The sequence below is a fragment of the Natronomonas salina genome (assembly GCF_013391105.1).
GTDB lineage: Archaea > Halobacteriota > Halobacteria > Halobacteriales > Haloarculaceae > Natronomonas > Natronomonas salina.
In genome coordinates this window covers 2198988-2422983 of record NZ_CP058335.1, presented here as the reverse complement: position 1 = coordinate 2422983, position 223996 = coordinate 2198988, and the positions used below count along the sequence as shown (strand labels likewise).

General features: G+C 68.3%; 215 protein-coding genes, 3 tRNA genes, 3 rRNA genes and 1 other RNA gene (2 of these 222 only partly in view). 123 read left to right on the top strand and 99 right to left on the bottom strand.

Going from position 1 to position 223996, the window contains the following annotated elements; all coding sequences use genetic code 11:
• A protein-coding gene (locus HWV07_RS12620) for a prolyl oligopeptidase family serine peptidase (protein WP_178334644.1) crosses the window boundary here: on the top strand, positions 1-1323 show its 3' portion. Its footprint begins 1044 nt before the window's first position; the window shows 1323 of its 2367 coding nt (coding positions 1045-2367); its start codon lies off the left edge, out of view; the stop codon is at positions 1321-1323.
• Between the two features lie 25 nt (positions 1324-1348).
• Here HWV07_RS12620 and thrC read toward each other — a convergent pair whose 3' ends face one another.
• Both thrC and HWV07_RS12610 read right to left on the bottom strand, forming a co-directional pair.
• Complete coding sequence (gene thrC / locus HWV07_RS12615) at positions 1349-2626, bottom strand: threonine synthase (RefSeq protein ID WP_178334643.1); 1278 nt, start codon at positions 2624-2626, stop codon at positions 1349-1351.
• Positions 2627-2716: 90 nt separating this feature from the next.
• Positions 2717-2962 carry a DUF8001 family protein gene (locus HWV07_RS12610; RefSeq protein WP_178334642.1) on the bottom strand — a complete coding sequence of 82 codons (246 nt, stop codon included), beginning with the start codon at positions 2960-2962 and terminating at the stop codon, positions 2717-2719.
• Between the two features lie 129 nt (positions 2963-3091).
• On the opposite strand from HWV07_RS12610, the gene HWV07_RS12605 reads away from it, so the two are divergent.
• Complete coding sequence (locus HWV07_RS12605) at positions 3092-3265, top strand: DUF7331 family protein (RefSeq protein ID WP_178334641.1); 174 nt, start codon at positions 3092-3094, stop codon at positions 3263-3265.
• On the opposite strand, the gene HWV07_RS12600 is transcribed toward HWV07_RS12605, so the two are convergent.
• From HWV07_RS12600 to HWV07_RS12590, 3 genes are all read right to left on the bottom strand, one after another.
• On the bottom strand, positions 3266-3646 hold the full coding sequence (locus HWV07_RS12600) for a helix-turn-helix domain-containing protein (protein ID WP_178334640.1): 381 nt from the start codon (positions 3644-3646) through the stop codon (positions 3266-3268). It abuts the gene before it with no gap.
• Between the two features lie 110 nt (positions 3647-3756).
• Positions 3757-5259 carry a carboxypeptidase M32 gene (locus HWV07_RS12595; protein WP_178334639.1) on the bottom strand — a complete coding sequence of 501 codons (1503 nt, stop codon included), beginning with the start codon at positions 5257-5259 and terminating at the stop codon, positions 3757-3759.
• 54 nt (positions 5260-5313) lie between these two features.
• A complete protein-coding gene (locus tag HWV07_RS12590; RefSeq protein ID WP_178334638.1) occupies positions 5314-6399 on the bottom strand; it encodes a M20 family metallopeptidase in 1086 nt (361 codons plus the stop codon).
• A 137-nt stretch (positions 6400-6536) separates the two neighbouring features.
• Between HWV07_RS12590 and HWV07_RS12585 the strand changes: the two genes are divergently transcribed.
• The 3 genes from HWV07_RS12585 (at position 6537) to HWV07_RS12575 (ending at position 10096) form a co-directional block, all read left to right on the top strand.
• Entirely contained in the window at positions 6537-8408 is a 1872-nt protein-coding gene (locus HWV07_RS12585) for a PINc/VapC family ATPase (RefSeq protein ID WP_178334637.1), read from the top strand.
• Between the two features lie 65 nt (positions 8409-8473).
• Positions 8474-9349 (top strand): MBL fold metallo-hydrolase, encoded by an 876-nt coding sequence (locus HWV07_RS12580; RefSeq protein ID WP_178334636.1) that lies wholly within the window; start codon positions 8474-8476, stop codon positions 9347-9349.
• Between the two features lie 45 nt (positions 9350-9394).
• Positions 9395-10096: an SDR family NAD(P)-dependent oxidoreductase gene (locus HWV07_RS12575; RefSeq protein WP_178334635.1), complete on the top strand. Its 702-nt coding sequence runs from the start codon at positions 9395-9397 to the stop codon at positions 10094-10096.
• Between the two features lie 10 nt (positions 10097-10106).
• On the opposite strand, the gene HWV07_RS12570 is transcribed toward HWV07_RS12575, so the two are convergent.
• The 3 genes from HWV07_RS12570 to HWV07_RS12560 form a co-directional block, all read right to left on the bottom strand.
• On the bottom strand, positions 10107-10898 hold the full coding sequence (locus HWV07_RS12570; RefSeq protein ID WP_178334634.1) for an ABC transporter permease: 792 nt from the start codon (positions 10896-10898) through the stop codon (positions 10107-10109).
• Positions 10891-11829: an ABC transporter ATP-binding protein gene (locus HWV07_RS12565; protein WP_178334633.1), complete on the bottom strand. Its 939-nt coding sequence runs from the start codon at positions 11827-11829 to the stop codon at positions 10891-10893. The genes HWV07_RS12570 and HWV07_RS12565 overlap by 8 nt, the downstream gene beginning before the upstream one ends.
• Before the next feature lie 444 nt (positions 11830-12273).
• Positions 12274-12347: transfer RNA gene (locus HWV07_RS12560), tRNA-Lys, on the bottom strand.
• A 152-nt stretch (positions 12348-12499) separates the two neighbouring features.
• Here HWV07_RS12560 and HWV07_RS12555 point away from each other — a divergent pair.
• A complete protein-coding gene (locus HWV07_RS12555) occupies positions 12500-13276 on the top strand; it encodes a nucleoside phosphorylase (RefSeq protein WP_178334632.1) in 777 nt (258 codons plus the stop codon).
• Between the two features lie 13 nt (positions 13277-13289).
• On the opposite strand, the gene HWV07_RS12550 is transcribed toward HWV07_RS12555, so the two are convergent.
• Positions 13290-13943: a DUF7119 family protein gene (locus tag HWV07_RS12550; protein WP_178334631.1), complete on the bottom strand. Its 654-nt coding sequence runs from the start codon at positions 13941-13943 to the stop codon at positions 13290-13292.
• Positions 13944-14021: 78 nt separating this feature from the next.
• Positions 14022-14156: a hypothetical protein gene (locus HWV07_RS19940; protein ID WP_281362298.1), complete on the bottom strand. Its 135-nt coding sequence runs from the start codon at positions 14154-14156 to the stop codon at positions 14022-14024.
• Between the two features lie 306 nt (positions 14157-14462).
• Here HWV07_RS19940 and HWV07_RS12545 point away from each other — a divergent pair, with 306 nt between their 5' ends.
• The 4 genes from HWV07_RS12545 (at position 14463) to HWV07_RS12530 (ending at position 18794) form a co-directional block, all read left to right on the top strand.
• Positions 14463-14813 carry a DUF8134 family protein gene (locus tag HWV07_RS12545; RefSeq protein WP_178334630.1) on the top strand — a complete coding sequence of 117 codons (351 nt, stop codon included), beginning with the start codon at positions 14463-14465 and terminating at the stop codon, positions 14811-14813.
• Between the two features lie 86 nt (positions 14814-14899).
• Positions 14900-16654 carry a nitrite/sulfite reductase gene (locus tag HWV07_RS12540; RefSeq protein WP_178334629.1) on the top strand — a complete coding sequence of 585 codons (1755 nt, stop codon included), beginning with the start codon at positions 14900-14902 and terminating at the stop codon, positions 16652-16654.
• 338 nt (positions 16655-16992) lie between these two features.
• Positions 16993-18102 (top strand): aminopeptidase, encoded by a 1110-nt coding sequence (locus HWV07_RS12535; protein WP_178334628.1) that lies wholly within the window; start codon positions 16993-16995, stop codon positions 18100-18102.
• A 323-nt stretch (positions 18103-18425) separates the two neighbouring features.
• Positions 18426-18794 carry a hypothetical protein gene (locus HWV07_RS12530; protein WP_178334627.1) on the top strand — a complete coding sequence of 123 codons (369 nt, stop codon included), beginning with the start codon at positions 18426-18428 and terminating at the stop codon, positions 18792-18794.
• Positions 18795-18807: 13 nt separating this feature from the next.
• On the opposite strand, the gene HWV07_RS12525 is transcribed toward HWV07_RS12530, so the two are convergent.
• Together HWV07_RS12525 and rnpB are read right to left on the bottom strand one after the other, a co-directional pair.
• Positions 18808-19809 carry a matrixin family metalloprotease gene (locus tag HWV07_RS12525; RefSeq protein ID WP_246279763.1) on the bottom strand — a complete coding sequence of 334 codons (1002 nt, stop codon included), beginning with the start codon at positions 19807-19809 and terminating at the stop codon, positions 18808-18810.
• A gap of 82 nt (positions 19810-19891) precedes the next feature.
• Positions 19892-20272, bottom strand: an RNA gene (gene rnpB, locus HWV07_RS12520) — RNase P RNA component.
• Between the two features lie 201 nt (positions 20273-20473).
• Between rnpB and HWV07_RS12515 the strand changes: the two genes are divergently transcribed.
• Together HWV07_RS12515 and HWV07_RS12510 are read left to right on the top strand one after the other, a co-directional pair.
• The gene (locus HWV07_RS12515) at positions 20474-21376 is read left to right on the top strand and encodes an NmrA/HSCARG family protein (RefSeq protein ID WP_178334626.1); all 903 of its coding nucleotides are present in this window, start codon (positions 20474-20476) and stop codon (positions 21374-21376) included.
• 253 nt (positions 21377-21629) lie between these two features.
• Positions 21630-22604 (top strand): arsenic resistance protein, encoded by a 975-nt coding sequence (locus HWV07_RS12510; protein WP_178334625.1) that lies wholly within the window; start codon positions 21630-21632, stop codon positions 22602-22604.
• Here HWV07_RS12510 and HWV07_RS12505 read toward each other — a convergent pair.
• On the bottom strand, positions 22601-23740 hold the full coding sequence (locus HWV07_RS12505) for a nicotinate phosphoribosyltransferase (protein WP_178334624.1): 1140 nt from the start codon (positions 23738-23740) through the stop codon (positions 22601-22603). The genes HWV07_RS12510 and HWV07_RS12505 overlap by 4 nt on opposite strands.
• A 74-nt stretch (positions 23741-23814) precedes the next feature.
• On the bottom strand, positions 23815-25254 hold the full coding sequence (locus HWV07_RS12500) for an Hvo_1808 family surface protein (RefSeq protein ID WP_178334623.1): 1440 nt from the start codon (positions 25252-25254) through the stop codon (positions 23815-23817).
• A gap of 109 nt (positions 25255-25363) precedes the next feature.
• Here HWV07_RS12500 and HWV07_RS12495 point away from each other — a divergent pair, with 109 nt between their 5' ends.
• From HWV07_RS12495 to HWV07_RS12485, 3 genes are all read left to right on the top strand, one after another.
• Entirely contained in the window at positions 25364-25945 is a 582-nt protein-coding gene (locus tag HWV07_RS12495; protein WP_178334622.1) for a cysteine hydrolase family protein, read from the top strand.
• Positions 25946-26052: 107 nt separating this feature from the next.
• Positions 26053-26466, top strand: coding sequence for an amphi-Trp domain-containing protein (locus HWV07_RS12490; protein WP_178334621.1), 414 nt, complete (start codon positions 26053-26055; stop codon positions 26464-26466).
• A 123-nt stretch (positions 26467-26589) separates the two neighbouring features.
• Positions 26590-27873 (top strand): MFS transporter, encoded by a 1284-nt coding sequence (locus HWV07_RS12485; protein ID WP_178334620.1) that lies wholly within the window; start codon positions 26590-26592, stop codon positions 27871-27873.
• On the opposite strand, the gene HWV07_RS12480 is transcribed toward HWV07_RS12485, so the two are convergent.
• Positions 27870-28328 (bottom strand): PaaI family thioesterase, encoded by a 459-nt coding sequence (locus tag HWV07_RS12480; protein ID WP_178334619.1) that lies wholly within the window; start codon positions 28326-28328, stop codon positions 27870-27872. The two genes, HWV07_RS12485 and HWV07_RS12480, sit on opposite strands and share 4 nt — an antisense overlap.
• An 83-nt stretch (positions 28329-28411) precedes the next feature.
• Here HWV07_RS12480 and HWV07_RS12475 point away from each other — a divergent pair, with 83 nt between their 5' ends.
• Both HWV07_RS12475 and HWV07_RS12470 read left to right on the top strand, forming a co-directional pair.
• On the top strand, positions 28412-28702 hold the full coding sequence (locus HWV07_RS12475) for a WNWW family protein (RefSeq protein WP_211694124.1): 291 nt from the start codon (positions 28412-28414) through the stop codon (positions 28700-28702).
• A gap of 65 nt (positions 28703-28767) precedes the next feature.
• The gene (locus tag HWV07_RS12470; RefSeq protein WP_178334617.1) at positions 28768-28953 is read left to right on the top strand and encodes a DUF5786 family protein; all 186 of its coding nucleotides are present in this window, start codon (positions 28768-28770) and stop codon (positions 28951-28953) included.
• Between the two features lie 94 nt (positions 28954-29047).
• On the opposite strand, the gene msrB is transcribed toward HWV07_RS12470, so the two are convergent.
• On the bottom strand, positions 29048-29461 hold the full coding sequence (gene msrB, locus HWV07_RS12465; protein WP_178334616.1) for a peptide-methionine (R)-S-oxide reductase MsrB: 414 nt from the start codon (positions 29459-29461) through the stop codon (positions 29048-29050).
• Positions 29462-29739: 278 nt separating this feature from the next.
• Here msrB and HWV07_RS12460 point away from each other — a divergent pair, with 278 nt between their 5' ends.
• The gene (locus tag HWV07_RS12460; protein WP_178334615.1) at positions 29740-30987 is read left to right on the top strand and encodes an MBL fold metallo-hydrolase; all 1248 of its coding nucleotides are present in this window, start codon (positions 29740-29742) and stop codon (positions 30985-30987) included.
• Position 30988: 1 nt separating this feature from the next.
• Here HWV07_RS12460 and HWV07_RS12455 read toward each other — a convergent pair whose 3' ends face one another.
• On the bottom strand, positions 30989-31954 hold the full coding sequence (locus tag HWV07_RS12455; protein ID WP_178334614.1) for an ROK family protein: 966 nt from the start codon (positions 31952-31954) through the stop codon (positions 30989-30991).
• Between the two features lie 136 nt (positions 31955-32090).
• Here HWV07_RS12455 and HWV07_RS12450 point away from each other — a divergent pair, with 136 nt between their 5' ends.
• The 3 genes from HWV07_RS12450 to HWV07_RS12440 all read left to right on the top strand — a co-directional run bounded on the left by HWV07_RS12450 (position 32091) and on the right by HWV07_RS12440 (position 34026).
• Entirely contained in the window at positions 32091-32516 is a 426-nt protein-coding gene (locus HWV07_RS12450) for a hypothetical protein (RefSeq protein ID WP_178334613.1), read from the top strand.
• 64 nt (positions 32517-32580) lie between these two features.
• On the top strand, positions 32581-33147 hold the full coding sequence (locus HWV07_RS12445; protein WP_178334612.1) for a 5' nucleotidase, NT5C type: 567 nt from the start codon (positions 32581-32583) through the stop codon (positions 33145-33147).
• A gap of 60 nt (positions 33148-33207) precedes the next feature.
• Complete coding sequence (locus HWV07_RS12440; RefSeq protein WP_178334611.1) at positions 33208-34026, top strand: aldo/keto reductase; 819 nt, start codon at positions 33208-33210, stop codon at positions 34024-34026.
• A 9-nt stretch (positions 34027-34035) separates the two neighbouring features.
• On the opposite strand, the gene HWV07_RS12435 is transcribed toward HWV07_RS12440, so the two are convergent.
• From HWV07_RS12435 to HWV07_RS12425, 3 genes are all read right to left on the bottom strand, one after another.
• A complete protein-coding gene (locus HWV07_RS12435) occupies positions 34036-34317 on the bottom strand; it encodes a DUF6360 family protein (protein ID WP_178334610.1) in 282 nt (93 codons plus the stop codon).
• Between the two features lie 130 nt (positions 34318-34447).
• Positions 34448-37066 carry a valine--tRNA ligase gene (locus HWV07_RS12430; protein WP_178334609.1) on the bottom strand — a complete coding sequence of 873 codons (2619 nt, stop codon included), beginning with the start codon at positions 37064-37066 and terminating at the stop codon, positions 34448-34450.
• A gap of 195 nt (positions 37067-37261) precedes the next feature.
• Entirely contained in the window at positions 37262-38734 is a 1473-nt protein-coding gene (locus HWV07_RS12425) for an alpha/beta hydrolase family protein (RefSeq protein ID WP_178334608.1), read from the bottom strand.
• Between the two features lie 133 nt (positions 38735-38867).
• Here HWV07_RS12425 and gnd point away from each other — a divergent pair, with 133 nt between their 5' ends.
• The 4 genes from gnd (at position 38868) to HWV07_RS12405 (ending at position 44114) form a co-directional block, all read left to right on the top strand.
• Positions 38868-39767 (top strand): phosphogluconate dehydrogenase (NAD(+)-dependent, decarboxylating), encoded by a 900-nt coding sequence (gene gnd / locus HWV07_RS12420; RefSeq protein ID WP_178334607.1) that lies wholly within the window; start codon positions 38868-38870, stop codon positions 39765-39767.
• Between the two features lie 469 nt (positions 39768-40236).
• Positions 40237-41553 carry an O-acetylhomoserine aminocarboxypropyltransferase/cysteine synthase family protein gene (locus HWV07_RS12415; protein ID WP_178334606.1) on the top strand — a complete coding sequence of 439 codons (1317 nt, stop codon included), beginning with the start codon at positions 40237-40239 and terminating at the stop codon, positions 41551-41553.
• Entirely contained in the window at positions 41550-42752 is a 1203-nt protein-coding gene (metX, locus tag HWV07_RS12410; protein WP_178334605.1) for a homoserine O-acetyltransferase MetX, read from the top strand. The genes HWV07_RS12415 and metX overlap by 4 nt, the downstream gene beginning before the upstream one ends.
• Positions 42753-42827: 75 nt before the next feature.
• Positions 42828-44114 (top strand): O-acetylhomoserine aminocarboxypropyltransferase/cysteine synthase family protein, encoded by a 1287-nt coding sequence (locus tag HWV07_RS12405; RefSeq protein ID WP_178334604.1) that lies wholly within the window; start codon positions 42828-42830, stop codon positions 44112-44114.
• Positions 44115-44300: 186 nt separating this feature from the next.
• Here HWV07_RS12405 and serB read toward each other — a convergent pair whose 3' ends face one another.
• The 4 genes from serB to HWV07_RS12385 form a co-directional block, all read right to left on the bottom strand.
• Positions 44301-44933 (bottom strand): phosphoserine phosphatase SerB, encoded by a 633-nt coding sequence (gene serB, locus HWV07_RS12400; RefSeq protein WP_178334603.1) that lies wholly within the window; start codon positions 44931-44933, stop codon positions 44301-44303.
• A gap of 72 nt (positions 44934-45005) precedes the next feature.
• Complete coding sequence (locus HWV07_RS12395) at positions 45006-45737, bottom strand: hypothetical protein (RefSeq protein ID WP_178334602.1); 732 nt, start codon at positions 45735-45737, stop codon at positions 45006-45008.
• 50 nt (positions 45738-45787) lie between these two features.
• Positions 45788-47839 (bottom strand): excinuclease ABC subunit UvrB, encoded by a 2052-nt coding sequence (uvrB, locus tag HWV07_RS12390; protein ID WP_178334601.1) that lies wholly within the window; start codon positions 47837-47839, stop codon positions 45788-45790.
• 76 nt (positions 47840-47915) lie between these two features.
• Positions 47916-49217 (bottom strand): MFS transporter, encoded by a 1302-nt coding sequence (locus HWV07_RS12385; protein ID WP_178334600.1) that lies wholly within the window; start codon positions 49215-49217, stop codon positions 47916-47918.
• A gap of 228 nt (positions 49218-49445) precedes the next feature.
• On the opposite strand from HWV07_RS12385, the gene mdh reads away from it, so the two are divergent.
• Positions 49446-50360: a malate dehydrogenase gene (mdh, locus tag HWV07_RS12380; protein WP_178334599.1), complete on the top strand. Its 915-nt coding sequence runs from the start codon at positions 49446-49448 to the stop codon at positions 50358-50360.
• 194 nt (positions 50361-50554) lie between these two features.
• Here mdh and HWV07_RS12375 read toward each other — a convergent pair whose 3' ends face one another.
• On the bottom strand, positions 50555-50797 hold the full coding sequence (locus tag HWV07_RS12375; RefSeq protein ID WP_178334598.1) for a ferredoxin: 243 nt from the start codon (positions 50795-50797) through the stop codon (positions 50555-50557).
• A 134-nt stretch (positions 50798-50931) separates the two neighbouring features.
• Between HWV07_RS12375 and HWV07_RS12370 the strand changes: the two genes are divergently transcribed.
• The 6 genes from HWV07_RS12370 (at position 50932) to HWV07_RS12345 (ending at position 58680) form a co-directional block, all read left to right on the top strand.
• Positions 50932-53313 carry a penicillin acylase family protein gene (locus tag HWV07_RS12370; protein WP_178334597.1) on the top strand — a complete coding sequence of 794 codons (2382 nt, stop codon included), beginning with the start codon at positions 50932-50934 and terminating at the stop codon, positions 53311-53313.
• On the top strand, positions 53310-53768 hold the full coding sequence (locus HWV07_RS12365; protein WP_178334596.1) for a hypothetical protein: 459 nt from the start codon (positions 53310-53312) through the stop codon (positions 53766-53768). Before HWV07_RS12370 ends, HWV07_RS12365 begins: the two co-directional genes overlap by 4 nt.
• Before the next feature lie 95 nt (positions 53769-53863).
• Entirely contained in the window at positions 53864-56269 is a 2406-nt protein-coding gene (locus HWV07_RS12360) for an ATP-dependent DNA helicase (RefSeq protein WP_178334595.1), read from the top strand.
• Complete coding sequence (gene cgi121, locus HWV07_RS12355) at positions 56269-56793, top strand: KEOPS complex subunit Cgi121 (protein ID WP_178334594.1); 525 nt, start codon at positions 56269-56271, stop codon at positions 56791-56793. Before HWV07_RS12360 ends, cgi121 begins: the two co-directional genes overlap by 1 nt.
• Positions 56794-56846: 53 nt before the next feature.
• Positions 56847-57758: a DUF5789 family protein gene (locus HWV07_RS12350; protein WP_178334593.1), complete on the top strand. Its 912-nt coding sequence runs from the start codon at positions 56847-56849 to the stop codon at positions 57756-57758.
• Positions 57759-57822: 64 nt separating this feature from the next.
• Positions 57823-58680 carry an alpha/beta fold hydrolase gene (locus HWV07_RS12345; protein WP_178334592.1) on the top strand — a complete coding sequence of 286 codons (858 nt, stop codon included), beginning with the start codon at positions 57823-57825 and terminating at the stop codon, positions 58678-58680.
• Here the strand turns inward: HWV07_RS12345 and HWV07_RS12340 are convergent.
• Complete coding sequence (locus HWV07_RS12340; protein ID WP_178334591.1) at positions 58677-59240, bottom strand: MaoC family dehydratase; 564 nt, start codon at positions 59238-59240, stop codon at positions 58677-58679. The genes HWV07_RS12345 and HWV07_RS12340 overlap by 4 nt on opposite strands.
• A gap of 196 nt (positions 59241-59436) precedes the next feature.
• On the opposite strand from HWV07_RS12340, the gene HWV07_RS12335 reads away from it, so the two are divergent.
• The 3 genes from HWV07_RS12335 to phaC all read left to right on the top strand — a co-directional run bounded on the left by HWV07_RS12335 (position 59437) and on the right by phaC (position 62046).
• Positions 59437-59769: an AbrB/MazE/SpoVT family DNA-binding domain-containing protein gene (locus HWV07_RS12335; RefSeq protein WP_178334590.1), complete on the top strand. Its 333-nt coding sequence runs from the start codon at positions 59437-59439 to the stop codon at positions 59767-59769.
• A 131-nt stretch (positions 59770-59900) separates the two neighbouring features.
• Entirely contained in the window at positions 59901-60446 is a 546-nt protein-coding gene (locus HWV07_RS12330) for a poly(R)-hydroxyalkanoic acid synthase subunit PhaE (RefSeq protein ID WP_178334589.1), read from the top strand.
• Between the two features lies 1 nt (position 60447).
• The gene (phaC, locus tag HWV07_RS12325; RefSeq protein ID WP_178334588.1) at positions 60448-62046 is read left to right on the top strand and encodes a class III poly(R)-hydroxyalkanoic acid synthase subunit PhaC; all 1599 of its coding nucleotides are present in this window, start codon (positions 60448-60450) and stop codon (positions 62044-62046) included.
• 24 nt (positions 62047-62070) lie between these two features.
• Here phaC and HWV07_RS12320 read toward each other — a convergent pair whose 3' ends face one another.
• A complete protein-coding gene (locus HWV07_RS12320) occupies positions 62071-63078 on the bottom strand; it encodes a S24/S26 family peptidase (protein ID WP_178334587.1) in 1008 nt (335 codons plus the stop codon).
• 78 nt (positions 63079-63156) lie between these two features.
• On the opposite strand from HWV07_RS12320, the gene HWV07_RS12315 reads away from it, so the two are divergent.
• The 4 genes from HWV07_RS12315 to HWV07_RS12300 all read left to right on the top strand — a co-directional run bounded on the left by HWV07_RS12315 (position 63157) and on the right by HWV07_RS12300 (position 69375).
• Positions 63157-64845, top strand: coding sequence for a DNA-directed DNA polymerase II small subunit (locus HWV07_RS12315; RefSeq protein ID WP_178334586.1), 1689 nt, complete (start codon positions 63157-63159; stop codon positions 64843-64845).
• 215 nt (positions 64846-65060) lie between these two features.
• Positions 65061-65228 (top strand): DUF7556 family protein, encoded by a 168-nt coding sequence (locus tag HWV07_RS12310; RefSeq protein WP_178334585.1) that lies wholly within the window; start codon positions 65061-65063, stop codon positions 65226-65228.
• Between the two features lie 121 nt (positions 65229-65349).
• On the top strand, positions 65350-65772 hold the full coding sequence (locus HWV07_RS12305; protein WP_178334584.1) for a PPC domain-containing DNA-binding protein: 423 nt from the start codon (positions 65350-65352) through the stop codon (positions 65770-65772).
• Positions 65773-69375 (top strand): DNA polymerase II large subunit, encoded by a 3603-nt coding sequence (locus HWV07_RS12300; RefSeq protein WP_178334583.1) that lies wholly within the window; start codon positions 65773-65775, stop codon positions 69373-69375.
• Between the two features lie 33 nt (positions 69376-69408).
• On the opposite strand, the gene HWV07_RS12295 is transcribed toward HWV07_RS12300, so the two are convergent.
• Positions 69409-69960, bottom strand: a complete 552-nt coding sequence (locus tag HWV07_RS12295) for a type III secretion system chaperone family protein (RefSeq protein WP_211694121.1) — start codon at positions 69958-69960, stop codon at positions 69409-69411.
• Between the two features lie 129 nt (positions 69961-70089).
• On the opposite strand from HWV07_RS12295, the gene HWV07_RS12290 reads away from it, so the two are divergent.
• Positions 70090-72069: a helix-hairpin-helix domain-containing protein gene (locus tag HWV07_RS12290; RefSeq protein WP_178334582.1), complete on the top strand. Its 1980-nt coding sequence runs from the start codon at positions 70090-70092 to the stop codon at positions 72067-72069.
• 90 nt (positions 72070-72159) lie between these two features.
• Positions 72160-73284: an ORC1-type DNA replication protein gene (locus HWV07_RS12285; RefSeq protein WP_178334581.1), complete on the top strand. Its 1125-nt coding sequence runs from the start codon at positions 72160-72162 to the stop codon at positions 73282-73284.
• Between the two features lie 218 nt (positions 73285-73502).
• On the opposite strand, the gene HWV07_RS12280 is transcribed toward HWV07_RS12285, so the two are convergent.
• From HWV07_RS12280 to HWV07_RS12270, 3 genes are read right to left on the bottom strand one after another with little or no spacing between them, the layout of a single operon-like run.
• Entirely contained in the window at positions 73503-74315 is an 813-nt protein-coding gene (locus HWV07_RS12280; RefSeq protein ID WP_178334580.1) for a Zn-ribbon domain-containing protein, read from the bottom strand.
• A 7-nt stretch (positions 74316-74322) separates the two neighbouring features.
• Entirely contained in the window at positions 74323-74724 is a 402-nt protein-coding gene (locus HWV07_RS12275) for a DUF2073 domain-containing protein (protein WP_178334579.1), read from the bottom strand.
• Between the two features lie 4 nt (positions 74725-74728).
• On the bottom strand, positions 74729-75370 hold the full coding sequence (locus HWV07_RS12270) for an Era-like GTP-binding protein (protein WP_178334578.1): 642 nt from the start codon (positions 75368-75370) through the stop codon (positions 74729-74731).
• Positions 75371-76559: 1189 nt separating this feature from the next.
• Between HWV07_RS12270 and HWV07_RS12265 the strand changes: the two genes are divergently transcribed.
• Positions 76560-78365: a Cdc6/Cdc18 family protein gene (locus HWV07_RS12265; protein ID WP_246279762.1), complete on the top strand. Its 1806-nt coding sequence runs from the start codon at positions 76560-76562 to the stop codon at positions 78363-78365.
• Between the two features lie 81 nt (positions 78366-78446).
• Here HWV07_RS12265 and HWV07_RS12260 read toward each other — a convergent pair whose 3' ends face one another.
• Positions 78447-78833 (bottom strand): RidA family protein, encoded by a 387-nt coding sequence (locus HWV07_RS12260; RefSeq protein ID WP_178334577.1) that lies wholly within the window; start codon positions 78831-78833, stop codon positions 78447-78449.
• Positions 78834-79018: 185 nt separating this feature from the next.
• Between HWV07_RS12260 and HWV07_RS12255 the strand changes: the two genes are divergently transcribed.
• Positions 79019-79801 (top strand): DUF7089 family protein, encoded by a 783-nt coding sequence (locus tag HWV07_RS12255; protein WP_178334576.1) that lies wholly within the window; start codon positions 79019-79021, stop codon positions 79799-79801.
• Between the two features lie 10 nt (positions 79802-79811).
• On the opposite strand, the gene HWV07_RS12250 is transcribed toward HWV07_RS12255, so the two are convergent.
• The 3 genes from HWV07_RS12250 to HWV07_RS12240 form a co-directional block, all read right to left on the bottom strand.
• Entirely contained in the window at positions 79812-80972 is a 1161-nt protein-coding gene (locus HWV07_RS12250; protein WP_178334575.1) for an acyl-CoA dehydrogenase family protein, read from the bottom strand.
• Between the two features lie 82 nt (positions 80973-81054).
• Positions 81055-81771: a type 1 glutamine amidotransferase gene (locus HWV07_RS12245; RefSeq protein ID WP_178334574.1), complete on the bottom strand. Its 717-nt coding sequence runs from the start codon at positions 81769-81771 to the stop codon at positions 81055-81057.
• A 266-nt stretch (positions 81772-82037) separates the two neighbouring features.
• On the bottom strand, positions 82038-82823 hold the full coding sequence (locus tag HWV07_RS12240) for an alpha/beta fold hydrolase (RefSeq protein WP_178334573.1): 786 nt from the start codon (positions 82821-82823) through the stop codon (positions 82038-82040).
• Between the two features lie 108 nt (positions 82824-82931).
• On the opposite strand from HWV07_RS12240, the gene HWV07_RS12235 reads away from it, so the two are divergent.
• On the top strand, positions 82932-84026 hold the full coding sequence (locus HWV07_RS12235) for an aminotransferase class V-fold PLP-dependent enzyme (protein ID WP_178334572.1): 1095 nt from the start codon (positions 82932-82934) through the stop codon (positions 84024-84026).
• Between the two features lie 141 nt (positions 84027-84167).
• Positions 84168-84326: a DUF7563 family protein gene (locus HWV07_RS12230; RefSeq protein ID WP_178334571.1), complete on the top strand. Its 159-nt coding sequence runs from the start codon at positions 84168-84170 to the stop codon at positions 84324-84326.
• A 42-nt stretch (positions 84327-84368) separates the two neighbouring features.
• On the opposite strand, the gene glmM is transcribed toward HWV07_RS12230, so the two are convergent.
• Positions 84369-85673, bottom strand: coding sequence for a phosphoglucosamine mutase (gene glmM / locus HWV07_RS12225; RefSeq protein ID WP_178334570.1), 1305 nt, complete (start codon positions 85671-85673; stop codon positions 84369-84371).
• A 225-nt stretch (positions 85674-85898) separates the two neighbouring features.
• Here glmM and rpiA point away from each other — a divergent pair, with 225 nt between their 5' ends.
• Complete coding sequence (rpiA, locus tag HWV07_RS12220; protein WP_178334569.1) at positions 85899-86579, top strand: ribose-5-phosphate isomerase RpiA; 681 nt, start codon at positions 85899-85901, stop codon at positions 86577-86579.
• A gap of 136 nt (positions 86580-86715) precedes the next feature.
• Here the strand turns inward: rpiA and HWV07_RS12215 are convergent, their stop codons facing one another.
• Both HWV07_RS12215 and HWV07_RS12210 read right to left on the bottom strand, forming a co-directional pair.
• Positions 86716-87993, bottom strand: a complete 1278-nt coding sequence (locus HWV07_RS12215) for a M20 family metallopeptidase (protein WP_246279761.1) — start codon at positions 87991-87993, stop codon at positions 86716-86718.
• 128 nt (positions 87994-88121) lie between these two features.
• Positions 88122-88289, bottom strand: a complete 168-nt coding sequence (locus HWV07_RS12210; protein ID WP_178334568.1) for a DUF1931 domain-containing protein — start codon at positions 88287-88289, stop codon at positions 88122-88124.
• A 261-nt stretch (positions 88290-88550) separates the two neighbouring features.
• Here HWV07_RS12210 and larB point away from each other — a divergent pair, with 261 nt between their 5' ends.
• The 3 genes from larB to HWV07_RS12195 all read left to right on the top strand — a co-directional run bounded on the left by larB (position 88551) and on the right by HWV07_RS12195 (position 89976).
• Positions 88551-89345, top strand: coding sequence for a nickel pincer cofactor biosynthesis protein LarB (larB, locus tag HWV07_RS12205; protein ID WP_178334567.1), 795 nt, complete (start codon positions 88551-88553; stop codon positions 89343-89345).
• Between the two features lie 82 nt (positions 89346-89427).
• On the top strand, positions 89428-89574 hold the full coding sequence (locus tag HWV07_RS12200) for a DUF7563 family protein (RefSeq protein ID WP_178334566.1): 147 nt from the start codon (positions 89428-89430) through the stop codon (positions 89572-89574).
• Positions 89575-89703: 129 nt separating this feature from the next.
• On the top strand, positions 89704-89976 hold the full coding sequence (locus HWV07_RS12195; protein WP_178334565.1) for a GIY-YIG nuclease family protein: 273 nt from the start codon (positions 89704-89706) through the stop codon (positions 89974-89976).
• Here the strand turns inward: HWV07_RS12195 and HWV07_RS12190 are convergent.
• Positions 89973-90401, bottom strand: a complete 429-nt coding sequence (locus HWV07_RS12190) for a DUF7344 domain-containing protein (RefSeq protein ID WP_178334564.1) — start codon at positions 90399-90401, stop codon at positions 89973-89975. The two genes, HWV07_RS12195 and HWV07_RS12190, sit on opposite strands and share 4 nt — an antisense overlap.
• Positions 90402-90521: 120 nt before the next feature.
• Here HWV07_RS12190 and HWV07_RS12185 point away from each other — a divergent pair, with 120 nt between their 5' ends.
• Positions 90522-90971, top strand: coding sequence for a peroxiredoxin (locus tag HWV07_RS12185; RefSeq protein WP_178334563.1), 450 nt, complete (start codon positions 90522-90524; stop codon positions 90969-90971).
• Between the two features lie 52 nt (positions 90972-91023).
• Positions 91024-91467 carry a peroxiredoxin gene (locus tag HWV07_RS12180; RefSeq protein ID WP_178334562.1) on the top strand — a complete coding sequence of 148 codons (444 nt, stop codon included), beginning with the start codon at positions 91024-91026 and terminating at the stop codon, positions 91465-91467.
• Here HWV07_RS12180 and HWV07_RS12175 read toward each other — a convergent pair.
• The 5 genes from HWV07_RS12175 to leuS all read right to left on the bottom strand — a co-directional run bounded on the left by HWV07_RS12175 (position 91464) and on the right by leuS (position 98562).
• A complete protein-coding gene (locus HWV07_RS12175; protein ID WP_178334561.1) occupies positions 91464-91934 on the bottom strand; it encodes a hypothetical protein in 471 nt (156 codons plus the stop codon). The genes HWV07_RS12180 and HWV07_RS12175 overlap by 4 nt on opposite strands.
• 40 nt (positions 91935-91974) lie before the next feature.
• The gene (gene pstA / locus HWV07_RS19810; RefSeq protein WP_178334560.1) at positions 91975-93747 is read right to left on the bottom strand and encodes a phosphate ABC transporter permease PstA; all 1773 of its coding nucleotides are present in this window, start codon (positions 93745-93747) and stop codon (positions 91975-91977) included.
• A gap of 1 nt (position 93748) precedes the next feature.
• A complete protein-coding gene (pstC, locus tag HWV07_RS12165) occupies positions 93749-94711 on the bottom strand; it encodes a phosphate ABC transporter permease subunit PstC (RefSeq protein ID WP_178334559.1) in 963 nt (320 codons plus the stop codon).
• A gap of 55 nt (positions 94712-94766) precedes the next feature.
• Entirely contained in the window at positions 94767-95765 is a 999-nt protein-coding gene (locus tag HWV07_RS12160; protein ID WP_178334558.1) for a PstS family phosphate ABC transporter substrate-binding protein, read from the bottom strand.
• 130 nt (positions 95766-95895) lie between these two features.
• Complete coding sequence (gene leuS, locus HWV07_RS12155; protein ID WP_178334557.1) at positions 95896-98562, bottom strand: leucine--tRNA ligase; 2667 nt, start codon at positions 98560-98562, stop codon at positions 95896-95898.
• Positions 98563-98677: 115 nt separating this feature from the next.
• Between leuS and HWV07_RS12150 the strand changes: the two genes are divergently transcribed.
• Entirely contained in the window at positions 98678-98881 is a 204-nt protein-coding gene (locus tag HWV07_RS12150) for a DUF7535 family protein (RefSeq protein WP_178334556.1), read from the top strand.
• 37 nt (positions 98882-98918) lie between these two features.
• Here HWV07_RS12150 and HWV07_RS12145 read toward each other — a convergent pair whose 3' ends face one another.
• Entirely contained in the window at positions 98919-99914 is a 996-nt protein-coding gene (locus HWV07_RS12145) for an ornithine cyclodeaminase family protein (RefSeq protein ID WP_178334555.1), read from the bottom strand.
• A gap of 287 nt (positions 99915-100201) precedes the next feature.
• Between HWV07_RS12145 and HWV07_RS12140 the strand changes: the two genes are divergently transcribed.
• A complete protein-coding gene (locus HWV07_RS12140; protein WP_178334554.1) occupies positions 100202-100768 on the top strand; it encodes a DUF7344 domain-containing protein in 567 nt (188 codons plus the stop codon).
• A 12-nt stretch (positions 100769-100780) separates the two neighbouring features.
• Here the strand turns inward: HWV07_RS12140 and HWV07_RS12135 are convergent, their stop codons facing one another.
• Positions 100781-101776, bottom strand: coding sequence for a DUF5784 family protein (locus tag HWV07_RS12135; RefSeq protein WP_178334553.1), 996 nt, complete (start codon positions 101774-101776; stop codon positions 100781-100783).
• Positions 101777-101957: 181 nt separating this feature from the next.
• Here HWV07_RS12135 and HWV07_RS12130 point away from each other — a divergent pair, with 181 nt between their 5' ends.
• Positions 101958-102131: a DUF5786 family protein gene (locus HWV07_RS12130; protein ID WP_246279760.1), complete on the top strand. Its 174-nt coding sequence runs from the start codon at positions 101958-101960 to the stop codon at positions 102129-102131.
• Between the two features lie 120 nt (positions 102132-102251).
• Here HWV07_RS12130 and HWV07_RS12125 read toward each other — a convergent pair whose 3' ends face one another.
• Complete coding sequence (locus HWV07_RS12125; RefSeq protein ID WP_178334552.1) at positions 102252-103139, bottom strand: NAD(P)H-binding protein; 888 nt, start codon at positions 103137-103139, stop codon at positions 102252-102254.
• Between the two features lie 251 nt (positions 103140-103390).
• Between HWV07_RS12125 and HWV07_RS12120 the strand changes: the two genes are divergently transcribed.
• Both HWV07_RS12120 and HWV07_RS12115 read left to right on the top strand, forming a co-directional pair.
• Complete coding sequence (locus tag HWV07_RS12120; protein ID WP_178334551.1) at positions 103391-103642, top strand: DUF8015 family protein; 252 nt, start codon at positions 103391-103393, stop codon at positions 103640-103642.
• Between the two features lie 38 nt (positions 103643-103680).
• A complete protein-coding gene (locus HWV07_RS12115; protein ID WP_178334550.1) occupies positions 103681-103887 on the top strand; it encodes a DUF7561 family protein in 207 nt (68 codons plus the stop codon).
• Positions 103888-103935: 48 nt separating this feature from the next.
• Here HWV07_RS12115 and HWV07_RS12110 read toward each other — a convergent pair whose 3' ends face one another.
• Positions 103936-105036: a DoxX family protein gene (locus tag HWV07_RS12110; protein ID WP_178334549.1), complete on the bottom strand. Its 1101-nt coding sequence runs from the start codon at positions 105034-105036 to the stop codon at positions 103936-103938.
• Between the two features lie 102 nt (positions 105037-105138).
• On the opposite strand from HWV07_RS12110, the gene HWV07_RS12105 reads away from it, so the two are divergent.
• Positions 105139-105444 carry a hypothetical protein gene (locus HWV07_RS12105; protein WP_178334548.1) on the top strand — a complete coding sequence of 102 codons (306 nt, stop codon included), beginning with the start codon at positions 105139-105141 and terminating at the stop codon, positions 105442-105444.
• A gap of 68 nt (positions 105445-105512) precedes the next feature.
• Positions 105513-107282 (top strand): helicase C-terminal domain-containing protein, encoded by a 1770-nt coding sequence (locus tag HWV07_RS12100; RefSeq protein WP_178334547.1) that lies wholly within the window; start codon positions 105513-105515, stop codon positions 107280-107282.
• 110 nt (positions 107283-107392) lie between these two features.
• Here HWV07_RS12100 and HWV07_RS12095 read toward each other — a convergent pair whose 3' ends face one another.
• The 5 genes from HWV07_RS12095 to HWV07_RS12075 all read right to left on the bottom strand — a co-directional run bounded on the left by HWV07_RS12095 (position 107393) and on the right by HWV07_RS12075 (position 111442).
• Positions 107393-108604 (bottom strand): metal-dependent hydrolase family protein, encoded by a 1212-nt coding sequence (locus HWV07_RS12095; RefSeq protein WP_178334546.1) that lies wholly within the window; start codon positions 108602-108604, stop codon positions 107393-107395.
• Between the two features lie 53 nt (positions 108605-108657).
• Positions 108658-109776: a class I SAM-dependent methyltransferase gene (locus HWV07_RS12090; protein ID WP_178334545.1), complete on the bottom strand. Its 1119-nt coding sequence runs from the start codon at positions 109774-109776 to the stop codon at positions 108658-108660.
• Positions 109769-110899 carry a 60S ribosomal export protein NMD3 gene (locus HWV07_RS12085; protein ID WP_178334544.1) on the bottom strand — a complete coding sequence of 377 codons (1131 nt, stop codon included), beginning with the start codon at positions 110897-110899 and terminating at the stop codon, positions 109769-109771. The genes HWV07_RS12090 and HWV07_RS12085 overlap by 8 nt, the downstream gene beginning before the upstream one ends.
• 67 nt (positions 110900-110966) lie before the next feature.
• Complete coding sequence (locus tag HWV07_RS12080; protein WP_178334543.1) at positions 110967-111197, bottom strand: hypothetical protein; 231 nt, start codon at positions 111195-111197, stop codon at positions 110967-110969.
• Positions 111194-111442, bottom strand: a complete 249-nt coding sequence (locus HWV07_RS12075) for a hypothetical protein (RefSeq protein ID WP_178334542.1) — start codon at positions 111440-111442, stop codon at positions 111194-111196. The genes HWV07_RS12080 and HWV07_RS12075 overlap by 4 nt, the downstream gene beginning before the upstream one ends.
• A 251-nt stretch (positions 111443-111693) precedes the next feature.
• Here HWV07_RS12075 and ggt point away from each other — a divergent pair, with 251 nt between their 5' ends.
• The gene (gene ggt / locus HWV07_RS12070) at positions 111694-113316 is read left to right on the top strand and encodes a gamma-glutamyltransferase (RefSeq protein ID WP_178334541.1); all 1623 of its coding nucleotides are present in this window, start codon (positions 111694-111696) and stop codon (positions 113314-113316) included.
• On the opposite strand, the gene HWV07_RS12065 is transcribed toward ggt, so the two are convergent.
• The gene (locus HWV07_RS12065; protein ID WP_178334540.1) at positions 113313-114626 is read right to left on the bottom strand and encodes a PGF-CTERM sorting domain-containing protein; all 1314 of its coding nucleotides are present in this window, start codon (positions 114624-114626) and stop codon (positions 113313-113315) included. The two genes, ggt and HWV07_RS12065, sit on opposite strands and share 4 nt — an antisense overlap.
• Before the next feature lie 108 nt (positions 114627-114734).
• On the opposite strand from HWV07_RS12065, the gene htpX reads away from it, so the two are divergent.
• Complete coding sequence (htpX, locus tag HWV07_RS12060; RefSeq protein ID WP_178334539.1) at positions 114735-115601, top strand: zinc metalloprotease HtpX; 867 nt, start codon at positions 114735-114737, stop codon at positions 115599-115601.
• Here the strand turns inward: htpX and HWV07_RS12055 are convergent, their stop codons facing one another.
• On the bottom strand, positions 115602-116600 hold the full coding sequence (locus HWV07_RS12055; RefSeq protein ID WP_178334538.1) for an AI-2E family transporter: 999 nt from the start codon (positions 116598-116600) through the stop codon (positions 115602-115604).
• 85 nt (positions 116601-116685) lie between these two features.
• Here HWV07_RS12055 and HWV07_RS12050 point away from each other — a divergent pair, with 85 nt between their 5' ends.
• The 3 genes from HWV07_RS12050 to HWV07_RS12040 are packed head-to-tail and all read left to right on the top strand — an operon-like array spanning position 116686 to position 120526.
• Positions 116686-117735, top strand: coding sequence for a thiamine ABC transporter substrate-binding protein (locus tag HWV07_RS12050; protein WP_178334537.1), 1050 nt, complete (start codon positions 116686-116688; stop codon positions 117733-117735).
• 3 nt (positions 117736-117738) lie between these two features.
• Positions 117739-119430 (top strand): ABC transporter permease, encoded by a 1692-nt coding sequence (locus tag HWV07_RS12045; protein WP_178334536.1) that lies wholly within the window; start codon positions 117739-117741, stop codon positions 119428-119430.
• Positions 119431-119473: 43 nt separating this feature from the next.
• On the top strand, positions 119474-120526 hold the full coding sequence (locus tag HWV07_RS12040; protein ID WP_178334535.1) for an ABC transporter ATP-binding protein: 1053 nt from the start codon (positions 119474-119476) through the stop codon (positions 120524-120526).
• 24 nt (positions 120527-120550) lie between these two features.
• On the opposite strand, the gene HWV07_RS12035 is transcribed toward HWV07_RS12040, so the two are convergent.
• Complete coding sequence (locus HWV07_RS12035) at positions 120551-122920, bottom strand: ATP-dependent DNA helicase (protein WP_178334534.1); 2370 nt, start codon at positions 122918-122920, stop codon at positions 120551-120553.
• 153 nt (positions 122921-123073) lie between these two features.
• Here HWV07_RS12035 and HWV07_RS12030 point away from each other — a divergent pair, with 153 nt between their 5' ends.
• The 3 genes from HWV07_RS12030 to HWV07_RS12020 are packed head-to-tail and all read left to right on the top strand — an operon-like array spanning position 123074 to position 124628.
• Positions 123074-123697, top strand: a complete 624-nt coding sequence (locus tag HWV07_RS12030) for a DUF1684 domain-containing protein (protein WP_178334533.1) — start codon at positions 123074-123076, stop codon at positions 123695-123697.
• 60 nt (positions 123698-123757) lie between these two features.
• On the top strand, positions 123758-124195 hold the full coding sequence (locus HWV07_RS12025; RefSeq protein WP_178334532.1) for a universal stress protein: 438 nt from the start codon (positions 123758-123760) through the stop codon (positions 124193-124195).
• A gap of 4 nt (positions 124196-124199) precedes the next feature.
• Positions 124200-124628 (top strand): DUF6653 family protein, encoded by a 429-nt coding sequence (locus tag HWV07_RS12020; protein ID WP_178334531.1) that lies wholly within the window; start codon positions 124200-124202, stop codon positions 124626-124628.
• 4 nt (positions 124629-124632) lie between these two features.
• Here the strand turns inward: HWV07_RS12020 and HWV07_RS12015 are convergent, their stop codons facing one another.
• Positions 124633-125313: a class I SAM-dependent methyltransferase gene (locus HWV07_RS12015; RefSeq protein ID WP_178334530.1), complete on the bottom strand. Its 681-nt coding sequence runs from the start codon at positions 125311-125313 to the stop codon at positions 124633-124635.
• Between the two features lie 105 nt (positions 125314-125418).
• Between HWV07_RS12015 and HWV07_RS12010 the strand changes: the two genes are divergently transcribed.
• The gene (locus HWV07_RS12010) at positions 125419-125847 is read left to right on the top strand and encodes a DUF2391 family protein (protein WP_178334529.1); all 429 of its coding nucleotides are present in this window, start codon (positions 125419-125421) and stop codon (positions 125845-125847) included.
• A gap of 47 nt (positions 125848-125894) precedes the next feature.
• Positions 125895-126473: a DUF7090 family protein gene (locus tag HWV07_RS12005; RefSeq protein WP_178334528.1), complete on the top strand. Its 579-nt coding sequence runs from the start codon at positions 125895-125897 to the stop codon at positions 126471-126473.
• Between the two features lie 49 nt (positions 126474-126522).
• Here the strand turns inward: HWV07_RS12005 and HWV07_RS12000 are convergent, their stop codons facing one another.
• Positions 126523-127260, bottom strand: coding sequence for an HpcH/HpaI aldolase family protein (locus tag HWV07_RS12000; RefSeq protein ID WP_178334527.1), 738 nt, complete (start codon positions 127258-127260; stop codon positions 126523-126525).
• Positions 127261-127363: 103 nt separating this feature from the next.
• Here HWV07_RS12000 and HWV07_RS11995 point away from each other — a divergent pair, with 103 nt between their 5' ends.
• From HWV07_RS11995 to HWV07_RS11980, 4 genes are all read left to right on the top strand, one after another.
• A complete protein-coding gene (locus tag HWV07_RS11995) occupies positions 127364-127561 on the top strand; it encodes a hypothetical protein (RefSeq protein WP_178334526.1) in 198 nt (65 codons plus the stop codon).
• A complete protein-coding gene (locus tag HWV07_RS11990) occupies positions 127558-127707 on the top strand; it encodes a hypothetical protein (protein WP_178334525.1) in 150 nt (49 codons plus the stop codon). The genes HWV07_RS11995 and HWV07_RS11990 overlap by 4 nt, the downstream gene beginning before the upstream one ends.
• 38 nt (positions 127708-127745) lie before the next feature.
• Positions 127746-128450: an Sjogren's syndrome/scleroderma autoantigen 1 family protein gene (locus HWV07_RS11985; RefSeq protein WP_178334524.1), complete on the top strand. Its 705-nt coding sequence runs from the start codon at positions 127746-127748 to the stop codon at positions 128448-128450.
• Positions 128451-128545: 95 nt separating this feature from the next.
• Positions 128546-128698: a hypothetical protein gene (locus tag HWV07_RS11980; protein ID WP_178334523.1), complete on the top strand. Its 153-nt coding sequence runs from the start codon at positions 128546-128548 to the stop codon at positions 128696-128698.
• Positions 128699-128769: 71 nt separating this feature from the next.
• On the opposite strand, the gene HWV07_RS11975 is transcribed toward HWV07_RS11980, so the two are convergent.
• A complete protein-coding gene (locus HWV07_RS11975; RefSeq protein WP_178334522.1) occupies positions 128770-131316 on the bottom strand; it encodes a DEAD/DEAH box helicase in 2547 nt (848 codons plus the stop codon).
• Positions 131317-131609: 293 nt separating this feature from the next.
• On the opposite strand from HWV07_RS11975, the gene eif1A reads away from it, so the two are divergent.
• Positions 131610-131897, top strand: a complete 288-nt coding sequence (eif1A, locus tag HWV07_RS11970; RefSeq protein ID WP_178334521.1) for a translation initiation factor eIF-1A — start codon at positions 131610-131612, stop codon at positions 131895-131897.
• Positions 131898-131943: 46 nt separating this feature from the next.
• Here the strand turns inward: eif1A and HWV07_RS11965 are convergent, their stop codons facing one another.
• The 4 genes from HWV07_RS11965 to HWV07_RS11950 are packed head-to-tail and all read right to left on the bottom strand — an operon-like array spanning position 131944 to position 136315.
• Positions 131944-133152, bottom strand: coding sequence for a cation:proton antiporter (locus HWV07_RS11965; protein ID WP_178334520.1), 1209 nt, complete (start codon positions 133150-133152; stop codon positions 131944-131946).
• A gap of 3 nt (positions 133153-133155) precedes the next feature.
• A complete protein-coding gene (locus tag HWV07_RS11960; RefSeq protein WP_178334519.1) occupies positions 133156-133698 on the bottom strand; it encodes a cation:proton antiporter regulatory subunit in 543 nt (180 codons plus the stop codon).
• Between the two features lie 32 nt (positions 133699-133730).
• Positions 133731-135467, bottom strand: coding sequence for a glycine--tRNA ligase (gene glyS / locus HWV07_RS11955; RefSeq protein WP_178334518.1), 1737 nt, complete (start codon positions 135465-135467; stop codon positions 133731-133733).
• Positions 135464-136315: a CBS domain-containing protein gene (locus tag HWV07_RS11950; RefSeq protein ID WP_178334517.1), complete on the bottom strand. Its 852-nt coding sequence runs from the start codon at positions 136313-136315 to the stop codon at positions 135464-135466. Before HWV07_RS11950 ends, glyS begins: the two co-directional genes overlap by 4 nt.
• A 477-nt stretch (positions 136316-136792) precedes the next feature.
• Here HWV07_RS11950 and HWV07_RS11945 point away from each other — a divergent pair, with 477 nt between their 5' ends.
• On the top strand, positions 136793-137329 hold the full coding sequence (locus tag HWV07_RS11945; RefSeq protein WP_246279759.1) for an SWIM zinc finger family protein: 537 nt from the start codon (positions 136793-136795) through the stop codon (positions 137327-137329).
• A gap of 115 nt (positions 137330-137444) precedes the next feature.
• A complete protein-coding gene (locus HWV07_RS11940) occupies positions 137445-138122 on the top strand; it encodes a bacteriorhodopsin (RefSeq protein ID WP_178334515.1) in 678 nt (225 codons plus the stop codon).
• Positions 138123-138126: 4 nt separating this feature from the next.
• On the opposite strand, the gene hjc is transcribed toward HWV07_RS11940, so the two are convergent.
• Positions 138127-138669, bottom strand: coding sequence for a Holliday junction resolvase Hjc (hjc, locus tag HWV07_RS11935; RefSeq protein WP_178334514.1), 543 nt, complete (start codon positions 138667-138669; stop codon positions 138127-138129).
• An 86-nt stretch (positions 138670-138755) separates the two neighbouring features.
• On the bottom strand, positions 138756-140195 hold the full coding sequence (locus tag HWV07_RS11930; protein ID WP_178334513.1) for an MATE family efflux transporter: 1440 nt from the start codon (positions 140193-140195) through the stop codon (positions 138756-138758).
• Positions 140196-140287: 92 nt separating this feature from the next.
• Here HWV07_RS11930 and lipA point away from each other — a divergent pair, with 92 nt between their 5' ends.
• From lipA to HWV07_RS11905, 5 genes are all read left to right on the top strand, one after another.
• Complete coding sequence (lipA, locus tag HWV07_RS11925) at positions 140288-141229, top strand: lipoyl synthase (RefSeq protein ID WP_178334512.1); 942 nt, start codon at positions 140288-140290, stop codon at positions 141227-141229.
• A gap of 250 nt (positions 141230-141479) precedes the next feature.
• Positions 141480-142607, top strand: coding sequence for a pyruvate dehydrogenase (acetyl-transferring) E1 component subunit alpha (gene pdhA, locus HWV07_RS11920; protein ID WP_178334511.1), 1128 nt, complete (start codon positions 141480-141482; stop codon positions 142605-142607).
• Complete coding sequence (locus tag HWV07_RS11915; protein WP_178334510.1) at positions 142604-143605, top strand: alpha-ketoacid dehydrogenase subunit beta; 1002 nt, start codon at positions 142604-142606, stop codon at positions 143603-143605. The genes pdhA and HWV07_RS11915 overlap by 4 nt, the downstream gene beginning before the upstream one ends.
• Position 143606: 1 nt before the next feature.
• Positions 143607-145181, top strand: coding sequence for a 2-oxo acid dehydrogenase subunit E2 (locus tag HWV07_RS11910; RefSeq protein WP_178334509.1), 1575 nt, complete (start codon positions 143607-143609; stop codon positions 145179-145181).
• Between the two features lie 87 nt (positions 145182-145268).
• Complete coding sequence (locus HWV07_RS11905) at positions 145269-146012, top strand: DNA polymerase sliding clamp (RefSeq protein ID WP_178334508.1); 744 nt, start codon at positions 145269-145271, stop codon at positions 146010-146012.
• A 9-nt stretch (positions 146013-146021) separates the two neighbouring features.
• On the opposite strand, the gene HWV07_RS11900 is transcribed toward HWV07_RS11905, so the two are convergent.
• From HWV07_RS11900 to HWV07_RS11885, 4 genes are all read right to left on the bottom strand, one after another.
• Positions 146022-146474: a TIGR00725 family protein gene (locus tag HWV07_RS11900; protein ID WP_178334507.1), complete on the bottom strand. Its 453-nt coding sequence runs from the start codon at positions 146472-146474 to the stop codon at positions 146022-146024.
• Between the two features lie 272 nt (positions 146475-146746).
• Positions 146747-147487 (bottom strand): beta-ketoacyl-ACP reductase, encoded by a 741-nt coding sequence (locus HWV07_RS11895; protein WP_178334506.1) that lies wholly within the window; start codon positions 147485-147487, stop codon positions 146747-146749.
• Positions 147488-147533: 46 nt separating this feature from the next.
• Positions 147534-147698 (bottom strand): DUF6757 family protein, encoded by a 165-nt coding sequence (locus HWV07_RS11890; RefSeq protein ID WP_178334505.1) that lies wholly within the window; start codon positions 147696-147698, stop codon positions 147534-147536.
• Between the two features lie 44 nt (positions 147699-147742).
• Positions 147743-148513 (bottom strand): PHP domain-containing protein, encoded by a 771-nt coding sequence (locus HWV07_RS11885; protein ID WP_178334504.1) that lies wholly within the window; start codon positions 148511-148513, stop codon positions 147743-147745.
• A gap of 128 nt (positions 148514-148641) precedes the next feature.
• Here HWV07_RS11885 and HWV07_RS11880 point away from each other — a divergent pair, with 128 nt between their 5' ends.
• On the top strand, positions 148642-148929 hold the full coding sequence (locus HWV07_RS11880; RefSeq protein WP_178334503.1) for a DUF5789 family protein: 288 nt from the start codon (positions 148642-148644) through the stop codon (positions 148927-148929).
• Here the strand turns inward: HWV07_RS11880 and HWV07_RS11875 are convergent.
• The 4 genes from HWV07_RS11875 to alaS form a co-directional block, all read right to left on the bottom strand.
• Positions 148926-150308: a DUF4393 domain-containing protein gene (locus tag HWV07_RS11875; RefSeq protein WP_178334502.1), complete on the bottom strand. Its 1383-nt coding sequence runs from the start codon at positions 150306-150308 to the stop codon at positions 148926-148928. The two genes, HWV07_RS11880 and HWV07_RS11875, sit on opposite strands and share 4 nt — an antisense overlap.
• Positions 150305-151609, bottom strand: coding sequence for a DUF445 domain-containing protein (locus HWV07_RS11870; RefSeq protein ID WP_178334501.1), 1305 nt, complete (start codon positions 151607-151609; stop codon positions 150305-150307). The genes HWV07_RS11875 and HWV07_RS11870 overlap by 4 nt, the downstream gene beginning before the upstream one ends.
• Before the next feature lie 744 nt (positions 151610-152353).
• On the bottom strand, positions 152354-152707 hold the full coding sequence (locus tag HWV07_RS11865) for a hypothetical protein (RefSeq protein ID WP_178334500.1): 354 nt from the start codon (positions 152705-152707) through the stop codon (positions 152354-152356).
• Between the two features lie 212 nt (positions 152708-152919).
• Positions 152920-155745: an alanine--tRNA ligase gene (gene alaS, locus HWV07_RS11860; RefSeq protein ID WP_178334499.1), complete on the bottom strand. Its 2826-nt coding sequence runs from the start codon at positions 155743-155745 to the stop codon at positions 152920-152922.
• Positions 155746-155973: 228 nt separating this feature from the next.
• Between alaS and HWV07_RS11855 the strand changes: the two genes are divergently transcribed.
• A complete protein-coding gene (locus HWV07_RS11855; RefSeq protein WP_178334498.1) occupies positions 155974-156273 on the top strand; it encodes a DUF4242 domain-containing protein in 300 nt (99 codons plus the stop codon).
• Between the two features lie 22 nt (positions 156274-156295).
• Here the strand turns inward: HWV07_RS11855 and HWV07_RS11850 are convergent, their stop codons facing one another.
• The gene (locus HWV07_RS11850) at positions 156296-157267 is read right to left on the bottom strand and encodes a replication factor C small subunit (protein WP_178334497.1); all 972 of its coding nucleotides are present in this window, start codon (positions 157265-157267) and stop codon (positions 156296-156298) included.
• Positions 157268-157388: 121 nt separating this feature from the next.
• On the opposite strand from HWV07_RS11850, the gene samp2 reads away from it, so the two are divergent.
• Positions 157389-157589 (top strand): ubiquitin-like small modifier protein SAMP2, encoded by a 201-nt coding sequence (gene samp2, locus HWV07_RS11845; RefSeq protein WP_178334496.1) that lies wholly within the window; start codon positions 157389-157391, stop codon positions 157587-157589.
• Complete coding sequence (locus tag HWV07_RS11840) at positions 157586-157990, top strand: GNAT family N-acetyltransferase (RefSeq protein ID WP_178334495.1); 405 nt, start codon at positions 157586-157588, stop codon at positions 157988-157990. Before samp2 ends, HWV07_RS11840 begins: the two co-directional genes overlap by 4 nt.
• On the opposite strand, the gene HWV07_RS11835 is transcribed toward HWV07_RS11840, so the two are convergent.
• Complete coding sequence (locus HWV07_RS11835; RefSeq protein WP_178334494.1) at positions 157983-159461, bottom strand: phosphohexomutase domain-containing protein; 1479 nt, start codon at positions 159459-159461, stop codon at positions 157983-157985. The two genes, HWV07_RS11840 and HWV07_RS11835, sit on opposite strands and share 8 nt — an antisense overlap.
• A 111-nt stretch (positions 159462-159572) precedes the next feature.
• On the opposite strand from HWV07_RS11835, the gene HWV07_RS11830 reads away from it, so the two are divergent.
• The 3 genes from HWV07_RS11830 to HWV07_RS11820 all read left to right on the top strand — a co-directional run bounded on the left by HWV07_RS11830 (position 159573) and on the right by HWV07_RS11820 (position 161542).
• Entirely contained in the window at positions 159573-160571 is a 999-nt protein-coding gene (locus HWV07_RS11830; protein WP_178334493.1) for an AAA family ATPase, read from the top strand.
• Positions 160568-161047, top strand: a complete 480-nt coding sequence (locus HWV07_RS11825) for a protein-tyrosine phosphatase family protein (RefSeq protein ID WP_178334492.1) — start codon at positions 160568-160570, stop codon at positions 161045-161047. Before HWV07_RS11830 ends, HWV07_RS11825 begins: the two co-directional genes overlap by 4 nt.
• Positions 161048-161116: 69 nt before the next feature.
• Positions 161117-161542 carry a hypothetical protein gene (locus tag HWV07_RS11820; RefSeq protein ID WP_178334491.1) on the top strand — a complete coding sequence of 142 codons (426 nt, stop codon included), beginning with the start codon at positions 161117-161119 and terminating at the stop codon, positions 161540-161542.
• 14 nt (positions 161543-161556) lie between these two features.
• On the opposite strand, the gene HWV07_RS11815 is transcribed toward HWV07_RS11820, so the two are convergent.
• A complete protein-coding gene (locus tag HWV07_RS11815; RefSeq protein ID WP_178334490.1) occupies positions 161557-162516 on the bottom strand; it encodes a methyltransferase domain-containing protein in 960 nt (319 codons plus the stop codon).
• Positions 162517-162632: 116 nt separating this feature from the next.
• On the opposite strand from HWV07_RS11815, the gene HWV07_RS11810 reads away from it, so the two are divergent.
• From HWV07_RS11810 to HWV07_RS11800, 3 genes are all read left to right on the top strand, one after another.
• A complete protein-coding gene (locus HWV07_RS11810) occupies positions 162633-163196 on the top strand; it encodes a TATA-box-binding protein (RefSeq protein ID WP_178334489.1) in 564 nt (187 codons plus the stop codon).
• A 108-nt stretch (positions 163197-163304) separates the two neighbouring features.
• Entirely contained in the window at positions 163305-163655 is a 351-nt protein-coding gene (locus HWV07_RS11805) for a DUF7473 family protein (RefSeq protein ID WP_178334488.1), read from the top strand.
• Between the two features lie 64 nt (positions 163656-163719).
• Positions 163720-163938, top strand: coding sequence for a dodecin family protein (locus HWV07_RS11800; RefSeq protein WP_178334487.1), 219 nt, complete (start codon positions 163720-163722; stop codon positions 163936-163938).
• A 33-nt stretch (positions 163939-163971) separates the two neighbouring features.
• On the opposite strand, the gene hisG is transcribed toward HWV07_RS11800, so the two are convergent.
• Both hisG and HWV07_RS11790 read right to left on the bottom strand, forming a co-directional pair.
• A complete protein-coding gene (gene hisG / locus HWV07_RS11795) occupies positions 163972-164817 on the bottom strand; it encodes an ATP phosphoribosyltransferase (protein WP_178334486.1) in 846 nt (281 codons plus the stop codon).
• 86 nt (positions 164818-164903) lie between these two features.
• Positions 164904-165278 (bottom strand): hypothetical protein, encoded by a 375-nt coding sequence (locus tag HWV07_RS11790; protein WP_178334485.1) that lies wholly within the window; start codon positions 165276-165278, stop codon positions 164904-164906.
• A gap of 133 nt (positions 165279-165411) precedes the next feature.
• On the opposite strand from HWV07_RS11790, the gene HWV07_RS11785 reads away from it, so the two are divergent.
• The 6 genes from HWV07_RS11785 (at position 165412) to HWV07_RS20125 (ending at position 173060) form a co-directional block, all read left to right on the top strand.
• Entirely contained in the window at positions 165412-166704 is a 1293-nt protein-coding gene (locus tag HWV07_RS11785; RefSeq protein WP_178334484.1) for an amidohydrolase, read from the top strand.
• Positions 166705-166881: 177 nt separating this feature from the next.
• The gene (locus HWV07_RS11780; RefSeq protein ID WP_178334483.1) at positions 166882-167535 is read left to right on the top strand and encodes a hypothetical protein; all 654 of its coding nucleotides are present in this window, start codon (positions 166882-166884) and stop codon (positions 167533-167535) included.
• Between the two features lie 86 nt (positions 167536-167621).
• Positions 167622-168902: an adenosylhomocysteinase gene (locus HWV07_RS11775; RefSeq protein WP_178334482.1), complete on the top strand. Its 1281-nt coding sequence runs from the start codon at positions 167622-167624 to the stop codon at positions 168900-168902.
• Between the two features lie 261 nt (positions 168903-169163).
• A complete protein-coding gene (locus HWV07_RS11770; RefSeq protein ID WP_178334481.1) occupies positions 169164-169364 on the top strand; it encodes a DUF7511 domain-containing protein in 201 nt (66 codons plus the stop codon).
• 319 nt (positions 169365-169683) lie between these two features.
• Complete coding sequence (pheS, locus tag HWV07_RS11765; RefSeq protein ID WP_178334480.1) at positions 169684-171204, top strand: phenylalanine--tRNA ligase subunit alpha; 1521 nt, start codon at positions 169684-169686, stop codon at positions 171202-171204.
• Positions 171204-173060 carry a tRNA ligase subunit PheS family protein gene (locus HWV07_RS20125; RefSeq protein ID WP_178334479.1) on the top strand — a complete coding sequence of 619 codons (1857 nt, stop codon included), beginning with the start codon at positions 171204-171206 and terminating at the stop codon, positions 173058-173060. The genes pheS and HWV07_RS20125 overlap by 1 nt, the downstream gene beginning before the upstream one ends.
• A gap of 21 nt (positions 173061-173081) precedes the next feature.
• Here the strand turns inward: HWV07_RS20125 and HWV07_RS11755 are convergent, their stop codons facing one another.
• The 3 genes from HWV07_RS11755 to HWV07_RS11745 form a co-directional block, all read right to left on the bottom strand.
• Positions 173082-173774 (bottom strand): DUF7978 family protein, encoded by a 693-nt coding sequence (locus HWV07_RS11755; RefSeq protein ID WP_178334478.1) that lies wholly within the window; start codon positions 173772-173774, stop codon positions 173082-173084.
• Between the two features lie 75 nt (positions 173775-173849).
• Entirely contained in the window at positions 173850-174902 is a 1053-nt protein-coding gene (locus HWV07_RS11750; RefSeq protein ID WP_178334477.1) for a quinone-dependent dihydroorotate dehydrogenase, read from the bottom strand.
• 81 nt (positions 174903-174983) lie between these two features.
• Positions 174984-175181 carry a SymE family type I addiction module toxin gene (locus HWV07_RS11745; RefSeq protein ID WP_178334476.1) on the bottom strand — a complete coding sequence of 66 codons (198 nt, stop codon included), beginning with the start codon at positions 175179-175181 and terminating at the stop codon, positions 174984-174986.
• 234 nt (positions 175182-175415) lie between these two features.
• On the opposite strand from HWV07_RS11745, the gene HWV07_RS11740 reads away from it, so the two are divergent.
• The 8 genes from HWV07_RS11740 to HWV07_RS11705 all read left to right on the top strand — a co-directional run bounded on the left by HWV07_RS11740 (position 175416) and on the right by HWV07_RS11705 (position 186853).
• Positions 175416-175730: a non-histone chromosomal MC1 family protein gene (locus HWV07_RS11740; protein WP_178334475.1), complete on the top strand. Its 315-nt coding sequence runs from the start codon at positions 175416-175418 to the stop codon at positions 175728-175730.
• A gap of 983 nt (positions 175731-176713) precedes the next feature.
• A 16S ribosomal RNA gene (locus tag HWV07_RS11735) occupies positions 176714-178180 on the top strand.
• A gap of 104 nt (positions 178181-178284) precedes the next feature.
• Positions 178285-178356 (top strand) — tRNA-Ala (locus HWV07_RS11730).
• 202 nt (positions 178357-178558) lie between these two features.
• Positions 178559-181476 (top strand): 23S ribosomal RNA (locus HWV07_RS11725).
• Positions 181477-181584: 108 nt separating this feature from the next.
• Positions 181585-181706 (top strand): 5S ribosomal RNA (gene rrf / locus HWV07_RS11720).
• The 16S, 23S and 5S rRNA genes sit together here with 1 tRNA gene alongside, the layout of an rRNA operon.
• A 159-nt stretch (positions 181707-181865) precedes the next feature.
• On the top strand, positions 181866-183062 hold the full coding sequence (locus HWV07_RS11715; protein WP_178334474.1) for an acyl-CoA dehydrogenase family protein: 1197 nt from the start codon (positions 181866-181868) through the stop codon (positions 183060-183062).
• Between the two features lie 53 nt (positions 183063-183115).
• Positions 183116-183191, top strand: a tRNA-Cys gene (locus tag HWV07_RS11710).
• A gap of 206 nt (positions 183192-183397) precedes the next feature.
• Positions 183398-186853, top strand: coding sequence for an Rrf2 family transcriptional regulator (locus HWV07_RS11705; RefSeq protein WP_178334473.1), 3456 nt, complete (start codon positions 183398-183400; stop codon positions 186851-186853).
• A gap of 59 nt (positions 186854-186912) precedes the next feature.
• Here HWV07_RS11705 and HWV07_RS11700 read toward each other — a convergent pair whose 3' ends face one another.
• The 8 genes from HWV07_RS11700 to HWV07_RS11665 all read right to left on the bottom strand — a co-directional run bounded on the left by HWV07_RS11700 (position 186913) and on the right by HWV07_RS11665 (position 193523).
• Positions 186913-187947 (bottom strand): two-component system sensor histidine kinase NtrB, encoded by a 1035-nt coding sequence (locus HWV07_RS11700; RefSeq protein ID WP_178334472.1) that lies wholly within the window; start codon positions 187945-187947, stop codon positions 186913-186915.
• Positions 187948-188166: 219 nt separating this feature from the next.
• Positions 188167-188403: a HalOD1 output domain-containing protein gene (locus HWV07_RS11695; protein ID WP_178334471.1), complete on the bottom strand. Its 237-nt coding sequence runs from the start codon at positions 188401-188403 to the stop codon at positions 188167-188169.
• A 576-nt stretch (positions 188404-188979) separates the two neighbouring features.
• A complete protein-coding gene (locus tag HWV07_RS11690; protein ID WP_178334470.1) occupies positions 188980-189231 on the bottom strand; it encodes a type II toxin-antitoxin system HicA family toxin in 252 nt (83 codons plus the stop codon).
• 3 nt (positions 189232-189234) lie between these two features.
• Complete coding sequence (locus HWV07_RS11685; RefSeq protein WP_178334469.1) at positions 189235-189504, bottom strand: type II toxin-antitoxin system HicB family antitoxin; 270 nt, start codon at positions 189502-189504, stop codon at positions 189235-189237.
• 660 nt (positions 189505-190164) lie between these two features.
• Positions 190165-191403 (bottom strand): site-specific integrase, encoded by a 1239-nt coding sequence (locus HWV07_RS11680; protein WP_178334468.1) that lies wholly within the window; start codon positions 191401-191403, stop codon positions 190165-190167.
• Positions 191404-192131: 728 nt separating this feature from the next.
• Positions 192132-192698 (bottom strand): class I SAM-dependent methyltransferase, encoded by a 567-nt coding sequence (locus tag HWV07_RS11675; protein ID WP_178334467.1) that lies wholly within the window; start codon positions 192696-192698, stop codon positions 192132-192134.
• Between the two features lies 1 nt (position 192699).
• Entirely contained in the window at positions 192700-193278 is a 579-nt protein-coding gene (locus HWV07_RS11670; protein WP_178334466.1) for a DsrE/DsrF/DrsH-like family protein, read from the bottom strand.
• Positions 193275-193523: a sulfurtransferase TusA family protein gene (locus tag HWV07_RS11665; protein ID WP_178334465.1), complete on the bottom strand. Its 249-nt coding sequence runs from the start codon at positions 193521-193523 to the stop codon at positions 193275-193277. The genes HWV07_RS11670 and HWV07_RS11665 overlap by 4 nt, the downstream gene beginning before the upstream one ends.
• A gap of 442 nt (positions 193524-193965) precedes the next feature.
• On the opposite strand from HWV07_RS11665, the gene HWV07_RS11660 reads away from it, so the two are divergent.
• The 6 genes from HWV07_RS11660 to HWV07_RS11635 all read left to right on the top strand — a co-directional run bounded on the left by HWV07_RS11660 (position 193966) and on the right by HWV07_RS11635 (position 199204).
• Positions 193966-194451, top strand: coding sequence for a YeeE/YedE family protein (locus tag HWV07_RS11660; protein WP_178334464.1), 486 nt, complete (start codon positions 193966-193968; stop codon positions 194449-194451).
• Positions 194448-194906 carry a YeeE/YedE family protein gene (locus tag HWV07_RS11655; RefSeq protein ID WP_178334463.1) on the top strand — a complete coding sequence of 153 codons (459 nt, stop codon included), beginning with the start codon at positions 194448-194450 and terminating at the stop codon, positions 194904-194906. Before HWV07_RS11660 ends, HWV07_RS11655 begins: the two co-directional genes overlap by 4 nt.
• A gap of 466 nt (positions 194907-195372) precedes the next feature.
• On the top strand, positions 195373-195534 hold the full coding sequence (locus tag HWV07_RS11650; protein ID WP_178334462.1) for a DUF7512 family protein: 162 nt from the start codon (positions 195373-195375) through the stop codon (positions 195532-195534).
• Positions 195524-196573 carry a sulfite exporter TauE/SafE family protein gene (locus tag HWV07_RS11645; RefSeq protein WP_178336061.1) on the top strand — a complete coding sequence of 350 codons (1050 nt, stop codon included), beginning with the start codon at positions 195524-195526 and terminating at the stop codon, positions 196571-196573. Before HWV07_RS11650 ends, HWV07_RS11645 begins: the two co-directional genes overlap by 11 nt.
• Positions 196574-196578: 5 nt before the next feature.
• On the top strand, positions 196579-197748 hold the full coding sequence (locus tag HWV07_RS11640; RefSeq protein WP_425487790.1) for an inorganic phosphate transporter: 1170 nt from the start codon (positions 196579-196581) through the stop codon (positions 197746-197748).
• Between the two features lie 166 nt (positions 197749-197914).
• Positions 197915-199204: an MFS transporter gene (locus HWV07_RS11635; protein WP_178334461.1), complete on the top strand. Its 1290-nt coding sequence runs from the start codon at positions 197915-197917 to the stop codon at positions 199202-199204.
• A gap of 188 nt (positions 199205-199392) precedes the next feature.
• Here the strand turns inward: HWV07_RS11635 and HWV07_RS11630 are convergent, their stop codons facing one another.
• From HWV07_RS11630 to trxA, 3 genes are read right to left on the bottom strand one after another with little or no spacing between them, the layout of a single operon-like run.
• Positions 199393-200502: an aminotransferase class V-fold PLP-dependent enzyme gene (locus tag HWV07_RS11630; RefSeq protein ID WP_178334460.1), complete on the bottom strand. Its 1110-nt coding sequence runs from the start codon at positions 200500-200502 to the stop codon at positions 199393-199395.
• Positions 200503-200521: 19 nt separating this feature from the next.
• A complete protein-coding gene (locus tag HWV07_RS11625) occupies positions 200522-201532 on the bottom strand; it encodes an NAD(P)/FAD-dependent oxidoreductase (protein ID WP_178334459.1) in 1011 nt (336 codons plus the stop codon).
• A complete protein-coding gene (gene trxA, locus HWV07_RS11620) occupies positions 201533-201868 on the bottom strand; it encodes a thioredoxin (protein ID WP_178334458.1) in 336 nt (111 codons plus the stop codon).
• 306 nt (positions 201869-202174) lie between these two features.
• Between trxA and HWV07_RS11615 the strand changes: the two genes are divergently transcribed.
• Entirely contained in the window at positions 202175-203374 is a 1200-nt protein-coding gene (locus tag HWV07_RS11615) for an MBL fold metallo-hydrolase (protein WP_178334457.1), read from the top strand.
• Between the two features lie 175 nt (positions 203375-203549).
• On the opposite strand, the gene HWV07_RS11610 is transcribed toward HWV07_RS11615, so the two are convergent.
• Positions 203550-203948, bottom strand: a complete 399-nt coding sequence (locus tag HWV07_RS11610) for a helix-turn-helix domain-containing protein (RefSeq protein ID WP_178334456.1) — start codon at positions 203946-203948, stop codon at positions 203550-203552.
• Positions 203949-204493: 545 nt separating this feature from the next.
• Here HWV07_RS11610 and HWV07_RS11605 point away from each other — a divergent pair.
• Positions 204494-205609 (top strand): MBL fold metallo-hydrolase, encoded by a 1116-nt coding sequence (locus tag HWV07_RS11605; RefSeq protein WP_178334455.1) that lies wholly within the window; start codon positions 204494-204496, stop codon positions 205607-205609.
• Between the two features lie 182 nt (positions 205610-205791).
• On the opposite strand, the gene HWV07_RS11600 is transcribed toward HWV07_RS11605, so the two are convergent.
• Complete coding sequence (locus tag HWV07_RS11600) at positions 205792-207714, bottom strand: polysaccharide deacetylase family protein (RefSeq protein WP_178334454.1); 1923 nt, start codon at positions 207712-207714, stop codon at positions 205792-205794.
• A 217-nt stretch (positions 207715-207931) separates the two neighbouring features.
• On the opposite strand from HWV07_RS11600, the gene HWV07_RS11595 reads away from it, so the two are divergent.
• Entirely contained in the window at positions 207932-208402 is a 471-nt protein-coding gene (locus HWV07_RS11595; protein ID WP_178334453.1) for a hypothetical protein, read from the top strand.
• On the opposite strand, the gene HWV07_RS11590 is transcribed toward HWV07_RS11595, so the two are convergent.
• Positions 208379-210160, bottom strand: a complete 1782-nt coding sequence (locus tag HWV07_RS11590; protein WP_178334452.1) for a carbamoyltransferase family protein — start codon at positions 210158-210160, stop codon at positions 208379-208381. The two genes, HWV07_RS11595 and HWV07_RS11590, sit on opposite strands and share 24 nt — an antisense overlap.
• Positions 210161-210319: 159 nt before the next feature.
• Between HWV07_RS11590 and HWV07_RS11585 the strand changes: the two genes are divergently transcribed.
• Positions 210320-210634 (top strand): ArsR/SmtB family transcription factor, encoded by a 315-nt coding sequence (locus HWV07_RS11585; RefSeq protein WP_178336059.1) that lies wholly within the window; start codon positions 210320-210322, stop codon positions 210632-210634.
• Positions 210631-210912, top strand: a complete 282-nt coding sequence (locus HWV07_RS11580; protein ID WP_425487789.1) for a DUF7521 family protein — start codon at positions 210631-210633, stop codon at positions 210910-210912. The genes HWV07_RS11585 and HWV07_RS11580 overlap by 4 nt, the downstream gene beginning before the upstream one ends.
• A gap of 374 nt (positions 210913-211286) precedes the next feature.
• On the opposite strand, the gene HWV07_RS11575 is transcribed toward HWV07_RS11580, so the two are convergent.
• The 3 genes from HWV07_RS11575 to HWV07_RS11565 form a co-directional block, all read right to left on the bottom strand.
• Entirely contained in the window at positions 211287-211835 is a 549-nt protein-coding gene (locus tag HWV07_RS11575) for a hypothetical protein (protein WP_178334451.1), read from the bottom strand.
• The gene (locus tag HWV07_RS11570; protein WP_178334450.1) at positions 211832-212485 is read right to left on the bottom strand and encodes a DsbA family protein; all 654 of its coding nucleotides are present in this window, start codon (positions 212483-212485) and stop codon (positions 211832-211834) included. The genes HWV07_RS11575 and HWV07_RS11570 overlap by 4 nt, the downstream gene beginning before the upstream one ends.
• A 359-nt stretch (positions 212486-212844) precedes the next feature.
• A complete protein-coding gene (locus tag HWV07_RS11565; RefSeq protein ID WP_178334449.1) occupies positions 212845-213231 on the bottom strand; it encodes a DUF302 domain-containing protein in 387 nt (128 codons plus the stop codon).
• 518 nt (positions 213232-213749) lie between these two features.
• Here HWV07_RS11565 and HWV07_RS11560 point away from each other — a divergent pair.
• Entirely contained in the window at positions 213750-214754 is a 1005-nt protein-coding gene (locus HWV07_RS11560; protein ID WP_178334448.1) for a DUF7972 family membrane protein, read from the top strand.
• 384 nt (positions 214755-215138) lie between these two features.
• On the opposite strand, the gene HWV07_RS11555 is transcribed toward HWV07_RS11560, so the two are convergent.
• A complete protein-coding gene (locus HWV07_RS11555) occupies positions 215139-215348 on the bottom strand; it encodes an Lrp/AsnC family transcriptional regulator (protein ID WP_178334447.1) in 210 nt (69 codons plus the stop codon).
• 356 nt (positions 215349-215704) lie between these two features.
• On the opposite strand from HWV07_RS11555, the gene HWV07_RS11550 reads away from it, so the two are divergent.
• The 7 genes from HWV07_RS11550 to HWV07_RS11520 all read left to right on the top strand — a co-directional run.
• Positions 215705-216022, top strand: a complete 318-nt coding sequence (locus HWV07_RS11550; RefSeq protein ID WP_178334446.1) for a hypothetical protein — start codon at positions 215705-215707, stop codon at positions 216020-216022.
• A 159-nt stretch (positions 216023-216181) separates the two neighbouring features.
• Positions 216182-217942: a TrbL/VirB6 family protein gene (locus tag HWV07_RS11545; protein ID WP_178334445.1), complete on the top strand. Its 1761-nt coding sequence runs from the start codon at positions 216182-216184 to the stop codon at positions 217940-217942.
• Positions 217939-219069 carry a TraC-like domain-containing protein gene (locus HWV07_RS11540; RefSeq protein WP_178334444.1) on the top strand — a complete coding sequence of 377 codons (1131 nt, stop codon included), beginning with the start codon at positions 217939-217941 and terminating at the stop codon, positions 219067-219069. The genes HWV07_RS11545 and HWV07_RS11540 overlap by 4 nt, the downstream gene beginning before the upstream one ends.
• A gap of 83 nt (positions 219070-219152) precedes the next feature.
• Entirely contained in the window at positions 219153-221102 is a 1950-nt protein-coding gene (locus HWV07_RS11535; protein WP_178334443.1) for a VirB4 family type IV secretion system protein, read from the top strand.
• Positions 221099-222142, top strand: a complete 1044-nt coding sequence (locus HWV07_RS11530) for a hypothetical protein (protein WP_178334442.1) — start codon at positions 221099-221101, stop codon at positions 222140-222142. The genes HWV07_RS11535 and HWV07_RS11530 overlap by 4 nt, the downstream gene beginning before the upstream one ends.
• A 183-nt stretch (positions 222143-222325) precedes the next feature.
• On the top strand, positions 222326-223534 hold the full coding sequence (locus tag HWV07_RS11525) for a DUF8128 domain-containing protein (RefSeq protein WP_178334441.1): 1209 nt from the start codon (positions 222326-222328) through the stop codon (positions 223532-223534).
• Positions 223527-223996, top strand: the 5' portion of a protein-coding gene (locus HWV07_RS11520) for a TraM recognition domain-containing protein (RefSeq protein ID WP_178336057.1). The gene runs 2545 nt beyond the window's last position; the window shows 470 of its 3015 coding nt (coding positions 1-470); its start codon is at positions 223527-223529; its stop codon lies beyond the right edge, outside the window. The genes HWV07_RS11525 and HWV07_RS11520 overlap by 8 nt, the downstream gene beginning before the upstream one ends.

The following is a 223996-nucleotide window of genomic DNA, read 5'->3' as shown; positions in this document are numbered from 1 at the left end:
GAGCGCAACGTCCCAGACTCCGGCGTCATGTCGCTGCTGTACCCCTCGCGGTACTACCTCGGCGAGGGCGTCGACGTCGACAACGACGTCCTCCAGGGTCGGATCCAGCCGTACAACGTCTACGTCCCCGAGGACCTCGAGGAGCCGGCGCCGCTCGTCCTGCTGCTGCACTCGCTGAGTTGCGGGTACACCCAGTACGCCGTCTACACGCCGAACCTCCTCCGGTCGCTCGCCGAGGAGGCCGGCGCGATCGTGCTGATGCCGCAGGCCCGCGGCCCGGGTCGGTGGTACAGCCGGGAGGCCGAACTCGACGTCTTCGAGGCCTGGCGCGACCTCGAGACGCGCTACGAGATCGACCGCAGTCGCGTCGCCATGGGCGGGTACTCGATGGGCGGGTTCGGCACCTGCATGCTCGCCGCGCAGTGTCCGGACCTCGTCGGCCGCGGCTTCTCCATCGTCGGCCCCGCCGCCGAGGACCCCGTCGAGGGCGTCACCGGCGGGCTGCTCGGCGCGCCGGAGCGGCTCACCACCGGGCTGTTCGGCGGCCAGGGCGGCGGCGACCTGCTGAACCTCTTCACCGACAGCCCCGAGAGCGCCCTGAAGGTGACGGACAACCTCCGGCACGTGCCGATGCTCGTCTGGAACAGCGTCGGGGACCCCCTGGTGCCGTTCCTCGCGCCGGAGAACTACGCCCGCCGGCTCAAGCGCCACGGCTACCGCTACCAGTTCGACCTGTTCCCCGCCGCCACCCACCTCTCGCTTGGGTACCGCGACCGGTGGGACGGTATCCCCGAGTTCGTCTCGGCGGGCACGGTCGTCCGGAACCCCCGCCGGGTCACCTACCGCCAGGTACCGGAGCTCGACCACCCCGAGGTCGACCTCGTCCACGACGGCGCCTACTGGGTCTCCGACATCCGGACCCGGCTGGGCGAGGACTCCGGGCTCGTCGACGCCACGTCGCTGGCCGACGGCTACGCGGACCCGGAGGCCCGCTCGTTCAAGCGCTACGGCCGGCGGCCCCAGCGGCACCTCAGCCGCGGCGTCGAGTGGGAGACGCCCGACGCCGGGTCGCGCCGCAGCCCGGAGAACGCCCTGGAGGTCACCCTCGAGGGCGTCGCGGAGGCCACCCTCTGGGTCGAGGCGGCCGGCCTCGACGTCGAGTCGGAGTTGACCCTGGACGTCGACAGCGACGGCCCCGCGACGGTCGTCCTCGCCAGCCGGTACGGCGAGTACGAGGTCGAGGTCGCGGCGGGCGAGTCGACGACGAAGGTGTTCCTCGCCGACCGGACCGGCGAGTCCGGCGCGGCCGAGGCCGCCGACTGACCGGCGCTGCTGTCCCGCCTGCCGCTTACCGTTCTGCCGTCGCTGCGATTCCGAGGTGCTCCAGCACCGCCTCGGTCGAGTTGGCGACCGGTTCGGGGTCGTTGCCGGCCGCCGCGGCGGCGTCGGGGTCCTTCAGCAGGTGGCCGGTGGTCAGGCAGACGACGTCCTCGTCGTCGCCGACGACGCCCTCGCTCCGGAGCTTGCGCAGGCCGGCGACGGAGGCCGCCGAGGCCGGCTCGACGCCGACGCCCTCGTGGGCGAGCGCGCGCTGGGCGTCGGTGATCTCGTCGTCGGAGACGGCGACGGCGGTGCCGCCGGTCTCGCGGATGCCGGGCAGCGCCTTCGGCGCGTTGACCGGGTTGCCGATGCGGATGGCCGTCGCGATGGTCTCGACCTCAGCCCAGCGCTCGGTGTCCTCGGCGCCGGACTCGATGGCCTCGACCATCGGCGCGGCGCCCTCCGCCTGCACGCCGGTCAGCTTCGGCACCTCGTCAGGTTCGAGTTCGCCGGCCGCGACGAGCTCGCGGAAGCACTTGTAGAGGGCGGCGGTGTTGCCCGCGTTGCCGACCGGCAGGACGATCCGGTCGGGGAACCGGCCGTAGTCGTCGCGGAACTCCTCGAGGATCTCCAGGCCGATGGTCTTCTGGCCCTCCAGGCGGAAGGGGTTCAGCGAGTTCAGGAGGTACGCCTCGCCGCGGTCCGCGAGGTTCTGGACGACGTCGAGGCAGGCGTCGAAGTTCCCGTCGACCTCGAGGATGCGGGCGCCGTGGAGGCTCGCCTGCGCGACCTTCCCGGCGGCGACCTTCCCGGCCGGCAGCAGGACGAGCGTCTCGAGGTCGGCGCGGGCGCCGTAGGCCGCCAGCGCGGCGGAGGTGTTACCGGTGGAGGCGCAGGCCAGCCGACCGACGCCGAGTTCGGCGGCGACGCGGACGCCGACGGTCATCCCGCGGTCCTTGAACGAGCCGGTGGGGTTCATCCCCTCGTGCTTGACGCGGAGCGTCCGGACGCCGACGTCGTCCTCCAGCCGCGGGACGCGGTGCAGCGGCGTGTCGCCCTCCGGGAGGGTGACCCCCTCCTCGAACGGGAGGGCGGCGCTGTAGCGCCAGACGCCGCGGCCCGCGAACTCGTCGAAGGTCGGGTAGCGGTCGTAGCGGGCCTCCAGCAGCGAGTCGCACTCCTCGCAGGTGTAGACGATGTCGTCGAAGGGCGCGTGCTCGTGGCCGCACTCGATGCAGCGGAGCCAGACGCCGTCCTCGGCGACGGCGGGCGCCTCGGGGGTCTCGGGGAGCGACAGGTCGGTCATTGGAGACCCTCGGTCGCGGAGTCGCAAAAAGGGGGCGTTTCGGGCCCGTGTTGCGGTCGCGGGGCGGTCACGGCGACGGGACCGGCGCCCTCACGCCGCGGCGTCGCGGACGTAGCCGTAGTGCTCCATGCAGGTCCGCATCTCGTCGCGGTCGTCGTGCTTGTGCAGCGTCGTTGGCGAGTCGCAGTAGTACGTCTCCCCGTCGAACCGGAGGGTCAGCTCCTCCTCGCTGCCGAGGACCCGGGTCCGGACGACGAGCCGCTCGCCGTCCTCGAGCTTCGCGAGTAGCTCCTCGGACGTGTACTCGCCGGCCTCCACGACTGTCTGGTCGCTCATACCCCGACCTCGGGCCGGCGGCACTTCACGGCTGGCAAATCTGTCCGACGCGCGTATGACACGTGATAACGTTTAACAATACCCGACGCCAACGGCCTCTCGTAGGGCGAAACCGCTCTCTGACAACACATGCCAGCGCCACTCGAAGACCGCTCCGACGATGCCGACGACAGCCTCCCGGCCCGGAAGCGCCGGTGTGCGGACCTCGACCTCGCGAACGGCGAGGTCGTCATCTACGACGTCGAGAACCACAACGCCTGGCTCCAGTCCGACGGGGCCGTCGGCGTCGACGCGCTGGAGTGACTACCGCTGCGGGAACTCGTCGATCCGCTCGTGGACGAACGCCGTCCACTCGTCGAGCGTCGCGTGCATCATCTCGCGGGCCTCCTCCTCTGGCGTCGCCCGGTACTGGTAGACGTGCCCGCCGCTGTCGAGCAGCCGGCGGCGGCGATTCACCAGGTCCTTCTCCAGCAGCGTCGTCAGCCCCCGGTTGACGTTGCTCCGGTCGCGGTCGACGACCTCGGCGAGTTCGGCGACCGTGCTGTCCGGCGCCTCCAGCAGCTCCATGTAGAGCCGTGCTTCGTGCTCCTGGATGCCGAAGACGCACCGCAGCACCTCCTCACAGCCCGGCTCCGAGTCCAGCATCAGATTCCGGAACCGCGCAGGGTCCGGTTCGGGTTCCATGGCCGTACCCTGGGCCGCCGCGGCGATAAATGCAGTGTCCGTGTCGACTATAACACTCGGCCAGTCGGCCGAGCGTGTCGACGGCCTCGACCGCGAATACCACGAAGGACCTACACGTCGAGGTCGTACAGGTCGCCGAACTTCGACTTGGCGTACTCCAGGAAGTAGTCGGCGGTGTAGGACTCCCCGGTGGCCTCCTCGACGAGTTCGTCGGTGGTGTAGCGCTGGCCGTGGCGGTGGACGTTCTCGGTGAGCCACTCGTGGAGCGGGTCGAACTCGCCGTCGCGGACCTGCTCGTCGAGCGAGAGGTCCTCGCGCGCGGCGGCGTCGAGCTGGGCGGCGAGGACGCTTCCCAGCGAGTAGGTCGGGAAGTAGCCGAAGGAGCCGTGGCTCCAGTGGATGTCCTGCAGGCAGCCGTTGGCGTCGGTGTCGGGACGGACGCCGAGGTACTCCTCCATCTTGTCGTTCCAGACCGCCGGCACCTCCTCGACGTCGAGGTCGCCGGCCAGGAGGTCGCGCTCGATCTCGAACCGGAGGATGATGTGGAGGTGGTAGGTGAGCTCGTCCGCCTCGACGCGGATGAGGTTGTCCTCGTACACCTGGTTGGCGGCCTCGTAGGCCTGCTCCGGGGTGAGGTCGGTGCCGTGCTGCTCGTTGAACCGGGGGACGAACAGGTCCCAGAAGGCGCGGGTGCGGCCGACGTGGTTCTCCCAGAGCCGCGACTGGGACTCGTGGACCGTCAGGCCGCGGTGCTCGCCGAGGGGCGTGCCGTACTCGTCCTGCCGGAGCCCCTGGGTGTAGGTCGCGTGGCCGAACTCGTGGATCGTCGACCCCAGCGAGTCGAGGGGGTCGGACTCGTCGAAGCGGGTCGTCACCCGGGCGTCGAATTGCGTGCCCGAGGAGAAGGGGTGCGGCGCGGTGTCGAGGCGCCCGTGCTCGAAGTCGTAGCCCAGCGTCTCGAGGGCCTCCCGGGAGAGCTCGAGCTGCCGGTCCTCGGGGAAGGTGCCGTCGACCTCGTAGAGGTCGGCGTCGGACTCGCGGATGGCGTCGATGAGCGGGACGAGCCCCTCGCGGAGGCGCTCGAGGACGCGCTCGGCGGTCTCGAGGTCGATGTAGGGCTCGTAGTCCGCGAAGAGGACCGCGTAGGGGTCGGCGTCGGGGTCGATGTGCTCGGCGTACTCCCGCTTGAGGTCGAGCAGGCGCTCGACGGTCGGGGCGAAGGTCTCCCAGTCGTCGTTCTCGCGGGCCTCCTGCCAGACGGGGTGGGCGTCCGAGGTGGCCTCGCTGATCTCCTCGACGAGGTCAGTCGGGACGCGGGTCTTCCGCTCGTACTGCCGGCGGATCTCGCGGACGACGGCCGACTCGTCGTCGGGGAGGTCGGCGCCGGCGAGTTCGTCGAGCCAGTCGCCGACGTCGTCGTCGACGAGCAGGTCGTGCTGCACCGCGGAGATCGCGCCGCGCTGTTTCGACCGGGCGGGCGTGCCGCCCTCGGGCATCATCACTTCCTGGTCCCACGAGAGGACCATGTTCGCGTCGCCGAGGTACGTGGCTCGTCGGTACTGCTCCAGCAGGTCGTCGTAGGCGTCGGGGACCGACGATTGCTCGGTTGCCATGGCAGATATTGCGGGACCGGGGGGACAAGAACCCACGGATAGGGGCCGGTTCGGTCAGTCGAGGTCCGCCTCCGCCACCCGGCGGTAGAGCGCCGCGCAGCGCTCGATCACCTCGAGCGAGACGCTCTCGTCAGCGGTGTGGGCCTCGCCCGGTTCTGCGGCGCCGCAGACGACGCACGTCGTGCCGGCGCGGTCGGCCAGCCACCCGGCGTCGGTGGCGTGGGGTTTGACGACCTGCCGGGGGTCGCCGTCCTGGGACGCCGCGGCGGCGTCGACCACCGCCTCGGCGAAGTCGGGATCGTCGCAGGCCATCGGCGGCAGGTCCTGGTCGACCTCCCAGGTCACGCCCTCGACGGATTCCGCCCGCTCGAGGGCGGCGCGCTCGCCGGGGACGGTCCGCTCGTCGACGGTGAACTCGCAGCGCTCCGGGACGACGTTCCAGGCGCTGCCGCCGTCGATTTCCGTGACGACGACGCTGCCCCCCAGGTGGTGGCCGAGGACCTCGGTCTCCGGCGCGTCGAGGTCCCGGACCACGTCGACGGCGTCCGCGGCGCGGTAGATGGCGTTCTCGCCGGCTTCGGGTTCGCTGGCATGCGAGGACGCCCCCTCGGCGAGGACCGTCGAGCCGCGGCGGCCCTTGTGGGCGACGGCGACGTCCGTGACGCCCTCGGCCGAGTAGCTCGTCGACCCCTCGCCGACGACCGCGTAGTCGGGCGCGAAGCCGTCGTCGATGGCGGCCCGGCAGCCGACGCCGCCGGACTCCTCGCCGGCGAAGGAGACGAAGACCAGTTCGGTCCCGGGGTGGACGTCGGCGTCGCGGAACGCGACCATCGCGGCCGCGACGCTGCCCTTCATGTCGGCCGTCCCGCGGCCGTAGAGGCGACCGTCGCGCTCCGCCACGACGTAGTCGCCGTCCTCGATCTGGTCGTCGTCCGGCGGGACGACGTCGTGGTGGCCGACGAGGGCCAGCGACCGGTCCGCGCCGGCGTTCCGGCGGGCGACGACGTTCCCGGCGCCGTCCCGTTCGACGCTGCCGTCGGTCTCGTCGGCGAGCCAGTCCTCGACGAGGTCGCCGGCGGCCGATTCGTCCTCGTGGCTCGGGACGGCGACGAGCTCCCGGGCGAGGTCGGTGACGCTCATGGCGTGCCTTGGGGGGCCGGCGGCTTGAGCGTCCGGGGCGGTCGGGCGCCGCCGGGCGCCGCCGGGCGCCGCCGGCCTCGATGCCGACTGGAGGCGCCCTTCACGGTATTTATACGCCTCGGCGCCGAAATCCGGGTATGGAGATTCTGCCGGACACGAGCGCGGTCATCGACGGCCGCGTGTCGGAGCGCGTCGACGGCGGCTTCGACGGCACGGTGTACGTTCCGGAGGCGGTCGTCGGCGAACTGGAGGCCCAGGCCAACGACGGCCGCGACAGCGGCTGGGAGGGCCTCGAGGAGCTCCAGCGCCTCGCCGACCTCGCCGACGATGGACGGGTCACCGTCGAGTACGTCGGCCGCCGCCCCGACGCCATCGAGAAGCGCGAGGCCGGCGAGGGCCAGATCGACGCCCTCATCCGCGACCTCGCCGACGAGTACGGCGCGACGCTGCTGACCAGCGACGTCGTCCAGAGCGAGGTCGCGCAGGCGAAGGGCCTCGACGTCGAGTACATCGAGCCGAAGGAGCGCGACGTCGACTCGCTGGCCCTCGAGGAGTTCCTCGACAGCGAGACGATGTCGGTCCACCTCAAGACCGGGGTCCCCCCGATGGCCAAGCGCGGACAGATCGGCGAGATGCGCTACGAGCACATCGGCGAGGACGCGCTCTCGGAGACCGAGATGCGCGAGTACGCCAACGACGTCCTCGAGTCGGCCCGCGGCTCCTCGGAGGGCTTCGTCGAGCTCTCACACCCCGGGATGGACATCGTCCAGTTCCGCGACATGCGGATCGCCATCGCCCAGCCGCCGTTCTCCGACGGCATCGAGGTCACCGCCGTCCGGCCCATCGTCAAGACGACGCTGGACGACTACGAGAACGCCGACGCCCTCCGCGAGCGGTTCACCGAGCACCAGCGCGGCGTCCTCATCTCGGGGGCGCCGGGCGCCGGGAAGTCGACGTTCGCCCAGGCCGTCGCCGAGTTCCTCAACGACTCCGGCTACGCCGTCAAGACGATGGAGAAGCCCCGCGACCTCCAGGTCGGCCCGGAGATCACCCAGTACACCGAACTCGGCGGCTCGATGGAGAACACCGCCGACTCGCTGCTGATGGTCCGGCCCGACTACACCATCTACGACGAGGTCCGGAAGACCTCGGACTTCGAGACGTTCGCGGACATGCGGATGGCCGGCGTCGGCATGATCGGCGTCGTCCACGCCACCCGCGCCATCGACGCCCTCCAGCGGCTGGTCGGTCGCGTCGAACTCGGGATGATCCCGCAGGTCGTCGACACCGTCGTCTACATCGAGGCCGGCGAGGTCCACACCGTCTACGACGTCTCCACGGAGGTGAAGGTCCCCCACGGGCTCGTCGAGGAGGACCTCGCCCGCCCGGTCATCGTCATCGAGGACTTCGAGACCGGCACGCCGGCCTACGAGATCTACACGTTCAACCGCCAGGTCGTCACGGTGCCGCTCGACGGCGCCGAGGACGGCGGCGGCGACTCCGGCATCGAGCGCGTCGCCAAGCAGGAGATCGAACGCGAGATCCGGCAGGTGGCCCGCGGCCACGTCGAGGTCGACCTGAAGGGCGGCAACACCGCCGTCGTCTGGGTCGAGGACGACGACATCTCCTACGTCATCGGCAAGAACGGTGGCCGCATCAACCAGATCGAGGACCGCCTCGGCATCGAGATCGACGTCCGGACGTTCTCCGACCGGCCCGGCGGGAAGTCGGGGAGCGGCGGTGGCGGCCAGCACGCCGGCGGAGGCGCTGCGGGTGGCGGCGGACAGCCCGGTGAAGTCGTCACGCCCGAGGTGACGAACCGCCACGTCGTCATCCCGCTCGGCGACCACCACGGCGACACCGTCGAGATCCGCGCCGACGGCGACTACCTCTTCACCGCGACGGTCTCCCGCGGCGGCGAGATCCAGGTCTCCCGCGGCTCCGCCATCGCCGAGGAGCTCGAGCAGGCCATCGACCGCGGGAAGACGATCACCGTCGTCCCGCAGTAGGTGTAGCCGGCGGTCGCGGTCGGCCCCGGGCGCGGCTTTTTGAACGCGCGGTGCGACGCTCCCCCATGCTCACGTTCACGGTGCTCGGCAGCGGGGGCAACTCCCCCATCCCGACGCCGACCTGCGGGTGCCGGGTCTGCGAGCGCGCCCGCGATGTGGGAGTCCCCCACGCCCGCCACGGCAACTCGCTGTACGTCGAGGAGCTGTCGGCGATGGTGGACGCCCCCGAGTTCGTCTTCGAGAACCTCGAGCGGGAGGCCATCGAGGACCTCGAGTACATCTTCCTCACCCACTGGCACCCGGACCACTCCGCCGGGCTGCGGGTGGTCCAGTCCCGGTCGATGGCGCGGATGTTCGACGACCCCGACCACGGCCTCGTCGAGACGGCCCGCAGCGACCGGCCGACGCTCGTGACGACCCGCCGCGTCTACGAGCGCACCTGCGAGGTCTACGCCGGGCTCCGGCACTTCGTCGAGGACGTCGGCTTCGCGGCCACCCACTTCCTCGACGAGGAGCCCCTCGAGGTCGGCGACACCCGCGTCGAGGCCATCCCCTACTCGCTGTCCGGCGACGGCGACGCGGACGCGACGGCGTTCGTCCTGCGGCAGGGCGAGACCACGGTCCTGCTGGCCGTCGACGACGCCCGCTACCTCGACGAGGACCGCCTCCCGGCCGACGTCGACCTCGCGGTCTTCGAGTGCGGCTACTTCCCGGAGACGCCCGACGGGACGTCCATCCTCACCGCGGTCGACGAGACCATCATGGGCGACGAGCTCACCCACGCAGAGGTGATGGCGCGGATCGACCGCGTCGACCCCGACCGGACGCTCCTGACCGAGATCGAGCACCTCTACGCGCGCACCCACGACGACTACCGCGACCTGGAGGCCGAGTACGACGACGTCCGGTTCGCCTACGACGGGCTCACCATCACCGTGTAGCCGCAGTCGCCCGATTTATGCTACCGCGCCGCCACCCCGTCGTATATGCCGAACGCCATCATCGTCGGCGCCTCCTCGGGTATCGGCCGCGCGCTGGCGAAGGAGCTCTCCCGCGACTACGACCTCGGGCTGGCGGCCCGCCGGACGGAGCGACTGAAGGCCGTCGGCGAGGACGTCGGCGGCGCCCACGTCGCCTCCATCGACGTCACAGAGGACGACGCCCGCGAGCGGTTCGACGACCTCGTGGACTCGCTGGGCGGCGTCGACCTCGTCGTCCTCTCGGCCGGCATCGGCCGGTACAATCCCGACCTCTCGTGGCCGGCGGAGCGGGACACAATCGAGGTGAACGTCCGCGGGTTCGCGGCGCTGGCGACCGCCGCCGTCGAGCACTTCGAGGCGACCGACGGCGGCCACCTCGTCGGCATCTCCTCGGTCGCCGGCGAGGTCGGCAGTCCCACGCTCCCCGCCTACAGCGCCTCGAAGGCCTTCGTCGCACGCTACCTCGAGGGGCTGCGCTACCGGTCCGCCGTCGACGTCAGCGTGACCGACGTCCGCCCGGGATTCGTCGACACGCCGATGTCCCCGGAGACGGACCGCTTCTGGGAGTGCTCGCCGGAGACGGCCGCCCGGCAGATCGCCAGCGCCATCGAGAAGGAGAAGGACGTCGCCTACGTCACCCGCCGCTGGTGGCTCGTCTCCAAGTTCCTCGCCGTCCTCCCCGACCGGTTCCGCGCCGACCTGATGTAGCCCCCGTCCCTCACCCGTCGAGGTCCGTCCGCCGGAACTGCCACCGCGCGACCAGCAGCAGGACGGCCGTCGCGGCGAGCAGCACGCCCGCACCGACCAGATCGTACTCGTTGTGGACGAGGATCTCGGTGGGGTCGTAGTACGCCGTGGGGCTGAGCCGACCGATCCACTCGTAGCCGTCGGCGACCGCGGTCACCGACCGGACGAGGAAGAGGCCGAAGACGACGCCGAGCGCGAGCCGGTTGGCGACGTCCGCGCGGTCGAAGACCACCGACAGCACGAGCCCGATGGCGCCGCAGGCCAGCAGGTACGGGACCGACAGCACGTGGACGGCGACGAGCGCCGGGACGTCGATCGTCTCGCCGATCGCGAGGACGCTCCCGAGGACGACGACCGGGACGACGACGTTGGCCAGGAGGATCGGCGCGAGCAGCGACGCGAACTTCTCGAAGAGGAGCCGCGTCCGCGTGACTGGCAGCGACAGCAGGAGGTCCATCCGGTGGCGCTCGACGTCGCCGGCGATCAGCCCGGCGGCGCTGTAGGCGACGTACAGCCCCAGCAGGAGCACCCAGACGAACTGGTAGAGCTCCGTCGCGAGGAACCCCTCGATGCTGGCGAGGGACTCGACGCCGAAGAGCTCCCGGAGCGCCGGCGGCCACGCCTCGAGGAACTGGTCGAGGTCCACGTCGGCGAACGACGGCCACATCGCGACGTAGAACGCGCCGAGGAGCGCGATGCCGACCGAGAGGACGACGCTCCCGCGCAGCCGCCCCTCGACCTCGTAGCGGGCGGTCTCAAGCATCGGTCGCCCCCTCTCTCCTCTCGTGGGACTCGTCGTTCACACCCTCGGACGCCTCGTCGGCGCCGTAGAAGTGCATGAAGACGTCCTCCAGCGGCGGCTCCGCGATCTCCACGTCGACGACGTCGTAGGCGGCGAGACGGTCGAGCAGGTCGTTGTAGTCGCCGGTGAAGGTGAACTGCAGCGCCTCGCCCGCCCGCTCGACGTCGACGACGCCGTCGCCGGCGAACGCCGACGCGGCCGGCGGGTCGGCGAACTGCACCCGGACACGCTTGCCGCCGCGGGCCAGCAGCGTCCCGACGTCCTCCAGGGCGACCAGCGACCCGCCGCGGAGGATGCCCACGCGGTCGCAGACCCGCCGGACCTCGCTCAGCACGTGCGAGGAGAACAGGACCGTCGTCCCGCGGTCGCGCTCGGCGCGCAGGAACTCGTTGAACCGCTCCTGCTTCAGCGGGTCCAGTCCCGCCGTCGGCTCGTCCATCACCACGAGGTCGGGGTCGTGCATGAACGCCTGGACGAGCCCCAGCATCTGCGCGTTCCCCGAGGAGTACTCGCGGACCGCCCGCTCCAGCGGCGGCGTGAAGATCTCCAGGAGCTCCGCGCGGCGCTCGTCGCCCTTCAGCGAGGCGTGGTAGTCGAGGATCCGCTCGCCGGTGCGGTCCTCGTCGAACCCCAGGGTCGCCGGCAGGTAGCCGATCCGGCGCTTCGCCTCCACGAGTTCGGCCTCCTCGCGGACGTCCGCACCCAGCACGGTCGCCGTCCCCTCAGTCGGCGACAGCGCCCCCATCAGCGTCCGGATGGTCGTCGTCTTCCCCGCCCCGTTGGGTCCCAGGAACCCGAATATCTCGCCGGCCTCCACGTCGAAGGAGAGCGATTCGACGCCGGTGACCTCGCCGTAGCGCTTGGTGAGGTCCTGTACGTCCACGACTGGCATGGGCGACGTGGCAGCGGGAGCGCCTTAGCTCTGCTCGTGGGTCCGAGCCGCCGGGTGTCGAGATAGAGAGGTAGTCCGGGGGGGTCCGCCTGCCCCCTCCCACCCACGGGCTGGTCGCGATCCCCATCGGAGGGAGCGACAGACGGGGGGTTAGACTCGGGTGTAATAGGTTTTCTCCCGCGACCGGTTCGGAGCGACGGGGGCTTGGACGAATCAGCTGGGGGTGACGGAGTACAGAGACGAAAGTGAAACGGGCCGAGAGGGATTTGAACCGAGTGGAGACGTTCCTGCTCACTCGCTTCGCTCGTTGCGCGGGCTGCGACTCCCCGGGTTCGAATCCTCCGCTGCCGGTTCGGGGCGCCGACTCGCGGCTCGCGGCTTCGCCGCTCGCATCCCGTGGCGCTCACCGCGTTCGCGCCACGCACCGCTCGTCGGCTTGCTCCACGGGCCGAGAGGGATTTGAACCCCCGACCATCTGGTTAAAAGCCAGACGCTCTGCCGGGCTGAGCTATCGGCCCACACGGTCGAATTACCGCGGTCGGCGGTAAATCCTTTCGATTGGACGAATCATCAGGGGCCGTTCGGAGCCGCGAGTCGGGACTGATGCGTGTCACGCACCTACACGCGTGCGAAACCTACTTTTCGGTCGCATCTATACTCGACGCATCCGATGCCGTTCCCGAACCACCCTGACAAACACCGGGCAGAGGCCGTCCTCACTCCCGAGCGGTTCGCGGAGTACAGGCGCTCGATCGTCGACGGGGACGTCACCGAGCCACCGCGATCAGTCGTCCTCTGCTACAGTCGCAGCCTGATGGAGTACTTCACCGAGGCCTACGATGGACGGGAGATCGGCGACTACTACGGGGACCTCTACGCCTTCGACGACAGCGACGGCGCCGTCGGCGTCATGGGGAACTTCGGCATCGGGGCGCCCACGACGGCGAAACTGGTGGGCGAACTCGTCGCAGACGGCGTCGAGACGTTCCTCTCGATCGGGTTCGCGGGCTGTCTCGACGAGTCCGTCGAGATGGGAGAGTTCATCGTCTGCGAGAAGGCGATCCGCGACGAGGGGACCTCACACCACTACCTCGAACCCGAGCGGTACGCCCACCCCGACGAGTCGCTCGTCGAGGAGACGACGCGGCTGCTGGAGGTACGTGACGAACCCTTCCAGCTGGGGCCATCGTGGACGACCGACGCGGTCTATCGTGAGACGGTACCGGAGGTCGAACGGTACGCCGACGAGGGCGTGCTCACCGTCGAGATGGAGGCGTCCGCCGTGTTCGCGGTCGCCACCTACCACGGGGTCGAGGCGGGGGCGATGTTCGTGGCGAGCGACTACCTCGGTCCCTCCGAGTGGGAGCCGAAGTTCCACCTGACGGAGGCGGACATGCGACGACTTGGTGATACGGCGAAGGAGGTCCTCGAGTCCCGGGTTGGCTGACCTTGCCGCGTACTCAGAGGTACTCCTCGAGCGCCTCGGTGACGACGGCCTCGGGGTCGACGTCGTCCAGCGCGGCCCGCCGCCGCAGCTCCCGGTAGATGTCGGGCGGCAGCGACAGCGACAGCGAGCCGAGGTCGACGCCCTCGGCTGCCAGCGCCTCGTCGACCGTCATCCCCTCGTTGACGCTGGAGGCGATCGAGCGGACCTCCCGGACGGTGAGGTCGTGGTCGAGCGCCGCCCACGCGAGCAGGAAGCGCGACTCGCCGGAGACGCGGGCGACGTGCTTGGCGGCGGTGGGGGCGATCTCGCCCAGCGCGACGTGCCGGCGGATCGACCGCGGGAGGTCGTGGACGCGGGCCCACTTCCGGATGAAGGAGACGGTGGCCTCGCCGCCGGCCCGCTCTGCGGCGGCCTTGTAGGAGCCGGTGCCGCGGACGAGCGCCGCGCAGGCGGCCGCGCCGCGGAGCATGTAGACGTTGTCCTCGCTGCCGACGGTGTTGGAGGCGAACCGCCGGACGGTGTCGGCGGCCTCCGCGAGGCTGTCGGGGTCGTCGGGGTCGAACTCGACGGCGCTCTCGCCGGCGACCCGCGGGTCCCCGCGGATGACCGGCTGGCCGACCGGCGACTCCCGGTCCGCGGGGGGCTCGTCGTCCGGCTCTCGACTCATTTCGTCGGGGTACGAAGACGGGGGTGAAAAACGTCTCGCCGCGCACAGGTCCGCAGTCGCAGCCGCGCGGGAACGCGACTACTCGTCGGACTCGTCGCGCTCGTCCGACATGTGTTCCCAGATCTCGGTGCAGCCGCACCCGTCCTCGACGTCGTCGAGGTGGCTGGTGTCGATCTCTTCGCCGTCGGCCTCGTCCTCCAGTGTCTGTGTCATCGTGAATCCTCCTCGTACAGCTCGGGAGCGACGTCCGCAGAGGTATGCTGTCGCGTTCCCTCCCGCTGTCGATCTGTCATCACTCCCCCGTAATCCGTCCCGCACCTTAAGGGACGCTGCCGCTGTAACGTCTACCCTTGCTCCCGCCTTCCGGAGGGTACTGCCCCTTTCTGCGACGGCGGTAGTGGAGAGAACCGCAAGAGGGTACCGGGTTTCGACTCCTCGAGGCGTCACCGGATCTCGTGACGCCCGGCAACCAGTGTCCGGGTCGACGCCCTTACCCCGCCGGGACGTCTCCCACCGGGTATGCCCACCTCGGTCCACCAGCTCGACGACGGCGCGTGGCTGAGCGTCAACGACGCCCGCGAGGTGAACGTCAGCGACCTCTGGTGGCTCGCACGCCACGACTTCTGCGACTGCGAGATGGCCGACTTCCTCGCGGAGGGGTTCGTCGAGATCGGCGTCGACCACCCCGACATCGAGGGCCGCATCGCCGGCCGCTGTATCACCTGCGGCGAGAGCGGCGTCACCGACTGGCTGACGCTCGGCCGCGTCGTCGACCCCCACGAGGGCGAGTTCTACGGCGTCGACCCGGCGAGCGTCCACGTCCCCCGGCGGCGGACGCGACTGGCCTCGCCGGCCGACGGTTCCGATTAACCGGAGAATATCTCCGCGAAAGGTGAGACGAGGGGAGGCTTGACTGGAGGGACGAGCGTATAAGTACCGGAGTGTAGGGTACGCACATGCCGAGCAAGGTCGAGGGCTGGAAGGACGAGGTCTACGGGAACGAGATCCGTGACCACCTCTTCCAGTTCGCGGAGGAGGGATGGAGCTCCATCCCAGAGGACGAGCGCGACGCCTGGTTCGAGCGGTTCAAGTGGTGGGGTCTGTACCACCAGCGGAAGGGCCAGGAGTCGTACTTCATGATGCGCATCGGGACGCCGAACGGCCGCATGACGCCCGACCAGCTGCGGGTCGTCGGCGAGATCGCCGACGAGTACGCCCGCGGCCCCGTCGACAACCCCGAGTTCGGGGGCGCCTACTGCGACTGGACGACCCGCCAGTCGATCCAGATGCACTGGATCCAGCTGCAGGACGTCCCGGCCATCTTCGAGAAGCTGGAGGCGAACGGGCTCTCGACGCAGCAGGCCTGCGGTGACTCCTGGCGGAACATCGTCGGCTCCCCCGTCGCGGGCCGCGACGCCGACGAGCACGTCAACGCCTGGCCGGTCATCCAGGAGCTCAACGAGACGTTCAAGGGCAACGACGACCACTCGAACCTCCCGCGGAAGTGGAAGGTCGCCGTCACCGGCGACACCCGCGGCTCCGGGCAGGCCGAGATCAACGACCTCGGCTTCGAGCCCGCGACGAAGGAGATCGACGGCGAGGACGTGAAGGGATTCAACGTCACCGTCGGCGGCGGCCTCTCGCGGAAGGAGCCCCGATTCGCCCGCAACATCGACGTCTTCGTCACCCCGGACGAGGTCGCCGACGTCGCCGGCGGCCTCTCGGCGCTGTTCCGCGACCACGGCGACCGCGAGGACCGCTTCAACGCCCGCATCAAGTTCCTCGTCGACGAGTGGGGGCCCGAGAAGGTCCGCCGCGTCCTCCAGGAGGACTACGTCGACTTCGAGCTGAAGTCCGCCGGCGAGGACCTGCGCGAGCAGTACACCTACAACGCCGGCCGCAACGACGAGACCGGCGACTACGTCGGCGTCCACGAGCAGACCGACGGCCAGTACTTCGTCGGCCTCTCCGTCCTCACGGGGCGGATGGGCGCCGAAGACGTCGTCGAACTCGCCGACCTCGCCGAGGAATACGGCTCCGAGATGGTCGGCCTCACCCAGCGGCAGAACGTCATCGTCGCCGACATCGCCGAGGATGACCTCGACGACTTCCTCGCCGAGCCGCTGCTGGAGACCTACTCGCCGGACCCGCACCCGTTCATGCGCGGCTCCATCGCCTGCACCGGCACCGAGTACTGCTCGCTGTCCATCGTCGAGACGAAGAACCGGATGGTCCGCTACGCCCGCTGGCTGAAGGACAACGTCGACGTCCCCGAGGGCGTCGAGGACTTCCACATCCACCTCTCCGGCTGCACCGCCTCCTGCGCCCAGCCGCAGATCGCCGACATCTCACTGCGCGGCATGAAGACCCGCAAGGACGGCGAGCCCGTCGAGGCCTTCGACATCGGCCTCGGCGGCGGCCTCGGCGAGAACCCGCACTTCGCGGAGTGGGTCGAGATGCGCGTCGCCGCCGACGAGGTGCCCGGCTACGTCCAGAACCTCCTCTCGATCTACGAGGAGCGCCGGCAGGACGGCGAGTCCTTCCGCGAGTTCATCGCCCGCCACGAGGAAGACGACCTCAACGGCCTCGCCGAACCCGAGGAGACCTCCTACGAGGACCCCTACCTCGGCAACACGAAGATGACGTGGTACCCCTACGCCGAGGAGTCCGAGATGGCCGACTCGCCGGCGCCGGCCGCCAGCGACGACTAGGGACACCCACTTTTTGCACGGGCCGGCGAAGCCGGCCCGGCAAATACGTGGGGAAAATATGCGCGCCCTCCTCCAGCCGCTGGCCCTCACTGCGTTCGGGCCAGCGTTAGTCGTCGGGCGTCCTCAGAAGTGCGAAGCACTTCTGATGGGCTGCGGAAATCGCCTTGGCGATTTCCGAACGCTACGGCGACTCGGCCTCCGGCCTCGTCGCCGGGAACCGCGGTCGCTCCGCTCCCGCGGATGCTGACCCCCAAATGCTTGCTCGGCCAGTCGAAGCTGCGCCTCTTGTTCGGAGCGCCGTGTCGAACGTATAAACCGCCGGGCGACGAAGCGACGCCATGGACGAACGCGTACGCGAGCACGCCGAGGTGCTGGTCGACTGGAGCGCGCGGATCGAGTCCGGCGACGACGTCGTCGTCGACGTCGCCGAGGACGCCCACGAACTCGCCGTCGCCGTCGCCGAGAAGCTCGGCGAGGCCGGCGCCAACGTCGTCACGACCTACGGCTCCGACGAGGTGCTGCGGGCGTACCTCAAGGGCCACGACGGCGACTTCGGGGCCGGCGACCACCAGCTCGCGCTGATCGAGAACGCCGACGCGTACCTCCGGCTCGGCGGTGGTCGGAACACGACCGCGACGGCCGACGTCTCCAGCGACCTCCGGCAGGCCTACTCGAAGGCCAACAGCGAGGCCCGCGAGGCGCGGATGGACACCGACTGGGTCTCGACCGTCCACCCGACGCGGAGCCTCGCCCAGCAGGCCGGCATGGCCTACGAGGAGTACCAGGCGTTCGTCTACGACGCCGTCCTCCGGGACTGGGAGACCCTCGCCGAGACGATGGCGGAGATGAAGGCCATCCTCGACGAGGGCAGCGAGGTCCGCATCGTCAAGGAGCGCGACGACCAGCCCCCGACCGACGTCACGATGTCCATCGAGGGCCGCACGGCGGTCAACTCCGCGGCCTCGGTGGCCTACGACTCCCACAACCTCCCCTCCGGCGAGGTGTTCACCGCGCCGTACGCCACCGAGGGCGAGGTGTTCTTCGACGTCCCGATGACCATCAACGCCCAGCGAGTCAAGGACGTCCACCTGACGTTCGAAGGCGGCGAGGTCGTCGACTTCGCCGCCGAGCAGGGCGAGCGCGAACTGGCGTCGATCCTCGACACCGACGAGGGCGCCCGCCGCCTCGGCGAACTCGGCATCGGGATGAACCGCGGCATCGACCGCTTCACGGACAACATCCTCTTCGACGAGAAGATGGGCGACACCGTCCACCTCGCGGTCGGCCGCGCCTACGACTCGAACCTCCCGGAGGGCGAGACCGGCAACCAGTCGGCGGTCCACGTCGACATGATCACCAACGTCTCCGAGGACTCGTACATGGCCGTCGACGGCGAGGTCGTCCAGCGGGACGGGACGTTCGTGTTCGAAGAGGGGTTCGAGGAGTAGCGAGACTCCGAGCGCAGCGAGGAGTCTCGGAAATGCGAACGGGGAGCGAAGCGACCCGTGAGTAGCGAGGGCCGGAGCGACGGTCGGGAGCGAGACCCTCGAGTCGCCGGCCGGCCGATTACAGCCCGGCTAATCACGGAGAAGGCGACGGCACTGTCGTCGTTTCGTTGACACCAGAGGCCGCCGCCGAAGGCGACTGTTACTCGCGTTCGCTGCCACCGATATGGCCGAACACGACAGTCTCGAGCCGGTTACCCGCTGAATCGTGCACAAGGTTTATCCGTATCTCGTGTGTCCTTTGGTAGCACGCGCGAGCGATTACCATGCGAGGATTCCTACCAGGCGGTGCCCGATCACCGCTGCCGAGCGTACTGGAGACCCAGCGACGAGCCAGCCGGACCCTGTTCGAGGTGATCTCGACCGGATCGACGATCCAGCGGGAGAGCCTGACCGCCGCCCGCACCGCGAGTCACCTGCCCCTGAACGCCGTCGAGCGGACGACCGGCGCCGACGTCTCCGGCGTCCGCGCCCGCGTCGACGACGGCTTCGACGCCACGCAGGACGCCTCCGACCGCGCCGAGGACCGCTTCCTCAGCGCGATGCTGACGACCAGCCACCGGACCGCCGACTACGCGGAGTTCGTCGACGACTCCCTCGAGCGCGTCTGTCCGCTCGAGGACGGCGCGAACTGACCGCCTTCTGCCGTTACTCCCACCAGGTACTCCGCCGCTCGGCGTAGCCCTTGTCCGGGCGGAGCGGGTCGGGGTACTCCGAGGCGTCGTCCTGGCCGAACCCGGTGCCGAGCCAGCGGCCGACGTGCCAGGCGACCGCGTCCGTCTCGAGGTCGACGAGGACGATCTCCAGGCGGTCGTGGTACTCCAGGGCGTCGTCGCCGTCCACGTCGTCGCCGGAGACGGTACCGCAGGAGCCGGCGGCGTCGCGACAGGCGTCGGATCCGGCGTACCTGACGACGACGTCCGCGTTCTCGGGCGAGTCTGTGCGGTAGAACGTGACGTCTTCCGGGACGGTGCCGCTGGCGCCGTCTATGTAGTAGCGCAGCGCGGCGCCGACCTGCCGTTCCGCGGCGGCGGGGTCCGGGGCCGCGCCGACGTCAACGTAGACGTCGAGGTCGTCGCTCCGCCACGGCGTCGCCCGGTCGCCGGCGTCCGTCCGGGGGAGCGTCTCCAGGTCGATCGTCGCGTTCATGACGCCCGCCGGGCCGTCGTCGTGCGTGAGCCCGAGCGTGTGGCCGAGTTCGTGCTTCAGCACCGCCACGGTCGACTCGTCGGAGAGGTTCGTCTGGACCTCCAGGCCCACCGGGCGGCTGACCTGGCGGCTCTTCGTGATGACCGGCGCGCAGCCGGCGGTCCGTGCGCCCGCGGCCGCGCCGCAGTCGCCGACGGAGTCGACGAACTCGACGTGGACGTCCGCCGTCTCGCCGGGTTCGGCGTGCCGGAAGCTTACGTCGTAACCGGCGTGTCGCTCGCTGTGCTCGGTCCAGTAGACCAGCGCCTCGTGGACCAGCGGCCGGTAGTCGCGGTCGTCGCCGGCGGGCGCCTCGTAGCTCACCGTCAGGACCGACTCCTGCCAGTGGTTGTCGGGGTCGCCGCTGAACCCCTGCCCGATCGCGCCGGGTTCCGCCGCTCCCACGCACCCCGAGAGGACGAGGACGACTGTCACCGCCACCGCGACCGCCGGTCGAACCATCGATACGGTGGACTCCCTGCTCGAGAAAGACCCCTCGGAGTGATTCAGCGAGTGAAACCGGCGGTTCGGCGGTCTCGGAATCGGCTGAGGATAGTAAGCCCCCTTCTGTTTCGACCCGGCATTCGGCTGAGCGCCCGCCGCGTCTCCGGGCTACCATGCGCGGCGGGCTTGCACCGGTGAGGATTCGCCGTTCCACCCGTCCTTCCGCGTCGACGTTCGGCGGGTCAACTCCCTCCCCTCGCGGGTCGGTTCGCGCGCTCGCGGCGGGGCCGCGAGCGCCACGGGCCGGTGGGCCCGCGCGCCTCATCACTCGACGGAAGCGGTCTCGTTTCTGTTCCAGCGCCAGCGGTCTCCCGCTCCGGGCTTGCGCCCGGTCACCTGCCCGGAGGGTGGGGGGACTTTCCTCATGGGCCGCCCCGGCGCGGACGCCGGGAGAGCCCACGGGGACCGGGCTTCCTCTTCCGTGTCCGGCTAGGCGACTCCCGGAGATAAGTGTTCGGTGGCGCGACTGCGCCGGTAACACCGCCGTCACGTGGTTGCATCGGTCTCGCCGAAGGGATATGGGCGCCAGCGCCGTAGCCGGTGACGAGATGATACCCCCTGTCGACACGACGACGAGCGCAACGTCGAACGGAACGACCACCCCGACGGAGGTGAACGGCCGATGACGACCGTCCTCGTCACCGGCGCCACCGGCAACCAGGGCGGGTCGGTCGTCGACCACCTGCTGGCCTCGGAGACCGACTTCGAGGTGCTGGGCCTCACGCGCGACGCTTCCGGCGAGGCCGCCCGGGAACTGGCCGACCGCGGCGTCGAGATGGTCGAGGGCGACCTCGACGACCCCGACTCGCTGCGGCCCCACGTCGACCGCGCCGACGCCGTCTTCGCGGTGACGAACTTCTGGACCCAGGGGTACGACGGCCAGGTCCAGCAGGGGAAGCACCTCGCCGACGTCGCCGCCGAGGAGGGCGTCGACCAGTTCGTCTTCAGCGGCGTCGGTAGCCACTGGAAGGACACCGGCGTCCCGCACTTCGACTCCGCCTGGGAGATCGAACGGTACGCCCGGGACCTCGACCTCCCGCTGACCACGCTCGCGCCGGTGTTCTTCTTCCAGAACTTCGAGGCGTTCGTCGACGACGTCGTCGACGACGGCACGCTCGCGCTGCCGCTGGAGGAGGGCGTCTCCCTCCAGATGGTGGACGTCGACGACGTCGGCCGCGCCGCCGCCGTCGCCCTCGCGGACCCCGAGTCGTTCGTCGGCGAGCGCTACGAACTCGCCGGCGACGACCGCACCCTCGCCGAGACCGCCGAGACCATCGCCGAGGTCGCCGGCATCGACGTCGAACCCGTCCACGTCCCCATCGAGGACGCCTACGACAGCTTCGGCGAGGAGTTCACCGTCATGTGCGAGTGGTTCAACGAGGTGGGCTACGACGCCGACATCGACGCGCTCGAGGACACCTTCGGCTTCGAGTTCACCGACCTCGAGACCTACCTCCGCGAGCACGGCTGGGCGGACAAGGAGGGGATGGCCGCCGTCCCCGGCTGGGTCAAGGCGATGCAGTAACACCACTTTTTGCACGCTCGGCGCGGCTCCACCGCGCCTCGCGGCAAAAACGTGGGGAAAATATGCGCGAGCGCCTCCAGCCGCGGCCCTCCCGGCCGCGTTAGTCGGCGCTCGCTACCCGCGGCCGGCCTCCGGCCGCCCGCGGGGGAACCGCGCTCGCTACGCTCGCGCGGATGCTCGTGTCGTGGTTTCTCTCCTTCATCGCGCTCGCCGTGACACCAACCCTGAAGCGGCGAGCGGCCGACTCGCCGACGTGGACCTCGAACGGCACCAGACGAAGCTCATCGCGGTGGCCGTCGCGGTCGGCCTCGTCGCCGGGCAGTCGCCGCCGGTCGCGGCCGCCGGAGAGGCGCTGGTCCTGCCGTTCCTCGTCGGCATGCTGGTCGCGCTGTTCGGCGGGCTCAGGGTCGCCGGCGTCCGCCGCGGCCTCCGTAACCGCCGGATGGTCGCGACGAGCCTCGGCGTCAACTTCCTGTGGAGCCCGCTGCTGGCGGTCGGCCTCGGCGCCGTCTTCCTCGCGGGGGAACCGGACCTCCGGCTCGGCCTCCTGATGCTGTTCGTCACGCCCTGCACCGACTGGTACCTCTTCTTCACCCGGGTCGCCGACGGCGACGTCGAGCTGGCGGCGACGCTGCTGCCCTACAACCTCCTCTTCCAGCTCGTCCTGCTGCCCGTCTACATCCTGCTGTTCGCCGGCACCGTCGCCGGCGTCGACCTCCAGGTGTTCGCAGAGGGGCTCGGACTCGTCCTGGGCGTGCCGCTGGCGGTCGTCGCCGTCGGCTGGCTCGCCGTCGAGCGGAGCGGTCGCGCCCGGCGGGCATACCGCCGCGTCGAACCGTCGCTGTCCGACGTGCAGGTGCTGGCGCTGACCGCCGCCGTGGCGGCGATGGTCGCCTCCCAGGCCGACCTCGTGGTCGCCCGCCCGGGCGTGCTGGCGCTCGTCGCCGTCCCGGTGGTCGCCTTCTACGCCGTCAACCTCGCGCTCGCGCTGCTGCTGGGCCGGCTCCTCGGGTTCGACCACGGCGAGACGGTCTGTCTGGCCTGCACGACGCTCTCGCGGAACTCGCCGACGGCGCTGGCCATCGCCGTCGCGACGTTCCCTCACCGGCCGCTGGTGGCGCTGGCGCTCGTCGTCGGGCCGCTCGTGGAGGTGCCGCTGCTGAGCGTCGTCGCCAGGCTGCTGCTGGCGGCGCGGGACCGAGGGCTCACCGGACCGGCCGCGACCTAGTCGTCCTCGCGGAACCCGACGCGGTCGGCGTCGGCGACGGCGCGTTCGGCCGAAGCGTCGAGATCGAACTCCGCGACGATCTCGCCGTCGCGGACGAGCGGCTCCAGGAGCGCCTCGCCGTCCTCGGGGCCGTCCTCGTCGGCCAGCGCGACGTGGTGGCCGCCGTCGGGCGTCCGGTAGACCTCCTTGACGCCCGGGAGCTTGCCCTTCTTGGAGATCGGTTCGCCGTCGACCTCGACGATGTCCAGCGCGAAGTCCACCGGGTCGGCGTTGGAGACGTGGCTGCCGACGCCGAAGCCGTCCGCCACGTCGCGCAGCTCGCGGATCTGTTCGGGGCCGAGGCCACCGCTGACGAAGACGTCGACGTCGCCGTGGCCCTTCGACTCGAGCTGCCAGCGCGTCTCCATGATGATGTGCCGGAAGTCGCCGCGGCGGGAGCTCGTCGTGTCGAGGCGGACGCTGTCGAAGCCCAGTTCGGCGGCCCGGAGGGACTCGTCGGTCTCGTCGTCGAAGGTGTCGCAGAGCGCGACCCGCGGGACCGACTCGTCGACGGCCTCGTCGAAGGCCAGCCAGGCGGCCTCCTGCTCGCCGCGGCCGAAGCAGAGCATCAGCGCGTGCGGCATCGTCCCCGAGGGCTCGCGGTCGAGGACGTCGCCGGCGGCGACGTGGGAGAAGCCGTCCAGGCCCGCCAGCAGCGCGCTCCGGTCGACGATGGCGCCGATGGAGGGGTGGACGTGCCGGGCGCCGAAGCTCAGCATCGACGTCTCGGGGGCGGCCCGCCGGGCCTCCAGCGCGGCGGTCGCCATCCCCGTCGGGTGCGACAGGAAGCCCAGCAGCGCGGTCTCGAGCCGGCAGAACTCCAGGTAGGGCCCCTCGATGCGCATGACGGGCCCGCCGTCGAACAGCCGGCCCTCGGGGATCGCGTCGACGTCGACGTCGTAGCCGGCCAGCAGGTTCGCGGCGTCCTTGAGGCCGGCGAGCAGTTCGAACTCGCCGGTGGGGAACTGGTCGGCGGTCACCTCCGCGACCACGTCCGGGTTCCGCCCGGCGTGCTCCAGGGCCTCCTCGGTCCGCAGGAAGTACGCGTCCGTCGCCCGCCCCTCGGCGATGGCGGACTCCGGGACGATGTCGAACATGTCCCCACTGTCGCGTGCGGGCTCGAAAAAGCTACGCGTTCCCGGCCCGAGCGGCACGGGGGTCCCGCCCGGGCCTATCCGCGGGCCGGCCAGTGGACGTCCCCGAGTTCGTCCGGCCCGGGGGCCTTCACGACGGTGACGCTGTTGCCGTCGCGCTTGATCCAGACGGCGCCGTCGAACTCGTCGCCGGAGAGCGTCCAGACGGTGCCGCCGTTGCGGGTCTCGCCCGCCTCGCCGCCCCAGTACTCGAGGACCTGCTCGTAGCCGTCGACGAACTCCGTGGCGTTCGCCTCGTCCTGGAACGTCACGTTCCAGACGAAGGAGATCTCGCCGCCGTCGCGGTAGGCGTGCAGGCGGTCGCCGTACCACCCCTCGGCGTAGGATATGTCGTAGGTGAACGGCCGGCGGTCGTCGAGGCGACCGTCCTCGCTGGTGTTCTCGAAGTCGTCGATGTCGACGACGCCGGAGCCGCTGCCGCCGTCGGCGTAGGCCGTGTAGGCGAACATCGCGGCCAGCCCGGCCTGCCCGACCGTCGCGTAGCTGCCGCGGTCGGACTCGACGCGCTCCCAGCCGGCGCCGCTGCGGTCGGAGAGGGTCGCCGGCCCGTAGGCGCCCGTGTCGTACGTCGCCGGGTGGATGACCTCCGCGCTCGCGTTCGGCAGGTCGTCGTACATCGTGTCGATCGCGTCCCAGCCGCCGCGGTCGCGGTGGTGCTCGACGAACGTCGGCCCCTCGGCGTACGGGAAGAAGTCCACGAAGTAGACGCCGAAGTGGAACCCCGGCTGCGGGGCCGCCCGGTCGCCGTCGGCGCCGACGCCGGCGCACTGCCACTCGCCGGTCTCGCAGTTCCGCTCGTACTCCCGCTCGACGACGCCGGCGCTGCCCTCGATGAGGCCGCTGCGGGCGTTGACCTGGTCGAGCGTCCCGCCGTTCGCGGCGGCGAGGTCGAACCGCTGGTCCTGCAGCGCGTGGACCAGTTCGTGGGCGAGCGTGCGCTCGTTCGGGATCGTCGCCGGGTCGTTCTCGCTGACGAGGGTGATGTTCCCGGTGCTCGGCTGGTAGAAGCCGAGGACGAGGTCGCCGCGGTTGCCCCGTCGCACCTCGACGACGTCGCGGTCGCCGGGGACGAGGAACAGCGCCTCGTGCTGGGCGTTGTCGATCGCCCGGGCGTCCGCGGTGGGTTCGGCCGTGGTCGCGTTGCCGTACTGCTCGCGGAACGTCTCGCGGGTGACCAGTTCGATCTCGACGTCCTCCTCGAACTCGAGGCCGCGCAGCAGCTGGACGCGCGCCATCGCCCGGGAGAACACCGCCTCCTGTTCGGTCTCGTTCAGGCCGTCGGCGGCGTCGACGGCCAGCGTCTGGTCGTACTGGTAGCCGTTGTACTGGCCCAGCTCCCCGGCGTTCGGTCCTTCGGTCGGCTCGGCGTCGGACCCGCCGGGCGCGAACCCGACGTTGCAGCCGGCGAGCAACAGCAGGGCGGCGAGCGCGATCGCCGCCATCGGGCGCCGTCTCATCACCCGGACGGAGGGTGGGCGGGTGCAAAAACCCACGGTAGTCGGCCAGCCGCGCCGGGCGGCGCCTCGCCGGGGTAACCGTTTTGCCGCCCCGTTCGAACTACCGCACATGGACCTCGAGGCAGACAGCACCGCGGTCGTGGTCGTGGACATGCAGAACGGCTTCTGCCACCCCGACGGGTCGCTGTACGCGCCGGGCAGCGAGGCGGCCGTCGAGCCCTGCGTCGAGGTGGTCGACGCCGCCCGCGAGGCCGGCGCCGCGGTCGTCTTCACCCGGGACGTCCACCCGCCGGAACAGTTCGACGGCAACCACTACTACGACGAGTTCGACCGCTGGGGCGAGCACGTCGTGGAGGGCTCCTGGGAGGCCGAACTCGTCGAGGAGCTGGAGCCCCGGTCGGACGAGGAGACGGAGCACGTCGTCGTCAAGCACACCTACGACGCCTTCCACCGGACGGAGCTAGAGGGGTGGCTCGACGCCCACGGTATCGACGACCTCGTCATCTGCGGGACGCTCGCGAACGTCTGCGTCCTCCACACCGCCGGCAGCGCGGGGCTCCGGGACTACCGCCCGATCCTGCTCGAGGACGCCGTGGGGGCCATCGAGGACGACCACCGCGAGTACGCCCTCGAGCACGCAAACTGGCTGTTCGGCGAGGTGTACCCGCGCGAGGACATCGCGTTCGCCTGATGGCCGACCCGCGGCGAGGAGCGGTACTTGCCTGCAATTGCAGGCAGGTCGCCCTCTTGGGACAGGGCCGTAGGTAGCGCATGGTCGAACTCGAGTCCGGCGGTCGCATGTCCCGCGACGAAGTGGCCGCGTTCCTCCGGGAGTTCGTCGAGGAGCTGGAGGAGGGGTCGACGAACGTCACCACGACCGCCGAGCCCGACGACCGGCGCACCGACGCCGCCGGGAGCCAGCGCACCGACGCGACGGGCGGCGGGCGGCGGCGCGAGGACGCCGGCCGCACCGACCCCGACGACCGCACCATCGAGGAGCGCGAGGGGACCGTCCCGAGCGACGCCAGCCGGATCACGTTCGTGGTGGGCGGCGAGTCGGCCACCGTCACCGTCCCCGAGACCCTGGAGTTCGACGTCGAGGTCGAGTCGCGCTCGCCGCTGCTGAAGTCCGGCGTCAACCAGGAGGTCGAGTTCCACCTCTCCTGGGAGATCGAGGACCAGCCCGGCGACGACTCGATCGACCTGAAGTAGCGCCGGTCGTCGGGAGAGCCCCGGTTCGTGGAGGGCGGTCGAGACGCCCGCGAGCCGGCGACGACGGCAGGAGTGTCAATCTCCCCCAAACGCTTACCACCGGTTGCGCCGAACCTAGCCGGAGTGAGCGTCCTGAGGGACCCCACGAAGCGTCGGTGGCTCGCCTTCGCCGCGCTGGCGACGGTGTTCCTGCTCGTCAACCTCCACCGCCTCTCGACGGCGGTCCTCTCGGAGCGGCTGGCCGCCGAGTTCCGGACCTCGGCCGCCCAGCTCGGCACGCTCCACGCCTCGTTCTTCTACATCTACGCCGCCATCCAGGTCCCGACGGGCGTGATGGCCGACCGGTACGGCCCCCGGTACGTCGGCAGCGGCGGGGCCGCGGTGCTGAGCGTCGGGGCCGCCGGGTTCGCCCTCGCCGGGAGCTATCCGATGGCGCTGCTGGCCCGGGCGCTCATCGGGACCGGGAGTGGCGTCGTCTTCGTCTCCATCCTGCGGTTCTGCGCGAACTGGTACCGCGAGGACGAGTTCGCGACGATGACGGGGTTCACCGGCGCAATGGCGGGGCTCGGCGCGATCCTGGCGACGACGCCGCTGGCGCTGACCGTCGAGGCCGTCGGCTGGCGGCCGACCCTCCTCGGCCTCGCGGTCGTCGGCCTGGTCGCCGGCGCGGCGGTCTTCCTCCTCGCGCGGCGGTCCCCCGCGGACGCCGGCCTCGAGCCCATCGAGAACGTCCCCGAGCAGCCGACCGTCACGCTCCGGGAGACGGGCGCGTACCTCCGGGAGCTGCTCGGCGACCTCGACCAGTGGCTCGTCTCGATCACCTTCTTCGCGACGATGGGGACGCTGCTGACGCTCATCGGACTGTGGGGCGTCCCGTACCTCGTGGTCGTCTACGGCATGGACGTGACCGCCGCCTCGTACTACACGATGCTGGGCAGCGTCGGCATCCTCGTCGGGACGCCCGCGGTCGGTCGCTTCTCCGACGCGATCGGGCGGCGCGTCCTGCCGATGGTCGTCTCGCTGGGGTGCTTCGCGCTCGCGCTGGCCGTCGTGCCGATCTTCGGCCGGCCGCCGCTGGCGGCGGTCGCGGCGTCGTACTTCCTCTGCGGCTTCCTCTTCGGGGGCGCGATGCTCGGGTTCACGATCGTGAAGGAGCGCTACCCGCCCGGCGCCAGCGGCGTCGCGACGGCCGTGGTCAACACCGCGGGCTTCGTCGGCGGTGCGCTGTTCCCGACGGTGATGGGCGCGGCGCTGGACGCCTACAGCACCAGCGAGACCGTCGCCGGCACGACCGCCTACACGGAGTTCGGCTACCGGGTCGCCTTCGGCATCATCACCGCCGTCGTCGCCTTCGGGTTCCTCTGCTCGCTGTGGCTGGCCCTCCGGAAGCGCCGGCGGACGCCCTAGCCGTTGAACAGCCGGTAGGCGCCCTGGCCGACGGCGACCGGTTTCTCCTCGCCGTCGGGGGTCTCGCTTTCGACCTCGACGTAGGAGACGCCGACGCTGCTGCCCGCGCGGATGACCTCCGCGGTCGCGGTCAGGTCCGACGTCGCCGGCCGCAGGTAGTTGACGTTGAGGTTGATCGTCGCGACGTCGTCGTCGATGGGGTCGTCGAGGTACGGCCGCAGCGCGATCCCGCCGACGACGTCGATGAGCGTCGAGGCGACGCCGCCCTGGACCGTCGGCGGCTCCGTCGGGTTCGTGAGCTTGCCGTCGAAGGGGATGGTGCCGACCATCCGGCCGGTCTCGAACTCGTCGACGGTGAAGCCGAGCCACGAGAGGAAGTCGTGTTCGGTCTCGAGGTACTCCTGCAGCATCGCGACGGCCTCGTCGGGGATGTCGTGCGGCTCGACGTCGGTCATGGGGTAGCGTGGCGCCGGCTGTCGCTTGTAGCCTCCGGTCGTTCACCCCCGACGCTCAAGTCCCCGCACCTACTATGGGGTGTGTGAACAAAGTGAACGAGCACTTCGACGCCGAAGCGCTCGCGGCGGGGCTGGAGACCTTCGGGGGAACGGAGGACGAGCGGCGCGCCGTCGCCCGCCACGCCCGCGACCTCGCGGACAGCGGCCGCTACGAGGCGGACGCCGACGTCGAGTTCACGCCCGAGCACGTCGTCGTCCAGCTGGCCGACGCGCCGGAGGGCGACCCCGCCGAGCGCTGGAACTGGTGGGTCGGCGCGTTAGAGTTCGCTTACGGCGGCTACGCCGAGTTCCAGGTCCGGCAGCTGCGCGAGTAGGCGGCGAGTACAGCAGCGTAGTCCACCCCGACCCTTTTCCGTCCGGAGATACAGGACACGAACGTATGGGCTTCGGCAGCTACGATGAATCCGAGCAGCAAGACCAGGACGTGGATACCGACGACGACGCGGCGGTTAACGTCCACGAGAACGACCACAAGGGCAGCGTGGAGTTCGAGTTCGACGAGAACCGCGAGTCGCTCGTCGACCGTCTGCAGGAGATGAAGGGCGGCGACGAATCCGCGGAGTAACGGGACCGTTCGCCGGTCGGGCGACGCCGGTCGCTGGAGTTCGAACTGTTTTCGTATTTCTCGACGCCCGTTGGCGGCGCCTACCGCCCGGTAGTCACTCCTCGTCGTCGAAGTCGAGCGCGGCGCCGTTGATGCAGTAGCGCTTCCCGGTCGGCTCCGGGCCGTCGTCGAAGACGTGGCCGAGGTGACCGCCGCAGTTGCTGCAGACGACCTCGGTGCGCTCCATCCCGTGGCTGTGGTCGGGGCGCGTCTCTACGGCGTCGGTGTCGGCCGGGTCGTAGAAGCTCGGCCACCCGGAGCCGGAGCCGAACTTCTCGTCGCTGCGGAACAGCTCCTGGCCGCAGCCCGCACACCGGAAGACGCCGTCGTCGTCGACCTTCAGCAGTTCCGAGGAGCCGCGTGGCTCCGTGCCGGCCTCCCGCAGGATCTTGTACTCCTCGTCGTCGAGCCGTTCCCGCCACTCCTCGTCGCTCTCCGGGAGTTCGGATTCGGATACCTGGTCGGTCATACCCGTTCGTAGGGGTGCTGGCGTTAAATCTTCTGGGCAGCGCAGTTCGGAGCGACCGAAGGTCCCGCGAGCACAGCGAGCGGGAGCCGTGGAAGACGAACGGAGTGAGTCTTCCTGAGGGAGTGAGAACTGCGGATTGCGAGCGGGCCCTCGGCCCGCGAGCAGCGCGGTTCGGAGCGGGCCTGCGGCCCGCGAGCAGCGCGGCCCGAGACGAGAACCGCCCAGCACGAGGCCCTCGTTCCGACGGACCCAAACCCGCGGGCCCCGAACCGCCGGTGATGGAGTTACGGTTCCTCGGCGGCGCGCGGGAGGTCGGTCGCAGCGCCATCCTCGTCAACGGGTCGCTGCTGCTGGACTTCGGCGTGAAGACCGACTCGCCGCCGCAGTATCCCGTCGGGTCGGCGCGGGGTCGCGGCGTCGACCCCGAGGCCGTCGTCGCCAGCCACGGCCACCTCGACCACGTCGGGGCCATCCCGGCGCTGCTCTCGGGGGACAGCCGGCCGCCGATCCACTGGACGCCGCCGACGGACGAACTGGCGCAGGTGCTGGCCCGCGACACCCTGAAGCTGCACGGCGGGACGCCGCAGTGTCCCTTCACCGGCGAGGAGGTCAGCCGCGTCACCGAGGTCTCCGAGACCCACGGCTACCGGGAGCCGTTCGAGGCGGCGGGCCACCGCGTGGAGTTCCTCGACGCGGGCCACGTCCCCGGCAGCGCCCACGTCCTCGTCGACGACGGCGAGACGCGGCTGCTGTACACCGGCGACTTCCACACCGACGCCCAGCGGCTGGTCTCGCCGACCGCCGACCGGCCCGACGCCGACGTCGTCGTCTGCGAGTCCACCTACGCCGACGTCGAGCACGAGCCGCGCGCCGCGGTCGAAGAGCGGTTCGTCGACAGCGTCCGCACGACGCTGTGGGAGGGCGGCACCGTCGTCGTGCCGGCCTTCGCCATCGGCCGGACCCAGGAGCTGATGCTCGTCTGCGAGGCCCACGACCTCGACTGTTACGTCGACGGGATGGGCCAGGAGGTCACCGACATCGTCCGCCGGCACCCCGAGTTCCTCCGCGACCCGGAGGCCATGCGCCGGGCGAAGTCGAACGCCCGGTTCGTGACGGGGCGGGACGGCCAGCGGAAGCGCATCGCCGACCAGTCGACGGTGATCATCACCACCGCCGGGATGCTCTCGGGCGGACCGGCGATGACGTACCTCCCGGAGATCCACGCCAACCCCGTTAACAAGATCTGCTTCTCCGGCTACCAGGTCGAGGGCACGCCAGGCCGGCAGCTGCTGAAGACCGGCAGCGCGGAGATCGGCGGCCGGCACCTGCGGGTGAGCGCGCAGGTGGAGAGCTATGACTTCTCGGCGCACGCCGACAGCACCGGCCTCCGGTCGTTCCTCGGGGCGTACGAGGACACGCCGATACTCGTCGACCACGGCGACTCCTGCGAGTGGTTCGCCGGGGAGCTGGAGGCGGCGGGCCACGACGCGCGGGCGCCCGAACTGGGCGAGACCGTCGAGGTCTGACTCAGGGCGGCCCCTCGATGGCCCGGTGGATGGCGCCGCGCAGCACCACGTCGGCGCCGACCGACGTGAGTCGGAACTCCGGCACGGACCCGAGGTGGAGCCGGTCGGCCAGCCGCTCCCGGACCGGCTCGACGACGCGCTCGGGGTTCTCCAGGGCGACGGCGCCGCCGACCGCGACGACCTCGGGGTCGTAGGCGTGGACGACCGCCGCGACGCCCTGGGCGTTCCAGTCCGCCAGTCGCTCGACGAGCCGGTCGGCCAGCGGGTCGTCGCCGACCCCGGCGAAGACGTCGGCGGCGTCGGCCTCGTCGAGCGCGAGGTCGGTGTCGATCCCCTCCGCTTCGGCGAGGAAGCGAGCGTAGTCGGGGAGGTTGTCGCCGGAGCAGTACGCCTCCCAGTGGCCGTCGCCGCCGCAGCCGCAGGGCATCCGACCCTCGGGGTCGAGCGTCAGGTGGCCGACCTCCGCAGCGTTGCCGCGGTGGCCTTCCAGGAGCCGGCCGTCGGAGATCACGCCGGCGCCGATACCGGTCGACATCGAGAGGTAGACCAGGTCGTCCGGCGCGGCGTCGGCGGTCGAGGAGTTCGCTCCGCGCCGACCCTCGCGCTCCCCGAGCGCCCCCGCCGCGGCGTCGTTGAGTAGCAGTACCTCGTCGGCGAGGTCGGACAGCGCCCCGGCGAGCGGCACGAAGTCGACGTCCTCGGGGAAGTTCGCGGGGTCGACGACCCCGCCGCGGTCGCGGTCGATCTCGGCGACGGTCGCGACGGCCGCCCGCTCGATGTCGGCGGGGTCGACGCCGGCGTCCCGGCAGGCGTCGACGCCTGCCGCCCGGACTGCGTCGGCGATCGCGGCCCCGTCGCCCTCGGTCGGCGTGGGGCGATCCTCGCGACCGAGGACGGCGCCGTCGCCGTCGGCGACCGCCGCCCGCGTGTTCGTCGCCCCGACGTCGAACCCGAGGTAGCGCGCCATCGTACCGACCCGGTGTCGCGCCGGGAACCTATGTCTGTCGCGTCGGCGGGGATGAAAACGGGAAACGCGGTCAACATTTAATCGACCGTGTGCTGCCGGGGCAAGGTCGATACGTGGAGCCGCGTCACGTCCTCACATGCCCACAGCAACCGGACGTATCCTCCTGGCTGCCGTCGTCTGCGCGGCCTTCGCGCTCGGCGGCGTCGGCCTCGCGGCCGCGGGACACGACGACGGCGACTACGGCGCCGACCTGGACCTCGAGGGCGGCGTCGACTCATCGCAGGCGGCGGGCAACGGGACGTACGACTGCGTCGGCGACGTGACCTTCCGCCACCACTGCGACAAGGACGCGCAGGTCGACGCCGGGCCGGTGTCGGTCGACTACTTCGGCGACAACTGGGCGGCGCCGACCGAACTGCAGGGCGGCGGGGGCGACGTCGTCACCGTCGGCGTCGCCGAGCAGAACGCCACCGTCGGCTTCGACTGCCACCTCCGGGCCTCGCCCGAGCAGGACTGTGGGGTCGTCACCGACGAGGAAGAGTACGACGGGGACCCCGAGTAACGGGACGCACCGCGGCCGGCCCTCGGTAGTGTCGCTTATGCCGCTGTAGCGTCGAGTACCGTCGATGACCGACCGTCCGCTCGCGCCGGGGTCGACGCTGCTGGTCGACCTCGACGGCGTGGTCGCCGACCAGCTCCCGCGGCTCTGTACGCACCTCCGGGAGACCTACGACCACGACGTCGAACCGCACGCCATCGACGAGTGGTCCTACGAGGTGCCGGGCGCTGACGACCACATCGGCACAATAATCACGGACCTGATGGTCGAGCGGCCGGAGTGGTACTTCGGCGGGATGGACCCCATGCCGGGCGTCGCCGACGCCCTCGAGGCGCTCCGCGAGGAGTTCCGCGTCGAGATCGCCACCCACCGCGTCCCCGAGACCCACGACGTCTCGAAGGCCTGGCTCGACGACCACGGCGTCCCCTACGACGAGTTCCACCACGACGTGCCGCCGAACAAGGGCGAGGTGACGGGCGACGCGCTCGTCGACGACTACCACGGCAACGTCGCGAACGCGCTGGAGGCCGGCATGGCCGGGTTCCTGATGCGGCAGCCCTACAGCGACCCATCGGTCTGCGACGGCGCCCACGTCGTCGACTGCTGGGACGACGTCGTGGACCTGCTGCTCTGAGCGTCGGCCGACGAGCACCGCGACCTCCACCCTTTTCCAGCGCGCGCCCCAACCTAGGGTATGGACACCTTCGACATCGGCGGAGACCTGACGGTCGGTCGACTCGGCTTCGGCGCCATGCGCATCACGGGCGAGGACATCATCGGCGAGCCCGACGACGTCGACGAGGCGCGGCGGGTCCTCCGGCGGGCGGCCGAGCTGGTCGACCTGGTCGACACCGCCGACTCCTACGGCCCGGGCGTCAGCGAGCGGCTCATCGGCGAGACGCTCGCGCCCTACGACGACGTCGTCGTCGCGACGAAGGGCGGGTTGCTGCGGAACCGCGACGGCGACTGGCTGCCCTGCGGCGACCCCGACTACCTCCGGGACGCCGCGCTCAAGAGCCTCGACCGGCTCGGCCTCCACTCCTTCGGGCTCTACCAGCTCCACCGCCCCGACCCGGACGTCGACTTCGAGGACTCCATCACGGCGCTGGCGGAGCTGAAGGACGACGGCATCATCCACCACCTCGGCGTCTCGAACGTCAGCGTCGACCAGCTGGAGACGGCCCGCGACCACGTCGAGGTGGCGACCGTCCAGAACCGCTACAACGTCGGCGACCGCGACGAGGGCGACGTCCTCGAGGCCTGCGAGGAGTACGGCATCGGCTTCATCCCGTACTTCCCGCTGGCCGCCGGCGACCTCGACGACGTCGAGGGGATCGAGGACGTCGCGGAGTCCCACGACGCGACGCCCCAGCAGATCGCGCTCGCGTGGCTGCTGGAGCGCTCCGAGGTGATGCTCCCCATCCCCGGCACCTCGAGCGTCGAGCACCTCGAACAGAACGTCGCCGCCGCCGACATCGAGCTGACGCCCGCGGAGTTCGGCAAGCTGGCCTGACCGCGCCGCTCAGTTCCCGGCGTCCTCGACCTTCGCGGCGTGCTTCTCGAGGTCCTCGGCGAGCGTCCGCGCCTCCTCGGCGGTGAGTGTGACCCTATCCGCGTGGGGCTGCAGGTGCTCGAGTTCCGTGTTGTCGAGCTCCAGCTGCAGCGAGACGTGGTCGGGGTCCTCCCGGGGGCTCGTGACGTTCAGGACCGCGTAGGCGTCCTCGTCGAAACCGTGGCCCTCGGCCTCGCCCTCGACGAGGTCCAGCGTCGTGAACGCGTTGACCTTCATGATCCGGTCTGCCATGTCCGAGGGATGGGGCGACGACGGGGTAAGCGTGACGTTCGGGATTCGAGGGACGCCTCCCTGCACTGGGAGTCGCCCTACTCGAGGGTCGCTCCGCTCCCCGTTCGTTCGAGAGACCTTCGTTCCCTCCCTACTCGAACACCAGCACGGTCGCCTCGCCCGCCTCCAGCACGACGACCTCCTCGCCGCTCTCGGCGCGCTGCTCCTCGACGACGTCGAACATCTCGTCCTCGACCGTGACCGTCTCGCCGTCGAGGTCGAGTTCGACGTGGCCCTTCGTGGTCAGTTCGGCCTGCAGCTCCGCGGGGTCGGCGGCCTCCAGGGCCGCCACGACGTCGCCGGCCTGGTCGCGGAACACCGGGCCGAGCTCGCTGTGCTCGACGTCGACGTCGACGGGCACCAGCTCGACGTTCGGGCGGCCCTCCTCGACGTAGACCGGGCCGTTGACCGTGTCGGCGAGGTCGTAGGTGTCGAGCGGGCGCTCCTCGTCGAGGTAGACCTCGACGCGGTCGAGGTCGGCGTTCAGCGGCTTGCCCTCGTCGGACTTCCAGCCGCGGACCGTCGCCGCGACCTCGGCGACGAGCTCGCCGCGCTCCTCGGCCTCGGGGTCGCAGTCGGGGAGGTCCGGCCAGTCGGCCTCGTGGACGCTACCCTCGGTCGGCAGGTGGCTCCAGGCCTCCTCGGTGATGAACGGCGCGAACGGCGCGAGCATCCGCAGCGATGCGGTGAGCGCGGTGTAGAGTGCGTGCTCGGCGGCCTTCCGTTCGCCGGGGCGGCCCTCGTAGAGGCGGCCCTTCACGAGTTCGAGGTAGTCGTCGGCGAGGTCGTGCCAGACGAAGTCCCGGACCTGCCGGAGCGCACTGTCGAAGCGGTACTCGTCCATGTCGTCGGCGACCGACTCGGCGATGCGGGCGCACTTCGAGAGGATCCACTCGTCGGCGTCGCGGTACGCCGGGTCGCTGATCGCGGGGGTGTCCTCGTCGAGGTGGCCCGACGCGAACTTCGTGATGTTCCAGACCTTCGTCTGGAAGCGGCTCGCGGAGGTGACCTCCTTCCACTGGAACTGGATGTCGGTGCCGGGCTGGCCGCCCAGCGCCATCGCCTGCCGGAAGGCGTCGGCGCCGTACTCCTCGACGACCTCCTCGGGCTGGACGAAGTTGCCGCGGGACTTCGACATCTTGTTGCCGTCCTCGCCGAAGACCATCCCGTTGATGAGCGCCTCCTCCCAGGGGTGCTCGTCGGTGACGGCGGCGGTCCGGAGGATGGTGTAGAACGCCCACGTCCGGATGATGTCGTGGCCCTGCTCGCGCAGCTGGACGGGCTCGAACTCGTCGTCCGGCCAGCCGGCGACGAACATCGGCGAGATCGAGGAGTCCATCCACGTGTCCATCACGTCGGTCTCGCCGGTCCAGGCGTGCCCGCCGCACTGCGGGCAATCGCCGACGGCGGGGGCCTCGGTCGTCGGGTCGACCGGGACCTCGCCCGCGCCGGCGATCTCGACGTGATCGCAGTCGTCGCACTCCCAGGCCGGGATGGGCGTCGCGAAGACGCGCTGCCGGGAGATGACCCAGTCCCACTCCATCCCCTCGGCCCAGTCCTCGAGGCGGTCGTACATGTGCTCGGGGAACCACTCGACCTCCTGGGCTGTCTCGAGGATCTCCCCCTGGTCGACGGTGACGAACCACTGCTCCTTCGAGAGGATCTCGATGGGGGTGTCGCAGCGCCAGCACTGCCCGACCGACTGCTCGGTGGTCTCCTCGTCGTTCAGGTGGCCGGACTTCTGGAGGGCGGTCGCGATCTCCTCCTTCGCCTCGTCGATGGCCAGGCCCTCGAACTCGCCGGCCAGGTCGTTCAGGTGGCCGTCCTCGGTGAACACCGGCCGGAGGTCGAGGTCGTGCTCGGCCCACCAGTCGACGTCCTGCTTGTCGCCGAAGGTGCAGATCATGACGGCGCCGGTGCCGAAGTCGGAGTCGACGTCCGCGTCGGCGATGAGCTCGACCTCCTGCTCGAACAGCGGCACCTCGAAGGTGTCGCCGATGCGGTCGGCGTACCGCTCGTCGTCGGGGTCGACCGCCATCCCGACGCAGGCCGCCAGCAGTTCCGGTCGCGTCGTCGCGATCTCGATGTCGTCGTTGTCGACGCCGTCGAAGGAGACGTAGTACAGCGTGCCCTCGTGGTCCTCGTTCTCGACCTCCGCGTCGGCGATGGCCGTCTCGCAGCGCGGACACCAGTTGACCGGGTGCTCGTCCTGGTAGACGTAGTCGTCGTCGGCCATCTCGACGAAGGACCGCTGGGTCTCCCCCCAGTACTCCGGGTCCATCGTCTTGTACTCGTGGGCCCAGTCCTGAGAGAACCCGAGGGTGTGCATCGTCTCCTTCATCGCCTCGATCTGCTCTTCGGTGTGCTCGATGCACCACTCGCGGAACTGCTCGCGGGAGACCTCGGAGCGGTGGACGTCGCGGTTCTCCTCGACCTTCACCTCGGTGGGCAGGCCGTGGCAGTCCCACCCCTGCGGGAACAGGACGTCGTCGCCACGCAGCCGGTGGTAGCGGGCCGCGAAGTCCATGTAGCACCAGCCCAGCGCGTTCCCGATGTGGAGGTTGCCGGTCGGGTACGGCGGCGGCGTGTCGATGACGTAGTCGGGGCGCTCGGGGTCGTCGTCGTAGCCGTAGACATCCGACTCCTGCCACTGCCGGCGCCACTGCTGTTCTGCCTCGTCGGGATCGTAGTCGTCTGGAACCTCGCTCATGATTGGGTGTCGCGTAGACCAGTCGGTAGGCGATTCGAACGTGCGCCCCCGGAGAAGGCGCGATTACAGCCCACGTACTACCGACTGGGTCGCGCGCATACCCGTTCGGTGGGTCCTTCCCGGTAAAAAGGTTCGCTTACGACGGTTCCGGCGGCGCTCTCCGATTCGGGTTCCCACCTCGCTTCTGCACTGCGGCTACTGCCCGGGCGGCGACGGCGCGTCGCAGCCGGCCCGGATGTCGTCGCACTCGTGGTACTGCCGGTCGCGGCCCGGGAAGGCCCGCTTCGACCGGTAGTGGAAGCTGAAGTGGTCGGCCCAGGCGTCGTCCGCCAGCAGCCGGTCGTCGGCGTCGTGGTAGCCGTCTTCGTCAGGGTCCTTCAGCCAGCGGTCGAACCAGGCGACGGTGTAGTGCTCGGCGAGTGCGTTGCCGAAGTCCCACGACGTCGCGGGGAACGTCGGGAGCAGCGACCACTCGTAGTGGGTGCCGCCGCGGACGACCAACTGGCAGGCGGGGACGTCCGCGTCGCGCCACCGCTCGAACCCCGTGGCCTTCGCGTCGGGGTCGGGCGGCCGCTCGTGGGGCGTCGGCGTCAGGAAGTAGTCGCCGGACTGGCCCATCGCCGGGACGCGGGGTTCGACGTCGCCCTCGGGGACCGTCTCGGCGAACTCCGTCGCGTCGGTGACGGCGCCGGCGGGTCCGCCGCCGACGTCGTCGCCGTCCCCGAGGTTGTCCCAGGCGACGACCGCGTCGACCGGGTTGCCGTCGTGAACGCCAGGCCAGTCGTCGTCCGCGAACCCCTGGACGATGCTGGCGCCCATGGCGCCCGCCGAGTGGCCGGCGATGCCGAGGCGGTCGCCACCGGACTCGCGGACGTCGGGGTCGAGCAGGTCGAACGCCGGGTTGTGCGGTTCGACGGGCGCGCCGTCGCCGCGGTCGTACTCGGCGTTGGGACCGTACGGCGACTCCGGCGTCGACCGGAAGAAGTCGACGGCGTCGACCTGGTTGGAGACGAACACCGAGCCGTTGGCGTTGCCGCCGGGAGCGCCGTCGGGCGTGACGCTGTCGGAGCGGCCCTGGCCCCGCGGGTCGTACGTGAGGACGACGTAGCCGGCCTCGACGAGCGCCTGGGCGGCCCACCAGTAGAGCGGTTCGGGCGCCTGGACGGAGCCGTTGGTGATCACGACCCCCGGCAGGTCGTCGCCCGGGTCGGCGTCGACGGGCGTCCAGAGGTGGCCGGAGAGACGGGCGCCCTGGCGGTCGAAGAAGGCGACGCGGCGGCGCTCGCCGGTGGTGCCGTAGAAGTCGCGGGAGTCGACGTCGCGGTAGAGGGCGGGGTCGCCGGTGCACTGCTCGCCCCACGTCGCACAGAGGTTCGCGTGGCTCCGCCAGCCGGGTTCGGCGGCGACGCGCTCGGCGTAGCTGGCGGCGTTGCGCTGGCTGCGGCGCTGCCAGCGGACCATGAAGTCCGGGTCGGAGGCCTGCTCTGCGGGGGCCTCCTGGGTCTTCGCGTAGTTGCGGAACTCGCGTTCGTACCAGTCGCCGTCGACCCCGTCGAGCCCCTCCGGGTCCGACGGGAGCGCGGCCGAGGCGCCCCCCGCGACGCTGGGGGCGATCCCGGCTGCGGCGGCGAGGCGGAGGAGCCCTCGCCGGGTGAACTGGCCACGCATCGTTTCGGATCGAGACAACTGCAACTATTCAAAAAGGGTTATCGGCGCCTCTAGCCGGCCATTTATATCAGTTTCCAGCGGGCGAGCCGCCCCGAATCACAATCCTCACCTGTCGGGCCGACGACGACCGGGTATGCAACTGGGTGTTATCGGTCTCGGCCGGATGGGCCGCATCGTCGTCGACCGGGTGCAGGACGCGGGCCACGACGTCGTGGCGTTCGACCTCGACGACGAGGCCGTCGCGGCGGCCGCCGACGCGGGTTCCGAACCCGCAGACTCCGTCGCGGACCTCGTCGACCGGCTCCCCGACGAGAAGCGCGTCTGGCTGATGGTACCCGCTGGCGACGCCGTCGACGCGACCCTCGAGGAACTCGAACCCCACCTCGACGCCGACGACGTCGTCGTCGACGGCGGCAACTCCCACTTCGAGAAGTCGGTCGACCGCGGCGAGGCCCTCGAGGCCGCCTACCTCGACTGCGGCACCTCCGGCGGCCCGGCCGGCGCGGAACTCGGCTTTTCGCTGATGATCGGCGGCCCGGAGTGGGCCTACGAGGCGATGACGCCCGTCTTCGACGCCGTCGCCACCGGGCCGGACGGCCACGACCGCATGGGCGCGCTCGGCTCGGGCCACTACGTGAAGATGGTCCACAACGGCGTCGAGTACGCGCTGATGCAGGCCTACGGGGAGGGGTTCGAACTGCTCCACGAGGGCCGCTACGACCTCGACATGGAGTCCGTCGCGCGCACGTGGAACAACGGCGCGGTCATCCGGTCGTGGCTGCTGGAGCTCTGCGAGGAGGCGTTCCGCGAGGAGGGGTCGGACCTCGGCGACGTCGCCGACCACGTCGCCGGCGGGTCGACCGGCACCTGGACGGTCCAGGAGGCGCTCGAACAGGAGGTCGCCGTCCCGCTCATCTACGAGGCGCTCGGCGAGCGCTTCGACTCCCGGGTCGGCGAGGACGGCAAGTTCTCGCGCCGCCTCGCCAATCGGCTCCGCTACGGCTTCGGTCGTCACGAAGTCGAACGGCAGTAGCGACGCGCGCCACGGAAGCGATTTCCATGTCCTTCGGCTCGGTTACCCCTTTGTTTCGCGTGGAGATGTCAGACGGTCGACCGACGAGCGGGCGGGTCGCAGCTTCCTCGAATGACGGACGACACGCCGCCCGCTCGTGTATCGAACACTGAGCCGGTCTGAGGGTTGTTTAGTTCGGCGGCCCTCTTCGGGGGTGGCTAACGGCCACAGCCGTTGGCTCTGTCTTCGGGCTGGCACCCCGCACCACTGCTTCCGGGGACGAAACCCGCCGGAGTGAAAGTGGTCAGCGGCGCCTCGACCCCGTCGCCGTCTGCGATGTTCCAGGTGCAACGAGGGGGTTCGCCGCGGGGCGCCGGGACGAGACGACCGCTCCGCCGAAGAATCCCCAGCGGGCGAGGCGACTGTCGGGACGGGCAAACCTTGCCGTAACTGGTAGTTATAGAAGTGTGGAGTGATATGCACGCTATACATGAACGACGAGGACCGGCAGGGAACGGAGTCGGCCTCGGCTGGCGGGGGGCAGCTGGGGTTCGGCACGCGGTGTCTCCACGTCGGTCAGGGGCCAGACCCGTCGACGGGCGCCGCGGCGCCGCCGATCTACCAGACGACCTCCTACGAGTTCCCCGACGCCGATATCGCCGCCTCCCGCTACGCGCTGGAGGACGAGGGGAACGTCTACTCTCGCATCGCCAACCCGACCGTCCGCGCCCTCGAGGAGCGGCTCGCGTCGCTGGAGGGCGGCGTCGACGCCCTCGCCACCGCGGCCGGGATGGGCGCCCTCGACGCCGCGACGCTCGTCCTCGCCGAGGCCGGCGACAACGTCGTCTCCGCCTCGTCCATCTACGGCGGCACCCACGCCTACCTCACGCACACCGCCGGTCGCCGCGGCATCGAGGCGCGGTTCGTCGACACCCTCGACCCCGAGGCCTACGCCGCGGCCATCGACGAGGACACCGCCTACGTCCACTGCGAGACCATCGGCAACCCCTCGCTGGTGACGCCGCCGCTGGAGGCCATCGCCGACGTCGCCCACGAGCACGGCGTCCCCCTCGTGGTCGACAACACGTTCGCGACGCCCGCACTGTGTCGACCGCTCGAACACGGCGCCGATGTCGTCTGGGAGTCGACCACCAAGTGGATCCACGGCTCCGGGACGACCCTTGGCGGCGTGCTCGTCACCGACGGCTCCTTCCCCTTCGCCGACCACCCCGAGAAGTACCCCGAGATCGCCGCCCCCAACCCGGCCTTCGACGGCGTGAACTTCGCCGAGCGGTTCGGCGACCGCGCCGTGACGATGGCCGCCCGGCAGCGCGCCTCCCGCAGCATCGGCGACCAGCAGTCCCCGTTCGACGCCTGGGTGACCCTCCAGGGCGTCGAGACCCTCCAGCTCCGGATGGAGCGGCACTGCGAGAACGCTCAGGCCGTCGCCGAGTACCTCGACGACCACCCCGAGGTCGCCTGGGTCACCTACCCCGGCCTCGACGACCACGAGACGCACGACGCGGCCAGCAGATATCTCCAGGGTGGTTACGGCGGGATGGTCGCGTTCGGCCCCGAGGGCGGCTTCGAGGCCGCGAAGCGAATCTGCGAGGAGACCGAAATCGCGAAGTTCCTGGCCAACATCGGGGACGCACGGACGCTGGTCATCCACCCGGCCTCGACCACGCACGCACAGCTCACGGAAGCACAGCAGCGCGAGAGCGGCGTCACGCCCGACCTCGTCCGCCTCTCGGTGGGCCTCGAGGACGTCGACGACGTGATCGCGGACCTGGACAACGTACTATGACGCAGGAGACCGTCTCGCTCGGCGAGTTCACCTTCGAGTGCGGGGAGTCGATCCCCGACCTCGAGATCGCCTACGAGACCTACGGCGAGTTCACCGGCGACAACGCCGTGCTCGTCTGCCACGCTCTCACCGGCAGCCAGCACGTCGCCGGCAGTAGACGACGGGCCGACACCGCCGGGCAGGCCCACGCCTGGTGGGACGACATCGTCGGCCCCGGGAAGGCCGTCGACACCACCGAGTACTACGTGATCTGTGCGAACATCCCGGGGTCCTGTTACGGCTCCTCGGGGCCCGCCTCCACGAACCCCGAGACCGGCGAGCCCTGGGGCACCGACTTCCCCGCGGTGACCGTCGCCGACTGGACGCGCGCACAGCGCCGCCTCCTCAACGAACTCGGCGTCCCGCACCTCCACGCCGTCGTCGGCGGCAGCGTCGGCGGGATGAACGTCCTCGACTGGGCGAAGCGCCACCCCGACCACGCCGACCGCGTCATCGTCATCGCCGCGGCCGCCCGCCTCGACCCGCAGTGCCTCGCGCTGGACGCCATCGCCCGCCGCTCGATCACCACCGACCCGAACTGGAACGGCGGCGACTACTACGGCGACGACCACCCGACGGAGGGGCTGTCGCTGGCCCGCCAGATCGGCCACGTCATGTACCTCTCGAAGTCGTCGATGGAGGACAAGTTCGGGCGGCGTTCGGCCGGGATGGACGCCGGCCGGGACGCCTTCCCGACCGACCCCGCAGCGGGCTTCTTCCCCTACCGGGAGGTCGAGTCGTACCTCGACTACCAGGGCGAGAAGTTCGCCGAGCGGTTCGACGCCAACTCCTACCTCTACCTGACGCGCGCGATGGACAACTACGACCTCGCGTCGGGCTACGAGGACGACGCGGACGCGCTGGCGGCCTACGACGGCGAGGCGCTGCTCCTCTCCTTCACCGGCGACTGGCACTTCACCGTCGCGCAGTCAGAGCGGCTGGCCGAGGCGTTCCGGGCGACCGACGCCCGGACGGCCCACCACGTCGTCGACTCCGACCACGGCCACGACGCGTTCCTCGTCGAGCCGGACCGCGTCGGGCCGCCGCTGGCGGACTTCCTCGACTCGGGCGTCGCCGGCAAGGCCGTCTCGGACACGGCAGCCGACGAGGACGCCGGCGACGAGTTCGCCCCCGTCCACACGAGCCTCTTCTCGGACTGAGGGCGGCCCGCCGCCGGACGCGCTTTTCGGTTCGGGGGTGGTTTTATGGGGTTCAGCGACGGGATTTACCACAGCATGTTCGACCGCGACGACCTGTACACCGACTCGCTGCACGCCGGCCAGGAGGCCGACCCGACGACCGGCGCCCGGGCACCGCCGATCTACCAGACCACGTCCTACGAGTTCGAGGACGCCGAGCACGCCGCCGACCTCTTCGGCCTGCAGGAGGCCGGCAACATCTACTCGCGGATCATGAACCCGACGAACGCCGTGCTCGAACAGCGGATGGCGACCCTCGAGGGCGGCGTCGCGGCGCTGGCGACGTCCTCGGGGATGGCGTCGTTCGACCTCGCGACGTTCATCCTCGCCTCCGCCGGCGACAACATCGTCTCGGCGTCGTCGCTGTACGGCGGCACCTACACCTACCTCACCCACACCGTCGAGCGCCGCGGCGTCGAGACGCGGTTCGTCGACACCCTCGACTACGACGCCTACGAGGAGGCCATCGACGAGGACACCGCCTTCGTCCACTGCGAGACCATCGGCAACCCGGCGCTCGTGACGCCGGACCTCGAGCGCCTGGCCGACATCGCCCACGACAACGGCGTCCCGCTGTTCGTCGACAACACGTTCGCGACGCCCGCGCTCTGCCGACCGCTCGAGCACGGCGCCGACCTCGTGTGGAACTCCACGACGAAGTGGATCCACGGCTCCGGGACGACCATCGGCGGCGTCCTGATCGACGGCGGCTCGTTCCCCTGGGGGAAGCACGCCGACCGGTTCCCGGAGGTCGCCAAGCCGAACCCCGCCTACCACGGGATCAACTTCGAGGAGACGTTCGGCGAGGCCGCCTTCGCCTACGCGGCCCGGACCCGCGGGCTGCGCGACCTCGGCAACCAGCAGGCGCCGTTCGACGCCTGGACCACGGTCCAGGGGCTGGAGACGCTGCCGATGCGGATGGAGCGGCACTGCGAGAACGCCCAGGCCGTCGCCGAGTACCTCGACGACCACCCCGAGGTCTCCTGGGTCACCTACCCCGGCCTCGACAGCCACGAGACGCACGACACCGCAAGCCAGTACCTCGACGGCGGCTACGGCGGGATGATCACCTTCGGACTGGAGGCGGGCTACGACGCCGCCCGCAAGACCGTCGAGTCGACGGAGCTGGCCAGCCTGCTGGCGAACGTCGGGGACGCGAAGACGCTCATCATCCACCCCGGGTCGACGACCCACCAGCAGCTCACCGACGAGGAGAAGCAGGCCAGCGGCGTCACCGACGACCTCGTCCGCCTCTCGGTCGGCCTGGAGGACACCGACCGCATCATCGCCGACCTGGACGCGGCGATCGACGAGGCGACCTGACGCCGGCGACCACGGGGCTGCCGGTTCGTGCGAACAGGCGGAGCGTATAGCTGTCCGACGGCGGCACTCCGCACACCCACCTCGACCGGCCGCCGGACGGGTCTCACGTCACGGGGCGTCTCGTCCCGTCTTCGAATATAAACGCTCGGCCGGTGGGGACCCGAAAGAGGTCGGCTTCTGGAGCCGTTATACGACGTTCCGCTCCTCGAGGAGGTCCTGCAGTTCCGCCATCGACGTGACGACGACGTCGCAGTGCGGTTCGACGGCCGGCTTCGGCTCGTAGCCGATCGCGAGGTCGGCGACCTCGAGCATCGGGAGGTCGTTGGCGCCGTCACCGATGGCGACGGTCTCGGACATCCCGATGCCGACCTCCTCCGAGAGGTCCTTCAGCGCCTCGTCCTTCGTGCCCTCGATGAGCGGGCCCTCGGCCTCGCCGGTCAGCTTGCCGTTGCGCATCGGCAGGCGGTTGGCGACGATGGTGTCGACGTAGACGTCCTCCTTCTCGAGGGCCATCGAGACGCCGCGGTCGAAGCCGCCGGTGAGGATGGCGACGTGGTTGCCCGCGTCGTCGAGCGCCCGGATGACGTCGGCGGCGCCCTCGCGCAGTTCCACGCGGTCGAAGGCCGCCTCGACGTCGTCGTCCTCGAGGCCGTCGAGCAGCTCGGCGCGCTCGTAGAGGCTCTCGGCGTAGGAGATCTCGTCGTTCATCGCGCGCTCGGTGATCTCGTCGATCTCGTCGGCGACGCCGGCTTCCTCCCCCAGCAGGACCGTCATCTCCGAGTCGGAGAGCGTCCCGTCGAAGTCGAAGGCGATGAGCATACCGTAGCTGCGTCGCCCGGGGTCACAAAACGTCCGGTTCCGTGCGGGTCGGCCCGCCGCCCCCGGCAGCCGCTACCGGGAGAACCCCTCGGAGAGGTCCTGCGAGGCGTACACCGACGCCCGCCAGGCGGCGCTCAGCGCGGCCGTGACGACGGCGCCCAGGACGACGACGCCGGCCGCCAGCGGCGACGCGACGGCGGCGATGGGGGCGGGCGAACCTGCCGGGCCGAAGACCAGCGCGGCGGCGAGGAGGCCCGTCGCGCCGAGACAGCCGACGAGCAGGCGCTCGTGCCCCGGCTGCGGCGTCACGCGATTGGCGCGCTCGACCGCCCGCGGGAGCGTGGCGGGCGCGTCCAGCAGCAGCGCCGGGACGACGAACTTCTGGCAGCCGACGACGACCTCGTTGGGGGCGACGTCGTCCTCGGTGAGGACGCGCGCGGCGAGGGGGCCGACGGCGGCGCGGGTCTTCAGCCAGCGGGCGAGCGACCGGCCGCTGGTGCGCACCGCGGCGACCGACCGGCGGAAGGAGACGCGGTCGCCGCGGGCCCGCCGACCGACGGCGTGGGCGATGCCGGCGTCGAAGGGGAGCCAGACGACCGCGAGGACGGCGAGCACCACCAGGAGGACGGCGACGTAGAGAAGCTCCGCGATGCCGCCCGTGGCCAGGGAGTTCCCGCCGAGGTTGCTCGACCGGACCGCCGCCAGGGCCAGCCAGCCCAGGCCGCAGACGGCGCCGACCGCGGCGGCGCCGAGCAGCGTCCAGGCGATGGCGGCGGGCGAGCGCAGGTAGGCGCGGACGGCCATAGGTGGGTGTCACTCGCGGCGGCAATAAAAGCGGACGGCGTCGGGGCGGGTCAGATCTCGTCGTCGGGCGTCGGGACGCCGTCGTCGGGGTCGGCCAGTTCGTCGAACGACTCCCGGACCTGGCGGATGCGGTCGCGGATGTCGGCGGCCAGTTCGAACTCCAGGTTGTCGGCGGCCTCCTCCATCCGTCGCTCGAGGCGCTCGATGAGCTCCTCGGCCTCGTCGAGGTCGTCGGCCTCGACGCCGGAGACCTCGCCGGTCTCGGTCTTCGACCCCGGCAGGTTCGTCTCGCCGACCTCCTTCTCGATGGTCCGGGGCTCGTGGCCGTGCTCCTCGTTGAACTCCGTCTGAATCCGGCGACGGCGGCGGGTCTCGTCGATGGCCGACCGCATCGAGTCGGTCTCGTCGTCGGCGTAGAGGACGACCCGACCGTTGACGTTCCGGGCCGCCCGCCCCATCGTCTGGATGAGCGTGGTCTCGGAGCGGAGGAAGCCCTCCTGGTCAGCGTCGAGGATGGCAACCAGGCTCACCTCGGGGATGTCGAGGCCCTCCCGGAGGAGGTTGATGCCGACGAGCACCTGGATCTCGCCGAGCCGGAGCGCCCGGATGAGCTCGTGGCGCTCGAGGGTGTCGGTCTCGTCGTGCATGTACGCGACGTCGACGCCGGCGCCCTCGAGGTACTCGGTGAGGTCCTCGGCCATCCGCTTGGTCAGCGTCGTCACGAGGACGCGCTCCTCGTCGGGCATGTTCTCGATGCGGTCCATCAGGTCCTCGACCTGGCCCTCCGCGGAGGCGACCTCGACCTCGGGGTCGACGAGGTACGTCGGCCGGACGATCTGCTCGACGATCTGCTCGGAGTGCTCGCGCTCGTAGTCGCCCGGCGTCGCGCTCACGTAGAGGGTGCGGTCGGTCTTCTCCTCGAACTCCTCGAAGGTCAGCGGCCGGTTGTCGTAGGCGGTCGGCAGCCGGAAGCCGTTCTCGACCAGCGAGTCCTTCCGGGACTTGTCGCCCATGTACTGGCCCTTGATCTGCGGGATGGTGACGTGCGACTCGTCGACGACGGTGAGGAAGTCGTCCGGGAAGTAGTCGATGAGCGTGTACGGCGGGTCGCCGGAGTCGCGGTCGGACATGTGCACCGAGTAGTTCTCGATGCCCGAGCAGTAGCCCGTCTCCCGGAGCATCTCGATGTCGAAGGTGGTGCGCTCCTCGATGCGCTGGGCGGCGACGAGGTCGCCCTGCCGCTCGAAGTAGCTCACCCGGCGCTCCATCAGTTCCTCGATCTCGGAGATGGCCTGCTCGAGCTTCGTCTCTGGGATGGAGTAGTGCTCCGCTGGGTGGACGAGGGCGGCGGGCTCCTCGGAGACCACCTCGCCGTTCAGCACGTCGACCTTCATGATGCGGTCGATCTCGTCGCCCCAGAACTCCACCCGCAGGGCCCGCCGGCCGTACATCGGGTAGATCTCGACGGTGTCGCCGCGCACGCGGAAGGTGCCCTGCTGGAAGTCGACGTCGTTGCGCTCGTAGTTCAGGTCGACCAGCTGCTTCAGGAGGTCCTCGCGGTCGAACGACTGCCCCTGCTCGAGCCGGAGGGCCATCCCCTCGTAGTTCGTCGGATCCCCCAGCCCGTAGATGGCCGAGACGGAGGCGACGACGATGACGTCGTCGCGGGTCAGCAGCGAGCGGGTCGCGGAGTGGCGGAGCCGCTCGATCTCCTCGTTGATCGACATGTCCTTGTCGATGTAGGTGTCGGTCTGCTCGACGTACGCCTCCGGCTGGTAGTAGTCGTAGTAGGAGACGAAGTACTCGACGGCGTTGTTCGGGAAGAGGTTGCGGAACTCCTCGTAGAGCTGGGCGGCGAGGGTCTTGTTGTGCGCCAGAACGAGGGTCGGCTGCTGGAGCTCCTCGACGACCCACGAGACGGTGTTGGTCTTCCCCGACCCCGTGACCCCCAGGAGCGTCTGCTTCTCGGCGCCGCGCTCGTACCCCTCGACGAGTTGCCGGATGGCCTCCGGCTGGTCGCCCGCCGGCTCGAACGGCGCGTCGACCTCGAGCGGGCGGTCGAGGTCCGGTCGGTCAGGCTGGAGTGGCCCGGTGTCGCTCATTGTCCGAGAGTAGTGGTCGGGACACTTGAGGCGCTCGCTCGGAGTCCGATTGGCCGCTTGCTCGGTCGGGGCCCGGCTACGCGATCGCGTCGTCCGTCCGCAGGTGCAGCCAGACGGCCGCCAGGAAGGCGCCGAATCCGGCGGCCGCGGCCAGCGAGAACGCGACGCGGTAGCCGAACTCCGTGTAGACGCGGGCGCCGCCGATGGTCTCGCCGGTCCAGTAGGCGTCGAGGACGTACCCCATCAGCGTCGGCATGACCGCCGCGCCCGTGAACGCCATCGTGTTGACGGTGCCCGTCGAGACGCCGGAGGCGGCGTTCGCGTGCCGCTCCTTCACCACGGCGTAGGTGAGCGCGTACGCGCCCGCCAGGGCGCCCGTCGCGAAGAGGACGACGGCGACGACCGGCAGCGGCGGGTCGCCGGTAGCCGCGAGGACGGCGAGCGCAGTGGCGTACGACCCCATCCCGAGGACGATCAGCCGGGTCCGGCTGCCGAGGCGGTCCGAGACCGCGCCGATGGAGGGCGGGCCCAGCAGGAGGCCGGCGCTGCCGAGCAGCGTGAACGTCGAGGCGGCCGTCACCGAGAGCCCGTACGTCTGGACGAGGTAGGGGATGCCCCACAGCCCGATGACGGTGATGTTGACGCCGGTGCCGGCGAAGAGGATAGCCCCGCAGAGCCACGTCTCGACCTCGCCGAGGACGGTTCGGGCGTTCGAGAGGACGGCCCGCAGCGTCGGCGCACCGGGCGTCTCGACGCCGCCGATGGGGTCGAACCCGGCGTCGACGGGCGAGTCGCGGGCGACGAGGTAGGCGGTCGCGGCGAGCGCGAGGCCGACCACGGAGAGGCCGGCGACGGTGGTGCGCCAGCCCGCGAAGGCCACCGCGAGCGCCAGCGGTGTGGTCGCCAGGACGCCGCCGAAGCCGGCGACAGCGAGCGTGAGCCCGCTCATCCGGGCGAACTCGGTCGGGCGGAACCAGTTGGCGCAGAACCGCAGGATGGCGATGAAGAGGACGCTGCCGCCGAAGCCGACGAGGGCGCGCCCGACGAAGGCGACGGCGTAGGCGTCGGCGCCCGCGAAGACGAAGCCGCCGAGGCTCATCACGACGGCGCCGACCGCCACGGTGCGGCGCGACCCGAGCCGGTCGGCGAACACCCCCGCCGGCAGCTGCATCGCGGCGTAGACGTAGAAGAACGAGGCGTGGAGCGTGCCGAGTTGCGTCCCGGTCACGTCGAAGGCGGCGGTCAGCTGGTCGGCGAGGACGGCCGTCGAGAGCCGGTAGACCGACACCAGCGCGTACGTCGCCGCCAGCGCCCCGAAGGCCAGCCAGCGCCGGCGCTTCGGGTCGGTCCACAGTCGCCGGACGGGGCCGGAGGTCACGGCCCGACCTCCGACCGTTCGGCCCAAAGGCGTGTCGAACCCGGCCACCGACTCGCCGCTGGAGGGTCGGCCGAGTAGGGCCGAACGGCGTACGCGGGTTGTCGTCGGGCGGTTCGACGCGGGGCTAATATCGGCTCCAGGACAACCGAGCCGACCGGTTTCGGGCGTCCAGCGTGGCGTCAGAAAGGACAAGAGTTAATCGGCTACCAGCCGCGTTTTGAGACGATTATGGCAAAGGTTAGCGTCATCGGCGCGGCGGGGACCGTCGGCGCCGCGGCGGGGTACAGCCTCGCGCTTCGCGACGTCGTAGACGAGCTGGTCTTCGTCGACATCCCGGACCAGCGCGAGACCACCGTCGGGCAGGCCGCCGACACGAACCACGGCATCGCCTACGACTCGAACACGCGCGTCGTCCAGGGCGAGTACGAGGACACCGCCGGCTCGGACGTCGTCGTCATCACGGCCGGCATCCCGCGGCAGCCCGGCCAGACCCGCATCGACCTCGCGGGCGACAACGCGCCGATCATGGAGGACATCGGCTCGTCGCTCGACGAGCACAACGACGACTACGTCTCGATCACGACCTCGAACCCGGTCGACCTCCTGAACCGCCACCTCTACGAGTCCGGCGACCGCGACCGCCACAAGGTCATCGGCTTCGGCGGCCGGCTGGACTCCGCGCGGTTCCGGTACGTCCTCTCGGAGCGCTTCGACGTCCCCGTCAGGAACGTCGAGGCGACCATCCTCGGCGAGCACGGCGACGCGCAGGTCCCGGTCTTCTCGAAGGTCCGCGTCGACGGCGCCGACCCCGAGTTCGACGACGACGAGAAGGAGGAGATCCTCGGCAACCTCCAGGAGTCCGCGATGGACGTCATCGAGAAGAAGGGCGCCACCCAGTGGGGGCCCGCCACCGGTGTCGCCCACATGGTCGAGGCGGTCCTCCGCGACACCGGCGAGGTCCTGCCGGGGTCGCTCGTCCTCGACGGCGAGTACGGCTACGAGGACACCGCCTTCGGCGTGCCCGTCAGGCTCGGCTCGGACGGCATCGAGGAGGTCGTCGAGTGGGACCTCGACGACTACGAGTCGGAGCTGATGGACGAGGCCGCCGACAAGCTCTCCGAGCAGTACGACGAGATCAGCTAGTCGCGCTCGTTCTCCGGGCCGCAGGGCCCGTACTCCTCCGGGAGTCGCTCGCCCGTCAGCGACGCCCACTCGCAGAGCCGGTCGGCGTCCCGTTGCTCGCTACGGGTCTGCATGGGATTCACTCACGTAATAGGTGGCCGCGGACGCTATTAATCGTTCGGGCGAACGGCGTTGTGTTTTGTTGTCCGAGGGCCTCAGACCAGCTGTTCGCCGTCGTCGTCGTAGATCTCGATGGCGTCGACGGGGCAGACCCGCGCGGCGAACTTCGCGTCGAACTCGGCGTCCTCGGGGACCTCCCGCTCGAAGATGTCCTCCTCAACCTCCTCGCTGCCCTCGAGAATCGCCTTGCCGGCGTCCTCGTCCTTCTGGAAGGCGTCCCACTCCGCGACGCACTGGAACATCCCGATGCAGGTGTCCCGGTTGAATCTGACCTTCATGCCCTGGCGTTCGGGGCTCCCCCTCAAAGACGTGACGGGGGCGCGGACGCCCGGCCGCACTGGCAGTCGAGGGTGAACCCCCAGACATCGACGGTCCCACAGCTATTTTTATACGGTCCGTGTTGGGAGAATTCATGGATCGGTACACGACGCGCCGGGGGCTGCTCGGCGCCATCGTCGGGGCGGGGGTCGGCGGCGCGGCGCTGTCGCCGGCCGGGGACCTGCTGGACTCGTTCGCGCCGCCGAGCGGTCGCGCGTGGCGGACGACGCGGGGCGAGGTCCCCGAGGAGGTCTCCAGCCCGCACGGGGACGCGACGGTCACGTACGACGACTACCACGTCCCGCACGTGGAAGCCGACGACGAACTGGCGGCCTACTACGCGGTCGGCTACGCGCAGGCGGCCGACCGGCTCTTCGAGATGGACCTCATCCGGCGGCTGATGGACGGCCGACTCGCGGCCGCGGTCGGCGAGCGGGGCGTCGAGTCGGACGTGTTCCACGCGAAGATGGACTTCCGGGGAGCCGCCGAGGCGTCCCGGGAGGCCCTGGCGGGCAGCCGCGTCGAGACCGTCTCGGAGGCGTACGTCGACGGCGTGAACGCCTACATCGACTCCGGGCCCGAGCCACTGGAGTTCGGCCTCGCCGGCTACGACGCCCGGAAGTGGACGGTCGTCGATACGCTCCTCGTCGGGACGCAGATCTCCTGGGGGCTGACCGGGAGCTTCGCGCCGCTCCGGCGGGCCGTCCTGCGCGAGCGGCTCGACGCCGACGACTACCGGCGGCTCTACGAGGAGCCGTTCGACCACGGGGCGCCGATCCTCCGGGAGGGGACGGACGGCGAGGTCTCCGGCGTCGGCGGGTCGCCGGGCGCCGCCGGGTCGCTCCGGGGCGTCGACCCGTCGTTCGTCGACTGGCTGTCGACCCACGAGCCCCCGCGCCTCTGGGGGTCGAACCACTGGGCGGTCTCCGGCGAGCACACCGACAGCGGCTCGCCCATCCTGGCGTACGACCCCCACCTGACGCTGATGGCGCCGCCGGTCTGGTACGAGCAGCGCGTCACCGTCGGCGACGTCGACGTCCGCGGGGCGACGTTCCCCGGCATCCCGTTCGTCATCGTCGGCGAGAACCGCCACGGCGCCTGGGGGTTCACCAACACCGGCGCCGACGTCGTCGACCACTACACCTACGAGGTCGACGGCGACGAGTACCGCTACGACGGCGAGTGGCGCGAGTTCGACGCCGAGCCCCGGACCATCGAGGTCTCGGGCGGCGAGGACCGCGAGATTCAGGTCCGGAAGACCGTCCACGGCGCCTACGTCGACCGCGAGGTCGACGGCGAGACCAGACACGTCGGCGTCGCCTGGACCGGCATGTCCGGCACCCGCGAGTCCCAGGCCATCTACGAGTTCGGCCGGACCACCGGCGTCGACGACTACCGCGAGGCCATCCGGAAGATGGACGTGCCGACCCAGAACGCCCTCTACGTCGACGGCGAGAACGTCTACTACCACGTCACCGGGAAGACCCCGATCCGGCGAGACGACGGCGAGGTGATCCGGGGCGACCGGGTCTTCGACGGCTCCGCCGGCGAGGCCGAGTGGGACGGCTTCGAGCCGTTCGGCCAGAGCGACTGGTCGGGGTTCGTCCCCTTCGAGGAGAAACCGGGGGTGCTGAACCCCGGGTACGTCGGCACCGCGAACCAGCGGCCCGTCGACGACCCGACTTACCCCATCGGCCAGGAGTACGCCTCCGGCTTCCGCGGCGCCCGAATCTACGAGCGCCTCGATAGCCGGATCGAGGGCGGCGACCCCGTCGACGCCGAGTTCATGCAGTCGCTGCAGAACGACACCCTCGATATCAGGGCGCGGATGCTCGTCCCCGACCTCCTCGACGCAATCGAGCCGACGGACGACAACGAGCAGTGGTTCCGTGCGCTCGAGGAGTGGGACTACCGGATGGACCGCGATTCGGAGGCCGCGCTCGTCTTCCACCGGTTCTACGAGCAGTTCCGCGAGGCGACCTGGCGCGACGACTTCGAGGCCCTCGATCTGGACGAGGAGTGGTGGCCCCAGGAGTGGCCCCTCGTGACGCTCCCCGAGGACGACCCGTTCTTCGGCGGCGACCGCGCGGCCGTCCTGGCCGAGGCGTTCGAGGCCGCCGTCGAGGAGGTCGAGGAGGAGGGGTGGTCCGTCTACGGCGACTACCAGCGGACGACGATCGACCACCAGTTCGGCGGGCAGGTCCCGGCACTGAACTACCCCCGGTACCCGGTCGGTGGCACCGCCTACACCGTGTTCAACGTCCACGACGACGCGGGCGCGGGCAGCAGCTGGCGGCAGATCTCCCCGATGGACGGCCCCTCGCTGTCGGTCATCCCGGGCGGCCAGAGCGGCTCGTACTTCTCGGCGCACTACGACGACCAGCTCCGGATGTGGGCCGACGGCGAGTACAAGTCGATGGCCTTCGAGACGCCCGACGACAGCGAGACGGTCTCGTTCCGGGGTGAGGACGGATGAGCGGAGACGCGGTGGAGGCGGAAGCGGAAACGGAGGCGGGCGGCGAGTCGCCGGCACCTACGGACGTCGAGGAAGAGCAGAAAGACGAGGAGGATAACGGCCTGCTGGGACCCGACCCGAAGTGGACGCCCGCCGTCCTGACGTCGATACGATCCGACCCGCGGAAGCGCGCCGTCGCCCTCGTCGTCGCCGCGGCGGTCGGCCTCGGGCTCGCCTGGGTCCACTGGCTCGGCCTGTTCGCAGCGGGGGCGCTCGTCGGGCTCGTCAGCAAGACGCTCCCGCGGGCCGTGCTGGCCGGGCTGGTCTTCGGCGCACTCGTGCTCGTCGCAACGGTGCTAGCGAGTCCGGTCATGGGCGCCGCCGAGTTCCTGTCGGTGACGCCGCCCGTGTACGTGGCGGTCGCGGCCGCGTTCCTCGCGCCCGCGTGGGGGTCGCTGCTGCGCGGCGCGGTCTGAGTTCGGACCGCCGCGGTTCCGACGCCAGCGGGGCGGATTCCACCGCCGCCGAGCGGAAAGTGGGTTTAAATCCGGTGACGCACAAGGGGGCGGTAATGGACGTTGCCGACGTGCCCGGCGTGCCCTCCTGGTTCGCCGACCACCTCCGCGAGGGAGGGATCGAGTCGCTCTACCCGCCGCAGGCCGAGGCCGTCGAGGCCGGCGTGACGACGGGCGACAGCCTCGTCGCCTCCATCCCGACCGCCAGCGGCAAGACGCTGATCGCCCAGCTGGCGATGCTGTCGGCGGTGCAGCGCGGCGGGAAGGCCCTCTACATCGTGCCGCTGCGGGCGCTGGCCTCGGAGAAGCGCGAGGAGTTCTCGGCCTTCGAGGAGTACGGCGTCGAGATCGGCGTCTCGACGGGTAACTACGAGGATTCGGGCGAGTGGCTCTCCCAGAAGGACATCATCGTCGCGACCAGCGAGAAGGTCGACTCGCTGGTGCGGAACGGCGCGCCCTGGATCGACGACCTCGACTGCGTCGTCAGCGACGAGGTCCACCTCGTCGACGACGCCCAGCGCGGCCCGACCCTGGAGGTGACGCTCGCGAAGCTCCGCCGCGTCAACCCGAACCTGCAGGTGGTCGCGCTGTCCGCGACGGTCGGGAACGCCGACGAGATGGCAGAGTGGCTCGACGCCGAACTCGTCGACTCCGACTGGCGGCCCATCGAGCTCCGGAAGGGCGTCCACTACGGGCAGGCGCTGCACTTCGGCGACGGCTCGCAGTCCGAGCTACGCGTGAAGTCCAGCGAGAAGCCCACGGAGGCCATCGTCCGCCACACCCTCGGCGAGGAGGGGTCGACGCTCGTGTTCGTCAACTCCCGGCGGAACGCCGAGGGCGCGGCCAAGCGGCTGGCGAACACGACCGCGGGGTGGCTCGACGGCGAGGAGAAGCGGCAGCTCGCGGAGCTGGCCGAGGAGATCCGGGACGTCTCCGACACCGAGACCAGCGACGACCTCGCGGACTGCGTCGAGAAGGGCGCCGCCTTCCACCACGCCGGCTGTGCCAGCGACCACCGCTCCATCGTCGAGGACGCCTTCCGCGACCGGCTCATCAAGTGCGTCTGCGCGACGCCGACGCTCGCGGCGGGCGTCAACACGCCCTCCCGCAGGGTCGTCGTCCGCGACTGGCGGCGGTACTCGGGGGAGGCCGGCGGGATGAAGCCGCTCTCGGTGCTGGAGGTCCACCAGATGATGGGCCGGGCCGGCCGCCCCGGTCGGGACCCCTACGGCGAGGCGCTGCTGCTGGCGAACAGCCACGACGAACTCCAGGAACTCCTGGACCGTTACGTCTGGGCCGACCCCGAGCCGGTCCACTCGAAGCTCGCCGCCGAACCGGCGATGCGGACCCACCTGCTGGCGACCATCGCCAGCGGGTTCGCGGACTCCCGCGACGCCCTCCTCGAGTTCCTCGAGGGGACCCTCTACGCGACGCAGTCCGGCGAGTCCGGACAGCTCGACCAGGTCGTGGACGCCACCCTGGCGTACCTCGAACGGAACGACTTCATCGAGCGGGACGGCCGCATCGAGGCGACGAACCTCGGACACACCGTCTCGCGGCTCTACCTCGACCCGATGAGCGCCGCGGAGATCATCGACGGGCTGCAGCACACCGGGCAGTCGTCGGCCGGACGAACGACCCGCCGGAAACCCGACGCGGACGCCTCGGCCGGCGAGCAGCCGGAGCCCGCGGGGTTCCAGCAGGCGTCGGAACTCGACGCCGACGATGAGGCGGGGGTGGCGATGGAACAACAGACGGCCTCGGACGGCAGCGACGACCTCTCCGCGTTCGGGCTCTACCACCTCGTCTCGCGGACGCCCGACATGTACGAGCTGTACCTCCGCTCGGGGGACCGCGAGGAGTACACCCAGGTCGCCTACGAGCGGGAGGTCGAGTTCTGCGGCGCGATGCCCAGCGAGTTCGAGGAGGAGCGCTTCGACGACTGGCTGGCGGCGGTCAAGACCGGCCTGATGCTGGAGGACTGGGCCGACGAGACCGACGAGGACGAGATCGCCGAGAAGTACGGCGTCGGGCCGGGCGACATCCGCGGGAAGGTCGACACCGCCGAGTGGCTGCTCGGCGCCGCCGAGTCGCTCGCAAGCGAACTCGACCTGACGACCGTCACCCAGGTCCGGGAGGCCAGAAAGCGCGTCCAGCACGGCGTCGGCGAGGAGCTCATCGACCTCGCGGGCGTCCGCGGCGTCGGCCGCAAGCGAGCCCGCCGGCTCTTCGACGCCGGCATCGAGACCCGCGCGGACCTCCGGAACGCCGACAAGTCGGTCGTCCTCGGGGCGCTCCGCGGGCGCCGGCAGACCGCCGAGAACGTCCTCGAGGCCGCCGGCCACCAGGACGCCTCCATGGAGGGGGTGACGCCGGACGCCGACGCCCAGCCTGTCGAGGACCGCGGCGACGGGGAGGACGAGGCGGCCGGGGAGGACCAGTCCAGCCTCGGTGATTTCTGATGGAGCTGGTCGAGGGCACCGTCACCATCGGCGGCGAGCGGTTCCCCGAGGTCGGCAGGTTCGTCGACGCCCTCGATGCCGTCGGCGACGAGCACGGCGTGACTGTCCAGGCGTTCGACGCTCGCTACGTGGTCTCGCGGCAGCACCTCGAGCGGGCCGTCGAACTGGCGGACCGGGAGCGCGCCCGCGGCGACGGGATCGCCCGCGACCGCGGCGTCGAGATCCTGCTGTACGCGGCCGGCCGCCGCCAGATCGACCGGGCGCTGGAGATGGGCGTCGCCGAGGGGAAGACGCCGGCGGTGATCCTGGTCGACGGTGCCGACCGGACCGACGGCGACCCCGACGAAGGGGCGGCCGCCGACGCCGTCCGGGCGTTCGTCGAGTCGGGCGAGACGCTCGGCGACTACGACGCGGAGCGGGTCGGCGAGTTCTACGGCATCGGCGACCGGGAGCTGTCGGCGACGACCGCGGGGGTCGAATCGCTCGTCCTCGAGCGGGTGGCGCTGCTGGTCGTCGAGCGCTGACCCGAGGCAGTTTGGCCCCGCCCTTTTCCCGCTCCGAAGACTAGCGTCGTCTGGTGAACGACGAAATGGGAGACCCACAGGAGTCCGCCAACGAGCGTCGTCACGAACAGGTCGAAGCGGTCGAGGAGATCCTCGACAGCGTCGATCCGAACCTCGAGGAGCACTCCTACCCCGTGTCCTCCGAGGAGCTGTCGGCGCGCTACGGGTCGACCGACGCCGAACTCCCGAACGAGACGGAGTCGCTGGGCTCGGTGTTCGACCGCCTCGACGACCAGGAGTACGACTCGCCGATGGCGGTCAAGGAGGAGGTCCTTCGAGCGGCCTCCGACGCGTCCCCGGAGCCGCCGAACGCCGGCGACGGCCGGGCCGTCGAGTCCGACCACGGGGGGACCCCACAGGAGGTGATCGACGACCTGGAGACCGAGGAGGTCGCCGAGGCCACCAGGCAGGACGCGCCCAACGACGCCGGCGGCGCCGGCGACGTGGGGACGCCAGCCGACGCGGCCGCCGGCCCCGAGGCCGACGCCGCCGAGCCGGGCGACGCGATGACGCCGGACTCGACGGAGCCCGACGAGTTCGCTCCCCAGGAGAGCATCGAAGACCGGGACCGGGAGGGCGACCGCCGGGCCAGCGCGGAACGGTCGAGCGACCGCGGCGACCCGTGGGAGGCCGCCGAGGACGAGCCCGGCGACCCCGCAGAGCCGACCGCGGAGCCGTCGGAGGAGGAACTCGACCCCGAACTCCGCGAAAGCGAGGTGCCCGACGCGCGCGACGAGGCCGACGCGTCGGAGCCGTCCTCGCGGGCGCGCCGCGAGGGCGAGGACGGCGAACCCCTCGAGGGGACCGCCGAGGAGGACCTCGAGGAGGGCGAAGCCGCGAGTAGCCAGGTGCCGGACGCCCGAGAGGAGGACGCCGACGTGACCCGGGAGGGGAACGTCCCCGACTCGGACGACGGCGACGAGTAATCGGACTCGGCAGTTCCGGCCCGAGAGCGAACCGTTATCCTGCGCGGCGCCGCACGTCGGTGACATGGACGCACCCGGCGTCGAGTCGCGGACTGTCGAACTCGATTCGGCCGACGGCCGCCGCCGACGCACCGAGAGCGACGTGCAGTACCTTGTGGCGGGCGAGGGACCGCCAGTCGTTCTACTCCACGGGATCGGCCTCGACTCCGCAACGGTCTCCTGGCGGCACGCCGTCCCGGCGCTGGCGGAGGACCACCGCGTGTACGCGCCGGACTTCCCGGGCCACGGCGAGAGCGGCCGGCCGCGCGTTCGCTACACGACCGACTACTTCCGCGACGTGCTGGCGGCGTTCCTCGAGGAGCTGGACCTGGCGGGCGCGCCGCTCGTCGGCATCTCGATGGGCGGCGGCGTCGCCCTGGGGTACGCCCTGGAGCACGACGTCGACCGGCTGGTGCTCGTCGACAGCTACGGGCTCGGCCGCGACGCCCCGTGGCGGCCCGCGGCGAGCGCGATGCTCCGGGTTCCGGGCGCCTACAGCAACTGGTGGCGGGCCATCGGGTCCTCGCGGGTCGCGGTGCGGACGCACCTCCAGCAGCTCACCGCCGGGCATCCGAGGAAGGACCTCGTCGACGACGTCTACGAGGCGGTCCAGGACGGCGCGGTCGGCCGGACGGTGGCGAGCTGGCAACGCAGCGAGTTCCGCTGCGGCGGGCTCCGGACGTGCTACCTGGACCGCCTGGACGAGATCGGGGCGCCGACGCTGTTCGTCCACGGCGAGCGGGACCCGCTGCTGCCGGCGTCGTGGTCGGAGCGGGCGGCCGAGCGGACCGGCGCCGAGCTGGCGCTGTTCGAGGCGTGCGGCCACTGGCCGACCCGGGAGTGCCCGGAGCGGTTCAACGAGAGGGTCGCGAGATTCCTCTAGTTCTCGGGGACGTCGTCGATGAGGACGACGGCCTCGCCGTCGATGACGAGTTCGTCGTCCTTCTCGACGGTGGTGCGGAGCCGGTAGCGGTCGCCGCCGAGGTCCTCGACGACCTCGACCTCCGCGGTGATGCGGTCGCCGAGGCGGACGGGCGCGCGGAACTCCAGGTCCTGTGAGAGGTAGACGATGCCGCCCGGCAGCCGGGCGAGGGCGGCGCTGATGAGGCCGGCCGCGAGCACCCCGTGGACGATGCGGCCGTTGAACCGGGTCTCCTCCGCCCAGTCGTCGTCGAGGTGGATCGGGTTGGTGTCGCCCGAGGCGGCCGCGAAGCGCTCGACGTCCGCCTCCGAGAGCGACTTGCTGAACCGAACCGTATCGCCCACGGTGAGTTCCGCCTCGGCGTCGACCTCGGTGGTCCACTCCGGAAGGTCCTCGGCGGGTTCCAGGCGGTCCTCCAGGCGGGAGGCCTCGCTCCCGGCGGTCTTCGTCCCGGAGTCGGCGTCGGGGACGCCGAACGCCGAGAAGGCCGCCCGGTTGGCCTCCATGATGCTGTTGAACATACGTGAGGAAGTCTCCGACCACGTATCGAACAGCATCGGATACGAGTTGTAGCCCATTTCACCTCACATTACGTGCCTACACTACTAAAGGGTGGTGCCTACTCAGGGAGTGAGTGCCACATAACACCAGGCGTTACCATCGAATGGTACAACTCGGAATATTTATCTGTTCGGAGGCGCTACCGGGGGATACCAGATGACCGACGAGGACGACAGCGCCGACGGGATAATGTGGCCACCGAACCTCCTGAAGACCGTCCAGGAGACCTCCGAGCAGGCGACGAAGCGACAGCAGGAGGCGCTCCAGCAGCTCCTGATGGGTAACTCACCGGCCTCCGAGACGCCGGACCTCGGCGACATGTCCGAACAGATCGAGACGATGAGCCAGCTGGCGACGTTCAAGACCCGCGTCCAGAGCGGCGGACGCATCTCCATCCCCGACGCCGAGCGGGAGGCCCTCGACATCGAGGAGGGCGACATCGTCCAGACGGTCGTCAAGCCAGTCAAACGCAACCGCGACGACGACTGACACACCGTCGATCCCCCGTCATCCCCGGGTTTCGGACCTCGAGGCGCCGTTTTAACTTACTTACCGTTTGGAGTTCCAAGCGACCGGCTTTTACCGCCGGCGGCCTTGGATACACCCACGTGAACGCTACAATGAGCAACGCCAACGAGGAGATGATGGAGCAGTGGAACGAGCTCGCGGAGGACATGAACGAGGCGATGGCCCAGTCGATGGAGCAGAACATGGAGGCCAGCGCGGCCTTCATGGAATCGTGGGCCGACGCGATGGAGCAGTCCATCCCCGACGACGAGGAGTTCGCCGAGAGCGTCGAGGGGTACAACGACGCCTACGAGGTCTGGATGGACGCCGCCGACCAGATGTTCGAGCGGTCGGTCGCCGCCGCCGAGGGCGAGGACGTCGCCGCCACCGAGTTCCGCGACATCTGGCTGCAGAGCGCCAACGAGGCGTTCAAGGAGGTCATGGGCACCGCCGCCTTCGCCGCCGCCAACGGCCAGCTGGTCAACGCGATGATGGAGATGCGCGAGCAGGTCGACGAGATGAGCGAGGACACCCTCCAGCAGCTCGGCATGCCCACGCAGTCGAACGTCGAGGAGATCGGCGAGCGCCTGATCGAACTCGAGCGCCGCCAGCACCGCGTCGAGGAGAAGCTCGACCAGGTCCTCGAGGCCCTGGACTGACATGAGCGCGAACAACCCCTTCTCCTTCGCGGTGAACATGCAGCGGGAGATGCTCGACGCGACGGTCGACGCCGCCCAGAAGAACACCGTCGCCAGCGAGCAGGCCGAGAAGATCGAGGAGGTCGACGTCGGGCAGACCCCCAGCGAGGTCGTCTACACGGAGAACAAGCTGGAGTTGCTCCACTACGAGTCGATGACCGAGGAGCAACACGAGGTGCCGATCCTCATCGTCTACGCCCTCATCAACAAGCCGTTCATCCTCGACCTCCAGCCCGACCGGTCCGTGGTCCGTCGGCTGCTCGAGGCCGGCCACGACGTCTACCTCATCGACTGGAACGAGCCCTCGACGCTCGACAAGCACCTCAAGCTCGACGACTACGTCAACCGCTACATCGACAACTGCGTCGACGTGGTCCGGGAGCGCTCCGGCCAGGACAGCATCAACATCCTGGGGTACTGCATGGGCGGGACGATGACCGCCATGTACACCGCCCTCCACCAGGAGAAAGTCCGGACGCTCGGGCTGATGGCCGCGGGGCTGTGCTTCGACAACACCGGCGGCGTCCTCGAGGAGTGGGGCGACGACGAGTACTACGACCCCGAGGACGTCGTCGACGCCTACGGCAACATGCCGGCGGAGATGCTCGACGTCGGGTTCGCGCTGATGGACCCCATCGCCAACTACGTCTCGAAGTACGTCCGCCTCTACGACAACCTGGAGAACGACGACTTCGTGGAGAACTTCGCCCGGATGGAGCGGTGGCTCGACGAGGGCATCGACCTCGCCGGCGACACCTACGTCCAGTTCCTCGAGGACATCTACCAGCAGAACAAGCTCCACAACAACGAGCTGTACGTCGGGGGCGAGCACATCGACGTCACCTCCATCGAGGTGCCCATCCTGCAGATCATGGGCGAGTACGACCACCTCATCCCCGCCGACTCCAGCAAGCCGTTCAACGACGTGGTCGGCAGCGACGACGTCGAAACCATCGAGTACCCGACCGGCCACATCGGACTGGCCGTCTCCGGCTCCAGCCACCGGGACGTCTGGCCGCGCGTGGCGGAGTGGTACATCGAGAAGTCCACCGACGACCCCGAACACCTAGCGGAGGTCGAGGAGGCCGTCGAGACGGCCACAGACCAGATCGGCATCGAGGAGATCGACGTCGAGATCGACGACGAGGCCGTCGCCGACGACGTCTCCGACGAGGAGATCGAGGAGCGCGGCGAGGCCGACATCCAGGAGGAGCCGGCCGAACCCGGCGAGATGAACGTCGACGAGGAGATCGTCGACGACGTCGTCGACGAGGGCGACGAGCAGGAACCCGACGTCGAGGACGAGGCTGAGGCCATCGAGGAGGCCGTCGCCGAGGAGGCCAGCGAGGAGATGGTCGAGGAGGACGTCGACCCCGCCGAGACCGAGGGCTCCGACCTCGAGGAACTCGACGGCGTCGGCCCGACCTACGCCGACCGCCTCCGCGAGGGCGGCATCGCGTCGCTTGCGGACCTCGCGGACGCCGACCCCGAGACCGTCGCCGAGGCCGCACAGGTCGGCGAGTCCCGCGCCGCCGACTGGATCGAACAGGCGCAGAACTAGAAGGGATCTTAAACGTCGGTCCGGTCAGGCGACCGGGCGGACGTTCCGCGCGCCGGGTGCCGCCGCGGCTCCGGCGGTCGTTTCTCCCGGTCCAGCCGCCGCGGCGGTCGGCTGCGTCACCGGCCCCGAATCCATCGGGGCGACCATCTGGTTGGAGAACATCAGCCGGACGTAGCCGAGGTAGGGGATCTTCACCTCGGCGGTGCCGACGACCCAGTCGGGGTGGACCGGCCCGGAGAGCCCGCTCACCTGGTCGTAGTTGGAGTTCGACTGCTCGTTGTCGCCCTTGGTGATGAAGCCGGCGTGGGGCGCCGGGCAGTAATCGAGCTCGTCGCAGTCGTCGGCGGACCCGACGGCGCCCTGGTCGGCGCGGTCGTACCAGTTCTCGCCCTCCTCGACGAACAGCATCGCCCGGTGGATGACCGGCGTCTGCCGCTCGCTGCCGTCCGGCATGAAGACGATGACGTCGCCGTGCTCGCCGAACTCCTTGTGGTTGACCTCCGCCGCCACGTCCGCCGGGACCACGCCCGTCGTCTCGCCCTCGTGGGCGACGGCGTCGTCGGGGACGAACCGCTCGTTGTCGACGACGAAGACGAGGTCGCCGACGTTCATGTTCGGCTCCATGCTCCCGGACTCGACGGCGACCATCGGCGGCCAGATACCGCTGACGCCGAAGAGGAGGGCGCCGACGAGGAGCACGGCGGCCACGCTCGTGAAGACGTCCCGGAGGTACACTGCGGCGCCGCTGTCCGCCGTCAGGAAGCCCGTCAGCCCGCCACGCTGTTCGGACTCGGCGGGGCGGTCACGCCCCGGGGGTTCGCCGGTGAAGCCGTTCTCTGCGCGCCTGACGGGCTCTCTGGACGGGTCGTCGGCTACTGGTTCGTCGTCGGTCGCGGGTTCGTCGTCGGTCGAATCAGCGGTGGTCGCAGGCTCATTTTCGGACGGGTCGGCGACCGGATAGTGGAAAGGGTCGTCGTCCGCGGCGTCGTCGGACGGGCCGTCGCGTCCGGCGCCGTCCTCTGGGTCGCTCATTGCCACGTGGTAGCGCCGCGGGTGGTTTGAACGTTCTGGGTCCGCTACCTATTTGGCCGCCGACGGCTACCTCCCGGTGTGCCACTCGAGGAGCCGGCGCGGCTCGCTCGCGAACTCGCCAGCCACGGCTACGCCGCCGACCGGGAGGCCATCACGCTGCTCGCCGCGGCGGCCGACCCCGCTCAGGCGCTCGTCCTGGCCGTCGAGGCGACGCCGGACGACGCGCTGAAGCTCACCGCCGACGACGTCCGCGAGGTCCTCGACGGGTCGCCGCGCGCCCGACGGGACCCGATCTCCGAGGACGGCGGCGATACCGGAACCGCCAGTGCAGACGCCGGAGCCGATCCCGACGCAGGTGGGATTGAATCGGCGTCTGCGAAAGGTGACGTCCCAGACGAAGCTGCGGCAGAGACCGCCGCTGTCGCCGACTCACCGGCCGTGCAAGACCCCTCCGTTTCGACTGGAGAGGGGGGCGTCGATGCGAAGGAGAACGTCTCGGCATCTCCAGTCGAAACGGAGGGGTCCCGGGCGGGGGCCGGGGGCCGCGACACCGACCCGTCACTGCGGTCCGTCGAGATCGGCAACGACATGACTGGTCGGTCGACCGGGACCGGCGAGTACGAGGACTTCGTCACGACGTTCCGGGACCGCTACCAGCGGCTCTCCCGGAAGCTCAAGGGCCGCGTGAACCACCGGAACGCCTCCGCCCTGGAGGCGAGTCCGGGCGGCGGCGACGCCGGGATGGTCGGGATGGTCTCGGACGTCCGCTCGACGGCCTCCGGCCACTGGATCATCGAACTGGAGGACACCACCGGCGTCTTCCCCTGCCTCGTGATGAAGGACAAGGACATCGCCGACCTCGTCGACGAGATCCTCTTCGACGAGGTGATCGCCGTCGACGGGACGCTCTCAGACGACGGCGGCATCCTGTTCGTCGACGACCTCCACTTCCCGGACGTCCCGCGGACCTACGAGCCCTCCACTGCCGACCGCCACGTCCAGGCCGCGCTCATCAGCGACGTCCACGTCGGCAGCCAGGAGTTCATGGTCGACGCCTGGCAGCGGTTCACCTCCTGGCTCCACACCGAGGCGGCCGAGAACATCGAGTACCTCCTCATCGCCGGCGACATGGTCGAGGGCGTCGGCATCTACCCCGACCAGGACGAGGAACTCGACATCGTCGACATCTTCGACCAGTACGAGCAGTTCTCGGAGCACCTCAAGGAGGTCCCCGGCGACATGGAGATCGTCATGATCCCGGGCAACCACGACGCCGTCCGGCTGGCCGAACCCCAGCCCGGCTTCGACGAGGAGATCCGCGAGATCATGACCGCCCACGACGCCCGCATCGTCAGCAACCCCGCGATGGTCGACCTCGAGGGCGTCTCCGTGCTGATGTACCACGGGGTCTCGCTGGACGAGGTCATCGCCGAGATGCCCGAAGATATCGCCAGCTACGACCACCCCCACAAGGCGATGTACCAGCTGCTGAAGAAGCGCCACGTCGCCCCGCAGTTCGGTGGCCACACGCGGGTCGCCCCCGAGGAGAAGGACTACCTCGTCATGGACGAGGTCCCGGACATCTTCCACACTGGCCACGTCCACAAGCTCGGCTGGGGGAAGTACCGCAAGGTGATGGCCGTCAACTCCGGCTGCTGGCAGGCCCAGACCGACTTCCAGAAGAGCGTCAACATCGACCCCGACGCCGGCTTCGCGCCCGTCGTGGACCTCGACACCCTGGAGATGACGGTCCACAAGTTCAGCTAAGTTACTCGGGCGCTTCCTCGTCCGGGTCGTCCAGAGCAAGCCCGCGTCGACGGATTCGGTTCCCGCTCGCCCGGTATTTGCCGAGTTTCGCGCGGAACAGTCGTATTCTGACCCCTGACGGACGGTTAAACCCCACCGTATCAGTGTTTCGAATCGCAGTATGGTACCGTGTCACATCGTTACCCTTATGTACTCCCTGTGAACTATGCACATGCATGGCACAGGAGACGGCCACCCCGGTCACGGTTTCCGAGTGCGAGGTCATGGCGTCCATCGACAGCGGCTCCGACGGCGAGCGGCTCATCATCGCGGAGCTCTGCAGCGAGGAGGCTTATCTCTCGGTGTCCACTGACGTCACGGTCGACGTCGACGACTGGCGCTGACCGGGCGGCCGGGTGGGGACCCGACGTAGCCGCGTAGCGACCGCGCGACCCGACCCCCGCGGTCGGGTCAGCGAGGCAGGAAGAGCACAACTTTTTGATGGCTGCCGTAGACGGTCCGTACATGGATTACCAGCGCGTCGAGGGTGACCGCGAGTACGTCGCCCGACTGGAGCACGGTCGCGACTGGCGCGGCCAGATCGAGGCCTTCGCCGACGAGGAGGGCATCGACGCCGCCTTCTTCCTCGGCCTCGGCGCGGTGCAGGACGCGACCGTCTACTTCTACGACCAGGACGAACAGGAGTACTACCCCGTCGAGTTCGACGAACCCTTCGAGGTGACGACGGCGCTGGGGAACGTCTCGCATCTCGAGGGCGAGCGGTTCGCCCACACCCACGTCACGCTCTCCCGCGAGGACGGCTCGATGGTCGGCGGCCACCTCGACTCGGCGACCACCTTCGCCGGCGAACTGTACGTCCGGGAGTTCGACGCGACGCTGGCGCGCGAGCACGACGGCGTGACCGACCTCGACCTCTGGCCGCTGTAGATGCGCCCCGACGACGAGGCCTACTTCGAGCGGCTGGAATCCGGGCTCGACGAGGCGATGGCCGTCGCCAGCGAGGCCCGCGAGCGCGGCGGCGACCCCACCGAGGACGTCGAGATCCCCATCGCGAAGGACATGGCCGACCGCGTCGAGAACATCCTCGGCATCGACGGCGTCGCCGAGCGCGTCCGCGAGATGGAGGACGACCCCGACCTCTCCCGGGAGGAGGCCGCCCTCGAACTCGCGGAGGACTTCGCCGAAGGGCGGGTCGGCGACTACGACACCCGCGCCGGGAAGGTCGAGGGCGCCGTCCGCACCGCGGTCGCGCTGCTGACCGAGGGCGTCGTCGCGGCGCCGATCGAGGGCATCGACCGCGTCGAACTGCTGGAGAACGACGACGGCTCCGAGTTCATCAACATCTACTACGCCGGGCCGATCCGCTCGGCCGGCGGGACCGCCCAGGCGCTGTCCGTCCTCGTCGCCGACTACACCCGAACGCTCATCGGTATCGACGAGTACCGCCCGCGGGACGACGAGGTGGAGCGCTACGCCGAGGAGCTGGGCCTGTACGACAACGAGACGGGCCTGCAGTACGCGCCGAAGGACGCCGAGACGAAGTTCATCGCCCGGAACATGCCCATCATGCTCGACGGCGAGGCGACGGGCGACGAGGAGGTCTCGGGCTTCCGCGACCTCGAGCGCGTCGACACCAACAACGCCCGCGGCGGGATGTGCCTCGTCCTCGGGGAGGGGATCGCCCAGAAGGCCCCGAAGATCCAGCGGTACACCTCCCAGCTCGACGAGGTCGACTGGCCGTGGCTCCAGGACCTCATCGACGGGACGTACAAGAAGAAGGAGAACGGCGACGACGCGGAGGGTGAGGACGACGACGCCGGCGACGAAGCCGACGCCCAGGACGACGAAGTGGAGGCGCCGGAGTCGGGCGACGGCGACGGTAACGCCGAACCCGATGGCCCGCCGCGACCGGAGCCCGCCACGAAGTTCCTCCGTGACCTCATCGCCGGGCGGCCGGTGTTCGGCCACCCCTCCGAAGACGGCGGCTTCCGCCTCCGGTACGGCCGCTCCCGGAACCACGGCTTCGCGACCGCGGGCGTCCACCCCGCGACGATGCACCTCATCGACGACTTCCTGGCGACCGGGACCCAGATCAAGACCGAGCGCCCCGGGAAGGCCGCCGGGGTCGTCCCGGTCGACAGCATCGAGGGGCCGACCGTCCGGCTGGCCAACGGCGACGTCCGCCGCATCGACGACCCCGAGGAGGCCCTGGAGATCCGCAACGGCGTCGAGAAGATCCTCGACCTCGGGGAGTACCTCGTCAACTACGGCGAGTTCGTCGAGAACAACCACCCGCTGTCGCCGGCCTCCTACGCCCCGGAGTGGTGGAAGCAGGACCTCGCGGCCGCCGGCGCCGACGTGCAGGCGATGGAGGACTCCCCGCGCGTCGACCTCGAACACCCCGACGCCGCCCAGGCCCTCGAGTGGGCCGAGGAGTACGACGCCCCGCTCCACCCGGAGTACACCTACCTCTGGCACGACCTCGGCGTCGACGGGTTCGAGGCGCTGGCGGCGGCCGCGAGCGAGGGCCACTGGGCCGAAGCCGACGGGGCTGCAGTGGCGCCCCCGGACGCGGACTCGGCGACCGAGCGGACGCTCGTCGTCCCGCGGACCGAACCCGTCCGCGAGGCCCTGGAGAACATCACCGTCGAGCACACGCAGGGCGAGGAGACGCTGACGATCCCCGACGCCGTCCCGCTGGTCCGGTCCCTCGGGCTCACCGACGACCTCGAGAAGCGCTGGGCCGACCTCTCGGCGGCGGCCCGCGAGTGGGACGGCGGCGACAACGCCGTGAAGGCCGTCAACGAGGTCGCGCCGTTCGAGGTCCAGGAGCGCGCGCCGACCCGCATCGGCTGCCGGATGGGCCGCCCGGAGAAGTCCGAGAAGCGCGACCTCTCGCCGGCCGTCCACACGCTGTTCCCCATCGGCGAGGCCGGCGGCTCCCAGCGCGACGTCGCCGCCGCCGGCAAGCACGCCGAGTCCATGCAGGACACCCCCGGCCTCGTCGAGGTGCAGGTCGGCCGGCGCCGCTGCGAGGCCTGCGAGACCGAGACCTTCCGGGCGCGCTGTCCCGACTGCAACGCCGTCACGGAGCCCCACTACGTCTGCTGGGACTGCGACATCGACGTCGAACCCGACGAGGCCGGCCGCGCGATCTGTCACCGCTGCGAGAAGGAGGCCGACGCCGTCCAGACGAAGACCATCGACGTCAACGAGGAGTACCGGAACGCCCTCGGGAACGTCGGCGAGCGGGAGAACGCCTTCGACGTCCTGAAGGGCGTCAAAGGGCTCTCCTCGGAGCACAAGGTCCCCGAGCCCATCGAGAAGGGCGTCCTGCGGGCGAAGAACGGCGTCTCGTCGTTCAAGGACGGCACCGTCCGCTACGACATGACCGACCTGCCGGTCACCTCCGTCCGAGCCTCGGAGCTCGACGTCTCCGTCGGCCAGCTGCAGGCGCTCGGCTACGAGGAGGACGTCCACGGCCAGCCGCTCCGGAACGAGGACCAGCTCGTCGAATTACGGGTCCAGGACGTCGTCCTCTCGAACGGCGCCGCCGAGCACATGATGCGCACGGCGGACTTCGTCGACGACCTCCTCGAGCAGTACTACGGCATGGACCCGTTCTACGAGATCGACGACCGCGACGACCTCGTCGGCGAACTGGTCTTCGGGATGGCGCCGCACACGTCGGCGGCTGTTGTCGGGAGGGTGATAGGATTCACCTCCGCGGCCGTCGGGTACGCTCATCCGTACTTTCACGCCGCGAAGCGTCGGAACTGCGATGGTGACGAGGACTGCGTGATGCTCCTCATGGACGGTCTTCTCAACTTCTCGAAGAGTTTCCTCCCCGACAAGCGCGGCGGCCGGATGGACGCGCCGCTGGTCATGTCCTCGCGCATCGACCCCGCCGAGATCGACGACGAGGCCCACAACATGGACATCGTCCGGGAGTACCCGCGGGAGTTCTACGAGGCCACCAGGGAGATGGACGACCCCGGCGCCGTCGAGGATCTCGTCCAGCTCGGCGAGGACACCCTCGGCACCAAGGACCAGTACCGCGGCTTCGACCACACCCACGACACCGCCGACATCGCGCTCGGGCCGGACCTCTCAGCGTACAAGACCCTCGGCAGCATGATGGACAAGATGGACGCCCAGCTCGAGCTGGCCCGGAAGCTCCGGGCCGTCGACGAGACCGACGTCGCCGAGCGCGTCATCGAGTACCACTTCCTGCCGGACCTCATCGGCAACCTGCGGGCGTTCTCCCGCCAGGAGACCCGTTGCCTCGACTGCGGGGAGAAGTACCGTCGCATGCCGCTGACCGGCGACTGCCGGGAGTGCGGTGGCCGGGTGAACCTCACCGTCCACGAGGGGTCGGTGAACAAGTACATGGACACGGCCATCACCGTCGCCGAGGAGTACGACTGCCGGGAGTACACGAAGCAGCGGCTGAAGATCCTCGACCGGGCCCTGGAGTCCATCTTCGAGGACGACACGAACAAGCAGAGCGGCATCGCGGACTTCATGTAGGGCGTCGGGAACTCGAATCCGCGCGATTCGGAATCAGTCTGCGTCGTCGCCGGGCTCGGCGTCGTCGCCCGCGTCACCGGGGTCGTGGGGTTCGATCTCTTCGACGTCGTCCTCCTCCGGCGGGACGCCCGGGTGGGTCGCCGCCAGCACGTTCTGGACGTAGCGCATGCCCGTCGCGATATCCATCACGCTGTCCATCAGCCGCTGCTGGGTCGCCTCGTCGGGGTAGATTCGGTGTTCGATCTGCAGCGTCTCGGCGTGTCGGAGCTCGCAGGCGGTGCTGTCCTCGTCGAGGAACGTGTAGAAGCCCGGCGTCGTCGCGAGCACCGGGCCGAGCTGACTCAGAAGCTCCGTCCGGGACTCCTCCTCGCGGAGCATCCGCTTGGCCCGGTCGGTGTCGAACCCGCTGCGCCCGACGACGCGGACCGGGTCGTCAGGTCGCTCCTTGATGAGGTGGATGGGGAGCCGGGAGAGCGTCACCTGGAGGTTGAACTCCGTCTCCTCGCCGGCGTGGGCCGTCACGTCCTGGACCGCGCTGTCGTCGAGCCACCAGCGGACCTGGTCCTCGCTGACGTGGGTCGTCATGCGCCTAGTTCGGGCCGAGCCCGTAAGAGGATTGAGTCGGGGCGAGGCCGACAGACGACCCCCGCCGGCGGTTGCACGAGCCGTTCCGGGCGGAGAAGTTTTCCCGGCTGCCGACCCAACGCCGTGTAGATGGAACTGGAGGAGCTGGAGGCGATCCCGGGCGTGGGGGCGAAGACGGCCGAGCGCCTCGCCGAACTCGACGACCCCGAGCGGGCGCTCGCGTCCGGGGACGTCGCGGCCGTCGCCCGCGCGCCGGGCATCAGCGAGGGGCGGGCCGCCCGGATCGCCCGCGCCGCCATCCGCAGCCAGCACGACGACGACGGCGACTTCCTCGCGACCCCGCGGGCCCGCGAGATATACGAGTCGGCGCTCGGCCTCCTGCAGGACCGCGCCGTCACCCGCTACGCCGAGAAGCGCCTGGAGACCCTCTACCCGAGCGCGGCGGCCTCACGCATCGAGGAGGTCCGGACGTTCACCTGCGAGGCCGTCGAGCGGGAGCCGACGCCGGAGGTCCTCGAGGCCCTGGAAGGCGTCGAGCCGCTCGAACCGCCGCGGGACGTCCGGGTCCGGGACCGCTGTCTCGCGACGAACGACGCGGAGACGTACTCGGAAGCGCGTGAGGCCGTCCCCGAGCTGAGCGTCGAACTGGTCGAGGACGCCCGCGGCATCGCCGACCTCGCGCGCGGGTACTCCACCGTCGTGGTGCTCGACGAGGAGTTCTCCGGCGTCGAAGTGGAGGGCGACGTCCGGGTGGAGCCCGACGCCCTGGAGAACCCCGCGGAGGTCGTCCCGGAGCGGACCCTCGCCTTCTTCGCACGGAACCGCGACCGGCTCCGGGCGGCCGCCGCGGTCCACCAGGCCGCCGACCTGGAGGCCCCCTGCGACGTCGACGCGCTCGACGAGGCGCTCTCGCGGCTCAACCAGGACGGGACCGTCGCCGACGACGAGGCCCTGAACGAACTCGAGGACGCCATCGACGACCTCGACGCCGCTGTCTCGATGGCCGAGAACGTCGCCAACGACCACCTCCGGGAGGCCATCCAGGAGCGCGACGTCACCATCGAGGGTAACGACCTCCTCTCGCTGGTCGAGCGCGGCGCGGGCGTCGACTCGCTGCTGGAGCGGGAGCTGGCCGACGAGTTCGCCGCCGCAGTGGAAGCGGCCCGGGACCACTTCGCCGACGCGCTCGGCCTCGAGGACTACGAGTCGATGGCCCGGCAGGCCTTCGGCGAGGACCCCACGTTTCCGGTGGAACACGACGACCGCGTCGTCGACCGGCTTCGCGAGGAGCTGACCGCCGAACGCGACCGGCGTGCCGCGCGGCTGAAGCGCGACCTGGCCGACGACCTCCGGGAGATGCGCGAGCCCGCGGGCGACCTCGTCGACGCGGCCCTCGACCTGGACGTCGAACTCGCCGTCTCGCGGTTCGCCCGCGACTTCGACTGCACCTTCCCGACGTTCGAGGGTCGGGGGTTCCGGATCGAGGGGGGCCGGTCGCCGCTGCTGGACGTCGACTTCGAGGCCGTCGAGCCGGTCGACTACGGCGTGGAGGGCGTCGCCCTCCTCTCGGGTGTCAACAGCGGCGGGAAGACGTCGACGCTGGACCTCGTGGCGCTCGTGGTGGTACTCGGCCAGATGGGCCTGCCGGTCCCCGCCGAGGACGCCCGCCTGGAGCGGTTCGAGGCGCTGCACTACCAGGCGAAGACCCAGGGGACCCTCGACGCCGGCGCCTTCGAGTCGACCCTCCGGGAGTTCGGGTCGCTCGTGGCCGGCGACCGGACCCGGCTCGTGCTCGTCGACGAACTCGAGTCCATCACGGAGCCGGGCGCCAGCGCGGTCATCATCGCCGGCATCCTCGAGGCGCTGACCGAGAGCGACTCCACCGCGGTGTTCGTCTCCCACCTCGCCGGCGAGATCCGCGAGGCGGCCGGCGTGGACGTGACCGTCGACGGCATCCAGGCGCTCGGCCTCGAGGACGGCGAGCTCCAGGTGAACCGCTCCCCGGTCAAGGACCACCTCGCGCGATCGACGCCCGAACTCATCGTCGAGAAGCTCGCCGAACAGGACGGCGACCCGCTTTACGGGGAGTTACTGGAGAAGTTCGACTGACTGGTTCGCTTTCCGGTCGGTCCTTGTGCCTTCCACTTCCGGCGAACTCCCCCGAAGGCTTAACACCCGCCGAAGCGTGGTGAAAGTGAAATGGCGGACGACGACATGCTCTCGTGGGACGAATCTGTGTTCCGCGACGAGCACGTCCTCGAGCTCGACTACCTCCCCGAGGCGTTCCTGCACCGCGACGAACAGATGGAGACGCTGAAGTACGCGCTCCGCCCCGCGGTCAGGGGTTCGCGCCCGCTGAACGTGATGGCCCGCGGGCCGCCGGGGACCGGCAAGACCACCGCCGTCCACAAGCTGTTCGACGAGCTGACGAGCGTCAGCGACGTCGAGGTCGTCCGCGTCAACTGCCAGGTCGACTCGACCCGCTACGCCGTCTTCTCGCGGCTGTTCGAGGGGCTCTTCGAGTACGAACCGCCGACCTCGGGCATCTCCTTTAAGAAGCTCTTCGGGCAGATCACCGACCGCCTCGTCGAGGAGGACGAGGTGCTCGTCGTCGCGCTCGACGACGTCAACTACCTCTTCTACGAGGACGAGGCCTCCGACACGCTGTACTCGCTGCTCCGCGCCCACGAGGCCCACTCCGGCGCGAAGATCGGCGTCATCGTCGTCTCCTCTGACCTCGACCTGAACGTCATCGACGAACTCGACAGCCGCGTCCAGTCGGTGTTCCGGCCCGAGGAGGTGTACTTCTCCGCCTACGGCGAGCGCGAGATCGTCGACATCCTCCAGGAGCGCGTCAAGCGCGGCTTCCGTGAGGACGCCGTCGGGCCGGCGGTCCTCGACCGGGTCGCCGCCCACACCGCCGACAGCGGCGGCGACCTCCGCGTGGGCATCGACCTGCTCCGGCGGGCCGGCCTGAACGCCGAGATGCGCGGCTCCGCCGAGGTCGGCACCGAGGACGTCGACGAGGCCTACGAGAAGGCGAAGTACGTCCACCTCTCCCGGCACCTCCGCGGGCTCTCGGACTCCGAGACCGCGCTGGTCCGCGTCCTCGCCGAGCACGACGGCGAGCAGGCTGGCGAGGTTTACGAGGCCTTCAGCGAGGAGACCGACCTCGGGTACACCCGCTATTCCGAGATTATCAACAAGCTCGACCAGCTCGGGCTCATCGACGCCGAGTACACCGACGTCGAGGGGCGCGGCCGGTCGCGGTCGCTGTCGCTCGCCTACGAGCCCTCGGCGATCCTCGACCGTCTCGAGGAGTGACTGGCTGGGGCGGCGAGCGAATCAGCCGTTCGACGACCAGACCGGCGGCTCACCGCAGAGTTTCGGGTGGACAGTTGTCTTATCACTCAGCTCTACACTAGTTCTCGACCCGAAACGGTGGGGTCGAGTGGAAGGGTCTTGAACTGCTGAGCAGGCTACTGGGTGAAGATTGTCGTCGGTAACGCGACTTCGGAACCGTGGGATGAGGGAGGGTCGTGTCAGCTGTCGCCCGGCTGGTCGCCGATCCACTGCTCGGGGACCTGGATGACGTACCGGCCGTTCTCCTGGAGTGCGATGATGTACTCCTCGCGGTCGTACAGCTCCATCAGGTTGAGCTCGTACTGGCCCGGCTCGACGATCTTGATGGATTCGAACTGGTCGTTGAGCTGCTCGCGGAGCTCCGCGATGTCGGGGTCCGCCTCGGACGGTTCGCTGACCACCTCGCCGCCCGAACCGGCCAGTCCACCGGCGGCGTCGCCGGCCAGAGGGTCGCGCCCCTCGACGGCGTCGGCGCCGTCCAGTTCCTCGTCGGAGACGACGTCGGACCGTGCGCTCGCCTGGGCGTCGTCCTCGTCGGTCTCGACGGCCTCGCGCCGCGCGTCGGCGTCGATTATGTCGTCGTCGGTTCCACTCGAAGGGGAGGGGTCCGGGGACGGGTCGGCGGTGCCGGAAGCCCCGGAACCGGCAGCCTCCTCGCGCTCGCTCGGCCAGGACGCCTCCGGGTCCGGCGAGTCGATCTCCGCGGGGTCCGAGGAGACGAAGTCCCGGACCTTCGTCGTGGCACGGCCGACCGTCTCGGCCACCGACGAAGAGCTTCCATCCGGTTCCGGCGGCTCCGCGTCGGGAGACGGCTCTTGGCTATCGGGGCCAGATTGCGCCGCTCCCGAGTCGGTCTCGCTCGGGTCGTCGGGCAGTGACGCCCCCTCGGGCCGGAACTGGAACTTGTTGCCGCCACACTCCGGACAGCCCGAGAGCATCTCCTTGGAGCCGTCGGCGAACGTGTGGCCGCAGCCGGTACACTGGTGAGGCATCGCTAGGTCACGTCCGCGTGATGAGCGTGCTGATGAGCGTCTCGTCCTTGTGGAGCGTCTCGATGCGGTTGGCCGGCCCGATGACGGTGAGCTTGTTCGGCTCGTCGTTGCCCATGAGGCGGCCGAGGAAGCTGCTGTCCCCGCCGTCGCCGCCGGGGTAGGTCTCGATCTCGATGCCGGTGAACCCGTCGGGGTTGATCTCGGACATCGTCACCTCGATGAGCTTCGACTCCTCCTCCGGCTCCAGGCCGGACTCGAGGATGACGATGTTGCCGTCGTGGACGCCGTCGAGGATCAGGCGGATCTTCTCCATCGTCCGCATGTCCTCCATCCGCTCGGCGCTGATCATGTCGATCTGGATGCCGTCCGCGAGTCCGTCGTCGCCGTCGCCTGTAGTTATCTCGGGCATGATATCACCCGAAGTACTCCGCGATCTTGTCGTACACTTCGTCCATGTTGTCCCCCTCGAGGGCCGACAGCGGCACCGTCTCGTGCTGCGGGAAGGCGTTGCTGATCCGCTGGACGCTCGAGTCGTCGAGGTCTATCTTGTTCGCGAAGATGAGCACCGGCAGGTTCTGGCTCTCGATGATGCCGATGAGCATCGTGTTGACCTGCGTGAACGGGTCCTCGGTGGAGTCGAGGACGTAGATGACGCCGTCGACGTCCTCGCGGAGCCAGTGCATCGCCTCGGCGACGCCCTCCGTGGCCTCGCGGGAGCGGCGGACGGCGTCGTCCTTCTCGATGTCGTGTTCGAGGAACTCCTTGTAGTCCACCTTGGTGGTCACACCCGGCGTGTCGACGACGTCTATCGTCACCGACTTGCCGTTGCGCTTGATCTCGACGTTCTCCTTGCGACGCGCGCGGCGCGTCTCGTGGGGAACGTGGCTCTCCGGACCGACGGCGTCGCCGGTCCAGTCTCTGGCGATACGGTTCGCGAGCGTCGTCTTACCCGCGTTCGGGGGGCCGTAGATGCCGATCCGCTTCGGATCGCTCCCCGCGAACAGGCTCGACGTCGCGTTCGAGATACTCGATTTGAGTTCGGTTAGCAGTCCCATCTCATCCTCCCACGGCCCCGATTTCGGGTCGAAATCGGAGTCGCTCTGCCCGTACTACCTCGGCCCAATCACTTAACTCTGCGTCAGACACACGTCACAAACCGGATAGAACGGGGATAAGCCTTCCCGAGAGGTCAGATCCTGTTCCGAAATCGCGGCGGAGCGGTCGGTGTGTCGGGAAGTCCAGCGCTGCGGAGAGGTCGGGAAATCGGTCGGAGTTCAGAGAGGAACGTCGAGGAGGCTCTCGAGCTACTCGAAGAATGGAGACACAGGTCGTGACGGGGAGCAGGTTCGAGTCGAATGGGAGAGCCGAGGCGGAGAAGTCGGGGGAGGCGAGAGGTGGCGGAGGCCCCTACCCCTTCGTTTCGCCTGGAGCGGGATGAGGGGGTGTGGTGGGCCGCCAGAAGCGGCGGGAAGCTGTCACGAAGACTAGACTAGAGACGCGGTAACGTCGTGACGTCTAGTAATACTAGATAGAAAAGCGGTAGGAAGAATCGTTTTCTTCTCCACTACGGCTATGGTTATTGTTAACACGTGTTAAAGGTTGCTATCGCTAGTTGGGCCCGTCCCTGCTGACCCCCTCCCCGCCTTCTCGCCGCTCCACACGAAACCAAGGGGTGTGGGGGGACTCCCCTCCGCTTCCCATGCATCCACTGGAACACACCCGATAACCACCCCTCCCAGACCGACCACTCCCCGACTTTCTGCCTTCAGCCTCCATCAGCACGCCAACTTCTCGGGATTCGACGCAGGAGCTCGACGATCCTCGTCGCTCCAGAAGTATCAACCGAGAATCATCTGTCTTCGGCATTGCGCTGGATCCCCGGATACTCGCTCTCGATAGCTCTATTCCACCCGAAACATCGGTGTTCGTTCCACCGAGACCACCGGACGGCTCCAGATATATCCGGACTGGAACAGCAGAAACTAGAAACCGAGCGGTAGCTCCCCTCGAACGCCACTCTCTACTGACCAGTTCGTCAGAATGACTCCACCACCGAATCGAGAAGCCACTGGCACGCCGCTCGCATCACAACTTTTAATAGAATGTTCGACCATCGGTTCCCTTGCATCAAGTGGACGGCCACACATCGACGGATTCGACGTACCGGGTTTCTGACCCCCGAAATCGGACCGTTCGGCCGTCGCGGAGTAAAGCTCCACGTGAAACTGGGGGGTACTAGCACGAATGACAGAGGGAGATTCCACCGACACGTCCGAGGAGCACAAAGTCGAATCCCGGGACGAGGACGACCGAGCCGCCCACGGGGAGGAGGACACGAGTTCGACTGGAACCGAAGCCGATACCGTCGACGACGATTCCAGCCACGAGACTACTGGAGCGGGTAACGCATCCGGATTCGTCGATCGGACTCCAGTTGAAACAGAGGGGTCGGATATCGACGGCAACGCAGCCAGCTCCGGCGACACTCCCGACCCGAGCGATAGTGGTCTCCGCGAATCCATCGAGACGGCTCCCGCCGGCGACGAGATCGGCGGGGAGGGGACCGCCCCCGGCCACACCGTCGACGGGTTCTCCGGGGACGTCGACCTCGAGGACCTGGATCTCGACGCCGACCCCGACGCAGCCTCGGGCGACACCGACGAGGCGTCCAGGGGGCTCTTCGACGACCTCCTGGAGGGCGAACCCATCTTCGAGAACAAGGAGGTGCTGCGTCCCTCCTACACACCCCGTGAGCTCCCCCACCGCGAGGAGCAGATCAACAACATGGCGACCATCCTCGTGACCGCGCTGCGCGGGGAGACCCCCTCGAACATCCTCATCTACGGGAAGACGGGGACCGGCAAGACCGCCAGCGCGAAGTTCGTCAGCGAGGAACTCGAGAGCACCTCCCAGAAGTACGAGGTGCCCTGCGAGGTCGAGTACATCAACTGCGAGGTCACCGACACGCAGTACCGCGTCCTCGCCCAGCTCGCCAACAAGTTCATCGAGAAGAACGAGGCGTACATCGAGGACCGACTCGAGGAGCTCGGCGACCTCCGGGACCGGGCCGCCGAGGACCACGGCGCGCTCGCCGACACCGAGTTCGACAGCGTCGCCGCGGTGGAGAACGAGATCACGCAACTCGAGGCCGACCTCGAGGAGTTCGAACCGGTGCCGATGACGGGGTGGCCGACCGACCGCGTTTACTCGACGTTCTTCGACGCCGTCGACTACCACGAGCGCGTCGTGGTCATCATGCTCGACGAGATCGACAAGCTCGTCGAGAAGTCCGGCGACGACACCCTCTACAACCTCTCGCGGATGAACTCGGAGCTGGAGAACTCCCGGGTGAGCATCATGGGCATCTCGAACGACCTGAAGTTCACCGACTTCCTCGACCCCCGCGTCAAGTCGAGCCTCGGCGAGGAGGAGATCGTCTTCCCGCCGTACGACGCGACGCAGCTCCGGGACATCCTCCGGCACCGCTCGGAGATCTCGTTCAAGGGCGACACGCTCTCGGAAGACGTCATCCCGCTCTGTGCGGCCTTCGCCGCCCAGGAGCACGGCGACGCCCGTCGAGCCCTCGACCTGCTCCGGACCGCCGGCGAACTCGCCGAGCGCGACCGCACCGAGACCGTCGAGGAGAAGCACGTCCGCCGGGCCCAGGAGAAGATCGAACTCGATCGGGTCGTCGAGGTCGTCCGGACCCTGCCCACCCAGTCGAAGCTCGTCCTCTACGCGACGATCCTCCTCGAGAAGAACGGCGTCCACAACGTGAACACGGGCGAGGTGTTCAACATCTACAAGCGCCTCTGTCAGGAGATGGACGCGGACGTGCTCACCCAACGTCGAGTGACCGACCTCATCAGCGAACTCGACATGCTCGGCATCGTCAACGCCGTCGTCGTCTCGAAGGGCCGCTACGGCCGCACCAAGGAGATCAGCCTCTCGGTTCCACTGGAAGAGACGGAGGCCGTGCTCCTCTCGGACTCCCGCATCGGACAGGTCGAGGACGCCCAGCCGTTCGTCCAGGCGCGATTCGACAACTGATCGGTCGGGTCACCTCGATTAACTGACCGAGTTCCTCCCACCCACCAACCCCTTCGTTTCGATTGGAGATATCGGCGCCCGTCAGGAGACGACGGCCTCGGCTTCGACCTCGACGACGTACTCCGGTTCCACGAGACTCGACACCTCGACCAGCGTCGCTGCTGGCCGCACGTCACCGAAGAACTCCCCGTGGACCTCACCGACGGCTTCCCAGTCGTCCGCGTCGGTCACGTACATCCGGGTCCGGACGACGTCCTCGCGAGCGCCGCCGGCCTCCTCGATGGCGTCGACGACGATGTCGAGGGCGCGCCGGGTCTGCGCCTCGGGGTCGCCGGGGGCGACCGGATTTCCATCGTCGTCGGTCGCCGTCGTTCCGGAGACGAGGATCCGGTCTCCGACCCGGACCGCCCGGGAGTAGCCGACGTGGGGTTCCCACTCCGTACCCGTCGTGACGCGCTGTCGTTCCATGGTCCGGTGCGCACCACCCGGGAACATAGTTCCGGTGGCGAACCGCCCGGGTCGAAAGTCGAATCTTTAAACGCTCCGCCGCGGAAGGTCCGTGCATGAGCGACCCCACCAAGATCCTGCTCGCGACGCTCGTCGCCTCGCTGGTCGTCGGCGTCCTGTTGTTCGCCGGCATCACGCTCGGATAGATGTTCGAGCGCCGGAAGCTGTCCGGCGAACTGGCGGCCGTCCGCGAGGCGCACGCGCCGTCGGCCGCCGTCTTCGACAGCGACGGCGACTTCGAGACGCTCCCGTCGTCGGTCGCCGAGAACCTGCTGGCGGTCGTCGACGGCATCGACCTGCTGACCTATGACGAGTCGTGGGTCCCGAAAGACGCCCCGCAGACGCTCCACCGCATCGCCGGCGGGGAGTTCACGATCGGCGCGCCCGGGGACGGCGGCGTCGCCTGGACCCGACAGACCGACCCGCCGTCGGTGTTCGTCAAGCCGCGCCTGGAGGGTTCGCCCGCCGGCTTCGTCGACTTCCTGCTCGCGGAGGCGTTCGTCGAGGTCGGCCTGGGGCTCCCGGAGCACTTCCTGGGGTTCTTCGGATCGGAGTACCGCGCGCTCGACGAGGCGGTCCCGCTATCGGCGACCGAGACCTACCAGCTAGCGGCGGCGCTGTTCGACGCGTACGTGGGCCTGCACACCCGGGAGGTGTTCCGGGAGTGGGACGACGAGCACCCGGCCCTCTACGGGGAGTGGGTCGACGCCGGGGAACGACTGGAACCGCGGCTCTCGAATCTGACGAGCGACGTCGCGAGGGGACAGACCGACTTCGCCGACGGCGCGGAACTGGCCTGCAGCGCCGTCAAGCACGAGGTGTCGGTGCCGTCGCCGTTCGACGCCCTGGACGCCGAGGTGTATCGGGACCACGGGGCGGCCTACGCCGTGCGATGGGCGGAGAAGACGTTCGAGGCCCTCGAGGACTGACGGGCGAGCCCTACTGGTAGGCCTTCAGGCCCGTGAGGTCCTCGCCGAGGATGAGGGTGTGGATGTCGTGGGTGCCCTCGTAGGTGTAGACGGTCTCGAGGTTCGTCATGTGGCGCATCGGCGAGTAGTCGGCGGTGATGCCGTTGCCGCCGAGCATCTCGCGGGCGATGCGCGACTGGTCGCGGGCCATCCGGACGTTGTTCCGCTTGGCCATCGAGATGTGCTGGGGCCGGAGGTCCCCGCGCTCCTTGAGGTCGGTGATGCGGTAGACGAGCAGCTGGGCGAGGGTGATCTGGGTGGCCATCTCGGCGAGTTTCTGCTGTTGGATCTGGAAGCGACCGATGGGACCGCCGAACTGCTCGCGATCCTGGGCGTATCCGCGGGCGGTCTCGAAGCAGTCGCGGGCGGCGCCGACGGCGCCCCACGCGATGCCGAAGCGCGCCTGCGACAGACAGGAGAGCGGGCCCTTCATCCCCCGGACGTCCGGGAGGACGTCGGCCTCGTTGACGCGGACGTCGTCGAGGTGGATCTCGCCGGTGATCGAGGCGCGCAGCGAGAGCTTCTCCTCGATCTTGTTCGTGGTGACGCCGTCGAGGTCGGTGTCGACGACGAACCCGCGGACGGTGTCGTCGTCGGAACGGTCCTTCGCCCAGACGATGGCGACGTCGGAGATGGGGGAGTTGGTGATCCAGGTCTTCGCGCCGTTGAGGACGTACTCGTCGCCGTCCTTCTCGGCGCTGGTCTCCATCCCCGAGGGGTTGGAGCCGTGGGCGGGTTCGGTGAGCCCGAAGCAGCCGACCTTCTCGCCCGACCCGAGGTCCCAGAGGTACTCCTCCTTCTGCTCCTCGCTGCCGTAGGCGTGCAGCGGGTACATCACGAGGGCGCCCTGGACGGAGGCCATCGAGCGGAGCCCGGAGTCGCAGGCCTCCAGTTCCTGCATCAGCAGGCCGTAGGCTTTCTCGCTGACGTTCGGTGAGCCGTATCCCTCGAGGTTCGGCGCGTAGAAGCCGAGTTCGCCCATCTCGGGGATGAGGTCCATCGGGAACGTCCCCTCGATCCAGTGCTCGCCGATGTCGGGGCGGACCTTGTCCTCCACGAAGTCGCGGGCCGTGTCGCGGACCATCCGTTCTTCCTCGTCCAGGTCCGCCTCGAGACTCACGTAATCCAGCATACCGGAACGTGGAGTCGTACCACCAAAAACGCTCGCACACGCAGAAGGAGTTGACGGGGCCGCCGCCGGCGCCGGCGGCCGGTTAGTCGTCTGCGGCGACGGTCCCGGAAGCGGCTTCGGCGGCGGGGTCGACCGTCCGGATGGTCTCGGCGAAGTTCTCGAAGATAGACTTGGCCGGTTTCGCGTCGGCGTAGGCGGCCTCGGTGATGCCGTCGCAGACGGCCTCGATGCGCTCGGCCGGGAGGTGGTCCTTCCCGCGGACGACGGACTCGGCGGTCTCGGGGTCGTACTCGGGGTGGGACTGGAGGCCGAAGACGTCGCCGTGCCGGAAGCCGTGGACGCCGTAGTCGTTCTCCGCGATCAGGTCGGCGCCGTCCGGGAGTTCGGTGACGGCGTCGGAGTGGGTGGTGAAGACGGTGAACTCCTCGGGGACGCCCGCGAAGAGGTCGTCGCCGGTGTGGGTGACGGTCCGGTAGCCGAGTTCGTACTCGCCCATCGGCTCGACGGTGCCGCCGAGGACGTCGGCCAGCAGCTGGTGGCCCCAGCAGATGCCGAGGGCGGGGAGGTCGCGTTCGACCGCGCCGCGCACCCAGTCGCGCGTCCCCTCGATCCAGGGTTCGTCCCAGTAGACGGAGGCGCGCGACCCGGTGACGACGAAGGCGTCGTACTCGTAGTCGTCGGGGAGCTCCCCGTCGGTGACCGAGAACTCCGAGAGGTCGGCGTCGAGTTCGCGGCGGAAGTTCCGCGTCGTGTTAGGGTCGTTGTGAGAGGCGTTCAGTAGCGCGATACGTGTTCTCATCGGAACGTCGTACCGTTTCGACGTACATAAAGGACGCGTCAGACACAAACGACCGTGCCGACCTCCGACGCTCCCGCCCGCCCGTAAGAGAGTCGTAATGCGGCTCCAGAACGCCACATTCGGGAGGATTCGAACGAAGCTACCGTCTGGAAACAGCGACGTACCCCGTCTCGGTGCCGACCTACTATCGGGTATGGCTAGTCAGATGCGAAGTGTCCCCGACGGCGATCCCGAACCGTGTCGGCGACCCCCCACAGTCCCCGCGCTTAGCCCGAGTAATCGGCGCTTACGCCGTCGACGAACCGGTCTATCGCGTCGGAGACGGCCGCCGAGTGCTCGACGTAACAGCACCGTTTCCCCTCGACGGCCTCGAACCGCCCGCGCGGGAGGTCGGCCGCGAGTTCGCGGCCCGCTTCGACGTCGACGACCGGGTCCTCGAGGCCGTGGAGGACGAGCGTCGGCAGCGCGATCTCGTAGCGGGGACCCGCCTCGAAGGACCGGACCGCCTCGCGGTGGCCGGCCAGGGCGTCCCCGACGGCGTCCTCCTCGCGCCGCCACTCGACGACGTCGTCGACCAGTCCCGTCTCGGCCAGGAAACCGTCGGTGAACGCCAGCGAGAGGGATTCTCGGAGCCGCGTGGGATCCTCCGGATGGAGCGCCGACAGGGCTTCGTCGTCGATCTCCTGGCCCGAGGGGGCAGTCCCGACGAGTGTCAACGAGCGGGCGCGGGCGTACTCGCGCGCGTATCGGAGCGCGACCATCCCGCCGAGGCCCGCGCCGACGACGTGGACGCGAGGGACGTCGGCGTCCGCGAGGACGGCCTCCAGGTCCGCGGCGAGGCGGTCGACGTCGTACGGCCCCGCCGCGTCGGAGCCGTCGGTCCCGCGGGTCGCGTAGACGACCGTTCGGTACGGCCCGGACAGTTGTGGCGCCTGCCAGCCCCAGATCCAGGGGCCGAAGCCGGCGTCGGCGACGAAGACCACCGTCGGTCGGTCCGGCTCCCCGGCGACCTCGTAGGCGAGCGTCGTCCCCTCGGTCGTGACCGTCGGCATGGAGGCGACCACGGCCGGGGGGCGTATGCCGGTTGCGCTTCCACTGGAACCGGACCCCGGGTCGGGGCACCTCGCCACTTCCTTGGCGGTGGCGGGCGTAGCCGCGGTATGGATCCAGCGGCACTCCGCGCGGACGTCCCGGCCTGCGAGTCGTGCGCGTACCTGAACACGGGGGCGAGCGGCCCGGCGCCGCGCCGCGTCGTCGAGGCGGTCGAGTCGGCCCAGCGGGACCAGGAGTTCGAGGCCTGCTCGGCGGGCCACTACGAGGTCGCCGAGTCGGTCCGGGCGTCGGCCCGCGAGACGCTGGCCGACCACCTGGGCTGTCGGCCCGAGGACGTCGCGCTCGTCGCGTCGACCGGCGACGGGATCAGCCGCGTGGCCAACGCCGTCGACTGGTCGGCCGGCGACCGCGTCGTCCGGACGGACCTCGAACACCCCTCCGGCGTCCTCCCGTGGCGGCGGCTCCGGGACGAGGGCGTCGAGGTGACGACGGTCGAGTGCCCCGGTGGCCGGCTGCCGATGAACGACTACCGCGAGGCGGTCGCCGACGCGCGGCTGGTCTGTCTCAGCTCCGAGAGCTGGCTGCACGGCACCCGGCTGCCGGTCGCGGAGGCCGTCGAGATAGCCCACGACGCCGGCGCCTTGGTCCTCGTCGACGCGGTCCAGACGGTCGGCCAGCACCCGGTCGACGTCGAGGCATGGGGCGCCGACGTGGTCTGCGCTTCGGGGCACAAGTGGTTGCTCGGCCCCTGGGGCGCCGGATTCTGCTACGTCGACCCCGATTCGCTCTCGGCGTTCCGGCCGCGACACGTCGGGTACCACAGCGTCGTCGACCCGACGGGCGAGGGGTTCGAGTACCGCGACGACGCCGGGCGGTTCGAGGTGTCGACGTCGGCGGTGGCGCCGTACGCCGGTCTGGTCGAGGCCGTCGAGATGCTCGAGGCTGTGGGGATGGACGCGGTGGAGAACCGCATCGAGCGGCTGACCGACCGGCTCAAGGCCGGGCTCGGCGACCGCCTCGTCTCGCCGGAGGCCTACGAGTCCGGGCTGGTCACCTTCGCCGTCGAGGACGCCCAGGCGTTCGTCGACCGCGCGAACGCGGCGGACGTGGTCGTCCGCGACCTTCCCTCCGATGCGGTCCGGGCGTCGGTCCACGCGTTCAACGACGAGGCCGACGTCGACGCGCTCCTCGATCTGCTGTGACCACTTCCTGTCAGCGAACGCATATCTTGCCGGAACCCGTCGCCTCGAGACGGTCGAATCCGGCTGCTATCGGGATTCTGTCGCCCGTTCGATACATGTTGACACACTATTATTATGTGGGTCCAGTTCCAGGGTAGGGGTATGCCGGAATGCCAGAACTGCGGCGCGTTCGTAACGGCAGCGTACGCTCGGGTTTTCACGCCGAACGGTATCGAAGATCCGCGCGTCTGTCCCCAGTGTGAGGACAAGATCCGCGACGGCTCCGACGTCCGCGAGGCCCGCTCCACCCGTCGGACGTAACTGGCACCGCGACCGAGCGTCTCTTCTCTCGTCTGCCGGCTCTCACCGGGCCGCTTCGACGAGGTTCCGCGCGTCCGCCAGGAGTTCCTCCGCCCGATCCGACTCGCGCGCCTCCGCGGTCACGCGGATCAGCGGCTGGGTGCCGCTCGCCCGCACGAGGAACCAGCCCGCGTCGGTGCTGACGCGGACGCCGTCGAGCGTCTCGACGGAGTCGTACCGCTCGAAGACGCTGTCCTCGACTGCCGCCATCACCGCCGCCTTGTCGTCGGTCTCGACGTTCGCCCGTCGGATTGGGTAGGTGGGGATCTCGTCGATGCGGTCCTCGAGCGGCTTCTCGGCCGCGAGCGCTGCGATCCGCACCGCGGCCAGGGGGCCGTCGGGACACAGCGTCTCCTCGGGCCAGATCCAGGCGCCGGAGGGTTCGCCGCCGAAGGCGACGTCCGGTTCAGCCGCGGCCTCGGCCACGTAGACGTCGCCGACTGGCGTCCGGGTGACGTCGACGTCGCGCTCGGCGAGGAAGTCCTCGACGGCGAGGCTGGTGTCGACCGGGACCGCCACGCGCTGGCCGGCCGCCGCGGCGTCGGCCGCGAACAGCGCCAGCAGGACGTCGCCGGCGAGGAACGTCCCGTCGCCGGCGGCGGCGCGCATCCGGTCGGCGTCGCCGTCGTGGGCGATCCCGAGGTCGTAGTCGCCGCCCTCGACGAGGGTCGCGAGCGCCGCGCAGTTCTCCGCCGTGGGCTCGGAGGGCCGCCCCGGGAACCGGCCGTCCGGCTGGGCGTTCAGCGTCTCGACCTCGCAGCCGAGTTCGACGAGCGCGTCCGGAGTGACACCTCCAGCACCGTTCCCGACGTCCACCGCGACGGTGAGGTCGAGGGGTCCGTCGACGGCGTCGACGAGCGTCTCGAGGTGCCGGTCGACGTCGCTGGCGGTCGTCCGCTCGCCGATGCCGTCCCACGGTTCGAGGTCTGGGTCGTCGGCCTCGATGCGCTCGGTCATGCGCTGGCGCCCCTCGGCGTCGTAGGCCTGCCCGGAGGGCTGCCAGAGCTTGATGCCGTTGTCCTCCGGGGGGTTGTGGCTCGCGGTGACGACGGCCCCGGCGTCGGCGTCCCGCCACGCGACGGCGCGGGCGACGGTGGGCGTCGCGGCGAGGCCCAGGTCGACGACGTCGGTCCCGAGTTCGCGCAGCCCCGCCGCGAGGGCGTCCGCGAGGAGTTCGCCGCTGCCGCGGGGGTCCCGTCCGACGACGACGCGGTCGGTCTCGGCGCCGAGCGCCCGCCCGACGCGGAGCGCGAGGTCGGCCGTCACCTCGTCGCCGACGGGGCCGCGGATACCGCTCGTTCCGAACATGTGGAGACGGTCTCGCGGGGTGGTAAAAATCCCGTCGGCTGCGGGACCGACCGAAGGGAGGTCCCGTTATGGCGAGCGGGGAGCGCAAGCGACCCGCGAACAGGGAGATACATTCTGAGCGCCCCCGACTAGCCGAACAGAGAGCGCACACGACCCGCGAGCAACGACCCAGTTCGGACGCCCAGCACCGCAAGTGCTTTTCCCGAGTCGGTGCCACTGACAGACATGAAGCAGAGCGGCGGGACCGACGAACAGAAGCGCCGCGCCGGAGCACGCGCCGCCGAGGCGGTCGACGACGGGATGGTCGTCGGCCTGGGCACGGGGTCGACGGCCGCGGCGGCCATCCGGGCGCTCGGCCGCGAGGTCGACGCCGGACTCGACGTCCGTGGAATCCCGACGTCCTACCAGTCACGGCAGCTCGCCCGCGAGGTGGGTATCCCGCTGACGACGCTGGAGGACGCCACGCCGGACGTCGCCGTCGACGGCGCCGACCAGGTGGCCGACGGCGACCTGATCAAGGGCGGCGGTGCCGCGCACGCCCGCGAGAAGCTCGTGGACGCGGCGGCCGACCGGTTCCTGGTCGTCGTCGACGAGACGAAGCGAGCGCGGACGCTCGACCTGGCGGTCCCCGTCGAGGTGCTGCCCGACGCCGTCCCGGTGGTGAACGCGGACCTGCGGGCCCTCGGCGGCGAGCCGACGCTCCGGGACGCCGAGCGGAAGGACGGGCCGGTGGTCACGGACAACGGCAACCTCGTCGTCGACTGCGAGTTCGGCGCGATCGCGGCGCCGGAGGCGCTGGCGGCCGACCTGGCGGCCGTCCCGGGCGTCGTCGAACACGGGCTGTTCGTGGGGATGGCGGACGCGGTGTACGTGGGGACCGACGACGGCGTCGAAGTGCTGAAGTAGTAGGTCGGTGATGTTGTGCGGTCGACGGCGTCGTCGCTGACGACGGCGTCGAAGTGCTGGAGCAGTAGGTCGGTGAAGTTGTGCGGTCGACGGCGTCGTCGTTGACGACGGCGCAGAGGCGCTTCCGTTCGAGAACTCAGTTCTGCCCGCAGCGGTACGGCAGCAGCGTGTAGACGGCGGCGTTGCCGACGAGCGTGTCCGTCGTGGTGTACTCGTCGGTCGAGTGGGCGTTGCCGTGCCCGAGGCCGAGTTCGACGGTGGGGACGCCCTCGTTCCTGAAGAGGCGGGCGTCGCTGCCGCCGCTGGCACACCGGCGGTAGACGCGGTCGCCGGTCACCTGGCGCGTGGCCTCGACGGCGGGGTCGATGACCGGGCTGTCCTGGGACTCGTAGGTGCCGGCGGTGGAGGAGACCTCGCGGACCGAGACGCGGTCGTGGTCCTCGAGGACGTCGCCGACGGTCGTGAGGACGGCCGACGGGTCGACGCTGGGGGTCAGCCGGACGTCGAGTTCGGCGACGGCGCGCTCGGGGACGCTGTTGATGGCGTCGCCGCCGTTGAACGTCCCGAGGTTGGCCGTCGGCTGCTCGAAGAGCGAGCGGGCGGTCTCCCGACCCATCGCGGGCGCGTAGTACTCCACGGACTCCTCGATGACCGACTCCATCTGCGGGTCGATCGAGAGGTCGAGGTCCTCGAGGACGGCCCGGCAGTCCTCGATGGCGTCGTCCAGGCGGTCGATGGCGTTGACGCCCAGCATCGGGCGGGAGCCGTGGGCGGCCTGGCCGGTCGCCTCGAGGGTGAGCCACAGACGGCCCCGCTCGGCGACGGTGACCGAGCGGCGCTCCGGCGCGGAGGTGGTCTCGGCGACGACGCAGACGTCGGGGTCGACGGCGTCGCGCTCCAGGAGGGTCTCGGTGCCCGCGGGGCCGCCGGTCTCCTCGTCGGCCACCAGGGCGAACTGGAGGGTGAACGGGGGCGTCGTGTCCGTCGCCGCGAACGCATTCGCGGTCAGGAGCAGTGAGGCGACGGGACCCTTCATGTCGGTGGCGCCGCGGCCGAAGATCCGGTCGTCGTCGCGTTCGCCGAGTGGGTCCCGACTCCAGCGCCCGGCGTGGAACGGGACGGTGTCGAGGTGGCCGTTGAACAGCACGGTCTCGTCGCGCTCGCCCTGCAGCGTCGTCACGAGGTTCGGCTTCGCCGGCTCGGAGACCACCCGATCGGTCTCCAGCCCCCAGTCGTCGAAGCGGCCCTCGATCCAGTCGGCGATCTCGCCGGTCCGGCCCGGGGGGTTCTGCGTGTCGAACGACAGCAACTCCAGCAGCAACTCCGCGGCCCGGTCCTCGTGCTCGCGGACCCAGTCGACGGGTTCGGGGGTCGACTCCTCGGCCAGCCGGGGGTGGTGTGTCGTTTCAGTCACAGTGACTGTTCACCGGGATTAGTAGTTCACGTCGGTTAGTACCCACGGTGGGAGCGGGACCGGCTGCTATCGGTCGACGCGCTCGGCTGTACGCTGCGACCCGCGAAAGAATACGAGTGGAAGCGACCTTACAGGTCGCGCGGCTGGACGGTCTTTCGGTCGTTGTCCTCGGCACGCCGGGCGGCGTCCTCGAGCAGCTCCTCGACCTCGTCGTCGAGGGCGTCGTAGAAGTCGGAGGCGACGTTCATGTCGTTGAGCGCTTCCTTCACAGCGGCTTTGACGATCAGGTCTGCCATACAAATCGCGGTTTACCCGGGCCCCTTATATAATTTCCCAAAAGGGGGCGGTATCGCCGCTTCTACCGCCGGTTTAGCCGTGTAAAACCGGGGAGAACCGACGCGGAGTTGGACTGCTTATATACGTGTTTTGGCCAGTTCATTCCTCGAGTCCGCGAACCGGCGCCTCGAGCGCGCTCGAGCGCGCTAACAGCGGCTCACGCGCGCCGACGCCCCCGGTCGAGTCGACAGGTTGGTAGTCGCCGACGCGAACACGGGAACATGCGCGAGATACTCGAGGCGGTCGCCGCCGGCGAGCTATCGGCGGCCGAGGCCGAAGCTGAGCTCCGGGGGTACGCCCGGACGGAGGCGGGCCGGTTCGACGCGGCCCGGGAGGACCGGACCGGCATCCCGGAGGCGGTACTGGCCGAGGGGAAGACGCCCGAGGAGACCGCGGCGATGACCGCCGGGGCCGTGGAGACGACCGGCCGGGCGCTGGTCACCCGGGCCGACGACGACGCGGTCGACGCCTGCCGGCAGCGACTGGCGGAGGAGGCCCCCGAGGCGACCATCGAGCGCGACGCCAGGGCCAGGACGCTCGTCGTCCAGGCTCCGACGTTCGAGCCGCCGGAACTCGACGCCACCGTGGGCGTGGTCACCGCCGGCACCTCGGACGCCGAGGCGGCGGGCGAGGCGGCCGTCGTCGCCCGGGAGATGGGCGCGACCGTCGAGCGGATCGACGACGTCGGCGTCGCGGGCATCGCCCGCCTCTTCGACCGTCTGGCGGATCTCAGGGAGACGGATGTCCTGATCGTTGCCGCGGGCCGGGAGGGCGCCCTGCCCACGGTCGTTGCCGGCCTCGTCGACGTCCCGCTGATCGGCCTGCCGGTGTCGACGGGCTACGGCGCCGGCGGCGAGGGGGAGGCGGCGCTCTCGGGGATGCTCCAGTCCTGTACACCGCTGACGGTCGTGAACGTGGACGCCGGGTTCACCGCCGGCTCGCAGGCCGGACTCGTGGCTCGCTCGATATCGGAAGCGAGAGCCTCGGAGGGGGCGGAAACCGACGGGTCGCGGTAGTTTGTCACTGTATACCGAGGGTATTTGTGCCTCCGGGACCAAAGGGGGGTGCCGACAGGGGATACCCACGTCGGCGGCCAGAATGCCCAGGTGTGATCACTGTGACGCGCACGTCTCGGACCGGTTCGCCCGCGTGTTCGCCGACGAGTTCGGCCAGGTACGAGCCTGCCCGAACTGCTCCGCGAACGCCGGGATCGCCGAGGTCTCGAGGGAGCGCGCACACGAGTAACGACCGTACGGTCGTTCGCACTGTGTTCCAACCACAGGGTGCCCTCGTCACGCGACCCTCGCGGTAGCGGTCGAATTCTTTCCGGAACGGACCGACAGCTTTAGCCGACACAGTCCCATCTCGGAACCGATGGCAGACGGCGACCACCACGTCTACGTCCTCGAGTGCGCCGACGGGTCGCTGTACACCGGGTACACGACCGACCTCGAGCGGCGCGTCGCCGAGCACGACGCCGGCGACGGCGCGAAGTACACCCGCTGTCGGACGCCGGTCGAACTCGTCCACTCGGAGAGCTACGACTCCCGGTCGGCCGCGATGAGCCGCGAGTACGAGATCAAGCAGTTCAGCCGCGCGGAGAAGGAGCGGCTCGTCTTCGAGGAGCGGGCGGCCGAGTCCGACTAGTTCGCCGCGTGGTCTGCTCCGAAGAACCGGGAGAGCAGCCCCGTCGTCTCCTCGTCGTCGGACCCGCCGGCGATGTCCAGGTAGGTGAACAGCGGCGCGGCACGCGAGGTCAGTTCGACGTGCTTCTCGACCGGGTCGTACTCGACGGCGCCGGCGGCGGCGAGCGAGGGGACGTGCGTCTGGTACAGCGAGACGTACACCGTCTTGAAGGCCCCCGCGTCGGCGTCGGACTCGATGCCCTCCGCCAGCGCGACCTCCCGGGTGAGCACGGAGAGCGGCACCGCCTCGCCGGCCGCCTCGAGGGCCCGGAGCAGTTCGCGCCGCCGTCCCGCGGAGAGCAGCGAGAAGATCCGGTCCTCCGAGAGGCCGTCGAGCGCCGATTCCGGGTCGTCGGGCCGGTCATCGGGGCCCACCATGGCTTCCATGGATATCCCACGCGCCGAGCGGAGATAACCTAATTCGGTCGATGGTTGCGGTTAGTTCGGGGTAACGTGCCCCTGCCGACGGGACCCACCACTGATGCCCCTCGCGGACGAACGTCGGGTATGCTCGAAGCAGGCGACCCCGCACCCGACGTTTCGGCACCGAACCAGGACGGCGAGACGGTCTCCCCGGACTTCGAGGAGCCGACGGTCCTCTACTTCTACGTCGAGGACGGCACCCCCGGCTGCGCGACGCAGGCCGACCAGTTCACCCGGGAGGCCGACACCTACGACGACGCCGAGGTGACCGTCTACGGCGTCTCGACGGACGACGTCGACTCCCACCGCGAGTTCGCCGACGAACACGACGTCCCGTACGACCTGCTGGCCGATCCCGACGGCGACCTCTGTGCGGCCTTCGGCGTCGACCGCGACGACCAGGGGCGGGCCGAGCGGACCACCTTCGTCCTCGCGGACGGCGAGGTGAAGGCGGCCTACGCCGGCGTCTCCGCCGACGGCCACGCCCGCGACGTCCTGCTGGACATGATGGACGACGGCCTGGCGGCGCTGTAGCGGCGCGGTCCACCCGCGTTGGATTGATGTGGCCGGCCGCGGCACCTGCGACATGGCACTCGAGGCGGGCGACCCGGCCCCGGACGTACAGGCGGCGAACCAGCACGGCGAGACCGTCTCGCCGGAGTTCGCGGAGCCCACCGTCGTCTACTTCTACCCGCGCGACGGCACGCCGGGCTGTACGCTGGAGGCCCGGGAGTTCGAGGCCGACATCGAGTCGTTCCGCCAGACCGGCGTCGCGGTCTACGGCGTCTCGACCGACGACGTCGACTCCCACCGCGAGTTCGCCGACGAGGAAGGGCTCTCGTTCGACCTGCTGGCGGACCCGGACGGCGACGTGGCCGAGGCGTTCGGTCTCGAGGTCCAGGACGACTTCGTCGACCGCATCACCTTCGTCCTCGCGGGCGGCGAGGTCCAGGCCGTCGTCGACGCCGACACGATGCAGCCCGAGGGCCACGCGGCGGACGTCCTCGCCGCGGTCGAGTCGCTCGACTAGAGACGGTTCGCGATCCGGTCGGCCGCCGTGCCGACGGCGTTCCGCCAGTCGTCGGGTAACTCCCCACCCCGCTTCGGCGGGTCGACGTCGAGGGTCAGGGCGTGGTAGCCGACGTCTGCGAAGGTCTCGGCGGCCAGGTCGCCGACGAATTCGGCGTTCTTCCGCTTCGAGGCGACGCCACCGGACTGGAGGTCGTAGTACCGGGTGAAAAGCTGGACGACGCAGACGTCCCCGCCGATTTCGCCGGCGTCGAGATGCCGGAACAGCGTCACCGTGTTGTCGGCGGGGTCGGCCCGGCGCCACTCGAGTTCGACGAGCGTCAGCGCGGCGTCCTCTCCGTCGCCCTCCCCGGCCACGTCGACCGGCGTCCGCCCGACGTAGCGTTCGGTGGTCCAGGTCAGCGATGGCAGCCGCGCTGCGAGTGCGGCCTCGAGCGCTCCGGCTACCCGTGCTGCGTCACTGCCCACGAGCTCGCTCTCGGGCGAGCCGGGAGAAAAGTCTACCCCCTCAGCCGTCGGACCGCTCGTAGCGGTTCCGGACGAGGATGGCGGTGGCGTTCAGCCCGATCAGGACGACCAGCAGCGTGACGACGCCGGCCGCGACGACGCCGTAGCGGAAGTCCTGCTGCGGGAGGGCCGCCCACGCGTAGATCTGCATGGGCATCGCGCTGGTTCGGGCGAGGAGCCCCTCTGGCGGCGCAAAGACGGTCGTCGGCGCGCCGATCATGATGAGCGGCGCGGTCTCGCCGATGGCCCGGCCCAGCGAGAGGATGGTGCCGGTGAGGATGCCGGGCAGCGACTCCGGGAGGACGACGTTCTTGGTGGTCTGCCAGCGCGTCGCGCCGAGGCCGTAGGAGGCCTGCCGCATGTCGTCGGGCACCGACCGGATGGCCTCCTGGGCGGAGATGATGACGATGGGCAGGATGAGCAGCGACAGCGTGACCGCGGCGACGACGACGGTCCCGAAGCCGAGGCCTAGCAGGTTGACGAACAGGCCGAGGCCGAGCAGGCCGTAGACGACCGACGGGACGCCCGCGAGGTTCGAGATGTTGATCTGGATCAGCCGGGTGACCGTCGCCAGCGGGCCGGTGTCGGGGGTGTAGTCCTCGAGGAAGACGGCGGTGCCGACGCCGAGGGCGAACGACAGCAGGGCGACGATGGTGATGATGAAGATCGACCCGACGATGGCGGGGTAGAGGCCGGCGTCGTCGGCGATGGTGGTCGACGGGGGATTGGTGACGTACGACCAGTCGAGCCACGGGCTCGGCCCCGTCGCGGCCAGCAGGTCGACCAGGACCGTCCCGGCGAGCGCGCCGGCGACGAGGACCACGGGGAACAGCAGGCCGACGCTGCCACGGCCGTGGGACAGGACGCGGTCGATCTGGAGGCCGACCGGGACGGCCACCGTGAGCAGCAGCAGGACGACGGCCGCCCGGGAGAGGCCGACCATCCCCGAGACGTAGCCGAGCGTCGTGACGACGGCGACGAGGCCGACGGCGACGGCCGCGGCGGACCGCTCCCCGCGGCGGCGCCACACCAGCGCGGCGACGGCGACGGCGACCGGGACGCCGAGCGTCAGCGCGTAGATGAGCCACTGTCTCGGGTAGACGACGAGGAACTCGCGGAGGACGAACCCGGCGGCGGCGCCGAGCAGGGCGACCGGGACCGCCAGGTACGTGAGCGGTCGGGACGCGCGGACGCGACCGGCGGCGTAGATGGCGGCCGCCGGCGCGATGCCGAGCGTGAACACGAGGAACCAGCGGTAGACGTCGGCGATGACGAACACCGAGGTGACGGCGACCGCCAGGCCGAGGCCGCCGGCCACCCGGCCCAGGAGGCCGATGCCGACGGCGCCGGCGGGTCGCTGGTAGGCGGCGTAGCCGACGTAGCCGGTGACGGGGACGAGGACGCCGAAGATGTACGCCAGCGGCCACGAGAGCCGCGGGACGCCCATCCCGAGGGCCTCGAGGCCCCGGAACAGCGCGAAGAAGCCGACGAGGCCGCCGACGAGCGCGAGGCCGGACTGCCGCGTCACCCGGGGGTCGTCGGCGGCGTACAGCAGGAAGCCGACGGCCGGGAACGCGAACGCGGCGACGTACGCGAGCAGCCAGGCGTCGTCCGCGTTCCAGAGGCCAAAGGCGTCGATGGTGACGTAGACGAGCAGCAGGGCGAGCGCGAGGATGCCGACGACCGACGCGCCCAGCGAGAGGTACTCGAAGAGCAGCCCCCGCAGCTGGCTCACCTCGCCGAAGTCGTCGCGAGAGGTGGTCTCGGTCGCCATCTCAGTACTCCTCCCGGTAGCGTTCCGCGATGATGTCGCTCAGGATGTTCATGACCAGTGTGATCACGAACAGTGTCAGTCCGATCGCGAACAGGCTGTCGTAGGCGAGGGTCCCGCCCGTCAGGTCGCTCTGGCCGATCTGGACCATCGCGACGGTCATCGTCTGCCCTGGCTCGAGGAGCACGTCGCCGGGGTGCAGGAACGGCAGCCCGAAGAGGCCCTCCCGGACCGGCGGCAGGCGGGCCTGCGCGCCCATCGCGACGACGACGATCATCGTCTCGCCGATGGCCCGCGAGATGGCCAGGATGTACGAGGAGGCGATGCCGGAGACGGCGGCGGGGACGACGATGCCGGTCGAGACCTCGTACTTGGTGGCGCCGAGGCCGTAGCCGGCCTGCCGGAGGTCGTCGGGCACCGAGCTCATCGCGTCCTCGCTGATCGACGACACCATCGGGATGATCATGATGCCGACCATCAGCGACGCCGACAGCGCGTTGAACGTGCTGATCGAGGGGAACAGCGTCGCCCGCAGCAGCGGCGTCACGTAGACGAGCGCGAAGTAGCCGTAGACGACGGTCGGCACGCCGGCCAGGATCTCCAGCATCGGCTTCAGGATCGACCGCATCCGCGGGGTGGCGTACTCCGAGAGGTAGATGGCGGTCAGCGTCCCGATGGGCAGCGCGACCAGCGCCGAGGTGAGCGTGACGACGAGCGTCCCGAAGACCAGCGGGACGACGCCGAAGACGCCGTTCCGCGCGCTCCAGTCGTAGCCGGTCAGGAACTCGACGATGGAGTACTCGGCGAAGAAGGAGCTGGCGTCGACGAACAGCGTCAGCACGATGGCGACGGTCGTCAGCACGGACGCCAGCGCGCAGGCCGCGAAGAGCCCGCCGTAGGTGCCCTCGCGGAGCTCCCGCCAGCGGTTCGAGCGTTGCAGGTCGGGGGCGTCGGAGGCGCCGCTCACGCGGTCTCACCCCGGCCGCGTCGGTGCGTCTCGGTCCGTCGATGTGTGGGTTCCATCACTGCTGTACCTCCTCGATCGCTTTCTCGACCGTGTCGCGCTGTTCGGCCTGCTGTTCGTCGTTCAGGGGAACGTAGCCGATTGCGTCGGCGACGAGCTCCTGGCGGCCGGACTGCTCGACGACGAACCGGGCGAACTCGGCGACCGGCTCCCTGGCGAGGGCGTCCTTCGCCGCGTAGGTGAACAGCGGCCGGGACAGCGGCGTGTACTCGCCGGCCGCGGCCGCGTCCAGCGAGGGGCCGACGCAGCCGCCGCCCTCGTGGTCCACCTGCAGGGCCGTCACCTGCTCGGGGTTGCTGTAGTAGTACGAGAAGCCGAAGTACCCCATCGCGTACTGGTTGCCCGTGACGCCGGTGACGATGTCGTTGTCCCGCTCGGTCGCCTGGTAGTCGCTCGTGTGGGCGCCCTCCTCGCCGTTGATGGCCATCGAGAAGTAGTCGAAGGTCCCGGAGGTCTCGGCGGCGCCGTACCGCTGGATCTCGGCGTCCGGCCAGTCGTCGCGAACCTGGCTCCAGCGAGACACGGCGTCGGGGCCCCAGATCTGCTGGAGCTCCTCGACGGTGACGCAGTCGACGAAGCCCGCCTCGTTGTTCACGATGACGGTGAGCGCGTCCGTCGCGACCCGGATCTCCACCGGCTCGACGCGGTTGCTGGCGCAGAGCTCCTCCTCCTCCGGCTGGATCTCGCGGCTGGCGTTGTTGAAGTCGGTGTCGCCGACGCAGAAGAAGTTCGAGAAGCCGCCGCCGCTGCCCGTCCGGCTGATGTCGATGCTGACGTCGGGGTGTTCCCGCCGGAACTCCTCGGCCATCGCGGACATCAGCGGGAAGACGGTACTGCTGCCGGCTATGGCGATCGATCCCGAGAGCCCGTCGCCGACGTCGCCGTCGACGCGCGTGAGGCACCCGGAGAGCGCGCCGCCGGCGAGCCCGGCTCCGGCCAGGAGCACGTCCCGGCGACTGCTCGCCCCGGTGCCCGTCCCGGTCGAGTCCGCTGTCATCGTCCGGGGAGAACGAACCGACGGGTAAGAAGGATACTATGTTATCTATATATCTCCCTGTAGTTCTATAGCAGTACGGAGACGTACGGCGCGCTACTGATGCGCACGGTGGCGGGTCGCCGTCGGGCCGTCACTCGCTGATGTCGATGGCCGGGCGGCTCGGCTGGGCCTTCGCGGCGACGTCGTCGGGGGCCTCCTCGGCGGTCAGCACGCGCACGTCCGCGTCGAACTCGCGCTCGACGAGCCAGGCGGCGGCCTCCAGGGCCTCGTACTCGGTCTCGGGGTCGAGCACCGGCTGCAGGGCCTCCCGTTCCTCCTGGAGGTCCTGGCCGTACGAGGCGGCGTCGTCGCCGTGGCGCTTGATGGCGTCGTGCTGCATCAGCTCGCCGATGAGGTTCGGCGCGTCGCTCTCCACGGCGATGCCGTGGGCCTCGTACTTCCACTCGGGCGTGACGACGATGTCGATGCGCTCGGGGTCCTCGATGCCGGCGACGTCGACGATCTGGCGGACGTCCTCGCGGGTGTTCTCGACGAGCCGTCGGCGGCGCGCGACGACGTCGCGGTCGGCGTCGGTCGCCGGCCACTCGGCGTCGACGACGAACCCGTCGCGGTCGAGTTCGTCCCACAGCTCCTCGCAGATGTGCGGGGCGACCGGCGAGAGCAGCGTCACCGCCACCTCGAGACCGCGCTCGAAGGTGTCGGGGTCGACGGCGGCGTACTCGCGGTACTGCCGGAGCGTGTTGACGAGACCCTGGGCCTCCCGGACGGCGGCGTTGAACGTCAGGTCGTCGTACTCCTCGGTGGTGACGGCGACGGCGGCGTCGATCTCGCTCTCGACGTAGCCCGCGACCGCGGCGTCGGCGTCGTCCGGCGCCTCGCTCGCGAGGTCGCCGCTCGCGAACGACTCGACGGTCTCCTTCAGCCGGGTCAGGAACTGGTAGGCCGAGCGGACGCCCTTGTCGGACCAGTCGAAGTCCCGCTCGGGCTGGGCGGCCTGCATCATGAACAGCCGCGCGGTGTCGGCGCCGTACTCCTCGACGATGGCCTGCGGGGAGACGACGTTGCCCTTCGACTTCGACATCTTCTCGCCCTCCAGCTGGACCATCCCCTGGGCCAGCAGGTTCGTGAACGGCTCGCGGTGCTCGAGCCCCTCGTGGTCGGCCAGCGTCTTCGTGACGAACCGCGAGTACAGCAGGTGCATCACGGCGTGCTCGATGCCGCCGACGTACTGGTCGACGGGCATCCAGTCGTTGGCGCGCTCGAGGTCGAACGGCGCGTCCTCGAGCCCCGGCGAGACGTACCGCAGGAAGTACCACGAGGAGTCGACGAAGGTGTCCATCGTGTCCGTCTCGCGGGTCGCGTCGCCGCCGCACTCCGGACACGTCGTCTGCTTCCACTCCTCGGCCTCGTCCAGCGGATTGCCGGTCGTGTTGATGAACTCCGGCAGCTCGACCGGCAGGTCTTCTTCGGGGACGAGGACGGGCCCGCAGTCGTCGCAGTGGACGACCGGGATGGGCGTCCCCCAGTAGCGCTGCCGGGAGATGCCCCAGTCGCGCAGCCGGTACTGGGTGTGGTGGGCGGCGCCGTCGAGGTCCTCGGTCAGGCGCTCCCGGGCGGTCTCGCTGTCCAGGCCGCTGTACTCCCCGGAGTTCACGAGGACGCCGTCCTCGGTGTAGGCCCTCTCGCTGACGTCGGGAGCTTCCGGCTCGCCGCCGTCCTCGGGTTCGGGCGCGACGACCGGTTCGATGGGGGCGCCCATCTTCTCGGCGAAGGCGTGGTCGCGGTCGTCGTGGCCGGGGACGCCCATCAGCGCGCCGGTGCCGACGTCGGAGAGGACGAAGTCGGCGACGAAGACCGGGACCTCCTCGCCCGTCGCGGGGTTGGTGGCGGTGAGGTCCGTCTCGACGCCGTTGGGCTCGTCGCCGTCGGGGTCGGCCTCGTGGTGGACGAACTCGTGGACGGCGTCGTCGGTCTCGAGGAGGTCCTCGGCGATGGGGTGGTCCGGCGCCAGCGCGAAGAAGGTCGCGCCGAAGATGGTGTCCAGGCGGGTGGTGAACGCCTCGACGTCGCCGTAGCCCGCTATTTCGAAGTTCACGCGGGAACCGTACTGGCGGCCGATCCAGTTTCGCTGCATCTGGCGGACGGAGTCGGGCCAGCCCTCGAGGTCGTCGATGTCCTCGACCAGCTCGTCGGCGTACTCGGTGATCTTCAGGAACCACTGCTCGAGGTCGCGCTGCTCGACGGGCGTGCCGCAGCGCCAGCAGAGCTCGTCGTCGCCCTCGACCTGCTCGTCGGCCAGGACGGTCTCGCAGGACGGACACCAGTTGACCTCGGCGTCGCGGCGCTCCGCGAGGTCCTCCTCGACGAACCGCCGGAAGAGCCACTGGTTCCACCGGTAGTACTCGGGCGTGCACGTGGTGACCTCCCGCTCCCAGTCGTAGCCGAAGCCCATCGACTCCATCTGGCCCTTCATCGTCTCGATGCAGTCGAAGGTCCAGTCGCGGGGGTTGGTGTCCCGCTCCTTGGCGGCGTTCTCCGCCGGGAGGCCGAAGGCGTCCCACCCCATCGGGTGGAGGACGTCGTCGCCGCGGAGCCGCCGGTATCGGGCGTAGGCGTCCGTAATGGTGTAGTTGCGGACGTGGCCCATGTGGAGCTGGCCGGACGGGTAGGGGTACATCCCGAGGACGTACGTCGGGTCCTCGACGTCGTCGGGCGTCCGGTACGCGGAGGCGTCGTCCCACGCCTCCTGCCACCGCCGTTCGACCGCCGTGTGGTCGTAGCCGTCGTCGTCGTGCATAGAGAGAAGTTACCCGGACCTTCCGGGGGTTCGGCCCTTAAGCTTTCCATCCGACAGACGCCGTCCCTGCGAGGCCACGCCAAGGTTCAAACGTCTGGACGAACATACCCCCAATATGGCGAATGACAGTCCGCTGAAGCGAGTGTTCCGGCCGTTCGAGGATTCGACGGGGGGATCGAACGACGAACTCGGCAACCCCTGGATCGCGGGCGCGGCAGTGGTGCTGCTCCTGCTGGTCCCGCTGCTCCCGTTCTTCCTCGTGGCCTGGAGCATCTCCCGGACGCTCCGCGGCGTCCGCGAGCGGGTCTCCTGGGAGTAGGTCGCGGCCGACGGCCCCGGATGTTCGCCCTCCGTAGCTACCGCAGCCGCGTGTCGACCAGCTCGAACGGCGTGCCGTTGTCCTTCTCGTTCGCGCGCTCGTAGACGACGTGAGCCGCGGCGACGTCCTGGATGGCCAGGCCCGTCGAGTCGAAGACGGTGACGCCGTCCTCGGCGGTCCGACCGGACTTCTCGCCGGCGACGATCTCGCCGAGTTCGCCGTAGAGGTCGGCGTCGGTGAGGACGTTCTGGCTCCAGGGGACGTTGATCTCCCCGGAGTGGGTGCACTGCTCGTAGTCGTCGATGACGAGTTTGGCGTCCGTGACGACGTCCCGGCCGAGTTCGTTCTTCCCGGGGGCGTCGGCGCCCATCGCGTTGACGTGGGTGCGCTCGCCGAGGTCGGCCGCCGAGACCAGCGGCGACTCGACGGGGGTGACCGTCGAGAGGATATCGCACGACGCTGCCTCCGCGATGGAGCCGGCGCGGACGTCGAACTCGTCGCCGAAGCGGTCGGCGAACGCCTCGATGGCGTCCTCGCGCTTGTCGGCGACGACGACGGTCTCGATGTCCCGGACGACGCCGATCGCCTCCAGTTGCGTGTACGACTGGACGCCCGCGCCGACGATGCCCAGCGAGGTGGCGTCCTCGACCGCCAGGTGGTCGGTGGCGACGGCGGCGGCCGCGCCGGTCCGCTTGCGGGTGAGCGTCGTCCCGTCCATGATGGCCAGCGGGAAGGCGTTCCGCGGGTCCGAGTAGATCATCGTCCCCATGACCGTCGGGAGGTCGTACCGCTCGGGGTTGCCGGTGTGGACGTTCACCCACTTGATGCCGGCGGCGTCCCAGTCGCCCGCGTCCATGTAGGCGGGCATCGACCGGAAGTCCCCGTCGTACTCGGGGAGGTCGATGTAGGACTTCGCGGGCATCTGTACGTCGCCGCGCTGGTAGGCGGCGAAGGCCTCCTCGACGGCGACGATCACCTCCGCCATCCGGGCGTTCCCGCCCACGTCGTCGCGGTTCAACAGCAGCGTCTCCATACGGCAAAACTTGCGCGAACCTACTTAGCTTCCCGCCCTCCCGGCTACGTCGCGCTCGCCGGGAACTGACCGGGAGGAGCAAAGTTCAAATAGCTGAGAATTAAACGACAAGCAAGAATGGTGGGAACTGACGAGCAGCGGTTCGGCACGTCGGGCGACCCGGCGCGGTCGGGACGGCAGTCGACGACGCGCCGACGGGCCGCGGGAGCGCACGCGACTGGTCGAGGTCAGGCTTTCCCCGGGGATTACATACACCGACCTCGAAGGATTCCTATCGAGGACAGACGATGACGGAAGGATCGACGGAGAGTGACGGCGAGGCCGGCGAGGACGGGGGCGTGACCCTGGACCTGGAGGACCCGGTGAAGCCGGAGTCCGTCTCCCTCGACGTCGTCTTCGACATCCTGAGCAACTCCCGGCGGCGGCTCATCCTGTCGCGACTCGAGGAGGTCGGCGGCGAGTCGACGACCAGCGACCTCGCCGAGTACATCGCCGCAATCGAGAACGACAAGCCGCAGTCCGACCTGACGTCCCAGGAGCGCAAGCGCGTCTACGTCGGCATCTACCAGACGCACCTGCCGAAGATGGACGACGCCGCCGTCGTCGACGTCGACGACCGCGGGGCGGTCACGCTCGGTCCGAACGCCGAGCCCGTCTACCAGTTCCTGGACACGAGCGACGACCCCGACGGGGAGTGGCCGAAGTACTACGCCGCGCACGCGGGCGCGAGCGCCGTCGCCCTGGTCGCCACCTGGCTGTTCCTCCAGTCGGCCGTCGCCGCGACGTTCGCGCTCTCGCTTTTCGCGCTCGCAGTCATCGTCGGATTGCACTTCCAGTCGTCCCGCGAGGAGTAGCCCGCTCCGCGCCTACGCCCACGTTATCGCGTCGCCCAGGTCGAACGGGAGCGCGCCGTACCGGTAGCCCTCGACGGTGCCGTCCGGGCGGGCGCGGAAGACGACGGTCGGCTCGTGGCCGACGCCCGGTTGCTCGCCCTTGACGGCGGCCCACTCGGCGTCGGTGAAGGAGGTGCAGTCGACGAACAGCGCCGCCTCGGGGTGTTTGGCCAGCTGGTCGGTCCGTTTCGCGCCGCCGGTCTCGACGACGGCGGCCACGGGGTGGTCGGCGTGGGAGCGCCGCGCGGGCGGCTCCGGCCGGGTCACCTCGACGAGGTGGCCGTCGACCGAGAAGTCGAGGGCGTGTCCGCTGTCCTGCTCGACCTCCGGCTCGAACGGGAGGCCGGCGTCGGCGAGGATCTTCGCGACGTTGAACTCGGCCATCGTCGCGCGCATCCGGCCGACGTCGTAGCCGGGGCTGGTCCCCAGCTTCGAGGCCATCGTGTAGCGGTGCTCGTCGAGGACGCCCGTCTCGAGGAGGTCCTCGTAGAACTGCAGGCCCTGCTCGCGGGTCGCGTCGGGGAAGCCGGCGGCGTCCTCCTCGAAGAACCGGCGGGTGGTGTCGCGGCCGTCCTTCGAGCAGAACACCGGCAGGAAGAACCACGTCACGTACCCGTAGTCGGCGAGCCAGGGGTCGGTCACCTCGAGGCGGGCGGTCAGCTCCCGCTGGGCCCACCGCGAGACGGCGTAGGGCGCCTCGGTGAACGTCTCCTTCTCGGTGCGCCACAGCGGTTCGGGGGTCTCGGTGTTGCCGAGCCAGTAGGCCCGCCCCGGGCGGAAGCAGAACAGCGCGAAGTCGCCGTTGTCCATCTCCAGGCGGACGGCGTCGTAGCGGTCGTCGCCGACGCGGAACCACGGGTCCTCCAGCCGGGCGCCGAAGGAGGCGTCCAGCGGTGCGAGGAGCTGTTCGCGGACGCGTTCGCGCGACCACGACTCGTCCGACCGGCGGAAGCGGAGGGGGCCTGCCACACCCGCCATACTCGGCCCCGTCGCTTACCGGTTACGCTCGACCGGACCGCGCGTCCACGTTCTGACCGCGGGGAGGCGACGGAATTCGACGAACGGGGAGCCGAACCGCGTTCTCCTCTTAAGTCGCCCACTATATCCCCCGACACATTGAATACGGAGAATTCGTAAGGGGTTGTATACCATGTCAATGGGTGCCTATGACGAAGACGAACACGAGCGGCGCGAGCAGAAGGCCTCCACGGTCGACGCGGCCTTCGACGACGAGCGGACGGACTACGAGGGCGAGATCGAGTACGACTCGGGGGACTCCGCGGAGGCGCTGCTCGACCAGTTCAAGCAGATGCAGTCCGAGTAGGTGACCGACCGACTTCTTCCGGCCGACCCTTCCTCGCCGAGTCGTTACTGACGAGCGCCGAACCCGCACGCGAGCGCCGCCAACCGCAGAACCGCCCGGCGACGGCGCTGTCGACGCCGACTACCGCCCGGCCCGGTCGCCCAGCGCCAGCCGGACCGCCTCGTCGAACGGCGTCGGGTCGACGTCGACGTGCTCTTCGATCCGCCGGTCGGTGACGACCACCGTGTTCCCCAGACCGTCGACGAGCGGCCGGGCGACGCTCAGCGGGACGTCGGTCAGGAGCCACAGCCAGCGGGCCGACAGCCGCGGACTCAACACGGGAACGGGGAGGACGACCGGCGGCCGGCGGTCGAGCGCCTCGGCGGTGCGCTCGAGCATCGCCTCGTAGGTGAGGACGTCCGGGCCGCCGATCTCGTAGGTCTCGCCGGCGGTCTCGGGGGTCTCGAGGACGCCGACCAGGTACGCCACCACGTCGTCGACGTAGATGGGCTGACACTCGGTGCGGACCCACTCCGGCGTCACCATGACCGGCAGCCGCGAGGCGAGCTGTTCGATCAGCTCGAAGCTGATCGAGCCCTCCCCGACGATTATCGCCGCCCGGAGCGTCGTCAGCTCGGCCTCGCCGGAGGCGAGGACGTGTTCGACCTCGCGGCGCGAGCGGAGGTGCGACGAGAGGGTGTCACCGTCGTCGCCGAGGCCGCCGAGGTAGACCACCCGCTCGACCCCGGCGGCGTCGGCCGCGTCGACGAACGTCCGGGCGGCGAGGCGGTCCCGCGCCGCGAAGTCGCCGCCGGCCCGCATCGAGTGGACCAGGTAGTAGGCGGCGTCGACGTCGGGGAACGACACCGGCGGCTCCAGCAGGTCGGCCTCGACGACCTCGACGCCCGGGGCCGCGTCGTAGCGGTCGGCGTCGCGGACGAGCGCGACGACGTCGTGGCCGCTGTCGCGGAGCGCCGGAACCAGTCGCCCACCGACGAATCCCGTCGCGCCCGTCACGAGCACGCGCATATCGACAGGATGGGGCGCCAGTTCCTTAATCCCGGGCGGCCGTCGAGACCGCATACTGGAAGCCTGTTATGATGTGTTGCTTGTTAGCACTCGAGAACGCCGTTCGACCGCGAAAAACCGCGGCCGACGTCACGCCGAACGGTGGTGGTCTATTCTCGAATAATACTCGAATATAACCTCTCGAATTTCCGACCGTTCGAGAGTAACGTTTTAGTCGGGGGAGATAGATAGCTAGAAACGAGGTGATGGACGTGTCGCAACGACAACCCAGTAGCGACGGCTTCGGCATCGTCCGTCCGACCCGACCGGACGAGGAGCAGTACGTCGGCGGGCCCCCGCTCTCTCGCTACGATCTCCTGCTCGCGGCGATCCCGCTGGGCCTGCTGGTGGGGTGGATCGTCGGCCGGTTCACGGGCGCGCCCCTCTGGGCGACGCTCGCGGCGGGCGCGCTGGTCGTGCTCCCGCTGCTCGCCGACGGACTGGCGGTCAACCCGCCGCAGTAGGTGCGACGGCTTTTGAGAGTCGGCCCCGTAACGGGGGTATGGCCCGCGAACCATGCGACGCCTGCGGCGAAGAGGTGCCGATCGGCGGCGGCATCTCCGGCTTCTGGTCCACGAACCCGCAGTCGACCGGCGGGATGACGCTGGCGTTCGACGACGGCAGCGAGTTCTTCCTCTGCTTCGACTGCCTCGCCGACCTCCCCGACGAGCCCGACGAGTCGGACGTCCGCGACCTGGTCTCGGAGTAGCGGGTACTCGCACGGCCGCGGGCCCCCTCGGCCATACAGGGCCCGGCCTCAGTCGTCGCCGGCGGCGGCCCGCTCGTCCGCCGTCCCGCTCGGTTTGGTCGCGCCGATGCGGTTGTCCAGCGCGTAGGGTCCGGCACCGGTGATGAGCAGCGCCGACGCGAGGCTGAACGCGCCGATGTGGGCGAGGACGGGGTCGTCCGGGAGGCCGAACAGCGTGAGCGTGAACACGCCCAGCGCCGACAGCGAGGCCATCCGGGTGAACGCGCCGAGCGCGATGGCGATCCCGAGGCCGAGTTCGGCGAAGCCGGCGCCGAGCACCCACAGCTCCGGCGAGATGGGGGCGATCTCGGCGAGTCGGTACTGCGCCACGACGCTGGTGGCCATCTCGGGGGCCAGCAGCTTCTCGAAGATCCCGAGGAAGGCGAACGAGACGCCCAGGCCCACGCGGACGACCGTCGGGACGAGCCGCTCGTAGGGCTCGACGACCCGGTTGAGCCAGGCGGCGGCGTCGTAGACCGGGTCGACTCGCCCGTAGAAGGTCCCCTCGGCGGCGGCGACCTCGGCGAGCGCGTCGTCGGCGCTCGGTCGGCCGCTGCCGACGAGCGCGACGGCGAGGAACCCGGGGATCCACTCCAGGGAGTAGACGAGCAGCGGTTCGGCGGCGAGCGTCAAGAGGTAGGCGACGAGTCCGACGAGCGCCGCGACGCGGGTCGCCAGCCCGAACAGGAGCGCGAACCCGAGGGCGATCTGGAACAGGCGGACGGCGCCGCCCGCGTCCGCGGGGACGACGACCGGGTTGAACAGGTAGCCCGCGAAGCCGGCGCCGACCAGGGGGAGGCCGAACCCCAGCCGGAGGAGCCACGGCAGCAGGTCGGCGTAGCCGGTCACGGTCTCGCGGAACACCTCGACGTCGCGACGGAAGGGCCGGACCCGCAGGTAGCCCGCGACGGCCGCGAGCACCCCGACCCCGCCGGCGCCGAGGACGGCGGCGTTCACCGGGTCGGTCAGCGCCGCCGCCAGGAACGCCATCCCGTCGCCGGCCTGGTCGGCGTCCGTCACGTACCTGACGTGGCCGGCGACGACGCCCGCCGCGGCGAGACAGCCGACCAGCGTCGCGATACCCACCCGGAGCGAGCGAACCGGTCCCATGGGGGGTCCTGCGGGGGCAGACAGGTAAATCCCCGGCCGGCCCGCGGCGCCCGAACATCTTCGCGCGAGGGTTCGAGGACCGGCGGTCCGAACACGCTGCCGATGACCGACAGGGAACTCGAACTCCGCGAGCTCGCCGGGCGGATCCGCGAGCGGGACGCCGTCGCGGACGCCTGGCTCGCGAAGAGCTTCACCGACCGGCTCCTCGTCGTCGACGTCCGGGCGGAGGCGACCCTGCCGACGGACCTGCGGGGCGACCTCGCGGACCGCGACCTCTTGGGGGCCAACGAGGTCTACGGGAACACTGCCGACGACCCCTCCTTCGCGGGCGACGTCGGCGACGGCGAGCGCCACCAGTTCGTCGACGTGCGGACGCGGGGGGACCACCGGTCGTACGTCTGCGAGTGACCGGCCCGCCGCCCCCGCCGTCGCCGAACAAGCGATGACTTTACTGCCCTGCCCTCGTTCGATTCGGTGTGGACCCGTCGCGTATCGTCGAGGAGTTCCCCGCGCCCTCGTTCCGGGGAGCACAGGAGCAGGCCCTCAGCGACATCCGCGACGCCTTCGAGGCGGGCAACGACGTCGTCCTGGTGCGCGCGCCGACCGGCAGCGGCAAGTCGCTGCTCGCCCGCGCCATCGCCGGCTGCGCCCGCCAGCCCGGCTCCTCGGACGGCTCCGACGACGAGGTCGCCGGCGTCCGGCCCGTCGGCGCCTACTACACGACGCCGCAGGTCTCCCAGCTCGACGACGTCGCGGGGGACGAACTGCTCGAGGACCTCAGCGTCATCCGCGGGAAGTCCAACTACTCCTGCATCCTCCCCGGCGAGACCTCGACGCCGGTGAACAAGGCCCCCTGCGCCCGCGAGCGCGGCTTCAACTGCCCGGTCAAGCACCGGTGTCCGTACTTCTCGGACCGGTCGATCGCGTCGAACCGGTCGATCGCCGCGATGACGCTCGCGTACTTCATGCAGACCGCCGGCAGCGACGTCTTCGGCAAGCGCGACGTCGTGGTCGTCGACGAGGCCCACGGGCTCGCCGAGTGGGCCGAGATGTACGCGGCCATCGAGCTGTCGCCGTCGAGCGTCCCGGTCTGGGACGGCTGCGAGCCCCCGGAGATCGACGGGCTTGGGGACGTCGAGGACTACGCCGAGCGGCTCCTCGGCACCTGCTCGCGCCGCCAGGAGGAGCTCCGCGGGGAGGTCGAACTCACGCCGTCGGAAGCCGAGGAGCGCGACCGCCTCGCGGAGCTCGTCCGCGACCTGAAGTGGTTCCTCGAGGACCTCCGGGACATCGAGAGCCCCACCACATGGGTCGCCGACCAGTCGGAGAACCTCGCCATCACGGTCAAGCCGCTGGACCCCGCCCGCTACCTCCACCACACGGTCTGGGACCGCGGCGAGAAGTTCGCGCTGCTGTCGGCGACCATCCTCAACAAGGACGCCTTCTGCCGCGGGGCGGGGCTGGATCCCGACACCGTCGCCCTGGTCGACGTCCCGCACACCTTCCCCGTCGAGAACCGGCCGCTGTACGACGTCACGCAGGGGAAGATGACCTACGAGGACCGCGACGAGACGCTGCCGAAGGTCGCCCGCACCGTCGTCCGGCTGATGGCGAAGCACCCCGACGAGAAGGGGCTGATCCACGCCCACTCCTACGCCATCGCCGACCGCCTCCACGAGCTGTTCGACGACTTCGGCGTTTCGGCGCGCATCCGGGGCCACGACCGCGAGAACCGCGACGCCGCGCTGTCCGGGTGGAAGCGCAGCGACGGGGCCGACGTCTTCGTCTCCGTGAAGATGGAGGAGGCCCTCGACCTGAAGGGCGACCTCTGCCGCTGGCAGGTGCTCTGCAAGGCGCCGTACCCGAACACGAACGACTCCCGGGTCGCCCAGCGGCTCGAGGACGACCAGTGGGGCTGGTACTACCGGACCGCCCTCCGGACGGTCATCCAGGCCTGCGGCCGCGTCGTCCGCGCGCCCGACGACTACGGCGCGACGTACCTCGCGGACTCGTCGCTGCTCGACCTCTTCGAGCGCTCCCGCCACGACATGCCGGAGTGGTTCGAGGAGCAGGTCGACCGCACGAGCCGCCCCGACCTGCCGCCGTTCGACCCCGACTCGGTCGCCGGCGACGGCTCGACGACGGAGCCCGCCTCGACCCGCACGGAGTCGCGCTCGTCGGCGAGCGCGCGCCGCTCCGGGTCCATCGACGACCACCCGCTGTCGGACGTCTGGGGCGACGGCTAGAGGAGGGTCGCCGCGGTGGCCACCATCCACATCACCATGAGGAAGGCGAACAGCAGCGCGATCGCTTTCTGTCGGTCCATGGCCGGCGTTTGTCGTTCCCCCGGTATAAGCTATCGGTCTGGAACGACGCGCTCGCCGGCCCTGTAGACGGTCTCGACGTCCCGCACGGCCTCGATGCCGTCCCGCGGGTCGCTCCCGAGGACGACGAAGTCGGCGTGGGCGCCGGGCGTCAGCGCCCCCACGTCGTCGGGGACCGTCCGCCCCGCGACGCCGGTCGCGGCCTCGACGGCCTCGACGGGCGAGAGGCCGATCTCCTCGACCAGCAGCTCCAGCTCCAGGGCGTTCTCGCCATGGGGGATCAGCTCCGGGCCCAGGAAGTCCGTCCCGGTCGCGACGGGGACGCCGGCCTCGTAGGCGCGCCGCGTCGACTCGACGTGCGCCTCGAACGCCTCCTCGGCCTTCCGGAGGCCGTACTCGGGGACGCCGTGGTCGGCGCCTTCCTCGACGATGCGGAACATGATGGCAAGCGTCGGCACGAGCGTCGCGTCGGTCTCCAGCAGGCGCTCGACGGCCGCGTCGTCGAGGTAGAAGCCGTGCTCGATGGTGTCGACGCCGTTGTCCAGGGCCGCCAGCACGCCCTCGGTGCCCTGGGCGTGACTGGCGACGGGGATGCCGACGCGGTCGGCCTCCTCGGTGAACGCCCGGATCTCGGCGTCGGTGTACTGCGCCTGGCCCGGGGAGTCCTTCTCGGAGAGCACGCCCCCGGTGGTCATGATCTTCAGGCAGTCGACGCCCTCGCGGATGCGCTTGCGGGCGGTCTTCCGGCACTCGTCGGGGCCGTCGGCCAGCTCGGAGATGCCGAGCCCGCCGCCGCGGGACCACTCGTACGGCAGGAAGTGGGCGTCCCCGTGGCCGCCGGTCTGGGAGATGGAGCGGCCGCTGGTGTAGATGCGCGGCCCCGGGACGTCGCCCGATTCGACGGCCTCCCGGAGCCCCAGGGCGACGGAACTGCCGAGGTCCCGGACGGCGGTGAATCCCGCCTCGAGCAGCCGCCGGCAGTCGGCCGTCGCGCGGGCGGCGCAGGCCGTCTCGTCGGCCAGCGCCCAGTCCCGCGGGTCCATCGTCCGCAGGCCCTGCATGTGAACGTGGGCGTCGACGAACCCGGGGACGACGACCGCCCCGGAGTGGTCGATCCGGTCGCCCTCGGTGTCGATCTCCTCCCGCGGGCCGGCCTCGACGATTGTGCCGTCCTCGACGCGGAACCTGGCGTCCTCCAGCACCCGGCCGTCGCCGTCGACGAGCGTGCCGCAGTCTACGTGCATGCTCCGGTGTGTGACGGCCACCCACAAAGGGGTTGCCGGGCGGGGGCGTTCGGTCAGTCCACCCGCGCGTCGACGACGCCGTGGACCACGCCGGCGCTGTGGGACTTCACGACGGTCGTCTCCAGGACCTCCACCTCTCGGCCGGCCTCGGCGGCCGCCGCTTCGAGCCGCTCGATCGGGCGCTCGGGGAACAGGTCCTCGGGCGTCGCCTCGTGGAGGTGGAGGGTGCCGCCGGGGACGAGCGCCGCCAGCGCGGCGTCCAGGTACTCGGAAGCGTCGTAGTAGCCCATCACCACCCGGTCGGCGGTCGTCTCGACGTCGCGGCAGTCCCCGAGGACCGCCCGGACGCGGTCGGAGACGCCGTTGAGCATCGCGTTCTCGACGAGCAGGCGGTAGGCCTCGGGGTTGATCTCGGCGGCGGTCACGTCGGCGCCCGCCCGCGCCATCGGCAGCGCGAAGTAGCCGACGCCGGCGAACATGTCGAAGACGCGCTCGCCCGGCTCGACGACCTCGCCCATCCGGACGCGCTCGGCCTCGTTGCCCGGCGAGAACATCACCCGCGAGAGGTCCAGCGCGTACTTCGTGCCGTGCTCGACGTGGACGGTCTCCGTCTCGCCGCTGCCGGCGACGACCTCGGCGGACGGCTCCCGCCGGGTCCCGGAGACGCCGCCGCGGGCGAGGACGGTGTCTGCCTCGCCGTGCAGATCCAGCAGGGCGTCGCCGACGGCCTCGCGGCGGTCGGCGGACAGCGCGCCCTCGGCGGAGACGTCCCCGAAGTCCGCGAGGACGACGCTGCCGACGACCGCCCAGGAGGCGGGCGCCGCGGCGATCTCGTCGTCGGTGAACCCGCGGCCGGCCAGCAGGTCCTCGAGGCCGCGCTCGCGGCGCGGTAGCTCGACGGCCCGGACCTCGTCGACGGTGGTCTCGGCGGGAGCGGCGACGACCGGGATCGCTACCCGGTCGCCCTCGTGCGGTCGGACGCTGCGCGTCGGGTCGTAGACACCCTCTTCGCGAAGCTCGTCGATGGTCGTCTCGGTCCGCGATTGCTCGACGATGGCGGCCAGTTCGGGGTCGTCGGGCCCGTTTCGCTCGCCCGCGTCGCTCGCGGCTCCTGCGTCACCGCTCGCCCGTTCCGAGGGCTCGCTTTGCTCGCCCTCGCTGCCCTCACTCATCGTCGGAGTCGTCGGGTAGCACGTGCAGCCCGTCGCGGTGCTTCAGGACGGGCACCTCGTCGGCGTCGGGGTCCATGTAGTCGGGTCGCGGGACGGTCTTCGACTCGAAGGTCTCGGGGTCGAGCACCTGGACGGCGCGGTCGTCCTCGACGGCGACGACCGTCGTGGGCTCGGCGTCCTCGCGCGTCCCGATCTTGCGGGCGTCCGGGTCGATGCCCTCCTCGAAGGACGCCTCGTAGCGCGCGCCGGTCTCCAGGCGCCGGCCCTTGAGGTTGCCGTGGGCGCTGGTCACCAGGACGGGGCCGTCGCCGTCGTCGAGGTCGATGACGTCGCCCGGCGTGAACGGCGGCAGGCGGGCGGTGAAGGTGACGCGGTAGACCTCGTTGCCGTCGCCGTCCTCGGTGACGAGTGTCGGGGCCTCCGAGACCGACCCGCCGAGCTCGCGGACGACGTGGTTGGCGACGCCCTGGCCGAGCTGGTTCGTCGAGATCTTCATGTCGACGCCGTCCTTCGTCCGGTTCGTCTCGGTGATGAACGCGTCGCGGTCGCCGGTCGCCTCGCGCTCGGCGACGTAGGACTCCGCGATCTCGACGGCGCGGTCGTTCTCCGCCTCGGTCGGCGTCCGGTCGGTCCCCCGCACCTGGACGATGGAGGCGTAGTAGTCGCCGGCGATGCGGCCGCAGCGGTCGCAGGTCTCCCGGGAGACGTAGACGGGGACCGTCACCTCCTCCTGCAGCGGGGTGTCGCGGATGAACCCGGTGAACAGGCAGTGCATCCGGATGGTGTTCTGGTCGACCTGCTCGGGCTCGACGCCCCAATCGACGTCGCGGGCGTCGACGTGGACCGCCAGCCGGTCGGCGGTCTCCTCGACGGCGATGTCGGTGTAGTCGCGGGCGCCGACGTCGACCCAGCGGTTGCCGCGGTGGACGGCGCCGCACCGGCTGCACACGCGGACCTCGATGCGGTCCGGCGCGTCGACGAGGTCGAAGTCCTCGAAGTAGCAGGCGTCGCAGAGCACGGCGTCCGGGTCCTGCTGTCCGCCGGGGAGGTCGGCGTCCGCCGGCCGCTCGACGGGGTCGCCGCAGCGCGGGCAGAACTCCCCCGAGCGGGAACTGGAACTCATTGGCGGTCGTAGATGGCGGAGGCGTTTAAACGGCGCGGGAGCGCCGCGGCGAGCCCCCGTCTGCGCGTCACTCCGGCCACGTCCGACCCGTGTTCAGCCGGTAGAGCCGGACGGCGAGCTGCCCCACCGCGACGGCCGCGACGGCCTCCGTCGGACGCAGCGCCGCCCCGCCGACCTGGACGGCCGGCACGGCCACGAGCGCCTGGACGACGGCCACCACCGCGAGCGTCGACAGCGGGACGGCGGCGGCCAGCAGCACCGCGCCGACGCGGACCAGGAGGGCGTCCAGGAGGCTCATCGGAACTCCACCGTCCCCCAGGGGACGCGCTCGCCGGTCTTGGTGTCCAGCAGCTCCCAGTACTCGGGGTCGACGTCGTGCAGCGACGCGCAGGTCGCACACCAGATGTGGCTGTTCGTCGGCTCCCAGTCGCAGTGGCGGTTCGGGCAGCGCCACCGCCAGCGGGCCGTCGGGTCGTCGCTGTCGACGACGACCTGCTGAGCGTCCCGATCGCTGCTACCGTCGGTTGCCACTCGAAGGTCCATATAGATACGCAGGGGAGGAAGCGTAATCAATCGCTTTCGAGGCCGCGGTGAAACTGGACACTTCGACGGAACTGCCGGAGGGCGGCGGGGTCTACCGGAAGTCGCTACCGCTCGCGGACCGGCGCGCGGCTTGTCCGAACCCTGCCGAACCGGTCTATTCGCTGTCGTTTCCGATTCGTCGACGGGGGAGCGGAAGTGGAGCGGCCCGCCGGAGCCGTGGTTCCTATACCGCCGGGGTCCGCAGGCCGGGTATGGAGAACCCCTCAGTCGACGAGTTCGGGTCGCGGCGCTCGACCGTCTACGGACCGAACGGGGCCGTCGCGACGAGCCAGCCGCTGGCCGCCCAGGCCGGCCTGCGGACGCTGCAGGACGGCGGCAACGCCTTCGACGCGGCCGTGGCGACCGCCGCGACGCTGAACGTCACCGAGCCCACCTCGACGGGCCTCGGCGGCGACGTGTTCATGCTCTACCGCAGCGCCGACGGCGAGGTCGGCGCGATGCGCGCCTGCGGGAGCGCACCGTCGAACGCCACCCGGGAGAACGTCCGCGAGGCCGTCGCCGACGAGCAGGGCGTCGAACCCGAGGCGGCCGAGATGCCGCAGACCGGCCCCCACGCGGTCACGGTGCCGGGGACCGCCCGCGGCTGGGAGGCCACCGTCGAGGAGTTCGGCCGGCTCTCGCTGGCGGACGTCCTCGAACCCGCTATCGGCTACGCCACGGAGGGGTACCCGGTGACCGAGGTCATCGCGAGCGCCTGGGAACACGGCGAGGAGCTCTTCGAGTCCGAGCACGCCCGCGAGCACTACCTGGTCGACGGCGAACGGGCGCCGCGGCCGGGCGAGACGGTTCGGCTGGAGAACCTCGGGGAGACGATGCGGGCCATCGCCGAGGAAGGCGCCGACGTCGTCTACGAGGGCCACGTCGCCGAGGCCATCGCCGAGGAGGTCCAGGCGGCGGGCGGCTTCCTGACCGTCGACGACCTCGCGGACTTCGAGGTCGAGTACCCCGAGCCCGTGTCGACGACCTACGGGGACGCGGAGGTCTACGAGCTCCCACCGAACAACCAGGGGCTCATCGCGCTGGAGGCGCTGAACATCGCCGAGGAGCTCGGCGCTCGCGAGCATCCGGCCGGATCCGCCGCGCGGGTCCACTACCTCGCGGAGGCGATGAAGCTCGCCTTCCACGACGGCCACCGCTACATCACCGACCCCGACTTCGAGGAGATCCCGCCGCTGGCCTCCGAGGCGTGGGCGGAGCAGCGCGCCGCGAACGTCGGCGAGACGGCCTCGGACGTCAGCTTCGGTGTGCCGGATGCACACGCCGAGGACGCCGACACCGTCCTGCTGTGCGTCGGGGACGGCGAGGGCAACGTCGTCTCCTACATCAACTCCCGCTTCGCCGGGTTCGGCAGCGGCCTCGTCGCCGGCGACACCGGGATCGCCCTGCAGAACCGCGGGGCCTCCTTCTCGCTGGACGACGACCACCCGAACCGCCTGGAGCCGGGGAAGAAGCCCTTCCACACGCTCATCCCGGGGCTCCTGAAGCGCGGCGCGGACGACTGGTCGGCCTTCGGCGTCATGGGCGGGTACATGCAGCCGCAGGGGCACCTCCAGACGCTCGTCGGGATGCTCGACGACGGCCAGACGCTGCAGGAAGCCCTCGACAGCCCGCGGTGGCGCTACCGCGAGGACGGCCGCCTCGCCGTCGAGGCGCGGATGCCGACCGCGGTCCAGAACGGCCTCCTCCGGCGCGGCCACGACCTCGAGGTCCTCTCGCCCGGGATGTTCGGCGGCGCGCAGGTCGTCCGCAACGAGGACGGCACGCTGTCGGGCGCGACGGAACCCAGAAAGGACGGCACCGTGGCGAACTTCTAGGCTCGCCGCCGAGCCAGGAGGGCGGTGGCCAGCAGCGCCACGACGCCGAGACCGACGCCGAAGCCGGGCTGGTCCTCCTCGGGGCTGGCGTCGCTGGCCGTCGAAGCGTCCGTCGCCGTCCCGGTCGGCGTGGCGGTCGCGGTGTCCATCGGCGTCGGTGTCGGCGACGCCAGCGGGTCGCGTATCTCGAGGTCGCTGGCGTCGATGGTCGTCCACGACCCGGCGTAGAACCGCTCGTCGGCGCCGACCTCCCGGGCCGGTTTCACGACGAGCTCCTCGGCGGAGCCACGGAGCCGGACCGAGACGTGGGTCTCGGCGCTCGGCGGCACGGCCGACCAGCCGAGGCGGTCGCCGTCCTCGTTGACGACGCGGACCTCGCCGCCGTGCGAGAGGTTCGCGGTGGCGTTGACGGCCGTCCAGTTGTTCACCACGGTCACGGACACGTTCGTCACCGTCGCCTCGGGTTCCCGGACGGTCCCCTCGTAGCTGTCGACGACCTCGCCGTCGTGGAGCAGCTCGAGGGTGTAGTCGGTCCCGGGCTCGACGTCGCGGAGGTCGAGCGTGACGCCCGGCTTCTCGGCCCACTCCACCGGCCCGACCGCGTCGGTCACCTCGCGGCCGTCCTCGAGGGTGATCCGCGCGACGTGGCGCTCCTCGGGCTCGACGTTGACCGTCACCGAGCGCCGCACCTCCTCGGGCGGCAGCGGCGCGAACCAGTTCGTCGAGCCGGTGTTGAACTCGCTGGGGGTCGTGTACAGGTCGACCGCGGGGCCGTCGGCGGCCGTCTCGTCGAGGTCGTAGCCGAAGGTGAACGCGTAGCGCTCGTCGTCGCGGAGGGGTTCCGGCTCGCCGTCGTCATCGCCGGCGCGCTCGAAGGTGAGCCCGCCGGTGTCGGCGAGGACGTAGACGGTCGACCCGTTGCGGTGAACCGTCGCGTTCTCGGGGCCGAGACGGGTTCGCTTCGCGGCGCGGTCGGAGGCCGGGTCGGCCTGGACGACCCGGAGGTCGGCCTCGCCGTCCAGGGCCGCGAAGAACCGCTCGGTCGTCGACCCGCTGCGGTTCTCGAGGTCGCTCGCGAGGCGGTCGGACTCGACGACGACGCCGAGGCCGTCGCCGGCGACGAGTTTCTCCGCCGGCGCGGCGGAGCCGTCCGCGACGGCCGCCTCGAGGTCGGCCGCGTCGTCGACGTCGTCGGCGGCCTGATACAGCGACACGTCGCCGTCGGCGGCCGCGGCCGGCGCGGTACCGACCGCGAGCCCGACGCAGACCAGGCAGAGCAGCGCGGCGAAGTGGGGAGTCGGGGCCCGCATGGTCTTCCCTTCGAGGAAACCGGTAAGTGCTTTGTGTCCCCGCGAGGATTCGCCGACCCGCGACCCGAGCGCGTGAAGCTTTAACCCGAGCGGACCGAACGGCGGCGTATGCAGTGGCAACCAGACTGGGGACTCCGGTTCCGGATGGGGTTCACCATGTTCCTCCTGTTCGCTCTCTACATCGTCTTCGTCGGCATCCTGACGCTGTACTTCGGGAACCTGCTGGTCCCGGTCGTCCTGATGGGCGGCTTCTCGCTGTTCCAGTACTTCTTCAGCGACAAGCTCGCGCTCCGGTCGATGGGTGCGAAGACGGTCTCCGAGGACGAGTACCCCCGGCTCCACGCGCAGGTCGGCCGGCTCTCCCAGCAGGCCGACCTGCCGAAGCCGACGGTGGCCGTCGCGAACAGCCGCACCCCCAACGCCTTCGCGACGGGGCGGTCGCCCTCGAACTCGGCGGTTTGCGTGACGACCGCTCTGCTCGACACGCTCGACGACGACGAACTCGAGGGCGTGCTGGCCCACGAACTCGCCCACGTCAAGAACCGCGACGTCGCGGTCATGACCATCGCGTCGTTCCTCTCGACGCTGGCGTTCATCATCGTCCGGTGGGGCTGGCTGTTCGGCGGCCGCGGGCGGAACCAGGCGCCGGTCATCGTCGCCATTATCGTCTCGCTGCTCGTCTGGGTCGTCTCGTTCTTCCTGATCCGGGCGCTCTCGCGGTACCGGGAGTACTCGGCGGACCGCGGGGCGGTGACCATCACCGGCAAGCCGTCGGCGCTGGCGTCGGCGCTGATGAAGATCTCGGGCCGCATGGACCAGGTCCCCGAGGAGGACCTCCGCGACCAGGCCGAGATGAACGCCTTCTTCATCATCCCCATCCGGTCGGGATTCATCGGCAAGCTGGCCTCGACGCACCCGCCGACGGAGAAGCGCATCGAGCAGCTCCGGGAGCTCGAACGCGAGATGGAGCGCTGATCAGGCCTCGATCGGCCGCCGGTCGTCGCTCAGCAGGTCGACCACCTCGACGAGCAGGGCGACGACCAGCGGTCCGGCGATGATGCCGATGACGCCGAGGGTGAGGACGCCGCCGACGAACCCGACGAAGTAGAGGCTCGCCGAGAGGTCCGCCCGGCTGGTCGCCAGCCGCGGACGGACGAGGACGTCGGGCAGCAGCCCGATGAGGGTGGGGCCGAGGATGGCGACGGCGACGGCCCGCTCCGGCACGCCGGCGACGAGGTCGTAGCCGGCCATCCCGACGGCCAGGGCGCCCGGACCGACGATGGGGATGAACTGGAGGATGGCCGCGATGACCGCCAGCATGAACGCGTCGGCGTAGCCGAGCCCGTAGAAGACGGCGAGGGCGATGGGGAAGGTGACGACGGCCGTGGCCGCCTGGATGACGTACAGCGCGTACAGCGTGCCGGCGGTCCGCCGGTGGAGCGCGCGGATGACGTCGTGGTACTCCGGCGGCGTGATCTCGAAGGCGGCCCGCCCCACCGCGCTGGGCCGCAGCAGCAGTCCGTACAGCAGGAACGTGAACAGCGCCAGCTGGAGGGCGATGACCACCGAGGACAGCGCCAGCGAGGCGGCGACCTCGCGCAGGAACACCACCGCCGAGTCGACGGCGCTGGCGACGTCGACGTCCACGGTGAACCCCGTCACCTGGACCGGGATGGTCGCGGGGAGGTCCCGCAGCAGGTCGATGATCGCCTGTCGGCGCCGGAAGAGCGTCCAGGCGATCGGTGCGAGCAGCGCCACCAGGGCGACGAACGCCAGCGTCGTCACGAGGGCGCTGGCGATCCGCCGGGAGACGCCGCGGTGGACGAGCCGCTGGCGGACGGGGTAGAGGACGTAGGCGACCGTGATGGCGAAGAAGACGACCTCCAGGACCTCCCAGAGGATGGCGGCCGCCAGCAGCCCGACGGCGACGAGCAGGCCGGCGAGAACGTACCGGCGGCGGCGCAGGGAAGACACGCGCGGCGATTCACCCCCCGGTGGGAAAACCGTTTCCCGCGGCTCGAACGCGCGACTTAAGTACACGCGGAGGTACCACCAGGTAATGAGACGACGAGCCTTCCTCGCGAGCGCCGGAGCGACGATCGCGGCGACGGCGGGCTGTCTCGGTGACTCCGGTGGAGGGAACGGCGGCGACGGGGTCGTGACGGTCGCCACCTACGAGTCGATGGTCGACGGTTCGGACCCCGCCGGGCCGTGGCTGAAGGACGCCTTCGAGTCCGAACACGACGCCGAGGTGGAGTTCACCGTCCCCGACAGCGGCGTCAACCAGTACATCCAGCGCGCCCGGGAGGGCGCCGACGTCGAGGCGGACTGCTACGTCGGCCTCAACGTCGACGAGCTGATCCGGGTGGACGACGAGCTCGACGACCCGCTGTTCGACACCCTCGACGGCGACCTCGAGGGGAGCGACCGCATCCTCGACGAGCTCCGGTTCGACCCCGACGGCCGGGTCCTCCCCTACGACACCGGCTACATCAGCCTCGTCTACGACGAGAGCGAGGTCGAACCGCAGACGTTCGCGGACCTCACCGCCGAAGAGAACCGCGGGGACCTCATCGCCCAGAACGCCCAGAACTCCGACCCGGGGCGGGCGTTCCTGCTGTGGACGATCAAGGAGTTCGGACCGGACGGCTACCTCGACTACTGGCAGGATCTGGAGGACAACGACGTCAGGATCCTGGGGTCGTGGAACGACGCCTACAACGCCTACACCGCCGGGGAGGCCCCGATGGTGGTCTCCTACTCGACGGACCAGGTGTTCGCCAGCCAGGAGACCGACGACCTGACGCGCCACCAGGTCGGGTTCCTGAACGACCAGGGGTACGCCAACCCCGAGGGGATGGCCCGCTTCGCCGACGCCGGCGACCCCGAGGCGACCGCCGACTTCATGGAGTTCGTGCTGACGCCCGAGGCCCAGGGCGAGATCGCCATGCGGAACGTCCAGTTCCCGGCGGTCGACGACGCGGAACTCGACGACGAGTTCGAACAGTACGCCCACGTGCCGCCGGAGCCGGTCACCTTCACCTACGAGGAGCTGGCCGGCAACCTCGACGGCTGGGTCGAGGACTGGGCCCGACAGGTGGTCCAGTAGCGGATGGTGCGCCCGCGCCGCCGGCTCGGGCGGCTCCGGCGGGCCGAACTGCCGTTCGTCGTCGCCGGGCTGGCGACGGCGGCGCTGCTCGTCGTGCTGCTGTACTACCCGGTGGCGAGCGTGCTGGTCGAGGCGGTGGTCGTCGACGGCCGTCCGTCGCTGGCCGCGCTCCGGGGCGTCGCGACCGACCCGTTCTACTGGGGGCTCTTCCGGTTCACCGCCTACCAGGCGGTCCTCTCGACGCTCGCCAGCCTCGCGCTCGGGCTGCCGGGCGCATACGTCCTCGCGCGCTACGAGTTCCCGGGCCGGCGAACGATCCGTTCGCTGACGCTCGTCCCGTTCGTCCTCCCCTCGATCATGGTCGCGGTCGGCTTCGCTGCGATGTTCGGGACGAACGGCCCGCTGAACCGCGCGCTGGCGGCCGTCGGCCTGCCGACCCTGGAGCTGATGTTCACCCTGAAGATCGTCGTGCTGGCCCACGCCTTCTACAACGCCCCCCTCGTCGTCCGGGTGGTCGCCTCGGCCTGGGAGGGCGTCGACGCCCGGGTGGTCGAGACCGCCCGGAGCCTCGGCGCCTCGCCGACCCGGGCGTTCCGGGACGTCGTGCTGCCGCAGCTCGCCCCGGCCGTCCTCACGAGCGCGCTGCTCGTGTTCATCTTCACGTTCATGTCGTTTCCCATCGTGCTCGCGCTGGGCGGGCTCCAGCTGGCCACCGTCGAGGTGTGGCTCTACGATCGGATCACGAGCCTCCGGCTGCAGGAGGCCGCTGCCCTCGCGGTCCTCGAGGCGGTCGTCACCCTCGGGCTGACCTACGCCTACCTCCACTACGAGTCGGCGCAGGCCGCCACCCGGCAGGTCGCGCCGCGCCCGCGCCGGCGAATCGCGGCGGCCGACCTCCCGGAACGGACCGCCATCGCCGGCTACGCCCTCGTCGTCGCGGTAGTCTTCGTCGGCCCCGTCGCCTCGATGCTGCTGGCGAGCGTGACCGACGCCGGCGGCGAGTTCACCCTCCGCTGGTACGAGTTCCTGCTGGCGCGCCGCGACGTCGCCGTCGGCACCCAGCCCGACCTCGCCATCCGTAATTCCCTGCTGTTCGCCGTGGGGACGCTCGCCCTCGCGGTGCCGATGGGCGTCGTCGTCGCCCTGGCGACCGCTCGGGACACCCTGTCCGCGCGGCTCGTCGGCACGCTGGCGATGCTGCCGTTCGCCGTCTCGGGTATCGTCGTCGGGCTCGGGCTGCTCCAGACGGTCGTCTTCGGCGTCGACGTCCTCGGCTACGAGGTGCGGGTGACCGGGGCGGTCGCCATCGTCGCCGCCCACGCCGTCGGCGCCTACCCGTTCGTCGTCCGCACCGTCACGCCGGCGCTGTCGTCGATGGACGGCCGCCTCGTCGAGTCGGCGCGGGCGCTCGGCGCCTCCCGGACCCGGGCGCTGCTGGACGTCGAACTCCCGCTGATCGCGCCGGCGGTCGCAGCGGGCGCCGCCTTCGCCGTCGCCATCAGCGTCGGCGAGTTCAACGCCACGGTCGTCCTCGTGGAGGGCAGCGACGCCTACACGATGCCGATCGCCGTCGAGCGGTACCTCTCCGACCGGACGCTCGGTCCCGCGACCGCGATGGGGTCGGTCCTGCTCGTCGTCACGGGCGCCAGCTTCGTCATCATCGAGCGCGTCGGCTCCTACGGAGGCTTCGAGTGATGGCACCGACGAGCGGGAGAGTTGTGGGACGGAGGGTCGGCCGATGAAGGTCGAACTCGACGGGGTCTCGCGGCGCTACGGCGCCACGACGGCTCTCGAGGACGTCTCGCTGACCGTCGAGGACGGCGAGTTCTTCACGCTCGTCGGGCCCTCGGGGTGCGGGAAGACGACCACGCTCCGCCTGCTGGCGGGCTTCGAGGCGCCGACCGAGGGGACGGTCCGCTTCGGCGGCGCGGACGTCGCCGGCGTCCCCCCGGAGGACCGCGACGTCGGCATCGTCTTCCAGAGCTACGCGCTGTTCCCGCACATGACCGTCGGCGAGAACGTCGCCTACGGCCTGCGCTTCGCCGACCCGCCGGGCGGCGGCACCGACGCGGCCCGCGTCGCCGAACTGCTCGACCTCGTCGGCCTCGGCGGGTTCGAGGACCGCGACCCGACCGCGCTCTCCGGCGGGCAACAGCAGCGCGTCGCCCTCGCGCGGGCGCTGGCGCCCGGCCCCGACCTCCTGCTGCTCGACGAGCCGATGAGCGCCCTCGACGCCCGCCTCCGCGAGCGCCTCCGCCGCGACGTCCGCGAGATCCAGCGGGACCTCGGCGTCACGACCGTCTACGTCACCCACGACCAGGCGGAGGCGATGGCCATCTCCGACCGCGTGGCCGTCCTCTCCGACGGCCGCGTCGAGCAGGTCGGCTACCCGCGGGAGCTCTACCGCCGTCCCCGAACGCGGTTCGTCGCCGGGTTCCTCGGCGAGAACAACGTCTTCGATGGTCGGGTCGTCGACGCCGACAGGTCAGCGGCTCCAGGTGAAACGAAGGGGTTGTCGGTCCGGGTGGGGGGAAGCGATTTCCGACTGTCTCGGGTGGAGACCCCGCCGGACGGCCGGGTGACCTTCTGCGTCCGCCCCGGCGCGTTCGCGGTCGACGCCGGCGAGAACCGGCTGACCGGCGACGTGGTCCACAGCGAGTTCCTCGGGGAGACGACCCGGGTGCACCTCGAGTGGGAGAGCCAGCGGGTCGTGGTAGCGCTGGACGACCCGCCCGCAACCGACCGGCTGACCGTCGGGTTCGACCCCGACGACGCGTGGGTCCTGGAGTGAGCCGTCGAGTACAGCGACGCGAACCTACTCCCAGAACCGGTCCAGCGCGACGTCGAGCATGTCGGCGCTGACGGGCTGGAACTCCTCGCGCTCGGCCTCGCCGAGCAGGTCGCGCACGCTGTCCCACGACTCGCGGGCGTACCGTTCGTCGCACAGCACCCGGACGCCGCGCTCGTCGGGCCCCCGGATGACGCGGCCGACGGCCTGGCGGGCCTTTCGGACGGCGGGTACCGAGAGGGCGTAGCGGAAGCCGTCGCCGAAGGCGCGGTCGTAGGCGGTCCGGACGGCGCGGGTCCGGGGGCTGGCGGTGTTGATGATGGGGACGCCGCAGACGATGGCCGCCGAGAGGCGGTCGCCGCGGTAGTCGACGCCCTCGGTGAGGGTGCCGCGGAGGCTGGTCACGAGGACCTTCTCCTCGCCGTCGAAGAACTCCCGCTTGAGGCTCTCGGTGGCCACGTCGTCGGTGGCCTCGTCGAGGAGGACCTCCTTCTCGCAATCGTCGAGGACCCCGGCGGCCCACTCGGCCTCGCGGTAGGAGGGCATCCCGACGAGGACGTTCCCCGGCGAGGCCGCGACCTGCCGGATGGCGCGGGCGTAGGCGCGGCGGGTGTCGGTCTCCTCGCCGGGGTCGCCGCGGTTCGAGTAGGTGTACTTCGGCGCGGCGACGGCGAAGGACGCGCGGTTCTCCTCGGGGAACTCGAGGCCGTAGGTCCGCTCGACGACGGGGCGGTCCTCCTCCTCTTCGATGTGCCGGAGGCCGGTCACCTCGGCGAAGACGTCCAGCGGCTCCAGCGTCGCGCTCATCAGGACGCCGCCGCCGAAGTCGGCGAGGCGCTCGCCGATGGCGCCCGCCGGCAGGCAGTTGTGCAGCGAGTAGCGGGCGACGTAGGCGCGCCGCCAGGTCTCGTCGGGCTGGGTGTCGTCCCAGGTCCGCTCGAGCTCGATCTCCCGGAAGAAGTCGGTGTGGTCGGCGCGGTACCACAGCCCCAGCGTCCGGCCGACGGGCGGGGCCGCGCGGCGCTTGTCCTCCTCCTCGAGGGTGTCGAGGACGCGCCCGGCGACGGCGCAGACGGCCTCGGCGCGCGTCCAGACCTTCGCGTCGAAGCCGTTGCGCTCGGCCCAGCGGGTCAGCTCGTCGGTGCCGGGCTCCTCGGGGTCCCGCAGGGGTATCTCGCCGTCGCGGAGGTCCGGGAGGTTCCGCCGCCAGCCTGGTTGCTCCTCGTCGAGGTGGTCGGTGACGCGGCGGTCGAGTTCGTCGGCCAGCGCGGTCAGGAACCGGCGGGTGTCGCGCAGTTCGCCGAGGGTCACGTCGGTCTCGTTCAGCTCGTCGCGGACGGCGGCGGCGTCCTGCTTCGCCTCGGAGCCATGCCGGGCGCCCTGGCCGGCCTCTTCCATCGCGGCGAGCGGCTGGATGACCCGGGAGAGCTCGTTCTCGGCGTCCCGCAGGGCGCGGTCGGAGACGCCGTCGCCGACGAGGTCGCGGACCCGCGGCTCGAGCATGTGCGCCTCGTCGCAGATCAGGAACGTCTCGTCGTCGACGAGCGCGCCGGTGAACGACTCCACCGTGGTCGGGTCGAACGCGTGGTAGTAGTTCCCGACGAGGACCTCGACGTGCGGCAGCAGCGCGCCCATCACGGAGTGGGGACAGGAGCCGTGGCCGGCCGACAGCCGGACGAGGTCCTCGCTCTCGATGAGGCCCAGTTCGGTGTGGTCGAAGGGGACGGCCTCGACGGGGTCGCCCTCCTCCGGGAGGTCCGCGAGGTACTGGGCGTAGAACGGGCAGTACTCGACGTCGTGGTCGCCCTCCTCGGGCGTCTCCCGGGGGTAGGGGGTCGGTTCGCCGGCGGCCTCCATGTACGTGGCGCCGCCGCCGGAGTCGGCGAGGCCGACCTGCTGGCTGCGGGCCTTCGCGGCCAGGGAGTCGGCGGTCGTCTCGTCGGCCAGCGCCCGGGTGCGGTCGCGGAGCCCCTCGCAGCGCTCGTAGACGTTCGAGTCGTCGATGCCGCCGGCGTTCGCGAGGTTGTACGGGCAGACGTCGGCCTTCCCGACGAGCGTCATCGCGGAGATGGGGTTCCAGCCGTCCGGGAGGTTCGCGTTGATGGTCCTGAGGTCCTCCTCGAACTGCCGGAGCTGCTGTTTGACGCTCGTGAGGACGAAGACGCGCTCGTACTTCGAGTCGGGGTCGCGGACGAGGTGGGCGCCGGCGGTCAGCGCCAGCATCGTCTTGCCGGTCCCGCAGGCCCCCTCGAGGGCCAGGAAGCCGCCGTCGCGGGCCGTCTCGACGGCCGTCTCGATGCCGTCGACCTGGTCGTCGTACGGCTCCGGGTGGCCGAAGATGGCTCGCCAGTCGGCCTCGTCGTCGGGAACCGGCTCCCGTTCGTCGGCGGAGGACACACCCGAAGATGGCGCGCCTTCGCCTAAAGACGTGTCGGACGGCGAGGTCTCGGGGCCGCCAGCGCGCCGCCGCTCCCTCTGGCGGCGGACGGATCGAGGGCGGGAGCGTCCGATGCCGGGCGGCTTATCCGTCCGAGCCGCCACGTCCGGGACATGGACTTCGACGTCGACGCCTGGCGCGAGGAACTCGACTCCTACCGCGACCAGAAGGACGAGCAGTTCGCGAACGCCCGCGCCTCGCCGCTGCCGCCCGAGGAGCGCGACGGCTTCGACGGCCTCGAGTACTTCGAGCCCGCCCCCGACTACCGGGTCGAAGCGACGGTCGAACTCGACGACAGCGACGAGACCGTCTCGATGGAGACGACCGCCGACGGCGAACAGCTGTACGAGCGCACCGCCCGCCTGCACTTCGAGGTCCCGAACGCCTCCGGAGAGACCACCGAACAGACGCTCGTCGCCTACCAGCGCGTCGACCACGACGGGGGGTCGCTGTTCGTCCCGTTCCGGGACAAGACGACGGGCCAGCAGACCTACCCCGGCGGACGGTACATGGAGCTCCATTACGAGGGCGCGTCGCGGAGCGACGCGAATTCGTCGAGCGGGGAGCGAAGCGACCCGCGAGACGGGGGACTCGAGGACGGCGCCACCATCCCGCTGGACTTCAACCTCGCGTACAGCCCCTTCTGCGCGTACAGCGACGCCTACGAGTGCCCGCTGCCGCCGCGGGAGAACTGGCTGGAGATAGCCATCCCGGCCGGCGAGCGCCACGAGGACTGACGGGGAGCGCCCGTCGCGTCGGCGCCGCGTTATTTCACCCGGGCGTCCCTACCCGGACCCATGGCCAGGCACGTACTCGTACCGATCGACGGGTCCGAACAGTCGTGGGCGGCGCTCGACCACGCTCTGGTGACCTTCGCAGGCGAGCGGATAACCGTCCTGAACGTGGTCGACCCGATGACGGGCATCTACGCCGGGGTCGACGGCGACTTCTACGACGCGGGCGCCCACGAGCGGGCCGTCGAGCGCGGCGACGAGCTCTGCCAGCGCGCGCTCGAGCGGGCCGAGGAGTCGGGCGACCTCTCGTCGACGGTCGTCGAGACCGCCGTGGAGTCCGGACGGCCGGCCCGCACCATCGTCGAATACGCCGAGGAGCACGACGTCGACCACGTCGTGATGGGGAGCCACGGTCGCTCGGGCGTCTCGCGGATCCTCGTGGGGAGCGTCGCCGAGACCGTGATGCGGCGGTCGCCGGTCCCCGTCACCGTCGTCCGGTGATCCCGTGCTCCCCGACGACGCCTGGGCGCGGCACTCGAACCCCTGGAGCGGGTGGACGCGCCTGCTCGCCTACCCCGTCCTGATACTCGCCGTCTACGCCCGCGACCGGCGGTTGCTCGCCGGGACTCTGGGGTTCCTCGCCGTCAATCCGGTGCTCTTCGCCGAGCCGGAGACCGAGTCCGACGCCTGGATGTCGCGGGTAGTCCGGGCCGAACAGCGCTGGACCGACGCGGGCGAGCCCCTCTTCGGCCTCGGGTTCCCGCAGGTGCTGAACCTCCTGCAGGTGCCGGTGTTCTGCTACAACGTCTACGCGGCGGTCAGGCGCCGCCCGGCCGCGACCGTCGCGGCGACGGCGGCGACGATGGCGCTGAAGCTGTGGTTCGTGAACGAACTGGTGAAGACGACGGAAGGCGCGGGCGAAGCGGCGGACTGACCCGTCAGGGGACCACCCCGACGGTGAGCAGCGTGCCGAACTCCCGGTAGCGCTCGACCATGTCCTCGCGGGTCTCCCAGTCCTCGGTGGGGAACTCGGACTCGGGGGGAATCTCGGTCTCGCGGTCGGGGATGGTGTCCTGCTCGGCGACGTGGAAGCCCGCCGCCCGGAAGGCCTCGCGGTACTCCTCGTAGCTCCACAGCGTCATGTCGATGGAGATCTTCTCCTGCCACTCGTGGCTGTGGACGTTCTCCTCGAAGAAGTTGACCGCGCAGTAGAAGGTGCCGCCGGGGCGGAGCACCCGCCGGAGCTCCTCGAGGGCGCCGACGGGGTCGGGCGCGTAGTAGAAGGCTTCCATCGAGAAGCAGTGGTCGACGCTGTCCGCCTCGAAGGGCAGCGACTGGAAGTCGCCGACGACGTAGCTCACCCGCGGGTCGTCGGTGTAGCTCCGGGCGTTCCGGACCATCTCGGGGGCGCCGTCGAGGCCGTAGGTCCGGCCGGCGTCCGTCGCGTCGCGGAGCGCCCGGAGCGCGTAGCCGCTGCCGCAGCCGAGGTCGAGGACGGCCTCGCCTGCCTCGACGGGCATCCGCGCGAGCGCGTGCTTGGCGGTGTGCCAGTGCCGTTCCTCCATGCCCCGGTCGCGGCCGTCGGCCGCCCACTCGTCGAACTCCGCGCGAACGCTCATGGCTGGCCCGTTCGACGCGGGCCGCCATAACCGCCACGGACGGCGCGGCCCCGCCGCCGCCCGAGAGGGCAGCCGTTATATCCGCCGCGGCGCTGGGGTGACGTGATGGTCAGGCTCCGACCGCGGCGGCACTTCCGGCTGGCCGACTCCGCACAGCAGGTCGTCGGCGGGTTCCTGCTGGCGGGTCCGTTCGTCGTCACCGAGGAGGTGTGGGTCCTCGCCGAGGGCATGAACGTCTACCAGTCGCTGCTCACCGTGGCCATCGTCTTCGGCATCGGCTACGCGGCGCTGTACAAGGCGGCCGACCGCGACCCCGAGGACGACTTCGACCTCGCCGGCGTCCCCGCGCGGTTCCTCTCGCTGATGCTCGTCGCCTACGGTGCGGTGCTGATCCTCGCGCTCGCCTTCGGCGCCCCGGGGACGTTCCTGGCGGACCTCCCGCCGATGGAGTCGGCGATCGTGACCGCGAAGGCCGTCGCCGTCGGCGCCGTCTTCAGCGTCGTCGGGGCCGCGACCGCCGACTCGGTCTTCTGAGGGGGACCTGACCACAATTTAAGACCTCGCCGCTCGCCACGTCACCCATGGACTACGAACTCGCCATCGAGAACGCGCCCGAATCGATACCGGGCGGCACCGGAATCCTCCTCATCCACCCCAGCACCGGCGAGACCGACCGCATCGACACCGACTTCCTGAAGACCGACACCGACCGCATCCTCGTCATCTCCACGCGGACGACGGCCCGCGAGGTCCAGCAGAAGCTGGAGTACTACGACGTCGACGAGACGAAGGCCGACATCCTCGACACACTCTCCGTGGAGCGCGGCTACTCGCGGCGCGGCTCCGACCACGTCCACTACGTCTCCTCGCCGGACGACCTCGACGGCATCGTCGATATCACCCGCGACTTCCTGGCGGACAACGACGGCAAGCGGCGCATCAGCCTCGACTCCGTGACCGAGATGGCCTACTACGCCGACGAGGAGCGCGCCCTCGGGGCCGTCCAGGACCTCCTCGACCTCCTCGAGGAGTACGACGCCGTCGGGTTGTTCCACCTCTCCGAGGAGGTCCACGACGACGCCGACGTCCAGGCCTACAAGGACCGCTTCGACTCCATCGTCTACCTCGACGAGGACGGCACCGTCGAGGCCGACTTCTGACTCCGGGGTGCTCCACGCTCCGTTCGTCCGCGGTCCCTGAGAGACTCCGCTACAGGACCTCGTCGGCCGCCTCGAGGGCGCGCCGCTGTCCCTCCACGAGGTGCGTGAAGTCCGCGCCGGCGATGAGGTAGTCGAACCCGAGCGACCCGAGCGCACGTATCTGCTCGGTCGTCGTCCCCAGCGTGCCCACGGGGACCCCCGCCTCCTCGCCGGCATCCAGGACTTCCTCGACGGCCTCCAGGAACGCCTCGTCGCTCCACTCGGCGAAGACGTCCAGCGACGCCGAGAGGTCGGCGGGCCCGACGAACAGCGCGTCGACGCCCTCTACGCCGGCGATCTCGGCGGCGTTCTCGACCGCTTCTGCGCTCTCGACCTGCAGGACGACGGAGAGGTCACGGTGGCCGGACTCGACGTAGGACTCGAAGTTCCGGCCGTAGTCGGCGGCGCGGGCCGCGGCGACGCCGCGCTCGCCCTCCGGCGGGTACCGCGTCGCGGCGACGGCCTCGCGGGCCTCCGCGGCCGTACCGACCATCGGGACGAGCAGCGCGTCGGGCCCGAGGTCGAGCAGGCGCTTGATGCGGACTGGGTCGTTCCAGGGCACGCGGACCATCGACGCTCCGCCCCCGGCCTCCACGGCCCGGAGGCAGTCGGCGACGGTCTCGAGGCCCAGCGGCGCGTGCTCGGTGTCGACGACGACGAAGTCGAAGCCGGCGCCGGCGGCCATCTCCGCGACGGCGGGGTCAGACAGCGAGGTCCAGGTGGCGACGGTGTCGTGCAGGTCGTCCATACCGGCAGGCCGTCGGCCAGCGACAAAACCCTCCCGGGGGCTTAAACGACCAGCGTGGCGAGGCGCTACGGTTACCCGTCCGTCGCGAGAGGAGAGACTGTCAATGTCTAGCGAACACGGCGTCATCGACCAGCGCGTGGGGCTGGTCGGCGCGACGGGGCTGGTCGTCGGCAACGTCGTCGGAATCGCCATCTTCGTGCTCGCGGCGCCGCTGACCGCCGACGCCGGGCCGAGCGTCGTCCTCGCGATGCTGCTGGCGGGCGTCCCGCTGATCTTCAGCCTCCTGACGATCCTCCAGTGACCGAACTGCCCTGGATCGGCGCCGTCGTCTTCGGCTGGCTCTGCGTCGGCTGGGCGGTCTTCCGGTGGCGCGTCCGGCGGTTCCGCCGGCAGGGCGTCGACCTCCCCGAGCGGATGCGCCGCCTCCACGACCACGAGTCCGCCTAGCGCAGTCCTTTTCCCGGGTAATCACGTGTACGTTGGATATGAGCGAGGACTTCGACCGCGAGGCCGAGCGCGAGAAGCTTCGAGAGAAGTACGAGCGCGACCAGGCGAAGCGGGAGGCCACCGAACAGATGAGCGAACTGCTGCTGCAGGGGGCGACGATGACCAACCAGCACTGCCCCGAGTGCCACTCGCCCGTGTTCCGCTACGAGGGGACGGAGTTCTGCCCGACCTGCCAGCGCGAGGTCACCGAGGAGGGCGAACTCGCCGGCGAGGAGGGAGCCGAAGCGCCGACCGGGGAGGGCACGCCCGCGGACGCCGCGACGAACGGCGAGGCCGCCGAGGCCGTCGAGCAGGACCAGGAGCCGGTCTCCGGGACGCCGGACCCGGCCGACCTCACGCCCGACGAGGAGGCGTCGGCGGACGGCTCCGACGCCGGTCCGACCGACGCCGAGCAGTCGTCGCCGTCCCGCGAGGACCGCCCCGCCGAGACGCGGCCGGCGACCACCGGCGAGCGACGACCGGCCCGCGTCGACCCGCCGGCCCGCCGCGAGGAGCCGCGCGGCGGCCGCGAGACGACCGCCGCGGAGGGCGGCGACCTCGGCGAGGCCGAGGCGGCGCTGGTCAGAGAGATCACGTCCCTGACGCGCCGCGCGGAGGACACCCGCGACGTCGGCCGTAAGCGCGACCTCTTCGCGGCCGCCCGCGAGGCCGCCGAGACGCTCCGCGAACTCCGCCGGCTCTGACGCCGGCGCTCAGCCGTTCTGGCCGCTGCAGATTTGGGTCCGAATCGGGTCGAAGTTCGGAAAACTGGCTATAGGCTCGGCTTCTGACGACCGGTATGAACTCCACCGACGCCGGCGACTTCGACCCGGGGGACCGAGCGGTCGACCACGTCGAACTCGAGGACGGGACGCTGCTGCTCTTCGACCCCGACGGCGACGAGGCCTGGATCCAGTGTCGGTCGCCAGTCTCCCTGCTCGAGGCTGACTGACCCGGCCGAATCGGTCGCGGTCCCGTGGATACCGACTCTCGCGGGACCCTACAGAAAACCGCCGAGATGCGTCAGTCGTCCCGCCGGTCGGTGCCGGCGTACTCGGTGCCGGTGACCTCGCGGATGCGGCCGGCGGTCACCTCGCCGACGCCGTCGACCTCGAGTAGGTCCTCCTCCTCCGCGGTCATCACGGCCTCGACGCTGCCGAAGTGCTCCAGCAGCCCCCGGGCGGTGACGGGACCGACCTCCGCGATGGCGCCGACGACGTACTCCTGCTGCTCGGTGAGGGTCTTGCCGCCCTTCTCGCCGTGGACGGAGACGTCGCGGCTGGCGGTCTCCTGCTCGCGGGTGGCGACGACCTCAAGCAGGTCGGCCGTCTCGTCGGCGTCGGCGGTCTGCATCACGCTCGCGCCGAAGTCGACCGCCAGCGACGCGAGCGCGCCGCGGATGGCGTTCGGGTGGACGTTCCGCTCGCCGTAGAGGTCCTCGCCCTCGATGATCACGACCGGCCGCGCGTAGTAGCGGGCGGCGGCGCCGACCTGCTCGAACATCGAGCGGTCGCCGCCGACGAGCGTGTCCACGAAGTCCGCGACGGACTTCCGCTCGACGACCACCCGGTCGGAGAGGACGTAGTCGCCGACCTCCAGGGTCTCCAGGCGGGTCTCGATCCCGTCGCGGGTCGAGAGGTCCCGCGCGATGTGGGAGTCCAGTTCCCGCTGGTCGACGACGACCTCGACGGTCTCGCCGTCGGGGGCGGCCGTCGCGACGGTGGCTTCGGGGTCGTCGCCCTCGTCCTCGTTCTCGTCACCGTCGCCGGTGTCGGCGTCGTCTTCTGTGCTCTCCCCTTCGTCGGCCACGTCGCCCGCGAAGTCGGCGAGGCCGGCCTGGCCGTCGGCATCGCTAGCGTCGGCGTCTTCGGTCGCCGTCGCCGCCTCCGCGGTGTCCCCGTCGGCCCCGCTGGACTCATCGTCCGGGCTCGCGGCTTCGCCGCTCGCCTGCTCCGAGGGCTCCCTTCGGTCGCCCTCGCTTTCGAACTCGTCGAGACCGCGCTGCTCGGCGATCTCGACCTCGATCTCGCCCTCCATGTTCTTCAGCTTCCGGAGCTCCTTCTCCATCTTCTTCTCCTCGTTGCGGGACATCCAGAAGAAGGCCTCGTCGCGGGTGTCCTCGGCCAGGAGGACGACGACGCGGCCCTCGCTGGCGCGGCCGGTCCGGCCCTTCCGCTGGATGGAGCGGATGCCCTTCGGGACCGGCTCGTAGAACAGCACCAGGTCGACGTCCGGGACGTCGAGGCCCTCCTCGGCGACGGACGTCGAGACGAGCACCTCGAACTCGCCGGCGCGGAACTCGTCGAGGGTCTCCTTCTGCTCCGTCTGGGTCATCCCGTCGGAGCCCTCCTTGTCGCCCTGGCCGACGAACCGCCGGGTCTCGAAGTGCTCGCCGAGGAACTCCGTGAGCGTCTCGGCGGTGTCTCTCGATTCGGTGAAGACGATGACGCGCTCGCCGTCCTCGATGCCGAGGGTCTGGGCCAGCAGGATGCGCGTCCGGCGGAACTTCGGGTGGAGGTCATCGAACTCCTCGGCGCGGCGCATCGCCTCCTTCACCCGGGGTTCGCTGACGAACCGCTGGCTGGCCTTCGAGGACCCCGAGGAGCGGGCGTCCTCGCGCTGGCGCTCGAAGTAGCGGCGTAGCGACTCGACGCTCTGGGTCTCGACGAGCTCGACGGCCCGCCGGAGCTTCATGATCTCCGCGTGGGCGGACATTCCCTTGTAGCCGTCCCCGTTGTCGTTGTTGATGAGCTCCTGCAGCTTCGCGCGGATGGCGTTCAGCTGCTTCTGGGACATGTTCGGGTCCGTCGAGTTGGTGACGCCGAGCTGCTTGAGCTTCTCGAGGCGCTCGGAGACCACCTCGTTGAGCGCGTCCCGGATCTCGATGACCGTCTCCGGGAGCTCGACGCGCTCCCACTCGACGTCGGTCTGGAAGGTGTGCTCGGCGACGTCGGCGTCGTCCTCGGTCATCACCGCGACCTCCCGGAGCCCGAGGTTGTCGCAGACGGTGAGTATCTCCTCCTTGTCGCCGCCCGGCGAGGCGCTCATCCCGGTGACCAGCGGCTCCTGGGCGTCCTCGTGGTAGCGCTCGGCGATGTAGTTGTAGGCGTAGTCGCCGGTCGCGCGGTGGCACTCGTCGAAGGTGACGTGCGTGACGTCGGCCAGCGAGACGCGGTTGCCGACGAGGTCGTTCTCGACGACCTGCGGCGTCGCGCAGACGACCGACGCGGAGTCCCACAGTTCCGCGCGGTCGTCGGGTCGGACGTCGCCGGTGAAGACCACCACCTCGTCGTCGTCGACCGTCAGCGCCTCCCGGTAGAACGTCGCGTGCTGCTGGACGAGCGGCTTCGTCGGCGCCAGCAGTAGCGACGTGCCGCCGTGCTCGGACAGCCGCTCGGCGGTCACGAGCAGACTCACCGCCGTCTTGCCCAGCCCCGTCGGCAGGCAGACGAGCGTGTGGTCGCGCTGGGCGGTCTCCGCCAGCCGGAGCTGGTAGCGGCGCTTCTCGAGCAGGCCGTCGACCAGCATCGGCCCCTCGATGTACTCCGGCTCGTCGGTGGCGGTCGCCATCTACCCCTCCGTTCGTCGCTTTGCAGGATAAGGGTTCGGCCAACGCGGCGGAAGTGAAGGACGGGGCCGCGCCGCCCGGGGGTTTATCAGTGGAGGCGCGGCCAGAACCCCCGTGCCCTGAAGCGAGCCGGCAGTCCGACGAGGCGGTAGCACGGCGCGAGGACTGCCGACCGGAGAGCGCCGTCTGTTCGCCCCGAGCACCCCCGAATCGCCCCGGCGTCGGCGACATTGGTGCGCCACTCCGTACCACGAAAAAACCGACCACTTAAACGTCTTCGCCGTCTCTTTATAGTGTGACGGAAGAGACACAGCGGAAGAACCTCCGGATGCCGGGGGACGACGAGATGTTCGCCATCGTGACCGAGATGCTGGGCGGCCGCCGCGTGCGGCTCCGGTGTAACGACGGGAAGGAGCGCATGGGTCGGATCCCCGGCCGCATGCGCTTCCGCACCTGGGTCAACAAGGACGACATCGTCCTCATCGAGCCGTGGTCCTGGCAGGACGAGAAGGCGGACATCGAGTGGCGGTACGACGAGCAGGACGCCGCGCAGCTTCGCCGCGAAGGCCACATCAACGCCTAGAGCGCTTTTCCTTTCGGACCTCCTCGCCCGCCAGCGCCGCGAGCGGTCAGTCCGCCGTCGGCTCGGAGGGTTCCCGGTCGACGACGAACCGCTCGAAGCTGCCGGCGTACTGCATGAGCACCGTCCCGAGGATGCTCATCACGAGGACGTAGCCGACGGCGACCGCGGGGATGGTCTCCGAGAGGACGACCGACCCCTCGGCCCCCGCGGCCAGCGACGAGATGATCAGCGAGAACTCCCCCCGCGTGACCATCCCGAGGCCGACGCGGAGGTTCCGGCGGTCGTCGAGCCCGTAGATGCGGCCGCCGAAGAAGCCGGAGACGACCTTCGTCGGCGTCGTGACGACGACCAGCGCGGCGAGGACGGCCACGACGGCGAGGTCGCCGAACACCGCGGGGTCGGTGTTCAGGCCGATCCAGAAGAAGAAGACGGCCGCGAAGACGTCCCGCAGCGGGATGAGCCGGCGCTCGAGGTCGTGCAGGTGGTCGGTGCTCGAGAAGCCCATGCCGATGAAGAAGGCGGCGACGGCCTCGCTGACGCCGATGGCCAGGGCCACCCCGGCGACGAGCACCGTCACCGCGACGGCTCGGATGACGAACAGCTCCTCGGTGTCGACGTCCAGGTAGGCCTCGAAGTACTCCGTCCCGAGGTAGACGGCGGCGACCAGGACCAGCAGGAAGCCCATCGCGACGGCGACGTCCAGCAGGATGTCCACGAAGTCCCCGCTGTCGATCAGTACCGCCGACAGCACGGCGAGATAGAAGGCGATGAAGAGGTCCTCGTAGACGAGCGTCCCGAGCATCGGCTGGGCCTCGTCGTTGGCGATCCACCCGAGGTCGATGAGCGACTTCGTGATCACCGCCGACGAGGAGATGTAGACGATGCCGGCGAGGACGAACGCCTCGAGGACGGACCAGCCGAGGGCGAGGCCGACGACGACGCCGACCGGGAAGTTGATCAGGAGGTCGAGCGTCCCGGCCTTCCCGATCTCGCCGCTGGACTCCAGCAGGCGGTCGAGGCTGAACTCCAGGCCGAGGAAGAAGAGCAGGAAGACGATGCCGAGTTCGGCCAGCAGTTCGATGAACTCCTGGTTCTGAAGGGCGGGGAGGTCGAACCGCCCCGCGACGGCGGGGCTGACCAGCATCCCGGCGACGACGTAGAAGGGGATGACCGACTGGCCGACGCGCTGGGCGACCGACGCGGCGAGGGCGATGACGGCGAACATCGCGCCCGCTTCGAGGAGCAGCGCCGCCATGCGTCAGGCGTCGTCTCTGGAATCGGGGTCCCGTTCCTCGAGCGTCTCCAGGTCGGCCTCGTCGGTGGCCGACACCATCGACTCGACCGTCTGGCAGGCGTCTCGCGCGCCGAGCACGATGAGCGTGTCGCCGGCGCGGATGCGGGTCTCGGGGCCGGGGTTGGACTCGGTCTCCTCGTCCTCCCGCTGGATGGCGACGACGGTGGCACCCGTCCGGTTCCGGAAGTCGACGTCCTCCAGCGTCCGTCCGGCGACGTCCGAGCCGTCGACGACCTTGACCCACTCCAGTAAGGTGTTCTCGTCGAGCATCGTCTCCGTCTCCTGGGTCGTCACCGGCTGGAAGTACGCCCCCTCGAGGATGGAGCCGACCTGCCGGGAGAGCTGGTCGGTGAGCTCGAACAGCTTCACCGAGTCCTCGTCGCCGGTCCGGCGGAACACCTCCCGCTTCCCGGTGTTGTGGATGACGACGACGAGGCGCTCGTCGTCGCCGAGTTCGATCTCGAACTTCTTGCCGACCCCCGGGAGGTCGGACTCGTAGACGGTCATGGGTGCCGGGTTCGGACGCTGGCGGGTAAAAACTACAGGTCGGCCAGCGTCTCGCCGCCGACGAGCCGGCGGAGCGCCTCGGGGAGGTCGTCGACCGCGACCCGCGCCTGGTCCGTGGAGTCGCGCTCCCGGACCGTCACGGTGTCCTCCTCGAGGGATTCGTAGTCGACGGTCACGCAGTAGGGCGTCCCGACCTCGTCCTGGCGGCGGTAGCGCCGACCGATGTTGCCCGAGTCGTCGTAGGCGACCTCGAAGCCGGCCTGCCGGAGCTCTCGGGCGATCTCCCCGGCGCGGTCGTCGAGGCCGTCCTTCGTCATCAGCGGGAAGACGGCGACCGTGGTCGGCGCGAGTTCGGCGGGCAGGTCGAGGAACGCGCGCTCCTCGCCGTCGACCTCGTCGGCGCCGTGGGAGTGGACGAGCACGCTGTAGACGAGGCGGCCGACGCCGAAGGACGGCTCGACGACGTGCGGCGTGATATGCTCGCCGGCCTCGGTCTGCTCCTCGACGGCGAAGCCGGTCTTCTCGACGGGGACGGTGTACTCCTCGCCGTCGATCTCGACGGTGACCTCGTCGCCGTCGAAGGCCGACCGGTCGCGGCCGGCCAGCGACTCGAGGGCGTCGGCGACGTCGCCCGCGTCGCCGCCGAACTCGGGGCCGAGGTAGCTCATGTCCGGGTCGACGGTCGCCCGCTCCACCGTCTTCGGCTCGTCGTACTGCCGGAACAGCGTGAAGTCGTCGCCGGAGTACTCGCCGTGCTTCGAGAGGTCGTAGTCCGAGCGGTACGCGAAGCCGGTCACCTCCACCCAGTTGCCGCCGAGTTCGGTCTCGGCGTCCCAGCAGTCCGCGGCGTAGTGGGCGCGCTCGCCGGAGAGGTGCTGGCGGTAGCGGAACCGGTCCATGTCGACGCCGACGCGCTCGTAGAACGCCATCGCGCGGCCGAGGTAGTAGGCGACCCACTCGCTGCCGATGACGCCCTCGTCGACGGCCTCGCGGACGGTGTAGGTCTCGAGGCCGCCGTCGTCTGCGTGCTGGGCCTCGGCGGAGTACAGCGGCACCTCGACGTCGGCGACGCGGTCCAGCGGCGGCTCGTCGTTCTCCGGGTCGATGAAGTGCTCGAGTTCGGCCTGCGTGAACTCCCGGACGCGGACGAGCGCCCGCCGCGGCGAGATCTCGTTGCGGTAGGCGGTGCCGACCTGGGCGACGCCGAACGGCAGCTGGTTGCGGGCGTACTCCTTCAGCCGCGGGAACTCCACGAAGATGCCCTGGGCGGTCTCCGGCCGGAGGTAGCCGGGCGAGGAGGAACCGGGCCCGATGTTCGTGCCGAACATGAGGTTGAACTCGTCGACCTCCTCGCCGGCCAGCGACGCGCCGCAGGAGGGACACTCGATGTGGTGGGTGGCGATGAGTTCGCCGACCTCCTCGGGGTCGTAGGCCTCCGCGTCCTCGACGTCCTCGACGGCGTCCTCGACGAGGTGGTCGGCGCGGTGGGTCGCCCCGCACTCCGCGCACTCGACGATCATGTCGTCGAAGCCGTCGAGGTGGCCCGAGGCCTCGAAGACGGCCTCCGGCATCACGGTCGGCGCCGACACCTCCATGTGGCCCTCCTCGCGGACGAAGATGTCGCGCCAGGCGTCCTCGAGGTTGCGCTTCAGCGCCGCGCCCTCCGGGCCGTAGGTGTAGAAGCCGGCGGTGCCGCCGTAGGCCTCGTTCGACGGGAAGAAGAAGCCGCGTCGCTTCGCAAGCTCGGCGAGGTCGGCCAGCTCGCTCATCGCAGCGCCTCCAGCAGGTCGACGTCCCGGACGATGCCGACGAGCTCGCCGCCGGCGACCAGCGGGATCTGCTCGACGTCGTTCGAGAGCATCAGCTGGGCCGCCTCGCGGGCGGTCTTCTGTCTCGTCACCGTGATCAGGTCCGCGGTCATGAACTCGGTGACCGGCTCCGCGGGGATCTCGACGTTCAGCGTCGGGATGGAGCGGCTCCCGACCGCCTTGATGCCCTCCCACATCCACTCGTCGTCCTCGTTGGCGAGCGCGTCGCCGGGGTCGTCCTCACCCTGCACGACGCGGGCGACCTCGATGACGTCGACCTCGGTGAGCATGCCCGCGAGGCCGCCGTCCTCGCCGAGCACGACCGCGTAGGGGACGTTCGAGTGGTACAGTTCGCGCTCGGCGACCGGCAGCGGCGTCCCCTGGTAGACCGTGTTGACCTCCAGCGTCGCGAGTTCGCCGACCTCCGTGTCGCCGTCCTCCTCGCCCTCGGCGATCGCGCGGACGACGTCCGTGACGGTGACGATACCGACCAGTTCGCCGTCGTCGACGACCGGGACCCGGCGCTCGTCGGTCTCGAAGACCAGGTCGGCCAGCTCCGTCAGCGAGGTCGCGGACTCGGTCGTCGGCACCTCCCGGACGAGCAGCGCCAGCTGGTCCTCGTCGGGCTGCTCGATGAGGGACTCGCGGGTGACCAGGCCGCGGAACTGTTCGCCGCCGGCGGTCTGCTTGACGACGGGGACCGACGAGAACCCCCGGTCCTGCAGGTACTCGAGGCACTCGTCCCTGGTGCCGGGGAGTTCCACGGTCACGACGTCCGACCGCGGCGTCATGGCGTCTGCGACGTTCATACCTGCTCGCTTCCGTCGCCTCCGTACTAAGGCCTTCGACCCACTTTTTGCACGGACGGCCTCCGGCCGTCCGGCAAAAACGTGGGGAAAATATGCGCGCCCTCCTCCTGTCGCAGGCCCTCACTTCGTTCGGGCCCGCGGTAGTCGTCGGGCGCTACGGCGACTCGCTCCCTGCGGTCGCTCGTCGCCGTGAACCGCGCTCCCTTCGGTCGCGCGGATGCTGGTATGTTGGCCCTGACCGGCCGGGCTGATTCCGGCAGCGAGTAACGAACCCGAAACCGAGGTAAATGTGGTCGAAACCAAGGGAAGGCGGACCGTTCCGCCGAGTCACTCATACGTCTGCAGCACCTACACTTCGACTGGAACATGACGCACCCGGAACACACATCCGCGTCATCGGACTCTCACCGGAGACGCCCGCTGGCGCCCGATACCCGACGGCTCGACGAACGCTCCGCGCGCGCCTGGACGGAGTCGATGGCCGTCCGGCCCGTCGGCGAGGGCCGCTACGTCGTCGAGAGCCAGTCCGGCGCGGAGTACCTGGTCGACCTGCCGAACAGCGACTGCTCCTGCCCGGACCACGAGATCCGCGGCGAGCACTGCAAGCACATCCGCCGGGTCGCCATCGAGGTGACCGAGCGCCGGGTCCCCGCGCCCGGCATGACGGCGGCCGACTGCGCCATCTGCGGCCACGAGTCGTTCGTCCCCGAGTCCGGGCCGGCGGTCTGTGCGGACTGCTGGCTCGAGCGCGGCGACCTCGCGACCGACCGCGAGACCGGCGACACCGTCGTCGTCTACCGCCTCACCGACGAGCGGGCCGACGAGCGATACATCGACGCCGCCGACACCACCGTCGCCGACTACCCGAAGAACGACGGCTATCCCCGCGCCGACCCCGTCGTCGAGGTCGTCTACCCGTTCTCGGGTGATGCGGAAGCCGACCTCGACGAGCGCCCCCGCTACGCCTTCCCGTACTCGCGGCTGGCGCCCCGCGACCAGATGATCGTGGAGTGAGGGCGACCTAACCGGCCGACGGCGCCGTCGGTGCGGCCGGACCGCGTTCTACCAGTTGTTTCGAGCCCCGAAGCGACGCCCGGGCTTATCGTCGCGCTCCCGCGTAGCCACGGATATGCTCACGGACGTGCAGATCAGCCTGGCGGCCGCCGCGGTGTACGCGCTTTCGACGGTCGTCTTCGTCGCGCTGTCGCGGTTCCAGCGGCCCGAACTGCGGAAGTACTGTCACCTCCTCGCGGGCGTCGTCGCCGTCTCGGCGATCGGTTCGGCGCTGTCGGGGCTGGGCGTCCTCCAGGTCCCCGTCGGCGACGTTCCCCTGGACGTGGCGTCGACGGTCGACGACCTGGTGGCGTACCCGGTCGTGTTCGGCCTGGCGGCCGTCGTCGCCGGCGCCTCGCGCCGCTCGGTTGGCCTGCTCGTCGGGCTGTCGGTGGCGTCGGTGGTCGCGAGCGTGGTCCTCGAACTCGTCGGCGCCGGGACGGCGCTGCTCGTGCTCGGTGCGATGGTCGCCTCGTACCTGGCCCGCGTCTACCTGCTGTTCGGCCCGGTCTGGCGAGCGGCGAAGCGGCAGTCCGACGACCGGCGGCTGCTCTACTGGAAGTTCCGGAACCTGCTGGTGTTCCTGATGGGGTTCGTCTTCGTCGCCATCGGCCTGTCGCTGGTCGGCTGGCTCGACACCTTCACGATGCTGCTGGTCATCGAGTACGTGAACATCCTGCTCCGCGTCGGCTTCGCCGGGTTCCTGATCGGCAACCTCTCGGCGCTCGCCGACCCGGACGCGCCCGCCGCCTGACCGCCTACAGCATCTCGACGGCGTCGTCGACCGAGAGGTCGCCGCGCTCGAGGGCGCCCAGGATGTCCCGGACCTGCTCGTCGTCGTCGCCCTCGTCGTCCTCCTGCTGTCCGTTCCCGACGACCACCTCCTCGAGGGTCACCTTCGTCGAGTCGCCGGTGAACTCAGCGAAGTCGGTGCCGCGTTCGAGGGCCGTCTCCTTCTTGACGCGGTAGTTGCCGCCGTCGGTCTCGTGGAGGTCGCCGGGGTGGAAGAAGTACCAGTCCTCGCGGTCGAACCGGACGCCGACGCGGGGCTTCGCGCCGAAGTTCCGGGAGAAGTACACCAGCGCCTCGATCTCCTCGCCGGTCAGGTAGATTGGGTCGCCGGCGGAGGACTTCGCCTCGATGGCGTAGAAGGTCTCGCCGTCGCCGGCCAGCACGTCCGGCAGTTCACGCTCGGTCGCGCTGCCGGAGGAGGGGGCCCGCATCACCGCGAAGCCCGCATCGTCGAGTGCGTTGACGAGTTCGCGCTCGCGGCGGTCCCCCTTCGCGTTCGAGTTCGGCATTGCCGGCACCTCGGGGACGGGCGGCCTTAAATCGGACGAGGGCGGGGCGAAAGTGAACGACTGGGGCGCCGCGGTCGGTCGCGGCTTCAGTCCGCCGTCGCGCCGGCTGCCTCCCGGGCGGCGGCGCTGAACATCCGGTCGCGCCGCCAGAGGTAGTAGGCGCCGACGCCGACGGCCGCGACGACGTTCGAGACCGTCACCGCCCAGAAGACGGCGTGGACGCCGAGGCCGACCCCGCCGAGTTCGACGCCGCGGACCACGACGACGGCGGCCGGCAGCGCGGCGACCGCGGCGGGGATGCGCAGCCCCCAGTACTTCAGCAGGTCGACGACGAAGCCGGTCCGGGTCCGCGAGGCGCCGTTGAAGCCGGCCAGCAGGACCGCGGAGGCGCCCATCGCCCAGTAGCTGTACGCGAGGATCTCGAGGTAGTCGACCGTCAGGGCGAACCCGGCGTCGGTGAGCGTCGGGACGAAGGTCTCGGCGAGGGCGCCCGGGAGGAACCACTGGAGAACGCCGACGAGGCCCAGGGCGCCGCCGGCGATGGCGACGCCGCTGCGGACAGTGTCGTGGGCGCGGTCCGGTCGGTCGGCCCCGAGATTCTGGCCGACCATGCTCTGGGCGGCGCTGCCGAACCCGGAGGCAGGGACGAAGGCGACGGTGGCGACGCGGGCGCCGACGGTGTAGGCCGCGAGGCCGGCCGCGCCGCCGACCGTCGCGACGACGCCGACGATGGCGACGCGGGCGCTCTGGCCGGCGAGTTGCTGGCCGGAGACCGGCGCGCCGACGTCCGCCAGTTCGCGGAGATCGTCGGTCGAGAGGCGGGCGTCGCTCCACGACAGCGACAGCGAGTCCCGGACTCGGGTCGCCAGGAGGAGGGCGAACCCGAACCCGAGGGCGTAGCCGACGCCGGTCGCGAGGGCGGCGCCGCGGACGCCGAGTGCGGGGACCGGGCCGACGCCGAGGATGAGGAACGGGTCGAGCAGGAGGTTCGTCCCGACCATCACGAGGTTGACGTACAGCGCCGCGCGGGTGTCGCCCCAGCCGACGAAGGCCCGCTCGACGGCGTCGCTGCTGGCCGCCAGCGGGAAGAACGCGGCGTAGACGAACAGGTACGATGCGGCCAGCGGCGCGATCTCCGGGCCGGCGCCGAGCAGCCTGACGACCCGCCCGCCGACGAGCGCGACGGCGCCGAACAGCGCGAGGCCGAGGCAGAAGGAGAGCGCGACGCCGTTGCACGCGAGCCGTCGGGCGGCGGCGGGGTCGTCGGCGCCGACGCGCTGGGCGACCAGGATCTGCGTGCCGACGGCGCCCGTGGCCACGACGCCGAACATGATCGCGAGGATCGGGAAGTCGAGGCCGACGGCGGCGACCTCCGCCTCGCCGACGCGGCCCAGCCAGAAGGTGTCGACGAGCTGGTTGACGACGTGGACGAGGTTCTGGACGAGCAGCGGCACCGCCAGCAGGACGAGCGTGCGGGCTATCGGCCCCGCGGTCACGTCGTCGGGCGAGACGTCGAGGGCGCCCATCGAAACGCAAATACGAAGAAGAATACAAAGTCCTTTTGGTGTGAAATTATCCCGTCCCGCACGTTTTAGTCCGCGGGGCCGAAGGGACGGACATGAGCAGCCGGCGCCGCAAGCCCGAGTGGCTGAAGACCCGCCCGCCGAGCGGCGAGCGGTTCGCCGAGATCAAGGCGACGCTCCGCGAGCGGGACCTCCACACGGTCTGCGAGGAGGCCAACTGCCCGAACCTCGGGGACTGCTGGAGCGGGCGGAACGGCCCGGGGACAGCCACGTTCATGCTGATGGGCGACCGCTGCTCCCGGGGCTGTAACTTCTGCGACGTCGAGACCGGCGGCATGGCGCCGCTGGACCCCGACGAGCCGGAGAACGTCGCCGAGGCGGTCGCCGAGATCGGCCTGGAGTACGTCGTCCTCACCTCCGTCGACCGCGACGACCTCGACGACGGCGGGGCGGGCCACTTCGCGGAGACCATCCGCGAGATCAAGCGCCGGGACCCCTCCATCCTCGTCGAGGCGCTCGTCCCGGACTTCCGGGGCGACCCCGACGACGTCCAGAAGATACTCGAGGCGGAACCGGACGTCGTCGCCCACAACGTCGAGACCGTCGAGCGGCTCCAGTGGCCCGTCAGGGACCGCCGCGCCGGCTACGAACAGTCGCTGTCGGTCCTCGAGCAGATCGCCGCCGACTCCGACGTCTACGCCAAGACGAGCCTGATGCTCGGCGTGGGCGAGTACGACCACGAGGTCTACCAGACGCTGTCGGACCTCCGCGAGGTCGGCGTCGACGTCGTCACCTTCGGGCAGTACCTCCAGCCCTCGCGGTCCCACCTCGAGGTCTTCGACTACGTCCACCCGGACAAGTTCGACGTCTGGAAGACGGTCGCCGAGGAGGAGTTCGGGTTCAGCTACTGCGCCTCGGGGCCGATGGTCCGGTCGTCGTTCCGCGCCGGCGAACTCTTCGTCGAGGCGATGTTGCGGGACGGCGAGAGCGTCGAGGACGCCCGTTCCAGGGCCGAGACCCGCGGACAGGCGGACTGAAACGTTCCTCGACTGGCGGTGGCGGACCGTCTGGGGCCGCCAGACGGAGGACGACGTCCACCGCTCTTCCGAGAGTTCTCACTCGTAAGATTCCGTCTCGGGTTCGTCGGCACTTCTGTACGTTCGTCGATAGCGACGCGAATCGAGGGTTCGAACGACCAGTATGTCTCGGAAATCGTGGATGTGGCAAAATTTACGTAAACACTATGCCGGCGGCCGCCGACTGTGCCGTCATGCGACGGAGGGAGCTATGAGTACGCTGCAACGTGACCCCCGCGACCGGGTGCAGGTACTCGACGAGGACGGGAACGTCGTCGACGGCGCCGACGTCCCCGACCTCGCTGACGAGGAACTCGTCGAGATGTATCGGCAGATGCGGCTCGCCCGGCACTTCGACCAGCGGGCCGTCAGCCTCCAGCGGCAGGGGCGGATGGGGACGTACCCGCCGCTGTCGGGCCAGGAGGCCGCCCAGATCGGCAGCGCGACCGCGCTGGCCGACGACGACTGGATGTTCCCCAGCTACCGCGAGCACGGCGCCGCCTACGCCCGCGGGCTGGACCTCCACCAGACGCTCCGGCTCTGGATGGGCGACGAGCGGGGCAACAGCCTCGAGGGGCTGAACATCTTCCCGGTGGCGGTGCCGATCGCCACCCAGATCCTGCACGCGACGGGGGCGGCGTGGGCCTCGGACCTGCAGGGTGAATCCGACGAGGCGTTCCTCTGTTACTTCGGCGACGGCGCGACCTCGGAGGGGGACTTCCACGAGGGGCTGAACTTCGCGGGCGTCTTCGACGTCCCCGCCGTCTTCTTCTGCAACAACAACCAGTGGGCGATCTCGGTGCCGCGGGAGCGGCAGTCGGCGTCGGCGACGCTGGCCCAGAAGGCCCACGCCTACGGCTTCGAGGGCGTCCTCGTCGACGGGATGGACCCCCTGGCGGTCTACCAGGTGACCCACGAGGCCCTCGAGAAGGCCAAGCACCCCGACCCCGCGTCGGACGACGCGCCCGGGCGGGCCACGCGGCCGACGCTCATCGAGGCCATCCAGTACCGCTTCGGCGCGCACACGACGGCCGACGACCCCTCGGTCTACCGCGACGACGACGAGGTCGAGCGCTGGAAGGCCAAGGATCCCATCCCGCGGCTGGAGTCGTACCTCCGCGACCGGGGGCTGCTCGACGACGAACGCGTCGACGCCGTCGGGCAGTCCGTCGAGGACGAGGTCGCCGAGGCCATCAGCGAGGCGGAGAGCATCGAGCGGCCGGACCCCTCGGACATGTTCGAACACGTCTACGAGGAGATGCCCCAGCGGCTCCGCGAACAGCGGGAGTACCTCGAACAGCTCCGCGAACGACACGGCGACGAGGAACTACTGGAATGAGCACCGAACAGCAGGGCGAGAGCCAGAACCTGACGCTCGTACAGGCCGTCCGCGACGGGATGCGCGGCGAGATGGACCGGGACGACGACGTCGTCGTCATGGGCGAGGACGTCGGCAAGAACGGCGGCGTCTTCCGCGCCACCGAGGGGCTCTACGAGGAGTTCGGCGAGGACCGCGTCATCGACACGCCGCTGGCGGAGGCCGGCATCGTCGGCACCGCCATCGGGATGGCCGCCTACGGCCTCCGGCCGGTCCCCGAGATCCAGTTCTCCGGGTTCATGTACCCGGCCTTCGACCAGATCGTCTCCCACGCGGCCCGGATGCGGACTCGCTCGCGCGGGCGGTTCACCTGCCCGATGGTCGTCCGAGCGCCCTACGGCGGCGGCATCCGCGCGCCCGAGCACCACTCGGAGTCCAAGGAGGCCTTCTACACCCACGAGGCGGGCCTGAAGGTCGTCATCCCCTCGACGCCGTACGACGCGAAGGGGCTGCTCGCCGCCTCCATCCGCGACCCCGACCCGGTCATCTTCATGGAACCGAAGCTCATCTACCGGGCGTTCCGCGAGGAGGTCCCGGACGAGCCCTACACGGTCGACCTCGGCGAGGCCGCGGTCCGGCGCGAGGGGTCGGACGTGTCGCTGTTCACCTGGGGTGCGATGACCCGGCCGAGCATCGAGGCCGCCGAGTCGGTCGCCGAGGACGGCATCGACGTCGAGGTCGTCGACCTCCGGACGATGAAGCCGATGGACACCGACGCCATCCTGGAGTCCTTCGAGAAGACGGGCCGGGCGGTCGTCGTCCACGAGGCGCCGAAGACGGGCGGGCTCGCCGGCGAGATCACCGCGACCATCCAGGAGGAGGCGCTGCTCTACCAGGAGGCGCCGGTGAAGCGCGTGACCGGCTTCGACGTCCCCTACCCACTTTACGCCCTGGAGGACTACTACATGCCTGAGGACACGCGGATCGAGGACGCGATCCGCGAGACCCACGAGTTCTGACATGGTACGCGAGTTCAAACTCCCCGACGTCGGCGAGGGACTGACCGAGGCCGAGATCGTCAGCTGGCTGGTCGAGCCGGGCGATACGGTCTCGGAGGACCAGCCCGTCGCCGAGGTCGAGACGGACAAGGCAGTCGTCGAGGTTCCCGCCCCGGTCAACGGGACGGTCCGAGAGATACTCGCCGAGGAAGGCGAGATGGTGCCGGTCGGCGAGGTGATCATCACGTTCGACGTGGAGGGCGAAGAGGCCGAACCGGTCGAGGACGAGGGCGCACAGCCGGACGAACCCCGCGACGAGACGGCCGGCACCGACGAGGCGCCGGCCGGTACGGGAGAGGCGGACGAGACGGGCGAGTCCGACCAGCCGTCGGGTCGCGTCTTCGCCTCGCCGTCGACGAAGCGGCTGGCCCGCGAACTGGACGTCGACATCCAGCGCGTCTCCGGGAGCGGTCCCGGCGGGCGCGTCACCGAGGCGGACGTCCAGGCCGCGGCCGAGGACGCAGACGGGACCGGGACGGCGGCCGACGCCGACGCTGGCGACGCCGGCGACTCCGGAGTGAAGTCCGCCACCCGGAAGATCACCGACGAGGACGCCGCCGCGGGTTCCGCGGACGACGGTGCCGCAGCGGGCGGCGCCGGGGCCGCCACGCCCTCGGAGTCGGCCGACCGCGACCGGACGCTGGCGGCGCCCGCCACCCGCAAGCTGGCCGAGGAGAAGGGCGTCGACCTCGACAGCGTCCCGACCGACGAGACGAAGGACGGCGAGGCGTTCGTCACGCCCGAGCAGGTCGAGCAGTACGCCGAGGCCCAGCAGCGCGCCCAGGAGGCCGACGCCGAGGCGGTCTCGGCCGGCGCCGGCCGGGCGCTCGAGGCGACCGGCGAGGACGAGCGCATCCCCTACCGCGGCGTCCGGCGCACCATCGGCAAGCAGATGGAGCGCTCGAAGTACACCGCGCCGCACGTCACCCACCACGACGACGTGGACGTGACCGAGCTGGTCGAGGCGCGTGGACGCCTCAAGGAGCGCGCCGAGGAGCGCGGGACGAAGCTCACCTACATGCCGTTCGTCATCAAGGCCGTCGTCGCGGGGTTGAAGGAACACCCCATCCTGAACGCCCAGCTCGACGAGGACGCCGAGGAGATCGTCGTTCGCGGCGACTACAACGTCGGCGTCGCGACGGCGACCGAGGCCGGTCTGATGGTCCCCGTCGTGAAGCACGCCGACCGCAAGGGGATGCTCGAGATCGCCGACGAGATGAACGAGCTGACCGGGAAGGCCCGCGAGCGCTCCATCGCCCGCGAGGACATGCAGGACGGGACGTTCACCATCACGAACTTCGGGGCCATCGGCGGCGAGTACGCGACGCCGATCATCAACTACCCCGAGGCGGCGATCCTGGGGCTCGGCGCCATCAAGGACAAGCCCAGAGTCGTGGACGGCGACGTGGTGCCGCGGAAGGTGATGACCCTCTCGCTGTCCATCGACCACCGGGTCGTCGACGGGGCCGACGCCGCCCGGTTCGTCAACACCCTCAAGGAGTACCTCGAGTCGCCCGAGTTGCTCCTGCTGGAGTAGCCGGCGGGGGGCGGCGGCATCTCACGCGCGGGACGCGCGCGTGATGAAAAGTATATTTTTAAGGAGGCGGGAAGTACGGTGTCCTATATGTTCAAGGCTATCGTGAGTGCGGACACGCTCGGGGCGGCGCTGGACTCCGTCAGCGTCCTGGTCGACGAGTGCAAGATCCGCCTCGAGGAGGAGGGCCTCACGATCCGGGCGGTGGACCCGGCGAACGTCGGCATGGTCGATCTCGAACTCTCGGCGTCCGCCTTCGAGTCCTACGAGACCGACGGGGGCATCATCGGCGTCAACCTCGACCGGCTGGAGGACATCGTGGGAATGGCCGACTCCGGCCAGCTCGTCAACCTCGAGCTGGACGAGGAGACCCGCAAGCTCCACATCTCGCTGGACGGTCTCGAGTACACCCTGGCGCTCATCGACCCCGACTCCATCCGCCAGGAGCCCGACCTGCCGGACCTGGACCTCTCCTCGGAGATCGTCATCGAGGGCAAGGACATCGCCCGCGCCGTCAAGGCCGCCGACATGGTCTCCGACCACATCGCCTTGGGCGTCGACCCCGACGCCGAGCAGTTCTACGTCGACGCGGAGGGCGACACCGACGACGTCCACCTCGAACTGGGCCGCGAGGACCTCATCGACCTCACCGCCGGCGAAGCCCGGTCGCTGTTCTCGCTGGACTACCTCAAGGACATGAACAAGGCCATCCCCTCCGACGCGGAGGTCACGATGGAGCTCGGCGAGGAGTTCCCCGTCAAGATGCACTTCGACTTCGCGGAGGGCGACGGCCACGTGACGTTCATGCTGGCGCCGCGCATCCAGAGCGACTGAGGTTCCGACTCACCCTTCTACCGCGTCCTCGACGAACGCCACCGCAGCCTCGGGCGTCTCGACCGCCTCGAACCCCTCGAGTTCGATGGGGTGGGTGTCGAGCCCGGCGACCGGCCGGTGGAAGTCAAGCGCGTGGCCGAGTTCCGAGAGCGTCCCCGCCGCGCCGTCGACGGCGATCACCGCGTCGCCGTTCATCGGCACCAGCACGTTCCGGGCGTTGCCCATCCCCGTCGCGACCGGCGTGGTGACGTACTCGTTGGCCTGCGTCCGTCGCTCCCCGGGGAGGATGCCGATGGTCTCGGCGTCGTGCTCGCGGGCGCCGCGGCAGACGGCTTCCATGGTTCCGCCGCGACCGCCGCAGACGACCGTGTGTCCGCGCTCGCCGAGCAGTCGCCCGACCTCGCGTGCAGTCTCGTAGGTCTCGTCGTCGATTCTGGAGCCGCCGATGACGGAGACGCGCATCTTGCTGTGTAATCCGGAGGTGACGTAGTAGGTTTTCCTGGTCGCATAGCTGACTGCAGTTTCAATTGTGAGTATCCGCCGAGTGGGCGACCTTTGGTCGCCCACGAGGCGGTTCTCCGTCGCCGACCGAAGGGAGGCGACGGTAGCGCCCGACGACTACCGCGGGCCCGAACGAAGTGAGGGCCCGCGACAGGAGGAGGGTGCGCATATTTTCCCCACGTTTTTGCCGCGAGGCGCGGTACCGCCGCGCCGAGCGTGCAAAAAGTGGGTGTCTACCACTCCATGCCGCCGTTGACGGCCAGGATCTGGCCGGTCATGTAACCGGCGTCCTCGCCGGCGACGAAGCGGACGATGCCGGCGACGTCCTCGGGGGTGGCGAAGCGATCGAGGGGGATGCGCTGGAGGATCTTCTCCTGGACGCGCTCGGGGACGGTCTCGAGCATGTCGGTCTTCACGAAACCGGGGGCGACGCAGTTGGCGGTCGAGCCGCTCGAGGCGAGTTCGAGGGCGAGCGTCCGGGTGAACCCGAAGAGCCCCGATTTGGTGGTCGCGTAGTTGGCCTGCCCGTAGTTGCCCTGCTGGCCGACGACCGAGGAGATGTTGACGAGCCGGCCGTCCTCGGCGGCCTTGATGTCGTCGAAGAGGCAGTGGGTGCAGTTGAAGACGCCGCCGAGGTTGACGTCCATCACGCGGTCCCAGTCCTCGCGGGTCATGTGCTCGAACTTCTTGTCGACGGTGATGCCGGCGTTGTTCACGAGGACGTCGACGCGGCCGAACTCGTCGTGGACGGTCTCGCACATCGCCTCGACGTCGTCGTACTCGGCGACGTTGCCCTGGACGGGGATGGCGCTGCCGCCCTCGGACTCGATGACGTCGACGACCTCGCGAGCCGCCTCGTCGGAGCTGCGGTAGTTGACCACCACCTCGGCGCCGTGGCGGCCGAGGTCCTCCGCGACAGCGCGACCGATACCTCTGGAGGCGCCGGTGACGAGACAGGTCTGGGAGTCGAGCATGCTCCCTAGACGGGCGGGTAGCTAAAAGGCCTGCCGCCGGGACGCGTCAGTTGTCGAGCGCTTCGTCCACCTGCGACCGGACGTCTTCGAGCCACTCCGAGTCGGAGAGTTCGTCCATCCGCTCCCGGAGGTGGCTCTCGCAGAGGCCGACCTTGACGTGGTCCTTCTCGACGGCCACTGCGGCGTCGTCCTCGCAGTAGTGACACTGCATGGCCGGGGCTACGGGGCCGAGCGGTTTGAACCCACCGTTAGCGGTCAGAGTGCGGCCCGAAACCGGCGATACGCGTCCCGGTCGAGCCCCGCCTTTCCGAGCGTCTCGTCGTGGGCGTCGCTCCCGCCGGTGACGAGCAGGTCGTGTCGCTCGACGGCCCGCTCCAGCGGTCGGGGGTCGACGTCCCGGTCGTAGGGGTAGAACCGTTCGACGGCGTCGAGGTCGGCGCACAGTTCCAGGGCCGCCTCCGGGTCATCGTACCGGTAGGGGTGGGCCAGCGAGACGACGCCGCAGGCCTCGTCGAGGACCTCGAGGCCGTCCTCGAAGGAGGGGACGTCGCGGGCGACGAAGCAGGGACCGTCGTTCCCGATGAGTTCGTCGAAGGCGTCGCCGTAGCTGTACTCGGTGGCCTCCTCGATGGCGCGGGCGATGTGGGGGCGGCCCAGCCCCTCGCGGGGTTCGACGGGGAGGTCGACGCCGAGGCGCTCCTCGACGCGCTCGATGATCTCGCGGCCGCGCTCGATCCGGTCGGTCTGGAGGTGCTCGACGAGCGCCTCGAGGGCGTCGGTCCGCCGGGCGCCGTAGCCCAGGAGGTCGACGCGCTCGTCGGGCGCTTCGACGCGCAGTTCGATGCCGTGGACGACGGTGACGCCGTCGAGGTGGGCGACCGGCGTCCGGAGGTCCGGGTGGAGGCGGTCGTGATCGGTGACGGCGACGGTCCCGACGTCGGCGGCCTCGGCCGCGTCGGGCAGCGTCTCGAGGGTCAGCGTCCCGTCGGAGTTCGTCGTGTGCACGTGGAGATCCGCGACGACCATACGCCACCCTCGCGCCCGCCCGCAAAAGCCCCCTCGCTTCGCGCGGAACTAATGCTCCTAGAGGTGGTTATATCGAGGGAAGGGGATTATAGCCAACGTTCATGAAGGATAGCGGGTTCGGTGTAGGTATGCGACTGCTCGCGAACGTCGACGACGAGATCGCTGCACACTCCTTCCCCGCGACCGCCGAGGAACTCGTCGCCGAGTACGGCGACCTGGAACTGGAACTCCCGAACGGCCGCGAGACCTTCGGCGAGGCGCTGGGTCGGCTCGGCGAGACAACCTTCGAGGACGCCGAGGACGCCCGCCTCGCCGCGTACTCGGCGGTCTCCCGCGAGGCCATCGGCCGGGCGAACTACTCCGACCGCGACGCGCCGTCGATCGGAGAGGACGGCCCCGAACAGCTCTCCTTCTAGCCGTCCCGCCGGAAGCGGGAGGCCGGCCGGTCGGCGACGACGTCGACCGGCAGGCAGGTCTCGCAGAACTCGGCGCCGAACTCCGTGAGGCGGACGCTGCCGTAGTCGCTCTTCGGCCGCTTGACCGACTCGCGAGCGGCCTCGACGTGCGGCTGGGCCTCCAGGACCTGGTAGCGCTTGAGGTTGGAGACCGGTTCGTCCGAGAACTTCACCAGCCCGAGCCGCGAGAGGTTCTCGAGGTACACCGGGCTGCGGTCGGGGTGGCGGCAGCCGGCGTCGCTGCCGACCATCGTCAGGTCCTCGGCGACGAGGCTCGACTGCAGCGGGACGTACTCGTTGTGCCGGACGTCGACGGTCGGCTGTTCGCCCTCGGTGGCCAGCAGCCGGAGGATCCGCGCCTCGTCGGGCGCGAGCTCGTCGAGGATGGACGGGAACGCGGGGTGGAACGACTCCTCGCGGCCCACCTCGGCGGACTTCGAGATGAGCCGCTCGCCGTGCTCCTGCAGGCGCTCGCGGGTCATCGGCCGCTCGCTGACGAGCTCCTCGTCGTGCTCCTCGAGCCACTCGGTCCGGCGGTCGCCGATGTCGACGCCGGCCCGCTGGAGCTCGTCCAGCGAGATGGCCCGCGTCTCGGTGAGCAGTTCGGCCGGCGACTCCGCGTTGGCGACGGCGTAGGCCATCCGGGTGCCCGTCCGGACGCCCGACTCCATCGAGTAGCCCGTCGCCCGCTGGGTCATCCCGGCGCCGATGCGGGCGATGCGGAACATGTCGAGGGCGTCCTCGTCGTCGACCTCCTCGACCTCCTCGGGGTCGATGCTGGCGCCGCCCCCGAACAGCGGGAACAGCGCGTCGATGCCGCCCCGCGAGGGGTCGGTGACGTCGAGGATGGCGCTCTCGAGGCCGGAGCGGAACCGCTCGACGTCCTCGGGGTCCAGGCCGGTCGGGTCGCGGATGGCCTCCTCGAGGACGTCGAAGGCCTCCTCGAGGTTCTCCTCCTTGGCGCCCGTCGTCCCGACGATGGCGTTCTCGACGACCGAGAGGATGCCGTCGACGTCGACGTTCTCGAGGTCCTCCGGCTCGATGATGGCGTCCTCGAGGACGGAGACGAGTTCGGCGACCGTCTCGGGGTTCGTACTCGAGGGGCCGACGATGGACTGCTCGAGGACGGTCAGCAGCCGCTCGAGCTGGGCGCCCTCCAGGGCGTCGTTGCCGATGGCCCGCTCCATCAGCGAGAAGACGCGGTCGACCTCCTCGGCCGACAGCTCCGAGCTGTTGTCCTCGACGTCGACCTCGATGACGTCGATGTCGTCGGCGCTGACGGTCGACTCCGCCTCGACGGCGTCGGCGTCTGCCGTCCGCCGCTGTTCCTCTTCGCTCATACGGCGCTCACCACCAGCAGCTGCAGCCAGCCGGCCACGAACCCGAGCAGCCCGCCGAGGACGACGAGCATCCACTCGTCCTCGACGAACGCCGGGCGAAGCAGGCCGACGAACTCCTCCGAGGAGAGCTCCCGGAGCCGTTCGGAGAGCAGTGCGCTGATCTCGCCGCTCCGCGCCTCGTTGAACTCGGGGTCGCGCAGCGGTGCCATCGTGCGTGACACGGTCTCGTTTGCGAGCGTGTCCCGCAGGGTCTCGTACTCTTCGGTTCCGGTCGCGAGACGGACCAGCGGTCCGGCCAGCCCCGCGGCTCTGTCCACCTCGGGGCGGATTGCGTTGCGTATCATCGTTCGGGTTCGGTCGGCTTGGGTTCCGTGCATGAGGTTGCCTGCCACGTTGCCGATCGTGACGATCTCATCGGAGACGATCTCGGCGTATTCCGCGGCGGCTTCCGGCTGCCGTTTGATGAACAGCCCCTGCAGCCGGAAGGGTCCGATGCGCCGTTCCTCGATCGGGAGGAAGATTATCTTGAGTGCGATCCAGTTGGTGAGGTAGCCGACCGCCACGCCGGCGACCGGCAGAACCCACCAGCTATCTATGTATACGTAGAGCGGGATTGTAAAAATACCGAGGAACCCCCCGAGCAGGAACCCGGAGTTGACGATGAACCGTAGCTCGCGGTGGCCGACCTCCAGGAACAGCTGGTTGAGCAGCTCCGGGTGCCCGCCGAGGTGCTCGGTGATCATCTCGTTGACGTCCAGGAACTGGTCGACGTTCTCGCCGATGCCCTCGGTTATCGCTGCCGCGACGTGGGGGAGCCGGGCGTCGATCCGCGCGTGGACGAGTTCGCGCAGCGGATCGGGAGCCTCGCCCCACAGCTCCGGGTACTCCGCCCGGAGCAGTTCGTCGACGAGGTCGTGGATCTCCGCCCGGGAGTTCTCGACGACGTGGGCCGCGATGGCGTCGGGGTCGAAGGCCTCGTAGAACTCGCGTTCGGTCGCCATCTTGCTGATCCCCTTCTCGGCAGCGATGGCCCCCATCCGGGTCGAACGCGAGGGGACGATGCCCTGCCAGCCGAGCTGTCCCTCGACGACGCCGGGGATCTGCCGGAGCTTCCGGGGCAGCGACGGCGCGAGGCTCGCCAGCCCCGGCACCTCGACGCCGACGAGGTCGATCGGCCGGAACAGCAGCCGGATGGCGACCCAGTTGGTGCCGTAGCCGATGACGCCGGTGATTAGCGGGATGAGGAGCAGCCGCCACTCGAACCAGCCGGGCAGCACCGACAGCACCTCGACGGGCGTCACGTCGCCGTCCGCCTCCCGCGGTCGCCGGTCGGGGCGGCCGGCTCCCGTCCACCGTCGGACCGCGGACTGCCCGCAACGCCGCTCCTGTCCGGCCGCCCGCCCCTATCCGTCACGTTTCGGTATCCGGATTGGGGGACTTAACCGTTCGCTCTCGTATGGGCGGTGGTCGATTGGCGATGGTCGGCTGTTGCCTGTCTCGACTCCGAGGACAATCCTGGCTCCGGTCAGCGGTACTCGATGGCATCGAATGGTAATTCGAGGTAAGGATTAAGTCGGTCGCGCACGAAACCGCCGAGCGGGTGGACGACGATGGCCGGCGACCCACCGGACGTTCGACACTGGTCCGCTCCGTGGCTCCCGCAGTGTCGAGGCGTCCCCGGCGCCCGGTCGCTCCCCCTCGGACCGGGCCGTCACGCCCCGGCCGACCCCACGGCCGGTCGCCGGCCGTCCATCCGGAACGGAGCTGATCTCGGATGAGCGACCAGAACAACCCGATAGAGACGCTCTTCCAGCTGCAGCGAGACACGATCAGGCAGTCTCAGGACCTCCTCGAGGAGGCCAGTCCCGGCGGCGAGTAGACCGCCGGCCCGCCTCGACTGTATCCGCGTCCCGACACGCGCTTCCTCACAGCACGCGTTCCGCTTCAGGGTCATCCGTTCTCGATTCCGGACGCGACCGCGACGGTCGGTCGTCCATCACCGAGTAGATCTTCCGGATCTCGATCGAGAGCCCCGGTACGAGGCCTCAGGCCCCGGGGACGCCAAAGGCGCCGATGCCGAGCCCGAGGATCGTGTTGAGGGCGAACAGGATGACGAGCGCCGACAGCCACGCGACCAGGCCGATGAGGGCAGCGGTCCCCCAGCCGCCGCGGTAGCGCCAGTTGATGACGCCGATCCAGGCCACGAGCGCGATGAGGGGCCCGATGAGGGGAATCCACGCCGTCAGCGCCCACGCGACCGCGCCGAGAAACGCCGTGACGACGGCGTGACCGTAGTCGTCGACGTCGGCGATGACCCTCGCGCTGACGTATATCGCCAGGCCGCCGATCAGTAGTGCGATGACGAACGCGACGAGCGAACCGACGATTGCAGCTACCATGTCCGGTCGATGCTACGCCGACCAGCGTTGTATAAGCCCCTGACCGGCCAGCGAGAACGGTCACGTTACGCCCGGACGGCGGTGGGCGCCCGTCGACGTTAGCCGAGGGATATTCGCAGTAGCGTCGGTCTCGGACGGGGCGGCCGCAATGGTGCCGGAGGCCGGTCTCCGCCCGGCCGGCGGGAAGCCACGGGCTAGGGCCGCAGCGCCGCTTACGCTTCGCGTAACTGCCGCAGCACGTCCGGGGCGGCCGCGAGGGCGTCGTCCAGCTTCTCGGCGTCGGGCCCGCCGCCCTGTGCGAAGTCCGGCGGGCCGCCGCCGCCGCCGCCGACCTTGCCGGCGAGTTCGCTGACCACCGCGCCCGCGTTGAGGTCGACGGCGTCCGGGACCGCGACGACGAACGTCGCGCCGTCGACGCCGCTGCCGAGGACCGCCACCTTCCCCTCCTCGACGAGGGCGTTGGCGGTCGCCCGCAGTTCGTCCATGTCGGCGTCGACGCGCTGGACCACGGCGGTCGCCTCGCCGAGGTCGACCTCCTCGCCGTCGTCGCCGCCGCCCTGGGCGCGGACCGCGGCGAGCTGTTCCTTGAGGTCCTCGATCTGCTTGCCCCGGTCCTTCCACTCCTCGAAGAACCGCTCGGCGGTCTCGGGGACCTCCTGCGGCGAGACGTCCAGCGTCTCGGCGGCGTCGTACAGCGCGTCCTCGGTGCGCTGGGTGGCCTCGATGGCCGCGTCGCCGGCGGCGAAGACCAGCCGTTCGACGCCGTCCTGGACCCGCTCCGTCGAGAGGATTTTGATCGTGCCGATGTCGCCCGTCCGGGTGACGTGGGTGCCGGCGCAGGCCTGGACGTCCTCGGCGACGTGGATGAGCCGGAGTTCCTCTCCCGGCGGGATACCGCCCTGGTAGAGGTCGAAGCCGTGCTCCTCCTCGGCGTCCTGGCGCTTCGGCCACTCCTGCTTGACGGGGACGTTGTCGGTGACGATGTCGTTGGCGACACGCTCGATGCGCCTGACCTCCTCCCGGGAGATGCGGTCGTAGTGGGTGACGTCGAACCGCGAGGAGTCGGTACCCTTCTGGGCACCGGCCTGCCGGACGTGCTCGCCAAGGACCTCCCGTGCCGCGTAGCCGACGACGTGGGTGGCGGTGTGGTGCTGCATCAGCCGCGTGCGCCGCGTGCCGTCGATCTGGCCGCGGACGAACTCGCCCTTGCCCGGGTCCTCGTCGGTCCGGTGGAGGACGACGCCGTCGACCTCCTGGACGTCGGTCACCTCGACGGTGACGTCGTCGGTAGACAGCGTCCCGACGTCGGCGGGCTGGCCGCCGCCCTCGGGGTAGAACATCGTCTGGTCGAGCGCGACGTCGTAGACCGTGTCGCCGTCCGCATCCGCGCCGGCGGGCTCGCGCTCGATGACGTCGAGGACGACCGCCTCGAACTCGGTGCGCTCGGGGTCCTCGTAGAACAGCTTCTCGGTGTCCGGGAGGTCGGCGATGCGGTCCGCGTCGGCTGCGTGGCCGCCGGGTTCGTCCTCGTCCTCGAAGGCGTCCTCGCTGCCGTGCCGCGCGGCGACCAGCGAGTAGAAGTCGTCGGGGATCTCGACGTCGGCGCCGTGCTCCTCGGCGATCTCCTCGACCATGTCGGGCTGGATGCCGCGGCTGTCGTACAGCTCGATGACCTCCTCCAGCGGGATGGGCTCGTTCTTCTCGGCGTACTCGCTGGCGAGGCGCTCGACCTGGCGGCCGCCGCGCTCCAGCGTCTCGCGGTACTTCTCGACCTCCGTTCGGACGACGTCGCGGACGGTGTCGCGGTTCTCGTAGCCGAGCCGCTCGGCCTGCATGTCGACGAGTTCGTCCAGCGGCGCGTCGACGCCGACGTTGTCGACGAGGCGCTTCGTCCGCCGGAGGACCATCCGCGCGAGGTAGCCCGTCCCGACGTTCGAGGGGACGATGCCGTCGCCGAACATGTAGGCCATCGTCCGGCAGTGGTCGGCGATGGCGTAGACGTCCTCCAGCGGCTCGACGAGGTCGCGGAGCTCCGTCGTCGAGACGTCGAGCTTGTCGGCGATGTTGTCGCGGGCGGCCTCCACGTCGTCGACGTCGTCGATGTCGAGCTGCCCCGACAGGCGCGCCGCCCGGTTGACGACCTCGGCCTCCTCGTCGGTGTACTCGAGGCCGGCGTTGTCCTTCAGGAAGTCGATCATGTCGGGGTAGATCGCCTCGTACACCGTCGCGGTGCCCTGGCTCATCCAGGTCCACCGCTCCAGCCCGTAGCCGGTGTCGACGATGTACGTGTCCATGTAGGAGTAGGTGTTCCCGTCCTTCAGCTCGTAGTCGCCCTCGGGGTCCTGCTCCATGCACATGAAGACGAGCGTCGCGAGTTCGAGGCCGCGGTAGATGACCTCGATGGCGGGGCCGGCGTTGCCGCCGCCGACCCACGGGTCCTCGATGTAGGTGACGTCCTCGATGTCGGCGCCCATCGAGTCGAGCAGTTCGTCGCAGTACCGCACGGTCTCGGACTTCCAGTAGACCTCGCCCTCGTAGGCGTACTGGCCGGGGTCATCGAGGTCCTCGCGGGCGTTGAACGCGTGGTGGGCCATCATCTCGAAGGCCATCGTGTGCCGGCCCGTCTTCCCGACGTTGTCGATGTCCTGCATCCGGATGCAGGGCTGGCTGATCGTCAGGGGGTTCGCCGGCGGCGGCGTCTTCCCCGACGTGACGAGCGGCTGGAAGTCGTAGATGGACGCCTGGGTCAGCAGCACGTCGTCCCGCCAGCGGTTCGCCGCCACGGGGTAGGGGTCGATGCGCTCGTGGTCGTGCTCCTCGAAAAAGGAGAGGAACGCCTCGCGCATCTCCTCGAGGCTGTACTCGTCGTCGAAACCGGGCTCGCCGATGAACTCGTAGTCGGCACACGGCGGCTCCCCGCAGAGGTCGCGGTCCTCGTCGCGGGTCCAGAAGTGGTCCCCGCAGGAGGGACACTCCCTCCGGACGAACCCCTCCTCGTGGAAGTACTCCAGTTGATATTCCTCTTCGAGGTCGCTCATTACGTCCCATTGGCCCGTGACCGGCTAAAGGGTTTTCGAGCCTGGGCCCCCGTGGAAACCGATGGATGGCGCTGTCGTGGTCGACCTGATCGGCGTCGCGTCGGCCGGTCCAGGTGAGCGCTTCTTCGGTGTCGGTCGTTTCGCAGGCGATGGCTCCCGTCGCTGGCCTCCAGTTACGCCCACTTGTGGGAAAGGTTAACACCCTACTCGCCCTATATGGGCGCGACCATGTCCGACCAGGGGTGGGAGGATTTCCTCATCCTCCGAGAGCTGGACGAACCGATAACCGAAGAAGAACTGGAGGCGGCCGGTGAACAGTCCGGACAGACGCTCGAGGAGCTCCGGGACGAGGGCGTCGACATCCGGTGGGTCGAATCCGAGGTGATGACGGACGAATCCGGCCGGATAACCGGGACGTTCTGCCACTACAAGGCCGAAACCGAAGACGCGGTCAGAGAACACGCCGAGCGGGCGGGCCTTCCGGCCACCCGCATCGACCGCCGCGGGGAACCGCTCGACGGCGAGTAGCTCGCGGTTGCGGATCGACCGCCTACTCCTCCAGGGCCAGCGACGCCAGCAGCGCCTCGAGTTGCACCTGCTCGTTGGCGCCGGCGGTGATGCGGTAGTCGGCCTCGCCGATGCGCTCCATCAGCTGGACAGCCTGCCGCTCCTCGAGGTCGAACTCCCAGACGGAGCGGTGCATCTGGTCGATGACGTCGCCGCCGGCGATGCCGACGTCCTTCAGGAGCGTGTCGAGTTGCGCGCGGGCGGCGGTGAAGTCGCCGTCCATCGACTTCATCACCATCTCGCGGATCTCCTCGGGGCGGGCCGTCGAGGTGATGGTGTAGACGGCCTCCTCGTCGACGGTCTCGCCCATGACCGCGGCGGCCTGCAGGCCGTTGATAGCCTTCCGCATGTCGCCGTCGGCGGCGTAGACGAGCGCGTCGACGCCGTCGTCGGTGATCTCGATGCCCTCCTCGTCGGCGATGATGCGGACCTGCTCCTCGACGGCGTCGTCGGACAGCGGCGAGAACCGGAAGAGGGCACAGCGCGACTGGATGGGGTCGATGATCTGGCTGGAGTAGTTACAGGAGAGGATGAACCGGGTGTTGTCGGAGAACTGCTCCATCGTCCGGCGGAGCGCCGACTGGGCGTCGGAGGTGAGCGCGTCGGCCTCGTCGAGGAAGATGATGCGGTGGTCGTAGCCCCCGAAGGAGGCGCGGGCGAAGTCCTTGATGCGGTCCCTGACGACGTCGATGCCGCGCTGGTCGGAGGCGTTCAGCTCGAGGAAGTTCTCCCGCCAGTCGTCGCCGTAGACCTGCTTGGCGATGGCGGTCGCGGCCGTCGTCTTGCCGACGCCGGCCGGCCCGGCGAACATGAGATGGGGCAGGTCGTCCTGCTCGATGTAGTGGTGGAGCCGTTCGGTGATGGCCTCGTGGCCGACGATGTCGTCGAGCGTCTGCGGGCGGTACTTCTCGATCCAGATCTCGCGCCCGCGCCCCTCGGCGGCTGCCTCGCTCATGCACGACGGGTGGCCCCGGGCGGTGATAAACCATGCGAGTGGGCGGGAACGAGCGAGCCGAGAATCCCGGGGCCCGAACGGCGAACGGCACGCTGAAACCGCTCCGTCCGCTACCCGGCGTATGCGCGTGACGTGTGAGGTCGTCGGCGAGGACACCCGCGACCTCGAACTGGACGCCGGCGCGACCTACGGCGACGTCCTCGAGGCCGTCGGGCTCTCCAGCCACGAGGCGTCGGTGCTCGTCGACGGCAGCCCGGTGCCGGAGGACGCGCCCGTCGAGGCCGACTCGGTCCGGGTCCTGCGGCTCATCAAGGGCGGATGAACGGGGTGGTGGTCCGCGAGGCGACGGCCGAGGCGGAACCGACCGCCCGGAGTATCCTCAACGCCGCGATGCTGGAGGTCGACGACGAGACCGTCGAGCGCTCCACGGTGCTGGTAGCAGTCGACGACGGTCGGGTCCTCGGCGCGCTCGTCCTCGACGACGAGAGGATAGACGCCGTCGCGGTGCGGCCGGGCCGCCGCGGGCAGGGGGTCGGCTCGGCGCTGGTCGAGGCGGCCGCGTCGCGGCGGGAGCAGGTGACCGCGAGCTTCGATCCCGGGGTGCGACCGTTCTACGAGTCCCTGGGGTTCGAGGTCGACTGCGGCGAGGACGGGAGCGACGAAGACGGCGGAGATGACGACGGCGGCGACGGCACCGAGCGCTGCCGCGGGACGCTCAGATGAGCGGCTCGACGATGTCCCGGCCGGCGGCCAGCAGTTCCTCGACCCGGTCGCGGTCGCCGGCCTCGGCGTAGACGCGGAGCTTCGGCTCGGTCCCGCTGGGTCGGACGAGGAGCCACGAGCCGTCGGCGAGCAGGAGCTTGAAGCCGTCGGCGGTGCCGACGCGGTCGACCTCGGTGCCGGCGACGCGGTCGGGGATCTCGTCTTCGAGGGTGTCGACGACGGCGGCCTTCCGGTCGTCGGGGCAGTCGACGCTGACGCGGTCCTGGACGATGTCGCCGTGCTCGTCGCGGATGCGGTCGAGGCGGTCGTCCAGCGGCTCCTCGGCGTGGGCGGCCGCCACCAGCAGCGCGACCATCACGCCGTCCTTGTTGCGGAGGTGACCGCGGACGCCGAAGCCGCCGGACTCCTCGCCGCCGACGAGGGCGTCGTGGTCGGCCATCGCCTTCCCGACCCACTTGAACCCGACCGGGGTCTCGTGGACAGCCTGGCCGTGGGCCTCGGCGACGTGGTCGATGAGGAACGTCGTCGAGACGGTCCTGATGGCGTCGCCCGCTCGCGGTTCGCTTCGCTCACCGCTCGCGGAGTCCGAGGCGCGTGGCGCCTCGCTCTCCAGCAAGTAGTCGTACAGCGCGGCGAACAGCCAGTTCGGCGAGACGTAGCCGCGGTCGGGCGTGACGACGCCGATGCGGTCGGAGTCGCCGTCGTTGGCCACGCCGAGGTCGGCGTCGCCGCCCTCGACCCGGTCCATCAGTTCGCCGAGGTGGTCGGCGCCCGGCTCCGGGGACTCGCCGCCGAACTCGGGGTCCCGCTCCCCGCGGAGCCGAACGACGTCGGCGCCGGCCCGCGAGAGCAGTTCGTCGGTGACGCCGCGGCCGCTGCCGTGCATCGCGTCGTGGGCGACCGTCACGCCCGAGAGGTCGACGCCCTCGCCGGGTGCGTCCCGTCCCGTCGCGTCGGCGGCGAACTCGAGGGCGTGCTCGAAGTACGGCTCCAGGAAGTCCGACTCCTCGACGCTGCCCCACTCCGCCTCGTCGAGCGGCTCCGGCTCCCGGAGGTTCTCGGCCAGCCGGTCGGTCACCTCGGGGAGGGCCGGCGCGCCGTCGCCGGGGACGAACTTGATGCCGTTGTACGCCGGCGGGTTGTGGCTCGCGGTCACCTGGAGGGCGCCGTCGAGGTTGCGGTCGGTGACCGTCCACGCGACCACCGGCGTCGGCGTGTCGCGCTCGGGGAGGTGGGCGTCGACGCCGTTGGCACAGAGCACCCGCGCGAGCTCCTCGGCGGCCTCCCGGGAGCCCTCCCGGGGGTCGTAGCCGACCGCGACGGCGAGATCCCCCTCCCCGAACTCCGGGCCCCCGCCGGTGGTCGTCTCCTGCAGATAGTCCGCGACGGCCTGGCCCACGGCGCGGATCCGCGGCGTCGTGAACTCGTCGACGGTCGTCCGCCAGCCGTCGGTGCCGAACTCGATGTCCATGCCGGAGGGTCGGCCGGCGCGGACTAAAAGGGCTGTGTCGGCCGGCTCCGGGGCGGGCGAGGGCGCGCCGAGAGAGGAGGGCTTTTGCCGACCGGCCCCCGAACCCAGTCCATGGACGCGCCGCTGTGGACGGAGGAGCACGCCCCGGACCTCTCCGAACTCCCCCAGGCCGAGGTCCGCGACCACCTGGAGCGGGCCGTCGAGGAGCCGATGAACCTCGTCGTCTTCGGCCCCCGCGGCGCCGGGAAGACGGCCGCGGTCCGCGCGCTCGCGGAGGCGACCCACGACGACCCCGACAACGACTTCGTCGTGATCAACGTCGCGGACTTCTTCGGCCGGACGAAGAAGGAGATCAAGAACGACCCGCGGTTCGCCCACTTCCTGCAGGGCCGCTCGCGGCTCTCGAAGCGGGACATGATCAGCCACGTCCTGAAGGAGCAGGCCGCCTACCAGCCGGTCTCGGGGGACTTCCGGACGATCCTGCTGGACAACGCCGAGGCCATCCGCGAGGACTTCCAGCAGGCGCTGCGCCGGGTGATGGAGCAGCACTACGAGGCGACGCAGTTCGTCATCGCGACGCGGCAGCCCTCCAAGCTCATCCCGCCGATCGAGTCGCGGTGCTTCCCCGTCCCGGTGCGGGCGCCGACCCACGAGGAGACCGTCGAGGTGCTGGAGCGCATCGTCGAGCGCGAGGGCGCGGAGTACGACGCCGACGGCATCGAGTACGTCGCGGGCTACGGCGACGGCGACCTCCGGAAGGCGATCATGGGCGCCCAGACGGCCTACGAGGACGAGGGCGAGGTGACGATGCAGGCCGCCTACGACGCGCTGGGCGACGTGGGGATGCGCGACCGGCTGGACGACGTCCTCGACGACGCCGAGGCCGGCGAGTTCGAGGACGCCCGCAAGGGCCTGGACGACCTGCTGTTCAGCGAGGGGTTCGAGGGCGACGAGGTCCTCCGGGAGCTGCTCGCCGCGGCCCGCGGCCGCTACGACGGCGACGAGCTCGCGCGGGTCCACGCCCTCGCCGGCGAGATCGACCTGGAGATGTCGGAGGGGAACTCCGACCGGGTCCACCTCGGCCGGCTGCTCGCGGAGCTCGGCCGGTGACCAACTTCGCGCCGGTGGCGCCCGGCGCGGACGTCTACGGCGTCTGCCGTCCCGGCCACCTCGGCGGCGGCGTCGACGAGTGGGCCGCGACGCTCCTGGACGCCGACGTCGAGCGGGTCGTCTGTCTGCTCTCGAACACCGAGGCCATCCGCTGGGGGCTGCCCGACGCCTACGCCGACCGATTCGAGACCGTCCACGCGCCGATACGGGACCGACACCTGCCGAGCGAGGCGGCGCTCTCGGCGGCGCTGGAGGCGGTCGGGTCGGCGACCGACGCCGGCCGCCGGGTCGCGCTGCACTGCAACGCCGGGCTGGGGCGAACCGGCGTCGTCGCCGCGGCGTGGCTCGTCCGGGAGGAGGGGTACGACCCCGAGACCGCTGTCACGACCGTCGAGGAGGCGGGCCGGGCGCCGCGGGAGGCCGTCCGGTGCGGCAACGCGACGGAGGCGGCGTTGCTGGAGTTGCTCGCCGATTAGGCAGGTATCTTCGGGGCCAATCAGAACGGGACACGCTTATTATCCGCCGATATCGACTCGAAAGAACACATGCCAGTCGCAAGTTCGGAGGATTCGTTCCAGCTCTTCGAGGAATCCCTCCCGGTCTTCGCCGTCGTCTTCCTCTGGACGCTCCTCGCGGTGTTCGCTCGGTACGACCTCGGGTCGGGACTCCGATACGCCGGCCTCGTGATGGCGCTGCTCTACGTCGTCGTCCGCGGCGCCGCGGTCGGCCGCAGCGTGGAGACGGTCCGGCACCCGACGTCGGTCGTCGACGGGCTCCGGGATAGCGTCCGGTCGCTGGCGCCGGCGTCGCCGTGGTTCCTGCTGGCGTTCGCGCTCCGGGTCGGGCGGGACTACACCGGCTTCGTCCTGCCGAGTGAACTCGTGTACGTCTCCTCGGCGACGGGCGTCCTGACGGTGGTCCTGTACGCGGCGGTCTTCGGAAGCGCGCGGCTCCGGGCGACGTGGCGGTGATCCGCCCGGTCTCGTCACTCCAGTACGTGGACGTACCGCGTCAGCGACCGGTGGACGCGGCGGTCGAACCGCGACTCGACGTCCCAGCCCGCGGCCGCGGCGGCGTCGTTCCAGGGGCGGTCGCCGACGAGGACGGCCCGGCCGGCGACCCGGCGGACCTCCGAGAGGGCGTCGCCGACGAGGTCCTCCAGGGAGACGCCCTCGATCTTCGACTGCCGGCCGTAGGGCGCGTCGAAGACGGCGGCATCGAAACTCCTGTCGGCGAAGGGCAGCCGGGTGGCGTCGCCGCGGGCGACGTCGAACCCGTCCTCGAGATAGTGGCCGAGGTTCTCCCGGGCGCCCTCGACCATCTTCCGCTGGGCGTCGACGCCGACGACCTCCGCGCCGGCCAGCCCGGCCTCGACGAGGATGCCGCCGGTCCCGCACATGGGGTCGAGCAGCCGGGCGTCGGGGCCGGCGCCGGCGACGTTGGCGAGGGCGCGGGCGTCCATCGGGTCCATGCTGCCGGGCTGGAAGAACGGCTTGTCGGTCGGCTGGCGGGTGCCGAAGTCCCGCCGGCTCTCGGCGGCGAGCCACCCGAGGGCGGCGGTCTCGGAGAACAGCGCGACGAGGGTGTGGTCGGGGTCCTCGAGGTCGACCGCCAGCCCGCGGTCGACCAGGACCGAGCCCAGCCGGCCCTCGGCGGCCTGGGTATCGACGCCCGTGCGCCCGCGCACGTCGCGAGCGCGGACGGCGACGGAGCCCCGGACCGCCTCGAAGTCGGCCGCTTTCAGCAGGGTCACGGCGTCCTCGACCGCGGGGTCGCAGGTGCCGACCAGCCGGCAGACCCGCCGGGTGTAGGCCAGCGTCTCGGGGCGACGCACCCCGCGGGCAGTCGCCAGCCCGGGGGCCAGCAACTCGACGTCGGAGCAGCGGCTGGCGGCCTCCCGGACCGCGAAGGCGTCGTCGTCGCCGGCGAGTTCCAGCAGGTACACGTCCGGCCGTGACTTCCGAGGGGGAATAAACGGCGCGGTCGCCGTATCGGCGGGACGAGGGCTGGAGAACGACCACGTACATTTATAAACCTTAAATACGTGCTTTAAGTCGAGTCATGCAGGACCCCAAGGAGACTATCAATATCGAGAACGTCGTCGCCTCGACGGGGATCGGGCAGGAACTCGACCTCCAGAGCGTCGCGATGGACCTCGAGGGCGCCGACTACGACCCCGAGCAGTTCCCGGGGCTCGTCTACCGGACGCAGGACCCGAAGTCTGCCGCGCTCATCTTCCGTTCCGGCAAGATCGTCTGCACCGGCGCGAAGTCCACCGACGACGTCCACGAGTCGCTGCGGATCGTCTTCGACAAGCTCCGCGACCTGGAGATCCAGGTCGACGAGGACCCCGAGATCGTCGTCCAGAACATCGTCACGAGCGCCGACCTCGGACGCAACCTCAATCTCAACGCGATCGCCATCGGCCTCGGGCTGGAGAACATCGAGTACGAGCCCGAGCAGTTCCCCGGGCTGGTCTACCGGCTGGACGACCCCGACGTCGTCGCGCTGCTGTTCGGCTCCGGGAAGCTCGTCATCACCGGCGGCAAGAAGCCCGAGGACGCCGAGGAGGCCGTCGACAAGATCGTCTCCCGCCTCGAGGAGCTCGGCCTGCTCGACGGGTAACCCCACTCGACGCACACCGGTACCCCGACACCCCGGCGCCCCGCTCCGGACGCGGCGGCGACCGCGAGATAACGATACCTACTCCCGTCGCCGACGACTACGAGAGCTATGTTCCCGCTGCAGGTGGACCTCGTGGGGGGTGGCCCCGTCGCGCTCGTCGTGGCGTTCCTCGTCTCCACGCTGTTCTCGGCGGTGACGATGCACCTCGCCGCGCTGTGGGTGCTCGGCGACGAACCCCACCAGAACGCGGTGAAGGTCGCGCCCGTCCCCGTCGTCGTCGCGATGCTGTTCAGCCAGTACAACGGTCTGCTGATGGCCGTGCTGGCCTTCGCCGCCGCCTTCGTCGCCATCCGCTACGTCTACGAGCTGACGCTCCAGGGCACCGCCCTCGTCTCGCTGTTCTACTTCGCCATCAGCGCCGTCTTCGCCTTCGCGTTCGGCAACATCTTCCTCTCGTAGGCGGGGCGGGCTGGCATCTGGTCAATAGGCACTATCCGTTCGCCGTGGTACGTGGTACCGCATCATGTCTTCCAGCGACAACCGGACCGTCAAGGTCATCGAAGTGATCGGCGAATCGGACGAATCATGGCAGGACGCGGCCGAGAACGCGGTCGCGGACGCCAGCGAGACGCTCGAAGGGGTCAGCGGCATCGAGGTCAAAGACCACACCGCCGAGGTCGAGGACGGCCAGATAACCCAGTACCGCACCGTGGTCCACGTGGCGTTCCCCATCCAGCGGTAGCGGGCCCGACTCGGCCCGGCGACGCCGACCGGATCAGGGGACCAGCCGCTCGATCTCGGTGACGAGGACGTCGCTGGCGCCGGCGGCCTTCAGTTCGGGGATGACCTCGAAGACCTTCCGCTCGTCGACGACGACGTGGACCGCGACGGCGTCCTGGCCGGCGACGTCCATCACCGTCGGCCCGCCCATCCCGGGGATGACCTCCTCGACGTCATCGAGGGCGTCCTCGGGGACGTTCATCATCAGGTAGCGCTTGCCCTCGGCGTCCAGCACCGACCGGAAGGCGGTCCTGACCTGCTGGACCTTCGGGTCGTCGGCGACCTCCGGGTGGGCGAACAGCCGCACGGACGACTCGAGGACCTCGTCGACGACCTCGAGGCGGTTCATCCGGAGGGTCGTCCCCGTCGAGGTGATGTCGACGATGGCGTCGGCGATGTCGACGTGCGGGGTCAGCTCCGTGGCGCCCGACACCTCGACGATATCCGGGTACACCCCGACGTCCTCGAAGTAGTTCTCGGTGATCTCGGGGAACTCGGTGGCGACGGTCCCGCCGCTGAGCTCCTCCGGCGAGGAGACGCCGCCGTCCTCCGGCGAGGCGAGGACGAGCCGGCAGCGGCCGAACTCCAGGTCGAGCAGGTCGACGAGGTCGACGTCGGACTCCTCGGCCTGGTCGAGGCCGGTGATGCCGAGGGCGGCGGCGCCGTCGGCGACGTACTCCGGGATGTCGGCCGCGCGGGCGAACAGCACGGAGACCTCGGGGTCGACGGTGTCGGCGTAGAGCTTCCGGTCGGCGCCGTCCTGTACGTGCAAGCCGGCCCGCTCCAGCAGCTCCAGCGCCGGGTCGTGCAGACGCCCCTTGTTGGGTACGGCGATGCGCATACCCCGCCTTGCGGGCGGCGGGCCTTCGTCCTGTCGGACGCCGCGGCGACCGGACCCGTTACCGGGCATCGCCTCGCCCGTGCCGGTCACCGGGCGTCGAAGCGCGCCCGGAGCGCGTCGGCGGCGTAGCCCGCGCCGGCGACGACGAACAGCGCCAGCGCCAGCAGGAACAGCCCCACGGCGACCGGCTCGAAGGGGAGGCCGACGAGGGGCCGTTCGGGGCCCGCGGCGTCGACGCTGCTCGCGAACAGCGAGAGGACGAACGTCAGGAGGAAGCCGCCGAAGGTGGCGAACCCGGCGGCGACGCCGTTTCGCAGCATCCAGACGCCGGTGGAGTCGTCGGGGAAGAACGACTCGGCGTGGAGCCGGGCGGCGTAGACGTACCAGAGGTACGCGCTCAGGAAGAACGCGCCGGCCAGCACCGACAGCAGGAGGGCGACGAGCAGCAGGAGGGCGTTCATCTCCGGGACCTTGGGGTCGCTACCCCTAAAGTCCATCCAGCGTTCTCACGTACTGAACATCGCGCCGGGCGCGGGCGGCCCGCTCCGCCGGCGTGTCGGCAGTTTCAACCGTCCGTCGCGTCAACCGGCGGCCATGAGCACGGTACAGATAACGGGCGGGCGGGTCCTCACGCCCGACCTGGCGGTCCGCGAGGCGGACGTGCTGGCCGACCGAGAGACGGGCCGAATCGTCGAGGTCGGCGAGACGGCCGCCGGCGACGAGACCCTCGACGCCGAGGGGTGTCTCGTGGTCCCCGGCCTCGTCAACGCCCACTGCCACGTCGCGATGACGCTCCTCCGGGGGTACGCCGACGACAAGCCGCTAGACGCGTGGCTCCAGGAGGACATCTGGCCCGTCGAGGGCGAACTCGACCCCGAGGACGTCCGGGCCGGCGCCCGGCTGGGCCTCGTCGAGATGCTGAAGAACGGCGTCACCGCCGTCGGCGACATGTACTTCCACGTCCCGGAGGTCGCCGCCGCCGTCGAGGAGGCCGGACTGCGCGCCCGCCTCGGCCACGGCGTCGTCACCGTCGGGAAGGACGACGCCGCGGCCCGCGCGGACTTCGAGGAGGGACTGGCGGTCGCCCGCGAACTCGACGGCGCGGCCGACGGCCGCGTCCGGACCGCGATGATGCCGCACTCCCTGACCACCGTCGACGCCGACCTCCTCGAGGAGTTCGTCACGCGCGCCCGCGACGCGGGCGTGCCCGTCCACTACCACGCCAACGAGACCACCGAGGAGGTCGACCCGATCGTCGAGGAGCGCGGCGTCCGGCCCCTGGAGTTCGCCGACGACCTCGGGTTGCTCGAGTCCGGCGACTTCATCGCCCACGGCGTCCACGTCGACGAGACGGAGATCGAACTGCTCGCCGACCGCGACGTCGCCGTCGCACACTGCCCGGCCTCGAACATGAAGCTCGCCAGCGGCATCGCGCCGGTCCAGGCGATGCTCGACGCCGGCGCCACGGTCGCGGTCGGCACCGACGGCGCCGCCTCGAACAACGACCTCGACGTCTTCGACGAGCTCCGGGACGCCGCCATGGTCGGGAAGCTCGCCGCGGAGGACGCCAGCGCCGTCGCCGCGGAGGACGCCGTCCGGGCCGCGACGCGAGGCGGCGCCGAGGCGCTGGGCTTCGACGCCGGCCGCATCGAGGCGGGCGCGCTCGCGGATCTCGCGGTCGTCGACCTCGAGGCCCCGCACCTCACGCCCCAGACGGACCTCGTCAGCCACCTCGCCTACGCCGTCCGGGGGTCCGACGTCCGCCACACCGTCGTCGGCGGGGAGGTCCTCGTCCGCGATCGCGAGGTGCTCGCGATGGACGAGGGGGCCGTCCGCCGGGAGGCCCAGCGCCACGCCGAGGCCGCGATTAACCGGGCTATTAAGTGAGATGGCCGGTTTCACCGACCGAAACGAGTGCCGAAACCGACGGTCGTTGAACGACGAGCGCGCTCGATAAACCGTGTAACTGTCTCTAACTGATTGGTTCGTAACTCACAACCATCCCTGAACGAACTGAACAGGAGTCCCCCTTTATGCAGTTCTTCGGTGTGGGTCCGTGTGTAGATGAGCTCCAAGACACGAACCCTGGTAATCGCGCTGTCGGCTGCACTGGTGCTGTCGGTACTGGCGCCCGGCCTCGCGATGGCACAGGACACCACTGAGAACGAGACCGTCGACGATAACGTAACGTACGACGAGACGCCCGAACCGACCGAGAACGAGTCGGACGACGCGGACGAAAACGAGACGGACGACGAAACGGAGGACAGCCTGAACGAGACCGACGACGAGAACTCGACCGACGACGAGGCCGAGTCCGGTGGTCAGACGTTCGGCCAGATCGTCTCCGCGTTCGTCCACAGCGTGATGAACGGGTCGGACGACGAGTCGATGAACACGACGAACGACACGAACGCGACGAGCGACGCCGAGATGAGTATCGGCCAGAAGATCGCGACGTTCGTCACGTCGAACAACCCCGGCAACGCGCCCGAGCACGCGGGTCCGAAGAACGACACCGAGAAGTCGGCGGACGCCGGCAAGCCGGCCCACGCGGGTCCCGGTAACGAGACCGGCCAGCCGGACAACGTGACCAAGGACAAGCCCGAGCACGCCGGCCCCGACGGCGACAAGGGTCCCTCGACCGACCGCGGTAACGGCGGCGACAAGGGCCCGTCGAAGGCCCGCGGCGGCAACGGCGGCGGCCCGCCGAAGTGAGCGGCGCCGATTGATCGACGACCCGACGACTCCTTCTGCCGCGGTCGTTCGGTAGCGTTTTCCGCCCGACTCCCGTCGAGGCGGGTATGAGCTACCCCACCATCACCGAGCAGCTCGACGATCCGTCGAGCGCTCGCGAGTCGGGCCGCAAGAAGATCGAGTGGGCCCGACAGCACATGCCCATCATGACGTCCGTCGCCGAGGAGTTCGCCGACGAGCGCCCCCTCGAGGGCGAGGTCGTCGCGATGGCGATGCACGTCGAGGCGAAGACCGCGGTGCTGACCGAGGTGCTGGCGGAGGCCGGCGCCGAGGTCGCCATCACGGGCTGCAACCCGCTGTCGACCCACGACGACGTGAGCGCGGCGCTGGACGACGTCGACAACATCACCTCCTACGCCAAGCGCGAGGTCGACGACGAGGAGTACTACGCCGCCATCGAGTCGACCCTGGAGCACGACCCCAGCGTGACGGTCGACGACGGCGGCGACCTCGTGATGGCGATCCACGAGGACTACCCGGAGCTGCTGGAGACCGTCATCGGCGGCTGCGAGGAGACCACGACGGGCGTCCACCGCCTGCGCGCGATGGACGAGGACGGCGAGCTGAAGTACCCGATGTTCGCCGTCAACGACACGCCGATGAAGCGGCTGTTCGACAACGTCCACGGGACGGGCGAGGCGTCGCTGTCCAGCATCGCGATGACGACGAACCTCTCGTGGGCCGGCAAGACGGTCGTCGTCGCCGGCTACGGCTACTGCGGGAAGGGCGTCGCCTCGAAGGCCGCCGGCCAGAACGCCCACGTCGTCGTCACCGAGGTCGAGCCCCGGCGGGCCCTGGAAGCCCACATGGAGGGCTACGAGGTGATGTCGATGGCGGAGGCCGCCGAGGTCGGCGACGTTTTCCTGACGACGACGGGCAACCGCGACGTCATCGTCGGCGAGCACTTCGAGAAGATGGGCGACGGCGCGGTCCTGGCCAACGCCGGTCACTTCAACGTCGAGATCGACCTCGACGAACTCGACGACATGGCGGTCTCCCGGCGGGAGGTCCGCGACGGCGTCGAGGAGTTCGAGATGGCGGACGGCCGTCGGCTGAACGTTCTGGCGGACGGCCGGCTGGTCAACCTCGCGGCGCCGGTCGCGCTCGGCCACCCCGTCGAGGTGATGGACCAGAGCTTCGGCGTCCAGGCCGTCTGCGTCCGCGAGATGGTCGAGAACAGCGACACCTACGGCCCCGGCGTCCACGAGGTGCCGGACGAACTCGACCGGGAGGTCGCCGAGGTGAAGCTCGCCGCGGAGGGCATCGAGATCGACGAGCTGTCCGACGAGCAGCGCGAGTACATGGACAGCTGGCAGCACGGGACCTGAACGAACCGGGACGAGCGGCGCAGCGACCGGCGGCCCGCCCCGAGAGGGCTTTTGTATCTCCGAGCTTTTCCCGCGGGTAACTCCGTTCAAACCGTTCAACGCACTGTTCCAGTCCATTTCTCCCGGGACACCGACGTCCCGAGATTCGGGGGACGCCACGGCTATACCGGCGTAATCGAACTGTTAATCGGGTGAACGAGTACCAACAGTCGACCCGGTTGAAGTCTGGAGTGGCCGTAGCCGTACCCGGGTGACAGCAAGATGACGCCGACAGAGTTCGACGGCGACGACCTGGAGGAGCGACGCGGTACCGGGCCGGAGCTCCGCGCGCGAACGACCACCGACGACGACGGGACGACCGAGTGTACCATCTACCCGGCCGACGTCTGCGACGACCAGCGGACCACCCGCTGGATCACCGCCGAGGAGGACTCGTACGTCGAACTCTGTCGGATGCGGTGACCGGCGACGGCGCCGACGGGGCGTCCGGCCGCGACCCGGTGACGAACGTTCTTCCCCTCCCCACCGGCCGAGGCGTGCAGTATTCCACGCCCACGCGACGCGGGAGTAACGCTTTTGCCGGCGGCTGACCACCGCTCGCACATGGCATCCGGACCCGAAGCCGTCGGCGTCGCCTCCGACCGCCCCGCGACCCCCGGGTTCGGCTTCTTCTTCGCGGCGTAGACGGCGCGGAACCGGGCGGCCGCCCGCCGGCGGCCGGCCGGGGAAACCCGTCGCCGAGTCGGAACCGCTAACAGAGAGCCACGCACACACCGCACCAATGAGACTACCCGAGACGCAGGTCGCGCTGCTGGAGGCAGCCAGCGCGACCGAGACGAGAACGGTCGCACAGCTCGCCGAGGAGCTCGGCGAGGACAGCGCGGCCGTCACGCGGGCCGCCTTCGAACTCGAGGAGGCGGGCCTGCTGACGGTCGACGAGCACGTCGCCGAGGAGGTCGCCGTCACCGACGAGGGTGAGACCTACCGGGAGGCGGGGCTCCCCGAGATCCGCCTCTACGAGGCTGCCGTCGAGGCCGGCGCCGAGGACGAGTCCGTCGAGATGGGCCGGCTCATCGGCGCCTCGGGCCTCGAGGGCCAGGAAGTCGACGTCGCCCTGTCGAACTTCGCCCGGAAGGGGTTCGGCGAGATCGACGGCGGCGAGGTGTCGGTCGACCTCGAGGGCGGGCCGGACTACGACCCCGACGAGGACCCCGAGGCGGAGGCCCTCGACGCCATCGCCGACGGGAACGCCGGCTACATCGACGGCGGCATCCTCGACCGCCTCGAGTCCCGCGGCCTCGTCGAGCGCACCGAGACGACCGTCCGGTCGGTGACGCTCACCGACGACGGCGTCACGGCGCTGATGGAGGGCGTCGAGGCCGCCGAGACCGTCGGCGAGGTCACGCCCGAACTGCTCACCTCCGGGGAGTGGGAGGACGTCGAGTTCACCGAGTACAACGTCGAGGCCGACGCCGAGACCGTCGACGGCGGCAAGGAGCACATCCTCAGACAGACCGCCAACCGCGTGAAGGACGTCCTCGTCGGCATGGGCTTCCAGGAGATGGAGGGCCCCCACGCCGACGCCGACTTCTGGATCAACGACTGCCTGTTCATGCCGCAGGACCACCCGGCGCGGACCCACTGGGACCGCTTCGCGCTGGACGTCCCGCCGATGGACGACCTCCCGGCGGACCTCGTCGACCGCGTCGAGGACGCCCACCGCAACGGCGTCGGCGAGGACGGCGACGGCTACCACTCGCCGTGGAGTGAGGACTTCGCCCGCGCGGTCGCGCTCCGCGGGCACACGACGTCGCTGTCGATGCGCTACCTCTCCGGCCACGAGGTCGGGGAGCTGGAGCCGCCCCAGCGGTACTTCTCCGTCGAGAAGGTCTACCGCAACGACACCCTCGACCCGACGCACCTCCTGGAGTTCTTCCAGATCGAGGGGTGGGTGATGGCCGAGGACCTCTCGGTGCGGGACCTCATGGGCACGTTCACGGAGTTCTACGAGCAGTTCGGCATCACCGACATCGAGTTCAAGCCCCACTACAACCCCTACACCGAGCCGAGCTTCGAGCTGTTCGGCAAGCACCCCGAGACCGGCGAGCTCATCGAGATCGGCAACTCCGGCATCTTCCGCGAGGAGGTCCTGACCCCCCTCGGCGTCGACTGCGACGTCATGGCCTGGGGGCTGGCCCTCGAGCGCCTGCTCATGCTGATGTACGGCTTCGAGGACATCCGCGACGTCCACGGGACGCTGGCCGACCTCGACCTCCTGCGGAACGTGGAGGTGGTGTACTGATGCCCGTCGTCGACGTCGACCCCGACGAGCTGCGGCGGCTCACAGGCAAGGAGGAGAAGGACGATGAGGAACTGAAGGACGACCTGTTCAGCCTCGGCCTGGAGTTCGAGGGCGAGACCGACGAGGGCGACTTCGAACTGGAGTTCGCCCCCGACCGGCTGGACCGCCTCTCCGTGGAGGGCATCGCCCGCTCGCTGCGCTACCAGTACGGCGAGGACCGCGGCGTCTACCTCCCGAAGACCAACGACGCCGAGTGGGTCGTCGAGGTCGACGAGTCCGTCCCCGAGGAACGGCCCTACGTCACCGCCGCGGTCGTCCGCGGACTGGACCTCGACGAGACCGAACTCGACTCGCTCATCCAGCTGCAGGAGAAGCTCCACGCGACGATGGGCCGGAACCGCGCGAAGGGCGCCATCGGCGTCCACGACCTGACGATGCTGAAGGGTCGGGCCGCCGGCGACGACAAGCCGAAGACCATCCAGTACCGCGGCGTCGAACCCGACGACGACCGGTTCGTCCCGCTGGACGACGACGCCGAGCGGACGCCCGCCGAGGTCCTCGAGACCCACCCGACCGGCGACACCTACGGCCACCTCGTCGAGGGCCTCGACCGCTACCCGGCCATCTACGACGACGTCGGGCTGTTCTCCTTCCCGCCGGTCATCAACGGCAAGCGAACCGAGGTCGAGGAGGGCTCCCGCGACCTCCTCATCGAGATGACGGGGACCGACCAGTGGACCATCGACAAGATGCTGACCATCGTCTGCTACGCCCTCGACGCCCGCGGCGGCCGCGTTGAGGAGGTCCGCGTTGAGTACCCCGAAGAGGAGCTCGTCCGGCCGGACCTCGCCGTCGACACCAAGACGGTCTCCCACGACCGGATCGAGACGACGCTGGGTATCGACATCGCCGGCGAGGACGTCGTCGACCTGCTGGAGCGGGCCGGGCTGGACGCCGAGGTCTCCGAGGAGGGTGCCGGCGACGGCTCGGACGACCAGCAGCCCGCCGAGGACGACGTGGAACTGGAGGACGTCCCCTCGCGGGCGACCCGGACGGCCGGGCCGGCCGAGGAGGCGGTGCGAGCGGCGGACACCGAGACCGACACCGGGGCCGCCGACGGGCCCCTCGTCTACGAGGTCGAGATCCCGCCGTACCGGGTCGACGTCCTCCACCCGATGGACGTCGTCGACGACGTGGGCCGGGCCTACGGCTTCAACGACCTCGAGCCGCGGTACCCCGACGTCTCCACGGTCGGCGGCCGCCACGAGACCTCCCGGCTGGAGGACGCCGCCCGCGACGCGCTCGTCGGGCTGGGCTTCGAGGACCTGCTGAACTTCCACATGACCAGCGAGCGCGAACTGTTCGACCGGATGGGCCTCGACCCGGACGACGACGCTCTCGGTGCCCGCGAACCGCCGACCATCACCGAGCCCTACAGCGAGGACTACACCGTCGTCCGGACGTGGGCACTCCCGTCGCTCATGATGGTTCTGGAGAACAACACTCACCGCGCGTACCCGCAGAACCTCGCGGAGATCGGCCACGTCGCCGGCGTCGACGCGTCCGAACCGACGAACGTCGCCGAGCACCGCTCCGTCGCCGGCGTCGTCGCGCGGACCGACGCCTCCTACGAGGACGCCAAGGCGCGGCTCCAGGCGCTGGCGAACGCCTTCGGGGTGGACCTCGAGACGCCGCCCACCGAGCACCCCTCGTTCATCGACGGCCGGACCGCAGAGGTCGTCCTGGACGGGGAGTCGGTCGGCGTCGTCGGCGAGGTCCACCCGCGGGTGCTCGTCGAGCACGACCTGGAGGTCCCGGTCGCCGGCTTCGAGTTCCGGCTGGACGGCCTGCGGTAGAAGGAGGCAGCCGCGTCCGGCTCAGGGCCGGGACTCTATGGAGTCGGCGTCGGCGACTTCGTCGTCTACTCGCCCTCGGTTTTCTTCGCTCGCCTGCCGTTCGCGGTAGTAGTACGCGAGCCCGCCCAGCGCGCCCACGACGGTCGGGAAGACCAGTCCGGTCACGAGGACGCCCCAGAGGGGGTTCGGGCCGACGTGGACGCCGTTCGGGAGCGTCCCCCGGAAGACCGCGAGTCCCAGGAGCGCCAGCGGGAGGTAGCCGAGGACGAGGCTCCCGCCGGTCGTCGCCGCGGCGCTCGGCTCGAGAAGGTCCCGGGCGCGCGCGAGGAGGAACCCGGCGATTCCGACTGCGGCGACCGACAGCAGCAGGCTCGGAGCCACGTTCGACAGGTCGCCGAGGCCGGTCGCGACGAGCGCGGTGCTCGCCTGGACGTCCAGCGGGACGAACTGCCCGCGGTAGAGGAGCCACCCGACCCACCGCCAGTCGACGGCCTCGCTGGCCGTGCGACCCTGGGTCAGGAACCAGAGGTACAGGAGGGCGTAGCCGGCGAGGTAGGCCGCGACGCCGGCAGTCGCGCTTCGCTTCAGGTCCTCGCGCGTCCACGAACGCGAGCCGCCGGCGTCGGGGTCTGAACCGGGTCCGGATTCTGATGGCCGGTCCGACGCGGAGGCGGGCTCACCCACGGCTGCCGGCTCCTGTCCTCCTGATGACATACAGGGGCGTGCCACGCACGCGAACAAAATCCTGGCGGTGGCCGGGTCGGCGCGGGTGGCTTCGGAGGGTCCCGTCTAGAGGTCGGCGCCGACGGCGTCCTCGACGGAGTCGAAGCCGTCACGCTCCAGGAGTTCGAGCAGCCCCCGGTTGATATCGCGGGCGATACCGGGACCCTCGTAGACCAGCCCGGTGTACAGCTGGACGACGCTGGCGCCGTTGCGGATCTTCTCGTAGGCGCCCTGGGCGTCCGAGACGCCGCCGACGCCGACGACGGGCTTGTCGGTCCGCTCGGCGACGAACCGGACCGTGCTCGTCGCCGTCCCCTCGATGGGGTCCCCGGAGAGGCCGCCCTCCTCGTCGGCGTGTCCGCCGCGGAGCGAGGGCGGCCGCTCGGTCGAGGTGTTGGTGGCGATGATCCCGTCGAGGTCCAGGTCGTCGACCACCTCGACGGCCTCCTCGATCGCGGCGTCGGTGAGGTCCGGCGAGAGCTTCACGAGCAGCGGCGCGGCGCCGGCGTCCTGGAGCGTCTCGAGGATGGACTCCAGGCGGTCGCGCTGCTGGAGTTCGCGGAGGCCGGGGGTGTTCGGCGAGGAGACGTTGACGACGAAGTAGTCGCCGCCCTCGCGGACGCGCTCGAACGTGTACAGGTAGTCGTCCTCGGCCTCGTCGTTGGGCGTGGCCTTCGACTTCCCGACGTTGACGCCCAGCGGGACCCTGCAGTCGGTGGTCTCGAGGCGGTGGCCGACGACGTCGGCGCCGTCGTTGTTGAAGCCCATGCGGTTGACGATGGCGCGGTCCTCCGGGAGGCGGAACATCCGCGGGCGGGGGTTGCCGGCCTGCGGGTCGGCGGTGACGCCGCCGACCTCGACGTGACCGAAGCCCAGCGCCGCCAGGGCCGGCGGGATCTCGGCGTTCTTGTCGAAGCCGGCGGCCACCCCGACGGGGTTCTGGAACGTCTGGTCGAAGGCCTCGACGCGGAGTCGGGCGTCGACGACGGTGTAGTGGTCGGCGAGCAGCTGCTCGGCGGGCGTGTCCTGGAGGGTCGCGAGGAGGCCGTGGACGGTCCGGTGGGCCGTCTCGGCGTCGAGGCGGAACAGGAGGGGTTTCGCGAGGTCGTAGAAGTCCATTGGCGGGTGAGGCCGGCGGAGCGGCTTAAGGCCCGCGGTTCGGGAGACGTCGGGTGCGGTGGGCGAGACGCCGCGGGCGGCTCAGAACTCGTGTTCTACATCGTCGGGGTCGGCCTTCTGGATGATGATCTTCCCGTCCCGGACGCGGACGAACACCTCGTCGCCGATGTCGAGTCCGGCGACGGCGAGTTCGTCCTCGTGGAGGTTGACGTGTACGTTGTGGTACTCGCCGTCCTCGTCCTTCGCCCCGCTCGGGCTGAGCTTCTTCTTTCGCACCATCGCGTTGTGTCCTGTCGTTCGCCACACGAGATACATAAGTGTACCGTGCGAGTCGCACGGTTACACCGCGCGCGAGTCGGCAGTCGGCGGTGAGACCCCGGGGATCCGCAGGATTCGGGCCGATTACCGGCAGCGGGCGCGGTCGCACTTATAAGTCAGGGGTTCTGAACACGCCGAACGGGGGATATATTTATAACACCATGTGTGCAGAAGTCACACGGAGGAGAGCAAACCATGGCACGTGACGACGATGACAAGCGGAACTTCGCGCTTCGGGAGAGCAATGGGGACGAGTCCAGCGTCTTCTCGGGACGGACCCCGCGACAGGCGGCGCTGAAGGCCGCCCGACGGCTGGACCCGGCCGGCAGCGAGAGCGCGGCCGACAGGACGGAGCTGCGGCTCAGGGAGAAGGGGACGAAGAAGGTCCACATCTACGACGGCTGGGCGTGGGAGGAGGAGTCCCCCGACGACAGCCCCGACTGGATGCCCGAGGAGATCACCGAGGCGAACGTCTCCAAGAAGGGGATCAAGCACCTCGACGAGATCTGACCGCCGCAGACGCACACAGCTTTTTCAGCGAGACGCCACCTCCCGAGCCGCAGGTATCGCGACGACGGTTCCGAACCGCTATTGAGGGCCCGGCCGTCTAGTCGAGGTGCGCGGCCCTCACCCGCCCCGACCACGCGTACGCGCGCACGGAATGAGGGGTCGTCTTCCAGCCGCGCCACATATACATACGGATACCGACAGGTATCCAAGTGGCAAACAGCGGCTGCGCGCGTGAGCCGGGAGGTGGTTAGTGCGGACCCTGTCAACGCGCCTCCTGTGGGTTGACTCACCAAGCACCAATCACCGTGAAACCGCATGACGTGGCGGGGATATTCCGACGGACTTATGCTATCCAACCCCCTTCGATAGGATGCGAACGACGCGGGGCGCGACGCCCCGGCCGGGACGGCCCTCCGGGTCGTCTCGTCTCCGACGCCCTTATGTATATCAGGGCAGTCGGATTGGAGTACGCAGGTCGCGCCGGGGTCGTCCCGGGGCGGCCGGCAACCGACGTCCTTAAGTGTAACAGGGCGTTTCGGTTGAAGTACGCAGGGCGACGCGGAATCGCGTTCCGGCGTCGTCCTGGCATCGGAGCCCTTAAGTGTAATAGGGCGCTGGTGTTGAAGTACGAAGGTCGAGTCGGGCTCCGCCCGATTTGGCCTCCAATCCGACGTCCTTATCAGTACGAGGGCGCTCGGAAGATACACGACGTGGTTGAGCACAGTTCGAACCTGTGCTCACTCACGGACCAACGGAGTCCGATGGGTTTATGACCCGTCACGGGCTACGATTAGGTCCGAAGGAAATGAGGATTCCACCCCTGCGGTCCGCCGTACAGATGGGATCTGATGTTAGCCCTGGCAGTTCGGTGACACTCGGTCGGTCCGATGTCGCCGAACGCCGATAGACATTGATGGAAACACACCCTTTGGGTGTGTTCCCGCCAAACCCTCCCCGAGCTGGGTAACAAGTTCGGGGAACACATTCCGGTTGATCCTGCCGGAGGCCATTGCTATCGGTGTCCGATTTAGCCATGCGAGTTGCACGTTTAACGTAGCAAACTGCTCAGTAACACGTGGCCAATCTGCCCTATGGACTGGGATAACCTCGGGAAACTGAGGCTAATCCCGGATAGCACATCCAGCCTGGAACTGGCGGATGTGTGAAACGCTCCGGCGCCATAGGATGAGGCTGCGGCCGATTAGGTAGACGGTGGGGTAACGGCCCACCGTGCCGATAATCGGTACGGGTCATGAGAGTGAGAGCCCGGAGACGGACTCTGAGACACGAGTCCGGGCCCTACGGGGCGCAGCAGGCGCGAAACCTTTACACTGCACGACAGTGCGATAGGGGGACACCGAGTGCGAGGGCATAGAGCCCTCGCTTTTCTGGACCTTAAGGTGGTCCAGGAACAAGGGCTGGGCAAGACCGGTGCCAGCCGCCGCGGTAACACCGGCAGCCCAAGTGATGGCCGATATTATTGGGCCTAAAGCGTCCGTAGCTGGCCGGGCAAGTCCGTCGGGAAATCCACGCGCTTAACGCGTGGGCGTCCGGCGGAAACTGTTCGGCTTGGGACCGGAAGATCCGAGGGGTACGTCCGGGGTAGGAGTGAAATCCCGTAATCCTGGACGGACCACCGATGGCGAAAGCACCTCGGAAGGACGGATCCGACAGTGAGGGACGAAAGCTAGGGTCTCGAACCGGATTAGATACCCGGGTAGTCCTAGCTGTAAACGATGCTCGCTAGGTGTGGCACAGGCTACGAGCCTGTGCTGTGCCGTAGGGAAGCCGTGAAGCGAGCCGCCTGGGAAGTACGTCCGCAAGGATGAAACTTAAAGGAATTGGCGGGGGAGCACTACAACCGGAGGAGCCTGCGGTTTAATTGGACTCAACGCCGGACATCTCACCAGCTCCGACAGCAGTAATGACGGTCAGGTTGATGACCTTACCCGACGCTGCTGAGAGGAGGTGCATGGCCGCCGTCAGCTCGTACCGTGAGGCGTCCTGTTAAGTCAGGCAACGAGCGAGACCCGCACCTCTAGTTGCCAGCAGCATCTCGCGATGGCTGGGTACACTAGGGGGACTGCCGTCGCCAAGACGGAGGAAGGAACGGGCAACGGTAGGTCAGTATGCCCCGAATGAGCTGGGCTACACGCGGGCTACAATGGCCAGGACAGTGGGACGCGACGCCGAGAGGCGAAGCTAATCTCCTAAACCTGGTCGTAGTTCGGATTGCGGACTGAAACTCGTCCGCATGAAGCTGGATTCGGTAGTAATCGCGTGTCAGAAGCGCGCGGTGAATACGTCCCTGCTCCTTGCACACACCGCCCGTCAAAGCACCCGAGTGGGGTCCGGATGAGGCCTGGTTCCCAGGTCGAATCTGGGCTCCGCAAGGGGGCTTAAGTCGTAACAAGGTAGCCGTAGGGGAATCTGCGGCTGGATCACCTCCTAACGTCCGGGACTGAGGCGTTGTCCTCAGCCCACCTTTGGCGTCTATCTGCGTTCGTCGACGGTGACCGATCGAGCACCTTTGAACTGCCAGGGCTAACTGGTAGGGCCCATAGCTCAGTGGTAGAGTGCCTCCTTTGCAAGGAGGATGCCCTGGGTTCGAATCCCAGTGGGTCCATCTCACGTGCCCGACGCGAACCGGTCCCCTTAAGTGTGGGACGCGATTCGTTCGGGTACGAAGAACCGATGCACCACTCCGTGCAAGCGCGAGTGGGAAGGGTGGACGCAGTCCGGTAACCCCCGGATCTGTGTATGAGACCGTGTGTACGTGCGATCCAGACGCTCACTGGACCCGTTTCATCGGGTTTAGGAGCGATTACACACCGTGGCTACTGTGCCACATGGTGGATAGCTCGGCTCAGGCGCCGACGAAGGACGTGCCAAGCTGCGATAAGCCCAGGGGAGCCGCACGGAGGCTTAGAACCTGGGATCTCCTAATAGGAATCCTCTTCGCAATTGCCTTGCGCAATGGGGAACGCCCCGGATTGAAACATCTTAGTAGGGGCAGGAAAAGAAAGCGAACGCGATGTCGTTAGTAACCGCGAGTGAACGCGACGCAGTCCAAACCGAAGCCTTCGGGCAATGTGGTGTTCGGACTGACTCTCATCGGGCGAACGTTCTCGAGAAGTCTCCTGGAACGGAGCGCGATACAGGGTGACAGCCCCGTATCGGGAACAAGTAACCCGTGCGTCAGCTCCAGAGTAGCGGGGATTGGAAATTCCTCGTGAATTCGGCAGGCATCGTCTGCCAAGACTAAATACGTCCTGAGACCGATAGCGAACAAGTAGCGTGAGCGAACGCTGAAAAGCACCCCGAGAAGGGAGGTGCAATAGGGCTTGAAATCATGTGGCGATAGAGCGACGGGGCACGAAAGGTCCCTCGGAAAACGACCGAGACGCGAGTCTCCAGTAGGACCCGAGGGAAGCCGGTGTTCCGTCGTGCGTTTTGAAAAACGAACCAGGGAGTGTACTTGTTTGGCGAGTCTAACACGATCATCGTGGAAGGCGTAGGGAAACCGACATGGCCGCAGCGCTTTGCGTGAGGGCCGCCGTGTTCAAGCGCGGGGAGTCAAACGGGTACGACCCGAAACCGGGTGATCTAAGCGTGGACAGGGCGAAGCGTGGCGAAAGCTACGTGGAGGCCCGCTAGAGTTGGTGTCCTACAATACCCTCTCGTGATCTACGTTTAGGGGTGAAAGGCCCATCGAACCCGGAAACAGCTGGTTCCGACCGAAACATGTCGAAGCATGACCTCTGCTGAGGTAGTCCGTGGGGTAGAGAGACTGATTGGAGGCCCCGACTCCGAGAGGAGTCGGACCTCCTGTCAAACTCCGAACTCACGGACGCCGTGGACGCAGGGAGTCCGCTGTGCGGGGTAAGCCTGTGCAGCGTGAGGGAGACAACCCAGAGCTGGGTTAAGGTCCCCAAGTGTGGACTAAGTGCGATCGAAGGTGGTCCCGAGCCCTAGACAGCCGGGAGGTGAGCTTAGAAGCAGCTACCCTCCAAGAAAAGCGTAACAGCTTACCGGCCGAGGTTCGGGGCGCCCAAAATGATCGGGGCTCAAGTCCACCACCGAGACCTGGCGACACGCCTTACAGCGTGGTTCCGTAGGTCGGCACTCCGGTTGGGTGGAAGCTCGGGCGAGAGTTCGAGTGGACCGACTGGTGACGAAAATCCTGGTTACAGTAGCAGCGATAGTCGGGTGCGAATCCCGACGGCCTAATGAGCAAGGGTTCCTCGGCAATGTTTGTCAGCCGAGGGTTAGCCGGTCCTAAGATCCGTCGTAATTCGAGCGGATCGAAATGGGAAGCTGGTTAATATTCCAGCGCCGGTATGCATTCAAAGTTGACGCCTTGGGGTCGACCGAGCCGGGCACTCGCCCGGTCGAACTGTCCAAGTCCGTGGAAGCCGTAACGGCACGAAGCGGACGAACGGCAGGATAGCGCAAGTCGGTTCAACCTGGGGCCCGTGAAAAGACGAGCATACCGACCGTACCGAGATCCGACACAGGTGCTCATGCCGGCGAAAGGCAAGGCCTGTCGGGAACAACCGACGTTAGGGAATTCGGCAATCTGGCCCCGTAAGTTCGCGATAAGGGGTGCCTGCCTCGGAGAGAGGCAGGTCGCAGTGACTAGGACGCTCCGACTGTCTAGTAACAACATAGGTGACCGCTAATCCGAAAGGACTCGTACGGTCACTGAATCCTGCCCAGTGCGGGTATCTGAACACCCAGTACAATGGGACGAAGGACCCGTCAACGGCGGGGGTAACTATGACCCTCTTAAGGTAGCGTAGTACCTTGCCGCTTCAGTAGCGGCTTGCATGAATGGATTAACGAGAGCGTCGCTGTCCCAACGTTGGGCCCGGTGAACTATACGTTCCAGTGCGGAGTCTGGAGACACCCAGGGGGAAGCGAAGACCCTATGGAGCTTTACTGCAAGCTGTCGCTGGGACATGGTCGCTGATGTGCAGGATAGGTAGGAGACGTTACACAGGTGCGTGCGCCAGCACGTCGCCGAGTCAACACTGAAATACTACCCGTCAGTGACTGTGACCCTCACTCCGGGAGGAGGACACCGATAGCTGGGCAGTTTGACTGGGGCGGTACGCGCTCGAAAAGATATCGAGCGCGCCCTAAGTCCATCTCAGTCGGGACAGAGACCCGACGAAGAGTGCAAGAGCAAAAGATGGATTGACAGTGATCTTCCTAACGAGGATCGCTGACGCGAAAGCGTGGTCTAGCGAACCAATGAGCCCGCCCGATGCGGGCCATTGATGACAGAAAAGCTACCCTAGGGATAACAGAGTCGTCACTCGCAAGAGCACATATCGACCGAGTGGCTTGCTACCTCGATGTCGGTTCCCTCCATCCTGCCCGTGCAGAAGCGGGCAAGGGTGAGGTTGTTCGCCTATTAAAGGAGGTCGTGAGCTGGGTTTAGACCGTCGTGAGACAGGTCGGCTGCTATCTACTGGGTGTGTCTGATGCTTGACAGGAACGACCGTATAGTACGAGAGGAACTACGGTTGGGTGCCACTGGTGTACGGGTCGTCCGAGAGGGCGCTGCCCGGCAGCTACGCACCACGGGGTAACGGCTGAACGCATCTAAGCCGGAAACCCACCTGGAAAAGAAGCATCACCGAGGTCTCTCGTAGAAGACGAGTTCGATAGACTTGGGGTGTACGCGTCGAGGCAACGAGACGTTCAGCCCGCGAGTACTAAACGACCGAAGCCACCAATCATTGCTCCGCCCTATGAAACGGGTCCGGGCGTAAACTGGATCGCACGTACACACGGAACTACCACCGGTACTGGTATACCATCGTGGTTCGACTCCACGAGCCGGCGTTAAGGCGGCCACAGCGGCGGGGCGACTCCCGTACCCATCCCGAACACGGAAGATAAGCCCGCCAGCGTTCCAGCGAGTACTGGAGTGCGCGAGCCTCTGGGAAATCTGGTTCGCCGCCTGCCATTCATTCCGTTTCGACCCTCACTCAGCGACAGCTGGGTGGGGGTTTTCGTCGTCCTCGATCGCGACCAGCGGCGGCGTTCGCTTTTGCACCCGGATAAACTATCCAGACGTGGATAGTTGCACAGTTTAAGTGCGCTCGCGGCTAGTCACCGGTATACATGGCACGATCCAGCGCGCCCGCCTTCGAGGAATCGCAGGAACTGGAGATGATCCGGGAGACCGCCCGGGAGATCGCCTCGGACTACGACGACGACTACTTCCTGGCTGTCGCCGACGGGAAGGAGCCGACGGAGTTCTGGAACGACTGCGCCGAGGCGGGGTTCCTCGGGGCGGCCATCCCCACCGAGTACGGCGGTGAGGGGATGGGCTTCTGGGAGCTGTCGGCCATCGTCGAGGAGCTCTGCGCCAACGGCTGCATGGGCGCGGAGATGCTGTTCGTCGTCAACGTCTGCTTCGGCGGCATCACGCTCACGGAGAACGGCAGCGAGGAGCAGAAGGAGGAGTGGCTGCCCGGCATCTGCGACGGCTCGGTGAACTTCGCGATGGCGCTGACCGAACCGGACGCCGGCCACAACGCACCGAACATGACGACCTTCGCCGAGCAGGACGGCGACGAATACGTCATCGACGGGACCAAGCAGTGGATCTCGGGCGTCGACGTCGCCGACCAGATGCTCATGGTCGCCCGCACCTCGCCGAAGGACGAGTCGGCGAAGATGCAGGGCGTCACGCTGTTCCTCGTCGACCCCGAGGACCCGGCCATCGAGGCCCGCGAACTCGACGTCGGCATCCCGACGCCGGAGAAGCAGTACGAGCTCTCGATCGACGGCTACCGCGCCCACGAGGACGACGTCGTCGGCACCCCCGGGATGGGTCTCTACCAGCTGTTTGACACGGTCAATCCCGAGCGCCTGCTCGGCGCCTCCGGCGCCATCGGCGTCGGCAAGTGCGCCATCGAGCGCGCGGTCGACTACGCCAACGAGCGAGAGGTCTTCGACCAGCCCATCGGCGCCCACCAGGGCGTCCAGCACCCCATCGCCGACTCCTGGGCGAAGCTGCAGTCCGCCGGCCTGCTCGTCCGGAAGGCCGCCTGGATGGTCGACGACGCCGAGGGTATGGACGACATGAAGCGGACCGCGGAGGTCTCGAACATGGCGAAGCTCCGTGCGACGGAGGTCGGCCACGAGGCGACCGACGTCGCGGTCCAGACCCACGGCGGCAACGGCTTCTCCCGGGACTACGGCGTCATCGAGATGTGGAAGGGCTCGCGCCTCGGGAAGGTCGCGCCCGGCTCGACCGAGATGATGCGGAACCACGTCGCCGAGCACTCCCTGGGGCTGCCGCGGTCGTACTGACCGAGACCGGGGACCGCTACGCTTAAACCGCCGACACCGTTACTCTCTCCTGCGCCAAGGTGGCAGAGTCTGGCCTTACGCGGTTGCCTGCAGAGCAGCTATACGCCGGTTCAAATCCGGCCCTTGGCTTACCCCAATAACCTCACAATCCAAGGTATAAACCCCGTCCTTCCGGGGGGATTGTACCTCTCATTTTCCCGTAGCGACGGCGTTCTCGGAGGTGGTCGGCCGTGACGCAGATTCCGCCCGAACAGCAGTGTGTCCTCGACGACTGCAATCGAGCGGCTCGCGATACCTCGCATGGTGGCGGGCTTTGTGAGACCCATCATGCGCAGATGGTGGACGTCACCGACGACCCGACACTGCCAGCCGATGAATCCACGACAGAGCAGTCCAGAAACGATGCTACGGGCGACCGCATTCCCGGTGAAGACAGCGCGTACAGCCCCGACGAGATCGAGCTCGACGACGTCGAGCCAGACACCTATCCGGAGGACCTCGTCGAGGCGGGCGCGCGCTGGCTCCTCTGGCAGGACAGCGACGGGCGCAAGGTCCCCCGGAATCCCCACTGGGGACGTTCCGATCGGGATGACGGCTACGCCTTCGTCGGCGCGAAGAACCCTGAGGCCTGGCTCGAGTTCGAATCCGCGCGCGACTGGATCGACCACGACGACGACCTCGGCCTTGCATACTACCTCACGGCGCCCGACCGCTCCGACTGGGACGACGACCCCAACTACCAATCGATAGACCCCGCACGTGACGTCCCCGACGAGCCCCACGTCGGCCTGCTAGACTTCGACGACATCCGTGACCCAGAGACTGGTGAGGTCGCCCCCGACGCCGCGGCGCTACTCGACCAGCTCGCCGGGACCTTCTGCGAGTGGTCGCCATCCGGCACGGGCGCGCATGCCCTCGGTGGCTTCCGGCTCCCTGACGACGTTCAGACCCTGACGATTGATCTGTCGTCGCCCGAGTGGCCGGACGCCGAGCTCGAACTCTATCCCGGCCGCCGATACACCACCGTCACCGGCAATCACATCCCTGAGTCCGCGTCGTCGACTCGAGACATCCAGGGGATCGTTGACGACATCCTGGCCAATTTCCCCGGCGCGCTCGAGGCTGCGCAAGCCTCCACGCCTGCGTCCCGTCCGGACGACCTCGACGCCACACCCAGTACCTCGAAAGAGGCACTCGCAGATATCGAGACCACCGACGACATGCAGGATGTCTTCGACGCCATCCAGCATACAGGCCCTTCGGACATCCGTCTCCGGTCGCGCGTGACCAACGAGCGAAGCGACGGAAGCAAGGACCTCGACCCCAGCTGGGCACAGTCGAAGAGCGGTACGCGACTCGCGGAAGTCGACGATGGCTGGGTGTATCGCAAAGGGATGATCGGCCTTGACGCTCTCCAGGTTGTCGCCCTCGAGGAGGGCATCATCACCACCGAGACTGCGTATCCCAGCGGTGAGGAATTCTGGGCCGCCGTCGAGGCGCTACGTGACCGTGGCGCCCACATCCCCGAGTACGAAACTGAGCCCGGAGCTGGCGACCCGGTGAGTACAGTTCCGCTAGAAAAGCTCGACGCGCTCGACGAGGAGCAGCGAACGCGTGCTGCCGCTGACCGCGACGTCGAATGGCCATCAACCGACGAGGCACGCGATCGGCTGCGTGACCGGGTGCTCGAGGCGGTGCGAAACCAGGAGGACGTCGTCGTCGACGCGCCGACTGGCCTCGGGAAGAGCTATACCGTCGCGACCGAGCCCTGGCTGGACCACGCCAACGTCACCGGCGAACAACCCGTGGTCCAGTTCAGCCCCACTCGGGAAGCGCGCGACACGGCAGCCGAACACAGCAGCGAGGCGAGTTGCGTGACCCATGCTGTGCTCCGCGGGCGGAAGGAAGCCTGTCCAGTCGCCCACGGCATCCACGATCCTTCGGAAGAAGACGACGACACCGCGGATATCACGATGAACCGGACGCCCGCCTCTGAGTGGTTCGATGCCGTCTGTGACGGCCGCGGCATCCCATTCTCGACTGCACACGCCTACCTCGCCGAACACAACGACCAAGGAATCGACCTCCCGTGCTCTCACGGCGACGATCCCTGTCCCGCGATCAGCCAGTGGGACAGCCTGCCTCGAACCGAGGACGGCAACCCCGCCGTCGACGTCATTCACGCCACCCACCAGTTCGCGTACGTCCCCGGACTCACCCAGCATTGTAACGTCATCTTCGACGAGCAGCCTGACTTCGCCGTTGACGGCGAGCACCTCACGAACGACCGCATCCAGCGCGCTGTCACGGCGTTCCTCCAGGAAGCTGGCGCGCCTGTCACCACTTGGGAGGCCTTCGTAACGATGGCCCGGCGCGCATACCGACAACAAGTTCAGGACGATTTACTTCGAGAAGCCTTCGCCACGAGAGGCGTCCTCGACCACGATCCGGATCTCGAGTGGTACTTCGAGGATCCTGACGCACATACCCTCGCGCCCGCGCTGGCAGAGGCCATCTGGTCTGGGCTCGCGCAAGGCCACGACGTCAACGGACGCGCCGTCGGCACCGTCACCTACACGCCGCCGCGACTCGACGCCAACGCCCACGATGACGACCGCTGGTCACGCACCTGGATCACAGTCGTTATCGACGACAATAACCGCGTCCAGAGCGTCCGAAGCGTCCCCGATCTCTCGAATGCCCGAAGCGTGATCGGGCTTGACGCACATCCAAGCCTCCCTCTCTGGGAACGCAACACGACCACGGACATCCTCCCGGCTCGCGTTTTGGACGCCGACGAACGCCGCCTCTGGCGTCGCTATGAGCGGGGGCTCCGCGTCGTCCAGGTCGGGGACGCCGTTCGCCCACTCGCCAGCGGCGAGTACTTCAACCCCGATGCCACGCGAGTCCTCATCGAACATCTCGAACACCGGTATGGCGACGATTTCGACACCTGCATCACCGCCGCCAGCGTCGAGACCGATGTCGCCCAGCTGATGCGCGAGGCCGACATCTCCGATCCGGAAACCATGCACTTCGGCGAAGAGCGCTCAAGAGACGACTTCGGCGACCGGAACGTCGGGCTCGTCCACGGTTCGATCGATCCCGGCGACGACTACGTCTTGAATCTCCTGGCGGAGTGCAATCTCCACGCCGAACCCGAGACCACCGAAACGGCGGCCGGAAACGAACGTCGCGCCCACGGCCGCGGGTTCGTCGGCCCCGACGCAGACGCCGCCAGCGAAATCTTGGCGTCCGTCCGTGAAGCCCACGTCGCCCAGTCCGCTGGCCGGTATGCACGTGATGCAGACGACCCCGAAAACCACGCACTCGTCTTCGTCCACACGAATGCGATGCCGAATGGCTTCGCCGACCACGAGGTATCAGGCGTCGAATGGGTCGCCACTGACGCTCAGCGAACCGTGATCGAGGCCCTCCGGGCTCGTGAATCCGCGACCGCCCGAGAACTGGCGGACGCTACCGATGTGTCCAAGCGACACGTCGCGAAGACGCTCGCTCGACTCTACGAGGACGGCCTGATCAGCTGTCGCGAGGGCGTCGGTGACTATGGAGCGGATGTGTTCACCGCTGAAGACGCTCCAGCGAGTGGAATCGCTGACCTCGAGATCGACGACATCACGAACAGCCCCGTATGGGGCTCCTATACGTGGTCGTTCCCGATTGAGGATGTTGCGGTGGAACAATATAGCAGAAATCAGCGAGGTGGCTCCGTAGTAGCCACACGTGCCGTGTCATTGGCTGCATTCCAGGGAGGTCCGCCACCGGAGTAGACCCGCGGGATTCCGTGTTCGAAGGATGGTGATGAGCCGCAGCACTCTAATTTTACACGTTACTCACTTACGAATTCGAGTCCCGTGACTTCGAACCGAGCGCCGCCATCTGCGGCAGCTGTCACCTCGATATCCCAATCGTGTGCACCGATGATCGATTGGACAACCGATAACCCATATCCCGTCCCGTCTTCCCGCGTCGAGAACCCGTGCTGGAACACTGACCCATGATCCTTTTCGGGAATCCCCGGGCCATCATCTTCGATATAGAACCCGTTCTGAAGCGGTCCGATCCGAATTGTCACGTCCTCCCCGCCATGAGTCACACTGTTCTGAAAGAGGTTCTCGAAGACTTCGATGAGTCGGTCTCGGTCAGCCAATACCTCCGGCATGGACTCGTACTCGATGTTCGCACCTGCCGGGAGCGTCCCCTCCATCGCCGTCTCGATGAGTGATTCAAGCTCGGTCGGTTCCGGATCCTGGACCACCCTGCCCTGGCGAGAAACCCGAAGCAGGTCCTCGACGAGTCGCTTCATCCGCTCGGTCGTCTCCTGAATGGAGTCAAGATGTGCGTCCTCGCCGGTTTGTTGATACAGTTCGATGCGACCATCGAGGACCGACAGTGGTGACTGCAAGTCGTGTGCCAGCATATCGGTGAACTCCTTGAGGCGATCGTTCTGCCGCTCGAGCATCTGTTCGTACTGTTTCTGTACCGTGATATCCTGGCTGGCGACAACATATCTCTGCAGCGAGTCGTTGGTCAGCGGAGACACGCTGAACCGAGCCCAAAACACGTCGCCATCGGCTCGTTCCTGCCAGTTCTGACGGGTGATCGAATCCTGTTCCGCCTCCGTCAGCAATGTCTCGGGTGACGGTTGATCTTTCCCCTCTGCGTAGAGATACTCCAACGATTGACCCAAGACCTCGTTCTCGTCGAACCCATAGACGTCTTGGGCTCCTGATGGCCACTCGACGATCTCTCCGTTTGGATCGAGTATGAACTGGGCAATTTCCTGTGGGGCTCCGATGAGGCGTTGATAATCCGCCGCCTCCGATTGCCTCGTCTCTATCTCCTCCCCTGGTATCTCAACCATCCATATAGTTACGACATAGGTTCAGGTATACTCTCCTATAGTTTATAGCTACATATGGAGCGTGGAAAATGGACAAGGGCGGGGCGTGGACCTGATTAATAAGCAGGACCAATCAGTCGACTGACCCAGTCTCGCCGTATTGGCACCAACTTCTTCTCAAATCGGTCGGTAAAGCTGGTCAACCGTGCAAGTATTCCTCAAACGGGAATGCCCATTGGTTCACTGTACATCGGTTATCATCGCAGTCTCGCTTGTATCGATGAAAATGGTACCGTCTCCTTTAACGGTGATTCTGTAGTGACAGTACGTAAACTGAATCGTCTCGAATTGGTCTAAGGAGTCAATGAGCTGTTCCAGAGAATCTACGTCGATAGCATCATTGAGGGGAGGTAAATCAAGAGGGCGGGACTCCTCGGCATCGGCGACTTCTTCGAGGATACTGAGCACAATGTCCATACTGGAATCTTCCGCGGCACTTTTGTAAATCTAAATACCATTCACTCCCATCTACTTATGTTGTTTCGACTCCAAATTATATCTATGCGAGCATGGTGTGAACAATGCAACTGGGAACTACGTACTGCCGATGAACTCACACCAGAACAAGTCAGCAACCACGCCATCGAGCATGCGATGGAGACACACCATTATTCGATTAACACAAATTGCAAAAAACCCGTGAAGTCTGAGCGTAGGTCAGACTTTCACTGAGAATCGGTTATCGCAATCTCCGCACACATATATCCGCTTTATGCCGTATTCGAGTAGCTCTCTATCCTCCGTTTCTGAAACCGGTTGTTGACACCGCGGACACAGTTCACCCATATAGACGTAAGTAGGTCTCGGGCAACAGATACAGTTTTAACCATATATTATAGGCGGGTCACACGGTCTGTTCGCAGGATCGAACGACAGGCTGATTCGGATAGGGTACTACGAAATTATCCCTTCTGCTATATACGGCGCCCGAGGGGAATAGGTGTAGGTCGAGTCGCCTCAATATGTTCCAATATTGGGCATCCGGCTATAGAGTCACGAATTGGTGTCGATCCAATCACAGAAGGCATTGAAATCGTTCGCCCCTGCATCCTCAGCGATACTCCGAAGGGTTCCCGTCCTGAGTTCGTCGTGCAATGGCACGGTCACCTGGCGTTTATCCTCCTCATTTGTGGGATGTTCGTAGTATAGCTGAGCGTGATCGCCAGTCGTGCGTCGCCATTTGAAGCCGCCGGCATTCACGAGGACCTTCGCGACTTCTTGGCCAGAAAACGTCCGCCGACTCATCAACTACTCGAGAACGTCCGGTGGTTCCTGGCTACCGGTGATGTTGTCCTCGGGGTCGATACCGATCTCGCGGAGTTCTTCGTCGGTGGGCTCGCGCCCTGCTTCGTTGTTCGATAGCACAATCGCCTCATCAAGATTTGAAAGTGCAGCCGTACGCGTTTGCCCCTGGGTTGTCACCCCCGTCTCGATATCCTTCGCGATCCACCAGTCGTCCTCCTCCCAAAGGTGGATTTCCCCATCGTGGGGCTCCGTATCCCGAGTCGAGCTGGCCATGCTGTCTGTGGTTACGAGTTGAGAGGCTAAAGGGTTTGGCTCGTTCGAACGGCAAATGAACGCTTAGAACGTAACCTCTGCAGACTATGATTCTCCATGGCGAAGCGGAGTTTGCAGCGACGAAATCCCACTCCTCATAGGAACGAACCGTTCGCACACGTCGGCGTATACGGTTGCGTGCGTGGGTGTAATGTCTAAAGGACACTGAACCACCTGCCCGTTCATGAACCGGAATCCGGTTCAATCACCGGACTTGGATGACGGAACCCACGTCTGCATCCCGATACCGGTCGGTACTCAAGATGCGTTCCGCCGCGACACCATGGATCTACTACGATATCGATCTCCCTGGTCGTGACCTAGCGCCCGCGATGCACGAGCTAGCTGAAGGGATTCACGCACACGTTGAGGAGTTTGCTAACGCCCACTCCCGAATGTAGTTGCAATTAGTGGGATTCTCGCTCTGAGACCGTCTAAAGCGGTGATCTGAAGCGTTTACGAGGGACCTCCGTAGGAGCCGTGCCACTATTTTATATATCAGTATATGGTTTATATCGGCGTCCGCCATGAAATGCTCCCTTTAACGAACGACTGACTCAGATCCCGGAAATCGTTGTCCAAGTTGCCTAAGTCGGCGGTCCCGGGCACCTCTACCACGATTCACGTGGAGTCGATGTCTTCGATGAGTCCATCAAGCCGTTTTCGCTGCTCTTCCACCTCTAGATGGCGATAGGATTCCTCGGTCGTCGACATGTCCTTATGGCGACCCAGGTCCTGGGCCTCTCCACGATCTCGCTTGAAAACCTCCCCAATCATCCCACGCCGAGCTCCGTGCGGCTGGAGGTAGTCAGCACTCTCGCCGAGGTCCACGCCTGTGTTCGCAGTCAGCGTCTGGAGGCGGCTTCGGGCACCATCCGTCGTCAGCGATGGGGGCGAGACATCGTACTCACGCAGTACAGCATCGATACTCCCCATTTCATCGACAAGCACGTCAACGTCTTGCTCAGGAAGGGCTTCTCGGGCAACCGACCACTTCGATGGCGCGTGACTTGTCGGAAACACCGGCCAGGAGTCCGAAGCCGGTCGCTGCACGCGCTTCAATTGCTTTAGATACTCTGTGGTGGGCCCTGGCAACGGGTGTTTGACCCATGCTTGCTCGCCTTTTCCTAATAGCTCGACAGTCCCGTCGGAGAGTGAAACCCGGTCCCAGCGGAGACCCTGACGGCCTTCCCGAGAATCACGTCGGTGACGCAGGACCTCGGCCCCACGTACGGCCGCGAAGTAGAGCATCGCCACGAGCGCCCGATCTCGAGCCGCTTGTATCGCTGCGGCACTGTGGCCCTCTTCGTCGATGACGTCGTGCGCTCGCTGGCGCGTATAATCGAGGAGCTGTTGTCGTTGCGCGGGGGTCCAGTGCTGCTGGTCGCTATGGTTCGACGCAGAATCTGGCAATTCCTCGGTCGCCTCCTCGGGGAGTGCGGGATTGCGATCGAGGCGGCCATCACGTACGCCCCAGGAGAGACAGGCCCTGATGTAAGCGTAGTAGGTCCGCGCAGTTGCCCCCGAGATCCCCTTCTCGCCCTGTGTCCGGCGTCTCAGGCGTTGTGCGTACCGACGCATGACCTGTGGCCCCTGGTTCGGGTCCCGGAGCTCCTCGAGGTCCGAATCCCGGTCGTGCATCCACTGAGTCCAGCGTCGGAGCTCCGAGGCAGCACTCGATGAGTAGGTACCGTTCCAGTCGACGGCTGTCTCCTCGTCAGCTAGCCAGCGCTGCAACGTCTCGAGTGACGGCGGCGGATCTTTGCTCCGAGATTGGAGATATGCGGCTACGAGATCATTCAGGTCAGATTCCTCCGAGCTCACCCCCTCCGAAGCCGAGGTCTCGTCGTCATCGAGCATCTTTGACGACCAGAGGGCGTCTGGGCCCGTTAATCCACTTGTTTGTACTGCGCTACAACCAAGTGAATTAGGCAATTGGTGATCTTTCCTCTTTCAGCTTGCCATCGGCTCTAAACCCGGATAATTGGCTATTTGGGTCTGTATAAATTGTATATCGCTATATCAAAACTCGCGCTGGCGAGATGAGATTACAGTCAGGAGAAACTGTAACGTGTGGATGTGTAAGTGCTAGAGAGTAACTAGCGTGGCTCGTCCACGAGAACAATAGTCGCGGTATCGACGATGTCACCCGATAGACGGCCTACCAGAAGTCGAAGTTATCGTGGTCGATAGATTGCATACCCTAGGGGACGATTCAGCTCTTATCTGGCGTACTGCAGCGGCTTCGAGTGTGTGACCCGAGGATGGATGGCCAATTGCTCATTGGCTTGTTGACGGAGTAAATCACCGAGGCCGAGGACGGGGTCGTCAGGCTCTTGAGGTCGCGTTGTACGAGCGATTTCTCGGAGACATGCCTATCGTTCGTGATTAAGGCCGGGGAGATTATCGAAGTGGTTGTTGAAAGCGGCATCCGAGTTTGGTGGCGTAATCGCAGTGGGTTTTCTACATTCCGTAGGGAGATCAGGTAGATTGGAGGGCATTGTATTCAGAAATTTCTCGGGGTATGCAAGAGCCTTTGCCAGACGATTGTAACCTAGAAGAGAAGTGCATCAAGGGTTATCTTTGGTTCAGCTTGTACGCCGAACTCCGGTAATTATGAACGTCTCAAAACGAGTTAGGCTCGTTTCGATATCGAACCCGGCATCCCGCAGCTTGTTGCTGGCTTCCTCAGATGTGAAACGCTCGTCAATCGGGGGGCCCGCCTCACCACTACCCTCCTTCGACCAATCGACGATGACGATTCGTCCCTCGGGTGTCATCACACGCGCAAGCTCCGTAAGGGCCGCTGATGAGGCAACCTCGTGAAACGTCATCGTCGAGAAGACACCGTCGAGTTCCGCATCGTCGAACGGCAGCGTCTCGGCGTTCGCGGTGACGAGGTCGACGTTCGACGGCACGCCCTTCCCGCGGTAGTACTCGTGCATCTCCGGTTGGACGTCGATAGCGTAGACCTTCTGGGCGTGGGGCGCGACTTCATCCGTGAAGAAGCCGGTGCCACTTCCGAGATCGGCTAGCACAGACGACTCGCCGGGGTCCAGATGATAGAGAAGTTCCTCCCGGGAGAGGAAGCGGTACCGTTCACCGGCTTCCTCGAGTCGGTCGGCGTCGTCGGCGTCGAAGGTGTGGAAGTCCACGTTACACCAGGAGTTGGATGTCGGCGTCCTCCATCCGCTGGAGGGCCGTGGCGGCGCCGACGCCCGTCGTGACGCCGTCGTAGAAGTCGTCCTCGTCGTAGTCCATCAGGTCGATGGTCATCTCACAGGCCTGCATCTCGACGCCCATGTCGAGGGATGTCTGGACGAGCTCCTCGATGGTTGCGGTGTCGTTGTCGTCGATGCGTTTGTTCATCATCTTCGTCGTCATACGATCCATACCGGGCAGCGCACCAATAGCGTTCGGAACGGGCATGTTCGGATTGCCCACGGAGCTCAGTTTGAGATCTTTCGAGTTGTCCTCGTGGAGAATCTCAAGCCCCCAGAAGGTAGCGAAGACGGTGACGTCCCAGTCGAAGGCTGCGGCTGTACTCGCCAGGATGAGCGGCGGATACGCCATATCGAGGGTCCCCTTCGTCGCGATGATGACCATCGACTTCGTGTCGTCTTCGGTGTCTGTCTGTAGGTCGGCTACCTGGGCTTCCAGTTCGTCGATTCGATCCTGGAGGGCCGCCGTGTCGACGCTACTGCCCGTACCATCGGGTGAGGTGTCGGTGCTCATTCGTCGGTCTTGCGGACGTAGTGCTTGTAGACGTCGTCGCCCTCGATCTGTTCGAGCAGTTCGACGCCGTTCGTCGACTCCGCCCAGCCCTCGATGTCACTCATGCTACCGGGGTCGGTCGCGACAACCTCGAGGACCTCCCCGCTCGCGAGGCCGTCGATGGCCTGTTTCGACTTGACGACCGGCATCGGACAGTTCAGTCCCTGTGCGTCCAGCGTCTCGGTGATGTCGTGGTCTGCACTCATTGTTGGAATCGCCAATGTGTCTGATATTGGCTGTACCAAACAATACTGCCTGGGCGGGATAAAAGTGTTCTGGTAATACACAACTGCTCGGGCAGAGAAGAAGTGTTTTGTATCCCAAAACGCTACTAGAAAATGCGGAGTCGCAATAGAGTGGGAATCTGAGGACTGAAACGCCGTCTACTAGCAATCTCGATTCGAGCACTCCTGATCGCCCGCACACGAATCTGGGTCTCAGTATTGTATGGATGGTGAACTTCTATGCAAAGCCTTAAGCCGAGCCACTTGCTAAATCAGGATAGCAATGCACCAGACGGTATCGAAACGGATAGGCATCCGTCAGACCGCATCGAGGTGCCGTTCGGGACCGACATTCCCTTCGCACCCAAGAGACGGCAGTATCGACGACCGCAATCGCAATATAGCGCGTACGGGGAGATAACCAATGCTCGAACTACTCGGAACCTCACTCGCCGAACTGTTCCCCAACGGAATCTCCCGGTACGCTATCGGTGGTGTCCTCGTCGGACTCGGGGTCGTCATCGTCTACGTGGGTACCGGTATCATCGCGGGCGCGAGTACGTTCCTCGAGTCGACGCTCTCGTACGTCTCGGGACAATCCCGGTTCAAGCAGTACCGCAGTTCGCGGGACTGGCGTATCGTCTTCACTCTCGGGATCATCGGCGGCGCCGCCGTCTACGCCGTGTTGTTCCAGGGTGGCATCTGGACGACCGAGGTTCAGTGGTGGCGACTCCTGATCGGCGGCGTCCTCGTCGGAATTGGAACCCGTATCGGGAAAGGGTGTACATCGGGCCACGGTGTCTGCGGTGTCGCCTCGGCGTCGGTGACGTCCTTCGTCAACGTCGCGATCTTCCTGGCGGTGGCGATCGCGACCGCCCAGCTCGTCATGCTGGCGGGGGTGGCGCCATGAGCGAGCGACACCCGTTGTTCTATCCGGTGGTCCTGCTGGGTGGACTCGTTTTTGGGTTCGGGCTCGCCTACAGCCACATGGCTCGGCCGGAGGTCGTCCTTGAGTTCCTGCAACTCCAGGACTTCGGACTGTTGTTCGTCATGTTCGGCGGGTCGATCGTCGCGGGAATAGCGTTCTTCGCCGTTCCTGCGCTCCGAGAGCGAGCGCCGCTGACAGGTCGTGCATACGGTCGTCGGATGAAGTCCTTCGACCGGAACGTCGCGGCCGGTGGTGTCATCTTTGGCGTCGGCTGGGGCCTCACCGGCATCTGTCCGGGAGCCGCGTACGCCAGCTTGGGCGTCGGAAACTATCCCATCCTCTGGGGCATCGCCGGTATGTTCCTCGGGGCGTATGGACAGGGCTACGTCCGCTCGCTACGCGCCGATCGGGACGTCGACCTCTCGGCAGCTGACTGACGGAGACTCTTCGTCTCCCCGTGTCTATCTATTGACTTTCTAACCGCGGATTTCCGCTCGACGATGGGGCCACGCGACGTCGAGCCTGGAACGACCAGTAAGCACGATTCTGTATTGCATCGAAGAGGCACATCTGGGAGGGGTTTTCTCCCGAGCTTCACCGCTTCTGAAGCCACGATACAGACAGGTATAGAGCTTTGATCCACTCACCTCTCGTCGACATCAGCCGTTCGGAATCGCCGACAGTTGCAGTCGATGCGCGTATCCCTTGGAGTGCTCAGTGGGACGAAACGCCCATCCGACGATGATAACGCATCCATAAGTTACGAGTGGTGCCCTCGGAGTTACTGGAATATAGTATTGTATTATTGACCCAAAACCGTTATCACCTCTGCTTGGTTAGGCTCAATTGAGCAGAAATGTCCGAACCGCGAACTACTGATAGTCGGTCAGAGAGAACGGAGCTATGGCAGGATTAGCGATCCCAACCTGGGACCCACAAGCGGCGATGCTCATCGGCGCCGTCCTCCTCGAGGCGATCGTACTGTACGTCGGTTACGGCGGCCTCGAGAAGCTGATCGGCCCGCGCCTCATGAGCACCCTCCTCGAAGGTGAGGATGCTGTTTGAAAGCGCCCTGAATGCCCTCGGCGGCTCCCCGGAGCTACTCGCATTGTTCGTCGGCTTCGGGCTCCTGGTGGGCATCCTATTCGGGTTCTTCGGCATGGGCGGGTCGTTTCTCGTCACCCCTGCGTTGTTGATGATGGGGTATCCGGCCCGGGTCGCTGTGGGTAGCGGGATGGCGTTCGTCTTCGGGACGGCGGTCATAGCGACGCTGAAACACCACGACCTGGGGCAAGTCGATTACAAGCTCGGCGGCATCATGATCGCCGGCACGACGCTGGGTATCGAAGCAGGGCGTGCGAGCGTCTTCTACCTGGAGGAACTCGGTCTGGCCGGCGGTGTCATCAGCGTCGCCTACGTCCTTTTGCTAGGGGCAGTCGGACTGATGGTCACCCGCGACGCCCTGACGGGCGACGGCGGCGGCATCGACCACGACGCCGCTGACAAGGATCTGGAAGACTACGAGATCCCCGATATCGCGAAGACGATTCAGGAGACGGTGCGTATCCCGCCGCTGGTGTCCCTCCGCGGAGATCTCATCGTCTCCGTCTGGGTGATTCTCGCGGTCGCCTTCGTCACCGGTCTGTTGTCGGGCTTCCTCGGCGTCGGCGGCGGTTTCATCCGCATGCCCGCGATGATCTACGCTATCGGTGCGCCGGTGCCCGTCGCGGTCGGCACCGACCTCTTCGAGATCGTCTTCTCGGGGGCCATCGGTAGCTACCTATACAGCCAGGGCGGCGGCGTCGACCTCGGCATCGTTGTCCCGCTGCTGTTTGGCAGTGCCCTGGGCGCCCGAATCGGGTCGGCAGCCACGGCAGTCGTCGACGCCGACGGCATCAAGATTTACTTCGGTGGGATGCTGCTCGCCGGCGCCGTCGCGGTCGGTATCGGCGAGGTCGGTTCCTATCTGGGTATCGCACTGCTGGAGACCATCGGGCTCGTGCTCGTCCTCGGGGCGGCGCTCGTCGTCGCCGCAGCGGTCGTCTACACGAGCCTGAAGTCGATGCGAGCGTCGCACAACCAATCGCCAGCCACGGCTGACTAGAACCAGTGTTCACGACAGCTGCCGTCACCTTCGCGGTCGCCGCGCTCGTCAGCGCCTTCATGGCCTGGAGCATCGGTGCCGGCTCGACCGGCTCGACGCCGTTCGCGCCCGCGGTCGGCGCCAACGCCATCTCAACGATGCGCGCCGCGTTCATCGTCGGTATCTTCGGCTTCGCCGGCGCCGCCCTCCAGGGAGCCAGCGTCGCCGAGGCCGTCGGTTCCGATCTCATCGGCGGCGTGACGCTCACCGCACAGCCGGTCATCGTCGTCCTCTTCGTCGCCGGCGCCCTCATGGCGTTCGGCATCTACACCGGCTACCCTATCGCGACCGCGTTCACCGTCACCGGCGCCGTCGTCGGAGCGGGCCTCGCACTCGGCGGCACGCCGGCCTGGGGCAAGTACGGCGAGATCGCGGCGCTGTGGATCGTCGGCCCGCTCGCGACAGCGGCGCTCGCCTACGGGCTCGCGTCGGTCCTCCCCCGTGAGGACGTCCCGGACGTCTACAGCATCCCGGTGGTCGCCGGCTTCGTCGGCGCCGTGCTGGCGAACGTGGAGTTCGCCGCCCCGGGCGGCCCCACCTCCCTCTCGGCGGCGGCCGCCGCGTCGTCACCGGTCGCGCCGCCAGCGACACGTCTCGTCGTCTCGCTGCTGGCGTCCGTCGTCGTCGCCGCGACGGTCCACCGGTCGATGCGCCGGGACGTCACCGCCGGGATGTACCGGTTCCTCCTAGCGATGGGCGCGGTGGTGGCGTTCTCCGCGGGAGCGAGCCAGGTCGGCCTCGCGGTCGGGCCGCTGTTGCCGCTGACCGCCGAGTTCTCGATTCCGACGCTCGCCGTCATCGTCGGTGGCGGCGTCGGACTGCTGGTAGGCTCGTGGACCGGCGCTCCGCGGATGATCAAGGCTGTCGCCCAGGACTACGCCTCGCTCGGGCCCCGACGGTCGATCTCGGCACTCGTGCCCGCGTTCCTGTTGGCGCAGGTCGCCGTCCGCTTTGGAGTGCCGATCTCGTTCAACCAGATTGTCATCAGTTCCATCCTCGGCGCGGGCTTCGCCGTTGGGGGCGGCGACGGCGTCGGCGCCAGGAAGCTCCTCGTGACGCTCCTGGCGTGGATGGTCTCACTGACCGTCGCGTTCACTATCGGCTACGGGGCGGTCGCAGTGGTGCCGTGGCTGTGACCTACCGGTATCAGTCCCTGGCCCATCGCCGATTCGCCCCTCTCACGAGGCCGGGACACCGCCGACGAGTACCGATCTACCAACCAGAACGTTCCGGAGGAGGACCGAAGGGACGACAACGAATCAAACTGATGAGTAATCAACGACACCGTCGACAACTACGACCATGACCGCAGGTACGGAACTCAAACAGGGCATCCGCGAACACATCGGACAGTTCTCGCTGCACGTCCTACTGGTATTCGCGACCGGACTGACGATTGGGTCCGAGCGCGCCGTCGTGCCCGTCCTGGGCGAGGAAGTCCTTGGCGTCGAATCGTTGTTCGTCATCGGCTCGTTCGTCGTCTCATTCGGCTTCGTCAAGGCCCTCCTCAACCTCTACGCCGGGAAGTGGGGCGAAGAGTACGGCCGCAAGCCCGTTCTGATTCTTGGGTGGGCGACAGCGCTGCCGCTGCCGCTCATCCTTATCTACGCACCGAGCTGGAACTGGATCACCGTCGGGAACATCCTGCTGGGAATCAACCAGGCGTTGACCTGGAGTATGGCGATCAACGCCAAGATCGACCTCGCCGGGCCTGACCAGCGCGGCCTGGCGGTCGGCATCGACGAGTCCTTCGGCTACACTGGCGTCGCGGTCGGGGCCTGGCTCACGGGTGCCATCGCCGGTCGGTGGAGTCTCCGGCCGGAGCCGTTCTACTTCCTCGCGGTCGTCGTCGTGCTGGCGTTCCTCATCTCGATCTTCCTGATCAAGGAGACCGTCCAGTACGCGCAGGCGGAGGGCGATGCCGACGACCACGACGCGAACCTGCCGTTCAACGAGGTGCTGAAGCGGGCGACCTACGGCGACCGAACGCTGTTCGCCGCCGCACAGGCCGGCCACATCGAGAACTTCGTCGACACGCTGTTCTGGATCGCCGTCCCGCTGTACCTCACGAGTCAGGGGCTCGGGATTGCAGCAGTTGGGGTCGTCGTCGGCGTTCACAGTGCGATGTACTTCTTCCAGATTGGCACTGGTGGTCTCGCCGACCGGATCGGTCGCCGCCCGCCCGTCGTCTGGGGGATGTTCCTCGCCGGCGGTGGCGTCCTCGGGATGGTACTCGTTGAGGGGTATCTCTTGTGGACAGTTCTGGCGGCCGCTTCGGGTTTGGGGATGGCGCTGTTGTATCCGAATTTGATGACGGTACCGAGCGACGCCGCTCACCCGACGTGGCGGTCGGCCGGGATGGGCGTCTACCGGATGTGGCGCGACGCCGGCTACGGCGTCGGAGCGATCCTCATCGGCCTCTCGATGGAATTCGTGAACATTGAGGCCGCATTCTACATGACCGCCATCCTGATGTTCGTTTCCGGGGCAGTGGTGTACGTCTGGATGGAGGAGACCCACCCCGAGTTCGGGACGCACGAGCCACCAGCTCCTGCACCGGAGTCGTCACCGCAACCAGTGCCTGAAGAGTAGAAAATGGAACCGCGAACTGTCGTTCTTTCAAGGTTCCAAGTGCCATACAGTAACAGGTACCTCGATCCCTTCTAGAGCGACCTGACTGGTTGCTGAAGCGTAATCGAAACGGGGGACGGGACTAATGCGAGGCTGTTCCCTGGGCGCCTATCGGTCTTCACCAGCGGCGAGAATCAACTGGTTCGGGATTACGTCTCGAGTTCCGCGAGCAGTCGGTCGATCTCCTCTCCCGTATTGAAGGCGTGAATCGAGACGCGAATAGTATCCTCGCCGGGGAGCGACCGGACCACAATCGATTGATTTGCCAGTCGTTCGACGACGGCTTCGCCATCTCGGACCTCTATCGCAACGAGTCCGGTCTCGTATTCCGAGGGGCTGAGAATCCTGGCATCCGGTACCCCAGCTTTGAGACGGTCTGAGAGTACCTCGATCCGGTTGGTGATCGTCGAGAGTCCGACTTCCTCGACGACGCCGATCGCTTCCCGTAGCGCGACGTGCGCAGCGGGGGTCGTCGTCCCGACCTCAAACCGTCTCGCTCCAGATTCGTACTCGTAGTCCAGAGCAGCAGCCTCGGATACGCTCCGGTATCCGATCGCGACTGGTTCGAGGCGGTTTGCGAGTTCCTCGCGGACGTACAGGAAGCCACCACCCCAGGTTCCGAGCAGCCACTTGTGTCCGGCGGCTGCGACTGCGTCAGCGCCCCACTCGTGGACGTCGATTGGCAGTTGCCCAACCGACTGTACCGCGTCGACCAAGACGAGGGTGTCCTGGTCGTGTGCGATCTTGGTCAGCTCTCCGACAGGGAGTCGAGTGCCTCGTGTCCAAGTGACGGAACTGAGACAGACGAGTTTCGCGTCGGAAACAGCCTCGGTGAAGGCCTCCCGGTCGATCCGGCCGGCCTCGCTTTCGACGACACGTACCTCCACGCCGTGGCGTTCGAGTCGTTGCCAGGGGAGGATACCGGCGGGGTGCTCGAGGTCGGTTCGAACCACCACGTCGCCAGGCTCCCACTCGAGAGCAGTTGCGAAGCGGTTGATGCCGTCCGTAGTGCTCTCCGTGAGCGCTATCTCGTTGTCCTTGGCACCGATGAAGTCGGCGGCCGTCCGACGAACGTCCTCGTAGGTGTCGAAGGCCATCGAATAGGGATCGCCGACAGCGTGCGACTCGTACTCCTGGGTGGCGAGCGTCGACTGTGCAGCCTCCACGACGTATCGAGGGCTCGGTCCGCTCGCTCCGGTGTTAAAATAGGTCGTACTCTCGAGGGCCGGAATGTCGGCACGCAACTCGAGCGGTGTCATCGTTCCCCCGAATATAGCGTCATGCGTTCACGACCTCCTGAGCGGGCATTTCGACCGTCGAGTCGAGCCAGGACTCCGCGTCCAGGGCCGCCATACTCCCTGTCCCCGCAGCGGTGATCGCCTGTCGGTACCGGGCGTCGGCGACGTCACCGGCAGCGAAGACGCCGTCGACGGTCGTCGCGGTGGTTTCGGAGTCGGTTACGACGTGCCCGTTCTGGGATAGTTCGACGGGTGTGTCCTCGAGGAACGCGGTGTTCGGTACGTGACCGACCGCATAGAAGACACCCTGAACGTCGACCGTCTCCCGCTCGACGTCCTCGCCGGCTTCGAGCTTCTCCTTCGGGTGTCCCTCGGGATGGGTGACGAGTGATGCCCCGTTCAGGCCGGTCTCCTGATCGCCATGGAGTTCGACTAGTTCGGTATTCCAGCGGAACTGGATCGCCTCCTCGTCGCGGGCTCGATCGGCCATAATCTCGGAGGCGCGCAGTTCGTCGCGCCGGTGGACGACGGTCACGGAGTCGGCGAACTTCGCGAGGAAGAGCGCCTCCTCCATCGCGGAGTCACCGCCGCCGACGACGAGTACGTCGTTCTCGCGGTGGAACGCGCCGTCGCAGGTCGCACACGTCGAGAGACCGTAGCCCATCAGCCGTTCTTCCCGTTCGGCACCGACCCAGCGAGCGCCGGCGCCGGTCGCGACGACCAATGCGTGCGTCCGAAGTGTCTCTCCGTCGGAGAGTTCGAGTTCGAAGGGCCGATCGTCGAGCGCTGCGTCGGCGACAGTCGCGCGCTGGAACTCGGCGCCGAAGCGTTCTGCCTGTTCGCGCCCCCGCTGGACGAGTTCCATACCGCCGACGCCCTCGGGGAAGCCGAGGAAATTTTCGACGTCCGTGGTCAGCGTCAACTGGCCGCCCGGTTCGTCGCCCTCGAGGACGACCGGTTCGAGGTCGGCCCTGGCGGCGTACACCGCAGCGGAGAGGCCGGCGACGCCGGAGCCGACGACCACGAGGTCGTGGATCTGTCGGTCCGGCATCTACGTTCGGGCGTCGATGACGCCTCGGAGGTCGTCTTCCGACTGGAGTCCGACCAGGCGCTCGGTCGGTTCTCCGTCGACGAAGAGCACGAGCGTCGGAACGCCTCGGACGCCGTAACTAGAGGCGAGAGCCTGGTTGGCGTCCACGTCGACCTTCGCGACCGTCGCTTCGGTATCGGCCGCGATAGTCTCGAGTCTGGGCTCGAGCATCTGGCAGGGCCCACACCAATCGGCGTAGAAGTCCGCCAGGACCAGCTCTCGCTCCTTGGTCAGATCTTCGAGTGCCTCTTCTCCATCGATCCGTATGGGTTCGGTCGGGATTGGTTCTGCTGCCATCACCTTCACGTAGGGGTCGACGCCGTTTATAGTTTTGGAGGATTGGGGCAATACTGGAAAGTGGTGGGTGGTAGGTGATGTTTCGCTGACCTCGAATTCAATACCCCTAGTTAGTTTGATCGTGTGTTCTCGTACCCGTGTACGCGTCCATAACCTCGTTGTAGAACGCTTCCCTAGGTCTCCAACCTCTGTGGCCGGTGGTTCTCTGGAACAAACACCCACTCAACTATCGCTCGATAGTATTGTATAGATATTAGAATATCGTGCAAAACCTTAAGGCCGAGTGTCCAATAGAGGGAACTGAGCATGGACGCAGAAGACATGGACTTCCCGACCCCGGACGAACCGGTCGAATCCATAACCCCCGAGACGCTCAAGGAACGCATCGACTCCGGTGAGGACGTTACACTGCTTGACTCTCGCATGACGAGCGAGTACGAGGAGTGGAAGATCGATGGCCCAACCGTCGAATCGGTCAACGTCCCGTATTTCGAGTTCCTCGACGACGAAATCGACGAGGACGTCCTCGACCAGATCCCCGACGACCGCGAAGTGACGGTGTTGTGTGCGAAAGGCGGCTCCAGTGAGTACGTCGCTGGCGCGCTCGCAGAACGTGGCTACGACGTCAACCACCTGGAGGGCGGGATGAACGGGTGGGCGGCGATCTACGAGCCCCACGAGGTGGAGCGCTACGATGGTCCTGGAACGCTCATCCAGTACCAGCGGCCTTCCAGTGGCTGTCTCGGCTATCTCGTCTACGACGGCGACGAGGCCGCTCTCATCGATCCGCTTCGGGCGTTCACTGATCGCTACCTGGAGGATGCCGACGAACTCGGTGTCGAGTTGAAGTACGCCTTCGATACGCACGTCCACGCCGACCACGTCTCGGGTATCCGCGCCCTCGCCGACGAGGACGTCGAGGGAGTCGTCCCCGAGGCTGCCGTCGACCGTGGAATCACCTATGACGATGAGATGACGGTCGCGAGCGACGGCGATACGTTCCCGGTCGGCGACGCCACTGTCGAGGCCGTTTACACGCCCGGCCACACGTCCGGGATGACGTCCTACCTGATCGGTGGTTCGATGCTGGCGACCGGCGACGGCTTGTTCGTCGAGAGCGTCGCCCGCCCGGATCTCGAGGAGGGTGACGAGGGAGCAGAGGACGCCGCCCGATTGCTCTACGACTCGTTGCAGAACCGTATTCTCACCCTCGATGACGACGTCCTCGTTGGCGGTGCTCACTTCAGTGACGCCGCCGAGCCCGCTGAAGACGGTACCTACACCGCACCCCTGGGTGACCTGAAAGAACAGATGGACGCGCTGACGATGGACGAATCGGAATTCGTCGAGCTAGTGCTGGCCGACATGCCGCCGCGTCCGGCCAATTACGAGGACATCATCGCGACGAACCTCGGACAGAACGAGGTCGACGACGAGGAAGCGTTCACTCTCGAGCTCGGCCCGAACAACTGCGCTGCCAGCCAGGAATCCCTCGCTGGAGACTGAACCCCATACGTTCTGGAATCCGCGGTTCAGACACCACGTTAGGAGTGACTCCGTAGATTATCCCTTTTCAGAGCACGGATTTACTTGCTGTGATATATCCGATTATGGAGTGTATCAATAGTATAGCAGACTGAAGTATTGGACCTACTGGGAACGAAATTTAGGGATGAGCGGTTTAGCTTTCGACCGGTGCGGAAGCGGGCTCGTCGTACTTCTGGCGGAACTCGTCGATCAGCTGGCCCATCTGGGCGTACCAGTCGTTGAGGAGCCGTTGCATATCTTCGGCGATCTCGTCGCCGTCGACGGACTTGTAGACGTGGTAGTAGCCGCCCTGTTCGTAGTTGACCTGGTCCCGCTGGATGAAGCCAGCCTCGCGGAGCCGACGGACCGCCCGGTAGGTCGTCGAGCGTTCGCGGTCGACGGCCTCGGCGAGTTCGTCGATCGTCATCGGTTCGTCTGCTTCAACGACGGTCCTGAAGACCCGTCGTTCGAGGTCGCCCATCCCGTGGAAGCACTCCAGCAGGCTCTCACATTGCATATCCTGCCGGAGCATCTCGCTCAGTGAATCGGCCATCTATACCATACGTACTGACCGCGCGGACAAAAGTCTTGTGCGATTCCTGAACAACCGTGCCAGGGTGGTGTTCGGCCCGATAGACGTCAAATTAGAAGTTGGTGGAATCGTCTCCTGATCGTGTCTGCGGTCGGGAGTTGTGGGTTTTCGGTTGAGGAAACAGAACCATACGATGACACAGCAGACCACTTCGGGTTGAACTTCCGATGCTAGTTTCAGCCGTTAATCCGGACAGAGATACCTACAGACCGTGACGATGGTGTCCAAGTCATCCCGACAGGTGGTCCGTGCGACCGTCTCGAGGGCCGGGGACTCACCGTGAAGGCATTCTACCCGGCGGGTTCAGGAGTGACCGTCGTTTGGCGCACAGAACGGTTGGGATTGCAACCACAATGGGCTACTGCCGAGGACGCTATCTCTCGGGATCAGTCGAAGACCTGACGTAGTCAGATACGATATTCGGAGCTTCGAGGTTGGATACGTACGGACTACCTGTTCAGCGCAGCGGTACCCTTTTACGTCGCAAGTTCGTAATATTGGGTGAGATGAGCAATACTGATTTCCAGAGTCCCACGATCGACCCCAACGAGGTCGCCGACCGACGTGACGACGACGACCTGTTCGTCCTCGACGTCCGCAACGAGGACGACTACGAGGAGTGGCACATCGACGGGAGTTACAACCTTCCCATCTACGACCAGCTGCTCGACGGCGAGTTCGACGGCTTGGAGGAATCACTCGACGAACTCCCCGAGGACAAGGAGATCGTCGTCGTCTGTGTCGCCGGCGTGACGTCGTCGGACGCAGCCGGCTTCCTCGCTGACCGTGGCTACGACGCCAAGTCGATGGACAACGGGATGAACGGCTGGGGGAAGGTCCACGTCACCTACGAGCTCTCAGACCTCGATGGGGTGACCCAGATCGTCCGCCCCGGAACCGGATGTGTCTCGTATCTCGTCGCCGACGGCGACGAAGGCGTCGTCGTCGACCCGAGCCTCTACACCGACGAGTATGGGTCCGTCGCCGCCGAGCACGATGTCGAGATCGTCGCGGCGGTCGATACGCACGCTCACGCCGACCACATCAGCGGCGCGCCGCTACTCGCCGACGAACTCGACGTCCCGTACTATCTGCATCCCGACGACTCCGGGGAACTCGACGACTACACTCCGATCGAGGACAGCGATGCCATCGACGTTGGAGAACGCGAGCTCAGCGTCAAGCACACTCCCGGTCACACCCCCGGGAGCGTCTCCTTCGAGTTCGGCGAGGCGCTGCTCTCGGGTGACACACTGTTCATCCAGAGCGTCGGACGCCCCGACCTCGAGGGGAGCGCCGAGACAGAGGTTCGCGAGGCTGCGAGCGACCTCTTCGAGAGCCTCGAGCGTCTCGCGGACCTCCCGGACGACACGGTCGTCCTCCCGGGGCACTTCGACGACGAGGACGTCCGACCGCTGGCGACGACGCTCGGCGACCTCGAGATGGACAACGAGTTGTTCGGGATGGACGATCGCGAGCAGTTCGTCGACACCATCGTCGAAGGTCTCTCCGACGAACCGGCCAACTACAACCAGATCAAGGCCATCAACTGGGGCCAGGAACCGCTGACGGACGACGCAACGGACCTCGAACTCGGGCCGAACAACTGCGCCGCGAACTGACGACAGTAGTCGAGATTCGGCTACCCAGCCGCACTTTGGAAGCGCTCTTTCCCTCTGAATAGCGGGTTCGTCCCCTCTTCGATCCGGCTACGCCCATCGAAGTGGGACGAATATCACGTTTCGTTCAGCGGTGGAGACGCGCCTCTCGCTTCTCGTGTCCCGTCAGGGGATGCGTTTCCGTATCACGCGTTGGTGACTTCGAGCGTCCAGTTCCCGTCAGCCTCGACGTTGAGCCAGACGGCTCCACCCGCCCTGTAGGACCGCGAGTTATCGAACGCACCCGTGCGGTGGACGAGCACCTCCCAGCTGCCATCCGCGCCGTACCCGTCGACGATGAATTCGCCGTCGCCGTCGTGGGTCGCGACCACTCTGACGTCACCCTGTGTCCACAGTGGCCCGACGTACGCCGATCCGGAACCGTCAGCCTCGACCGGGAGGTCCTGGAGGTCGTCGCCGTGGACCGATGGCTGGGAGAGGTCGACCGACCACGCGTTCGCTGCGTCGACCTCGAGACGATAGGTCCCCTCGTCGACGGCCATGAGTGACGTTCCGGTCGTAGCCCCCGACATCGTCGACAGATTCTCGTCGGGTGCAGGCTCCTCGCCCCAGGTGACGTCGACGGTGATTGGTGCACCGCCCTCGTGAGTGACGTTCGCGACGACGACTCCCTCGTCGAGGTCGAACGACCGAGTGGTCGCTGGGCCGGTGCCATCGAACTGGGCAGCCTGGCCCTCCTCGAGAAGGACGCCACTCGGCCGGTCGCGGTCGGTGGTCTCGTCGGCATCGCCATCGTGCTCCCACGATCCATCGACGAGGTCGGAGGGCGTGACCACGTCGAGTCCGCGCTGTTCGACGTGCTCCAGGAGCAGCCAGAAATCATCGAGTGACATCAGGTTTCCGTCGCCACCAGCATCGTCTTCGTCGACGATCGGCGGGATACGGAGGACCGTGAGCAGGTCGTACTGGTCGGAGAGGTTGGTGTGGCGGCGAACGCCAGTATGGAGTGCGGGTCCCCAGATCATCGGGACCATGTGCATCTCGGTGGGTGGCACCCCGGTCGTCCCGGAGTTGTAGAGGAACGCCGAGTCGTGGATGCCCCTGGCGAGTTCGTAGGTGGTAGCGTCCATCCCGCTATCGGGGACGAACAGATGTCGGGCGCCGTCCTCGAAGCCCTCGCTGGCGAGGGCGTCGCGGCTATCCTCGAGGATCGCTCGCTGCTCGGACTCAGACTGGTCGCGGAGTGGCGTCGAGACCTCGGGAAGCGGGCAGATGTCCCAGCCGCGATCACTGAGTTCGCGGAGCTGCTCGTTACCCATCCGGTCGCCGCTGCCGATGGCGTCGGGAGCAACGGGGACGGCCGCGGCCCAGTCGCGTTCCTCGAGCAAGTCGGCGGCAACCTCGTAGTGGGACTGGTGGCCCCCGTAGAACGCGAACACCACTTTGCCCACCGATGCCGATTCGGTCCGACGGAGGTCGTCGACCAGCAGTCTACTCGGACCGCCGTCGGGCCCGTCGGCGATGATGTTGATCCGGCTCACGTTCGACAGGTCGGGTTCGTTGCCCGGTTTCTGCTGGTATCCGGCGTCCAGCCGGAACCATTCGTCGAATCCGTCGGGGACCACCCGTGCACTGCCGAGGCGCTCGCCACTGGAGGGCGCGTGGTATTCGACACGAATCCGGTCAGCGGACTCCGGTTTGACTGCGAAAGAGAGATCCCAGCCAGTCATGTCGATCCCGTCCGGGAACTCGATGCTCACCCTCGCCTGGGCACCGTCGCTCTCGACGACCACCGCCTGTGACCCGGTCCGCGCCTCGTCGGGAGCGGCAGATATCTCGCCGGTTTCGGCGGACCACTCCTCGAGGTTCTCGAAGGACGAGAGCAGTTCACCGGTCTCGATGGCCGGCCACCGAGTCGGGCCGGTCGGCGTCTCAGCGACGTCGGTCTCACCGTTATCTGGCGACCCATTCTGGTTCGAGTCACCAGTCCCGCCCCCCGGAAGTACGTCGTTACAGCCGGCGAGTGCCGCCGAAGAAGCACTCAAACTCACTGCCGCCAGCAGACGGCGTCGAGACGTGAGATCCGTCCGGTCGAATTGGTTCGTCATAGGGGGTTCGATTACTCGTCGTATCGTTCTCGCTACGGGGACGTAAACGGGACTGCCGATTTGCTGACCCAGCAAATCGGGACTGGAGCTATCAGGGAGCCCTTCGTCGGACCAGCCGAATGTCGCCGGTCGACAGGAGTTCGCGCGATGCTGCGAATGCAACCGACGAATGGAGCGTGTCTCGACGGTCACGTGAGACTGCGCTCGGGGTGAGTCTATGTCCATGAACGAGCTCCGACGCTCGATTCGGGCTGACCGTCGGGCTGCCGCGTGGGGCATAGCCATCGGAATGGGCGTGTTCCTGCTCTTCGGTCTCGTCACCGGGCTCATACCGAACCCACTGTACGTACGGATGGTTCCCCGGACGCCGATCGACTACGTGCTCCTGGTGTCGACGGCGTTACTGGCGGGCGTCTACGTCGCCCAGCGGAACGCCACCACGACCAGTGACGACGAGACAGCCGCGACGACCGGTGAAGGCCGGCTGGCGATTGGTGGGCTCGCCGGGGGCTTCCTCGCGGTGGGCTGTCCGATCTGTAACGCCTTCCTGCTGGCACTGTTCAGTTCGTCCGCGCTCATGACGTACTTCGATCCGATCCGTCCCGTCCTCGGCGTGGTCTCGGTAGCTATCCTGGCGGGATTGATCTACATTCTCTCCCGGCGGTCATGTCCGACCTGCGTGTCGTAGCGACTCTGCTTCGGCGTCGTAACGCCGCTGTTTCGACGACGTGGGCTCCTTCTCGACGACGACATCCTCGAGTGCGAGCACGTCCAGTCCCATCCCGTAGAAGTCCTTGATCGCCTGCGTCGGCGTCCGGACGATCGGTTCGGCGTGATCGTTGAATGACGTGTTGAGGACGACGGGCACGCCCGTGATGTCGGCGAACTCCGAGATGAGCCGGTGATACCGCGGGTGTTGGTCGGCACGGACAGTCTGCGGTCGCGTCGAGTCGTCGGCCGGATGGAGAACCGCCGCCAGCTCGTCGGTCTTCTCGTCGGCGACGTCGTACGCGTCGATCATGAACGGTGCCGGCCGTCCGTCGACGAGGTACTCTGCGGCGGCCGACTCGAGCATCGACGGCGCGAACGGCCGCCACTCCTCACGGTGCTTGACGAACCGGTTGACGCGGTCGCGGGAGTCGATGGAACGAGGGTCGGCGAGGATGCTCCGGGCGCCGAGTGCCCGCGGGCCCATCTCCATCCGGCCCTGGAACCAGCCGACGAGGGCGCCGTCGGCCAGCCGTTCGGCGACGTACCGCTCCAGGTCGTCCGGCTCCGCGTACTCGATCTTGTTCGTCTCGAGCGTCGACTGGATGTCCTCGCTCTCGTAGCTGGGTCCGAAATACACGTCCGTCTGTCTATCGACGGCCCCCGGTTCGTACCGCGACCACCCGGCGCCGAGCGCGAGGCCGGCGTCGTGGGCGACTGGCTGGACGAACATGTCGTCGACGACTGCGGCCTCGCGGACGCACTGATTGAGTTTGCAGTTGAGCGCGACACCGCCTGCGAGGGCGACGTTGCTGGTGTCGAGCAGCTCGACTGCATCCGTGACGATGGCGACGACGGTCTCTTCAATCAGTTTCTGTGCCGTGTGGGCGAGGTCTTTCTCCCACTGGCCGAACTCGCCGGGCGTCTCGTTCCGGGCGCGACCGAACGCCTTTTCGAGCATCGAAACGCCGTGACCGGTACCCCAGCGCTGCGTGAGGTCGGTCACGTCGTAGTCGACGCCCGTCTCGATTACCCCTCGGAGGGTGCGTTCGATTTCGGGATTGTCGTCGCCGTACGGGGCGAGACCCATCACCTTCCCCTCGCCGTTGAACATCCGGTAGCCGAGGTACTCCGTTACGACGGCGAAGAACAGTCCGAGGCTGTTGGGGTGTTCGTAGGTCCGGATTCGTTCCAGTCCGTCCCCATCGGCTTGCCAGACGACTGTCGCGTCGTACTCGCCCTTTGCGTCCACCGTGAGGACGACGGCCTCGTCGAAGCCGGAGGGGTGGAACGCACTCGCTGCGTGGCACCTGTGGTGGGCGACCGTCTCGATCGGCGGGAGCGGCTCGCCGATCCTCCTGAGGCGGTTTTCGATCTGCCGCGTCGGGAGAAACCGGCTCCGGATCTCGGAGACGACCGTCTGTTCCAGTGCGGAGAGTTTCCGAGCCAGTCCGGGCGCCCGAAGCGCGTCGATGACGTATTTCGGGGTGATCTCCCCCCGGAGCTGAGGTTCGTACGGGAGGAGAATCCTGTCGATATCCTGGAGTTCGAGGCCTCTGTGATCGAGACACGCCTGAATCGCCTGTTCGGGGAACGTCTCGGTTGCATGTTTCTCCCGAGTGTACCGTTCCTCTTCGACGCCGAAAACGGGGGTCGAATCTTCGAAGAGGACGGCACTCGGATCGTGTTGGCCGTAGAGGCCGATCGCGGGTTTGAATGCGAGTCGATAATTAGTCATGTCTCGAGGGGAAGGCGCTAGTTCGACCGAAACCGAGGGAATACAAAGTGCCTGTGACGATTTTCTGAGTCAGCAAATCGTGGGCTATTTCTCGACGTACGCCCAAGCGAGTCCGTGAACCGGGAGGGAACATCGGAGCCGTCAGAGGTCTTCGAGGTCATGGCGGACGATTACGCGCGACGGATCCTCGTCGCTGCCGACCGGAAGCCGATGACCGCGAAGGATCTCAGCGAGGCGTGCGACGCGTCGCTGACGACGGTCTACCGGCGAGTCTCGATGTTACAGAACCAGGGGCTCATCGAGGAACACCGTACGGTCGGTGACGATGGATCTCACCGGAGCGTCTTCGAGACTGCACTCGAGGGGTTGCACGTCGAGCTGTCCGGTGGCTCGCTCGAACTGACGCTGGAAACGCGCGACGAACTCGCTGACAGCTTCACCGGCCTCTGGAGCGATATGAGGGGTGACTCATGATTGAGACGTCACTGATGCTCGCGAAACTGTTTACGTTCGCGCTGAGCCTCGTCGTCGCGTATCTGGCGTACCACGGTTACAGACGAAGCGGCAGCGAGCCGATGCTCTACGTGGCAGCTGGGTTCGTCTTCATCGGCGGCGGGGCAATATGTGAGGGTCTCATCTACACGCTCTTCGGAACGTCGATACTCTCGGCAGGACTCATCCAGGCCGTGATTGTCTCTACAGGTATGATCCTCATGCTCATCTCGCTGACGAAGTCGACGTCGAGCGCCTGATCTGGCAGATTACAGCCCACCAGGGGAAACCCCGACGTCACCGTGAGAAAACGTAGTTGACGGTCACTCGTCACACCTCGAGCACCCTGATCGGCTGCGGAGCACGGCACCCATCAGCGCAAGTACGGCCACGGTCACGAGCACTTGAACGAGACTGGCCCGTACTGCCACTGCGGCCGCGCCACCGGTCGCCGCAGCCGCTCCAGGCCCGATACAACAGAGACTTGCGAGACCTGCGAGACCGAGTTTCGCGCGTCGTGACGTCGCTTCCGCGTCCATGGCCCTTTAGGGTCCCTCCCACGGCTTGGGGGTCACGTGGGGCCGCTCCGACCGTCCTCTCGTCGATGGCAGCGATCGAACGCTCAAGGCGGTCGTCATGGATCACCCCCGATGGTACACGTTCGTGGATCGCCGGCTCGCCCGAGGAAGAAGAGAAGCAGGAAGATCCCCCCGGCACGGAGGAGATTCCCGTCGAACGGTAGCATCGCCATCGCGCCGACGAACCCTAGGGCGCCGAGGACGCCGGCGCCACAGCTCGCACATCCCGCCGCGAGCATTCCGGGGAGGACGCCCACGACCGTTGAAGCCCCCCTGTGTCTGGCGCGTCGAACGAGCGTGACGGAGTTCGTCACCGCGATCCCTGTCAGAATCGCGTAGAGAGCGACCAGGCCGAGACCGATCCAGCCGGTGCCGAGGTAGACCTCCCGCGTGAGCGTCGAGACCGCGTATCCGATGTCTGCCGGGTTCCGCGTGAGGAGCTGGAAGGAGAACTGCGGGAACGTACTCAGGACGAGTACGACGTACGTCACGGCGGTCACGAAGCCAGCGATCGCCAACCGTGCATTCGACGTGAGCGGATAGACGACGGCCTCGAGGAGGTCTCGAGTCCAGCCGCGTGCCTCGACCGTCGGCGTCCGGTTCACGCGTCTCTCACCTGCTCTATCGCCTTCGAGAAGTTCTCGTACGGGTGAGCACCGACCAGCTTTCCAGCGGTATCTGTCTCACGGTTGTAGAGTACGAACCCGGGGGTCCCCTGAATATTGGCCGCCACGCCTGCATCGAGGTCATCGTTGATGCTCTCTCGAACTGCCTCACCGCGACTATTACGACAGGCATCGACGTCGGAGACCGCGACTGCGTTCGTCTCTTCGGTAATCTGCCTGAACGTCTCCTCGTCGGCCCAGTCGTGTCCGTCCCCCGCCTGTGCGTCGAAGGCCGCACTGTGCCACTTCCAGAACGCACCTGGGCCCGAATCGACCACTTGTTGCCAGACACACCGACCCCAGACGGCGGACGGCATGGAGTACTCACCGATGTTGGGATAGAAGAGCGTGACGAGTCTCACGTCACCAGTTTCGATGTGGTTTGACCCAAGCTTCGGCAGTGTCTCTGTCTCGAACTCCTTGCAGAATGGGCACAGATAATCCGTCCAATAGTAGATGTCGATGGGAGCGTCGGTGTCCCCCGCAATCGGCCGGCCGGCGAGTTCGATGCCGAAGCCACTCGTCCCGTCGTCAGCATGGGAGTCGCTGGGAGTGTACTCCTGGTCGTTCGACTCTGAACTGGAGGCCATATACGCCACACCACCACCGAAGGCGAGAGTCGCGCCTCCTGCGATGACCGCCCGTCGTCTCGTAACTATGTTACCACGACCCATCGTTAGACTCCAGATTCGAGTCGCGTCGCGCAATTCCCCGTCGGGAGTAATCGTACTTGCTGGGGCCAATGGTGAACCGTCCGTGAAATCGTCGCGATGCAGAAGCGTCCGGTTGTCCAACGGTCCTCAGTGAGTCGGATTGTGTCACGTCTCGGGTGTGTACTGAGGGTAGTATATGTCGTTCGCCGATTTTCTAATCCAGCAAATCGCTACATACGGCTGCTAGCAGCGGGGAATCGTGTTCCGTATACGCCCCCAAGTTCGTCCGAAACTAGTTACAGTGCGTTCAGAACGGACTCGAAGCGGTCGCGGACGTCTGCGGCAATCGGATCCAGGTCGGAGTTATCCGAGACGGAGAGGAGTGCTTCGGGGTCGACGGCGCTTACTCCGATATTGTCACCATCTGTTTCGTATACGATAACGTTACACGGAAGGAGCGCTCCCAAGACCAGTTCATTTTCGAGGGCTTCGTGAGCTAGTTCCGGATTACAGGCCCCGAGAATACGGTACTGCTGGTACTCTTCATCCAGTTTCTCCTTGAACGTTTGTTGGACGTCAATGTCACAGAGGACTCCGAAGCCTTCGTCTTCGAGTGCAGCCGTTGTCTGTTCGACGATATTACCGAAATCTCCCTCCACCTGTTTGTCCATAGTATAGGACATACATCACAATATCGCCCGACTACCCTTAGTTGTTCTGTCCAGTCATGTCTATGGAAATCGACACGGTTCTAACTGTATCCTATTCCGCGTCTATTCAAGAAAACCATAACCGAAGGCTAAGTAGCTATCTGTACGAACTCCTCGGGATATTGTTTGCTTCTTGCAATAGAGTGATGGTGTAGATATCATTGCTTAGGTAGCTTGCCGAGTATAATGGACAAGGGTATACACTATTTGGTGACGTAGACAGGATCTTCTCTGACACCCACTATCGATTGGTCGGTATAGGGTACGTATTCATCAATCGAAGTTTCGTTCATTTCCTCCGGATACCGAATGGAAGGAGACCTGAATCCAGTTATCATTTGTCCCCTCTGGCTCTGTTCACATCAAGTCCGAGACAATGACGATGCCGTGAGTTAAGTGGCTAGACAGCGATTATATCGGTCTATGGGTGCTTCGAATCAATCTCCATCAGTCAAACCAGCAGGTGTTTTCTGTTCCATTCGGGTGACAAAATGAGCCGGTCTGGAGGCTGGCGAGGCTGGTTCCCTGACCCCTCAGGCAGACGTGGCGTCAGCCTGGTACAATGGGTGCTCTTAGAGGGGAATCGGCATGCCGTCACGGGGGCGTTGGTCACGTTGACGTTCGTCGCTATGCTCGCAATCGGCACGATTTGGCCGTTCGAAATGCAACAACTTCTCACCGAGACCGCTGCCGTCCAGACGCTACTCAACACCTTCCTGGGAGGGATTATACTTCTGGTCTCGATCGTCGTATCGATCAACTCAATTGTCCTCTCATACGATATAATCTCTATCGGTGCACAGGAAGATCGTCTTCGAGGCACCCTCAAGTTCCGCACCGAATTAAGTCATCTGACAGACACCGAGCATACCACCATCGACCCGGCATCATTCCTCTCTATGATGGTCGGAGAAATTGACCAACGAGCACACGAGTTAGAGACGGTTACGGAGGAGCTTGACGGGAGCGATGCCGAGGAACTCAGAAACCACATCGAGACCATACTCCAGACCATCCAATACATTGAGAAATCCGTCGATCAACCGGGCGGGGGCGAGTTCAGTTCCCTGTGGCTTGGGATCGATTTAAATCTCGGCCCATTGATGCAACGCTCGCGTGTATTACAGAGGGCGTATGCCGATGTCCTCTCTGAGAGAGGTAAAGAACGGTTCGAGGGACTCATCCGCGCGTTCGAACTGATCACAATCGGACGCCATTTTTTCAAGACGTTGTATTATAAACGAGAGTTCTCGATGTTATCACGAACACTCTTAATCGTCTCGCTCCCAGCCATCCTGGCAACCGCAACCACGATTCTGGCTATAAACGCAAACGCCCTCCCACAGATATGGATATTTGGCCTCTCACCGCTCCTGACGTTTGTGGCCGCCGCATTCACGATCGCTCTAACACCGTTTATCATCCTCACCGCCTATATGCTCAGGGTAGCGACAGTCACTCTGCGGGGTACCGATACCGAGCCGTTTGTCCTCTAGTGCTGACCGATGCCATCGAGCAGTGCACAGGATCAGTCTATCGGCTGATCCAGAACTGTCGTGCTGGAATCATCCCTCTCCCGATTCGGTCGGTACGCAGGTTCGAACGCAAGGCTGGTTCGGGGCAGATAAGCAGAAATAAACTGTGGTCACTTACTCTATCCGCCCTCTGTATTCCACACGCATTTCCTATCAGCCACTGGGAATTTAAACAGAGCCGATTGCGGGTGATTCGCGATCTCGTTCGTGTTTCAACTATGCCGTCCGGTTCTGCGCCAAGAAAACCATCTAGAGCCACACCTGCTAACAAGGCCAGTTGCAGAGCGAATAATCTCCACCATCGGCAAGTGCGCCAGCGTGATTTGGGTGGGGTAGTTCACTTGATCAACCCGTTTCATCACGTGGATCTGAGAGAATCTCGTAGAGGGCGGTATTCTCGTGGATGTTCTCGATATACCCGGCAGCGGTGAGGAGTTGTAGCCGTTCGTGAACCTTGTAGCGTGGCGAGCCGGTGGCATCGACGAGAAAGCCCTGGGTCCGCGCTCCCTCATGTAGCTCGTCGAGAATCATTTTGTCAAGGTCAGTGAGCTCCATCTCCGTTCCTCTACCCATTCGATGCATATGATGGTGCGGTTTGTCGCACACTCTGCTCGGCGATTCATAGGTGGAATCGAATAAGCTAATCTCCACGATTCCAAGGGTATATATTAGAAAGGAATCAACTACGATTCGTAGTAAGAATAATGAAAGAGCGTTCGTCCCTGCCCCGAAGACTGACACGATGGCCGCTAGGTTGGGTTGTTGAACGGTCTCGGAAGCTTACGAGGTGGATCGGTTTATCGACGCGTCGAGACTCAGCACCGCCTCATCCAGGCCTTCGGAGACGTAGCTACGATGTCGTCAGTAGAGGACGTGTACTCTCACCCCTTGCTATCGTGCTGGTCGCTCTAGTGGTGGCGTCCGGGGTTGCGGCCGCACAGTCCGGCAATGGTGGCCTGTGTGGCACGCCTGCGATCGACCTGTTCGAGTGGGCTGCCCAGACCGGTGCCGGGGTGCTGTTCCTCGGTGGGCTGCTCTACGGTGGTTTCAAACACGCCCGTGCGGGGCTATCGCGGAACCCGGAGCGCTCGAGCGAGCATCGGCGCTCAGGGACGATGGCGATGCTCGCCGGCCCGATCTTCGGTATCATCATCGTGCTTGGCGAACAAGCCGCCGGTGCAGCTGGCTTCTCGATCGCCGAGTGCGCGCAACTCACCCCGTGGTTCTAGCCCGGAAGCCCTTCCCGATTCACGAGCACCCCCGCCATTCCACAATCGATTCGTATGCTCGAATCTACGTTCTGTGAACGCCACTTGGGTCCTCGACGCAAGCGGGGTACTGATGCCCTTACTCGGCGTCGATTGATTCTGTTCGTCAGCATCTGCTTGGTGACGACTGGCCTCTTCACACCGTTCCTCGTATCCTCGAGCACTGCGTCTACCGTGAATCTCACGGTCAACAACAGCACGACAACTGAGGAGGCCGCGACTGGGGATTCGCACAATGCGTGTGACGGAAAGGGACCTATTGAGGGGGCGATCTGTAACGCCATCGAGGACACCAAGCGGAGTCTCCTCGGTGGCGCGCTCGACGTAACCCAGGACATCGCACGGAGCGTGCTCGAGGTGATCCTGCATCGGCCAGCGCCGAAGCAAGGCTCCGAAATCGTGGTGTTTCGACCACCGACGAACCAGCCAATGGCCGGTGCCTATGCAGGCTGGACCTCAGTCGGGCTGCCGCTCGGGTTCCTCGTATGGGTTCTCGGTGTCGGCGTGGCGCTCGCCAGTCGGTTTCGCCCCGCGGCCTCGTTCGCTGCCCATGGATTCCAGATCGAGCGCCACATCGGCCGAAACCTCGTATTCACCCTCGGCTCCTGGTGGATCGGCGCATTCATCCTCCACCTCGCGAACGGGTTGATCCTCGCGGTTGCACCACGCGGCGACCAACTCGTGATGGGCCCGCAGTCCGGCGTCGGGAGCATCCTCGGCACCGGCCTGCTCGCCGGGCTCCTCTGGCTAGGAACTGCTACGGTCACGACCATCCTGCTGGTGGCGACGCTGCTGGCGTACTTCCTGTGTCTCACCTTCATGGTCTTCCTGCCGGTGTTCTCGGCGCTCATGCTGTTCGACACTGGCGGTGTGCTGCAGACTGTCGGCCAGTTTGGGCAGACCGGCTGGGATATCTTCATCCGCGCTGCGTTCTTCCCGCTGCCGGCGGCGCTCGTCCTCGGGGCCGGCGCTCACGTGGCCGGTGGGATGATGCGCTTCATCGAGGAGGCTGTCGCCGTCGGCGGGTTCGCCGAAATCGCGGGCATGCTCGCCTTCGCGATTGTCACGTTCGTCACGCAGCTGGCCGCCCTCGTCGCCACCCTGTGGATGCTACTTGGCTCGCGTGCCGCCCGGACTGCCGGCGGTATCATGGCCGGCATCGGTGGCGCTGCAATGTACTCCCGAGCGAAATCCGGCGCTCAGTCGCTTGCCGGGAATGCGTCGATTCCTCGCCCTGGAGCCGGTTCAGGTGCAGACGCAACCAGCGCCGCCAGTGCAGCTTCCGAGAGTGCCGCGAATGCTGCCTCGCCTGGTGGGTCGGGCAATGGAGCAGTTACCACTGGTACGAATAGCGGGTCGAGACTCGGGAGTGGGCTCAGTGTTTCCGACGGCGCTTCTCGGCCGGGGACGTCAACTGATGGTTCCGTCGGTGTCTCGACTCCCGAAACGCCGACCGGTGGCCGTCCCGGTCCGATGGGGCAAGCCAGCGAGTCACCGACGGCGGGGGGCACGAACGTGAGTGCTGGCGGTGGGTCCTCGAGTGAGAGCGGGCCAATCAACGTGTCGGGCGAACACGACCTCCCAGGCAACCAACGCTACCAGCCGGGGTTCGTCAACGACGGCGAGTTCCAGCCGGTCGAATCGTCCGGGCTGAACCGCGAACTCGTCGTCCGTGAGCACGACCGATTCGTTGACGCCTACGATTCCGACGGCGACCACGACGGTATCTACCTGCGGGGTACCGAGGATGGGACGCTGTACGACGCGTCAGCGGTCGCCGGGTCAGACTGGGGTGTGAGCTCTGCCGAGGCCAGTCGGATGAGTCGAGACGCCGTCTTCGACGCCCGCGGTGAAGACACTGGACGAGGTGAGGGCCAATGAACCGCCCCGGCCCGGAGGACGGGGATTGGGAGCGTCGCGTTCTCGACGACTTCGGATCCGACTCGGGATTCCTCGCGTTCGCCGATATCTCCAACGCGGAGTTGCTGTTCCTCGGACCCGTGCTCGGCGTCGCGATGCTCGTCCTCGAGGTCGTGGTCCTCACGACCGACCGCTTCTTCGTCGGCGTCGCCCTTTCCTTGGCGATCCTCGGTGTCGCTGGCCTGTACGTCGCCATCTGTCCCGACCATCGCACGCCACTCGGCCTCCTGCAGTCCTTCATCTCACACCATCGCCGTGACTCGACAATGACGTTCACAACGGTCACCGCAAGCGAGGAGAGTGACACGCCGCCGGACGTCCGGGAGTTGACCCGGGTTCGGGCGGTCGAACCAGAAGTCGATGCTATCCGCCGGCCCGACGAGACGCTGGTCGGCGCGGTCCGAATCGACCCGGCGAACCTCACACTCGCCGATAGCGACCGCTGGAATCGGGCTGCCCGAGGCTTCGGCGACGTCCTGAACGCGCTGGACTACCCCGTCCAGATCCATTCGTCGGCTCGTCGTGTCGACCCAGCGCGGATGACTGCCGCGTACGACGACCGCCGCACCGACCCGGACGTCCAATCCACCCCGGCACTCCAGGAGATCGTCGACGTCTATCGGAACCGTCGATCGCAGGAGTTCCGCGAACGCGGCACCAGCATCCGCCAGTACCACGTCTTGGTCCCAGTCCCGATACAGGCTGTGAGTCTCGAGAGCCACCCCTGGATTCAGCGGCTCGAGGGCGTGCCGGTCGTTGGTCCACGCCTCGCCCCACCGCTCGCCGACTGGTTGCTGTACGACGACCGTCGCGAAGCCGTCGTCGAGCGGCAACGCGAGATCCTGACCGACCGTCGCCGCCACCTCGTCGACCAGCTGACGAGTGTCGACGGTGTCGACGTCCACTCGGTCTCGGCGGCTGATCTCACGACGCTCGTCGAGGAATACTGGACCGGTCAGCGAGCCGAGTACCCGGACGACGGGCCGAACTTACGTACAACGCCCGTCGTCATGCCCGAGCACTCCGACCAGCATGACCGCGAGACGTATCGCCCGTCGACCGACGGTTCTCCAGAGGACACCCGATAATGCAACTGCGAACTCACCTCAGCCGACTAGTTCCCTGGCGTAGCACTGTTCAGCTAAACGAGGAGCAGGATGCTGACCCTGATGTGGGAGACACTCCCGAAACACCGTCCCCATCGGAGGAATCAATGGATGAGACGACTCGAGAGCTTCGGCATGCGACGCGAGTGGCGCCGTCCGGCGTCCGTCTCGAGAGCGACGTTGCACGGACCGGCGACCGTTGGGTGAAGGTTCTCTTCGTTACCGGGTTCCCGGAGTCGGCCTCGCCCGGCTTACTCGACCGCATCTGCACCCATCCCAGCGCCGACATCGACGTCACGATCCACGCGACCCCGGAAGATCCACGAACGTCGCTCGTCGCCTTCGAGAGCGCCATCAAGTCCCTGAAGGTCGACCACATCGAGGCGCAGAACCAGGGGTCAGCGAAAGCAACCGTCACGGAGCGCCGGATCCGTGAGCACGAAGCGGTCTACGAGCAGCTCCAGGAGAACGCTCAACGCGTCCTCGATATCGGCATCTACCTGACAATCCGTGGCGACTCCGAATCACAGGTCGAGAACGTCGCCTCGAGTATCCGAACGGAACTGCAGCGGCAGCGCCTGACGACGAAGACGGCAGCCTACCGACAGGCGGATGCTCTCGTCACGGGGAGTCCCATCGCGAAGGACGCCCTCGAGCAGACGACGCCGATGCTTGGGCAGGCTGCCGGGGCGCTGTTCCCCTTCGCTGCCAGCACCATGATCGAGGAGAGTGGCGTCCTCTATGGGTATCACGCGTCGACGAACGCACCGATTTACCTGGACCGGTTCTGTCGCGAGAACGGGTACAACGTGCTCGTCGCGGGGGAGATCGGGTCCGGGAAATCCTACGACACGAAACGCCTCCTGCTGCGACGGGTGGCCAAGGACCGCGATACGGGCGTCGTGATGATCGACCCCGTCGGCGGCTTCGCGAGTCTCGCGGCCAGCCTCGAGGCAGAACACTACGTCATCGGCGGGACACGGACAATCAACCCACTGGAGATCCGACCGACGCCCGGCCATCTCCTCGAGGACGAATCCCTGAACCCGTTCACAGAGCGGATCAGTGCCGTCATGGACTTTTTCGGGTCGTTCTTCGCGTACGTCGGCGCACCCTTGGGCGACCGGCGGCAGGTTCTCGAACGATGCGTCCGCGAGGCGTACGCCAGGCACGGCATCACGGCCGATCCCTCGACGCATACCAATGAGAGTCCAGTTATCGGTGACGTCCGCTCGGTCCTGGGCAACGTCGCTCGCTCCCCGACGACGGTGCTCGACGGCACGGAGTACTCCGACGGGGAGCTCGAGAAGTGGCAACAGCACGCCGAGGACCTTCGCTTGAACCTCGAGCCGTTCACGAGTAGCGGCCAGTTCGCGTTCCTGAACGGTCAGACCGAGGTTGACCTTACGGACAGCCGCGTCATCTATCTCGACCTCCAGCAGTTCGGTGGCGGCTCTGACGACGCATTGGCTGGCCTCGTAATGCAGCCGCTGTACGATGCCGTCTACGAGCGTCTGAAAGCCGCCAGTGGGAAGACGATTGTCGCGATCGACGAGGCGCATTATCTCGTCGAGGCGCCAGGGAGCGTCGAGTGGTTGAAGCGGACGACACGGCACTCTCGCCACCTTGATCTCTCGCTGCACTTCGTGACCCAGGAACTCGCGGACTTCTACAACACGGAGGGTGCCGAGACGTTCATCAATCAGTCCTCGATCAAGCTCCTGCACCGACAAGGGAACCTCACGCCAGAGCACGCCGACGCGCTGGGCTTGACCGACGCCCAGGCCGCGTTCGTCAGAGACGCGGTCGTCGGGAAGGAGGGACTCGGGTTCAGTACCGCGCTACTCGACGTCGACGAGGCGGGTACCTATCCACTCCGCGTCACTGCGCTCCCTGAAGAGGAAGCGATCATCGACGGTGACGATACAGCAACGACTGCTTCGGACGGCACAGCTGGCGACTCACCGTCCGGGTTCCAACCTGAGGCGGCGACCGATGGAGGGGGATCTTCGTGACTGACGTTGCGTCACCGGAGCCCATAGCGGACGGTGGCGATCTGGGCCCGACGAGCAGCTGCGGTCGAACAGTCGCTCGGTGGCTCTGTCCGGATGGGTACTGCCCCATCGACGAGACCGCACGCTCAGCAGACATCCGCTCACCGTTGAAGCGAGAGTACAGCCTCAGCGCGGTGCTGTACCTCGTTCTCGGACGGGAGAGCGCCACCTGCGAAGCGTGTCAATCGACGGTTCACGTCTCGATAAATGGGGATCTGGGTGAGGGGAATCCGTTCGTCATCCGCAACCTCGTCGAGAACGTCTACACCGTCGAGAACAAGGTCCTCCTCTGTGTCTCGTGCGTGAATCGGCCGACTGCGGAGTGGCGAGCCGACGTCCGCGCCAAGCGTGCCCAAGAGCGAGACCAGCCGCCAACGTGTCGCGAACTTCTCGCGTACTGGCTCTCCGACCCGACGGCCACCTCACTGTTCGCACGCCGGGTGGCCGCCTGCCTCGTCGGTCTGCTTGTCACCATCGTGCTCTTTGTCGTCCTCGCTGGGGTTGTCGGGACGCTCCACGGCGACATCGCTTCTGGCGGTCGCTGGGCAAGTGTAGTCCTCACAGAGACCGCGTCGGTCTGGCGAGCTCTCCTTTCGCAACCGTGGCTCGTCGGTGGCGTGATCGGGCTGGCCTACACCGTCCACCACGTCGAGCGAGGTCGCTATGACCCACGCGGGTATCGACGCCGGGATCAGCGGCCCTGGATTACGCTCGCTGCCGCTGGGGCGACAGCAGCCGTCGGTGCGCTGTGCATTCTCGGCCTCGAAACTGGCCTTCTCCCGGCATCACTGCCGGTGGCGATTATCGCTGGCGCCGTCTGGCTGCTCGGTGCCGCTGGCGTCGCCTGGTTCATCGACCTCGCCATCCGGCACGACCTCGCCATCAGCTCTGGCAGCCCACGCGGACTGCCTGGGTACTCACGGCCCGGCTCGGTCTCCTCCTGGGGCTACTCGCAATCACTGTCGGAGTCCCCCGTACTGGGATGTTTGCTGGCCCCGTGACGGGTGTCCTCGCTGCCATCCCGGCCAGTGTCGCTCTCGCATACGTCGGCCGCCGATTACCCGCCGACCCCCAGGCCCGCGACCGAATCCTGGACGTACTCCCCGAGCGGCTTCGCGCTGCACTCACAGATGACCGTCACGACCAGTAGCCGACCAGAATCCAATCGAAATCGATTCCCATCAATGCTCTTCGATCGACTCACGGCATCGTCGTCCCAGAGCACCGAACTGACGACCGAGACGATTACCAGAATCGACCAAGCGGCCGCCGACGAACCACTGATTCGAATCCGACCCTTCGTGGATACGGATGGACTCGAAGCTGGCCCGCGATTTCTGCGCGGGCTCCATACGAGGCCTGCGAGCACCCTACGCTCTAAGAGCGCGCCCGTCTATGCCGGTGAAATCTGGTTCCACGAGGGGACGATCACGTTCCATCTGCGAGCGCCTGAACCGCACGACGCAATCGGTCTGCTCAGTGCTCACTACCCGAACAGCGACACCGAGGTCGTCACCGACGAGCTGTTCCCTTCTGTTTCCCCTGGAGGGCACGCTGTCGCGTGCCATCTGGAGCTTCGCCAGGACGCTGCAATTCCGCTGAAGCACCTCGACTCACGGCCTGCGCTTGAGGCGGACGCGTACCGAACCATCCTCTCGCAACTCATTGGCGCTGACGACGAGACCGTCATGCTGCAGATCGTGTTCATGCCCGTCGGGAAGGGATGGACGCGTCGCGGAATCGTCGGCCGCTTCGGGAAGAGCAATGTCGGATCCATCGCCGCCGACCGACGCAAAGGCCACGTCCAGGGGTATCTGGAGCCAGAGGTCGTGCAGTCGACGCGCGATTCGCAGGCTGCCGACGACATCGTGGGCCAAGTCGGACGGCCCGCATTCGCGACGACAATACGAGCCGTCGCAATCGCGCCTGACCCGCAGACAGCAACCCATCGACTCCAGCGCGTCGCGGACGCGGTCAGCAGTTTTGACCACGAGCACACCGACCAAGGTCTCGAACCCCGCTTTGTCCCTGGAACCCACGTACCCGCAGTCCTCGAGGCCGCCGCAATGCGCGCTCACACCCCAGCGAGTCTCACACATCGGATACTCTGGGGGCGGCCGAACGTCCTGACGACTTCCGAACTCGCCGGCCTCGTGCATCTACCGAACGACGAGGTTGACATCGCAGCGATCGACTGGACGCGCCAAGCCGACGGTGTGAGTGTCCCTGCAGCCACCGAGCGGTTCACCGGCAAATCCGAGGCTACCGTCGGAGTCGAGCAACGGGAGTCTCCAGCCCGGTCTCAGCCGACTAGTGGTTCCCGGGAATGGGCCTCGTCTCGCAATCGAACTGCAGGCCAGCGGACCGACCAGACGGGTGATAGAGATGTTTGAGCGGTTCATGGGAACCGCCGCTTCGTCGTCATCCTCACCGACAGAGGAGTCGACCGAAGCTACTCCACCGGCCCATTGTGGTGACAACTACGATATCTCGGTACAGGATACCATCTCGATCGGCGAGGCGCCCATCATCACCGAGACGGAGCAGGAGGGCACCGTCGCCGGCCCGCAGGTCCGCGAGATGTTCGAAGCAGCTGGCGAGGCATCCCAGCCCCCGCTCTGGATCGGATACGACGCGGACACGCATCGCGGGTTCCGTGAGGCACCCATCCAGTTCGACGCCCTGTTCCGCCATCTCTGGATCACGGGCGCAACGGGCTACGGGAAATCGACCACGCTACTCAATATGATGGTCCAGTGGGCATACGCCGGCTACGGATTCGTCTACATCGACCCGAAGGCCCGCGACTCCCGAGATCTGCTACGGATGCTACCGAGGCATCGCCTTGACGACGT

Coding starts and splice junctions, on each gene's coding strand:
- HWV07_RS12260 (WP_178334577.1), bottom strand. CDS start 78,833: ATGGAACGACAGCGCGTCACGACGGGTACGGAGTGGGAACCCCACGTC.
- HWV07_RS11670 (WP_178334466.1), bottom strand. CDS start 193,278: ATGAGCACCGACACCTCACCCGATGGTACGGGCAGTAGCGTCGACACG.
- HWV07_RS12480 (WP_178334619.1), bottom strand. CDS start 28,328: ATGACCGACGTCGAGCCGCACGACATCCCCGACGAGGCCGTCGCGATG.
- HWV07_RS12115 (WP_178334550.1), top strand. CDS start 103,681: ATGGCCCGCGAACCATGCGACGCCTGCGGCGAAGAGGTGCCGATCGGC.
- HWV07_RS12540 (WP_178334629.1), top strand. CDS start 14,900: ATGCCGAGCAAGGTCGAGGGCTGGAAGGACGAGGTCTACGGGAACGAG.
- HWV07_RS12340 (WP_178334591.1), bottom strand. CDS start 59,240: ATGTTCAACAGCATCATGGAGGCCAACCGGGCGGCCTTCTCGGCGTTC.
- HWV07_RS11685 (WP_178334469.1), bottom strand. CDS start 189,504: ATGGCCAGCTCGACTCGGGATACGGAGCCCCACGATGGGGAAATCCAC.
- HWV07_RS12320 (WP_178334587.1), bottom strand. CDS start 63,078: ATGAGCGACCCAGAGGACGGCGCCGGACGCGACGGCCCGTCCGACGAC.
- HWV07_RS12505 (WP_178334624.1), bottom strand. CDS start 23,740: ATGTTCGACATCGTCCCGGAGTCCGCCATCGCCGAGGGGCGGGCGACG.
- leuS (WP_178334557.1), bottom strand. CDS start 98,562: ATGCACGACGACGACGGCTACGACCACACGGCGGTCGAACGGCGGTGG.
- glmM (WP_178334570.1), bottom strand. CDS start 85,673: ATGTTCGGAACGAGCGGTATCCGCGGCCCCGTCGGCGACGAGGTGACG.
- HWV07_RS11770 (WP_178334481.1), top strand. CDS start 169,164: ATGACGCCGACAGAGTTCGACGGCGACGACCTGGAGGAGCGACGCGGT.
- HWV07_RS11855 (WP_178334498.1), top strand. CDS start 155,974: ATGTCCGACCAGGGGTGGGAGGATTTCCTCATCCTCCGAGAGCTGGAC.
- HWV07_RS12565 (WP_178334633.1), bottom strand. CDS start 11,829: ATGCCAGTCGTGGACGTACAGGACCTCACCAAGCGCTACGGCGAGGTC.
- HWV07_RS11950 (WP_178334517.1), bottom strand. CDS start 136,315: ATGAACGTCGCAGACGCCATGACGCCGCGGTCGGACGTCGTGACCGTG.
- HWV07_RS12025 (WP_178334532.1), top strand. CDS start 123,758: ATGGCCAGGCACGTACTCGTACCGATCGACGGGTCCGAACAGTCGTGG.
- hisG (WP_178334486.1), bottom strand. CDS start 164,817: ATGCGCATCGCCGTACCCAACAAGGGGCGTCTGCACGACCCGGCGCTG.
- HWV07_RS12570 (WP_178334634.1), bottom strand. CDS start 10,898: ATGCTTGAGACCGCCCGCTACGAGGTCGAGGGGCGGCTGCGCGGGAGC.
- pstA (WP_178334560.1), bottom strand. CDS start 93,747: ATGGCGACCGAGACCACCTCTCGCGACGACTTCGGCGAGGTGAGCCAG.
- HWV07_RS12455 (WP_178334614.1), bottom strand. CDS start 31,954: ATGGCGCGCTACCTCGGGTTCGACGTCGGGGCGACGAACACGCGGGCG.
- HWV07_RS12180 (WP_178334562.1), top strand. CDS start 91,024: ATGGCACTCGAGGCGGGCGACCCGGCCCCGGACGTACAGGCGGCGAAC.
- HWV07_RS11660 (WP_178334464.1), top strand. CDS start 193,966: ATGCTCGAACTACTCGGAACCTCACTCGCCGAACTGTTCCCCAACGGA.
- HWV07_RS12425 (WP_178334608.1), bottom strand. CDS start 38,734: ATGCGTGGCCAGTTCACCCGGCGAGGGCTCCTCCGCCTCGCCGCCGCA.
- HWV07_RS12440 (WP_178334611.1), top strand. CDS start 33,208: ATGGACACCTTCGACATCGGCGGAGACCTGACGGTCGGTCGACTCGGC.
- HWV07_RS11915 (WP_178334510.1), top strand. CDS start 142,604: ATGAGCACCGAACAGCAGGGCGAGAGCCAGAACCTGACGCTCGTACAG.
- HWV07_RS12140 (WP_178334554.1), top strand. CDS start 100,202: ATGACGGAAGGATCGACGGAGAGTGACGGCGAGGCCGGCGAGGACGGG.
- HWV07_RS12235 (WP_178334572.1), top strand. CDS start 82,932: ATGGATCCAGCGGCACTCCGCGCGGACGTCCCGGCCTGCGAGTCGTGC.
- HWV07_RS12435 (WP_178334610.1), bottom strand. CDS start 34,317: ATGGCAGACCGGATCATGAAGGTCAACGCGTTCACGACGCTGGACCTC.
- HWV07_RS12405 (WP_178334604.1), top strand. CDS start 42,828: ATGTTCGACCGCGACGACCTGTACACCGACTCGCTGCACGCCGGCCAG.
- lipA (WP_178334512.1), top strand. CDS start 140,288: ATGAGCAGCCGGCGCCGCAAGCCCGAGTGGCTGAAGACCCGCCCGCCG.
- glyS (WP_178334518.1), bottom strand. CDS start 135,467: ATGAGCGAGCTGGCCGACCTCGCCGAGCTTGCGAAGCGACGCGGCTTC.
- HWV07_RS12110 (WP_178334549.1), bottom strand. CDS start 105,036: ATGGGACCGGTTCGCTCGCTCCGGGTGGGTATCGCGACGCTGGTCGGC.
- HWV07_RS12360 (WP_178334595.1), top strand. CDS start 53,864: ATGGACGTTGCCGACGTGCCCGGCGTGCCCTCCTGGTTCGCCGACCAC.
- HWV07_RS12150 (WP_178334556.1), top strand. CDS start 98,678: ATGGCGAATGACAGTCCGCTGAAGCGAGTGTTCCGGCCGTTCGAGGAT.
- HWV07_RS11695 (WP_178334471.1), bottom strand. CDS start 188,403: ATGGACATTGTGCTCAGTATCCTCGAAGAAGTCGCCGATGCCGAGGAG.
- alaS (WP_178334499.1), bottom strand. CDS start 155,745: ATGAGCGACCTCGAAGAGGAATATCAACTGGAGTACTTCCACGAGGAG.
- HWV07_RS12535 (WP_178334628.1), top strand. CDS start 16,993: ATGGACGAACGCGTACGCGAGCACGCCGAGGTGCTGGTCGACTGGAGC.
- HWV07_RS12085 (WP_178334544.1), bottom strand. CDS start 110,899: ATGAGTTCCAGTTCCCGCTCGGGGGAGTTCTGCCCGCGCTGCGGCGAC.
- HWV07_RS11750 (WP_178334477.1), bottom strand. CDS start 174,902: ATGGACTTCTACGACCTCGCGAAACCCCTCCTGTTCCGCCTCGACGCC.
- HWV07_RS12430 (WP_178334609.1), bottom strand. CDS start 37,066: ATGAGCGAGGTTCCAGACGACTACGATCCCGACGAGGCAGAACAGCAG.
- HWV07_RS11580 (WP_425487789.1), top strand. CDS start 210,631: ATGATTGAGACGTCACTGATGCTCGCGAAACTGTTTACGTTCGCGCTG.
- HWV07_RS12470 (WP_178334617.1), top strand. CDS start 28,768: ATGGGCTTCGGCAGCTACGATGAATCCGAGCAGCAAGACCAGGACGTG.
- HWV07_RS11625 (WP_178334459.1), bottom strand. CDS start 201,532: ATGCCGGACCGACAGATCCACGACCTCGTGGTCGTCGGCTCCGGCGTC.
- HWV07_RS11595 (WP_178334453.1), top strand. CDS start 207,932: ATGTCCATGAACGAGCTCCGACGCTCGATTCGGGCTGACCGTCGGGCT.
- HWV07_RS11605 (WP_178334455.1), top strand. CDS start 204,494: ATGAGCAATACTGATTTCCAGAGTCCCACGATCGACCCCAACGAGGTC.
- HWV07_RS11850 (WP_178334497.1), bottom strand. CDS start 157,267: ATGAGCGAGGCAGCCGCCGAGGGGCGCGGGCGCGAGATCTGGATCGAG.
- HWV07_RS12125 (WP_178334552.1), bottom strand. CDS start 103,139: ATGCGCGTGCTCGTGACGGGCGCGACGGGATTCGTCGGTGGGCGACTG.
- HWV07_RS12210 (WP_178334568.1), bottom strand. CDS start 88,289: ATGGCAGACCTGATCGTCAAAGCCGCTGTGAAGGAAGCGCTCAACGAC.
- HWV07_RS11590 (WP_178334452.1), bottom strand. CDS start 210,160: ATGACTAATTATCGACTCGCATTCAAACCCGCGATCGGCCTCTACGGC.
- HWV07_RS12375 (WP_178334598.1), bottom strand. CDS start 50,797: ATGAAGGTCAGATTCAACCGGGACACCTGCATCGGGATGTTCCAGTGC.
- HWV07_RS12365 (WP_178334596.1), top strand. CDS start 53,310: ATGAGCGGAGACGCGGTGGAGGCGGAAGCGGAAACGGAGGCGGGCGGC.
- HWV07_RS12255 (WP_178334576.1), top strand. CDS start 79,019: ATGTTCGAGCGCCGGAAGCTGTCCGGCGAACTGGCGGCCGTCCGCGAG.
- HWV07_RS12530 (WP_178334627.1), top strand. CDS start 18,426: ATGCGAGGATTCCTACCAGGCGGTGCCCGATCACCGCTGCCGAGCGTA.
- HWV07_RS11745 (WP_178334476.1), bottom strand. CDS start 175,181: ATGGTGCGAAAGAAGAAGCTCAGCCCGAGCGGGGCGAAGGACGAGGAC.
- HWV07_RS12290 (WP_178334582.1), top strand. CDS start 70,090: ATGGAACTGGAGGAGCTGGAGGCGATCCCGGGCGTGGGGGCGAAGACG.
- HWV07_RS11965 (WP_178334520.1), bottom strand. CDS start 133,152: ATGGCGGCGCTGCTCCTCGAAGCGGGCGCGATGTTCGCCGTCATCGCC.
- HWV07_RS11655 (WP_178334463.1), top strand. CDS start 194,448: ATGAGCGAGCGACACCCGTTGTTCTATCCGGTGGTCCTGCTGGGTGGA.
- HWV07_RS20125 (WP_178334479.1), top strand. CDS start 171,204: ATGCCCGTCGTCGACGTCGACCCCGACGAGCTGCGGCGGCTCACAGGC.
- HWV07_RS11690 (WP_178334470.1), bottom strand. CDS start 189,231: ATGAGTCGGCGGACGTTTTCTGGCCAAGAAGTCGCGAAGGTCCTCGTG.
- HWV07_RS11960 (WP_178334519.1), bottom strand. CDS start 133,698: ATGACCGTCTACGAGTCCGACCTCCCGGGGGTCGGCAAGAAGTTCGAG.
- HWV07_RS12045 (WP_178334536.1), top strand. CDS start 117,739: ATGGTGCGCCCGCGCCGCCGGCTCGGGCGGCTCCGGCGGGCCGAACTG.
- htpX (WP_178334539.1), top strand. CDS start 114,735: ATGCAGTGGCAACCAGACTGGGGACTCCGGTTCCGGATGGGGTTCACC.
- HWV07_RS11980 (WP_178334523.1), top strand. CDS start 128,546: ATGAACTCCACCGACGCCGGCGACTTCGACCCGGGGGACCGAGCGGTC.
- HWV07_RS11585 (WP_178336059.1), top strand. CDS start 210,320: ATGGCGGACGATTACGCGCGACGGATCCTCGTCGCTGCCGACCGGAAG.
- HWV07_RS12160 (WP_178334558.1), bottom strand. CDS start 95,765: ATGACAGCGGACTCGACCGGGACGGGCACCGGGGCGAGCAGTCGCCGG.
- HWV07_RS12395 (WP_178334602.1), bottom strand. CDS start 45,737: ATGGCCGTCCGCGCCTACCTGCGCTCGCCCGCCGCCATCGCCTGGACG.
- serB (WP_178334603.1), bottom strand. CDS start 44,933: ATGCTCATCGCCTTCGACTTCGACGGGACGCTCTCCGACTCGGAGATG.
- HWV07_RS12265 (WP_246279762.1), top strand. CDS start 76,560: ATGACAGAGGGAGATTCCACCGACACGTCCGAGGAGCACAAAGTCGAA.
- pheS (WP_178334480.1), top strand. CDS start 169,684: ATGAGACTACCCGAGACGCAGGTCGCGCTGCTGGAGGCAGCCAGCGCG.
- HWV07_RS12050 (WP_178334537.1), top strand. CDS start 116,686: ATGAGACGACGAGCCTTCCTCGCGAGCGCCGGAGCGACGATCGCGGCG.
- HWV07_RS11905 (WP_178334508.1), top strand. CDS start 145,269: ATGTTCAAGGCTATCGTGAGTGCGGACACGCTCGGGGCGGCGCTGGAC.
- pdhA (WP_178334511.1), top strand. CDS start 141,480: ATGAGTACGCTGCAACGTGACCCCCGCGACCGGGTGCAGGTACTCGAC.
- HWV07_RS12230 (WP_178334571.1), top strand. CDS start 84,168: ATGCCGGAATGCCAGAACTGCGGCGCGTTCGTAACGGCAGCGTACGCT.
- HWV07_RS11525 (WP_178334441.1), top strand. CDS start 222,326: ATGCTCTTCGATCGACTCACGGCATCGTCGTCCCAGAGCACCGAACTG.
- HWV07_RS12330 (WP_178334589.1), top strand. CDS start 59,901: ATGAGCAACGCCAACGAGGAGATGATGGAGCAGTGGAACGAGCTCGCG.
- HWV07_RS11645 (WP_178336061.1), top strand. CDS start 195,524: ATGCTGTTTGAAAGCGCCCTGAATGCCCTCGGCGGCTCCCCGGAGCTA.
- HWV07_RS11790 (WP_178334485.1), bottom strand. CDS start 165,278: ATGAACGCCCTCCTGCTGCTCGTCGCCCTCCTGCTGTCGGTGCTGGCC.
- HWV07_RS11945 (WP_246279759.1), top strand. CDS start 136,793: ATGGCCGTCCGGCCCGTCGGCGAGGGCCGCTACGTCGTCGAGAGCCAG.
- HWV07_RS12075 (WP_178334542.1), bottom strand. CDS start 111,442: ATGGACCTTCGAGTGGCAACCGACGGTAGCAGCGATCGGGACGCTCAG.
- cgi121 (WP_178334594.1), top strand. CDS start 56,269: ATGGAGCTGGTCGAGGGCACCGTCACCATCGGCGGCGAGCGGTTCCCC.
- HWV07_RS12545 (WP_178334630.1), top strand. CDS start 14,463: ATGCCCACCTCGGTCCACCAGCTCGACGACGGCGCGTGGCTGAGCGTC.
- HWV07_RS11600 (WP_178334454.1), bottom strand. CDS start 207,714: ATGACGAACCAATTCGACCGGACGGATCTCACGTCTCGACGCCGTCTG.
- HWV07_RS11650 (WP_178334462.1), top strand. CDS start 195,373: ATGGCAGGATTAGCGATCCCAACCTGGGACCCACAAGCGGCGATGCTC.
- HWV07_RS11995 (WP_178334526.1), top strand. CDS start 127,364: ATGTCTAGCGAACACGGCGTCATCGACCAGCGCGTGGGGCTGGTCGGC.
- HWV07_RS12490 (WP_178334621.1), top strand. CDS start 26,053: ATGTCCCGCGACGAAGTGGCCGCGTTCCTCCGGGAGTTCGTCGAGGAG.
- HWV07_RS11890 (WP_178334505.1), bottom strand. CDS start 147,698: ATGCAGTGTCACTACTGCGAGGACGACGCCGCAGTGGCCGTCGAGAAG.
- larB (WP_178334567.1), top strand. CDS start 88,551: ATGCGCGAGATACTCGAGGCGGTCGCCGCCGGCGAGCTATCGGCGGCC.
- HWV07_RS12370 (WP_178334597.1), top strand. CDS start 50,932: ATGGATCGGTACACGACGCGCCGGGGGCTGCTCGGCGCCATCGTCGGG.
- HWV07_RS12275 (WP_178334579.1), bottom strand. CDS start 74,724: ATGCCCGAGATAACTACAGGCGACGGCGACGACGGACTCGCGGACGGC.
- HWV07_RS12280 (WP_178334580.1), bottom strand. CDS start 74,315: ATGCCTCACCAGTGTACCGGCTGCGGCCACACGTTCGCCGACGGCTCC.
- HWV07_RS11865 (WP_178334500.1), bottom strand. CDS start 152,707: ATGGTAGCTGCAATCGTCGGTTCGCTCGTCGCGTTCGTCATCGCACTA.
- msrB (WP_178334616.1), bottom strand. CDS start 29,461: ATGACCGACCAGGTATCCGAATCCGAACTCCCGGAGAGCGACGAGGAG.
- HWV07_RS12580 (WP_178334636.1), top strand. CDS start 8,474: ATGCTCACGTTCACGGTGCTCGGCAGCGGGGGCAACTCCCCCATCCCG.
- HWV07_RS12130 (WP_246279760.1), top strand. CDS start 101,958: ATGTCAATGGGTGCCTATGACGAAGACGAACACGAGCGGCGCGAGCAG.
- rpiA (WP_178334569.1), top strand. CDS start 85,899: ATGAAGCAGAGCGGCGGGACCGACGAACAGAAGCGCCGCGCCGGAGCA.
- HWV07_RS12090 (WP_178334545.1), bottom strand. CDS start 109,776: ATGAGTGAGGGCAGCGAGGGCGAGCAAAGCGAGCCCTCGGAACGGGCG.
- HWV07_RS12300 (WP_178334583.1), top strand. CDS start 65,773: ATGCGCCCCGACGACGAGGCCTACTTCGAGCGGCTGGAATCCGGGCTC.
- HWV07_RS11785 (WP_178334484.1), top strand. CDS start 165,412: ATGAGCACGGTACAGATAACGGGCGGGCGGGTCCTCACGCCCGACCTG.
- metX (WP_178334605.1), top strand. CDS start 41,550: ATGACGCAGGAGACCGTCTCGCTCGGCGAGTTCACCTTCGAGTGCGGG.
- hjc (WP_178334514.1), bottom strand. CDS start 138,669: ATGCCGAACTCGAACGCGAAGGGGGACCGCCGCGAGCGCGAACTCGTC.
- ggt (WP_178334541.1), top strand. CDS start 111,694: ATGGAGAACCCCTCAGTCGACGAGTTCGGGTCGCGGCGCTCGACCGTC.
- HWV07_RS12600 (WP_178334640.1), bottom strand. CDS start 3,646: ATGGAACCCGAACCGGACCCTGCGCGGTTCCGGAATCTGATGCTGGAC.
- HWV07_RS12605 (WP_178334641.1), top strand. CDS start 3,092: ATGCCAGCGCCACTCGAAGACCGCTCCGACGATGCCGACGACAGCCTC.
- HWV07_RS12245 (WP_178334574.1), bottom strand. CDS start 81,771: ATGAGAACACGTATCGCGCTACTGAACGCCTCTCACAACGACCCTAAC.
- HWV07_RS11895 (WP_178334506.1), bottom strand. CDS start 147,487: ATGCTCGACTCCCAGACCTGTCTCGTCACCGGCGCCTCCAGAGGTATC.
- HWV07_RS12185 (WP_178334563.1), top strand. CDS start 90,522: ATGCTCGAAGCAGGCGACCCCGCACCCGACGTTTCGGCACCGAACCAG.
- HWV07_RS12195 (WP_178334565.1), top strand. CDS start 89,704: ATGGCAGACGGCGACCACCACGTCTACGTCCTCGAGTGCGCCGACGGG.
- HWV07_RS12585 (WP_178334637.1), top strand. CDS start 6,537: ATGGAGATTCTGCCGGACACGAGCGCGGTCATCGACGGCCGCGTGTCG.
- HWV07_RS12550 (WP_178334631.1), bottom strand. CDS start 13,943: ATGAGTCGAGAGCCGGACGACGAGCCCCCCGCGGACCGGGAGTCGCCG.
- HWV07_RS12080 (WP_178334543.1), bottom strand. CDS start 111,197: ATGAGCCTCCTGGACGCCCTCCTGGTCCGCGTCGGCGCGGTGCTGCTG.
- HWV07_RS12015 (WP_178334530.1), bottom strand. CDS start 125,313: ATGAGCGTTCGCGCGGAGTTCGACGAGTGGGCGGCCGACGGCCGCGAC.
- HWV07_RS12595 (WP_178334639.1), bottom strand. CDS start 5,259: ATGGCAACCGAGCAATCGTCGGTCCCCGACGCCTACGACGACCTGCTG.
- HWV07_RS11630 (WP_178334460.1), bottom strand. CDS start 200,502: ATGACACCGCTCGAGTTGCGTGCCGACATTCCGGCCCTCGAGAGTACG.
- HWV07_RS12270 (WP_178334578.1), bottom strand. CDS start 75,370: ATGGGACTGCTAACCGAACTCAAATCGAGTATCTCGAACGCGACGTCG.
- HWV07_RS12460 (WP_178334615.1), top strand. CDS start 29,740: ATGGAGTTACGGTTCCTCGGCGGCGCGCGGGAGGTCGGTCGCAGCGCC.
- HWV07_RS12495 (WP_178334622.1), top strand. CDS start 25,364: ATGGACCTCGAGGCAGACAGCACCGCGGTCGTGGTCGTGGACATGCAG.
- HWV07_RS19940 (WP_281362298.1), bottom strand. CDS start 14,156: ATGACACAGACACTGGAGGACGAGGCCGACGGCGAAGAGATCGACACC.
- HWV07_RS12145 (WP_178334555.1), bottom strand. CDS start 99,914: ATGGAGACGCTGCTGTTGAACCGCGACGACGTGGGCGGGAACGCCCGG.
- HWV07_RS11610 (WP_178334456.1), bottom strand. CDS start 203,948: ATGGCCGATTCACTGAGCGAGATGCTCCGGCAGGATATGCAATGTGAG.
- HWV07_RS11680 (WP_178334468.1), bottom strand. CDS start 191,403: ATGCTCGATGACGACGAGACCTCGGCTTCGGAGGGGGTGAGCTCGGAG.
- HWV07_RS11635 (WP_178334461.1), top strand. CDS start 197,915: ATGACCGCAGGTACGGAACTCAAACAGGGCATCCGCGAACACATCGGA.
- HWV07_RS12415 (WP_178334606.1), top strand. CDS start 40,237: ATGAACGACGAGGACCGGCAGGGAACGGAGTCGGCCTCGGCTGGCGGG.
- HWV07_RS12240 (WP_178334573.1), bottom strand. CDS start 82,823: ATGCCGACGGTCACGACCGAGGGGACGACGCTCGCCTACGAGGTCGCC.
- HWV07_RS12095 (WP_178334546.1), bottom strand. CDS start 108,604: ATGCACGTAGACTGCGGCACGCTCGTCGACGGCGACGGCCGGGTGCTG.
- mdh (WP_178334599.1), top strand. CDS start 49,446: ATGGCAAAGGTTAGCGTCATCGGCGCGGCGGGGACCGTCGGCGCCGCG.
- HWV07_RS12000 (WP_178334527.1), bottom strand. CDS start 127,260: ATGGACGACCTGCACGACACCGTCGCCACCTGGACCTCGCTGTCTGAC.
- HWV07_RS11705 (WP_178334473.1), top strand. CDS start 183,398: ATGGTGGACGTCACCGACGACCCGACACTGCCAGCCGATGAATCCACG.
- HWV07_RS11835 (WP_178334494.1), bottom strand. CDS start 159,461: ATGGACATCGAGTTCGGCACCGACGGCTGGCGGACGACCGTCGACGAG.
- HWV07_RS12295 (WP_211694121.1), bottom strand. CDS start 69,960: ATGACGACCCACGTCAGCGAGGACCAGGTCCGCTGGTGGCTCGACGAC.
- uvrB (WP_178334601.1), bottom strand. CDS start 47,839: ATGAGCGACACCGGGCCACTCCAGCCTGACCGACCGGACCTCGACCGC.
- HWV07_RS11810 (WP_178334489.1), top strand. CDS start 162,633: ATGCAGGACCCCAAGGAGACTATCAATATCGAGAACGTCGTCGCCTCG.
- HWV07_RS11740 (WP_178334475.1), top strand. CDS start 175,416: ATGGCACGTGACGACGATGACAAGCGGAACTTCGCGCTTCGGGAGAGC.
- samp2 (WP_178334496.1), top strand. CDS start 157,389: ATGCGCGTGACGTGTGAGGTCGTCGGCGAGGACACCCGCGACCTCGAA.
- HWV07_RS11840 (WP_178334495.1), top strand. CDS start 157,586: ATGAACGGGGTGGTGGTCCGCGAGGCGACGGCCGAGGCGGAACCGACC.
- HWV07_RS11900 (WP_178334507.1), bottom strand. CDS start 146,474: ATGCGCGTCTCCGTCATCGGCGGCTCCAGAATCGACGACGAGACCTAC.
- HWV07_RS12305 (WP_178334584.1), top strand. CDS start 65,350: ATGGATTACCAGCGCGTCGAGGGTGACCGCGAGTACGTCGCCCGACTG.
- HWV07_RS12190 (WP_178334564.1), bottom strand. CDS start 90,401: ATGGAAGCCATGGTGGGCCCCGATGACCGGCCCGACGACCCGGAATCG.
- thrC (WP_178334643.1), bottom strand. CDS start 2,626: ATGACCGACCTGTCGCTCCCCGAGACCCCCGAGGCGCCCGCCGTCGCC.
- HWV07_RS12040 (WP_178334535.1), top strand. CDS start 119,474: ATGAAGGTCGAACTCGACGGGGTCTCGCGGCGCTACGGCGCCACGACG.
- HWV07_RS11805 (WP_178334488.1), top strand. CDS start 163,305: ATGTTCCCGCTGCAGGTGGACCTCGTGGGGGGTGGCCCCGTCGCGCTC.
- HWV07_RS12590 (WP_178334638.1), bottom strand. CDS start 6,399: ATGAGCGTCACCGACCTCGCCCGGGAGCTCGTCGCCGTCCCGAGCCAC.
- HWV07_RS11565 (WP_178334449.1), bottom strand. CDS start 213,231: ATGTCCTATACTATGGACAAACAGGTGGAGGGAGATTTCGGTAATATC.
- HWV07_RS12010 (WP_178334529.1), top strand. CDS start 125,419: ATGGTCAGGCTCCGACCGCGGCGGCACTTCCGGCTGGCCGACTCCGCA.
- HWV07_RS12250 (WP_178334575.1), bottom strand. CDS start 80,972: ATGCTGGATTACGTGAGTCTCGAGGCGGACCTGGACGAGGAAGAACGG.
- HWV07_RS11715 (WP_178334474.1), top strand. CDS start 181,866: ATGGCACGATCCAGCGCGCCCGCCTTCGAGGAATCGCAGGAACTGGAG.
- HWV07_RS12005 (WP_178334528.1), top strand. CDS start 125,895: ATGGACTACGAACTCGCCATCGAGAACGCGCCCGAATCGATACCGGGC.
- HWV07_RS11940 (WP_178334515.1), top strand. CDS start 137,445: ATGCTCACGGACGTGCAGATCAGCCTGGCGGCCGCCGCGGTGTACGCG.
- HWV07_RS12445 (WP_178334612.1), top strand. CDS start 32,581: ATGACCGACCGTCCGCTCGCGCCGGGGTCGACGCTGCTGGTCGACCTC.
- HWV07_RS12500 (WP_178334623.1), bottom strand. CDS start 25,254: ATGAGACGGCGCCCGATGGCGGCGATCGCGCTCGCCGCCCTGCTGTTG.
- HWV07_RS12200 (WP_178334566.1), top strand. CDS start 89,428: ATGCCCAGGTGTGATCACTGTGACGCGCACGTCTCGGACCGGTTCGCC.
- HWV07_RS12065 (WP_178334540.1), bottom strand. CDS start 114,626: ATGCGGGCCCCGACTCCCCACTTCGCCGCGCTGCTCTGCCTGGTCTGC.
- HWV07_RS11820 (WP_178334491.1), top strand. CDS start 161,117: ATGCCAGTCGCAAGTTCGGAGGATTCGTTCCAGCTCTTCGAGGAATCC.
- HWV07_RS11975 (WP_178334522.1), bottom strand. CDS start 131,316: ATGGCGACCGCCACCGACGAGCCGGAGTACATCGAGGGGCCGATGCTG.
- HWV07_RS12335 (WP_178334590.1), top strand. CDS start 59,437: ATGACCGACGAGGACGACAGCGCCGACGGGATAATGTGGCCACCGAAC.
- HWV07_RS11875 (WP_178334502.1), bottom strand. CDS start 150,308: ATGAGCGAAGAGGAACAGCGGCGGACGGCAGACGCCGACGCCGTCGAG.
- HWV07_RS11560 (WP_178334448.1), top strand. CDS start 213,750: ATGAGCCGGTCTGGAGGCTGGCGAGGCTGGTTCCCTGACCCCTCAGGC.
- HWV07_RS11540 (WP_178334444.1), top strand. CDS start 217,939: ATGAACCGCCCCGGCCCGGAGGACGGGGATTGGGAGCGTCGCGTTCTC.
- HWV07_RS12450 (WP_178334613.1), top strand. CDS start 32,091: ATGCCCACAGCAACCGGACGTATCCTCCTGGCTGCCGTCGTCTGCGCG.
- HWV07_RS12555 (WP_178334632.1), top strand. CDS start 12,500: ATGCCGTTCCCGAACCACCCTGACAAACACCGGGCAGAGGCCGTCCTC.
- HWV07_RS12285 (WP_178334581.1), top strand. CDS start 72,160: ATGGCGGACGACGACATGCTCTCGTGGGACGAATCTGTGTTCCGCGAC.
- HWV07_RS11985 (WP_178334524.1), top strand. CDS start 127,746: ATGAGCGAGGACTTCGACCGCGAGGCCGAGCGCGAGAAGCTTCGAGAG.
- HWV07_RS12575 (WP_178334635.1), top strand. CDS start 9,395: ATGCCGAACGCCATCATCGTCGGCGCCTCCTCGGGTATCGGCCGCGCG.
- HWV07_RS11780 (WP_178334483.1), top strand. CDS start 166,882: ATGAGCTCCAAGACACGAACCCTGGTAATCGCGCTGTCGGCTGCACTG.
- HWV07_RS11800 (WP_178334487.1), top strand. CDS start 163,720: ATGTCTTCCAGCGACAACCGGACCGTCAAGGTCATCGAAGTGATCGGC.
- HWV07_RS12310 (WP_178334585.1), top strand. CDS start 65,061: ATGGCACAGGAGACGGCCACCCCGGTCACGGTTTCCGAGTGCGAGGTC.
- HWV07_RS11615 (WP_178334457.1), top strand. CDS start 202,175: ATGGACGCAGAAGACATGGACTTCCCGACCCCGGACGAACCGGTCGAA.
- HWV07_RS11570 (WP_178334450.1), bottom strand. CDS start 212,485: ATGGCCTCCAGTTCAGAGTCGAACGACCAGGAGTACACTCCCAGCGAC.
- HWV07_RS11755 (WP_178334478.1), bottom strand. CDS start 173,774: ATGTCATCAGGAGGACAGGAGCCGGCAGCCGTGGGTGAGCCCGCCTCC.
- HWV07_RS12345 (WP_178334592.1), top strand. CDS start 57,823: ATGGACGCACCCGGCGTCGAGTCGCGGACTGTCGAACTCGATTCGGCC.
- HWV07_RS11885 (WP_178334504.1), bottom strand. CDS start 148,513: ATGGTCGTCGCGGATCTCCACGTGCACACGACGAACTCCGACGGGACG.
- gnd (WP_178334607.1), top strand. CDS start 38,868: ATGCAACTGGGTGTTATCGGTCTCGGCCGGATGGGCCGCATCGTCGTC.
- HWV07_RS12525 (WP_246279763.1), bottom strand. CDS start 19,809: ATGGTTCGACCGGCGGTCGCGGTGGCGGTGACAGTCGTCCTCGTCCTC.
- HWV07_RS11880 (WP_178334503.1), top strand. CDS start 148,642: ATGCGACTGCTCGCGAACGTCGACGACGAGATCGCTGCACACTCCTTC.
- HWV07_RS12030 (WP_178334533.1), top strand. CDS start 123,074: ATGGACTTCGACGTCGACGCCTGGCGCGAGGAACTCGACTCCTACCGC.
- HWV07_RS12515 (WP_178334626.1), top strand. CDS start 20,474: ATGACGACCGTCCTCGTCACCGGCGCCACCGGCAACCAGGGCGGGTCG.
- HWV07_RS12105 (WP_178334548.1), top strand. CDS start 105,139: ATGACCGACAGGGAACTCGAACTCCGCGAGCTCGCCGGGCGGATCCGC.
- HWV07_RS11665 (WP_178334465.1), bottom strand. CDS start 193,523: ATGAGTGCAGACCACGACATCACCGAGACGCTGGACGCACAGGGACTG.
- HWV07_RS11830 (WP_178334493.1), top strand. CDS start 159,573: ATGGACGCGCCGCTGTGGACGGAGGAGCACGCCCCGGACCTCTCCGAA.
- HWV07_RS11910 (WP_178334509.1), top strand. CDS start 143,607: ATGGTACGCGAGTTCAAACTCCCCGACGTCGGCGAGGGACTGACCGAG.
- phaC (WP_178334588.1), top strand. CDS start 60,448: ATGAGCGCGAACAACCCCTTCTCCTTCGCGGTGAACATGCAGCGGGAG.
- HWV07_RS11700 (WP_178334472.1), bottom strand. CDS start 187,947: ATGGTTGAGATACCAGGGGAGGAGATAGAGACGAGGCAATCGGAGGCG.
- HWV07_RS11555 (WP_178334447.1), bottom strand. CDS start 215,348: ATGGAGCTCACTGACCTTGACAAAATGATTCTCGACGAGCTACATGAG.
- HWV07_RS11930 (WP_178334513.1), bottom strand. CDS start 140,195: ATGGGCGCCCTCGACGTCTCGCCCGACGACGTGACCGCGGGGCCGATA.
- HWV07_RS12610 (WP_178334642.1), bottom strand. CDS start 2,962: ATGAGCGACCAGACAGTCGTGGAGGCCGGCGAGTACACGTCCGAGGAG.
- trxA (WP_178334458.1), bottom strand. CDS start 201,868: ATGGCAGCAGAACCAATCCCGACCGAACCCATACGGATCGATGGAGAA.
- HWV07_RS11775 (WP_178334482.1), top strand. CDS start 167,622: ATGAGCTACCCCACCATCACCGAGCAGCTCGACGATCCGTCGAGCGCT.